The organism is Methylobacterium sp. UNC300MFChir4.1 (genome assembly GCF_900110155.1).
GTDB lineage: Bacteria > Pseudomonadota > Alphaproteobacteria > Rhizobiales > Beijerinckiaceae > Methylobacterium.
The window spans coordinates 149,021-369,862 of sequence record NZ_FOCS01000001.1; the positions used below are offsets into that span (position 1 = coordinate 149,021).

Below are 220,842 nucleotides of genomic sequence, written 5' to 3' on the forward strand. Positions count from 1 at the left end.
ACGCGAACGTCGCCGGCATCAACAACGGCACCTTCGTGCCGCGGACCACGACGGCGGACAGCGTGTCCACCTTCCGCTTCCGCGTCCAGCGCGACTTCTAAGCCACTCCACCGGCGCCGGGGCCTCGGCCTCCGCGCCGGTCCCCGTGCTTCAGGAACCTCAAGGCTCGGCTTCGGCCGGGCCTTTTTCGTTCTGCCGGGTCGCTCTGGATCCGTAGCGCCTCCGGCCGCCAGTGCGCGGTCGGCACGCGACCCGGTGCGTTCCGCGCCGCGATCCCGCCCGCTCCCGGCCGGTCCGTTGACCGACCCATGATAGGGTCCGGCGATGCGCCGCCCCGCGCGCAGGGCGCCGCCGATGCGCGCCATCGTTCGTTCGGACCCGCTTTCCGGGCGCGCGCCGCGTCCATCGAGCCGGGCAAACGCCGCCGCGCCGTGCGACACGTGCCATCCCGCAAATGAGCCGAGCCTCCGGCCGACGCGTCGGACGGGCAGGACCCGCGCGTCGAATCGCTCGCCGGCGACCGCGTGCCGTTCGCGGGGCACCCAGGCGGTTCTGACTGCATCCGCCACGCCTGTCCGGTCAGAGACGGCCCGCACGACAGCTCCGATTCGACTTCCGCGCCATTGCCTCTCGATTGGTGCTGGTCGTTCGAACGAGCCGGTTTTATCAATATTTCATCTGTGCAGCCAACCTGATAATATATAGATATACTGATTAATTATCTCCGATTTTGCATTATTGGATAACATTTTGTTGCGGACGCGCAACGTTCATCTGCAGGATTGAAGATAAATCCGAATCTTTGTTGCGCGCGGTGGGGCCGCTGCACATCGTCGCCGGGCAAATGGGCCTCAAAACCGCCGTGGCGAGCGAGAGCATGCCAACGATCTGCGAATAAATCGTGGATTATATTTGGTGTGTCCGGTCTTGCTCATCCGTTTGCGAGAATTGAGCTTTAAATTCCGGAGACATCGATGACATTACTGAGATTATCGCTGCTGGCGACTGCCGCCGCGTTCGCGACAATGGGCGCTGCGCACGCCGCCGACCTGCCGGTCAAGAAGGCTGTCCCGGTCGAGTACGTCCGCGTCTGCGGCGCGTACGGCGCCGGCTTCTTCTACATCCCCGGCACCGACACCTGCCTGCGCATCTCGGGCCGCGCCCGGTACGAGGGCGGGTACATGACGGCGTCGACGCGGCAGGCCGGCACCAACGCCGGCGACAGCGCGGGCTATCAGGCGCGTCTGCGCATCAACCTCGATGCCCGCACGCAGACCGCTTACGGCACCCTGCGCGCCTTCGTCCGCCTCGATGCGGGATCCCGCACCGGCTACGCGCGCTCGGGGACGCAGGCGCGCATCGGGCAGGCCTACGACGCCACCGGCGTCGACCAGGCCGGGCATGCGCAGCAGTTCATGAACGTCGACAAGGCGTTCATCCAGTTCGCCGGCCTGACCGCCGGTCGCGCCTCGTCGTTCTTCGACTTCTACGCCCACGACTTCGAGATCTACGGCGCGACCGCGGGCTCGGACGTCTCCTCCACCAACCTCCTCGCCTACACGGTGACGGCCGGCGCCGGGCTGTCGGCCACGCTGTCGGTCGAGGACCCGGTCTTCCGGCGCAGCCCGATCTACGCGCCGGCCGGCACCGCGTCGCCGGTCAGCCCGGTCTTCGTCGGCTACTTCAGAGGCGCACCGATCGGGGTCAGCGGCGTCGACAGCATCCAGCGCGAGCGGCTGCCCGATGTCGTCGGCGTCCTGCGCGTCGATCAGGGCTGGGGCTCGGCGCAGCTCTCCGCCGCGGTTCACGAGCTGAACGTCGGCAACATCGCGGCGACGCCCGCGGCGGGCGCCAATGTCAGCGTCGCGCACACCAGGAGCGTCGAGGGCTGGGCGGTGCAGGGCGGCCTGAAGATCAACGCCCCCTTCGTCGCGCCGGGGGACGCCCTCTATCTCCAGAGCGCCTACGCCGACGGCGCGCAGATGTATACGGGATACTGCGCCTTCACCGGCTGCTATACGCAGCTCAACAACGGCTTCCAGGGCCAGAAGATCTATCAGAGCTTCTCGGACGCGACGGTCAACCCCTTCACCGGCCAGTTGCAAACACCGCAATCCTTCTCGGCGGTCGCGTCGTTCCTGCATTACTGGACGCCGGAATGGCGCTCGGCGGTCTTCGGCGCCTACGGAGAGCAGGACTTCTCCCGCAACGCGCGCCTCGCACAGGGCGCGCTCTACAACGTCCTGAGCTTCAACGGCGCCGCCAATCTCGGCTCCAACGCGGTCGGCGCGCCCGGAACCCGCTTCTACCAGTTGAGCCAAGCGCTGCGCGACACCTATCAGTTCGTCGCGGGCGGCAGCATCATCTGGTCGCCCGTGCGCGACCTCGATATCGGCGTCGAGGCCTTCTACACCCAGATCGGCGTGAAGCACGGCCGCGCGATCGACTCCGACAAGAGTCCCACCGCCTACGCGAACGTCGCCGGCATCAACAGCGGCACGTTCGTCCCGCGCACCGTGACGCAGGACTCGGTCTCGCAGGTCCGCTTCCGCGTCCAGCGCGACTTCTGATCGACGATCCCGGCGGCGGGGCCTCGGTCCCGTCGCCTGTCCCCGTCCGATGCCGTCATGGCCCGGTCGGCCGCGTGGCCAATTCTCTGCGCTGTGATCACGACGGAGACGGGATCTTAATCCCGGCCGACGGGACAGGTCGCGTCCTTTGTTCCCTGGATCGCGTTGCCGCCCTTCATCCGCGCTGATACGCCGGATGTCACTTTATCGCCGCCGATCGTGCGCGACCCGATGGATCGCGGCCCGGCGCGCGGTCGCGAGGGCGCGGCGAAGCGGCCCGCGAGCGGTCAGAGATCCGGGGGGACGCCATGACCAGCACCGTTTCACCGATCCCGTCGCCGGCGGAGGGCCGGGCCGAGGACGGGCGCGCGGCCCGGTTCTGGCCGGACGTCTGGTGGCGGCTGATCGACTTCAAGATCGGCATCATACCGCTCCCGATCTTCGTCGTGCTGGCGATCCTCCTCACCGTCCTGGTCCAGGAGGGCGAGATCAAGCCCGACGGGCCGACCATGATCGCCGTGCTGGTGATGGGCGGCTTCACCTGCGCGGAGATCGGCAAGCGGATCCCGATCCTGAAGAACATCGGCGCCGGGGCGATCTTCGCGACCTTCATCCCCTCGGCGCTGGTCTACTACGCCCTGGTGCCGCCGCAGATGGTCAAGGCGATCACCGATTTCACCAAGTTCACCAACTTCCTCTACATCTACATCGCCACGATCATCGTCGGCTCCATCCTCGGGATGGACCGCGAAGTCCTGATCAAGGGCTTCCTCAAGATCTTCGCGCCGCTCGCCCTCGGCTCGGTGGCGGCGGCCCTGGTCGGGACGCTGGTCGGCACGCTCCTCGGCCTCGGCCCCTACAAGACCTTCTTCTTCATCGTCGTGCCGATCATGGCGGGCGGCGTCGGCGAGGGGGCGATCCCGCTCTCCATCGGCTACGCGGCGATCCTGGGGATGCAGCAGGGCGTGGTCTTCGCTCAGGTGCTGCCGCCGGTGATGCTGGGCTCCCTGACCGCGATCATCCTGTCGGGCACGCTCAACTCCGTCGGCAAGCGCTACCCGCACCTCACCGGCGAGGGCCGCCTCCAGCCCGATTCGGACGGCATCAAGTCGAGCGACGCCCAGGCCAAGGCCGAGGCGGCCAAGGGCCAGATCGATCCCGCCACGATCGGTGCGGCCGGGCTCACGGCGATCACCCTCTACCTGCTCGGCGTCATGGCCCACCACCTCGTCGGCCTGCCGGCGCCGGTGGCGATGCTGTTCCTCGCGGTCCTGGCGAAGCTCGCCAGCGCGGTGTCGCCCCATCTCCAGGCCGGCGGCTTCGTGGTCTACAAGTTCGTCCAGGTCTCGATGACCTACCCGCTGCTCTTCGCCATCGGCGTCGCGCTGACGCCCTGGCACGAGCTGATGGCGGCCTTCACTCTGGTGAACCTGATCACGATCGTGTCGACCGTCGTGACGCTCATGACGGTCGGCTTCTTCGTCGGCCGCTGGCTCGGCATGTATCCGATCGAGACCGCCATCGTGAACGCCTGCCACAGCGGCCAGGGCGGCACCGGCGACGTGGCGATCCTCACGGCGGCGAACCGCATGGCCCTGATGCCCTTCGCGCAGATCGCCACCCGCATCGGCGGCGCGCTGACGGTGACCGGCACGATCGTCGCCATGAAGTGGATCGGTGCCTGACGGGCACCCGGAAAGGACGTCGTCATGGCCGGTGATCCCGGGGCCGTCGGGGCCACGCTCAAGTCGCGGATCGGCGCGATCCTCCGCTCGACGAGCGGCAACTTCCTGGAGATGTTCGACTTCTTCCTGTTCGGGTTCTACGCCACCTACATCGCGCGGGCGTTCTTCCCCTCGGGCAACGAGACCACCGAGCTGCTCCTGACCTTCGGCACCTTCTGGCTCGGGGCGCTGATGCGGCCGCTCGGGGCGATCGTGCTCGGCGCCTATATCGACCGGATCGGCCGCCGGAAGGGCCTGATCATCACCCTCGCCATCATGGCGAGCGGCACGGTGCTCATCGCCTTCTGCCCGAGCTACGACACGATCGGGGTTGCGGCCCCGCTGATCGTGCTGGCCGGGCGCCTGCTGCAGGGCTTCTCGGCGGGCGTCGAGATCGGCGGCGTCTCGATCTACCTGTTCGAGATCGCCACGCCGGGCCGGCGCGGCTTCTACACGTCGTTCCAGTCGGCGAGTCAGCAGGTGGCGATCATGTTCGCCGCCCTGATCGGCTACGGGCTGAACGCGTTCCTGACCAAGCAGCAGCTCGGCGATTTCGGCTGGCGCATCCCGTTCTTCATCGGCTGCCTGATCGTGCCGTTCATCTTCTTCATCAGGCGGTCGCTCCAGGAGACGCAGGAATTCGCCAGGCGGACCCGCCACCCGACCACCCGCGAGATCCTGACCACGGTGGCCGCCAACTGGCGGATCGTGCTGCTCGGCATGATGCTGACCACGATGACGACGGTGACGTTCTACATGATCACCGTCTACACCCCGACTTTCGGCAAGAACGTCCTCAAGCTCACCGAGACCGACAGCCTGATCGTGACGCTGTTCGTGGCGATCACCAACTTCGTCTGGCTGCCCGTGGGCGGAGCCCTGTCGGACGCCATCGGCCGCAAGCCAGTGCTGCTGACGATCTCGACCCTGTCGCTGCTGACCACCTACCCGGCGCTGCACTGGCTCGTGGCCGACCCGACCTTCGGCAAGATGCTCGCCGTCGAGCTGTGGTTCTCGTTCTTCTTCGGAGTCTACAACGGCGCGATGGTGGTCTCGCTCTCGGAAGTCGTGCCGGCCCATGTCCGCGCCAGCGGCTTCTCGCTGGCCTACAGCCTCGCCACCGCGCTGTTCGGCACGGCGACGCCCATGGTCTCGACCTTCCTGATCGAGAAGACCGGCGACCGGGCGGCGCCGAGCTACTGGCTGATGGCGGCGGCCGCCTGCGGCATCGTCGCGACGCTCGCCCTGTTCCGCGGCCGGCCCGGTCTGGAGCGCGTGCCGGCCCACGCCTGAGGGCCGGGGTCGGTCAGCTCTCCTGCCAGATCCGGATCCGCGCCTTGAAGGCGGCGCGGATATGGGCCCGGGCCGCGGCCTCGGCGGCATCCCCGTCGTGGGCCCGGATCGCCGCCACGATCGCGGCGTGCTCGGCGAGCGATTCCGCGGCGCGGTCGGGCGCCGCCAGCGTGGTGGCGCCCGGGAGCAGCACCAGCGACAGGCGCATCGTCTCCAGCGTGCCCTGCAGGAAGCGGTTGCGCGCCGCCCCGTGGATCTGGCGGTGGAACAGCCGGTTGGTCCGTGCCAGCGCGGGCGCGTCGCCGAGCAGCGTCCGGTCCCGGGCGACCATCTCCTCCAGGATCTCGGTCTCGACCGTGCTGGCGTGGATCGCCGCGAGGCGCGCGGCCGTCCCCTCCAGCACCTCGCGCAGGTCGTAGAGCTCGCTCACCTGCCCGTAGTCGAGCTGCGCCACGCTGGCGCCCCGGTGCGGCTCGTGGGCGACGAGTCCCTGCGCCTCCAGCCGGCCGAGCGCCTCGCGGACCGGCGTGCGGCTGATCTGGAACCGCTCGGCGAGCTCCGCCTCGCGCAAACGGCTGCCGGGGGCGAGCTCGCCCTCCTCGATCGCCCGCAGCAGCCGCTCGTAGGCGCCGGCGCCGCTGGAGCGCTCCGCTTCGCTGGCCTTCATGTCCGGCTCTCCTCGGCTCGGCCATAGCGCGAAACCGTGACGCCTGAAACGCTTGCGAGAAATTGCATGCAGACGTATACAATGCGCTGAGATCAGCCACTGGAGAGGAGGCAGGCATGCAGCGTCCGGACGATGCGCCGTGGGATGTGGTGGTGGTCGGCTCGGGCAACGCCGCCATGAGCGCCGGTCTCGCCGCCCTGGAGCGCGGCGCCTCGGTGCTCATGATCGAGAAGGCCGAGCGGGACCTCGCCGGCGGCAACACCGCCTACACGGCCGGGGCCATGCGCTTCGTCTACGCGGGCAACGACGACCTGATCCCGCTGCTGGTCGATCCCGAGGACCCGCGCCTGCCGCGGACCGATTTCGGTGCCTACACGGCACAGAAATTCGAGGCGGACCTGCTCGGCTTCAACGATGGGCGGCCGCTCTCGCGCGAGCAGCGCATCCTGATCGACGAGAGCGGCGCGGCCCTGCGCTGGCTGGCGACGCAGGGGGTGAAGTTCGAGCCGATCTACTCCCGTCAGTCGTTCGAGAAGGACGGGCGCTTCGTGTTCTGGGGCGGCCTGACGCTCGCCACCCACGACGAGGGCTTCGGCCTCGCCCGGGCCGAGCTGGAGGCCTTCACCCGGGCCGGCGGCGAGATCCGCTACGGCTGCCCGGCCCGGGGCCTGATCGTGGAGGACGGGCGTGTCGTCGGCGTGGAGACGCCGCAGGGTCCGGTCCGGGCGACGTCCGTGGTGCTGGCCTGCGGCGGCTTCGAGTCGAACGCCGCCCTCCGGACACGCTTCATCGGCGAGGGCTGGGACAAGGCCCGGGTACGCGGCACGCCCCACAACCAGGGCGACGGGCTGCAGATGGCGCTCGACCTCGGCGCGAAGGCCCACGGCTTCTACGGTGGCTGCCACGCCACGCCGATGGACCTGCACACCCCCGATTACGGCAACCTCGAGCTGCCGCACGGCGAGCGCAAGCACTACCGGAAGATCTGCTACTTCCTGGGCCTCATGCTGAACGCGGACGGCGAGCGGTTCGTCGACGAGGGCAAGAATTTCCGCAACTACACCTACGCCCAGTTCGGCCGCTCGATCATGGAGCAGCCCGGGCACGTGGCGTGGCAGATCTTCGACGCCAAGGTCGATCACCTGCTCTACAGCGAGTACCGGTTCCACGACGCGCACTTCGTCGAGGCCGACACCTTGGACGGGCTCCTCGACAAGCTCGAGGGCATCGACCGCGCGGCGGCGCGGCGGACCATCGCGGCGTTCAACGCCGCCGTGGACGAGAGCGTGCCCTTCGACCCGACCGTGAAGGACGGGCGCGGCACGAAGGGGCTCGCCCTGCCGAAGTCGAACTGGGCGCAGAGGATCGAGACCGGGCCGTTCAAGGCCTACCCGGTCACGGGCGGCATCACCTTCACCTACGGCGGCGTCGAGGTCGGCGACGACGGCGGCGTGAAGCGCGCGGACGGCGGCGCGATTCCCGGCCTCTATGCCTGCGGCGAGATGGTCGGTGGCGTGTTCTTCAACGGCTATCCCGGCGGCTCGGGGCTGACCTCCGGCGTCGTGTTCGGCCGCCGCGCCGGCTACGGCGCCGCCGCGAGGGCGAAGGGCTGAGGTCAGCGGCGGAGCGCGACCGAACTCCTCCGATGCGGGAAGGGAAGCCGCGCGATCGTTCCCCAGCGGCCCATCGTCCCCTGTCCGCCGCCCCGGCGCGGGCGTAGAAGCCCAGCCATGCCCGCCCGACAGGCCGTTTTCACCATCTCCCGCGGCGTCCCGTTCCTGCCGACGCTCGCCGAGGCGCTGCTCTCCGGCCGCCTGGTCGGGCCGGTGGCGGACGATCCGCTGGCGCTCGCCTCCGTCACGATCTACCTGCCGACCCGCCGCGCGGCCCGGGCGCTCGGCGCGATCCTGGCCGAGAGGCTCGGCCGGGACGCGCCCGGCCAGGCGACGCTGCTGCCGCGAATGGTGCCGCTCGGCGAGGCCGACGAGGCCGAGCTCGACCTCGCCGCCGAGCCGCTGCTGGAGGAGAACGCCGACCCCCTGAGCATCCCGATGCCGCCGCTGGAGCGCCGGCTGATCCTGGCCCGCCTCGTCCAGGCCTGGGCCAGGACCGTCGACCGGACGCTGCTGCCGCTGGACGCCGAGGTGCCGTTCCTGGTGCCGTCCTCCCCCGCCGACGCGGTCGGGCTCGCCGGCGATCTCGAGCGCCTGATGGACGCGCTCACCGTCGAGGGCCTTCCCTGGTCGGAGATCGGCGCGGCCGTCGAGGCCGAGTATTCCCGCTACTTCGGCCTGACCCTCGACTTCGTGAAGATCGCCGCCGAGAACTGGCCGAAGCTCCTGGCCGAGCGGGGCCTCGCCGATCCGGTCGCCCGCGCCCGCGGGCTCGTGCTCGCCGAGGAGCGTCGCCTGTCGCGTGGCGCGACGCCGGACCCGGTGATCGTCGCCGGCTCGCTGGGCTCCGTCCCCGCCACGGCCCGGCTCATCGCCGCCGTGGCCAAGCTGCCCCACGGCGCCGTGGTCCTGCCCGGGCTCGATCTCGACCTCGACGCGGCCGGCTGGGACGGCATCGACACCGGCGAGGGTTTTTCCCGCGTGATCGCGCACGGCCATCCGCAGGCGGTGCTGCACCGGCTGCTCGGACCGGAGAACCTCAACCTCGACCGCGCCGAGGTCGTCGCCCTCGGCGAGCCCGACCCCGGCCAGGCGGCGCGAGCCGCACTCCTGTCGCAGGCCCTGCGGCCGGCCGATACCACCGACGCGTGGGCCGCCCTCGACCCGGCCGCGCGCGACGCCGTCGCCCGCCTCGGCCTCGAGGGGCTCGCGCTCGCCGAAGCGGCCGACGAGCGCGAGGAGGCGCTGGTCGCGGCGCTGGCGCTGCGCGAGACCCTGCAGACCCCCGGTGCGACTGCGGCGCTCATCACGCCCGACCGCGGGCTCGCCGGCCGGGTCGCCGTCGAGCTGCTGCGCTGGGGCATCGTGGCCGAGGATTCCGCCGGGCTGTCCCTGGCCGTGAGCCCGGCCGGGCGGCTCGCCCGGCTCGCGGCGGAACTCGCCGCCGACCTCGCCCGCGATCAGGCCGACGCGATCCCGGCCCGGCTGATCGCGCTGCTCTCCCATCCGATGGTCCATCTCGGCCTGCCGCGTCCCGACGTGGTCCGGGGCGCGGCCGCCCTGGAGATCGGATTGCTGCGCGGCCCCGTCCCGGCCCCGGGCTTCGACGGCCTGCGCAAGACCCTCGCCGCCGAGCGCGCCGGGCCGCCCGAGCACCGGCCCCGGGCCAAGCGCCGCCTGAAGGACGTCGACTGGGAGCTGGCCGCGAACCTGCTGGACCGGCTCGATCTGGTGTTCCGGGATTTCCCGGGACCGGACGGGGCGGGGGAATGCGACCTCGTCACCACCGCCGCGGGTCACCGTGAGGCGTGCGACCGGCTGATCGCCGGGCCGGAGGACGGTCCCCCGGTCGAGACGGACGGATCCCTGTCCTGCCTCGACGCCCTGTTCGACGACCTGGAGATGGCCGAGCCCGGCCTGATGCCGGGGCGGTTCGACGATTACGCCACTTTCTTCACGTCGCTCGCCCGGGAGCGCAAAGTCGCCTGCTCGGGCGAGGCGCCGCATCCGCGCCTGCGCATCCTCGGGCTGCTGGAGGCGCGCCTGCTCTCGGTGGACCGCGTGGTGCTCGGCGGGCTGGACGAGGGCGTCTGGCCGGTGCGCACGCTGACCGACTCGTTCCTCAACCGGCCGATGCGCGAGCGGGTCGGCCTCAACCCGCCCGAGCGGCGGATCGGGCAGATGGCCCACGACTTCGTGCAGGCGCTCGGCTGCCGCGACGCGGTGATCACCCGGGCGCTGAAGCGGGAGGGCGCCCCGACCGTGCCGTCGCGCCTGATCCAGCGCCTGCGCGCCCTCTCGGGCGACGCCCGCTGGGACGCCGTCCTGCACGCGGGTCGCCGGCTCACGGGCCTCGCCGCGCGGCTTGACACGGTGCCGCCGGAGCCGCGGCTGAAGCGCCCCGCACCGAAGCCGGACCCGGCCCTGTTCCCGCGCTCGCTCAGCGTCACCGAGATCGAGACGCTGGTGCGCGATCCCTACAGCATCTTCGCCCGCCACGTGCTCGGGCTCGACCCGCTCGATCCGCTGGCGGCGGCGCCGGGCGTCGCCACCCGCGGCTCCCTGGTGCACGACGTCTTCGCGGAATTCGCCAGTCGCCATCCCAAGGACCTGCCGCCGGACTCCGCGGAGCGGCTGCTGAACTTCGCGGTGAACGCCTTCGGCGACATCGAGGCGGAGTACCCCAACCTCTACGCCGAGTGGTGGCCGCGCTACGAGCGCATGGCCTCGGCCTATCTCGACTGGGAGGCGCGGCGGCGGCCCGGCCTGACCCGGGTCTACCCGGAGGTCTCCGGGCGCTGGGCGATCCCGATGGGGCGCGAGACCTTCACGCTGCGCGCCCGGGCCGACCGGATCGAGTTGCGGCCGGACGGCACCGCCTGCATCGTCGATTACAAGACCGGGACGCCGCCCTCGGGCAAGATGATCTTCTCCGGGTTCTCGCCGCAGCTCACCCTGGAGGCGGCGATGCTGATGCACGGCGCCTTCGCGGACCTGCCGGCCGTGAAGACGACGCCGGACCTGCTCTACGTCCACGCCTCGGGCGGCCGGAAGCCCTTCGTCCCGATCCCGGTGAAGCCGCCCCGGGGCGAGGAGCGCGGCGTGGAGGCGATCGTGGCCGAGCACGCCGCGCGGCTCCGGGGGCTGGTGGCCCGGTTCATGACCGGCGAGGCGGCCTACACGGCGCGGCCCTACCCGCAATATGCCAGCCGGTATGGCGCCTACGACCACCTCGCCCGGGTGCTCGAGTGGTCGCTCGCCGGGGACGAGGGCGGGGAGTGACCCCGCCCGCGCCCTCATCCTGAGGTGCCGAAGTGCAGCGGAGGTCTCGAGGAAGCCTCCCGATATCGCCGCGGTTCCGGGGGACTTCTTCGAGGCGGCTGCGCCGCACCTGAGGATGAGGTGACTTGGTGGGAGGCGCGTCCTCCGCGCCTCAGAAGAACGCCTGCAGCCCCGTCTGGGCCCGGCCGAGAATCAGGGCGTGGACGTCGTGGGTGCCCTCGTAGGTGTTCACCGTCTCGAGGTTCTGGGCGTGGCGCATCACGTGGTACTCGCCCATGATGCCGTTGCCGCCGTGCATGTCCCGGGCGGTGCGGGCGATGTCCAGCGCCTTGCCGCAATTGTTGCGCTTGACCAGCGAGATCATCTCGGGCGCCATCTTGCCCTCGTCCATCAGCCGCCCGACCCGGAGCGAGGCCTGGAGGCCCAGCGCGATCTCGGTCTGCATGTCGGCGAGCTTCTTCTGGACGAGCTGGGTCTGCGCCAGGGGCCGGCCGAACTGCTTGCGCTCCAGCGTGTAGGTGCGGGCGCGGTGCCAGCAATCCTCTGCGGCGCCCATCGCGCCCCACGAGATGCCGTAGCGCGCCCGGTTGAGGCAGCCGAACGGCCCCTTCAGGCCCGAGACGTTCGGCAGCAGCGCGTCCTCGCCGACCTCGACGCCCTCCATGACGATCTCGCCGGTGGTGGAGGCGCGCAGGGACAGCTTGCCCTTCAGCGTCGGGGCGGACAGGCCCTTCATGCCCTTCTCGAGGACGAAGCCGCGGATCGCGCCCTCGTGCGCGTCGGACTTCGCCCAGACCACGAACACGTCCGCGAAGGGCGCGTTCGAGATCCACATCTTGGCGCCGGAGATCCGGTAGCCGCCGTCGATCTTCTCGGCCTTTGTCTTCATGCCGGCCGGGTCCGAGCCGGCATCCGGCTCGGTGAGGCCGAAGCAGCCGATCCACTCGCCCGAGGCGAGCTTCGGCAGGAACTTCTCGCGCTGCTCCTCCGAGCCGTAGGCGTGGATCGGGTACATCACGAGGGAGGATTGCACGCTCATCATCGAGCGGTAGCCGGAATCCACCGCCTCGACGGCCCGCGCCACGAGCCCGTAGGCCACGTAGGAGGCGCCCGCGCAGCCGTACTCCTCGGGGAGGGTCACGCCGAGCAGGCCGAGCTCGCCCATCTTCCGGAACAGGCCGGGATCGGTCTTCTCGGAGGCGTAGGCCTCGACGATCCCGGGGAGAAGCTGCTCCTGCGCGAAGCTCTGGGCGACGTCGCGGATCGCCCGCTCGTCCTCGGTGAGCTGATCCTCCAGCAGGAAGGGATCGTCCCAGACGAAGCGGGCCGAGGCCGGGGCCGACGGGGAGGCGCTGCCCGGAGGGCGCATCGGAGCGTTCATCGAGATTCCTCGCCTGCAGGGTGGCGCGGGTCTTCGCGGCCCGCGCGCTTGACCCTACCCTAGACCCGCGCGCCGCCCGGTCCAACGCGCGCGGTGACGCCGGGGCGCCGCCGTCACGCCCGGCCGAGGAGCATGAGCCAGAGCAGCGTGGTGAGCGGCGCCAGCAGCGTCGAGACCAGGACCGAGGCCGCGACCATGCCGGTCTCGGTCCGGTAGCGCGCCGCCAGCAGGTAGGCGTTGATCCCCACCGGCATGGCGGCGAACAGGGTCGCGACGCCCGCGTAGGCGGCCGGCATCGCGAAGACGTGGAAGGCCAGGACCCAGACCGCCAGCGGGTGCAGGAGGTTCTTCAGGAGCGCGATCACGAGCGCGCCCTTGAGGTCGAACAGCACCCGGTAGCGCTTCAGGCCGGCGCCCAGCGCCACCAGGGCGCAGGTGGAGGCCGTGCCGGCGAAGGCGTCGATCAGCGACTGGGCGATGCCGACCGGCGCGAGGCCGAGGGCCTTCATGGCCATGCCGATCAGCAGCGCCACGAAGATCGGGTTGCGCAGCAGCACCAGGGCGAGCCCGCGGATCCGCGCCAGGACCGGCAGGCCGGAATCGGACTCGATCAGGAAAGTGGCGCTGCCCATCATCAGGGGCAGGTGGACGGCCAGCAGCATGAACAGCGGGAAGGCGCCCTCCTCGCCGTAGGCCTGGAGGATCATCGGGACGCCCACGAACACCGTGTTCGACTGGCTCGCCGCGAAGCCGTGGAGGATCGCACCCCGGCGCTCGATCCCGGCCCGCCGCCGGGCGATCAGCGTGCCGACGGACCACGAGATCGCCGCGCCGCCGAAATACGCGACCCAGTAGGACCACGCGATGGTCCCGCTCATCCCGGGCTTGGTCAGCGTGGCGATGATCAGCGCCGGGACGGCGACGGCGAAGACGTATTCCGACAGCCCGTCGCTGACCTTGTCGGAGAGGAGCCCCGCGAGGGCGGCGGCCCAGCCGATCAGGACGATCCCGAAGATCGGGGCGATGATGGCGAGGGCGTTCACGGGGCCGGCGGGAGCGGGGGCTGATGCGCGTGGGGAGGACTCGGCCCATAGCACGCCCGCGCGCCGCGTCGCGCCCCGTCGGAAGCTGTGCTGGCATGCCGGACGAGAGGAGGGAGAATCACCGCGCCGCCGAGCGCGCCCGGGTCGCCGCGGCGGTGCGGGCCCTCATGCCGACACCCGGCAACGCGCCGGCCGCGAGACCGTCGACGTTCCCTTCGTCACCACGGCCGACAGCGGCGCGTGACGGCGCCCGCGCCGCCTACTTGTTCTCCAGCACCTGGATCGGATCCGTGCGCTGGCTCGCGGGCGGTTCCTTGGTCAGGTTGGCGCCGCCCTCCCGCTGCACCTTGACGTCCTTCGGCGCACCCGGCCCGCCCACCGCGCGGCCGCCCTCGGCGCTCTGGGTCGGCACCGTGCCGGACGCCAGTTCCAGGCAGGTCACCATCTCGACGTAGGAGGGGAAGCCGCCCGCCTTGAACTGGTTCTGGCACTGGCTCTTCGCGGCGGGCGTGTAACTGCTCCAGTGGCGCTCGGCCTCCTTCTTGGCGTCGCGCTCGGAGCGAATGCAGCCGTCGTAATTCGCCTTGTCGCTGATGCTCGTGTTGGCGACCTGAGCCGACCGGCAGGTCCGCTCGACGTCGAGATCGGGCACGGCGTCGGCCCGGGCGGAGGCCGGCGCGAGCGCCAGCATGAGCAGCGCGAAGGTGCCGGGGACCATCGTGCGGGAACGGGTCGTCATGTCGTCAGACTCGCGATCTGTGGCGGTTCGCGCCGCCGGAACTGCCGGCACAACGCGCCAGGAGACGGTTCGGCACCAAGCGCCCGCGACGATCAGCCCGCGTGGGCGCCGCGCAGGGCCTGGTCGAGATCGCCGTACAGGTCGTCCGTGTCCTCGATGCCGGTGGACAGGCGCAGCAGGTCCGGCGGGCAGGGGCTGCCCGGCCCTTCCACCGAGGCGCGGTGCTCGATGAGGCTCTCGACGCCGCCGAGCGAGGTCGCCCGCTTCCAGAGCCGCACCCGCGCCGCCGTGGCGATGGCGCCGGCCTCGCCGCCGGCGACCCGGATCGACAGCATGAAGCCGAACCCGTCCCGCATCTGCCGGCGGGCGACCGCGTGGCCGGGATCGTCCGGAAGGCCCGGGTAGAGGACCCGGGTCACGTGCGGGTGCCCGCTCAGGCGCCCGGCGAGGCGCAGGGCGCCCGCCGCCTGCGCGGCCGCCCGCAGGTGCAGGGTCCGGAGCGAGCGCATCAGCAGGTAGGCCTCGAACGGCCCGAGGATGCCGCCGCTGCCGGCGCGGATCCCCCGGATCCGCTCCCAGAACGCGTCGGCCCGCGCCCCCGCCAGCACGCCCGCCACCACGTCGGAATGACCGTTCAGGATCTTGGTGGCCGAGTGCATCACGATGTCGGCGCCGAGTTCCAGAGGGCGCGTGTGCACCGGTGAGGCGGCCGTCGAATCGACGGCGAGCCGCGCCCCCGCCGCGTGGGCGATCTCGGCCGCCGCGGCGATGTCGGTGACGGTCCAGAGCGGGTTGCCGGGGGTCTCGATCCAGACGAGCTTGGTCCGGCCGGGCTCGATCGCGGCGCGCAGGGCACCTGCGTCGTCCGTGTCCACGAAACTCAGTGTGAGGCCGCGCCGGGGCGCCTCCTCGCGCAGCCAGCGCTTCAGCGCCCAGTACATGACCGTGCCGGCGACCACGTGGTCGCCGGGCTCCAGCGCGCCGAACACCGCGGTCGCCGCCGCCATCCCCGAGCCGAACAGCAGCGCGCCGGCGGCGGCGCCCTCCAGCATCGCCAGGACCGACTCCGCCTCGCGCACCGTGGCGTTGTCGGGCCGCGCGTAGCTGTAGCCGGAGCTGTAGCCGTTGTCGGGATCGCGGATGAAGGTGGTGGCGACGTGGAGCGGCATCACCACCGCCCGCGTCTCCGGCTCGATCCGCCCCATGGCCTGGGCGGCGAGGCTCCGGCGCGTGTATTCCGGCTCGGCGTCGCTCCGGGTATCCGACGGACCCCGCGGCGCGTAAGGCTGTGACATCTGGCGATTCTCGGCGGATGGAGACGGGCGCGTGCCACGGCGCGCGGGCCCCGGCAAGCCGCGCCACTAGCCGGGCCACATGCCGGGCCACATGCCGCGCCCCGTGGAGACAGACGATCATGACCGCCGCCACACAGGTCCCCGAGGGATCGCCCCTACCGCGCTGGCTGCGCCTCGCCGCGGCGATCCTGCCCGTCGCGGCCACCGCCGCCGTCGGCTCGGTGTCGACCCAGGCGGAGATCCCGGGCTGGTACGCGAGCCTGAACAAGCCGGCCTTCAACCCGCCGAACTGGGTGTTCCCGGTCGCCTGGACGATCCTCTACACGATGATCGCGGTCTCCCTCTGGCGGCTGCTCGGCGCGATGCCGCGCACGGGACCGAGCCGCCAGGGCTGGTGGCTCGCCCTCGCGGCATTCCTGGTGCAGATCGCCCTCAACGCCGCCTGGACGCCGGTCTTCTTCTCAGCCCACGCGATCGGCGCCGGCCTGATCGTCGTCGCGATGCTGCTGGTGATGGTGCTCTGGACGATCCGGCTGACCTGGCGGTTCGACCGGCTCGCGGCGTGGCTCCTCGTCCCCTACGCGGCCTGGGTCGCCTTCGCGACGCTCCTCAACGCCGCGATCCTGCGGATGAACTGATTTCCATTTCCGGTTCGGTTTCCTTCCGTCATCGCGAGCGAAGCGAAGCGACCCAGTGCAGCGTTACCTCGGCCGGCGTGGCGCAACCGGATTGCTTCGCTGCGCTCGCAAGGACGGTCAGGGCAATCCGGACGCCGTCAGGCGTACGGATCAGTGCAGGTCCTTCGTGAACGCCGCGAAGGCGCGCGGATCTCACGACACGTGCTCGGGCTTCTCCTCGCCGGCCGGCTTGCCGTCGTCGCGGGCGCGGTGCAGCAGGAAGATCGCGAACACCATCGTGAGGATCAGACCCGCCAGCACGCCGAGCTCGATCATCGAGGCCTGGAACAGCGCCTGCTTCTCCGGCGACCAGTCCTTGGCGTGCATGATCTCCGACGATTGCAGGGTGATCACCAGAACCCGCCGGATCGAGGCGATCAGCCCGACGATCAGGAACGGCTCGCAGGTCAGCGTCCCCGACCGCATCGAGACCCGGACCGTGTGCAGGATCTCGATCAGCATCAGCAGGAACAGCAGCCGGTCGATCACCTCGAGGATCTGCTGAGCGCCGCCGAGCGCCCGCATCGCCTCCCAGGTCATCCCGGCGGCCTCGATCAGCGCCACGAGGGCGGTGAGCGCCAGCAGGATGCCGAGCGCCGCGTAGATCGCGTGCTCGGTGTGCAGGAAGATCGCGCTGGCGACCTTCGTCAGGCGTCCCTGGTCTTCTGAGTGTTCCGACATCATTCCCCCCTGGAATGCGCCGAGACGATCAGCTTCCGGACCGCGCGTCCAGTGCGGCGACGCTTGTGCTCGATCGATCGGGATCCGGGGTGGCGTTACGTCGCTGCCGGCGGCCGGGGCCGCTCAGTGGAAGAACGGCAGGGCGTGCGGCGCGAGGTAGCCGAAGCCGAGCAGCGCCGCCCCGGCGAGGCCCAGGAAGCCGCCGGCGAAGACCAGCAGGCTGATCCCGGTGATGACCTCGGCCGAGGCCAGCACGATCCCGATCTGGAAGGCCGCCGAGGCCAGCTCGTAGTGGTGGTAGCGCAGCAGCGCGAGGTCGCGCCGGCCCTCCGAGGCGCGGGCCTTCTCGGACAGCTCCTTGCGGCCCTCGCCGGTCGACGGCTCCGAATCCCAGCGCGCCAGCGTCTTCGACCACTCGGCGCGCTTGGCGGCGATGGCCTCCTGGTTCGGCCCCGGGGGCACCAGCGCCAGGGCCTCGTCGGCGGTCTTGAGCACCGTCGCGCGGATCGTGCGGGCCTGGAAATAGGCCCACTGGTTCGCGGCCTCGACGTTGGCGCCGATCGAATCCGTCTGGGACGCTTTGCCCAGTGTCTCGCTGAACGCGAGAAACAGCGCCAGCACCGAGATCAGCAGCGCCACGCGCTTGTTCGACCCCTCGACCGCCCCGTGACCACCCGACATCGTCTCGCTCGTCTCCGTTGATTCGGCGGGGCCGAGTCACAGCCCATCGCGGCGCGCGACGCAATCCGCGACGCAATCCGCGACGCAATCCGCGCCGCCGATCCGGCACCCGCTCTCCGCGCCGACCCGCTCTACTCCGCGGCGATCCGCGGCGGCGGCGGGTGCCCGTCATTGGCCGGATGGGCCGGATCGAAGACGGGGGCATCCTCCGGATCGTCGCGCTCGCCGATGAAGCGGCCGAACAGCCGCGTCAGCAGGCGGGACAGGTCGTCCATCAGCACGAAGATCGCCGGCACGAAGACGAGCGACAGCACCGTCGAGACGATCAGGCCGCCGATCACCGCCACCGCCATGGGCGAGCGGAACTCGCCGCCGATCCCGTAGGCCATCGCGGAGGGGACCATGCCGGCCGCCATGGCGATGGTGGTCATCACGATCGGCCGGGCGCGCTTGCGGCCGGCATCGACGATCGCGACGTTCCGGTCGACGCCGGCGCGGATCTGCTCGACGGCGAAGTCCACCAGCATGATGGCGTTCTTGGTCACGACGCCCATCAGCATCAGGATGCCGATCACCACCGGCATCGAGATCGGCATGTGGCAGATCAGCAGCGCCAGGATCGCGCCGCCGATGGAGAGCGGCAGCGAGAACAGGATGGTCAGCGGCTGCAGGAAGTTGCCGAACAGCAGGATCAGCACGCCGAAGACCATCATCAGGCCGGCGCCCATGGCCAGCGCGAAGCCCTCGAAGACCTCGCCCATCACCTCGGCGTCGCCGGTCTGGCTGATCGTCACCCCGGGGGGCAGGTTCTTGGCGGTGGGCAGGTTCATGACCTGGCCGATCAGCGCGGCGAGCGCGTCGGTGCCCTGCATGTCGCCCTCGAGCGCGACGCGCACGGCGCGGTCGTAGCGGTCGATGCCGGTCGGGCCCTGGCCGAGGCTGATGTCGGCCACGGTCGCGAGCGGCACGGCCGTCCCGCCCTTCACCGGCACCTTCAGGGTCTCGAGGTCGGAGAGCCGGCCGCGCACGCTCTCGGGGAGCTGCACGCGGATCGAGATCTGGCGGTCGGTGGCGTTGAACTTGGCGAGGTTCATGCCGATGTCGCCGATCGTCCCGACGCGCACGGTCTCGGCGATGGTGTCGGTGCTGACGCCGAGATCGGCCGCCACGGCGGGCTTCGGCCGGATCCGGACCTCGGTCCGGTCGAGGGGCGCCGTCGACATGACGTTGACGAGGTGCGGGACCTGCTGGGCCTCGCGCTGGAGCTTGGCGGCGACCTCTGCCACCACGGCCTTGTCGGGGCCCGCGATGATCAGCGCGAGGTCGCGCTGGCCACCCTCGCGCAGGGCCCAGAAACGCAGGTCCGGCTCCTCCCGGAGGATCGCCGCGACCTCGGCGTCGATCTGCTTCTGCGTCTTGTCGCGGCTGTTCTTCGGCGTGAGGTTGATGGTGAGGCTCGCGAGGCGCACCTCCTTCTTGGCCGGCAGCTGGCGGCCGCCGTCCACGAACACGCTCTTCACCTCGGGCAGCGCGCGGATCTTCTCCTCGATGCGGTCGGTGACCCGGACCGTGTCCTGGAGCCGGGCGCCCGGCGGCAGCTCCACCACGAACAGGGTGCGGGCCTGGTCCTCCGCCGGCAGGAAGCCCGCGGGCAGCAGGCCCGTGGAGGCGATGGAGCCGGCGAAGCACGCGAGGCCGAGCACCAGCGTGATGAACTTGTGCCGGACCGACCACGCCACGAGGCGGGTGTAGCCGCGCATGACGACGCCGTCCCGCTCGTGGTCCGGCCCGTGGTCGCGCAGGAAGTAGGCGGCGAGCAGCGGCGTGATCAGGCGCGCCACGAGCAGCGACATGAACACCGCGGCCGCGATGGTCAGGCCGAACTGCTTGAAGTACTGGCCGGCGATGCCGCCCATGAACGACACCGGCGAGAAGATCGCGATGATCGTCGCCGTGATGGCGATGACCGCGAGGCCGATCTCGTCCGCGGCTTCGAGGGACGCGCGGTAGGGCGACTTCCCCATCCGCATGTGCCGGACGATGTTCTCGATCTCCACGATCGCGTCGTCCACCAGGATGCCGGTGACGAGCGTGATCGCCAGCAGGCTGACGGCGTTGAGCGAGAAGCCCAGGGCGCTCATCACCCAGAAGGTCGGCAGCACCGAGAGGGGCAGCGCCACCGCGGCGATCAGCGTCGCGCGCCAGTCGCGCAGGAACAGCAGGACCACCACGACGGCGAGGAGGGCCCCCTCGATCAGGCCCATCATGGCCGAGTGGTAGTTGCCGATCGTGTTGACGACGCTGGTGTCGATCAGGTCGAACCGCACGTTGGGATTGGCCGCGTGGAGCGCCGCGATCTTCTTGGCGACGCCCGCCGACACGTCGGCGTCGCTGGCGCCGCTGGCGCGGGAGATCGCGAAGGCGACCACCGGCTCGCCGTTGAAGCGCGCGAAGGTGCGGGGCTCCTCGGCGGTGTCCGACAGGGTCGCGAGCTCGTCGAGGCGGACCTTGCGGTTGCCCGGCACCACGATGGAGGTCTTGGCCAGCGTCTCGAGGCTCGCCGAGGCGGCCAGCGCCCGGATGGACTGCTCCTGGCCGCCGACCTCGGCCCGGCCGCCGGCCATGTCGGCCGAGGTCAGGCGCAGCTGCCGGTTCACGTCCGCGGCGGTGATGCCCAGCGCCAGCAGGCGGTCGGGCTTCAGGGTGACGCGGATCTCGCGGGCGACGCCGCCGAGGCGCTCGACGCCGCCGACGCCCTTCACGCTCTGCAAGCCCCGGGCGACGACGTCGTCCACGAACCACGACAGGTCCTCGGGCGTCATGGCGGGCGCGGAGGCGCCGTAGACCATGATCGGCAGGCCGGCGATCTCCACGCGCGAGACGATCGGCTCGTCGATCGTCCGCGGCAGGTTCTGGCGGATCTTGGCGATCGCGTCCTTGACGTCGTTGGTCGCCCGATCCTGGTTCACCTCCAGGCGGAACTCGATCGTGGTGGTGGAGGTGCCCTCCGTGATCGTCGAGAGGATGTGCTTGACGCCCTTCACGCCGGCGACCGAATCCTCGACCCACTTGGTGACCTGGGTCTGGAGTTCGGCGGGCGCGGCGCCCGACTGGGTGATCGTCACCGAGACGATCGGGATGTCGATGTTGGGGAACCGGGTGATCGGCAGCGCGCGGAAGCTCACGAGCCCGAGGATCATCAGGACCAGGAACAGGACCACCGAGGGCAGGGGCCTTCGGATCGCCCAGGCGGAGACGTTGAGGCGCATGGCCGGATCCTTCGTCTCGTCCTACCGCGGGGCCGCGTCGGCGATCGGCGTGCCGGTCGGAGCCGGCACGGCGCGCACCCGGTCGCCGTCGCGCAGGAAGCTTCCGGCGCGGGCCACGACGCTCTCGCCGGCCGCCACGCCGGAGCGGAGTTCCGTGAAGCCGTCGGCGGAGAGCCCCGCGGTCACGGGCCGCGCCTCGACGCGCCCGTCCTTCACCACGAGGACGCTGGCGCGGCCGTCGGCCGCGTAGAGCAGGCTGGAGACCGGCACGGCCACGCCGGTGCGGCGCGCGATCTCGACGTTGCCGCGCGCGAAGGCGCCGATGCGCAGGGCCGGATCGTCGCCGAGGCGGATGCGCACCTTGCCGAGCCGCGTCGCCCGGTCGACCTCCGGGTAGACCCGGCGCACCTTGCCGGCGAGGCGGCGGCCATCATCGAGGTCGAGGCTCGCCGGGTTGCCGACGTGGATGCGCGCCAGCGACGTCTCCGGCACCTCGCCTTCCAACTCGATCTCGCCCCGGGCGATCAGCCGGAACAGCGGCTCGCCCACCGCGGTGGCTGTGGCGCCGATCCGGGCGGTGCGGCGATTGACGATGCCGGCCTCCGGCGCCCGGATATCGGTGCGGGCACGCCGCAGGGCGATCTCGGCGCCGGCCGCCCGGGCGGTGGCGAGGTCGGCCTGCGCCGATTGCAGGCCGCCCCTGGCGGCGGCGAGGCGCCCTTCCGCCCCCTGCGCCGCCGAGACGCGCTGTTCCAGCACGGCCGCGGTTGCGTTCCCGGTCTTGGCGAGCGCCTGGGCCCGCTCGAGCGCCTGCTTGGCCTCCAGGTTGGCGGCCTCCGCCTGGACGATCTGGCTCTGGGCCTGGACGATCGCCGCCTCGGCCCGGGCGATCGCCGCGGCGTTCGAGGCCTCCTGGGTGACGATCATCTCCAGCGACAGCTTGGCGAGGACCTGCCCCTTGGTGACGCGGTCGCCCTCCTCGACGAGGAGATCGGTGATGCGCAGGCCCTCGACCTCCGGGGAGACGAGGATCTCGTCCCGTGGGACCAGCGTGCCGGTAACGACCGCCCGCTCGACGATCTCGCGGTTCTCGGCCGGGACCACGGTGACGGCGGGCGCGATGGCGGCCGCGTCGGGAACGGCGGCGGTCTCGACGGCCCGGGCCGGCGCCCCGGCGAGGATCGCGAGCCCGCACAGGAGAGTGAGGCGGGGCGCGCGCCAACGGACGGAGTTCACGACGGGGGCCTCGCAAGCGGCGCTGGACTGGTATTGCCTCTCCCTCGCTGGGCAGGTCGGCGTTTTCATGGCGAGCCACTCCACCGGAGGTCGAGCATAGCGCCATCCGGCGGGGCCGTCGCCGGGCCTCGCGCCGCAGGTGATCGGGGCGGCCGGAGCGCGGCCGTTCACGGCGCTCAACCTGCAACCAGCCACGAATAGCGACGTTAATAGGCCGATGGTCTTCTCGGGACCGGGGAGGGGTCGATGAGCATTTTCCAGATTAGGCAGAAGAAGAGCGGCGCGGTGCTCTGGACGGGGGCGGCCGACGACGAGCAGACGGCCCTCGACGCCATGGCGCGCGAGGCGGGCTATCGCGACTTCTCGTCCCTGCCGGACACGATCCGCGCCGACGGGATCGAGGCCGCGAAGCTCGACCTGATCTCCTGAGTCCGGACATGAGTGTGGACTGAGGCACCCGCGCCGGCGCGGCGACCGCCCGCTCCGTCGCGGCCCGGCCGTTCAGAGATCCGCGATCAGGGTCTGGATCGTCGCGGCGCAGGTCCGGACCGCGTCCGGGTCGTGCAGGCCGCCGATCACCGATGGGTCGATGGCGAGGGCCGCCGCGATGAGGCCAGGCCACGCCGCGGCCGAGGGCCAGCCGGGATGAACGATCGCGGCCCCGAGCCGGGCCAGAGCCTCGGCCTTCTCGGTCTGCTCCCCGTAGGCACGCTCCTCCGGGAGGCAGACGAAGCGCTTCCGCTGCGCGGCCGCCAGGGCGACCACGCCGTCGCCGCCGCCGCCCACCAGCAAAGCCGCCCGAGCGACCCGCGCCTCGACGTCCGGGACCCAGCCGTGCAGGTGCAGGTTGCCGGGGACGGCGCCCGAGCCTGAGACCGGCCCCAGGACGTGCCACGGCCGGTCCGGTACCGCCCGCGCGGCCGCGGCGAGATCCGCGAGGTCGCCCCCCGCGCCGCCGCGGCCGAACACGACCACGATCTCGCGTCCTGCCTCGATCGGGGCCTGCGCCGGCGCGCCCAGGAAGCCCGCGTACAGCGTCTTGGCCCGGACCCAGTCCGGCACCGCCGCGCCGTCGAGTGCCGCGGGGAAGGGGGCCAGCAGCCGCGTCGCGCCGCGGAAGGCCTCCAGATGCGGCCGGTCGGTCCGCGTCCCGGCGAGCCGCACCACCAGGGTCGGCACCGACAGGAGGCGCGCCAGGAGCGCCACCTCCACCGAGACGTCGACGATCAGGAGGGCCGGCTCGGCCCGCTCCGCCCAGGCGGCGATGCGCGCCATCCGCGTGCGGACCCCCGGATGGTTGAGCGGCGCGTAGTGCAGCGCCTCGGGCCGCTCGGTCGCGCCGTCCCGGCCGTCGAAGGCCGCGTCGTCGCGGGGGCGGTCGTCGGGCAGGTCGACGGTGTCGAGGCCGGCGGTGTCGAACCCGGCCAGCGTCCCGAGGATCGTGCAGGGCCGGTCCAGAGCACCGGCGACGGCCCGGGCCCGCTGGAGATGGCCGGCGCCCTGGTGATGGACGTACCAGCCGATGCCCCGGGTCACGCGGCGTCCCTCAGGGACGACGCGAGGGCGTCGAGATCGGCGACCGCTTGGTCGAGGGCGCAGTCCCGCGCCGGCGGGCTGCGCGACTCGAGGATCCGGTCGGCCCGCTCCACGAAGGCGATGTCGTTCGGGCAGGCCCCGACGGCGGCGAGGTCGTCGGCGTCGAGACCGAGCCGCGCGCAGGCTGTGGCGCGGGCCTGCGGGTCGAGGTGGAAGGCCCGGCGCAGGGCCGCGCGGCGCAGGATCAGCGCCTGCCAGTGCGCGGCCTCTGGCAGCAGGTAGGCCTCCCCGTCGAGGACGCGGGTCCGGCGCAGCATCTCGGTGGCCATGCCGCCCGAGACCCGCCCCTGGTGGCGGGACGAGACCAGCACCTGCACGTCCGGGCAGTGGCGCAGGCGCGCGCCGTTGGCGCGCAGCAGCCCGACGAGGGCGTTGTCCTCGCCGCAGGGCAGCGCCGGCAGCCCGCCGACCGCCCGGTACAGGATCGCGGGAACGGCGAGGCTCGCGCCGGTATGGTCGCCGTGACGGGGGGCGGGATCGTAGGGCGGCGGGTCGAGCAGATCCTCCAGGCGTCGGACGCCGGACCAGTAGCGCTCGATGCGCGCGTGCAGGTCCGTCAGGGCTGGGTCCGGCGTGCCGTCGTCGTCGATCACCAGCCGGCCACCGACGATGTCGGCGGCCTCCAGCGCGCGGAGGTTGGCCGCGACCCACTCGGCCGGCAGGCGGGCATCCGCGTCGGTGGTGAGGAGGATGCCGTCCGGCTCCCCGTCCGCCTCCAGCCACTCGGCCCCGGCATCGAGCGCCATGCGCCGCGCCGTGCCGACATGGGCGTCCGCGCCGCCGAGCTCGACCGCGATCAGCCGGAGGGTCAGGGTCGCGAGGATGCCCGAGGCCTCGACGTCGCGCACCGCCTGGACGGTCCCGTCCGTGCAGTTGTTGGCCAGCACCACGACGCGCAGGGGCGCCCGCGCCGAGACGCCGTTCTGCGCGGCCAGGGAGGCGAGCAGGCGCGGCAGGCGCTCGGCCTCGTTCCGGGCGGGAATGCAGACGACGCAGGGGGGCGGGGCCGGATGGTCGGCGTCGGTGGTCATGGCAGGTCTCCCGTGGCACCCTCGTGCGCCGCGGAGGTCGGGGGCGGCCCGTCATGCCGCCGGGCTCCGGGCTCGGGTGCGGATTGCGGCGCGCGGATCCGCGCCGTTCAGCCGCGTCCTCCGGCGACGCGCAGGGCCGGCCGCGCCCGCTCGGCGCAGCGCGCGATCACGGCGTCGTAGGCCTCCAGGTAGCGCCCTGTCATGGCGGCGGCGTCGTAGAGCGCCTCGGCGCGGTCGCGGCAGGCCCGGCGCGACAGGCCGGCGGCCTCCCGGATCGCCACCGAGAGATCCTGCGGGTCGTCCGGGCGGGCAAGGCGGCCGCAGGACGCGTCCAGGATGTCGGGCATGGCGCCGCGCCGGAAGGCGGCGACCGGCGTGCCGCAGGCCAGGGCCTCCGCCACGACGAGGCCGAAGGGCTCCTCCCAGCGGGGCGAGACGATCGCCACGCGGGCCCGGCCGAGATGATGGGCGAGGTCCCGGTGAGAGAGATGGCCGAGATGCGTCAGGTCCGGCCCGAGACGCGGGGCGATCTCGGCGGCCCAGTAGCCGGGATTGAGCTTGGGACCCGCGAAGGTCAGCGGCAGCCCGGCGGCGCGGGCGGCGTCGATCGCGAGGTGCAGCCCCTTCTCGGGCACGATCCGGCCCGACCAGAAGGCGAAGGGCGTATCGTCGGCAGCGTGTGAGAACGCGAAGGTCGAGAGGTCCACGCCGTTGTCGACCACCTGGGCGCCCGGCACGAGATGCGCCCATTCCTGCGCCAGCGACGGGGACACCGCCAGGAAGGCCATGTCGGGGTCGGCCTGGACGACGCCGCCGACCAGGGAGTCGAAGGGCGGCGTGTGCAGCACGGTGACCCAGGGCAGGCCGAGCCGGGCGCTCTCGCGCAGCGGCAGGGCGTGCAGCGCGTTGTTGTGGACGAGATCGAAGCCTCCGGCCGCGACCATCTCCATCATGCGCCGGTAGGCATCCTCCTCTTCCCGGTCGATCGCCTCCTCCCGCTCCGGGTCGAGGAGCGCGTCCCCGGTCGGATCGCAGAGCATGACCGGGTCGAGCGCCGGGTCGGACCCGCGGCTCGCGAACAGCGTGACGTCGTGCCCGTGCCGCTTCAGCGCGACGGTCAGGAGATGCGTGTGCATCTCCAGGCCGCCGGCGTAGGGCTGGCCGATCGGGTATTTCAGATGTGCGAGGACAGCGATCTTCACGCGCGCACCGAGTCCGGTTGGGTGGGGATTTCTGCCGCCCGCAGCGGCGCGAAAGGACTTCTTTCCGCAGCGAGGGTGGCGGGGATCATGCCGAATATTTCTTCAACAAGCGTTGCGTTGACGGGGTCCGAGCGACGACGAACGCGACGCTTGCCGGCTTCCTAAGCGCGGCGGCCTGAACCATTGATGATCGACATCCGCGGGTGACCGTTCACGCCGCGGCGCGGCACGCCTCCGGGCTGCCCCGCGGACACGCGGTCGCGGAGCCCCGATCGGCCTGTTAGGCTGCGCGGCCGCGCCGGCCGTGGCGCCGTCAGGGGAGGGGTGTCGATGGGGCTTCCGTTGGGGCTGAGCGTGTTCGCCGTGGGCTTGGCGGTGCTGGCGATCATCACCCTGGCCGCGGGCGTGAAGATCGTGCCCCAGGGCCACGTCTACACGGTGGAGCGCTTCGGCCGCTACGCCCGCAGCCTCGACGCCGGCCTGGGCCTGATCACGCCCTTCGTCGAGCGGATCGGCCGCAAGGTCAACGTGATGGAGCAGGTCATCGACGTGCCGAGCCAGCAGGCCTTCACCCGCGACAATGCCGGCGTCACCATCGACGCGGTGGTGTTCTACCAAGTGCTCGACGCGGCGCGCGCCTCCTACGAGGTCTCGAGCCTCGACCTCGCGGCCACGACCCTGACCATGACCAACATCCGCACCGTGGTCGGCTCGATGGATCTCGACCAGCTCCTCGCCCACCGCGACGAGATCAACGAGCGCCTGCTCCGGGTGATGGACGCGGCGGCCTCGCCCTGGGGCGTCAAGATCAACCGGATCGAGATCAAGGACATCGTGCTCCCGGCCGACCTCGCCGGGGCGATGGCCCGGCAGATGAAGGCCGAGCGCGAGAAGCGCGCCTCGATCCTGGAGGCGGAGGGGCAGCGCGCCGCCGAGATCCTGCGGGCCGAGGGGCGCAAGCAATCGGCGATCCTGGAGGCGGAGGGCCGGCGCGAGGCCGCGTTCCGCGACGCGGAGGCGCGGGAGCGCTCGGCCGAGGCCGAGGCGGCCGCGACCGGGATGGTCAGCCGGGCGATCGCCGAGGGCGACATCGCGGCGGCGAACTTCCTCGTGGCCGAGAAGTACGTCGACGCGGTGCGGGCGATCGCCACCGCGCCGAACCAGCGGGTCGTGGTGGTGCCGATCGAGGCGGCGGCCCTGGCCGGCACCCTCGGCGGCATCGGCGAGCTCACCCGCTCGGTCTTCGGCGACGGCGCCGCGGCGCCCCGGCGCGCGGGGAGCCCGCCGAACGTCGCGCCGCCGCGGGCCTGACGCCGGTGACGCTCGATTCCCTCGCCGGAACCCTCGGGGCCCTCGGGGCGGCCTGGAGCTGGGTCATCGCCGGCCTCGTGCTCGCCGGTGCCGAGATCCTGCTGCCCGGCGTGTTCCTGATCTGGCTCGGCCTCGCCGCCGTCGCGACCGGCCTCGCGGCCGCGGCGCTGCCCATGCCCTGGCAGGGCCAGACCCTGCTGTTCGCCGGTCTCGCCGTCGCCCTGGTGGCGCTCGCGGCGCGCCTCCAGCACCGCGGCAGGCGGGCCGGGCCGGACCTGAACCGCGCCGACCGCGGCCTGATCGGGCGCGAGGGCGTGCTCGACGAGCCGATCGTGCGGGGCGCGGGCCGGATCCGCTTCGACGACACGCTGTGGCGGGTCGAGGGGCCCGACCTGCCGGCGGGCCGCCGGGTGCGCGTCACCGGGATCGGCGGCACGGTCCTGCGGGTGGAGGCGGCCTGAGGGCCGCGCCTACCCGAACGCCCCGACCTCGTGCTGGATCATCCCCGAGATCTCCCGCACCTGATCGAACATCCGGCGGATCGGCTGGAACAGGTTGGCGTGCTCCGCCTCGTAGGTGCCGACGTCGCGCGGGCCGGCCGGCTCGCCGAAATTGAGGCCGAGCGTCGGGTCCGGCGTCACCGGGAAGATCGCGTCGAGGAGCTTCAGGCAGCCGTCGATGTCCAGCCGCAGGAAGCGCTCCAGCAGCTGCTCGCGGGAGATGCCCGCCTGCGGCCGGAAGCCCGGGATGTGCACCGCCAGGAACCAGATCCGATGGATCAGCGCGAGGCGCAGGGCGTGGAGCAGCGTCAGCCGGGCCGACATGGCGGGCAGGTCCGGGGCGGCAGCGCTCAGGGCGAGCCAGTCCCGGGTCAGGCGTCCGAACAGGTTCCGCAGCGCGGGGGCGAGGTCGAGGCGCTCCAGCGCCCCCGAGATCACCACCAGCTCGTCCCGGCGGAAATCCTTCTGGGTGCGCCGCGCCCGCTCCAGCCACACGGCCGGATCGAGAGTGTCGATGTAGGCCCGCAGCACGTCGAGGTCGCCGACTGAGGCGGCGTGCTGGACCAGCCGGAAGGCCCGGGAGAAGCGTACCGAATCGCGCCGCATGTCGCGGAACAGGTCGGGGCCGCGCTGGGCCGCCCGGCCGATCCCGTGGAGGGAGTTCGCCAGGAAGCCGAGCTGGTGCAGGATCGCGTTGTTGGGGATCGCCCGCATCTGGCGCGGATGGGTGATCCGCGCAGGGCCGCCATTGTCGGTCTGGCGCGCCACCGGGCGCGACCCGGTCCGGTCGATCAGGCTCGGGCCGAAGGTGCCGAGGAGCGCCGCGTAGCCCGGGTCGTCGACCAGCGACTCCATGTCCTGGCGGGCTGCGGTGAAGAATTCGAGGGCGAAATCCGGCTCGGCGTAGATCGGGTCGACCTTGCCGTCGGAGGCCTTCGGCCGGTCGTTCAGGGCGTAGTCCGAGAACGAGTCCTCCTCCGTCACGTCGAGCGCGTAGACGTGCTCGGCGATGCGGGCGACGCTGGCGCGCGCCAGCGCCTCGGTGCCGTACAGCAGGTAGCCGTCGGTGCCCTGGAAGCTCGATTCGAGCCGGACGCGGATGCCGGCCTTCCGCGCGCGGTCGCGCGCGTCCTCGGGGGCGAGGTAGGCGAGGCGGTCGCGCAGGGAGGTCGGATGCGCGCCGCGCCCGATCGACTCGCCGTGCGTGTCGAAGATCGCGAGCTCGACGTCGGACAGGCCGTTCTGGACCAGCATCTCGGTGATGCGCAGCCGCAGCCGCTCGATCCAGAAGGTCGCCGCGAGCTGGCCGACGTAGCGGCCCGAATCGGAGTAGCCGAACTGCACGGTGAGCCGGCCGATGCGCTTCAGGTACTGCCGCCAGTGCGGGTTGCGCAGGGCGTCGTCGAGCACCCGGATGCCCTGCTCCAGCGCGCTCGCCGTCTCGAACAGCGGCGTGATCTCGAGCTTGTCGGCGATGCCGTAGTGGCGCGCGAGCCAGAGGGCGGCGAGCAGGGTGTAGCCGGTCTCGGTCTCGGCGATGAGGAAGCGCACCGGATGGGTGCCGTCCACGTGCTTGAGGATCTGGGCGATCGTCATCATCAGCCGCGCGGCCGAGGCCCGCTCGGCCGCGAGCGCCCCGAAATCGACCGCCACCGGGCGGACGTCGTTCAGCAGCGTGTGGATCGTCGCGAGGTGCGAGCGGCGCCGGGCCGCGTCGGTGGGCTCGCCCTCCAGGTCGATCACCCGCCGCACCGCGTTGTGGATCTGGCTGGCGTTCAGCCGGAAATGCGGCAGGGCGTTCGACAGGCCGTGCGTCGCGACGCCCGCGCGCAGGACGGCGATCCGGCGCTGGTCGGCCGCGTCGTCGGCGGCCTCCAGGGCCTTGGTTAGTGCGGCGACGAGGGCGCCGGCATCGGTCTGGGCGCGCTCCCGCTCGATGATGAGCGCCAGGGCGAAGCGGTGCACCGCCTCGAGGGACGGCTGGTCGCCGAGGCGCGGCGCCACCGTGAGCTGGCGGTTCACCGCCGCCAGGGCGTTCTCGGCGAGCGCCCAGACCTCCCGGCAGGCCGGGATCTCGGGCAGGTCGCGCATTACCCGGTCGAACTGCATGCGCTTCGAGATCAGCCGGTAGCGCAGGGTGTCCCACCAGCCGATATCGGTCCGCCCGTCGGTGTCGCAGCCGACCCAGCTGGCGATGGCGAAGGGGCGGGGCGTCAGTTCGGTCCAGCGGTCGGGCCAGCGGGCGCGGGCGGCGTCGAGAAGGGCGCCGTTGAAGGCGTCGAGGGCGAGACGGCCGTTATTGGCCGCCGCGCAGGCCTGCTCGAACTCGACATCCAGGGTGATCGGCGCGTCCGGTCGGGTGGACAGGGCCGCCGCGCGCGCGACCAGCCCGGCGCGGTCCTTGGTGTCGGGCAGGCTCGCGGCCTCGGCGAGGAGGCCCGCGACGGCCCGCGGCATGCCGAAGGTGGGGTGGGCCGTGAACACCACCGCGAAGGCGGTGCGGTGGATCAGGGCCGCGAAGGCCTCGACGCCGTCCGGCCGGTCGGGTGCCGCCGCCACGAGCCGCGCGGGGATCGCCGCCTGCGGATCCTCCGGCCCGGCATCGAGCCCGACATAGGCCCGCAGCCGTTCCGCCCGCGCCGCCAGCGCTGCGGCACGCAGGCGCACGAACAGGCCGTCGAGGTCGCCCGTCGAGATCTCGTTCCGGTCGAAGCGCCGGGTGATCGCCAGGGTCACCGCCAGGACGGGGTTGCGGAACGGGTCCTCCCGGGCCTGATCCCGGGCGGCCTCGATCAGTCCGAGGAGGTGCGCCTCCAGTTCCTCGGGCTCGCGGCTCGGCTCGTGCTGCATCGGTCGGTCCCGGCTCCGGTCTGCCCGCATCTACCCGGTCCGCCGGCCCACGCAAGGAGCGTTCCGCACGTGACCCGGGACTGACCGGCTACTGACCGAGGACGTGACGTGGGACGTGACGTTGGACGTGAGGGGACACACAACCGCGACGCGGCGGGGCGATATCGACGATGGGATGGGGTGGCGGCGGCCTGAACCGCAGGCTAGAGCTGACCTCCTGATGGAGCGCCTGTTCATCATCCTGGCTATTCTGGTCTTCGCTGTCGCCATCGTCGCTGTGGCCGCGATGGCGGCGCGCGGCCGGCGCGAGCCCCTGCGCATGGGTTCCGAACTCGACATCGAGGACGAGGACCTCGTCATCGGCTCGGTCGGACCGCGCAAGAGCCCGATCGACCGCAGCGCCCAGGTGCTCGACCCGCGCGTGCTCGATCTGGACGCGATCGAACTGGAACCGATCCGCGCCCTCGACCGGACGCAGCGCGACGCGGCGCTCCGCGGAGATCCGCCGGGAGCCGGGCGATGAAGCGATGCGCGCGCGGGGTGGCCGGGCTGCTGCTCGCCGGTCCTCTCTGCCTGTCGACGATGCAGGCGACCGCCGCGCCTGCCGGCAAGCCGGCGCCGGCCGCGCCTCCCCAGGCTTCGCCCGCGCAAGTCGCGCCCGCACCGGCCGCGCCTGCGCCGGCCGCGCCCGCCGCGACGGCGCCGCCAGGTCAAGCCGCCCCTCAGGCGGCGAGCCCTACGCCCGCCGCCGGCCCGACCCTCGAGCAGCCCTGCGGGACGCAGGCGGCCCGCTTCGAGAGCGCCAAGGGGTTCAAGATGGTGATCACGCGGGCCGGGCAGGTCCGCACGACGAACCCGCTCAGGCCGCTCACGCCCGAGGTGAACGAGGTTCTCCAGGTGGTGATCGCCGGAAAGGTCGCCACGGCCTACGGCCCCGATTTCACGACGCTGCGGCGCGGCGGCGCCGCGTCGGGCATCGAGGCGATGCTGGGCGGTTCGATCCACTGGGAGCCGACGCTGCCGACCTTCCCCGATCCGATCGCGATCGTCAGCGAGGAGGGGACGCCCCTGGCGCAGCTGACCTTCCGCGCCTGCGAGGCGGCGCCCGCCGTCAAGGCGCCGAAGGTGCCGAAGGCCGAGGCCCGCAAGAAGGCGCCCCGCCAGGCGGCACCGAAGGCGGCGGCGGCCCCGAAGACGCCCCCCGGCTTCTCCATGCCTCAGGGGGCGATCGCCGAGTAGCGGCTACTTCTGCTTGGCGATGACCTTGTCCTTGATGCCGTCGTAGACGTTCTGCGGGATGATCTTCTCGGAGACGAGATCGTCCTTCCCGCGATACGGCCGTCCCTTGATGATCGCGGCCGCGCGCGCCGCGCCGATGCCGGGCAGCGCGTCGAGCTCCTCGGTGCTGGCGCTGTTGAGATCGATCAGCGCCCCCTTGGCGGCGTTCGGCGATCCGGCGACGGGCGCGCTCGGGGCCGCGGGCTTCGCGGGGGCCGTCGGTGCCGCGGTCGTCGGCGCCTGCGGCGCCTGCGCCAGGGCTGGGGCCGCGACGAGGCTCGACAGGAGGGCGAGGAGGGCGAGGGTTTTGGTGGAGGAAGCCATGGCGTTCTCCCGAGAGGCGCGGCCCACACCGCGGTGCCGTCCGGCCAGATCTGCGCCGCTCCGCTTGAACCCGCCCTTAACGGTTGTGGTCCGGCACCCCTAGTCACGGGCCGGCGCCGGAGCTATAAGCCCGGCCTCATCCGTATCCCGCGGTGTGCGTGGCGATCCTCGATCGAGGAGCCGCCCGCGCGCCGCTTTGTCCGCGGCGTCACGAAGGATCCTGCCATGGCCGTTCCGAAGCGAAAGACCTCCCCCTCCCGCCGCGGCATGCGCCGCTCGGCCGACGCCCTCAAGGCGCCGACCTACGTCGAGGACAAGGATTCCGGCGAGCTGCGCCGTCCGCACCACATCGACCTGAAGACCGGCATGTACCGCGGCCGTCAGGTCCTGAAGGTGAAGTCCGCCGAGGCTTGAGCCTCGCGAAGGCGGCGCCTCAGGCGAGGCGCCGCGCGGCCTCCGCGTAGCGCGCGGCGGCCATCCGGGTCCGTTCCAGGCGCGACGGCAGCAGCGTCGGATCGCCCGCCGTCAGCAATTGCGCGATGAAGCCGGCGCGGGGTCTCCCCGCGGCCGCGCGTTCCGCTGTCCGGGGGGCGGGCGGCTCATCGGACCGGCCGCCGTCGATCAGGGCGAGCGCCTGGACCTCCGTCCGCGCCGCCTCGGGGGAGGCGTCCGCGTCCGGGACCGGCGCGCGCCGGGTGGGGCGGACCTGTGTCGGGCCGAGACGGCTGACTGTTCCGATACGCACCATGCGCACATTCTCCGCACGTTTCCGTGCCCGTGTCGCAAAGGTGGGGCCGACGTTTACCGATCGTCAACCCTTCGTCCGATCGGTCCGGCCGAATTACTTTTTCGCGAGCGCCTCCAGGCGCTGCTGCATCTCCAGCATCTGGCGCTTGAGATCGTCCAGCTCGCCGCCCCCGTAGGTCGCGGGCTGAGTCGCGGCCGGCGCGGTCGGCTGGGCTCCCGGCGCGGGCGGGGCGAAGCCCGTGAACATCTTCATGGCATCGCCGAAGAAGTTCATGTTGGTGCGCACCTGCTGCTCGATGGCGTTCTGGAACGCCGCCGGGCCGAAGCTCTGGGCGAATTTCTCGCGCAGGCCGTCCTGGTCCTTGGCGAAGTTCGCCATCGAGAATTCGAGGAAGCTCGGCACCATCGTGCGCATGCTGTCGCCGTAGAAGCGGATCAGCTGGCGCAGGAACGCCACCGGGAGCAGGTTCTCGGCGCCGGCCTTGTTCTCCTGCTCGAAGATGATCTGCGTCAGGACCGAGCGGGTGATGTCGTCGCCCGTGCGCGCGTCGTAGACGACGAAATCCTCGCCGTTCTGCACCATCGTGGCGAGGTCCTCCAGCGTCACGTACGTCGAGGTGCCGGTGTGATAGAGGCGCCGGTTGGCGTACTTCTTGATGACGGTCTGGGTGGCCTTGACGGTATCCGCCATCGGGAACGGCCTTTCTGGACTCGGGACCGGGGGGCGTTGCAGACGCGCGGTGCTGTCTGACGGGGGCTGTCTTCGCGCCCGCAACACGATCCTTAAAGCCTTCCCCGGGCGCAGAAAACAGCAAACTGCAGCTGTTCAACGCAGAATAATGCAGAGTGGTCGGGGCGGTCGCGCCATTTCAGTCTCGCGGTCGCGTCATCGGCGCGTTTGGCGCGTTGATCCACAACCTTGACTTCGCCCACCTCAGGCCCTTCATCCCAGGGCCGGCACAGAGCGCGCCCCGGGACGTGGAAGGCGCGCCGGCTCGCGAGAGGAGAACGTTCACATGGCAGGCAGCGAAGAGATCGTCATCGTCGGGGCGGCGCGCACGCCGGTCGGCTCGTTCGGCGGCGCCTTCGGGGCGGTGCCGGCCCACGAGCTCGGCGCGACGGCGATCAAGGCCGCCCTGGAGCGCGCCAAGGTCTCGCCCGACGAGGTGGACGAGGTGATCTTCGGCCAGGTCCTCACCGCGGGCGCCGGCCAGAACCCCGCCCGGCAGGCGGCCATCAAGGCCGGCATCCCCGAGAAGGCCACCGCCTGGGGCCTCAACCAGGTCTGCGGCTCGGGCCTGCGCACGGTCGCGATCGGCATGCAGCAGATCGCCAACGGCGACGCCAAGGTCATCGTGGCCGGCGGCCAGGAATCGATGTCGCTGTCGCCCCACGCGCAGTACCTGCGCGGCGGCCAGAAGATGGGCGACGTGAAGCTCGTCGACACCATGATCAAGGACGGGCTCTGGGACGCCTTCAACGGTTACCACATGGGCCAGACCGCCGAGAACGTCGCCCAGGCCTTCCAGCTCACCCGCGAGCAGCAGGACCAGTTCGCGACCCGCTCGCAGAACAAGGCCGAGGCCGCCCGCAAGGAGGGCCGCTTCAAGGACGAGATCGTCCCCGTCACGGTGCCGGGGAAGAAGGGCGACACGGTCGTCGACACCGACGAGTACATCCGCGACGGCGCCACCCTGGAGGCGATGGGCAAGCTGAAGCCGGCCTTCACCAAGGACGGCACCGTCACGGCCGCCAACGCCTCGGGCCTCAACGACGGCGCCGCCGCGCTGGTGCTGATGTCGGCCTCGGAGGCCGAGCGCCGCGGCCTGACCCCGCTCGCCAAGATCAAGTCCTGGGCGACCGCGGGCGTCGACCCGAAGGTGATGGGCACCGGCCCGATCCCGGCCTCGCGCAAGGCCCTGGAGAAGGCCGGCTGGAAGCCGTCCGACCTCGACCTGATCGAGGCGAACGAGGCCTTCGCGGCCCAGGCGCTGGCCGTGAACAAGGACATGGGCTGGGACGACGCGAAGGTGAACGTCAACGGCGGCGCCATCGCCATCGGCCACCCGATCGGGGCCTCGGGCGCCCGCGTCCTCGTCACCCTGCTCCACGAGATGAAGCGCCGCGACGCCAAGAAGGGCCTCGCCACGCTCTGCATCGGCGGCGGCATGGGCGTGGCGATGTGCGTCGAGCGGACCTGATCGGTCTGTCACGACAGTATCGGCCCACAACATAGACTTAAGGCCGAAGTCAGAAAAAATCGCGTGCGGACGCCATCCGCACGCGGCATCAAGTGATGCGAACAGGAGGAAACAATGGCTCAAGGACGCGTCGCCCTCGTGACGGGCGGCACCCGCGGCATCGGCGCGGCGATCTCGAAGCGGCTCAAGGACAAGGGCTACAAGGTCGCCGCCAACTACGCCGGCAACGACGAGGCGGCCAACGCCTTCAAGGCCGAGACCGGCATCCCCGTCTTCAAGTTCGACGTGGGCGATCTCGCGAGCTGCGAGGCCGGCATCAAGGCGATCGAGTCCGAGCTCGGCCCGGTGGACATCCTGGTGAACAACGCCGGCATCACCCGGGACGGCGCCTTCCACAAGATGACGTTCGAGAAGTGGCAGGCGGTCATCAAGACCAACCTCGACTCGATGTTCACCTGCACCCGTCCGCTGATCGAGGGCATGCGCAGCCGCAACTTCGGCCGCATCATCATCATCTCGTCGATCAACGGCCAGAAGGGCCAGGCCGGGCAGACCAACTACTCGGCCGCCAAGGCCGGCGTGATCGGCTTCGCAAAGGCGCTCGCGCAGGAGAGCGCCTCGAAGGGCATCACGGTCAACGTGGTGGCGCCGGGCTACATCGCCACCGAGATGGTGATGGCGGTGTCGGAGGACATCCGCAACAAGATCATCTCCACGATCCCGACCGGCCGCCTCGGCGAGGCCGACGAGATCGCCCACGCGGTCGAGTATCTGGCGAGCGACGAGGCCGGCTTCGTGAACGGCTCGACGCTGACCATCAACGGCGGCCAGCACTTCGTCTGATCGCCGCGGGCGCGCCGGATCGACCCGGCGCGCCCGCCCTGTGGGCGAGCCGCCCCACCGCGCCGGACGCGCATCTCTCCGTCCGGTGAGCGTTCCTTCCGACACTCCGCGTGGCCGAGCCCGACGACGGCGCTCCTAGCGCCGGGCCCCGCCTGCCGGCGACCGTCCCGGGCCGCGCCGGTCCGGCCCACGAGCCGCGCGCGCCGCCGTCCGTGGTCGCGGGCCCGGACCGTCCGACCCATCAAGCGTGACGAAAGTCCTTCCCCGCGTGCGGAATCGCGCGTCGGGCGGGATAACGGGCATTGCGGGCAGCGATCGAGCCGCCGGCCCGCGTGTTCTGAGACACGAACAATTCGAACGGCCTCGTATAGACCTCCTTCCATCGGCTCACGGATGGTCCCGCCGATAGAAATCGAGGTCCCGAGGATCATGAACAACTGGTTTCACGGTAAATTCGGCGTTCAGTTTATCGGCGCGAGCCAGAATTGTTCTTCCCGCACGACCGCGATGCGTGACGACCGCTCCGCGGCCCGCCGCCCCGCGCTGCCCGCAATCGCGAAGCTCGGGCTCGCGGCGGCCTGTGCCCTGGGGCTGGCGGCCTGCGTCACCCCGCAGGAGCGCCACGCGCTGGATCAGAACCAGTGCTACGCCTTCGGCTTCGAGCCCGGCACCGACGGCTTCGCCGAGTGCATGATGGGGCTCCACCAGCAGCGCGCCGTCGCCCAGTCCAACAGCAACCTGTACTGGCAGGCGCAGCTCGCCGAGCAGAACCGCCGCCGCGAGGCGCAGCAGGACCTCTACAAGGTCATGAGCCTGCAGCGCACCGGCGACGCGCGGTTCCCCGTCTGCGGCGCCTCCTCGGACGGCGGCATGGATCGCCGGACCATGACTTGGTACGGCCCGAACTGCCGCGCCCGCTGATCCGGATCGAGGGAGGTCCCCATGTCCGACATGACGACGCGCGGCCCGCGCAACCCGAGCCGGATCATCTTCGTGACCGTGGCCCTGATCGGCATCGCCGTCGGGTTCGCGACCGCCAGCCTCGTGTGGTTCACGCTCGCGGTCCTCGGCTCCGCCGCGCTGACCTGCGCGGGCTACGGCCTGATCCGGCGGCGGCTCGGCTGGAAGCCGCTGAGCGGCGAGTACCTGTCCAACCTCCTCTACGTGCTGAGCCCGTACTAGGCGGACACCACGCACGCCCCCGCGGACGCGCCGCGGGGCTCATCGGCGGGCGGCGCAGGTCCACGAAGACCTGGCCGCGCCGCGCCCCCATCCCCCAGACCGCTCCGCCTCCGAGGCCCCATGACGCTCGCCCTCATCATCACCGGCTTCCTGATCGTGAACTTCGTGATGGCCGGCTTCTTCTCCCTCGTGGCCCTCTGGGCCGACTGAGCCGCGCCGCTACGGAGCGCCGACGCAGTTGGCGTAGAAGGTCGTGGTCGCGGGCCAGTCGGAGAAGACTCCCAGCACGCCGACCTGTCCGTGCAGGACGTCGAGCAGCCGCAGGATGTCGCCGTCGCCGGTGACCACCGGCTTGATCGACTGGTAATAGTACCCGCCGCCGCCCTTCAGGGGACCCGAGCGCTCCAGCGACCACGCGATCAGGCCCAGCCCGGCCGCCTTGGCGTCCCGGGCATAGGTCGAGGGCTCGATCGTCCCGTCCGGGCCGGGCCGGACCAGCATCCACAGCGGCGGCGCCAGGATCTTCACGCCCTTCCGGGCGAGCTCGGCCATGCCGGGCTGCCACGTGGCGGGCTTCTCCGGGTCGAAGCCCTTCGCGGTCTCGTCCCGGTCGTCGAGGAAGATCGCCTGGCGGCCGAATTCCGGATCCTTCTCCAACCAGTAGAGGATGTCGCGGAGCTGGAAGCTCTGCGGGTAGACGTCGGAGGCTGGGATCCCGGCCTCCCGGTACTCGTCGACCAGCTGCTGGGCATACATGTCCTGCGTGTAGGTGCCCTGGAACGGCATCGGGACCTGGGGCGCCTTCAGCTCGGGGGTGAATTTCCGCCCCATCCCCTTCACCAGGGCGATGTACTCCTTGTGCGACATCAGCGTGCCGGTGCCGGCGTAGAGGTCGGTGCGCCAGCGCGGCGTGGCGTTCATGTAGGCCGCCACCGTGGTGGCGTCCGGGTCGGACGCGTCCATCTTCCCGTTCAGCGACTTGAATTCGTCCAGCGTCAGGTCGCTGGTGCAGCACTTGGCCGAGGCCTTCCGCCCGTTGGCCGGGTCGGCCGGCGTGAAGCCCTGCGTGCACTTCGCCGCGAGCTCGGGCCGGGCGAGGATGTCGGTGGTCGTGTGCAGGTCGCACTGGCTGTGGCGGCAGACGAGCTGGCGGTCCTTGGTGAAGGCCACGTCGCACTCGATGATCCCGGCGCCCATCCGGTACGCGGCGAGCAGGCCCTCCCGGGTGTGTTCGGGAAACATCAGCGGCGCGCCGCGGTGCGAGATCGAGAAGGTCCGGGGCGTGTAGGTCCGGTCGACGCCGCAGGCGGCGAGCCTGTCCTTGAGCGGGCCGGGCTTCAGCTGGTCGACGAGATAGAAGGGTCGGGGGCCGAGCTGGGCGGCCTCGCCGGCGAGCGCGGGGCCCGCTCCCAGAAGCAGCCCCAGCCCCAACATGATCGCACGCATCGCGAACCTCCCGTTTCAGGCCGCCGGTAGAGGGGGACGGTGACAGGGGCGTGACCCCGCACGCCCCGGCGCGCCGCCGCCATGATAGCGGCGGATCATCCGCGCGGCGTCGGCCGCCAGTCGGGCGGCGCCATCTCGAAGCCGGCGAAGTCGAAGCCCGGCGAGACCGTGCAGCCGACGAGTGTCCAGGCGCCCAGGCTGGTGGCGGTCTGCCAGTGGCCGGCCGGCACGACGCATTGCGGGCGCTGCCCGGCGGCGAGGTCCGGCCCGAGATGCCGGGCCTCGGCGTCGTGCCCGTTGGGGCTCGTGGTGATCACCAGCGGCGCGCCGGCGTGCCAGTGCCAGATCTCGGTGGCGTCGACCCGGTGCCACGCCGAGACCTCGCCGAGATCGAGCAGGAAGTAGATCGCGGTGCCGACCGAACGGCCGTCGACGGTCCGTGGATCGCGGAGCGTCTCGCGGTAATGGCCGCCCTCGGGATGGGGCTTCAACCCCAGGGTCGCGATCACCTCGGCTGCCGTCATGTCCAGCTCCCTGTCGATCCCGGCCGCGCGGATCGTCCGCGGCTTGCCGGCACTTGGCACCGATGCTACCGGCCGAAAACCCGCAAGGTCCGAGAACGATGCCGAGCCCGACCGTACGTCTCCACCGCGGCGACCTGCCCGCCACCTACGACGCGGGGCGGGCGGTGGCCATCGACACCGAGACGCTCGGTCTCAACCCGTATCGGGACCGCCTCTGCGTGGTGCAGCTCTCCACCGGCGACGGCACGGCCGACGTGGTGCAGATCCCGCAGGACGGGCCGGAGCCGGTCGTGCTCAAGCGGGTCCTGGCCGATCCCGGCATCCTGAAGATCTTCCACTTCGCGCGGTTCGACGTGGCGGTCCTGTACAGGGCCCTCGGCGTGATGCCGAGCCCGGTCTACTGCACCAAGATCGCCTCGAAGCTGGCGCGCACCTACACGGATCGCCACGGGCTGAAGGACGTGGTCCGCGAGCTGGTCGGCGTCGACCTGTCGAAGCAGCAGCAATCTTCGGACTGGGGCGCCGAGACCCTGTCGCAGGCCCAGCTCGACTACGCGGCCTCGGACGTCCTCCATCTCCACGCGGCCCGGGAGCGGCTCGACGCGATGCTGGCCCGGGAGGGTCGCACCGACCTCGCGTCCGCCTGCTTCGGCTTCCTGCCGACGCGGGCGCGCCTCGACCTCGACGGCTGGCCCGAGACCGACATCTTCGCGCACACCTGATCGTCCGGCGGGGCCTGCACACTTCCTGTGCGGAGTGAGACTTTCCTGTCACCGCACCGCGATAAGTCGCTGGTAGGTTGTGGCTGCCTGGGCTTCCGAGTCCCGGCCAGGCCCTCCTCGCCGGTCGCCCACCCGATCAGGCCGGCGAGGAGGGTCCGTCGCCCTCAGGTCAGGGTCCGCGGGCCCGACGGCGTGCTGATCCGGGCGGTCCAGCGCGGGCCCCGGCCGGCCACAACCTGCGGTGGAGCGACGAGGCCCAGCGCCGCGTGAAGCCCCGCGACGGCGGCGGGATCCGGATCCGTCAGGACGAGCGCCTCCAGAGCGGCACCGAGATCCGGCATCGTCGCGGCGGGATTGCCGCGCGGTCCCCACGCCATCGCGCAGGGCGCGGCCCCGTCCGCCGGCCACGCCCCGCCCGGGGGCACCGCGAAGCGCCAGGACAGGTCGCCCCGGGTCATCGTCGCCGCCGCGCCGAGGAGCGCGCCGTGCGTGGCGAGGAGGCCGTCGAGATCGTCCGCGCGGGCGACGAAGCCGCGCAGCCGCCGGCCCGAATCCCAGTCGGCCCGCACCCGCGCCGCGTCGCCGAGGCCGAACCAGCGGGCGCCCGACGGCGGCGGCGCCTCCGGATCGACGGCGATCACCTCCAGGAACAGGGCGTCGCCGAGGCGCAGCAGGTGGTTGCGCGTGCCCATCTCGCGGTGGCGACCGCCCTCGGGCATGGCGAGGCCGAGGCAGTCTCGCACATGGGCCACGCCCTCCGCGAGGTCGGGCGCGACGACGACGAGGTGGTCGAGGGTGAGCATCGTTCGGGCTCCGTGCGCGCGGGCACCTATGCAGCCGGCCGCCGGGCATGCCCGGGACCGCACCGGTCCCGCCCCGGTCTCGGCGCTCACGGGCTGCCTCGGGTGAGGCGGCGAGGGGTAACGCCTGAGCGTCCCCAAGAAAAAGGCCGGGGCCCCGCGAGAGGCCCCGGCCCGGAAGTGCGTGCCGGGCCGGGCCTCGTGCCCGGCCGGCTCTCACATCACAGCGAGTAGTACTGCACGAACTCGATCGGGTGCGGCGTCATCTCGTAGCGCAGCACCTCGGTCATCTTCAGCTCGATGAACGAGTCGATCTGGTCGTCCGAGAACACGCCGCCCTCCTTGAGGAAGGCCCGGTCCTTGTCGAGGCTGTTCAGGGCCTCCCGGAGCGACCCGCACACGGTCGGGATCTTCTTCAGCTCCCGCGGCGGCAGCTCGTACAGGTCCTTGTCCATGGCCGGGCCCGGGTCGATCTTGTTGCGGATGCCGTCGAGGCCGGCCATCAGCAGCGCCGAGAAGGCGAGGTAGGGGTTCGCCATCGGGTCGGGGAAGCGGACCTCGACGCGCTTGGCCTTCGGGCTCTTGGTCCACGGGATGCGGCAGGAGGCCGAGCGGTTGCGCGCCGAGTAGGCGAGCAGCACCGGCGCCTCGTAGCCCGGCACCAGGCGCTTGTACGAGTTGGTCGACGGGTTGGTGAAGGCGTTCAGCGCCTTGGCGTGCTTGATGATGCCGCCGATGTACCAGAGGCACTCCTGGGACAGGCCGGCATACTTGTCGCCCGCGAAGACCGGCTTGCCGTCCTTCCAGATCGACTGATGGACGTGCATCCCTGAGCCGTTGTCGCCGTAGACGGGCTTGGGCATGAAGGTCGCGGACTTGCCGTAGCTCTGCGCGACGTTGTGGATGCAGTACTTGTAGATCTGCATGTGGTCGGCGAGCAGGGTCAGCGTGTCGAACTTCATGCCGAGCTCGTGCTGGGCCGAGGCCACCTCGTGGTGGTGCTTCTCGACCTTCACGCCCATGGACTGCATGGCCGCGAGCATCTCGCCGCGCATGTCCTGCGCCGAGTCCTGCGGCGGCACCGGGAAGTAGCCGCCCTTGGTCTGGACCCGGTGGCCGAGGTTGCCGCCCTCGTAATCGGTGAAGCCGTTGGTCGGCAATTCGGTGGAGTCGAGCTCGAAGCCCGTGCGGTACGGGTCGGCGCCGAACTTCACGTCGTCGAACACGAAGAACTCGGCCTCGGGGCCGACGTAGATCGTGTCGCCGATGCCGGTCTGCTGCAGGTAGGCCTCGGCGCGCTTGGCGGTGCCGCGCGGGTCACGGCCGTAGGGCTCGCCGGTGGCCGGCTCCAGCACGTCGCAGACGATCGACATGGTCGCGGCCGAGAAGAACGGGTCCAGCGTGGCGGTGACGGGATCCGGCATCAGCAGCATGTCGGACTCGTTGATCGCCTTCCAGCCGGCGATCGAGGAGCCGTCGAACATGGTGCCCTCGTCGAAGATCTCCTCGTCGATGAGCGACACGTCGAACGTGACGTGCTGCCACTTGCCGCGCGGGTCGGTGAACCGGAAGTCCACGTAACGCACGTCGTTGTCCCGGATCGTCTTCAGCACCTCGGCCGCAGTCGTCATCGTGGGCATCCTCCAGGGATCTCTGAATCGGCTCTCGTGGCGCACCCGCACGCGGTCGCGCGCACCGGCAAGCGGCGCTTGATATCCGGCGCGGGCGTACCTTGCCACCCGCCGGGCAGCGGAATCGGCCGACGGATGAAACGATCGGCCCATTCGCGCACCCGATCTCGTAACCGTGATCGGCAGCTCCGTTTCTAGGGCACCGTTGTTCTCCGGCAATGGCCTTCCTGGCACGATCCATGCAATTGCGGCCGCAGCCGTCGACGAGGCGGCAAGCCGTTCGCGTCTTCCCGGGTTGCCCAGGTCGCGCATCGATACGGACGAGAGAACCGGAATGACCAAATACAAGCTCGAGTACATATGGCTCGACGGGTACACGCCGACCCCGAACCTCCGCGGTAAGACGCAGATCAAGGAATTCGACAGCTTCCCGACCCTCGAGCAGCTCCCGATGTGGGGCTTCGACGGCTCGTCCACCAAGCAGGCCGAGGGCGGCAGCTCCGACTGCATGCTGAAGCCCGTGCGCCACTTCCCCGACCCGGCCCGCAAGAACGGCGTGCTGGTGATGTGCGAAGTGATGATGCCGGACGGCGTGACCCCGCACGAGTCCAACAAGCGCGCCACCATCTTGGACGATGCCGGCGCCTGGTTCGGCTTCGAGCAGGAGTACTTCCTGTACAAGGACGGCCGCCCGCTCGGCTTCCCGGCCTCCGGCTACCCGGCGCCGCAGGGCCCGTACTACACCGGCGTCGGCTATTCGAACGTCGGCGACGTCGCCCGCAAGATCGTCGAGGAGCACCTCGACCTCTGCCTCGACGCCGGCATCAACCACGAGGGCATCAACGCCGAGGTGGCCAAGGGCCAGTGGGAGTTCCAGATCTTCGGCAAGGGCTCCAAGAAGGCCGCCGACGAGATGTGGATGGCCCGCTACCTCCTGCAGCGCCTCTGCGAGAAGTACGGCATCGACGTCGAGTACCACTGCAAGCCGCTCGGCGACACCGACTGGAACGGGTCGGGCATGCACTGCAACTTCTCGACCGCGTTCATGCGCGAGCACGGCGGCAAGGCCTACTTCGAGAAGCTCATGGAGGCGTTCAAGAACGCCCGCGAGGAGCACATCGCCGTCTACGGTCCGGACAACCACATGCGCCTGACCGGCAAGCACGAGACCGCCTCGATCCACGAGTTCTCGTACGGCGTGGCCGACCGCGGCGCCTCGATCCGCGTGCCGCACTCCTTCGTGAACAACGGCTACAAGGGCTACCTGGAGGACCGCCGTCCGAACTCGCAGGGCGACCCCTACCAGATCGCCTCGCAGGTGCTGAAGACGATCGCTTCCGTGCCGACCGAGGCCGCTGCAGCCGCGTAAGACGCGGAGCTTCGACAGACGATGCGAAGCCGGGCCCTCGGGTCCGGCTTCGCCGTTTCCGGGGTAACGGGCTTCCGATCTACCCCGTCCTGGGGGTTGGAGCGCGGCGCAGGCCTCGACGGAGGCCTCCGGGGATCGCGCGGACCGCCGGGCGCCCTCTCGAGGCCCGCTGGCGCGGGCACGTCAGGATGAGTGGGTCGGGTGAGGGAGCCCGTCGGGCCCGCTCGACGGCCGCAGGGGCACCATCGCTCCCGAATTACATCCGCCTCAGGGCCGCCGCGGGCGCTCGTCCTCGCGGATGGCGGCCTCGTGGTACCACGCGCCCCCGCCGAAGCTCGGCACGGGCGCGGGCTTCGCCTCCGGAGCCGCCCGGGCGGTCTCGCGCGCGCGTCGGAACGCGGACAGATCGTAGATCTTGGCGGTCTCGCGCGGGTCCGTGGCGGCCATCGCACTTCCTCCTGCATCCGGTTCGAGCGGCCGATCGGGCCGGCCGTTCCCGATGATGTGGGGTGCGGGAAGCGGCGCTCCAGGGCCGCAGGCGCCGATGCCGGACATTCGCGCAGTGCGAAATCTTAGGCAGTGTCGCGCGGTGCGCGGCCGCCGGCGGTCCTGGACCGCGGGCGGGCTCGGGTCAGATCGCGTCCGTGCCGGTCTCGCCGGTGCGGATGCGGATCGCTTCCTCGATCGTCGAGACGAAGATCTTGCCGTCGCCGATGCGTCCGGTCTGCGCCGACTTGCGGATCGCCTCCACGGCGCCCTCGACCAGGGCGTCGGACAGCACGATCTCGAGCTTCACCTTGGGCAGGAAATCGACCACGTACTCGGCGCCCCGGTAGAGCTCCGTGTGGCCCTTCTGACGGCCGAAACCCTTCGCCTCGATGACGGTGATGCCCTGGAGGCCGACCTCCTGGAGCGCCTCCTTCACCTCGTCGAGCTTGAAAGGCTTGATGATCGCTTCGATCTTCTTCATGCCGCTCGGGCCTGCGCTGCGGTGCCTGGCATTTCTAACATCCTCGTGACGCCTTCGCCACGCCGTTTTCGCGGCGCGTCCGACCATAGTGCCTATTTGCTGTGCGATGCACGCACATCCTTAGAGCGCTTCACGGGAATCTGGCGCGATTTTAGTCAGGGCTGATCGGTGCACGGGCAGAGGCGGAGACGGATATGCGGTTGCTGACGGTCGCGGCAATGAGGCGGGTCGATGCCGCGGCAATCGAGGGCGGCGTGCCGGGCCTGACGCTGATGGAGGCGGCCGGGGCCGCCGTGGCCGGGCGCGCCCGGGCCCGGCTCCCGGCGGGTGGCCGCGTCGTCGTCCTGTGCGGGCCGGGCAACAACGGCGGCGACGGCTACGTGGCCGCGCGCCTGCTGGCCGAAGCCGGCTACGCGGTCGAGCTCCTCTGCCTCGGCGCGGTGTCGGCGCTGACGGGAGACGCCGCGCTCGCGGCCGCGGCCTGGACGGGGCCGGTGCGCCCGGCCGAGGGCGGCGCGCTGCCGTCCGGCGACCTCGTGATCGACGCCCTGTTCGGCGCCGGCCTGTCGCGCGACCTCGACGGCGCCGCCCGCGCGCTCGTCGAGGCGGTGAACGAGGCCGGGATGCCGGTGCTCGCCGTCGACGTGCCGAGCGGGGTCGACGGCGATACCGGCGCGGTGCGCGGCGCCGCCATCCGGGCAGTGGAGACCGTGACCTTCGTGACCTTCAAGCCCGGGCACCTGCTCCAGCCTGGGCGGGGCCTGTGCGGCCAGCTCAGCCTCGCCGATATCGGGACCGGCCCGGCGGCGCTGGAGGCGGGCCTGGCAGCCGGCGCGCCCCTCGACCGGAACGGGCCCGACCTGTGGGGCCGGGACGTCCCGCACCTCACCGGCGCGAGCCACAAGTACACCCGCGGCCACGCCCTGGTCCTGTCCGGGCCGGCCACCAAGACCGGCGCCGCCCGGCTCGCCGCCCGCGGCGCCCTGCGGGTCGGCGCCGGGCTCGTCACCGTCGCGTCCCCGACCGCCGCGCTGCCCGAGAACGCCGCCCACCTCACGGCGATCATGCTGCGGCCCTGCGAGAGCGCCGACGACCTCGACGACCTGCTCACCGACGAGCGGCTGAACGTGATCCTGGCCGGACCCGGGCTCGGCACCGGCGAGCCGACCCGGGAGCGCGTGGCCGTCGCGGCCGCGGCCGGGCGCGGCCTCGTCCTCGACGCCGACGCGCTGACGAGCTTCGCCGGCAAGGTGCCGCTGCTCGCCGCCCATCTCGCCGACGGGGACGCGCGGGCCGTGCTGACCCCGCATGCCGGCGAGTTCGCGCGGCTCTTCGACGGGACGGACGCGATGGCCGAGGGCGCCGACAAGGTCGCCCGGGCCCGCGCGGCGGCCGCGCTCACCGGCGCCGTGGTGGTCTTCAAGGGGGCCGACACGGTGATCGCGGCCCCCGACGGCCGTGCGGCCATCAACGACCACGGCAGCCCCTATCTCGGGACAGCCGGGTCCGGGGACGTGCTCGGCGGCCTGATCGCCGGCCTGCTCGCGCAGGGCATGGAGCCCTTCGCGGCCGCCGCGGCCGGCGTCTGGCTCCACGGCGATGCGGGCCTGCGCCACGGGCCGGGCCTGATCGCCGAGGACATCCCCGAGCTGATGCCGGCGGTCTTGCGCGACCTCGTCGCGTCGACCGGGGGCTGACCCGGCGGCTGACCGCTCAGGTGACCTCGAACATCGTCCAGAGGCCGGTGTCGAACCGTTCCAGCACCGTGGCGCTGATCAGCCAGCGCCCCGGATTGTCCGCCAGGAAGCCGATCCGGGCCGTCCGCCCCTCCAGGAGCTGGAACGTGTCGAGCCAGTAGGGCTCCCAGCCGTCGTCCAGGGGGTGGAGCAGGCGGAAGCAGTGGCCGTGCAGGTGCAGGGCCTGCGGGAAGGCGGTCTCGTTGCGCAGGGCCAGCACCACCACCTGCCCGCGCTTCACCGAGAAGATCGGCGCGAGGCCGGCGGTGCCGCTCGCGCCGTTCACCGACCAGATCTTCTGCGGGTCGCCCGTGTAGACCGGATCGGCCGCGGGGCCTTCCTTGGCGGCGTCCTTCACACCGTCCTTGCCCTTCGGCACGAAGGCGCCGCCGGTGATCACCACGTCACGGCGCAGGGCGTTCTGGAGCTTGATCTCGGCCGGCAGGCGCTTGTTCTCGCCGATCGGCCCGATCGGGGGCCGCTTCTCGGTGATCCGGGCACCCTTGGTGACGACGCTCGCCAGGACCAGGCCCTTGCCGATCAGCGCGTGAATCTCGCAGGTGGCGCCTTCCTCCTCCGGCAGGTCGACGAGCAGGTCGTAGCGGGTGCCGGGCGGGAAGGGCAGGGTCGCCCGCAGGGGCTCGAACGTGTCGGTGGGCTGGCCGTCGACCGCCGCCACGTAGACCTTCACGCCCTCGAACTTGATGCGCGTTGCCCGGGCGTTGCAGGCATTGCCGAGACGCAGGCGGATTCGGGAGCCGGGCCTCGCCTCGAAGGCGCCCGGCACCGGCTTGCCGTTGACGGTCACGAGGTTGCCGAGGCGCCCGTTCGCGGCCGCGAGCGCCGTCTGCCCGAACGGCATGAGGGTGCCGTCGTCCTGGAGCCGCCAGTCCTGCAGGACGACGCTGACGTCGGCGTCGACCGCGGGCGGGTTCGTCTCCTCGACGACCAGCATGCCCGCGAGGCCCCGGCCCGACGGCTCGCTCGCCCCGCCGACGACCAGGGGCCGGATGAGGTAGGAGCCGGCATCCGGCGGCGTGAAAGTGTACAGGAAGTCGCCGCCCGGCGGGATCGGCGCCTGGGTCACGCCGCCGACGCCATCCATGGCGTTGACGTTGCGCACCCCGTGCCAATGGAGCGACAGTGGCTTGTCGGTCCGGTTCTCGACCTTGAGGCGCAACGCCTGCCCGAGCTTCACCCGGACCACGGGCGGCAGGGCCTTGCCGTCGAAGCACCAGACCGGCGTCTCGGGCGCGGGGTCCGGCCTGAATCGCGCCTTGCCGGGCGCCGCCGGCAGGGCCGCCGGCGCGGCCGCGGGCTCCGGCTGGACGGGCGCGGATGTCCCCGGCGCGGCGGCCGGCGCCTGGGCCCGCGCGGCCTCCGGCGCGAGCCCGAAGGCCGCCGCGGCGGCGAGCAGGGTTCGTCGCGACGGCGTGCCGGCGCGCGAATCGGTCGGCGGCACGGTGCGGGATGGCGGCATGGGATCTCGGCTGCGGCTCGCGACGGACCCGCTCCTTAGCGGCGCGCGGGCTCCCGCGCCACAGGGGCAAGTTTTTTGCTGCGGGCCCGCCGGCCCATGCTATAGGGCGCGCTTCCGGCGGCCGGCGATGCGCCGGATGTCGGCGCGCGCGGGCGTGGCGGAACTGGTAGACGCGCTGGATTTAGGTTCCAGTGTCGCAAGACGTGGGGGTTCGAGCCCCTCCGCCCGCACCAGGACCTCTGCTGAGGTTGCGGTCCCCTCGGGACCCTCCGCCCCGTACCCGACATCTCGGCATCCCGGTCCGCGCGAGCACGACGCCGGCCCGGCCGGCGAACCCAGGTTTCTTTGAAGAGCGACGACGACGATGCAGGTGACCGAGATCAACGCCCAGGGGCTGAAGCGCGAGTTTCAGGTTCTGCTGGCCGCCCAGGAACTCGAGGAGCGCCTGACCAACGAGCTGTCCGGCATGAAGGACAAGGTGCAGCTCAAGGGCTTCCGTCCCGGCAAGGTGCCGGTCGCGCACCTGCGCAAGGTCTACGGCCGCTCCGTGATGGCCGAGGTGGTGCAGAACGCCGTCAACGAGGCGAACCGCCAGATCGTCACCGATAACGGCCTCAAGCTCGCCCTGGAGCCGCAGGTCGAGTTCCCGACCGACCAGGCCGAGGTCGAGAAGGCGCTCGACGCCAAGGGCGACCTCGCCTTCAAGGTCGCCCTCGAGGTGATGCCGAGCTTCGAGCTCGCCGACCTCTCCGACGTCAGCCTGACCAAGCTCGTGGCCAAGCCCGCCGACGCCGAGGTCGACGAGGCCCTGGAGCGCATGGCCGGCCAGAGCCGTCCGTTCACCGAGCGCGAGGAGGGCGCCGAGGCCCAGAGCGGCGACCGCGTCACCATCGACTTCGTCGGCCGCATCGAAGGCGAGGAGTTCCAGGGCGGCAAGGGCGAGGGCATCGACCTGGAGCTCGGCTCCGGCTCGTTCATCCCGGGCTTCGAGGAGCAGCTCGTCGGCGCCAAGGTCGGCGACAAGCGGCTCGTGAAGGTCACCTTCCCGGCCGAGTACGGGGCCGAGCACCTCGCCGGCAAGGACGCCGAGTTCGACGTGACCGTCACGAAGATCCAGGCGGCGGGCGAGGCCAAGATCGACGACGAGCTCGCCAAGTCCATGGGCATGGAGTCGCTGGAGAAGCTCCGCGAAGCCGTGTCCGAGGCGATCGGCCGGGATTTCGAGGCCGCCTCGCGCCGCCGGCTCAAGAAGGAGCTCCTCGACGCGCTGGACGGCAAGTACGCCTTCGAGCTGCCCCCGTCATTGGTCGCGCAGGAATTCGCCGCCGTGTGGGCCCAGGTCGAGCAGGACCTCAAGACCCGCGGCAAGACCTTCGAGGACGAGGACACCACCGAGGAGAAGGCCCAGGCCGAGTACCGGAAGATCGCGGAACGGCGCGTCCGTCTCGGTCTCGTGCTTGCGCAGGTCGGCGAGAGCGCCGATATCAAGGTCTCGGACGAGGAGGTGAACCAGGCCCTCATCGCCCGGGTCCGGCAGTTCCCGGGCCAGGAGCAGCAGGTCTGGGACTTCTACCGGAAGAATGCGCAGGCGCTCGCGGAACTCCGCGCGCCCCTGTTCGAGGAGAAGGTCGTCGACCACGTCCTCGGGCAGGTCAAGCTCGTCGAGGAGCCCGTCTCGAAAGAGGCGCTTTTCGCGGACGAAGATGACGACGACACGACCGGCGGCAAGCCGGCAGACAAGGCCGAGGCCAAGGGCGAGTCCAAGACCGACGCCAAGACCGAAGCCAAGGCCGACTGAGTCCCGCTCTGTCCCAGGACGGCGGGCAAGGGTTAGGCGATGGTTAAGCATCGCCGGTGTTCGCTGACATGCCCGGGGCTGCCCTGATTCGCGGCAGCCCCGGGCCTCACTCCGGGGCAGGATGAGATGAGAGATCCGATCGACGTCTACAACAACGCGCTCGTGCCGATGGTCGTCGAGCAGTCGAGCCGCGGCGAGCGCGCCTTCGACATCTACTCCCGCCTGCTCCGCGAGCGCATCATCTTCCTCACCGGCCCCGTGGAGGATTACGGCGCGTCGCTGATCGTGGCGCAGCTGCTCTTCCTCGAGGCGGAGAACCCGAAGAAGGAAATCTCCTTCTACATCAACTCCCCCGGCGGCGTGGTCACCTCGGGCCTGTCGATCTACGACACGATGCAGTTCATCCGCTGCCCGGTGACGACCCTCTGCGTCGGCCAGGCCGCCTCGATGGGCTCCCTGCTGCTCACCGCCGGCGAGCCGGGCCACCGCTTCGCCCTGCCGAACGCCCGGATCATGGTCCACCAGCCGTCCGGCGGCTTCCAGGGGCAGGCGACCGACATCCTGATCCACGCCCGCGAGATCGAGGCGCTGAAGCGGCGCCTGAACGAGATCTACGTGAAGCACACCGGCCGCGACTACGACACGATCCACACGGCGCTGGAGCGCGACAACTTCATGACCGCCGACGCGGCCAAGGAGTTCGGGCTCATCGACGAGGTGATCGAGAAGCGTCCCGAGCCGGCGGCCGCCTGACCGGCCCGCGTCGCCTGACCGCCGCGGCGCGGCCTTGATCCCGCCGCGGCAGCGTGTTTGCATCGAGGTTCGGGCCCTTCGGTCAAAGGCGCGCAGCACACTGTTTCTTTAAACGGGCCCCCTACATTCATGCGATGCGCGTCCGCCCCTTGCCGGCGGCGGACGCGAGGAATCGGAGACCGATATGAGCAAGACTGGCGGCAACGACTCGAAGAGCACGCTGTATTGCTCGTTCTGCGGCAAGAGCCAGCACGAGGTCCGCAAGCTGATCGCCGGCCCCACGGTGTTCATCTGCGACGAGTGCGTCGAGCTGTGCATGGACATCATCCGCGAGGAGTCGAAATCCTCGCTGGTGAAGAGCCGCGACGGCGTGCCGACGCCCAAGGAGATCCGCCGCGTCCTCGACGACTACGTCATCGGCCAGGACTTCGCCAAGAAGGTCCTCTCGGTCGCGGTGCACAACCACTACAAGCGGCTCGCCCACGCGACGAAGCACAACGACGTCGAACTGGCCAAGTCCAACATCATGCTGATCGGGCCGACCGGCTCGGGCAAGACCCTGCTCGCGCAGACGCTGGCCCGGATCCTCGACGTGCCGTTCACCATGGCGGACGCCACGACGCTGACTGAGGCCGGCTACGTCGGTGAGGACGTCGAGAACATCATCCTCAAGCTGCTCCAGGCCTCGGACTACAACGTCGAGCGGGCCCAGCGCGGCATCGTCTACATCGACGAGATCGACAAGATCTCCCGGAAGTCCGACAACCCGTCGATCACCCGCGACGTGTCGGGCGAGGGCGTGCAGCAGGCGCTCCTGAAGATCATGGAGGGCACGGTCGCCTCCGTCCCGCCCCAGGGCGGAAGGAAGCACCCGCAGCAGGAATTCCTGCAGGTCGACACCACCAACATCCTGTTCATCTGCGGCGGCGCCTTCGCGGGGCTGGAGCGGATCATCTCCCAGCGCGGCAAGGGCACCTCGATCGGCTTCGGCGCGACCGTGCAGGCCCCGGACGACCGCCGCACCGGCGAGATCTTCCGCTCGGTCGAGCCGGAGGACCTGCTGAAGTTCGGCCTCATCCCCGAGTTCGTCGGCCGTCTGCCGGTCCTGGCGACGCTGGAGGACCTCGACGAGGCCGCGCTGAAGAAGATCCTGCAGGAGCCGAAGAACGCCCTGGTCAAGCAGTACCAGCGGCTGTTCGAGATGGAGAACGTCGACCTGACGTTCCAGGACGAGGCGCTGTCGCTCGTCGCCCGCAAGGCGATCGAGCGCAAGACCGGCGCCCGCGGCCTGCGCTCCATCCTGGAGACGATCCTGCTCGACACGATGTACGACTTGCCGGGCCTCGAGTCCGTGGAGCAGGTGGTCATCGGTCCGGAGGTGGTGGAGGGCAAGTCGCGCCCCCTCTACATCCACGGCGACCGCAACAAGGACACGCCCGCGAGCGTCAGCGCGTAGGCACTCGGCAGGGTTGCATCAGGCGCCCGGCCCAGGCCGGGCGCGCTGCGGGGATCGCCTTGAAAACGCGCTTCCTCGCAGCCACCTCAGGCTCAGCGCGGTGGCCGCACGCTCCTTCGAGGTCCGGTCCGCGTCGCCAGCCGCAAAGTTAGCGAAATCCGACCCTCGCGGCCCGGTCGGCACCCGGCTGTAGGCGCGCTCCGTGCATGGGGGCGCCGAACCCGGGCGTCCCTGAGAGGAAGTCACATGTCACAGTCGAAATCGCGCCAGCCGGTGGTCCCGGGTTCGACGGGCACCTACGCCGTCCTCCCCCTGCGCGACATCGTCGTCTTCCCGCACATGATCGTGCCCCTGTTCGTGGGCCGCGAGAAGTCGATCCGCGCCCTCGAGGAGGCCGTCCGCACCGATCGCCACATCCTGCTCGCCACCCAGATCAACGCGGGCGACGACGATCCGGCGACCGACGCCATCTACAAGATCGGCACGCTCGCCTCGGTGTTGCAGCTGCTGAAGCTCCCCGACGGCACCGTGAAGGTGCTGGTCGAAGGCGTCGGCCGCGCCAAGGTCGTCGACTTCACCCGCTCGGACGAGTTCTACGAGGCGACCGCCGAGGCGCTCCACGACGAGCTCGGCGACCGCGTCGAGGCCGAGGCGCTCGCGCGCTCCGTGCTCTCGGAGTTCGAGAACTACGTCAAGCTGAACAAGAAGATCTCGCCCGAGGTCGTCTCCGCCGTGACCCAGATCGACGAGCCGTCCAAGCTCGCCGACACGATCGGCTCGCACCTGCTCGTCAAGATCTCCGACAAGCAGGGCATCCTGGAGACCCCCACGGTGGCGCAGCGCCTCGAGCGCGTGCTGTCGCTGATGGAGAGCGAGATCTCCGTGCTCCAGGTGGAGAAGCGCATCCGGACCCGCGTCAAGCGGCAGATGGAGAAGACCCAGCGCGAGTACTACCTGAACGAGCAGATGAAGGCGATCCAGAAGGAGCTGGGCGACTCCGAGGATGGCCGCGACGAGCTGGCCGAGCTGGAAGAGAAGATCGAGAAGACCAAGCTCTCCAAGGAGGCCCGCGACAAGGCCACCGCCGAGCTGAAGAAGCTGCGGCAGATGTCGCCGATGTCGGCCGAGGCGACCGTCGTGCGCAACTACCTCGACTGGATGCTCGGCATCCCGTGGGGCAAGCGCTCGAAGATCAAGAAGGACCTGCTCGGCGCCCAGGCGCTGCTCGACGAGGATCATTTCGGCCTCGACAAGGTCAAGGAGCGGATCGTCGAGTACCTCGCGGTGCAGCAGCGCGCGAACAAGCTCACCGGCCCGATCCTGTGCCTCGTCGGTCCCCCCGGCGTCGGCAAGACCTCGCTCGGCAAGTCCATCGCCAAGGCGACGGGTCGCGAGTTCGTCCGGATGTCGCTCGGCGGCGTGCGCGACGAGGCCGAGATCCGCGGTCACCGCCGGACCTATATCGGCTCGATGCCCGGCAAGATCGTGCAGTCGATGCGCAAGGCCAAGACCTCGAACCCGCTCATCCTGCTCGACGAGATCGACAAGATGGGCATGGACTTCCGCGGCGATCCGTCGGCGGCGCTCCTCGAGGTTCTCGACCCTGAGCAGAACAGCACCTTCAATGACCACTACCTGGAGGTGGATTACGACCTCTCGAACGTGATGTTCGTGACCACGGCCAACACTCTCAACATCCCGGGCCCGCTCATGGACCGGATGGAGGTGATCCGCATCGCCGGGTACACCGAGGAGGAGAAGGTCGAGATCGCGCGCAAGCACCTGATCCCGAACGCCCTGAAGAAGCACGGCCTCGGGACTCACGAGTGGTCGATCGACGACGATGGCTTGATGATGCTGGTCCGCCGCTACACGCGTGAGGCCGGCGTCCGCAACCTGGAGCGCGAGCTGTCCAACCTGATCCGCAAGGCGGTGAAGGAGATCCTGATCACCAAGACCAAGTCGGTCGCGGTGACCCCCGACACCCTTCCGGTCTTCCTCGGCCCGCCGAAGTTCCGCTACGGCGAGATCGACGCGGACGATCAGGTCGGCGTGGTGACGGGTCTGGCCTGGACCGAGGTCGGCGGCGAGTTGCTGACGATCGAGGGCGTCATGATGCCCGGCAAAGGCAAGATGACGGTCACCGGCAACCTGAAGGACGTGATGAAGGAGTCGATCTCGGCGGCGGCGAGCTACGTCCGCTCCCGGGCAATCGACTTCGGGATCGAGCCGCCGCTGTTCGACCGGCGCGACATCCACGTCCACGTTCCGGAAGGGGCGACCCCGAAGGACGGTCCGTCGGCCGGCATCGCCATGGCCACCGCAATCATCTCGACGCTGACCGGGATTCCGGTCCGCCGCGAGGTCGCGATGACTGGCGAGGTGACGCTCCGCGGCCGGGTCCTGCCGATCGGCGGCCTGAAGGAGAAACTGCTCGCCGCGCTGCGCGGCGGCATCAAGACGGTGCTGATCCCCGAGGAGAACGCCAAGGACATCGCCGAGGTGCCCGACAGCGTGAAGAACGGGCTGGAGATCGTGCCTGTGTCGCGGATGGATCAGGTGTTGGAGAAGGCGCTGGTCCGTCAGCCCGAGGCGATCGAGTGGGAGGAGCCGCTCCCGGTGGCCAAGCCCGCCCGGACCGAAGAGGACGGCGCCGCCTTCGTGGCGCACTGAGCCGCCCGATCGATTGAGACGAGCCCCCGGTGCCCCGAGCCCCGGGGGCTTTTTCATGCGCGGACGCGAGCGCGGAGGCCCGGATGCGCATCCTGCTGATCAACCCGAACACGAGTGCGCACGTCACCGATCTCGTCGCCGGCCATGTCCGCACTCAGCTCGGCGGCCGTGCGGAGCTGCGCGCCGTCACCGGCCGGTTCGGAGCCTGCTACATCGCGAGCCGGGCGGCGGCGGCGATCGCCGGCCACGCGGCCCTCGACGCTCTCGCGGAGCACGGCGCCGGCTGCGATGCGGTCTACCTGGCCTGCTTCGGTGATCCGGGCCTCCTCGCCCTGCGTGAGCTGTCGCGGGTACCGGTCATCGGCATGGCAGAGGCGGCCTGCCGCGAGGCCGCTGCCTCCGGTCGCTTCGGGATCGTCACCGGGGGCGCGGCCTGGGAGCCGATGCTGCGGGAGTTCGTGGCGGCGCTCGGCCTCGCCGATGCCCTCGCGGCCCTCCGCACGGTGGCTCCGAGCGGCGGCACCATCGCCCGTGACCCGAACGCGGCCCTGGAGATCCTCGCCCAAGCCTGCCGCGCCTGCGCGGGGGCCGGCGCCGAGTCGGTCATCCTGGGCGGTGCCGGTCTGGCCGGGCTCGCCGCGCGGATCGCTCCGCAGGTTCCCGTTCCGGTGATCTGCTCGGTCGAGGCGGGGACCCGCGCGGTTCTGGCCGCGGGCGCATTCGGGCAGGCCCCGTCGAGGCCCGACCCTGTCGAGAGCATCGGCCTGACACCCGCGCTGGCGACGCGGCTCATCGACCCCTGATGAGGATCCGGGGTGCGGACCCTTGCACCGGACCGGGACCATGCCGTAACGGTCGCCAGCCGGGCGGTTAGCTCAGTTGGTAGAGCGTCTCCTTTACACGGAGAGGGTCGGGGGTTCGAGTCCCTCACCGCCCACCAAGATTGTTTCTCGTTTTCCATTGTTTGCTGATGTGAGGCCGGCAAATTCCGGCCTCAACAACCGTTCTGACGGCGCCTTACGGCACCGTGTTCCGGCTAGGCCGCGGCCCACAGGAGAGGACTGGTGAAGCCGCGGTCGACGGCTCGAGCGCCTCGGTCAACTTCTGGCCGTCGCGCTTGTGCTGCTGCGCCTCCACGGTCCGGACCTAGGACACGCCGAGCCGAACCGAGCTGGTGCGCCTCAAGGGCGAGATGAAGGCGCTGGAAAAGGTCTCCGTCCAGAAGAACTGCGGGATCCAGTTCGAGCGGCAGGCTGCCCGCTGACCGGCTTGGCGGGGCGTGCTAACCTAAGCCGCATGCCCCGCTGGCTTCAATTCGCCCTCGGCCTCGTCACGCTGATCGCGCTCGCCGCGGGCATCGTGCGTACGCTCGTGCGTCACATGTCGGACGCGGTCGCATCGTGGCTCGGGCCGTGGGCTTACGAGGCGTTGATCCTGCTGCTGGCCGTGAGCTTCGTGGCGATCATCGTGCGGGCCGCCCAGGGCTATCGCTCTCCTCGATCTGATAAGGTGCGGTAATGCTCCGCCGGCTCGCGATCCTCCTCCCTTTGCTCGTCTCCACGGTCGCGCACGCTGCGGGCCCCGGAGCCAGGGCGGTGGGCACCTTCGAGCACCAGGAGGACGGCTACGAGCAGGGCGTCGAGGTGAAGGCCGCGGGCGCAGCCGGCTTCACGGCCCAGTTCTCAACGGGAACCAAGGGCTGCGGCGGTGAGGTGACGATGAAAGGGCGGCCGACCGGACCCGACACGATCGTCTTCCGCAAAACCGACGGTGGGCAAACCTGCCGGATCACCGCCCGCTACGCTTCGGATTTCCGGTCCGTCGTCCTGGAAGAACAGGGCTGCACGATGTGGCACGGCGCCTCGTGTGAGTTCCAAGGGACGTTGAAGCGAACGGGACGCTAGCTGCCCCGCCACGATGCGGCGCGCCTGTGGAGGCACCGATAAATCTGGCGAGGGCGAATATCAGTACTAGGACACAATTACAGAGTGGGCCTGTTGCAAAAGCAGGAGGATCTACGGATGCTTCGCCCTGATTCGAGGGCGGGCTCGCGTGTCGATGGCGTTCAATCAGATTTTATTTTCGATTTTTGTGTATCTAGGTGCCGCTATTTGCGGGGCAGTGGTGGGTGGAATACTGGGTTTTCTCGTCGGTGCTTGGTATGTTGACATCATGAAGGTAACTCAGCGCGAAGGCACGGCCGGCTATATGGTCGTTTTGCTTTTCACGCCAATCGGGGCGTCCTTGGGAGCCGTTGCTGCCCTCATCGCGCTGATCATTCGCCGTCACTATTATTGATGAGTTCAATCAGGCATTGTCGGGCGCCAACTCGACCTGGCTGAACTGCCGCGCGCACTGGGCCACACCTTCGCGACGGGGGGCATGAGGGCGGGCGTGCCGTTCGGCAAGGTTGCTCGAGCACTCGGCACCAACGAGCAGGTCGTGGAGCAGGTTTATGGCCACCACCTCCCGGAGCATCTGCGCGGCGTTGTGGAGACCGTGTCTCGGGGTGGTCGGGCGGGAGGCAGACAGGAACTCCATCGAAAAGCGACACAGGATCATGCACATAAGTGCAGAATAACAACCTTGATTACGTCTTAAATATTACTTTGGCCGAGCTTTTATCACATGTTGAACTGAAAAAAGGGCGGGCGCGATCCTGCAGAGCTGGCCGAGCACAAAACTCTTCTGATCTTGAGGGAGAAAGCGAAAGGGCGTGTAGCGGTATACGCCCATCCAGCCACCCGCGGCACCGCGAATATCTTCAACTTCATATCCCGCCGCCTCGAACAAACGACGTACACTCCTGCGCGTGAACCATCGGAGATGTGTGGCATCCATTATCCCGGTCGGCTTGTAGTTAAAATTTCCGAATAATAATTGCGCTCTTACGGTCCAATGCGCAACATTTGGAATAGAGGCCAGCACGCGACCATCTGGCGCCAGCGAATTTTTTACTTCTCTCAACATTTCTGCTGGGTCTACAAGATGCTCTAAAACGTCTGCAAATAAGATGTAGTCAAATTTTTCGTTTCTCTGTGCGAAAGTTCGATCATAAACACCAGTGATGACATTTAATCCTTCTGTGCGCGCTTGCTCGGCTCTCTCGGGATGAGGCTCAACGCCAACTACATCAAGAGAGAGCGCGTCTCTCAGTGTGGATGTGATCGTCCCTGTTCCACATCCAACATCTAATAGCTTTTTGTTTTTTTTCATAAACGAAATCAATAATCCCGTGCTTTCGTATCGATTATTGTTTCTGCTGTTATACCTCAGAGAAGAAACATTTTGTTTGCTGAGTCCGGCGACGGCCTCGCGAGTATGTGTCATGTTCGGAAACTCCATTCTGTCGCCTGCGTTGTTATAGGCATTTTCGGAATCGGCTTAGAGCCGATCCGTCAGCAGATTTTGATGCTCAAAAATATGAAAAAATCAGCATTCATGAGTGACAAATAAAAGAACAATAGTCAAGAAGTCAGAGGTCCGCCAATAGGGTTTTTCAATCGTCCATAGGTCTATGCGAGAGCTTGCCGACAAGCTGGCCGAGATCCGCGCCGGGGTCGCGCAGTTGGAACGGATTGCGGCGATCGCGACGTGCCGGGAGGTCGGGTGCGATATACGGCGCGCCGGCGGGCGCAATGTGGCCGGCGGCGTCAGGTGCTGTTCCGCGCTCGACAGCGTCTGTACCCGGTGCGGCGATAGAGACGATGGCGACAAGGCCGAAGCAGTCGAGCGACAAGCCGGGTGCGACGACCGCGTGACCCGTTACGGGCCGACATGGGTGCGCTGTAGAACACAGGGGGCATCCGACGAACCGGCCCGGAACAGGTCACCGGATATTTTCCGGAAACGAAGGCCCGACGGGGCTCCGGATGGCCCGCTACGTTTTTTTCCTGTGCCGTCGCTCTACGGTCTGGGAGCGCCAATCCTTCCACGGAGAGGGTCAGGAGTTCGAGTCCCTCACCGCCCGCCGGCGCTCCGGCGCCGGCCTCCGTCGACGGTGAGGGCGGGCGGCTACCGGTAGCCGCCGTTCGGCAGCCGTCCGTGATACGGCGTGTTGCGGCAATGGCCCCACGGTCCGCGCCAGTAGCCGGGCGGGCAGCCGTTCCCCGCTCGCACCTGATACCAGCCGCCGGGCAGCGGACCGACATAGGGCGTGCTGCGGCAGTGGCCCCAGGGGCCGCGCCAGGCGCCCGGCCCACATCCCCCCGCCACGAGCGTGATCGGCGCCGCGAGGCCCGGATCGGCCACGACCGGCATCGCCTGCGCGGCCGAGACCGGCATCGCCTGCGCGGCCGAGACCGGCAGCGCCGCCAGGGCTACGGCCGCGGCAGCTTTCGTTAAGATATTCATCATCACTCTCCGGGAAATCGGTCCGTATTGATCGCCCCGATCTTTCACAGAACTCATCAATACCTCCCGCAGATGCATTAAATATCGGCCATGAAACAAAATGGTTCCGGAAATGCGATCAATCCGATGCATTGGCGCGGCGCTTCCGCGCCGGCATCGCTCGTCAGCGGGAGCGCCGCTGGCGACCGGCAGCCGCGTCCGGCCCCGGAAAGAGCTGCAACCGGAAATCTCAACCGGAGGTGGTTCATGATGAAGCTGAAGGCAAATGCCTGAGGCCGTGACGCTCAGTCATACCTAAGAATCGGTACTGTAAGCCTCGGAATAGACGTGGGCATCTTCGCGGAATCACTTCGAAGCGGAGGGTGCGATGCCAGTCACGATTCCGGATCGCCTGGGGCTCGGCGTCGCCGATGCCGGGAACGGCCTCTCCGCCCGCGCGGCCGAGGCACGGTCGCGGCTCGTCCGCTGGATCGTGGGTAATCGCGCGGCGGCGCGCGTCCCGACGCGGATCCTGACCGACGACGAGATCGCCGCGTTCCGGCGCGACGGGTTCGTCACCGTCCCGGCGATCACCACCGCCGAGGAGCTCGACACCCTGCGCGGCGCCTATGACCGTCTGTTCGAGGAGGCGCGGGGCTGGAAGGACGGGAGCCTGTTCGACCTCGTCGACGTCGACCGCGGCGCCAACGAGGCGCGCTCGCCCCAGCTCCTCAACCCGTCCCGCTTCGAGCCGCTGCTCCGGGACATCCTGTTCCGGGCCAACGCCCTGGCCATGTCGCGCCAGCTCCTGGGGAACCGCGCGGCCCTCGTCTTCGAGCACGCGATCCGCAAGCCGCCGAAGATCGGCGCCGCCACCGCGTGGCACCAGGACGAGGCGTTCTACGCCGCCTACACGAATTACCGGGCGATCACGGTCTGGATGCCCCTGCAGGACGTCTCGCCGGAGAACGGCTGCATGCTCTACGTCCCGGGCAGCCACCGGGAGCCGCTCCTCCCCCATCGCAGCATCGGCGGCGACCCGCGGATCCACGGGCTCGAGGCCCTCGGCGTTCCGGTGGAGCGCGCGGTCCCGTGTCCGCTCCCGGCGGGCGGCGCCACCTTCCACGATTGCCGGACCCTGCACTGCGCCGGGCCGAATCTCAGCGCCGGACCGCGGCGCGCCTATGCCCTCGGCTTCGGGGTCCGCGCGCCGGAGCACACGCTCCGCCACGAGCATCCCTGGAACGCCGAGAAGCGCACGCTGCGGCAGGAGCGCGAGCGGCAGGCCCGCGGCGGGTTGGCCCGGTTGAAGGCGGGCGCCAAGCAGCAGATCAAGGCGCTCATCCGCTGAGGGAGGCCCCGCCCGCGGGGCTCGTGACCGGGTCCGTCAGGCCTCCGACCGCACCGCCAGGGCCGCGCGCACGACCGCGTCGGTCTGCAGGTGGTGCAGCATGTGGCCGGCCCCCGGAAGGGACTCGAACCGCGCCCCGGGGATCAGGCCGGCCGCGCGCCGGCCGTGCAACTCGGTGTTCACCACCAGGTCGGCGCTGCCGCCCAGGATACGGGTGGGCCGGCGCAGGGACGGGTAGCCGAGGACGCTGCGCGCGAGCCCCGGCCAGAGCCAGCCCGCATCCTCGCCCTCGGCGGTGATCTGCGCCGGGCGACCCGCGAGGGCGAAGGGGAAGTCCCGCGCGAAGCGCGCCGGCATCGCCTCGGGGAAGAACATCGCGTTCCACAGGAGCGGGAGCAGCGCCCGGTCGCTGCTGGCGCCCAGGAACGCCGACAGCGCGTCGCCGCCGAAGGGCAGCGCCCGCGGCCCGAACAGCACCTGCTCCAGCCGCGGCTCGGGGAAGCAGATCGGCGCCAGGGCGACGATGCCGGCCATCTCGTCCGGATGGAGCATGCCGTAGGCGAGGGCGACGGCGCCCCCGAACGAGTGGCCCAGGATGACCGGGCGCTCCAGGCCGAGGCGCCGCACCGCCTCCCGGATGGACGCCGCCTGGTCCCAGATGTCGGCGCCCCCGCCGCGCGGCCGGCGGCTGAAGCCGTGGCCCGGGCGGTCGACGGCGACCACGCGGAAATGCTCGGCCAGAGCCGGCACGGGCCCGAGCCAGACGTCCTCCAGGCACATCAGCGTGCCGTGGATCGCCACGAGGTCCGGCCCGGCGCCGGTCTCCGCGTAGGCGATCGTCCGGTCGTCGGCCAGGGACACGATCCGGCGCGGCACGATCCGGGGATCGGCTTCGGTGCCGGTCCCGGCCTCCCGCGTCGGTCGGGCGGGGCCGGGCAGGGTCTCCGTCGCGACAGCCATTTACAGGCGCCGCCGGCGCCCGGACGAGGTGCCGAGCACCGCGAAGGCCGTGGCCGCGCCGACGCCGAGGAGGCCGGCCGCCGCCGCGAGGGGGTGCAGGGTCGCGCGGGTATAGGCGCTGGTCCGCATGACCGGGACGGGCGGGTCGCCCCGCGTCTCGCCCGCCGGGACCGGCGCGTGCAGCGCGCCGTCCGGGTTGCGGGGCGCGCTCCGGCGCTTCTGGAGCGCGATGATGGCCGGGCCGAGATAGTCGTAGGCGCCGGGCGCGAATTCCTTGCCGGCCACGAAGGCCTTGCCGGCCCCGCCCACGAAGATGTCGCGCTGCGGGTGAACGGCCGCGTGCAGGATGGCGTTCGCCACCTCCTCCGGCGGGTAGATCGGCGGCGGCAGGCTCGGCTCGCGGTCCATGTAGTTGCGCGCCCGCTGGGGCAGGGGGGTGTCGATCGAGGCGGGCTTGATCAGCGTCACCGAGATCGGCGCGTTCTCGTCCATCAGCTCCATGCGCAGGGCGTCGGTGAAGCCCTTCACGGCGTGTTTCGAGGCCGCGTACATGCCCTGGAACGGGAAGGCGAGGTCGGAGGCGATGCTGCCGACGTTGATGAGGGCGCCGCCGTGCTGGCGCAGGTGCTCGGTCGCCACGAGGGAGCCGTAGACGGTTCCCCAGAAGTTCGTCTGGATCAGGCGCTCGTGGTCGGCATCGCTGATCTCGCGCAGCCGGCCGTAGATCGAGCCGCCGGCCACGTTCACCCAGGTGTCGAAGCCGCCGAAGGTCGCCTCGGCCCGGTCGGCGACCGCCTGCACGTCGGCCCGCCGGCCGACATCGGCGACGACGTCGATCGCCTTGCCGCCGACGCCCTCGATCTCGGCGCGGATGCGCGCCAGGGCGTCGCCGCTGCGCGCCGCCAGCACCACCCGGGCGCCGCGCTCGGCCGCCATCCGGGCCGTTGCGAGACCGATGCCCGACGAGGCGCCGGTGATCACGATGACCTGCTCGCGGAGCGGCTTGTGCTTCATGCGGTATCCCCGACGCTGCGGCGCGGCCGCACGGGAGCGGCCACACGCTAGGCTATCGATCGGGGTGGCCGCATGTTCCGGGCGCGCCTGCGGGTGATCGGGTCGCAGGCTGCCCGGCCGGGCGCTCAGCGGCCGTAGATGTCCTCGACGCGGATGATGTCGTCCTCGCCGGTGTAGGAGCCGACCTGGACCTCGATCAGCTCCAGCGGGATCTTGCCCGGGTTGGCCAGCCGGTGCATCGAGCCGATCGGCAGGTAGACCGCCTCGTTCTCGTGGACCAGCACCACCCGCTCGTCGATCGTGACCTCGGCGGTGCCGCGCACCACCACCCAGTGCTCCGCCCGGTGGTAGTGCTTCTGCAGGGACAGCCGCCCGCCCGGCACCACCTGGATCCGCTTCACCTGGAAGCGCTCGCCGAGGTCGATGCGCTGGTACCAGCCCCAGGGCCGATACATCCGCAGGTGCGCGTCCGCCTCCGGGGCGCCCTGCGCCCGCAGGGCGCCGACCAGCTCCTTCACCTTGCCCGAATGCGCCTTGGAGGCCACCAGCACCGCGTCGGGGGTCGAGACCACCACGACGTCCTCCAGGCCGACCACCGCCGTCAGGCCCTCGCCCTGGCTGTGCACGAGGCTGTTCTTGGTGCCGATCAGCGACACCCGGCCGCGCACGGCGTTGCCGGCCTCGTCGTGGTCCAGCACCTGCCAGACCGCGTCCCAGGTGCCGACATCCGACCACGCGAACGACACCGGCAGCACGCCGGCCCGGGCGGTCCTCTCCATCACCGCGTAGTCGATCGAGATCTTGGGCGCCTGGGCGAAGGCCGCCGCGTCGAGGCGCACGAAGTCGAGGTCGGTCACCGCCGCCTCCAGGGCCGCGCGCGCGGCCGCCAGCACCTCGGGGACGAACGCCTCCAGCTCGGCCAGCATCAGGTCGGCGCGGAACAGGAAGTAGCCCGAGTTCCACAGGGCGCCGTCGGTGATCAGCGCCTCGGCGCCGGCTTGGGTAGGCTTCTCGACGAAGCGGGCGACGCGGGCCGCGCCCGGGGCCTCGGCGATCGGCTCGCCGCGGCGGATGTAGCCGTAATCGGTGGCCGGCCGGTCGGGCTCGATGCCGAGCGTCATCGTGTAGCCGGCCTGGGCGCCGGCGGCCGCGCGCCGCACGGCGTCGACGAAGGCCGCCGTGTCGGGCACGACGTGGTCGGCGGCCATGATCAGCACCACGGCCTGCGGGTCGCTGGCGGCGGCGTGCAGCGCTGCGACCGCAACGGCGGCGGCGGAGTCGCGGCCCTGCGGCTCGAGCAGGATGTCGGCGGACAGGCCCAGCTGGTCGCGCTGCTCGGCGACGATGAAGCGGGCCTCGGCCGAGGCGATGACGGTGGGCGTGGCGAAGACGGTGGCGTCCGACACCCGCGCCAGCGTCGCCTGGAAGGTCGAGCGCTCGGCGTCGACCAGCCGGGCGAACTGCTTGGGCATGCTCTCCCGCGAGGCCGGCCACAGCCGCGTCCCCGTCCCCCCGCACAGGATCATCGGGTGGATCTGGATCGAAGGTCGGGACATGGTGACGTCTCCCGAGAGGGCTCGGCGGGGTCGGCGCGGCCGAGCCCGCCCCGCGCGGGTGCGATGGACTCTCGGGCGCCGATTTCAGGATCTGCCCTTACCGTCGGGCCGGGACCGGAACAACCTGCGCGCATCATCCGCGCGTCGACGGGCTGGCTCCGTGCACCGGGATGGTTATCTCTGGCCTGCCATGAACGCGCCCGTCCCCACCCCGCAGGCCGACGACCCGGCGCCGTCCCCGCGCCGGATTCCCGCGGTGGAGCGCCTCGTCGGCGGCGCGCCGCCGGCGGACCTCGACGCCTACGGGCGGACGGCCTTCACGGACGCGATCCGGGCGGTGCTGGCCGAGATCCGGGCCGGGGGCGGCCCCGTCCCGGACGCGGAGTCGATCCGGGCCGCGGCGTCGGCGCGGCTCGCTGCCGAGCGGCGCCCGTCGCTGCGGCCGGTCTTCAACCTGACCGGGACGGTGCTGCACACCAATCTCGGCCGCGCCCTGCTGCCCCGCTCGGCCGCGGAGGCGGTGGCCGCCGTGATGGTGCAGGCGAGCAACCTCGAGTTCGATCTCGAGACCGGCGCCCGCGGCGAGCGGGACGACCATGTCGAGGCCCTGATCTGCCGCCTGACCGGCGCCGAGGCCGCGGTCGTCGTCAACAACAACGCGGCCGCGGTGCTGCTGGTGCTGAACGCGCTCGCCATGCGCAAGGAGGTCGTGGTCTCCCGCGGCGAACTCGTGGAGATCGGCGGCTCGTTCCGGGTGCCCGACGTGATGGTGCGGGCCGGCTGCCGCCTGCGCGAGGTCGGCACCACCAACCGCACCCACCTGCGCGACTACGCGGAGGCCCTCGGACCCCGCACCGGCCTCGTGATGAAGGTGCATCCGAGCAACTACGCCATCGCGGGCTTCACCGCGGCGGCCGATCCCGTGGCCCTCCACGCCCTCTGCCGGGAGCGCGGCGTGCCGCTGGCGGACGATCTCGGCAGCGGCAGCCTCGTCGACCTCGCGGCCTACGGGCTGCCCCCCGAGCCCACCATCCGCGCGGCCCTGGAGCGGGCCGACGTCGTCACCTTCAGCGGCGACAAGCTGCTCGGCGCGGTCCAGTGCGGCATCGTGGCCGGCCGGAAGGACCTGATCGCCCGCGTGCGAAAGAATCCGCTGAAGCGGGCCCTGCGCGTCGACAAGATGACCTACGCGGCCCTCGAGGCCGTGCTGCGGCTCTACCTGCACCCGGAGCGGCTGCGCGCGGAGCTCCCGACCCTGCGGCTCCTCACCCGCGACCGCGACAGCATCGCCGCCCAGGCCGAGCGCCTCGCCCCCGCAGTGGCGGAGCGGCTCGCCGGCCGCGCCGCGGTCACGGTCGTCGAGTGCATCAGCCAGATCGGATCCGGCGCACTGCCGGTGGAGACTCTGCCCAGCGCCGCCCTGGTCCTGACGCCGGCCTCGGCGGGCAGCCGCGGCGCGGGCGGCCGGTGCCGGCGGCTCGCCGAGGAGTTGCGCCGGCTCCCCGTGCCGGTGATCGGCCGGATCAGCGACGAGGCCGTCCGCCTCGATCTCCGGACGCTCGAGGACGAGGCCGGCTTCCTCGACAGCCTGGCGGCGCTCCCGCCCGTCGCGGGCGGGGGACGAACACCGAGACGAACCCCATAGGGTTGTTAAGAGAACGGGCCGGACGACCGGAGCTTGCGCGCCGGTATCCCGTGTTATGGTATGGTGACGAACCCGCGGTCGCGGTCGAGAATGGCGGTGCGTGGACCGCGATGGGCAAACGATATGGCGTATATTGCCGATACGGCTGAGGCGCAGCCGGAGACGGATCCGCTGCTTCTCGATAATCAGCTCTGCTACGCGCTCTATGCTGCCGCGCATCGGATGACCAAGTCGTACCGGCCGCTGCTCGAGCGGCTCGGACTGACCTATCCGCAATATCTGGTCCTGCTGGTGCTCTGGGAACAGGACGGCGTCACGGTCTCGGAGATCGGCCGGCGCCTGCGCCTCGATTCCGGCACGCTGACACCGGTGCTCAAGCGCCTGGAGAGCGCGGGCTTCCTGCTCCGGACCCGGCGGCAGTCGGACGAGCGCGAGGTCGAGATCGCCCTGACGCCGGAGGGCGCCGCCCTGCGCGCCGACGCGGTCTCGGTCCGCGAGAGCGTGATGTGCCAGCTCGAACTCAGCGAGCCGGAGATCCGCGCCCTGCGCAAGGATCTGAGCCTCGTCATCGAGCGGCTCAGCGTGAACGACTGAGCGGCCCGGACGCGATCGGGGTCACCGCCGCAGGCGGTTGCCGAGGACGAAGCCGTACAGCCCCATCAGGATGATGCCGACGCCGCCCTCGATGCCGACCAGCAGGTTGGTGACGCGGCCGGTGGGCTTCAGGCCGATCTCGGGCGGGTTCGCGGTCATCATGTTGAGCGCGCTGTAGCTCAGGAGATCGAGGGGATTGTAGGTCGGCCCGGCCTCCGGTCCCTCCACGATGAACAGGCCGCCCGTCAGGCCGAAGAGCCCGCCGAACAGCACGATCAGCAGCGCGAAGGCGCGGGCGATGCGCGACAGGCTCTCGCCGTAATCGCACAGCCACTCGACGAAGCGGTCGGCAGTCCAGCGATAGCCGTGCCGCAGGAATCCGGACCAGTCCCGGTCGGACCAGGCGGCGCGGGCCTGCTGCCCGGCATGGAACCGGCCCATCCGGCGGCCGCGCTTGTAGGCCCAGCTCGCCGCGTCGTGGCTGCCGATGCTCTTCCAGTTCTGCTCCAGGGCGAGGTAGCTCGCCTGGGCGGCGTCGTAGGCGCCGGCCACCTCCTCGCCGACCGCGCCGCCGAGCTGCTCCACGCTCATCCGCGTGCCGTTCAGCCACGCACCGGCGAAGCGCGCGTGCCGCAGCCGGCAGGTCGCGAGGTTGAGCCGCACGAGGTCGGTGTCGGAGAGATCCGCCCCCGAGAGATCGGCGCCGTCGAGCTTCGCGCCGGTGAAGTGCGCGCCCCGCAGCCGCGAGCCGGCGAGACTCGCCTTGGTCAGGCTGGCCTCGGCGAAATCCGCGTGGGTCAGGTTGGCGTCGGCGAGTTTGGCCTCGTCGAGCCGCGCCCCGCGGAAGACCGTGTCGTCCGCGTCCGCCCCGGAGAAATCCGCGCCCCACAGATCGGCGCCGGCGAAGTCGGTCCCGTCGAGCAGGGCGCCGGACAGGTCGGCGAAGCGCATCGCGGCCTGGCCGAACCGGGCATCCTCCAGCATCGCCCCGACGAACTTCACCTGCCCGGCGATGATGCCGGTGAAGTCCGCCCCCGAGAGATCGGCCTCCGATAGGTCGGCCGCCTCCAGGATCGCCCCGGTGAAGCGGGTCGAGCGCCCGACCGCGCCGGACAGGCTCGCCCCGCGCAGGTTCGCGCCGGAGAGGTCGGCCTCCTCCATGCGGGCGCGGGACAGGTCCGCGCCGGCGAGCGCGAGGCCGCCGGATTCGGCGTCGGTGACGAGGCCGGCCTCCGGCACATCCGCGAGGGCGCCCGGCCCGGCGCGCAGCTGCGACAGGTCCGCGCCCGGCTCGCGCAGGGGCGCCCCGGCGGCGATCCGGCCGACGAGCGCGCGCAGCCGCGATTCCGCCGGAGCGTCCGGTCGCGCGTCGGGAGGAGTCGCCTGGTCCATGGTCGTTCCTTGCCGGAAGGCGCGACCGGACGCCAGACGCTCCGCTCAGGGTGCGGCGGTCGCGGCCGTCACCCGCACGGTGATCGCCTTGGCGGCGGGAGTCTTGGACTGCTCGTCGTAGTGCCAGAGCGGCAGCAGGACGTTCAACTCCGGGTAGTATCCGGCGCAGTTGCCCTCGGGGATGTCGTAGGCGATCACCCGCAGCCCGCCGACGCGCCGCGTCACCTGGTCGTCCGCCTCGGTCGCCACGTCGACGCTGATCCCGTCCCTCAACCCCAGCCGCGCGATGTCCCGGCGGTTCATGAACAACACGTCCCGGGTGCCCTTCACCCCGCGGAAGCGGTCGTCGTAGCCGTAGACCGTGGTGTTGAACTGGTCGTTCGACCGCAGCGTGATCAGGTCGAGCACCTCCGGCCCGCGGTCAGGAAGGTCTGGATCGGCCTCAAGGCCCTCGGGGACCGCGAAATTCGCTTTGCCAGTCTCGGTCTCCCACTTGCGGTCGCGGGCGCCCAGCGGCTTCAGCAGGCCGCCCGGGTGGAACATGCGGCCGTTCAGGTCGTGGAACACGCTCGGATAGGTCGCCTCGATCGCGTCGCGCACACGGGCGTAGTCGGCGACCCAGGCATCCCAGTTGATGCGGGGATTGGTCGGCAGGGTCGCCTTGGCGATCTCCGCCACGATCCAGGGCTCGGAGCGCAGGTGCGGTCCGACCGGGTCGGCCACGCCCCGCGAGCCGTGGAACTGCGCGGTGGAGCTCTCCATCGATACGGCCTGCGGGCCGCTCGCCTGCCGGTCGATCTCGATCCGGCCGAGGCAGGGCAGGATGTACGCGACGGCGCCGGTCACCAAGTGTGAGCGGTTGAGCTTGGTCGAGATCTGCACGGTGAGCCGCTGCCGCCGCCAGGCCGGTTCCATCCGGGCGGTGTCGGGCACGGCCCGCAGGAAGTTGCCGCCGAGCCCGATGAACGCCTTCACACGCCCGTCGAGGACGCCCTCGCAGGTCTCGACGGTGTTGAGGCCCTTCTCCCGCGGCGGCTCGAAGCCGTAGAGTTCCCGCAGCTTGTCCAGCGGCGCCAGCTCCGGCTTCTCGGTGATGCCGACGGTGCGCTGGCCCTGCACGTTCGAGTGGCCCCGCACCGGGCAGATCCCGGCGCCGGGCTTCCCGATATTGCCGCGCAGCAGCAGCAGGTTCACGAGCATCCGGACGGTCTCGGTGCCCTTGCGGTGCTGGGTCAGGCCCATCCCGTAGATGCCGATCACCGCCTTCGCGCGGGCGTAGACCCCGGCGGCGGCCTCCAGGGCGGTCCGGGTGAGGCCGGAGCGCCGCTTCAGCGCGGCCCAGTCCTGACCGTCACAGAAGGCGACGAAGGTCTCGAAGCCGTGGGTGTGCTCGGCGATGAAGGCGTGGTCGAGCACCCGCGGCCGGCCGGCAGCCTCCGCGGCCCGGTCGAGGGCGATCAGCGCCTTGCACAGCCCGGTGAGCGCCGCGAGGTCGCCGCCGGCCTTCACTTGATGGTACTGCGTCGAGATCTTCGTGGACGAGCGGGTGAGCATCTCGACCGGCGATTGCGGGTCGGTGAAGCGCTCCAGCCCGCGCTCGCGCAGCGGGTTGAAGGTGATGATCTGCGCACCCCGGCGCCGCGCCTCCTGGAGCGGGTGCAGCATCCGCGGCGAGTTCGACCCGACGTTCTGTCCGAAGAAGAAGATCAGGTCGGTGGTCTCGAAATCCTCCAGCAGCACCGTGCCGACCGGCGCACCGATCGACTGCGGCAGCGCCACCGAAGTCGGCTCGTGGCACATGTTGGAGGAGTCGGGCAGGTTGTTGTTGCCGTAGAGCCGCGCGAGCAGGGCCCACATGTAGCTCGTCTCCAGCGACGCCCGGCCGGAGGCGTAGAACACCACCGACCGCGGGTCCTGCGCGCGCAGCTCCTTCAGCTCCCGGCCGATCTCGGCCAGGGCCTCCGCCCAGGCGACGGGCCGGTAGCGGTCCGTCGCCGGGTCGTAGCGCATCGGGTGGGTCAGGCGGCCCTGCTCCTCCAGGGCGTAGTCGCTCCAGCCGAGGAGCTCCGTAACCGTGTGCTCGGCGAAGAAGTCCGGCGTCGCGCGACGGCGCGTCTGCTCCCAGGCCGTCGCCTTGGCGCCGTTCTCGCAATACTCGAACGCCAGCGGCTTGGCGGGCTTCGCCCAGGCGCAGGAGGTGCACATGTAGCCGTCCGGCTTGTTCTGCTTGAGCAGCATCGCCGACCCGGTGACCGGCACGCCCTCGCGGGTCAGGATCTCGACGAGGGAGCGGGCCGAGCCCCAGCCGCCCGCAGGCCCGTCATAGGGCTCGATCCGGACGTCGTCGGTGTTCTGATCGGCCATGGCGCCCTCCACCCGGCGCAACGAGCACCGGACCTGGGGAACGCGCGAGCGGGCGAATGGGATCACGGGCGCGTCACCGCGCCCGGAGAAGGGTTTCCTCGCCGCCGCAGCGGCTCTAACGTCGACATGCGGACTGTCCCGCCGGAGGAGGAAATCATGGCCAGCGTCGACGTCGAGATGGTGAAGTGCGCCTGCCAGGACTGCGTCTGCGTGATCCCGGTCGCCAAGGCCGTGTCGCGGGACGGCAAGGCCTATTGCTGCGACGACTGCGCGAACGGCCACAAGGATCACGCCGGCTGCGAGCACGCCGGCTGCGCCTGCCACGGCTAGGGCTTTTCTCGTTCGCGTCGCGACGGTCCGGAGGACGCGTCACCGGTCGAGCCAGCCGCGACGCGCCCCCTCTCCTGCACGAGCAGGGACCCGCACCTCATTCGGCGCGGGCCCGGAGAACGAGCCCGGGATGACGCGCCGCGGCGGTCGCGGTCAGGAGACCGCGGCGAGCTTGTCGGCCATCGACTGGTCCTTGTCGCGGCGCGTCGAGAAGATCAGCGTGAAGAAGGTCCGCTGGACGCCGAGCTCGACGAGCTTCGCCTCGCACCGCTCCGCCAGCGCGCAGATCTCCGACAGCTCGCCCTCGATGTTCGTGCCGTTGGGATGCATCGTGGCGGTGAGCCCGCTCGACTCGATGATCCCCTTGATCTCGCGGACGTAGGGCGAGACCGACGGGCCGACGCCCATCGGCACGATGCAGAGGTCGGCCGAAACTCTCATGGTGCCTGCCTGATCCGGGAGGGGCGGCCCCGGCCGGCAGCGCGACCGGAAGCGGGGCGAGCGCGCAGCCTATCGCCGGCCGCACCGACTTTCCAGGCCGGCGCCGGCGGTCACGCCTCGCCGGTCTCCAGCGCCGCCGCCCGCACCGAGGGCAGGCAGGGATTGGCGTTGTCGCTGCGCCACGCGAGCCACAGCTCCGGCCCGGTCGTGGCCGGCAGGGCGATCGGCCGGAGCCGGATGTCGGCCATGCTGTTGCCCCTGGCGCTGCCCGGAACCAGCGCGACGCCGATGCCGGCGCCGACGAGGGCCAGCATCGCGTGGACCTGGTTCACCCGCTGCACGATCCGCGGCTGCACGCCCCCGGCCTCGAACAGCCGGTCGAGCAGGTCGATGAAGTAGCGCCCGCCCCGGGGTGACCACGTCACGAAGGCCTCGCCGTCGAGGTCCCGCAGGGTCGGGGCGCGCGCCGCCGCGAGGCGGTGCCCGCGCGGGACCGCGAGCAGGAGCCGCTCGCGCGCCAGCGGCGCGGTGGCGATCGCGGATTTCGGATCCTGCAGGACCGGGGCCGGCCGCAGGATCGCGAGATCGGTGCGGTTCTCGCCCAACGCCAGGATCTGCTCGTCCGAGACCATCTCCTCCAGCACGAGATCGACCTCGGGCAGCGTCCGGCGGACATGGGCCACGACCTGCGGCAGCGTCCGGTAGGCCGAGGCGGCGGTGAAGCTGAGGCGCAGCACCCCGCTCTCGCCCAGGGCGGCGCGGCGCGTGATGCGCGCGGCGTTCTCGGCCGCCGCCAGCACCCGGTAGGCCTCGGCCAGGAAGGTGCGGCCCGCCGGGGTCAGGCGCACCGCCCGGGTGGTCCGCTCCAGCAGCGTCACGCCCAGCGTCTGCTCCAGCATCTGGATCTGCCGCGACAGGGGCGATTGGGTCAGGTGCAGCCGGGCCGCGGCCCGGCCGAAATGCATCTCCTCGGCGACGGCGACGAAGCTGCGGGCATGGCCGAGATCGAACATTGATGCAGGATCCGGGATAATCCAGCCAAAATCAACGTTGGACGCATTTAACGCCGGCGCCTAACCCCGGACGCGACACCGAACGGTGCGTTCCAGGGAGAGAATCGATGGCGAGCATGACCCCGGCCGAGATGGCGCGCGTGCTGGGCTCCGGCCTGCTGTCCTTCCCGGTCACGCATTTCCGCGACGATCTCAGCTTCGACGAGACCGCCTACCGGGACAATCTCGGGCGGCTGGCCGACTACAGGGTGTCGGGCCTGTTCGCCGCCGGCGGCACCGGCGAGTTCTTCTCGCTGACGCCCGTCGAGATCGACCGCGTCCTGCGCGCCGCCGTCGAGGAGACCCGCGGCCGGACCCCGGTCATCGCCCCCGCCGGCCAGGGTACCGCCCTGGCGGTCGAGATGGCCCGGGCCGCCGAGGCCGCCGGCGCGGACGGGATCCTGCTGCTGCCGCCCTACCTCGTCGGCTCCGAGCAGGCCGGTCTCGCCGCCCATATCGAGGCGGTCTGCCGCGCGACCTCGCTCGGCGTCATCGTCTACAACCGCGCCAACGCCCAGCTCAACGAGCAGACGCTCGCGGGCCTGTGCGAGCGCTGCCCGAACCTTGTCGGCTTCAAGGACGGCGTCGGCGACGTCGAGCTGATGACCCGGGTCTACGCCGCTCTGGGCGACCGCCTGACCTATGTGGGCGGCCTGCCGACCGCCGAGACCTTCGCGCTGCCGTACCTGGAGATGGGCGTCACCACCTACTCCTCGGCGATCTTCAACTTCCTGCCCGAATGGGCGCTGTCCTTCTACGACAGCGTCCGCCGCCGGGACCGCGACGCCGTCTACCGGGAGCTGCGCGACTTCGTCCTCCCCTACATCGCGATCCGCAACCGCAAGCGCGGCTACGCGGTCTCGATCGTCAAGGCGGGCATGAGCGCCGTCGGCCGCCACGCCGGCCCGGTCCGGCCGCCGCTGACCGAGCTCGACGTACCCGAGCGCGCCGAGCTGAGGGCCCTGATCGGCGACCGCCGCTGAGCCCCCGCCTCGACACCCAAGATAGACCCGCCGAGCCAACGGCGGCCACGACCCGCTTCCTGGATCAACCGGGCGGCAGAGAGCCAGGGAGAACGTCCATGAGTGCCAGTTCGACCGGCGCGCCGAGCACCCTGCTCGCCGCCGCCGACGCGGGTCGCCGCACCCGCGTCCGCCTGCTGATCGTCGCGATGCTGTTCGCCGCGACCACCATCAACTACGCCGACCGCGCGACCATCTCGATCGCCGGCCCCGACATGGCCAAGGAACTCGGCCTCTCGCCGGTCCAGATGGGCTACGTCTTCTCGGCCTTCGCGTGGTCCTACGTCCTCGCCCAGATCCCGGGCGGCTGGCTCCTCGACCGCTACAGCGTCAAGTGGGTCTACGCTGCCGCCGTCGCCCTCTGGTCGGCCTTCACGCTGGTCCAGGGCGCCGTCGGCTTCTTCACCGGCCTGACCGCCGTGGTGATGCTCTTCGCCCTGCGGCTCGCCGTCGGCCTCACCGAGGCGCCGGTCTTCCCCGCCAACGCCCGGATCGTCGCCGCGTGGTTCCCGACCCGCGAGCGCGGCATGGCCTCGGCGTTCTTCAACTCGGCGCAGTACTTCGCCACGGTGCTGTTCACGCCGCTGATGGCGTGGATCGTCCACAATTTCGGCTGGCACCACGTCTTCACCAGCATGGGCCTGCTCGGCATCGCCTTCGCGGTCCTCTGGCTGCGCGTGGTCGACAGCCCGAAGAACCACCCGTCGATGAACCAGGCGGAGCGGGACTACATCGAGGCCGGCGGCGCCCTGCTCGACATGGACGGCCAGAGCCGGACCCGGCAGGGCGATGCCGGCCGGACGCTGCGCCAGCTGCTCGCCAACCGGATGCTCCTTGGCATCTATATCGGCCAGTACTGCATCACCGTGCTGACCTACTTCTTCCTGACGTGGTTCCCGGTCTACCTCGTCAAGGAGCGCGGCCTGTCGATCCTGCAGGCCGGCTTCGCGGCGGTGCTGCCGGCGCTCTGCGGCTTCATCGGCGGCATCCTCGGGGGCGTGATCTCCGACCTGCTCCTGCGCCGCGGCTTCTCGCTGACGGCGGCCCGCAAGATCCCGATCGTCGGCGGCATGCTGCTGTCGATGAGCATCATCGGCTGCAACTACGTCCAGGCGGACGCCCTGGTGGTCGGCCTGATGGCGCTCGCCTTCTTCGGCAAGGGCATCGGCGCGCTCGGCTGGGCGGTCGTCGCCGACACCTCCCCGCGGGAGAGCGGCGGCCTGTCGGGCGGCCTGTTCAACACCTTCGGCAACACCGCCGGCATCACCACGCCGATCGCCATCGGCTACATCGTCCAGAGCACGGGCTCGTTCAACGGCGCCCTGGTCTTCGTCGGCCTGAACGCTCTCGTCGCCTGCTTCTGCTACCTCGTGGTGGTCGGCGAGATCCGCCGCGTCGAACTCAAGGCCCGCTGACCCGCACGCCGGACCGGCCCCGGCCGGTCCGGCCCCGCATCGATCCCGCCTCGCGCCCGGCGCAGACCGGCCGGGGGCCCCCGAGGAGGACGCCATGCTGAACGACAGTCGCCACGCCGCCCGCCACACGCCGACCGTGACCGCCATGACGGTGGTGCCGGTGGCCGGCCACGACAGCATGCTGCTCAACCTCTCGGGCGCGCACGGCCCGTACTTCACCCGCAACCTCGTGATCCTGACCGACTCCACCGGCGCCACCGGCCTCGGCGAGGTCCCCGGCGGCGAGGGCATCCGCAAGACCCTAGAGGATGCCCGGGACCTCGTCGTCGGGCAGCCGCTCGGCGCCTGGAACGCGGTGCTCAACGCCATGCGAACGCGCTTCGCCGACCGCGACGTCGGCGGACGCGGCCTGCAGACCTTCGACCTGCGCATCACCATCCACGCGGTCACGGCCGTCGAATCCGCCTTCCTCGACCTGCTCGGCCAGTACCTCGACGTGCCGGTGGCCGCCCTCCTGGGCGAGGGCCAGCAGCACGACGCCGTCGAGATGCTGGGCTACCTGTTCTACGTCGGCGACCGCACCCGCACGGATCTCGATTACCGTGCGCCGACCGCCCGCGACGGCTGGTTCCGCCTGCGCGACGAGGAGGCGCTGACCCCGGAGGCCGTCGCCCGGCTCGCCGAGGCCGCCTACGACCGGTACGGCTTCAACGACTTCAAGCTGAAGGGCGGCGTGCTGCGCGGCGAGGAGGAGATCGCCGCCGTCACCGCGATCCACGAGCGGTTCCCCAAGGCGCGGGTCACGCTCGACCCGAACGGCGCGTGGTCCCTCGCGGAGGCGATCCGCCTCTGCAAGGGCCAGGGCCACGTCCTGGCCTACGCGGAGGATCCCTGCGGCGCCGAGGGCGGGTTCTCGGGCCGCGAGATCATGGCGGAGTTCCGCCGCGCCACCGGCCTGCCCACCGCCACCAACATGATCGCCACCGACTGGCGCCAGATGAACCACGCGATCCAGCTCGGCGCCGTCGACATCCCGCTGGCCGACCCGCATTTCTGGACGCTCGCCGGCTCGGTCCGGGTGGCCCAGCTGTGCCGCGACCACGGCCTGACCTGGGGCTCGCACTCGAACAACCACTTCGACGTGTCGCTCGCCATGTTCACCCACGTGGCCGCGGCGGCGCCCGGTAACGTCACGGCGATCGACACGCACTGGATCTGGCAGGACGGCGAGCGCCTGACCAAGGAGCCGCTGGCGATCCGCGGCGGCCTCGTGCGGGTGCCGGAGCGGCCGGGCCTCGGCATCGAGCTCGACATGTCGGCGGTTGAGGAGGCCCACGCCCTCTACCGCGACCACGGCCTCGGCGCCCGCGACGACGCGGCCGCCATGCAGTTCCTGATCCCCGGTTGGACCTTCGACAACAAGAAGCCCTGCCTGGTCCGCTGAGGCCCGGCCCGGGCCCGCGCCGTCAGACGCGCGAGCTCGGGCGGTAGAACGGCTCGTGCCGCGACGGGTCGATGTAGTCGGCGTAGAAGCGCCGCGCGTGGGGGAGCAGCGCCTTCGACAGCTGGCGCCGCTCGACCTCGTCGTCCGAGAGCGCCCGCGACAGGTCGTCGTGGAGCGCCTTCAGGGCGGCGTCGCGGTCGACCCGGGTGAAGCGGCCGTCCGCGTAGAGCACCTCACCCTCGCACAGAACTGCGGTGACGCCGCCGGTCTTGGCTCGCTGGATCACCGCGTCGAGGAGCGGCGTCTCCGGGTCGAGATACGGGTAGGCGATCTGGTCCCAGTCGATCAGGACCATGTCGGCGCCCTTGCCGACCTCGATCGTGCCTAGGCTGTCGCCGTAGGGGGTGGTGCGGGCGCCGCCGACGGTCGCCATGCGCAGCACCTGGGCCATGCTCGGCACGTCGGCCTCGTCCATGCCGGGCACCCGGTGGGCGCGCAGCACGAGGCGCATCTCCTGCAGCATGTCGCGGTCGTCGTTGATGCCCGCCTCGTCGAGGCCGATCGCCGTGTTGATCCCCTTCGCCTCGAAGCGGTTGAGCGCCGCCACGCCGGAGCGCAGCCGGAAGTTCGAGGAACAGTTGTGGCAGATGCAGGTGCCGGTCGCCGCCACCCGGTCGATGTCGGACTCGTTGAGCCAGACCCCGTGGCCGAGCGTCAGGCGGGGCCCCAGCATGCCGAACCGGTCGAGGTACTCGACCGCGGTCCCGCCGCCGCGCTTCTCCGCGTAGGCCTTCTGGTAGGCGGTCTCGACGAGGTGCATGTGCATCGGCACGTCGTAGGATTCGGACAGGCCGGCCAGCCCCTCGAGGGCCGCGTCCGAGCACCAGTGCAAGTTGGCGGGCGCGAGCTGGATCTTGGCCCGCGCGGCTCCGGCCTGGCCGCTATGCAGGCTGCGGAACAGCGAAAAGTTGTCCTCCAGGGACATCTGGAAGCGCTCGAACCAGCGCTTCATCGGGTCCTGCAGCGGCGCCGGCAGGCTCGCCACGAAGTCCCTATCGGCCTGGTAGACGAGGCGGTTCTGGTCGCGGACCGCGAAGCAGTACGAGACCCGCATGCCGATGTCGCGATAGGCGCGCAGCACCTCGTTGGAGCGCGCCTCGACCTCCTCCAGGTTGCCGGGCATCCAGCCGTGGATGTGCTGGACCGTGGTGATCCCGGAGCCGACCATCTCGAAGGCCGAGTACAGGGTGTCGAGGTAGAGGTTCAGGTTGCGTGCCACCATGCGGGTGACGAACCACAGCTCCAGGGGCATGTCGGGGGAGCCGAGCTGCACCGGCGTCAGGCCGACATGGTGGTGGCCGTTGACGAAGCCCGGCAGCAGGATCTCGCGGCCGGACCCGATCACGGGTGCGTCGGGGTAGCGGGCGTGCAGGTCCGCGTAGGTGCCGACCGCGGCGATGACCCCGTCCTTCTGAAGGACCGCGCCGTCGGCGATCTCCTCCCAGCGATCGTGGTCGAGGGTACGGGTGATCATCCGCCGGCTGCGGATCAGCGATGTGGCCATGGTCGTGTCCGTGTTGGGGGAAGGGGTCAGACGAGCGCTTCCTGCTCGGCGAAGGCCCGGTCGACCTCGTCGCGCAGGAGCTCGGTGAGGTGCCGCCGCAAGGCCTCCGCCTCGGGCGAGAACGGGTCGCGCGGGCGGGCGAGGTCGTTGCGGACGATCGTCTTGATCCGCCCGGGGCGGGCGGTGAACACCACCACCCGGTCGGCGAGCGCCACTGCCTCGTCGATGTGGTGGGTCACGAACAGCACCGAGGCGCCGCTGTCGCGCCAGACGTCGAGCAGGAAGTCCTGCATCTTCTGGCGGGTCTGGACGTCGAGCGCCGCGAAGGGCTCGTCCATCAGCAGTACCTTCGGGCGCATGGCCAGCGCCCGCGCCACCGCCACGCGCTGGCGCATGCCGCCGGACAGCTCGTCCGGCCGCTTGTCGAAGGCCTCGGCGAGACCGACGCGCTGGAGCGCGGCCCGGGCGACGCTCCGGCGCTCGGCCTCCGGCACGCCCTTCAGCGACAGGCCGAAGCTGACGTTCTGCCAGACGCTGAGCCAGGGCAGCAGCGAGGTCTCCTGGAAGATCAGGCTCCGCTCCGGCGACGGGCCGGTGACGGCCTCGCCAAAGGCCAGGAGCTCGCCCCCGGAGGCGGGTTCGAGCCCGGCGATCAGGTAGAGCAGCGTGCTCTTCCCGCAGCCCGAGGGGCCGAGGAACACCACGAACTCGCCGGGCCGCACGGTGAGGTCGATGTCGCGCAGCGCCTCGTGGGCGCGGGCGGTGCCGGCCGCCCAGACCTTGGCGACGCCGCGGCACGAGACGGCGTCATGGGATGCGGGATCAGAGACCAAGGGAGGCCCCCGCGTCGCGCGGCAGCCAGTACAGCAGCCGCCGCTGGACCAGCCGGAACAGCAGGTCGAAGGCGAAGCCGAGCAGGCCGATCAGCGTGATGGTGAAGAAAACGAGCGACGGGTTGAAGGTGTTGCGCGCCAGCATGATCACCTGGCCGAGCCCGTAGCCCACGCCGGTCGCCTCGGCGACGAGCACCACCATCCAGGCGCCGAACAGGTTGAGGCGCAGCACCGCGAGCAGCCCCGGCAGGATCGCCGGGACGATCACCCGCGCGTAGATTTGGCGCTTCGACGCCCCCATGGTCCGGGCGACGTTGATGAAGTTGCGGTTGACTCCGTCGATCTGCTGGATGGTCGAGAGCACCATCGTGAAGAACAGGGCGATGAACACCATGAAGATCGCCGGGGCGTTGCCGATCCCGAACATGAAGATCGCCACCGGCAGCCACGCGATCGGCGAGACCGGCGCCAGGAGCGTGATGGTCGGCAGGGTCAGCCGCTCGAACAGCTTGAAGTAGCGGATCGCCACCCCGACCAGGATCGACAGGGAGGCGGCCAGGGCGAGGCCCGCCAGCACCCGGCCGGTCGAGGCGAGCACGGTGATCAGCACCGCCATGGCGGGGCTGGGGCCGGTATTCATCCCGGTGCCGATCTGCCAGCGTTGCGCGGTGTTGAAGAAGCGCGCCTGCTCGGCGAGGTTGCCGAGGAAGATGTGCGGCGGCGGGAGGAGCTTGGCGTCGGCGATGCCGAGCGCCCAGAGCAGCTCCCAGAGGCCGGCGAAGCAGCCGACCGAGACCAGCATCCAGCCGATCCGGCGGAGCAGGGGGACGAGCCCTTCGGGCAGCGCGAGGCGCTGACCGAGCGGGAGGCGCGGCCGGTCCTGCGGGACGGCGGCGGCGCGGGCGAGGAAGGTGGCCATCCGCTCAGGCCGACTTCAGCTTGAGCTTGCCGTAGAGGTCCGGGTTCTCGGCGATGACCTGTTCCAGCAGGGTCCAGTCGATCGCGTCGCGGCCGGGCTTCTTCTTGATGTAGCCCATCTCGGCGACGGAATCGGTCCGGTCGAGGATGAACTGCGTCTGGTTGCGGGCGTCCACCACCGAGGGCTGCCGGCCCATGGCGAGCTGGGCGTTGCTCATCGAGGTCTTGTAGTAGGAGCCGACGAGCTTGTTCAGGGCGACCTGGGGGTCGCCCTCCGCCAGTGCCTGGGCCTTCATCATGCCCTTGATCAGGGCCTTCACGGCGGCCGGGTTCTTGGCGATCAGCTCGTTGCGGACCGCCAGCACGCAGTCGGTGTAGCCCTTGCCGTAGATGTCGGTCCCGTCGGAGAGCTTCACCGCGCCCTTCACGTCGGTGAGCAGCGCCGTGCCGTAGGGCTCGATGGTCGAGATGATGTCCAGCGCCCCGGCGCGAAACGCCTCCACGGCCTCCGGGGTCGAGCCCATGTAGCGGACGGTGATGTCCTTGAAGGCGACGCCGTTCTTCTTCAGCCAGTCGTAGGGCAGCACCTCCAGCGTATCGAGCTGGAAGGTCCCGAGCGTCTTGCCCTTGAGCTTCTCCGGGCTGTCGAGGCCGGGCTGGGCCACGAGCACGCAGCCCTCGATGCCGCCGCCGGCCACGATCTTCACGGGAGCACCCGCGTCGTAGAGGGCCATGAAGCTCGTGTAGGGCATCACGCCGGCATCGACCTGGCCCATGCCGAGGAAGGTGACCTGATCCGAGAAGGTCGGCGTGTTGACGAAGTCGATCGTCAGCCCGTCATCCTTGGCGAGCTGCATCGCCTCGGCCAGGAAGAAGTTGAGGTTGCAGAAGCCGGTGCCGTGGGTCGCGCGGATGCCGGTGGCCGCCGCGGCCGGGCCGGTCAGGCCCGGGCCCACCGCCAGGGTCAGCGCGGCGGCGGTCCCGCCGAGGAAGCGCCTGCGACTGGGCTTGAACCGCGTGAGATCCGGGACGCGATAATCGCCGTGACGGTCGCACATATCGACTCTCCTCAGAGGGCGGATCGCGCGATCCGCCGGACGGCGCGTGCCGGTGCTGAAACGGAGGGATCGGAGCTCGGGACAGGCTCAAGGCAGTCGCGGAGATCCGGTCGCCCGGCACCTCACCACATCGACGGCACGCCAACCTCTAGCCGCCGCCGGGGCGACGCTGCGCTGGTGAATACGAACCAAGAAGCGTGCCAGACGCGGGAATCTGCGGTGTTGGCGGCGCACCTCGCCCGTCGGCGCTGTCGAGGAACGGCACCGCCGTCATTGCGAGCGGAGCGAAGCAATGCAGCCGCGCCAGGCCTCCGGACGTCGCGCTGCCCTGGGTCACTTCGCTGCGCTCGTGATGACGAAGGTGTCGCATCGACCGGTCCGACGCCCGCGAAAGCAGCGGAATGCCGCCGGCGTATTCAGCCGGGCTCTTCGGACAATGCCGATCGCGCGCGGGCGAAGAACGCGCGGAGCGGGCCCTGGGGCAGCATCCCGAGCCTCCCGCAAAGGCGGTCGTCGGGCGCCCGGTCGGCGCCGCGCTACGCGGCCACGAGGTTGAAGGTGCGGTCGGCCGGGGCGAGGCTCACCCGCCGCCCCCAGTCGAAGGCGACGAAATCCTGCTCGATCCCGTCCGAGAACACCACGCCGCCCTCGTTCATCCGCGACACCACGGTGAGGGGCGATCCGGCGAATTTGCCGCCGCGGAGGTCGGTGCCGGTGGCGACGCTCGGGAACGGCTCGCGCACCCAGTAGCCGAAGGCCGCCTCCTCGATGCCAACCTCCACGGTGAGGTGCGTCGCCTCGCTGATCGAGCGCGCCCAGCCGGTCAGGCCGGTGCCCGAGGCCACGATCAGCCCGCTCGACGAGTGGTCCTCCGCCCGCGCCCCGTCGTCGATGCGGTAGCGCGCCGATTGGTGGCTGCGATGGCCGACGAAGATCTCGTTCAGGGCGAGCAGCCGCTCGCCGCCGTCGAAGGTCGCCTGCACCATGGTGCGCCGCTGGAGGGGGGCGGCGCCGGCCGCGCTGGCGGGCAGGAGTGCGCGCAGGGCCTCGACCCGCGCCCGGGCCAGCACGCCGTCGTAGAGGTCGGGCGCCGGGTTGACGCCGACCACCGGCTGCCCGTCGAGGTACTTGGCGACGTTGGCCACGAGCCCGTCCTGCCCCACGGCCACGACGACGTCCTCGGGGGCGAACAGGAAGCGGTCGAGGTCGGGGCGCCGCACCAGGGCCTGCCGCCAGTCCAGCGGCACGGCGGACCGGGCCTCGGCGAGCACGGCCTGGAACTGCGCGTGGCGCGCCTCGACCTCGGCGAGCGTCTGGCCCCTGCTCTCCAGGAAGAACCGGACCTGGCCGCGGGTCGCGTGCCGGGCGATGAGCAACTCGTAGTCCGTGTCGCGGATCACGAAGACCACGCGGGGTGTGATGGCCGGCACGGCGGACCTCCTCAGCGCGGCGCGAGCCGCGGGGACAGCGCGCCCCGGAACTCGCCGAGGACGGCCGCCAGCAGATCCGGCGTGACGTTGACGTGCTCGATCGTCTCCAGCTTGCCGGCGAGTTCCCGGGCCGCCAGCCCGAGCAGGACGGCGGGCGGCATGTCCCGGTAGACGGCGGCGCGGCGCTGCTCCGCGTCGGCCCGGGCTCCCTCGACGAGGCGGATCCGCTCGGCCTCCGCGGCCGCCTCCAGGCCCCGCGCCTCCGCGACGCCGGCGGCGCGGTCGCGGGCGTTCTCGGCCTCCTGGGCGATCAGCACGGTCTCGCGCCGGGCCAGCTCGGCCTTCGTGGCGAGCTCGTTCTCCGCGATGGCGCGCTCCTTCTCGACCGCCAGGGCGCGCCGCGCGAAGGTCGCCTCGTCGGCCTTCTGCTGCAGGGCCTCGAAGGTCGGGGTCTGCAGGGCGCGCTCCAGCTCGCTCGTCGGCGCGAGGTTGGTGAGCCGCACCGACACCGTCGCCACGCCGATCTCGGCCAGCGCCGGGGCGTCGGACAGCACCCGTTCCAGCACGGCGCGCAGCGGCTCCGGCCCGGCGTCGAGGAGGGCGCCGATCGGGCTCGCCCCGAGATACTGGAGCGCCGCTTGGCTGGCGATGCCGCCGAGGCGCGCCTCGATCCGCTCGATCGGCTCACCCTGCAGGCGCCCGGTTCGGAGGTCGATCGAGAAGTCGACGCGGCTCGCCAGCAGCTCCGGATCGACGACGTGCCAGCCGATCGTCCCCTGGACCACGACGGTCTGGAAGTCCCGACTGCGGCCGCGGACGAAGAGCGTCATCTCGCGGTCGTCCACCGGCACCTCGCTGATGCTGGCGGTCTCGGGCCGGAACCAGAAGACCAGACCCCGCCCGCTCTGCCGGACACGGCCGTTGCGGAAGCGGATGATGTGGCTGCTCGCCTCGCTCCGAAGCTGGGCGATGACACCGATGTTGCGGACCGTGGCCATGATGGGCTCCTCGAAGCGCTCTCCGCCGAAGTGGATACCGGTTCGGCTCAAGAGAGCGCGTTGAAACAAAGGCTTAGAACTGGCCTGACCTGTCGAAGCGGAAGAGTTCAGCGGGGCGGAACGCCGTCCCGGCCTCGCGGGCGCCCGTCGGCGCGATCCAGCCGCGGTCGCGCATGCGGCGCCGGAAGGCGGATTTGTTGAGGGGCGCGCCGCGGATCGCCGCGTGCACGTCCTGAAGCTGCCGGAGGGTGAAGTGCTCCGGGAGCAGCGCGAAGCCGACATCCGTGTAGTCGAGCTTGCCGCGCAGCCGCTTCACGGCGAGCGCGAGGATGTCGGCGTGGTCGAACGCGAGGGCGAGGGGTGCGCCGTCCTCCGCCTCGGCCGAGACCGGGCCGCCGGACTCGCCCGCCCAGGGCACGACCAGCGCCGCCGCCGCGAGCCCGGCACCGCCCGCCAGGGCCTCGGCGAAGGCCGCCTCCGGCAGCAGCGCGAGGTAGGCCACCGAGACGATCCGCATCCGCGGATCCCGATCAACGACGCCGAAGGTGTAGAGCTGCTCGAGCCGCGCCCGCCCGATCCCGGCCTTGTCGCGCAGGACGCGCTCCGCGGCGGCGTCGAGGGTCTCGGCGATGCCCACGAACCCGCCCGGCAGGGCCCAGAGGCCCGCCTGCGGCTGCTGGCCCCGCCGCAGCAGGAGGGCGGCGAGCCGGCCCGCCCGGATCCCCAGCAGGACGAGATCGACCGCCAGGGCGGGCCGCTCGTAGGCCTCAGGATCATAGCCTGCCAGGAACTCGGACTCGGTCATCGATCTTTCTACTCAAGTTGAGCATAACTAAGACGCAGATTGCGCATATGTCAAGCCGAGAGCGGATTCGCCGGGAAGCGCCGCGGAACGCACAGCTCCGCACCGGCTCCGCACAGATCCGCCCGGGCACGGCCGGCCGGTGCGGTCCGAGCCTAGAAAAGGGCGAAGCTTCTCGTGGCGACGGAGGGGCTGGCGCGGGAGCTTCAGCGGCGAGCCGGCATCGATCCGCCGGCGCAGGAGGTTTCCCCGATGCCGTTCTTCGCTCCACGATCCGCGGTCGAGCCCCCCCGCAACGCCGCGCTGTCACCGCTCTTCCTCGCGCTGCTGGCGCTGCTCATCATGCTGGCCTCGGCCCACGCGGCGCCGGGCCGAGACCGGGGTGGCCTCACCCTGCGCGGGCCGGCCGGCACCGCGCCGGTCGAGGCCGTCCAGTTGGCGACCGACATCAGCGTCGACGTCAGCGGCCCGACCGCCCGGGCCACCGTCACCCAGGCCTTCCGCAACGTCACGGCGGACTGGGTCGAGGGCACCTACCTGTACCCCCTGCCGGAGGACGCGGCCGTCGACGGGATGAAGCTCGTCGTCGGCTCCCGCGTGATCGTCGCCGACATCCGCGAGCGGGCGGCGGCCAAGCGCGCCTACGAGGCCGCGAAGGCGGCCGGGCAGTCGGCGGCGCTGACCGCGCAGGAGCGGCCCAACGTCTTCACCAACGCGGTCGCCAATATCGGCCCCGGCGAGACGGTGGTGGTCCAGATCACCTATCAGCAGACGATCCCCGTCTCGGGCGAGACGCGGACGCTGCGCCTGCCCCTGGTGGTCGCGCCCCGCTACATGCCCGCCCCCGCCCCGGTGGACGCGGTCTCCCTCGACGGCGTGGCCGGAGAGGCGCGCGACCCGGTTCCGGATCGCGCCAGGATCAGCCCGCCGGTGCTCGACCCGGCCCTGTCGTCGCCGACCAACCCGGTCGCCGTTACCGTGCGGCTGCAGGCGGGCTTCCCCGTCGGTGACGTCCGCAGCGCGACCCACGCGATCCGCGTGACCGAGACCGGCCCGGAGGCGCGGACCGTCACGCTCGCCGACGGCGTCGTCCCGGCCGACCGCGACCTCGAGCTGACCTGGGCGCCGGTCCCGAGCCGGGTGCCCGGCCTCGGCCTGTTCCGCGAGACCGTGGCGGGCCGGACCTACCTGCTGGCCGCCGTGAGCCCGCCGGCGATCGAGGCCGACACGGCCGCCCGGCCGGCGCGCGACGTCACCTTCGTCATCGACAATTCCGGCTCGATGTCGGGCGCCTCGATGCGGCAGGCCAAGGCCGGGCTTCTCGCCGGTCTCGCCCGCCTGACCCCGTCGGACCGCTTCAACGTCATCCGCTTCGACGACACCTGGGACGCGCTTCATCCCGCGCCCGTCCCGGCGACGCCGGAGGCCCTGGCGCAGGCCCAGGCCTTCGTCGCCGCTCTGGAAGCCCGCGGCGGCACCGAGATGCTGGCGCCGCTCAAGGCGGCCCTCGCCGACCCGCACCCCGAGGACGGGCGCGTCCGGCAGGTCGTGTTCCTCACCGACGGCGCCGTCGGCGACGAGGAGCGGATCTTCGCGGCGATCCACGCCAATCTCGGGCGCACGCGCCTGTTCATGGTCGGGATCGGCTCGGCGCCCAACGGCCATCTGATGCGCCACGCCGCCGAGATCGGCCGCGGCAGCTTCACCGAGATCCGCGACCTCGCGCAGGTCGGCGAGCGGACCCGTGCGCTCTACGAGAAGCTGGAATCCCCCGCCGTCACCGACCTCACCGCGACCTTCTCGGTCCCGGGCGTCGAGGTCACGCCGGGCGCGCTGCCCGACCTGTATCGCGGCGAGCCGCTGGTCTTCGCCGCGCGGCTGCCGGGGGCGGCCGAGGAAGCGGCCCGCGGGACCGTGACCGTCTCGGGCCGGGTGGGCGGCCGGACCTGGACCCGGACGCTCCCCCTCGCCGAGGCGGGTGCGGGCGCCGGCATCTCCAAGGTCTGGGCGCGGTCTCGGATCGGCGAGACCGAGACTGCGCGCATCACGGGGCGCATCGGTGCGGACGCGGCCGACGCCGCCATCCTGGCGCTGGCCCTGGAGCACGGCCTGACGACGCGGCTGACCAGCCTCGTGGCCGTCGACGCCACGCCGCGCCGCGCGCCCGGCACGCCCCTCGTCGCCGCCGACCTGCCGCTGAACCTGCCGGCGGGCTGGGACTTCGCCAAGGTGTTCGGCACGGACCGGCCGGGCGCCACGCCCGCCGACGACGGGGCAGCGCGGATCGTGCCGATCCGGGCCGAAGGCGCGGCGGTCGACCTGCCGCGGACCGGGGCCGGCATCGTGGCGCAACTCGGCCTGGGCCTGCTCCTCGCCCTGCTGGGTCTCCTGCTCGGCACCGGCCTGACGATCGGCGGCCGGCGGACCGGGGACGCGCGATGAGCCGGCGCACGGTGACCGGACTGGGGAGGGCCCTCACGGCCCTCCTCACCCTCGCGGGGCTCGGGCTCGCGGCGCAGGCCGCCTGGATCCCCGCCAAGGCCGCCCTGGCCCAGCTGCTGCTGGAGCGCGCCTTCGCCCGCACCCTGGCCGAGGGTCGGCCCGCCCGGCCCTGGCCCTGGGCCGACACCGAGCCGGTCGCTCGGCTCACCGTCGCGGGCCGCAGCTTCGTGGTGCTGCGGGGCGGGAGCGGCCAGGCCCTGGCCTTCGGCCCCGGCCACCTGGACGGCACCCCGCAGGCCGGCGCGCCCGGCACCGCGGTCATCGCCGCCCACCGCGACACGCAGTTCGCGGTGCTGGGACAGCTCGGGCCCGGCGATCCCGTCACGGTGACCGGCCGCGACGGCCGGACCCTGCGCTTCCGCGTCACCGGCACGCGGGTGGCCCGCTGGGACGCCTCGGGCATCGACCCGCAGGCCCCGGGGCGGCATCTCGACCTCGTCACCTGCTGGCCCCTGGAGGCGCTGCAGGCCGGTCCGCTCAGGCTTATCGTCGAGACCGAGCTGGCCCCGGAGCCGGAGCGTTCCTGACGGCTCGGCGTGGACGGTCAGCTTGGCCGCGCTTGCGCGAATGTGCGGTTTCGTGCGGATCTGTGCGGGTCAAGCCCGTGCGAGCCGTGCCTGTGAGCGAGATCGAACTGTCCGAGGCGCAGAGCCGCGCCATTGCCCAGACCGTGCGCGAGGCGCTGGCCCGCCGGCGCATCTCCCGGCAGACGCTGGCCGAGGAGGCCCGGATCAGCATCTCGACCCTGGAGAAGGCGCTCGCCGGCCGCAGGCCCTTCACCCTGGCGACGACGATCCGCCTGGAGGAAGCCCTGGGCCAGTCCCTGCGCCAGGAGACGGGGCGACCGGCCCCGGAGGCGGCCCGTCACGCGCCCGACGAGCTCGGCTCCTACTCGCGGGAGAGCGTCGCCTGGATCGAGGGGCGCTACCTCACCCTGCGTCCGTCGTTCGGGTCGGCGGGCGCGATCTTCGCCTACCGCACCGAGATCGCCTGGGATGCGGACGCGGCCCGCCTCGTCTTCCGCGAGGCCGAGCGGCTCGACGCCCCCTTCGCGCAGTCCGGCAGCGTCGCCGTGCCGAGCCAGTCGGGCATGATCTACCTCGTGACCAACTGGCACGGGCAGCACCGCCTCGCGGTGCTGTGCCGCCCCAACATCCAGGGCGAGATGTACGGGGTCCTGACGACGCTCCACGCCGGGCGCGGCACGCAGCTGACCCCGGCTGCGGCGCCCCTGGCACTGCTGCCCGAGCAGGCTGGCGCGCACGGGTACGGGCGGATCGGGCCGGAGGCGCCGGGCTACGCGCCGTACCGGGCCTATCTCGCCCGGGTGCACGACGACGGCTACGCCACCTTCTTCACGGGCGTCGCTTGACGGGGTCTGACGGGTGAGCCCGAAGGCGCGCAGCGCGGCGGGCTTGGAGCGGGTACCGGGAATCGAACCCGGGTATTCAGCTTGGAAGGCTGCTGCTCTACCATTGAGCTACACCCGCGCGGGCGGATCGTTAGCACGCCGGGTCGGCCGTGAGAAGGTGGGTCGGGATCGCCGTCGCGCGGGCGACGTCCCGAAACTGCGACGTCGCCGGCCGGCTCACAGGCACGGATTCATGACCGGCTCGCGCGGGATCGAGAGCAGGTCGTCGACCTGGGCGCGCAGGCCCGCGGCGCCGCCGGTCCGCAGGGCCTCGTACATGGCCTCCGCGTCGCGGCCGCAGACCGCGCCGGGCCGCTGCTCCGGTTCCGTCGTCCCGTCGCGCGGCGGGCCGGCCCCGTCCGGGGCGTTGTCGGCGATGAAGCGATCGATGCGCGCGAGCGCGGCGCGCAATTCCTGCTGGAAGTCCGGGTCGGCGCCGGCGTGGCACGCCTGTCCGACGGCGCGCATCGCCTGCAGGATGCCGCGCATGCACAGCACCGCACCCTTGCCGGTCCGGTCGACCTTCGTGACGGTGTCGCCGCGCCGAATGGTCTGGATCCCGTTCACGAGCGCCTCCGCCGATCCCGGTCCTGCCTGACCGGGAGCCTCCGAGGACACGGCCAGGAACGCGCAGGCCGCGGCGGCGCAGCCGACGATCAGGGATCGCGGTCGGGACGGCGTGCGTGTCGTGAGGCGCATGGATCCGGCGCCGTCTCCACCGCGCGACCGCGGCAACATCCGTGCCCGCTCAACCCAGGCCCAGGGCGGCGCGGGCCTCCGCGGGCGTGGCGACGCGGCGGCCGTGGCGCGCCACAGCCTCGGCGGCGAGGCCGACGAGCTCGGCGTTGCTGGCCGCCAAGCGGTCCTTCGTCACCCGGATGTTGTCCTCCAGGCCGGTGCGGACCGCGTCCGCCCCGCGGGCGAGCGCCCAGTCCATCACGATCGCTTGGTTGCGGCCGATCCCGGCCGCCGTCCAGGTCGCCCCCGGCAGGATCCGCCGTGTCTCGGCGAGCAGGATATCGAGGAGGTGCTCCTCGGCCGGCATCGCGTTCTGGACGCCCATGACGAACTGCACGTGCGGGCGCGCGTCGATCAGGCCCGCCTCCACCAGCCGCTTGGCGCCGTGCAGGTGCGAGAGGTCGAAGATCTCGATCTCGGGACGGACGCCGTACTGCTTCATCTGGCCGGCGAGGTCGGTCACGAGGCTCGCGGAATTCTCGTAGACGATCGTCGGGAAGTTCACCGAGCCGGTGGACAGGGAGGCCATGTCGGGCCGGTGCTTGAGCGAGAGGCCGCGGGCGGCCGGGTCGCGCCCGCGCCCGCCCGTCGAGAACTGCACGATCATCCCCGGGCAGTGCCGGCGCAGCCCCTCCTGCACGGCGGCGAACCTGTCCGGATCGGAGGAGGGCGACTCGTCGTCGTTGCGCACGTGGATGTGGCAGAGCGTGGCGCCGGCCTCGAAGGCCTGCTGCGTCGACTCGACCTGCTCGGACACGGTGACCGGAACGGCCGGGTTGTCGGTCTTGCGCGGCACCGAGCCGGTGATCGCCACCGCGATCACCACGGGCGCGTCGCTCCGGGATCCTGCCATTCGCCTGTCCTCCCTGCCGCATCGGGCTTCCGCGACCGGGATAGCGCCGCGGGATCCGGATCTGAACCGCCCGGCGCGGGCGGCAGCTCCGTGTGCGGGACATCTCCGGCCGGATGACAGCCCGGACTTGAGTCTTGCGGGCGCTTGCCGCACCTCTCGACCCGCGAGGCACACGATGAACGACACCGTCCTGGTCCTGAACGGGCCGAACCTGAACCTGCTCGGCAAGCGCCAGCCGGAGATCTACGGCCGCGAGACGCTGGCCGACGTCGAGGCCCTGTGCCGCGAGACGGCCGCCGGCCTCGGCCTCGCGGTCGATTTCCGCCAGAGCAACGCCGAGCACGTGCTGATCGACGCGATCCACGAGTACCGCGTCGGCTCGGCCGGCATCGTCATCAACGCGGGCGCCTACACCCACACCTCGGTCGCCATCCTCGACGCGCTGAACACCTGCGAGGTGCCGGTGATCGAGTGCCACATCTCGAACGTCCACCGCCGCGAGGCCTTCCGCCACCATTCCTACATCTCGCTCGCGGCCACGGCCGTGCTGGCGGGATTCGGCACGCATGGCTACGCGCTGGCGATCCGGCACCTCGCGCATCTGCGGGCCGGCAGACCTGCGTGAGGCGCGGATAGCGCCGCGATCAGGGTTGACGCTGGCGGAGACAGGGCGGAGGAGGGCGGTCAGGCCCTATTCCCACGCGATCTCTCTGGCCGGACCGGTTCTCAAGGCCCCGGAGAGCGCCCCAAGCGGAGCGCGCACGCCGCATGACCAGCCCCTTCCTGCCCCTCGACCGGAAAGTGATCGCCCGCGAGGCGGCCAAGATGTTCCTCGAGATCGAGGCGGTGCTCTTCTACAAGGACGAGCCGTTCAAGTTCACCTCGGGTTGGGCGAGCCCGGTCTACACCGACAGCCGGAAGATCATCTCGTTCCCGCGCCTGCGCTCGACGCTGATGGATTTCGCCACCGCCACCATCGTGCGCGAGATCGGTTACGAGAAGCTGACCCACATCGCCGGCGGCGAGACCGCCGGCATCCCCTTCGCGGCCTGGATCGCCGACCGGATGATGCTGCCGATGCAGTACATCCGGAAGAAGCCCAAGGGGTTCGGCCGCAACGCCCAGATCGAGGGCGAGATCGTCGAGGGCGCCCGGACGCTGCTCGTCGAGGACCTCGCCACCGACGGGCGCAGCAAGGTCAATTTCTGCAAGGCCCTCCGCGATTCGGGCGCCCAGGTCGATCACTGCTTCGTGCTGTTCTACTACGACATCTTCCCCGACAGCGCCGCGCTGATGGAGGAGATCGGTATCAAGCTCCACTACCTCACCACGTGGTGGGACGTGCTGGCGGTGGCCAAGGAGATGGGCACCTTCGACCCGAAGACGCTGGCCGAGGTCGAGCGCTTCCTCAACGCGCCGGCGGAATGGTCGGCGGCCCACGGCGGCATCTCCGCCTTCGGCCAGGCCTGAGGGGCATCCCGCGATGAGCGTCGCCGACCTGTTCCCCGCCGAGCGCCAGGCCGCGAAGTCCGTCGACCGGATCACGATCCGGCGGCCGGACGACTGGCACATCCACCTGCGCGACGGCGCGATGCTGAAGGCGGTGCTGCCCTACACGGCGGCGCAGTTCGCCCGCGGCATCATCATGCCGAACCTCGTGCCGCCGGTGACAACGGTCGCCGCGGCGCAGGCCTACCGGGAGCGCATCCTGGCGGCCCTGCCCGCCGGCATGGACTTCACCCCGCTGATGACCTGCTACCTGCGGGACGACACCGACCCGGACGAGATCGAGCGGGGCTTCGCCGAGAAGGTCTGGGTCGCCGCCAAGCTCTACCCGGCCGGCGCGACCACGAACTCGCACGCGGGCGTCACGGACCTCGTCGGCATTACCCCCGTCCTGGAGCGCATGGAGCGGATCGGCATGCCGCTCCTGATCCACGGCGAGGCGACCGACCCGGAGATCGACATCTTCGACCGCGAGGCCGCCTTCATGGAGGGCAGCCTGATCCCGCTGCTCGGCCGCCATCAGGGGCTGAAGGTCACCGTGGAGCACGCCACCACGGCGGAGATCCTCGACGTGGTCCGCGAGCACCGGAGCCGGTGCGCGGCGACGATCACGCCGCACCACCTCGTGATCAACCGGACCCACATCTTCCAGGGCGGGCTGCGCCCGCACCTCTACTGCCTGCCGGTGGCCAAGCGCGAGCGGCACCGGCTGGCCCTCCGCAAGGCCGCGACCTCGGGCGAGGCCTGCTTCTATCTCGGCACCGACACGGCTCCGCATGTCCGCGGCGCCAAGGAGGCGTCCTGCGGCTGTGCCGGTGTGTTCTGCGGCCCAAGCGCGCTCCAGACCTACGTGCAGGTCTTCGACGAAGATGGAGCGCTGGACAAGTTCGAGGCCTTCGCGTCGCTCAACGGCGCCCGCTTCCACGGCCTGGAGCCGAATCCCGGGACCGTGACCCTGGAGCGGCGGCCGGGCCGGATCGCCGAGGCGGTCGCGGTCGACGACACCGCGGTGGTGGTGTTCCGGGGCGAGGAGACGCTGCCCTGGTCGGTGGCGTGACGGCCTCCGTGGCTGCAAGCCGTCATCGCGAGCGCAGCGAAGCGACCCAGGGCAGCGCGACATCGGTGATCGTCGGGCGACACTGGATTGCTTCGCTGCGCTCGCAAAGACGGACCTCGGCAACCCATCCTTTCCGCTGAAGCCATCTTTGCCTGGATCCAACCTCCGGTTACCGATCTTCCGTCGATCCGGAGGAGGGCAAGATGCAGGACGCGCGACAGGATGGCATCACGGCGCTCGGCGCCGTGGACCTCGCCGCCGCCATCCATGGCCGCGTGATCTCCTGCGCCGAGGTGATGCGCGCCTATCTGGAGCGGATCCATCGGATCAACCCGCAGGTGAACGCCCTCGTGGGCCTCGCCGACGATGCCGCGCTCCTGCGGGAGGCCGAGGCCGCCGACGCCGCGCTGGCGCGGGGGGACGCCGTCGGGCCGCTGCACGGCTTCCCGCTGGCCGTGAAGGATCTCGACCCGGTCCGCGGCCTGCGCTTCACGCAAGGGTCGCCGATCTTCGCCGACCGGGTCGCCGACACCGACTCGATCATGGCGACGCGCCTGCGCGCCGCCGGGGCGATCTTCATCGGCAAGACCAACATCCCCGAGTTCGGCCTCGGCTCGCACAGCTTCAACCCGGTCTACGGCGCCACCGGCAACGCCTACGATCCGGCCAAGACCGGGGGCGGCTCGAGCGGCGGCGCCGCGGTCGCAGTCGCCTTGCGGATGCAGCCGGTCGCCGACGGCAGCGACCATGCCGGCTCCCTGCGCAACCCGCCGGCCTTCAACAACTGCTACGGCCTGCGCCCGAGCTGGGGCCGGATCCCCGCCGAGGCCAAGGACGTGTTCAGCCCGAACCTCGGCGTGCTCGGGGCGATCGGGCGCACGCCCGGCGATATCGGCCTGATGCTCTCGGTGCTGGCGGGCTACGACCCGCGCTGCCCGAACGCCATTCGGCAGGACCCGTCCGCCTTCGCGAGCCCGCTCGCCCGCGACTTCCGCGGGACTCGGATCGCGTGGCTCGGGGATTGCGGCGGCCAGATCCCGTTCGATCCCGGCGTGCTCGACGTCGGGCGTTCGGCGCTCGCCACCTTCGCGGAGATCGGCTGCACCGTCGAGGAGGCGATGCCGCGCTACGACATGGAGACCCTCTGGCAGGACTGGCTGGTGCTGCGGGCCTTCACCGTCGCGGCGAACCTCCGCCCGTTCTACGACGAGCCCCGCCACCGGGCCCTGCTGAAGCCGGAGGCGGCCTGGGAGGTCGAGCGGGGGCTGGCGCTCGGCGCCGACCGGATCATCGCGGCGCTGGAGGGGCGCACCCGCTGGTACGAGACCCTGCGCCGCTTCATGGAGACCTACGACTACGTGGTCATGCCCAGCGCCCAGGTCTTCCCGTTCGACAAGGGCCTGCGCTGGCCCGAGACGGTGGGCGGACGGACGATGGACACCTACCACCGCTGGATGCAGATCACGATCCCCGCGACGATGTCGGGCCTCCCGTCGCTCGCCGTGCCGGCGGGCTTCGGCGAGGCCGGTCTGCCCACTGGCATCCAGATCGTCGGTCCGAACCACGGCGAGCTCGCCTGCCTGCAGCTCGGCGCCGCCTACGACGCGGCGAGCGGCTGGGTGCGCCGCTACCCGCCGCCGCTGCAGTGAGCCGCGGCTCCGGCACTCAACCGGCGCGGAACCAGCGCGATTGCACGCACGGACGCGTTGACCGGCTCCGCGCTCTCCGCTAAGAGGCCCGACACTTCGCGCGCCGACTATGAGCCAGTTCCGGATCATGGGGCCGCCGCGGGGCAGTTTCGGGTTTCCGATGACGACGGTCCTTATTGTAGCGGTAGCGTCACCGACGGGGCGGCCCTGAACGAGGGTCGCGATCCGAGCGGTGGCGCATGCAGGGTCCCTCGGGGCCCTTTTTTGTTGCCCGCTCCAGGGCGGCAAGGGATCGGCGCAGACGGGTGACCGAGGCGAGAGGCACTTTCGGGCGAGGCGGAGACCGCCCCGCGTGACGGGGGTGCCGGGAGAGAGGACGGGGCAGGGCGGCGATCACGGGATCGCGGTGGCCTCGGAGAGCGCGAGGAGACGAGCATGGGCGGCGAGGTCATGACCGGGGCCGAGATGGTCATCCGGGCCTTCCAGGATCAGGGTGTCGACACGCTGTTCGGGTACCCGGGCGGCGCCGTACTTCCGATCTACGACGCGCTCTTCCACCAGAACGCCGTCAAGCACATCCTCGTCCGCCACGAGCAGGGCGCCGTCCACGCCGCGGAGGGCTACGCCCGCTCGTCCGGCAAGGTCGGCTGCGTCCTCGTCACCTCGGGCCCCGGCGCGACCAACATCGTCACCGGGCTCACCGACGCGATGCTGGATTCGATCCCGCTGGTCTGCATCACCGGCCAGGTTCCGACGCACCTGATCGGCACCGACGCGTTCCAGGAATGCGACACGGTCGGCATCACGCGCCACTGCACGAAGCACAATTACCTGGTCAAATCGATCGACGACCTGCCGCGCATCCTGCACGAGGCGTTCTACGTCGCGGCGAACGGCCGGCCGGGCCCGGTCGTCGTCGATCTGCCCAAGGACATCCAGTTTGCCTCCGGCCTCTACGAGCGTCCGGAGATCGCGAGCCACAAGACGTACCGCCCGGCCGTGAAGGGCGACGCCGACCGGATCCGCGCGGCCGTCGAGCTGATGGCGACCGCACGGCGGCCGGTCTTCTACACCGGCGGCGGCGTGATCAACTCGGGCCCGGAGGCCTCGCGGCTGCTGCGCGAGCTCGTCCGCGAGACCGGCTTCCCGATCACCTCGACCCTGATGGGGCTCGGCGCCTATCCGGGCACGGACGAGAAGTTCCTGGGCATGCTCGGCATGCACGGGACCTACGAGGCCAATCTCGCGATGCACGAGTGCGACGTGATGATCTGCGTCGGCGCGCGGTTCGACGACCGGATCACCGGCCGGCTCGACGCGTTCTCGCCCTTCTCCAAGAAGATCCACATCGACGTCGACGCCTCCTCGATCAACAAGGTCGTGAAGGTCGATGTCGGGATCGTCGGCGACTGCGCCTCGGTGCTCGGCGACATGCTGGAGGCGTGGCGCGCCCTGCCGTCGCGGCCCGACAAGTCGAACCTCGATCCGTGGTTCCAGAAGATCAGCGCCTGGAAGGCGCGGGACTGCCTCGCCTACTGGCCGTCGGGCACGATCATCAAGCCGCAATACGCCGTGCAGCGCCTCTACGAGGCCTGCAAGGACCGCGAGACCTACATCACCACCGAGGTCGGTCAGCACCAGATGTGGGCCGCCCAGTACTTCAAGTACGACGAGCCGAACCGCTGGATGACGTCGGGCGGCCTCGGCACGATGGGCTACGGCCTGCCGGCGGCGATCGGCACCCAGCTCGCGCACCCGAACGGGCTCGTGATCGACATCGCGGGCGAGGCCTCGATCCTGATGAACATGCAGGAGATGTCGACGGCGGTGCAGTACCGCCTGCCGATCAAGGTGTTCATCCTGAACAACGAGTACATGGGCATGGTCCGGCAGTGGCAGGAGCTGCTGCACGGCTCGCGCTACTCGCAGAGCTACTCGGAGAGCCTGCCGGACTTCGTGAAGCTCGCGGAGGCCTACGGCGCCAAGGGTATGCGCTGCGAGAAGCCGGGCGACCTCGACGGCGCCATCGCGGAGATGCTCGCCCATGACGGCCCGGTGATCTTCGACTGCATCGTCGACAAGACCGAGAACTGCTTCCCGATGATCCCGTCGGGCAAGGCGCACAACGAGATGCTCCTGTCCGATTACCTCGGTGAGACCGGCGTCGAGCTCGGCGACGTGATCTCCGAGGAAGGCAAGATGCTGGTGTGAGGGAGGGCGGCCCGGCTCGAAGCCGGGCCGCGATCCGCCGCTGCGGCGGCGATGGGTCGAACGACGAGGACGAGGCCGGCGATGAACGCGATGAACACCCACTACCCCGATGCCGTCCGCGTCGAGCCGGTGAACCGGCACACGCTCGCGGTGATCGTCGACAACGAGCCCGGCGTGCTCGCCCGCATCTCGGGTCTGTTCTCCGGCCGCGGCTACAACATCGAGAGCCTGACCGTCTCCGAGACCGAGGAGGCGCGCCACATCTCGCGCATCACCATCGTGACCACCGGAACGAACGCCGTGATCGAGCAGATCAAGGCGCAACTCGACCGCCTCGTGCCGGTACACCGGGTCGTGGACCTCACGCTCCAGGGCAACGCCATCGAGCGCGAGATCTGCCTCGTGAAGGTGAAGGGCGAGGGCGAGCACCGCAGCGAGGCCCTGCGACTGGCCGCCGCCTTCGGCGCCAAGACGCTGGACGCCACGCTCAACTCCTTCGTGTTCGAGCTGACCGGCGCTACTGAGGATGTCGACCGGTTCGTGCGCCTGATGAGCGTGATCGGGCTGGTGGAGATCTGCCGGACGGGCATCTCCGCCATGGGGCGCGGGGCGGAGCCGCTCTGAGCTTCTGGCGCGCGGCCAGTCGGTGCTCGGGGAGCCGGAAGACGTTACCGGCTCTGAAGGCGACAGCCGGCTGGCCGTTGTCGCTGAAAACGCCGCGCCCGTGTTCGTCGATCAAGGACCCCCCATGACCGCCCGCACCCTCTACTACGCCCCCGGCGCCTGCTCGCTCGCCGCCCACATCATCCTGGAGGAATCCGGGCTGCCCTACGAGGGCCTCAAGCTCGATCTCGCCGCGGGCGACCAGCGCCGGCCGGAATACCTCGCGATCAACGATCGCGGCCGTGTCCCGGCACTGACCGAGGACGGCTGGGTGCTCACCGAGTGCGCGGCCATCATGCGCCACGTCGCCCGTCAGGTGCCGGAGAAGGGGCTCTGGCCCACGGATCTCCGCGAGCAGGCCGCCGCCGACGAGTGGCTCGGCTGGCTCGCCTGCAACCACCACGTGACCTACGCCCATGTCCGCCGGCCCGAGCGCTACACCGAGGACGAGAGCGCGTTCGAGGGCATCAAGGCGAAGGCGGCCAACACCTACGCGGACCTCGCCACCATGACCGAGGTGCGCCTGTCGCACGGCGGCTGGGCGGTGGGCGACCGGTTCAGCGTCGTCGACGCCTACCTGACGGTCTTCTGGTTCTGGGCCAACGGCCCGGTGCTCCGGTTCGACATGGCCGGGCGCTTCCCGGCCTGGACCGCCCATGCGCGCCGGGTCGCCGAGCGCCCGGCTGTCCAGGCCGTCTTCGCCCGCGAAGGACTGCCGCTCCCCCGCTAGCGAGGTGCGGGCACGGCACCCCCTTGCCGCACCCTACGAATCGGCCTAAAGCGCGTACCGTACGGTACGGTACGCCATTCGAGATGATGCAGGTCAGCGCGACAGCAGAGCGGGAAGAGCTGTCGGCACGCCAGCAGGCAGTGCTGGACGCCGTGCTCGGCCTCATGGTCGAGGACGGCGAGCAGCTCACCATGGACGCGGTCGCGCGCCGGGCGAGCTGCTCGAAGGAGACGCTCTACAAGTGGTTCGGCGACCGGGACGGGTTGCTGACCGCGACGGTGCGCTGGCAGGCCTCCCGGGTCCATGCCGGGAACGACAGCGCTCAGGTGCTCGACGGCGCGACCCTGCGGGAGCGCCTGCAGGACTTCGCCGTGACGTGGCTGGAGGTCATCACCGGCCCGACCTCGGTGGCGCTGAACCGCATCGCCATCGCGCATGCGGGCTCGCGCAAGAGCAATCTCGGCGGCATCGTCCTGGCGAACGGGCGCTTCGCCATCGGCGAGCGGGTTAAGCCCGTGCTGGAGGCCGGCCGCGCCGCCGGCCTGCTGAGCTTCGCCGACAGCGAGGCCGCCTTCCGCACCTTCTTCGGCCTCGTCGGCCGGGATATCCAGATCCGCCTTCTGCTCGGCGAGACCCTCGACCTCGACGGGGCCGAGATCCGGCGCGAGGCGGGCCGCGCCGTCGAGCAGTTCCTGGCCCTCTACGGCCGGGCCAAACCCGACCCGAAACACCAAGTCTAAGAGGAGACAGACATGCGGGTGTATTACGATCGCGACGCCGACCTGAACCTGATCAAGGGCAAGAAGGTCGCCATCGTCGGCTACGGCAGCCAGGGCCACGCCCACGCGCTCAACCTGCGCGATTCCGGCGTGAAGGACATCGTCATCGCGCTCCGCGAGGGCTCCGCCACCGCCAAGAAGGCCGAGCACGAGGGCTTCAAGGTCCTGTCGGTCGCCGAGGCCGCCAAGTGGGCCGACGTGGTGATGATGCTGACCCCCGACGAGCTGCAGGGCGACATCTACCGCGAGTCCCTCGAGGGCAACATGAAGCAGGGCGCCGCGCTCCTGTTCGCCCACGGCCTCAACGTCCACTTCAACCTGATCGAGCCGCGCAAGGACCTCGACGTCCTGATGGTCGCCCCGAAGGGCCCGGGCCATACCGTGCGCTCCGAGTACCTCCGCGGCGGCGGCGTGCCGACCCTGATCGCCATCGCGCAGGACGCCTCCGGCAACGCCCACGACCTCGGCCTGTCGTACGCCTCGGCCAATGGCGGCGGCCGCGCCGGCATCATCGAGACGACCTTCAAGGAGGAGTGCGAGACTGACCTGTTCGGCGAGCAGGCCGTGCTCTGCGGCGGCCTCGTCGAGCTGATCAAGGCCGGCTTCGAGACCCTGGTCGAGGCGGGCTACGCCCCCGAGATGGCCTATTTCGAGTGCCTCCACGAGGTGAAGCTGATCGTCGACCTCATCTACGAGGGCGGCATCGCCAACATGAACTACTCGATCTCCAACACGGCCGAGTACGGCGAGTACGTCACCGGCCCGCGCATCGTGACGCCCGAGACCAAGGCCGAGATGAAGCGCGTGCTCAACGACATCCAGTCGGGCACCTTCACCCGCAACTGGATGCTGGAGAACAAGGTCAACCAGACCTCGTTCAAGGCGACCCGCGCCAAGCTCGCCGCCCACCCGATCGAGGAGGTCGGCGCCAAGCTCCGCGGCATGATGCCGTGGATCTCCGAGAAGGCGCTGGTCGACAAGACCCGCAACTGATCCGCATCCGCGCGGTCGGGCCCGGCCCGGCCGCGCACGCGCGGGGCCGGTCACGCGGAAGCGTGGCCGGCCCTTGGCGTTCCGGGTTGCCCGACACGGGGTGTCCCGGCCATAAGCCCGCCAGCGGTCCCGCGCGTACGAGGACCGGCAAGCGGAGAGGACACGCATGGCATCGCTCTATTCCGACGCGCACCGGGCGCTGCAGGAGGAGTTCGGCACCACCAAGCTCGCCGTGCGTCTCGACGAGGACTGGGTCCACGAGACCGTCCAGCCGGACGAGGCCGCCTTCATCGGCTCCCGCGACATGTTCTTCCTCTCGACCGTCGACCCGGACGGGATGCCGACGGTCTCCTACAAGGGCGGTCCCACGGGCTTCGTGAAGGTGATCGACGACAAGACGCTCGTCTTCCCGGGCTTCGACGGCAACGGCATGTTCTACTCGATGGGCAACATCGAGGGGCAGGCCAAGGTCGGCCTGCTGTTCATCGACTTCGAGACGCCCCACCGGATCCGCGTCCAGGGCCACGCGACGCTGCTGCGCGACGACGCCCTCTTGGCCGCGTACACCGAGGCCAAGTACTTGGTGAAGGTCGCGGTGACGAAGATCTGGATCAACTGCCCGCGCTACATCCACAAGTATCAGAAGCTCGAGCAGAACAAGTACGTGCCGCGTTCCGGCCGCGAGACCCCGCTCGCCGCCTGGAAGCGCCTCGACCTCGCGGGCGACGTGATCAGCGATGCCGACAAGGCCCGCGTCGCCCAGGAGGGCCGGCTGGAAGTCGCGGAGTACGAGGCGCTGATGGCCCGCGGCGAGGCCTGATCGTCCATTCCGGCCGCCCCGCAGTCCCGGGCGGCCGGTGCGGAACTCAATTTTCGTCAAATTAGATTTTGCCGAGTATAAATCTGCCGTACCAAATATTAATAAAGCAAAACTTCGGTGATCTATAGTTTAATGGTCTAAAAAATTCTTGACGATGTGAGCGCCGAGCCATAAATTTCGTGCAAATTTGCCGATCGCATCTTTGCTCGGACCGTTAAGACCATGGTTTCGCTCCCGCTGCGCGTCGCATTGATCTGCAGCATCCTGATCGCTGCGGTGTTCGCGGGTGGGACGACTTTTCTCGCCCGCCGAATCGACGCGTCCTTCGATGAGCAGGCCGCAGAGATACAGTCGGAGACGCTGTCGAACGAGGCGTGCGAGGTCCGCTTCCGCCTCGCGGTAGCGGCCAAGACTGCCGAGAGCATCGCGGCCTCCGCGTCGGCCCTGCGCGCCGGCCGCATCCAGGACCGGGACATCTACGACGCGCTGCTGCGCGAGCTTCTGCGCGCCAACCCCGAGCTGATCGCGACCTGGACGGGCTGGGAGCCGGACGCCCTGGACGGGCGCGACCGCGCGTTCGCCGGCACGGCCTCCTCGGACGCGAGCGGCCGCTTCATGCCGTACTGGAACCGCGGGAGCGGCACGATCAAGCGCGAGGTCCTCACGGGCTACGAGGCCGAGCCGGACGGCGCCTATTACCTCCTGCCGAAGCGGCTGAACCGCTTGGTCGCCATCGAACCCTACATCTACCCGGTGGCCGGGAAGGACGTCGTCATGATGTCGTTCGGCGCACCGATCACCGTGGACGGCACGTATCGCGGCACCGCCGGCGTCGACATCGATCTCGGGTCCCTGAACGCCGCCCTCGGGGCGGTAAGGCCGTTCGGGACCGGCTACCTCGCCGTGGTCTCGGCGAACGGAACGACCGTCGCGCATCCGACCGGCGCGGCGGCCGGGAAGCCGATGCACGGCTTCGACGCGTCGGCGGCCGACGCGGCCCGGCAGGCGATCGCGGCGGGAGCCGTGGTGGTGACCGACGCGCCGGGCCCGGACGGGGCGCCGTGGCGCTACATGGCGCAGCATATCCAGGCGGGCGAGACGCCCGACCGCTGGGCGATCGTCGTCGCGGTGCCGGTGGCGACGCTCACGGCCGCCGCCGATCGGGCGCGCGCGACGCTGATCGGCATCTCGGTCCTCTGCGTGCTGATCGGGTGCGCGGCCGTCTTCGGCGCGCTGCACCGTCTCGTCGGGGCGCCGATCCGCGGCCTCGGCCGGACCATCGGCGACATGGCCGCGGGCGATTACGGGGCGGATGTGCGCGAGGCGCGGCGGCGCGACGAGGTCGGACTGGTCGGGCGTGCCGTGCTGAAGCTGCGCGACGGCCTGCGGGCGCAGGCGGAGGCCGACGCGCGGACGCGGGCGGAGGCTCAGGCGGCGGCCGACCGGGACCGCAAGCGGGTGACCGCGGACCTGGCGAACAGCTTCGAGCAGGCCATCGGCGGCATCGTCGCGATGGTCACGGACGCGGCCACCGCGCTGCAGGCCACGGCCGGGGCGCTGGCCGCCACGGCGTCGGAGACCGCCGGCCAGTCGACCACCGTCGCGGCCGGGGCCGAGGAGGCCGCCGCCAACGTCCGGGCCGCGGCCTCGGCGGCCGAGGAGCTCGGCAGCTCGGTGCAGGAGATCGGGCGTCAGGTCCAGGGATCCGCGCAACTCGCGCGGGCCGCGGCCGACGAGGCCGGGCGCACGGTGCGGCTGGTGGAGGATCTGAGCGCAGCGGTGATGAAGATCGGTGATGTTGTGGCGCTGATCAGCGGCATCGCCGGCCAGACCAACCTGCTGGCTCTGAACGCCACCATCGAGGCGGCCCGCGCCGGCGAGGCCGGCCGGGGCTTCGCGGTCGTGGCCGCCGAGGTGAAGGCGCTGGCCGAGCAGACCGCACGGGCCACCGAGGAGATCGCGGGCCAGATCGCCCGCGTCCAGGCCTCGACCGAGCAGGCGGCCTCGGCGATCGGCAGCATCACGACGCGCGTCGACGAGATCAGCGGGGCGGCCACGACGATCGCGGCCGCGGTCGAGCAGCAGGGCACGGCAACCCAGGAAATCGTCCGCAACGTGACCCAGGCCGCCGCCGGCACGGGCGAGGTGACGACGAACATCGCCCGCGTGGCCGAAGCCGCCGACATGACCGGCTCTGCCGCCGGTCAGGTGCTGGAATCGTCCGCGGACCTGTCGCGGCAATCCGCGCATCTCCGGGCGGAGGTCGGCCGCTTCCTCGGAACGGTGCGCGCGGCCTGATGGTCGCCGTGCCGGCCCGCGCTACCGCGCCTTGCGGGCGACGATGAACACGCGCGGGAAGGCGAGCAGGCGCCGCCCGTCGCTGCGCGGCGGGTAGGCGGCGTCGATCGCGCGGGTGTAGGCCGCCAGGAAACCGGCCCGCTCCTCCGGATCCAGCGGGTCGAGGAACGGTCGGAGCCCGGTCGCGCTGACCCAGTCCACGATGGCGGCCGCGTCCGCCATGCGGTGGTGGTAGGCGGTGCGCCAGACATCGACGTCGGCGGCGCGCGGCGCCAGCAGGTCGTAGTAGGCGGCGGGTTCCAGCATCCGCCCGAGGCGGCCGGCCACGGCGGGATCGCCGATCGCGGCCGCCCAGGGGCCGTCCGCCGCGACCGCGCGCATCAGGCGATGGGTGTGCTCCGCGAGGTTGTCGGGCATCTGCACGGCGAGCACGCCGCCCGGGGCGAGGAGACCGAACAGCCGCGGCAGCAGGGTCGCGTGGTCCGGCAGCCATTGCAGGACGGCGTTGGTGTAGATCAGGTCCGGCGCCCGGTCCGGTATCCAGGTCGCGGCGTCGGCCAGCGCGAAGGCGAGGTCCGGGAGCCGGGCGCGGGCGCTCTCCAGCATGGCCGGCGAGGTGTCGAGGCCGATCACCTCCGCGTCGGGGAAGCGCGCCGCGATCAGCGCGGTCGAGTTGCCGGGCCCGCAGCCGAGATCGACGGCGAGCCGCGGTGCGTCGAGGGGCACGCAGGCGAGGAGTTCGGCGGCGGGGCGGGTCCGCTCGTCCTCGAAGCGGGTGTAGAGGGCGGGGTTCCAGTCGGCCATCACACCCTCCCGTATCGATCCGTCAGCAGCCGAGCCGGTCGGCGAGATCCGCGAGATCCCGCGCCGCGTGGGTGACCGGCACCGTCGGCGCGGTCTCGCCGCCGGCCGGGCCGTGCTCGTGCGGGCGGGCGATGTGGGCGGTGGCGAGCCCGTGGCTGGCGGCCGCCGCGAGATCGTTCGAGTGGGCTGCGACCATCATGGTCTCGCCGGCCGCGAAGCCGAAGGCCGCGACCGCGTCGCGGTAGAGCGCCGGCTTCGGCTTGTAGTCGCGGGAATAGCCGGCGCCGAGCACCGCGTCGAAGATCAGGCCGTTGCGGCGGGCGAGGTCGGCCATCAGCCGGACATGCCCGTTGGAGTTCGGTGCCAGGAGGTGCTTCTCGCGCAGGCGTTGCAGCGCGTCCGGCACTTCGGGCCACGCGTCGAGCCGGTGCCACGCCTGGACAAGCTCGCCCCGCACGGCCTCGGAGACGCCCGCGATGCCGAACTGCGCCAGCACGCCGGGCAGCGACTCGGCCTGGAGCGTGTCGAGGTCGACGTAGGGTCGGGCGCCGGAGCGCACCGTCTCCATCGATGGGTTGTAGCGGGCCCGCCACGCGTCCGCGAAGGCGCCGGCATCGAGGTCCGGCGCGACGGGCGCGAGCAGCCGCGCCGCCTCGCGGGCGACGCCGGAGCGCCAGTCGACCAGCGTCCCGAAGACGTCGAAGACCAGCGCCCGGACGGTCACCGCACCGCCTGCAGGCTGGGACCGCGCCGGACGAAGCCGACGATGTCCTTGACCGCGTCGAGGGTCTGCGCCGCGATGGTCTCGGCCCGGGCGCCACCGTCGGCCAGCACGGCGTCGATATGGCCCGGATCGGCGGTGAGGCGGCGCATCTCCTCGGCGATCGGCGCGAGGCTCGTCACCGCGAGGTCGGCCAGAGCCGGCTTGAAGGTCGAGAACTGCGCCCCGCCGAAATCGCTCAGAACGTCCTCGCGGGTGATCCCGGCGAGCGCCGCGTAGATCCCCACGAGGTTGTCGGCCTCGGGCCGCTCCTTCAGGCCCGCCACCTCGGAGGGTAGGGGCTCGGGGTCGGTCTTCGCTCTCCGGATCTTCTGCGCGATGGCGTCCGCGTCGTCCGTGAGGTTGATGCGGGCGTTGTCCGACGGATCCGACTTCGACATCTTCTTGGTGCCGTCGCGCAGCGACATGACCCGGGCGGCCGGCCCGCCGATCAGCGGCTCCGTGATCGGGAAGAACGCGTCGCCGTGGCCGTGCGCCGTGATCGACCCCGAGAAATCGGTGTTGAACTTCTGTGCGATGTCCCGAGTCAGCTCCAGGTGCTGCTTCTGGTCCTCGCCGACCGGCACATGGGTCGCCCGGTAGGCCAGGATGTCGGCCGCCATCAGCACCGGGTAGTCGTAGAGGCCGATCGAGGCGTTCTCCCGGTCCTTGCCGGCCTTCTCCTTGAACTGGGTCATGCGGTTCAGCCAGCCGAGACGGGCGACGCAGTTGAACACCCAGGCGAGCTCGGCGTGCTGGGGCACCTGGCTCTGGTTGAACACGATCGAGCGCTTCGGATCGATGCCGGCGGCGAGGAAGGCGGCGGTGACCTCGCGGATCTGGCCGCGCAGGGCCTCGGGATCCTGCCAGACGGTGATCGCGTGCAGGTCGACGACGCAGTACAGGCACTGCGCGTCGCGTTCCTGCATCTCCACGAAGCGCTTCACCGCCCCGAGATAGTTGCCGAGGTGCAGATTGCCGGTGGGCTGGACGCCCGAGAAGACCAATTCGGTGAACGCGGCCATCGGCGCCGATCCTGAGCGAGGGAAGACCGGGGCTCCGCGCCGTCCGGGCGCGCGGTTACTCGCACCCGTAGGCCGGAATGGTCAAGGACGCGCTCACGGCTCCCGCGTGGGCAGCTTCGCGCTGGGGCAGAGGTCGACCAGGACGCAGCGCCCGCAGGCCGGGCGATGATGATGGCAGACCTTCTGCCCGTGCAGCATCAGGATCTCGTGATTGTCGTAGAGGTCCTGCGCGCTCCAGTCCGCGGGGAGCTGCGCCCGCAGGATCGGGTGCGACGGGCCGACATCGACCCGCCTGCCGATCAGCCCGAGGCGCTGGGCGACCCGATGATGGTGGCTGTCGACCGGCAGCGCCGGCATCCGCAGAATGGAGAAGGACAGGACCGCCGCGCTGGTCTTCGGCCCGACGCCCGGGATCGCCTGCAGCCATTCCCGCGCCGCCTCGACCTCCATGTCGGCCAGGAAGGCGAGGTCGAGGCTGCCGTGCCGGTCGCGCAGGGCGCGGAGCACGTCGCGGATACGCGGCGCCTTCAGCTCCGGCCAAGTCACGCCCGCGATGGCGGCCTCGATCTCCGGCACGTCCGCGTCGAGGACCGCGTCCCAGTCGGGGAAGCGCGCCCGCAGCGCCTTGAAGGCCCGGCCGGATTCGGCATTGCGGGTCCGGTGCGACAGGAGCGACGAGACGAGCTCGCTGACCGGATCGAGGCTGTGGAAGTACGGGATCGGGCAGCCGTAGACCGGGCAGAGCCGCGCGTGGACGGCGAGCGCCTTCTCGGCCAGAGCCGGATCCGCGACGGCGGGGACCGCCTTGCGGCGTGAACGCGGGACGGTCGCGGATCTGAGGTCGGCGGCGGGCATGTCGGGCGAATCCGCCAGCCGCCGCCCCTGTTCCTGCCGGTACGGGGCAGCGGCGATCTGTCCGCATCGTCGGGTCCGCGCGCTTCCAGCGCAGAGCAGGGCGCGCTCGATTCCGAGGCGGTCGTCGCGACCGAAGGGCGCCGCCGCCGGCCTGCGCTCGCCTACTTCACCAGCGCGTAGATGTTCACGTCGAGGCTGTCGTCGGTGCTGTCCTTGAGGTCGGTGGCGTACTCCTCCACGAACCGGTCCTGCACGACGATGTCCTTGGCATCGAGGTAGGCGGTCAGCGTCTCGTAGGTGCTGTCGATCGACTCGTAGGAGCCCTTGTGGGCGAAGCGCAGCGCCTTGCCGGAGGGCGTCGTGCCGAAGCGCAGGCCGTCGGTCTCGGCCGGTGACGGGCTCGGCGCGGCCGCCACCGGGACCATCGCCTCGAACTCGAAGCCGTCGTCGTCCGTGCGGGTGAAGACCGCGAGCGGCCGGCCGGCCGGCGCGACGCCGAGCTTGGCGAGGTCGGCCTCGATCCGCGCGAAGGCCTGCTTCAGGTTCGGCACGGCCTCCTCCCACTTGGTCTTGCCGGACAGGATCGCGGCGGGCTTGGCCGGGAGGGTGACCTCGTCGACGTCGCCGGGCTCGCCGGCCTTCTCGATGAGCGTGGGCCGGCCGGGTGTCCCCGTGCTCGTGGCCGGGGGCGTTCCCGCCGCAGACTGGCCTGCGGGCGGGGGCGCCACCGATTGCTGCGGGGCCGGGGCCGCGCTCTTGTCCGGGTCGGCGACCGGGTTCGGCGCGGTCGTGGTCGGCAGCGGGTTCGTCTGGGCCGGCGCGGGCGCCGTGGAGGGCGGCGGCGCGGGCTGCTGCTGGGCGGCGATCGGGCCGGCCGACGCGAGCACGAGGGCGGCCGAGAGGGCGACGAGCGGACGAAGGCGGATCACGTAGGGCGCTCCGGTCGAGGCCCACGGATGATCGCGCGGGCTCCCGCGGCGTAACCTAGTGGCGAACGAGACGGCCCGCGAGGGCGCCGCGGACGAGAGCCGCGGGTGCGGCGCATCTGCCACGCCGTGGCACCCCTCGCGCCGGGCAACGGCTTTTGCGATATAGCCCGCGCCTTCCTCCAACCGCGGGACCGCATGAGCGCACTCGCCCACAGACGCTTCCTGAAGATGCACGGCGCCGGCAACGCGATCGTGGTGCTGGACCTGCGCGGCTCCGCGGCGAAAGTCCGGCCCGAGGAGGCGCGGGCGATCGCCCAGGATCCCGGCTCGACCTTCGATCAGCTGATGGTCCTGCACGATCCCGTGAGCCCGGGCACCGACGCGTTCATGCGCATCTACAACACCGACGGTTCGGAATCGGGCGCCTGCGGCAACGGCACGCGCTGCGTCGCCTACGCGATGCTCGACGACCCGGCCATGGCGCGGCCGGCCGAGGGCGGCCGGCTCACCCTGGAGACCAAGGCCGGCCTGCTCGGAGTGCGCCGCGTCTCGGAGCGCGCCTTCACGGTCGATATGGGCCGGCCGCGGCTCGCCTGGGACGAGATCCCCCTGTCCGAGCCGTTCCCCGACACCCGGCGGATCGAGCTGCAGATCGGCCCGATCGACGACCCGATCCTGCACTCGCCGGGCGCCGTGAACATGGGCAACCCGCACGCGGTGTTCTTCGTGGAGCAGGATCCGGACAGCTTCGACCTCGCCCGGATCGGCCCGATGCTGGAGAACCACCCACTGTTCCCGGAGCGCGCCAACATCTCGGTGGCGCAGGTGACGGGCCGCGAGACGATCAAGCTCCGCGTCTGGGAGCGGGGGGCCGGGCTGACGCTCGCCTGCGGCACCGCCGCCTGCGCCACCGTGGTGGCCGCCTCGCGCCTGCGGATGATCGGCCGGCAGGCCAGCGTCGCGCTGCCGGGCGGCGAGCTGTTCGTCGAGTGGCGCGCCGACGACCACGTCCTGATGACCGGTCCGGTCGCGCTCGTCGCCGAGGGGACCCTGGCGCCGGAGCTGTTCGACAGCGCGGCCTGATGGCGGTCGAGACCCTCACCTTCGGCTGCCGCCTCAACACCGTCGAGTCCGAGGCCCTGCGGGCCCACGCGGCTGCGGACGGGCGCGACCGGGTGGTGGTGAACACCTGCGCGGTGACCGCCGAGGCCGGGCGGCAGGCCCGCAAGGCGATCCGGCGCATCGCCCGGGAGCGGCCCGGCGCCGAGATCGTCGTCACCGGCTGCGGCGCCGAGGTCGAGACGGAGGCCTACGCGGCCATGCCGGAGGTCGCGCGCCTCGTCGGCAACGCCGAGAAGCTGCGGCCGGAGGGCTGGTCTGCGGCCGCGACCGGCCCGGGCGCCGTCATGGCGGCGCGAACGGCCGAGCCGACGCGGGTCGAGGCGGTCGCCGGGCACACCCGTGCCTTCGTGCCCGTGCAGAACGGCTGCGACCACCGCTGCACCTTCTGCGTGATCCCGTTCGGGCGGGGCGTCTCCCGCTCGGTGCCGGAGGCGGACGTGATCGCGCAGGTCGAGACCCTCGTGGCCCGGGGCGGGCGCGAGGTGGTGCTGACCGGCGTCGACCTCACCGCCTACGGCCGCGACCTCCCCGGCCCGGCCCCGTCCCTCGGCGGCCTCGTGCGGGCGATCCTCCGGGCGGTGCCCGACCTCGCGCGCCTGCGCCTGTCCTCGATCGATTCCGTCGAGGCCGACGACGCCCTGCTGGCGGCGATCGCCGAGGAGGAGCGGCTCATGCCGCACCTCCACCTGTCGCTGCAGGCCGGCGACGACCTGATCCTCAAGCGCATGAAGCGCCGGCACCTGCGCGCCGACGCGATCCGATTCTGCGAGACCGTGCGGCGGCTGCGGCCCGACATCGTACTCGGCGCCGACCTGATCGCGGGCTTCCCGACCGAGACGGAGGCGCAGTTCGCCCGCTCCCTCGACCTCGTGGCGGAATGCGGCCTGACGCACCTGCACGTCTTCCCCTATTCCCCGCGCCCCGGGACGCCGGCCGCGCGCATGCCGCCGGTTGCGCCGAACGTGATCCGTGCGCGGGCGACGCGGCTGCGCGAGGCGGGTGCGGGTGCCCTGCGGCGGCACCTCGACGCGCAGGTCGGGCGCCGCCTGACGGTCCTGGCCGAGCGAGGCGGCGTCGGGCGGAGTGTGGATTTCACGGCCGTGCGGCTGGCGGCCGATGAGGCGCCCGGGACGTTCCACAGCATCGCCATCGCCGGGCACGACGGGGCGCGGCTGATCGGCGCCTAGCGCCCGGTCTTTCTGGCCTGTCACGCTCCGTGCCGGCCCCGAAAGGACGGATGCGGTCCAGGCGCATGTTCAATCGTGCCCGCCGCCGTCTTTGCGAGCGGAGCGAAGCAATCCAGCGGCGCCAGGTCTCCCGATGTCGCGCTGCCCTGGGTCGCTTCGCTGCGCTCGCGATGATGCGAGGCTCACGCGCCCATCGTCGCCACGGCTTCGGCGATGTGCGGTGGGGGCGGCGCCGTCACCGTGATGGCCTCCCGTTTAGGATAAAGCGGGATCGACAGCGCCCGCGCGTGGAGGTGCAGCGTGCTCCCGCGGGGGGCGCCGCCGTAGACCGCGTCGCCCAGGATCGGCCAGCCGGAGGCGGCGCAGTGGACCCGGAGCTGGTGGGTTCGGCCGGTGACCGGCTTCAGCTCCAGCCAGGTCCGCCCGCCGGCGCGGCCGAGCACCCGCCAGTGCGTCAGCGACGGGTCCCCCGCGGGGTCGGCCTTCATCCACCACGAGCGCGGATCGTCCGAGCGGCGGGCCAGCGCCAGGTCGATGCTGCCTTCCTCCTCGGCGGGACCGCCGGCCACGATCGCCCAGTAGGTCTTGTCGACGGCGCTGCCGGAGAAGAGCTTTCCGAGCCGCGCCAGAGCCTTGGCGTGGCGGCCCAGCGCGAGGCAGCCGGAGGTGTCGCGGTCGAGCCGGTGCGCGGCCTCCGGCCGGCGGGGCAGGCCGAACCGGAGCGCGTCGAGGTGGTCGGTGAGCGTCTCGCCGCCGCGGGGGCCCGGATGGACCGGCAAACCCGCCGGCTTGTCGATGACGAGCAGCAGGGCATCGCGGTAGAGGAGGCGCGCGCCTATGTCGAAGGCGTTGGGCATCCGGATCGGCTAGAGGGTCGGTGTCGGCGGGGCAAGGTGGGGCGAGGACGCGATTTCATGGCGAGCGAGGAGAAGCCCGGCTGGTTCGGACGCCTGTTCGGGCGCAAAGGCCAGCCCGCGCCCGAGGACAGAGCCGAGGATCAGGCCGAGGACAAGCCCGAGGCCGAGCTTCCGGCCGGGGCGGCCTCGCCCTCCGAGGGGAAGCCGGACTTCGCCACCGCCGCGGAAGATGTCACGCACGTCCCGCTGCCGCCCGAGGAGACCGGGGAGCCGGTCCCGGACGCGGTCGAGGGCGCGGACCTGCTGCCCGTGGAGGGCGAGCCGGAGCGTCCGCCGGCCGGCACCGCCGGTGACGATCCCGCGCACGGCGCCGACCCGGTCGATACGGGTGATATGAACCGCGAGCCGGTGGTGGAGCCGGCTGCCGAAATGCAGCCCGAGATTCAACCCGATTCCCAGCCCGACATCCAGCCGGTCGACAGCGCCGCGGCCCTCGCGTACGACGCAGGCGCCGGGCCGGACCGCGAGCCGGAGGCCAAGGGCTGGTGGAGCCGCCTCACCTCCGGGATGAAGCGGACCTCGTCGGCGCTATCCGACCGGGTCACGGGCCTGTTCACCAAGCGCAAGCTCGACGCCACGACCCTTGAGGATCTGGAGGACGCCCTGATTCAGGCCGATTTCGGCCTGGAGACCGCGATGCGGGTCTCGGAGGCTGTCGGCAAGGGCCGCTACGAGAAGGGCATCTCGCCCGACGAGGTCCGGGCGATCCTGGCCGCGGAGGTGGAGCGGGCGCTGGAGCCCGTGGCGGTGCCGCTGACGATCGACGCCGCCCGGAAGCCCTTCGTGATCCTGACGGTCGGCGTGAACGGCGCCGGCAAGACCACGACGCTCGGCAAGCTCGCCTCGAAGCTCCGGGCGGAGGGGCGCACCGTGATGCTCGCGGCCGGCGACACCTTCCGCGCGGCGGCGATCGACCAGCTCAAGGTCTGGGGTGCGCGCACCGGCACGCCGGTGGTGAGCGGCGCGCAGGGGGCGGACGCGGCGGGCCTCGCCTTCGACGCCCTGAAGCAGGCGGGCGCCGCCGGCACCGACGTGCTGCTGATCGACACCGCCGGCCGGCTCCAGAACAAGGCCGGCCTGATGGCCGAGCTGGAGAAGATCGTCCGCGTGCTGCGCAAGCAGGACCCGGAGGCGCCGCACGCCACGCTCCTCGTCCTCGACGCCACGGTCGGCCAGAACGCGCTCAGCCAAGTGGAGCTGTTCTCGCAGGCCGCGCCGGTCTCGGGCCTGGTGATGACCAAGCTCGACGGCACCGCCCGGGGCGGCATCCTGGTGGCACTGGCGGCGAAGTTCGGCCTGCCGGTGCACTTCATCGGCGTCGGCGAGGGCGTGGAGGATCTGGAGCCCTTCGCGGCCCGCGACTTCGCCCGGGCGATCGCCGGGCTGGAGAAGGATTAGGCGGCGGCCGCCCGCCGATCTTCGGTGCGCGATGTCATGGACATCGCCCGCTCCGCGTTACACACACCCTGGCGAATCCCGTCCGACGCTCTCAGCCTACCGTGAGCGCCGCAGCCGAGCCAACCGAGCGTATGCAGATCGAATCCGTCCCCCCGCACCGCCACCTGCCGCCGCTCGTGAAGCTGGCGCTGGAACTCGGGCCGCTGGTGCTGTTCTTCCTCGGCAACGCCTATTCCGAGAAGTTCGGCGTCGCCCCGGACCAGAAGCTGTTCGTGGCCACGGGCGTTTTCATCGCGGCGACCGTGGTGGCTCTGGTGATTCACTACGTGATGGTGCGCCGCCTGCCGATCATGCCGCTCGTGTCCGGCGTGGTGGTGGTGGTGTTCGGCGGCCTGACCCTGGCGCTGCAGGACAAGACCTTCATCATGGTCAAGCCGACCATCGTGAACGCCCTGTTCGGCACCGTGCTGCTCGGCGGCCTCGTGTTCGGGCGCTCGCTGCTGTCGGTGGTGCTCGACTCGATGTTCAGCCTGACCGACGAGGGCTGGCGGAAGCTCACCTTCCGCTGGGGCGTGTTCTTCTTCGTGCTGGCGGCGCTCAACGAGCTGGTCTGGCGGACCCAGACGGAGGATTTCTGGGTCAACTTCAAGGTGTTCGGCATCATGCCGATCACCGTGCTGTTCGCCCTCGCGCAGACGCCGCTGCTCACCCGCTACGAGCGCAAGAAGGCGCAGCCGGAGGCGTGACGCCTACTCCGCCGCCGCGACCTTGCCGGCCGCGCGGATGCGGGCGAGCACGCTGGAAAAATTCTCCGGCGTGAGGATGCCGACCAGCTTGTCGCGGATCACGCCGTCGGGCCCGATGATGAAGGTCTCGGGCACGCCGTAGACGCCGAAATCGATCGCCGCGCGGCCGCCGGCATCGGCTCCCACCGCGCTGAACGGGACGCCATGCCGGGTCAGGAAGCGCTGGCCGGCCTCGGGGTTCGGCTCCTTGTAGTCGATCCCCACGAGCCGGATGCCGGGCTCCTTCGCCAGCCGCATCAGCATCGGGTGCTCCACCTGGCAGGGCGCGCACCACGAGGCGAAGACGTTGAGCACCGTGATCTGGCCCTTGAGGTCCGCGCTCGACAGGCCGGGCACGGGTGCGCCGTTGGCGATCAGCCCCGGCACGGCGGGCAGGTCGAAGCGCGGGACCGGCTTGCCGATCATCGCGGAGGGGAGGGCGGCCGGGTCGGCGCCGGAGCGCAGGCGCAGGAACAGCACGGCGGCGAGCGCCGCGAAGACGAGCGCCGGCAGGATCAGCAGCAGCGAGCGGCGGACCGGCGGTGTCCGGCCGGCGGTGTCGTCGAGGGGCGCGCTCATCGCCGGTCCTCGCCGAAGCCCCTGAGGGCGCGCCGCTGCGCCCGGCGGTCGCGCAGGGCGTTGCCCACGAGGGCGACCATCACCAAAGCCGTGAACGCGTAGGCGGCCAGGATGAAGCCGCCGTGAGACCCGAGATCCATCGCGGTCCTCCTAGACCGGCTGCCCGACCGGCATCGCGGCCGGTGTCGGGGTGAGGCGCGGCTGGGCGCGGTCGAGGCGCTCGGCCTCGCGGATCGTCAGCGTCCGCACCCGGCGGCGCATGATCTCGGTGCGCATCGCGTAGAGGTGCAGGGTCATCCCGCCGAGGGTCGCGGCGGCGATCATGACCAGCAGCGGGTGGAGCATCGAGGGATCGATGGTGGAGCCGCCCATGCGCAGGATCGAGGCCGGCTGGTGAAGGGTCGACCACCAGTTCACCGAGAACTTGATGATCGGCAGGTTTACGGCACCGACCAGCGTCAGGATCGCGACCGCGCGGGCGGCGCGGTTCGGATCCTCCAGGGTCCGCCACAGGGCGATGATGCCGCAGTAGATCAGCAGCAGGATCAGCATGGAGGTCAGGCGCGCGTCCCAGACCCAGTAGGTGCCCCACATGGGCTTGCCCCACAGCGAGCCGGTCACGAGGCAGATCAGCGTGAATGCGGCCCCAATCGGCGCGGCCGCCCGCTGGGCGACGTCGGCCAGCGGGTGGCGCCAGACCAGGGTTCCGATCGCCGACACGCTCATCGCGCCGTAGAAGAACACGCCGAGCCACGCCGCCGGGACGTGGATGTACATGATCCGCACCGTCTCGCCCTGCTGGTAGTCGGGCGGCACCACGAAGAAGGTCTGGTACAGGCCCAGGGCCAGCACGCCGAGGGACAGGGCCGTCAACCACGGCACGAGCGCCCCCGACCACCGCATGAAGTGGCTGGGGTTCGACAGGCGGGTCCAGAGGGAAGGCGTCATCGCGGCAGCTGTCTCGGACATCGTGGAAGCGGTCTAGCCTAGGGTGCGGTGCAGCAACAATGCGGGTCGGCGGCGCAGGCGGCGGGGGTGCCGCAATGGCATCGTGCGCCGGGCCGGACCCCGTCGGGCCTTCGGATCCGAAAAGCTGCTGTACGACTGCGCCAACGACGAGCCGTCTTCCTGAGACGTCCGCGACGCACGCGCTCTTCCGCACGGGAGCGGGGACCCGCGCCACGCCCGCACGTGTTCGACGATGACGCACGTCCGCGGCCGCGGCTTTTCGCGTCCGAGCCTTGCGCATCGCGGGCGGATTGCGCATATAGATGTGAACAAAAAGAGAACGAAAGAGCGTCCCCGATAAAAGCTGTGGACGACGCGACCTCACCCTGACGGACCGAGCGCCCCATGCGAACCGCCGACAAGCAGATCGCCGACATCCTCGTCCGCTACGGCGAGCCCTTCGGGGGCAACGTCTGGCGCGTCCAGGGGACCGCCGTCATCTACCACAAGACCCTGGAGCGCATCGCCGCGCAGGCCGGCATCGTCTTCGAGCCGCCGACCGTCATCCGGGCCGAGCGCGACGAGGCCGTGATTCTGGTGACCGGCCGGCTGCCCGGCGCGAAGCCCGGGACCGAGCGGGTCGAGTGGTCCATGGGCGAGGCGCTGGTCAACGTGAACTACCGCGTCTCGGGCAAGCAGGCGGCCTACGTCTACGCCATGGCCGAGAAGCGCGGGAAGGACCGCGTCATCCTCAAGCTCATCGAGCTGCACGGCCTCGTCTACTCCGAGGAGGAGGCCGACGAGTTCCGGGCACACCAAGTCCCGGTCCGGGCCGTCGACGAGGATTTCGAGGAAGCCCCCGCCTTCGACGAGGTCACCGAGGCCGAGGGCGACCTCAAGCGCCGCATCGACGAGGCCGAGACCATCAACGCGGTCACCGACCTGATGCTGGACGGCGCCACCCAGGCCGTCCTGGCGACGATGCCGCCCGGCACCCGCGACGAGGTGCGCGACTACGCCAAGGCCCGCCTCGTGGCGCTGGGCTGGCCGAAGCGCGCCGGACGCCGCAGCGCCGCCTGATCCCGCTTCCCACCCCCACCGAAGGAGACCGCCATGCATCGCGCGACGAGCCGCCGCACCATGAAGGCCCGCCGGGATTACCACCGCGGCTGGAGCATCGAGACCCTGTCGTACAGCCCGACGCGGATCGTCCGCCTCGGCGCCGAGAAGGTCGCGATCCTGTTCCCCCCGGTCGAGCCCGGCGCGGCTTGGCAGCTCTACCCGCATCCCGACACGTTCCCGGGGCTCAACTTCGAGGGGCTGCCCGAGCCGCTGCGCCCAGAATTCCTCGCCTTCCCGGACCTTCCGGAGGTCGAGCGGTTCCTCGGCATCCGCGACGCCGAGCCCGCCGCCCTCGCGGCGTGACGCGGGCGCTCAGGGGGCCGGCCACGGCGCGCCGCGATGGAGCGCCTCGGCCTCGTCGGTGAAGGTGCCGTCGGGGCTGTGCAGGACGAGGGGCGGCAGCAGGCTCGGCAAGGCGCGGCTGCCGCGGGTCGCCGCGATCAGCACGCGGATCGCGGGCGCGTCGCCGCGGGGATGGACCGGGCGGATCGCCAGCCCGCCGTAGCGGCCCCGCAGGGCGTCGAGGCAGGCCGGGAGGGCGTCCGCCCGGTGGATGAGGCCGAGGCGCCCGCCGGGCCGCAGGATCGCCGTGCAGGCGCGGATCCAGGCGTCGAGATCGCCGCCTGCGAAGGTGTGGGCGGCGGCGCGGCCCGGATGCGGCGAGGCGCGGTGATCGCCGGCCGCGAAGAACGGCGGGTTGGTGAGCACGACGTCGAAACTGTCCGGCAGCAGACCGGCGGCGCGGCGTTCCGCCGCGGGGGCCAGCACGTCGGCGACCACGATCCGCGCGTCGATGCCGTTGAGGGCCGCGTTGGCGCGGGCCAGATCGGCAAGCGCCGGGTCGCGCTCGACCAGGGTCGGCCGGAGCCCCGGCGCCAGGGCCGCGCAGGCGAGGCCGACGGCGCCGGTCCCGGCGCCGACGTCGCAGAGCCGGTCCACGGCCCGCGGCGCGAGCAGCCGGGCGAGCAGCACCGCGTCGGTCCCGGCGCGGTGCGCGCCCCGCGGCGGCTGGTGCAGGCGCAGGCGGCCGCCGAGGAAGGGATCGGCGCCGCTGTCGGCCTCGGCGGTCACGGCTGGCGCAGCTCGTGGGCGATGCCGGCATCGGTCAGCAGGCGGCGGGCCTGGGCCTCGTGGTCGCGCGGCACGAGGAGGCGCTGACCGAAGACGCCGATCGACCCCTCCATCAGGCTCATGTGACTGTCGGCCACGAGGACCGGGATCTCGGCCGCCTCGAGGACCGAGCGGGCGAACCCGATCAGCACGACGTCGTTGGCCCGGATCAGCTCGATCATCGCGGCGCGGCTCCGGAACAGGCGGGGATCGGCGGTTTCGTCGCGTGAGATCCGCGCTGGCGACACCCCATATCCGGTCGGCGACGATGTTGCGGCGCCGCGGGGCGCGTGCGAAGGGATCGCCCGCCCCCTACGGGGCGACCGGTCTGGAGGTCACGGATCTTGGGTATGGCCCTCTCCATCGAGAATCCGAAGCCCGAGGCGGAGGCGGGGCTCAACGACCTCGTCGCGCTGGTGGCCGACGGCATGGCGCGGGTCAACACCACGATCCTGTCGCGGACGGGATCGGACGTGGCGATGATCCCCGAGGTCGCCAACCACCTGATCGCCTCCGGCGGCAAGCGCCTGCGCCCGATCCTGACTCTGGCTTGCGCCCGGCTCTGCGGCTACGCCGGTGCCACCGACGGCGACGTGAAGCTCGCCGCCAGCGTCGAGTTCATGCACACCGCCACGCTCCTCCACGACGACGTGGTCGACGAGAGCGACATGCGGCGCGGCCGCGTCGCCGCCCGGATCAAGTGGGGCAACGAGGCCTCCGTGCTGGTCGGCGACTTCCTGCTCGGCCAGGCCTTCCGGATGATGGTCGAGGTCGGCTCGCTCAAGGCGCTCGACATCCTCTCGGCCGCCGCCACGGTGATCGCCGAGGGCGAGGTGATGCAGCTCACCAACGCCAAGAACCTGGAGACCGACGAGGCCGCCTACCTCGCGGTGATCCGCGGCAAGACCGCCGAGCTGTTCGCCGCCGCCTGCGAGGTCGGGCCGGTGCTCGCCGGCCGGCCCGAGGCCGAGCAGGCGGCCGCCCGGTCCTACGGAATGAATCTCGGCATCGCCTTCCAGCTGATCGACGACGTGCTCGACTACGGCGGCACCTCCGCGGAGCTCGGCAAGAACGTCGGCGACGATTTCCGCGAGGGCAAGATCACCCTGCCGATCGTGCTGGCCTATCGCCGGGCCAGCGAGGGCGAGCGCGGCTTCTGGCGGCGCACCCTGCAGCAGGGCGAGATCGGCGAGACCGACCTGGAGACCGCCCTCGACCTCCTGCAGCGCCACGGCGCCCTGGAGGAGACCGTGGCCCGCGCCCACCATTACGGCGCCGAGGCCCGGGCCGCCCTCGACATCTTCCCGGACGGGCCCGTCAAGGCGGCGCTCCTCGGGGCCGTCGAGTTCTGCGTGGCGCGGGCGCGCTGAGGGCGGGCGCCCTCGGCTCCCGCGTCGACGGCCACCGACCTCCGCCAGCTTGACGGCGCGCGTCGGCCTCACCGCGTCACGGGCCCGAGGGCCTCGGTGAGGGCGGGGGCGAGGTCCCGCAGCTCCGCGAGATGCGCGTCCGTGAGGGTCCGCAGCAGGGCCTCGGCGCGCGGCGTCAGCGACAGCTCGCTCCGCCGCCTGTCCTCGACGGCGCGGGTCTTGGTCAGCAGGCCGGCCTCCACCATGCGGGACACCAGCTCGGCCGCGCTGTGGGGGGCGATGAGCAGCTGCTCGGCCAGCAGGCCGACCGTGGCGGGCGCGCGCCCGACGTAGCCCGCGAGCGTCAGCAGCGCCTGATGCTGCTGCGGCGGCAGCCCCTCCCGGGCCGCCGCGGCCTCGCTGAACGCCAGGAAGCGGCGGAGACGGAATCGGAAATCCGCCAGCGCCGCGTACTGCTCCCGCGACAGTGCCGCCGTTCCGGGGGCATCGGCCTCCATGATCGCCTCCGTGGTGAATCTTCCGAGCCGCCGATGCTGCGTCGTATCGGCAGTCCTGTCCCGGCTGCAACGGTCGAGCCATTGTCGAATATATCGGATCACGACATAAGTGCCGCCGCGAGGAAAGGAGGCCCTGATGATCGGCGGGACTGGGAGCGGAAGCGCGGACGGCAGGCCGTTGCGCCGGGCGCTGGGAGATTTCAGCGCGGACCGGCGGGTCCTGACGCTGGCCGGCATGGCGGTCGTCACCGGGACCGCCGCCAGCGGCACAGCCTGGATCCTGCTCACGCTGATCGGCCTCGTGACCAACCTCGCGTGGTACGGCCGGCTCGACACCGACCTGACCTCCCTGGCCGGCGCGGCGCCGGGGCCCTGGATGGTGGCGATCCCGGTGATCGGGGCGCTGATCGTCGGCGCCATGGCGCGCTACGGCTCGGAGAAGATCCGCGGCCACGGGATCCCGGAGGCGATGGAGGCGATCCTGATCGGCGGCAGCCGGATGTCGCCCAAGGTCGCCGTGCTCAAGCCGCTCTCCTCGGCGGTGGCGATCGGCACCGGCGGCCCGTTCGGCGCCGAGGGGCCGATCATCGTGACGGGCGGCGCGGTCGGCTCGCTCTTCGCCCAGTTCTTCCATCTCAGCGCCGCCGAGCGGAAGACGCTGCTGGTGGCGGGCGCGGCGGCCGGCATGACCGCCATCTTCGGGACGCCCGTGGCGGCCGTGCTGCTCGCCGTGGAGGTTCTGCTGTTCGAGTGGCGGCCGCGCAGCCTCGTCCCGGTGACCGTCGGGGCGGTCACCGCGGCCTGCTGGCGGCCGGCTCTGTTCGGCGCCGGCCCGCTCTTCCCCTTCGCCGACAATCCGGCCCTGCCCTGGTGGGGGCTGCCCGCCTGCGCGCTGCTCGGGGTCACCTGCGGCCTGATCTCGGGGGCGCTGACCCGGGCGCTCTACGCGCTGGAGGACGGTTTCGGGCGGCTTCCCCTCCACTGGATGTGGTGGCCCGCCCTCGGCGCCGTCGTGGTCGGGCTGGGCGGCCTCGTGGAGCCCCGGGCGCTCGGCGTCGGCTACGACGTCATCCACGACCTGCTCTCCGGCCACATGCTGGCGAGCGCTGTCGTGCTGATCCTCGTGGTGAAGGCGGTGATCTGGCTCGCCGCCCTGTCGTCGGGCACGTCCGGAGGCGTGCTCGCGCCGCTGCTGATCCTCGGCGGCGCCGTCGGCTGGCTGATCGGCCTCCTCTTGCCGGGCGCCCACGGCTTCTGGGCGCTCATCGGCATGGCGGCGATGCTCGGCGGCACCCTGCCGGCGCCGCTGACCGGCGTCGTCTTCGCCGTCGAGGTGACCGGCGACGTCGCCGCCCTGGCGCCGCTGCTCGCCGCCACCATGGCGGCCTACGCGGTGACCGTGCTCCTCCTCAAGCGCTCGATCCTGACCGAGAAGATTGCCCGGCGCGGGCAGCACGTGACCCGGGAATACGGGATCGATCCCTACGAACTCGCCCAGGTCGAGGCGGTGATGACCCGCACGGTCGAGACCCTCGACGCGGACCTGCCCCTGGCCGACGCCCTCGCGGCGATCGAGATCGGTGCCCACCACGCCTATCCGGTGGTCGACGGCGCGGGCCGGCCCGTGGGCCTCGTCTCGCGCAGCGACGCCCTGCGCTGGACCCTGGAGGAGCGCGACGGCGAGGCCGAGGTGGGCACCCTCGGCGAGCGCGTCTCGGACGCCGATCTCGCCGTCGTCCATCCGGGCGACGTGGTCTCGCACGCCCTCGACGTGATGCTGTCGGCCGGGCAGGGGCGCCTGCCGGTCACCGATCCGCGCACCGGCGGCCTCGTCGGGCTTCTGACCCGAAAGGACCTGCTCCAGGTGCGCGCCACCGTAGTTCGGGCCGAAGCCGAGCGTCGCGCGTTCTACCGGAAGGGGCGGGGTGAGCGGCGCGCGCGGATAGAAGCATGACCCTGGACCTGCACCGTCCCGGCCGGACCACCCGCCTCGATCGGCTCGCGCCGGGCAGCGTCTACCTGATCGCCGGCCGGGACGGCCCGGATCTCGCCCTCGTCGTGCAGCGTGAGGGACGTCGGGAGGCCCTGCTACTGAACCGCCGTCACGCGGTCGATGGCCACCTGCGGGTCGCGTCCGAGATCGCTCCCGAGGCCGACGTGCTGGCGCTGCCGGGGGCCGTCCTGGCGCCGAGCGGCGCCCTCGCGGACGTCGCCCTCGGCGTCACCGCCGCTCCGGCCGCGCTCCACATCGGCGAAGGCCGGGCGTATCTGCGCGGACGCATCTCGGACGGCCGACTCGCGACCTTCGATGTCGGGACCGGTCGGGCCAGCGCGATCGATCCCGGCGACCTGCCGCGGGCGGGCGGCTGGCGCGTGATGGTGCCCGAGGGCCGCGGCGTCGTGACGGTGTACGAGGCGGAGTCCGGCTGAACGCCGCCCGCGGGCCGGGTCAGCGCAGGAAGGTCGGCGCCACCCACCATCCCGGATGGGCGGCGCGCAGGGCGGCGGCGGCCCGGACGGCCGCGCGCCGGTCGGCGAACAGCGCGAAAACGGTCGCGCCGGAGCCCGACATCCGCGCGAGGCGGCAGCCCTGGGCGCGGAGGGCCGCCAGCGCGTCGCCGATCACCGGCGCCACGGACAGGGCCGGCGCCTCCAGATCGTTGCGGGCCCCGGCCAGGGCCCGGAGCAGCGGGTCGCTCGCCATGGCCCGCGGGATCGTCGGGTGCGGCGCGCCCGCGAGATCCTGGCCGACGCTCAGGCCCAGCGCCTTGAAGACCGGGGCGGTGGGCACCGGAACGCCGGGATTGATCAGCACCGCGGGCAGCGGTGCGAGGCCGAGGGCCGGCCCGATCGCCTCGCCCGCGCCGCGCATCATCCGGGCCCGCGGGTCGAGGCAGACCGGCACGTCGGCGCCGGTCTCCCGCGCCACCGCGCCGACGGCCTCGTGGTCGAGGGGCAGCCCGTTGAGGCGCGCCAGCAGGCGCAGGGCCGCGGCAGCGTCGGAGGAGCCGCCGCCGATCCCCGCCGCGACCGGCAGGCGTTTCACCAAGTGGAAGGCGCCCAGGCGCAGGCTCGGCACCCGGGCGGCGAGCCCCCGGGCGGCCCGCAGGACGAGGTTGTCGTCCGTCGGGCCGGCGGGGCCGGCGGTGGGGCCGCTGACGGTCAGGCTGAGCGGTGCCGCGGGATCCAGCGTCAGGCGGTCGGCCGTGCCCGCGAAGGCGACGAGGCTCTCGAGCACGTGGTAGCCGTCACCGGCGCGGCGGCCGAGGACGTGGAGCGTCAGGTTGACCTTGGCGGGGGCGCGATCGGCGAGCAGGGTCACAGGGTCTCGGTCGGGTCGTGGCGATGTGTCCCGAGGCTCTACAGGCTCGCGGCCCGGAACAACAGCTCAGCTGCCGCCCCCGCCGAACACCCGGCGCGGCCGGTCGGGCCGGGCGTCGTTCGGGCGGATCACGGTCAGATCCTCGGCGAGGTCGACCAGCCCGTCGCGTCCCGCGAGGCTCGACAGGGCGCCGGAGCGTCGGAGCCTCAGGATGCGATGGTCCGCCAGGGGGCACGCCGCCGCCGATCCGCGCGGACCGGGACGCGCCGGCCTGCGGCTTGGGCGCCGCGCGATGGAGTCCGGGCCGTAGTGCCGGCGGATCCGATCCTCTAGGCTGTCGCGCATCATGGCGTTCACCGAATCCGTCGCCGCGGCGCTCCCGTGCCAGCGCCATCTCTTCGAGATGCCCGCCGACGTCAGCTACCTCGACGCCGCCGCCTGGTCGCCGCTGCCGCGGGCCGTGCGCGCGGCGGGCGAGGCGGGGATCCTGGTCAAGAGCCGTCCCTGGGACCATCCCCGCACGGCGGTCCCGCCCTGGGCCGAGCGGGCGCGCGCTGCGGCCGCCCGGCTGATCGGCGCCGGCGCGGACGAGATCGCGATCGTCGGCGCGGTCAGCCACGCCATGGCGGTGGCCGCCCGCAACCTGACCCTGAGGCCGGGCGGGCGCCTGCTCCGCGTAGCCGACGAGTTCCCGTCCCTGTGCTTCGCCTTCGATCGGCTGGCCGACCGGCAGGGTCTGGTGGTGGAGGAGGTGCCGCGCCCCCCGGACGGCGACTGGACCGCGGCGGTCGCGGCCGCGATCGACCGGCCGGGCGCCCCGCCGCTCGCCCTCGCCACCCTGACCCCGCTGCACTGGACCGACGGCAGCCTGATCGACCTCGACCGGCTCGCTCCCTCGGTCCACGCCGCCGGCGCGGCCCTGGTGATCGACGCCACGCAGGCCGTGGGCGCCGTGCCGGTCGACGTCGCCCGGTGGCGCCCGGACTTCCTGGCCTTCCCGACCTACAAGTGGGCTCTCGGACCGTACGGTCTCGCCTTCCTGTACGCAGCGCCGCACCGGCAGGACGGGGCGGCCATCGAGGAGAATATCGGGAACCGCCCCCCGGCCGCCGGTGCCCGCCGCTACGACCGGGGCGAGCTCAACGATCCGGTCGTGCTGTTCATGGCCGTGACCGGGCTGGAGCAGATCGCCCAATGGGGCGTGCCGGCCGTCGCCGCCCGGCTGCGCGGGCTGACGGACCGCTTGGCGGACGGGGCCGCCGGCCTCGGCCTGGCGCCGTTGCCGGCTGCCCTGCGGGCGCCGCACATCCTCGGTCTGCGGCCGCCCGCGGGTCTGCCGACGGGCCTCGTCGATCGCCTGCAGCGGGACCGGGTCTACGTGAGCGAGCGCTCCGGCGCGCTGCGCATCAGCCCGCACGTCTGGGCGGACGAGGACGACCTCGCGCGCTGCCTTGCCGCACTGTCCGGGGCCTTCCGGGGGATCACCTGAGACGGTCCGGAAACGGACGCTCCGGCATGAGCGCCGGGCCGGGAGCGAGTCGCGAGACGATTGCGCGCCGCCGACCGCTTCCCGGCGCCGGCGCCCGGCCCGCGCGCCCACACGGAGACCGTCCACCCCCACATGACCGATTCGATGCCGCGTCCCGGTGATCGGCTCCGGCTCCCGGGCGCCGGCCGCCTCCGCCTGCCCGGACCGATGCGTGCCGTCCTGTCGGGGCGGTTCGCCGTGATCCTGTCGGGCGAGCTGACCCAGAGCCTGTTTCACTTCCTCCTCAACATCCTGCTGGTGCGCGCGCTCGGCGCGCACGATTACGGCCTGTTCGCCATCGTCTTCGCGGTCGGGGCGGTCGGCATCACCTACATCCGGGCCCTGGTGGCGGTCCCGGCGACGATCCACGTCGCCCGGAGCCTGGGGCGTCCGGCGGCGCTCGGCTACGACGTGATGTTCGGCTCGGGCGCGGTGCTGGTCTCCGGCCTCATGGCGGTCGCCGTCGGCCTTCTGCTGATCCCGGTGATCGGCCTCGGCGCCCTCGCGGCCGGGGCCTTTGTGGGCCTCTACGCCTTCCGCAGCTACCTGCGGATCGTGCTCCTCGCCCGCGGCCGGCCCCGGATCGCCGGCCTGAGCGACCTGGTCTACGCGGTCTGCGGCGGTCTCCTCGTCGCGCGCTGGCTGAACGGGGAGGGCACGGCCCTTCTCGATCGGGCCTTCACGGCGATCGCGCTCGCGCACGCGGTCGCGATCGCGGTGGCCTACGCGGCGCTGCGCGAGCGGATCCGCTTCTCGCTGCACGCGCGGGCGCGCGCCCGCTACCGGGCCATCTGGCGGACCCTCGCGTGGTCGCTCGCCGGCGTCACCAGCCTGACGGTCCAGGGTCAGGGGCTGACCCTGCTGCTGGCGCTCCTGGCCGGGCCCGCTGCCTACGCGCCGATCGCCGCCACGATCGTGCTCTACGCGCCGCTGCGCATCCCCGCGAGCGCGCTGCTGAACATGATCCTGCCCGAGATCAGCCGGTTGCTCGCGGCCGGGCAGGTCGACGCCGCCCGCCGGCTCGTCGTCCGCAACGGAATCCTGCTCGGCAGCGCCTGTCTCGCCTACGGGGCGGTGATGGCGGCCGCCCTGCCGCTGATCGAGGACATCCTGTTCAAGGGTCGGTTCGCCGCGCAGCCGATGGGCTGGATCGGGCTCGGTGTCTGGGCGGTGGTGACCGTGTCGCTGCTCTACGCGATCCCGCGGGCCTATCTCGAGGCCTCGGCGGCGTTCCGGACCATCACGGCGGGCGCGGTGGCGAGCGCCGCCCTCGGGATGGCCGTGATGGTGCCGGCGCTGCTGCTGCTGCCGCCCGCCACCGCGCTCGCCGGCCTGCTGGCCTCCGAGGTTGCGACGCTGGTCTGGTCGGTCTCGGCCTTCCGGACCCTGGCGCGGCGCCCGGGACCGGCGCGACCCCTCGGCGCCGCGTGACCGGCCCGCCGCTCAGCGCAGCGCGAGCAGGGCCGGCGCCAGTCTCCGCAGCGCCGGCGTCCGGCTGTAGACCCAGAGCGGATTGTGCTGGACCACGTCGGTGCACAGGCCGCGCTTGAACTCGAAGACGGGCCGGTTCGCCGCCGGATCGATGCCGCCGAAATCGAAGACCCGGCAGCCCTCCGCCTTCGCCCGCTCCACGAAGCGCCAGACCGCGAGGGTCGCGGCGCCTGTCGCGCGGGCCCGCTCGTTCGAGGCCGTGTAGAAATCCGTGCAGCGGCTGTCCGACAGGTGCGCGATTCGCACGAGGACGCGCCGTCCGTTCTCGCGGACGTCGAGGAACAGCAGGTGCGCGTCCTCGGCCGCGATGTCGCGGTAGGCCTGCGGCTGCAGCGTCGTGGCGAAGCCCTTGCGCTCGCGCAGGGCCGCGAACATCGCGGTGAAGTCGTCGAAGGCTTCGAGGCGCTCGGCCCTGTCCTCGAGGAAATGCGTCGTCACCTCGGGGTTGCGCTCGGCCTTGCGCAGGGCCTTGCGCCAGCGCGGCTCCATGCCGGCCTGGATGGCGTCGAGATCCTGGGTCAGGTCGAGTTCGAGGGTGTGGTCGGGCGCGCCGATCACCGGGGCGAAGCCGTGCATCAGCAGCGCCAGCGTCGCGTCGCGGGTCTCGAACTGCTCGTAGTCGACGGCGAGGACGTCGAGCCGGCCGAGCGCGAGGTGGTCGATGAACGCGGCGAACACCGCCTCCGCGCGGTGCGCGCCCGCGGCGGTCAGCAGCGGGCCGCCCTGGACGTGGATGAACCGCGCCGGCCCCTTCCGGCGCGTCTGCCACTGGACGAAGGCGAGGTCCGCGCCGTCGCCGGACACGACCGCCCGCCGCACCTCCAGGCCGCGCCGCGCCTTGTAGGTGCCCCAGGGGCTGCCGCAATAGATGTTGGCGCCCGGGCAGGCCCAGACCCGCCGGTCCCAGTCCAGGGCATCCGCGGTCTCCTGAACCGCGAGCTTGGCCGCCATGTCGCTCCTCGTCCTCGCGCCCCGTCCCGGCCGGGCAGGGGTTCCCGCGCCGCACGCCTCATCGGCCAGGCGCCACCGCATTGCATCCTCGCGCGGCCGATCGTCCACAGGGTGACGGTGGCCGCGCGGATCGGTTTCCGCTGCGTCGCGAGCGGGGCTCCGGTGCCCGGGCGGCCGGGGCCGGTGAGGGGACGCGCCCGGGCCGGTCGTTGCGCGGCGCCGGCAGCAGGCCCGGCCGCGGCGCTTGGCCACGGACCGCGGGCGAGCAGGAGGTCGTCCCGGTCACGCCGAGGGCGCCCGCGCTCAGGGCGGACGCCCGTTCCGACCGACGCCGGTCCCACGGGGACGCGCGGGGATCCTAGGCGGCCGGTCGCGCCGGCGCGTCCGCGGCGCGGGACGGATCCGTCGCCGTCGGGCGGCGCAGCGTCGTCCGGACCATGGCCTCGATGCCCTCCGCCGCCGAGGCCTCGGAGAACAGGCTCAGGTAGCGCGCCCGGGCCGCCCGGCCGAAGTCGCGCCAGCGCGCCGGGTCGGCGACCAGATCCGCCAGCACGGCGGCGATCGGCTCCGGGCCGCCCGGCGGGACGATCCAGCCGGTCTTCCCGTCCTCCACCACCTCGGGCAGGCCGCCGATCGCCGTGACGAGCGGCGGCACGCCGTAGGACATCGCCTCGATCGCCACGCGGCCGAGGGATTCGGGCCGCTGCGACGGCATCGTGACCACGTCGGCCCAGCGGTAGAGGGCGGCGGGATCGGCCACGAACGGCTCGAGCGTGACCTGCGCGGCGAGCCCCGCCTCGGCGATCCGCCCGACCAGGGCCCGCTCGCGGGCCTCGTCCTCGAAGGCGCTGCCGACGATGCGCAGCGCGATCCGCCGACGCACGGGCTCCGGCAGGGAGGCCAGCGCCTCCACGAGGACGTCCTGGCCCTTGATCCGGCTGATCCGGCCGAGCATCAGCACGCGGAGCGGGCGGGAGCCGTCGTAGGTGCTCCGATTCGGCTCGGCGGGACCCGCGATCCCGTTGTAGACGACCCGGGCGGTCGCCCCGCGGGGCAGGGCGTAGGCCCGCTCGGTGGCGCGCGAGTTGAACACCACGTTGGCGCCGCTCCAGCGGATCAGCCCGCGCAGGACCTTCAGCACGGCGCCTTCGGGGATCTCGTGGACGTGGACGATGCTCCGGCCGGGGACCAGCCGGGCGGCCAGCAGGTAGTCGGCCACCACGGTGGTGTTGATGTAGACGAGGTCGCTCGCGCGGATGCGGCGCCACGCACGGATCATCGCGATGGGCAGAGCCATCAGACCCAGGGTTACGAGGCGCGCCAGGTTCTTGCGCCGCAGGATCCAGAGCGGGGCGATCACGATCTCGCTGGCGAAGGGCTCCAGCGCGGCCACGATCGGCCCGCGTCGCGGCAGCACCACGTCGATCCGCGCACCCGGATGGGCGGCCCGGATCGTGCGGACGGTCTCGATGAAGCAGCGATCCGAGCCGTACAGCTCGAATCCCTGGTGGACGCATGTGATCCGAAGCTCCGCCGCGGCGTTGGCGACGGCCCGCAGCGCGGGGGCGGCAGCACGATCGCTGTCGCGCGCCGCTCTCAGTCCGAAGTTATCTACCATAAGATGATTTCTGTATTGAATAAACAACTAGCAGTTGTAGAAGCCGGTCGTCGGGATTGTATCCTTCGGATCTACAATAGGGCCGACACATTGGAAAGGAAGTTTCATGCCTGACCGCGCACCGAAACTACTTATTCTCGGCACGCGCGGTATCCCGGCCGCCCACGGTGGTTTCGAGACTTTCGCGGAACGTCTCGCGCTCTACTTGGTCGAACGCGGCTGGCAGGTCGGCGTGTACTGCCAGAGGGATGTCGAGACGGTGCGGGAGCGCATCGCGTGCAGCACCTGGAACGGTGTCGAGCTGATCACCGTGGAGATCGGCCTGCGCGGCCCCGCGGCGACACTCGCCTTCGACGCGATCTGCGCCCACGATGCCGCGACCCGCGGGGGCGTCTGCCTCGTGCTCGGCTACAACGGCGCCGCGTTCCTGCCCTACCTGCGGGCGCGGGGCGGGCGTATCCTGACCAACATGGACGGGATCGAGTGGCGCCGTCCGAAATGGTCGCTGCCCGTGCGCGCCTTCTTCTACGTCAGCGAGTGGATCGCCGCGTGGTCCTCGCAGCGGCTGGTGGCCGACCATCCCATCATCGCCGACCACCTCGCCCGTCGCAGGCCGCGCGGCGCCATCGCGACCATCCTGTACGGCGGCGATCCCCCGGCGGCCGATGTCGGGCCGCCGCCCCTCGGCCTCGCGCCGGACCGCTACCTCGTCTCGATCGCCCGCATCGAGCCGGACAACAACATCCTGACGCTCGTCGAGGCCTTCTCGCGCCGTGCCCGCGGCGTGCGGCTGGTGGTGCTCGGCTCGCTGCGGGTCGGCAACCCGTACCATCGCGCCGTGGAGGCAGCCGCCTCGCCGGAGGTGCTGTTTCCCGGGGCCATCTACGAGCCCGAGCAGGTCCAGGCCCTGCGGGTCCACGCGCGGGCCTACCTCCACGGCCACACCGTCGGCGGCACCAACCCGTCGCTGGTCGAGGCGCTCTGGGCGGGCAATGCCGTGGTCGCCCACGACAATCCGTTCAACCGGGGCACGGCTGGCGACGGTCAGTTCTACTTCTCGGATCCGGACAGCTGTGCCGCGGCGATCGAGCGTGTGCTCTCCGACGGGGCCGCGGTCGCGGCGGCCCGCGCGGCGGCGCGGGCGCGCGCCGAGCAGTTCCGCTGGGATGCCGTGCTGGCCTCGTACGAAGATGCGCTGCGCCGTGTCGGCGGCTACCCGCCGGCCCCGGACAATGCGGCGCGCGCCGCCGCGGCAGCGCCCGTCAGCGCCACGGCCGGTCCGGGATGGTAGGCCCCAGCCGCCGGTCGGTGCTGGCCGGCGTCCTCGCGGCGGGTGCGGGTGTCCGACCCGTCCAGGGCAGTCCCGCGCCGGTCGCCCTGCGCCGGGGCATCGCCCTCTGGCCCTGGTTCTCGCTGACCACCGAGTACCCGCCCCCGCGGACCGACTACGCGTGGCCGCCCTTCCAGGCCGGACGGCCGGTGCCGACCCGCGACGACCTCGCCCGGATCGCCGGGTTCGGCTTCGACTTCGTGCGCCTGCCCCTCGATCCCGGGCCGTTCGTGGCCTTCACGGGGCCGCGGCGCGCCGAACTCCTCGGCACCTTGTCGGAGGCCGTCGACGCGGCGCTGGCGGCCGGGCTGCGCGTCCTGGTCAATGTCCAGGCGAACGCCGCGACCCACCACTACACGCCCGACGCGTTCTACGGCTCGGACCAGGCGCCGCTCTTCGCGGCCTATCGCGACCTCGTCGGAGACCTCGCGCGCCTGTGCGCGCGGAAGGGCACGGACCGCGTGGTCCTGGAGCCGGTGAACGAGCCGCCGCAGGCCTGCGGCGGCGGCGCCTGGAACCGGGTGCAGGACGGGCTCCTGGCCGCGGCCCGCGCGGCCGCGCCGGCGCTCACCCTGGTGGCGACCGGCTCCTGCGGCAGCCTCGTCGCCGGCCTGACGGCTCTGGATCCGGCCGCGCTCGCGCGGTTCGCGCCGCTCCTCTACACCTTCCACTTCTACGAGCCGTACCTGTTCTCCCACCAGGGGGCGACCTGGCTCACCGAGGAGCCGTTCTACCGCTGGCTCACCGCCGTGCCCTGGCCCGGGAGCCGCGGCACGCTGCGCGAGACCCTCGAGGCGGTGCGGGCGCGCATGGAGACGGACCGCACGGTGCCGCAGGCCGAGAAGGCGCGCGACCGCGCGGTGATCGAGGCGAAACTGCACGCGTATTTCGAGGCCGCGCCCGGCCCGGCCTACATCGCCGACGCGATGGCGCCGGTCGCGACCTGGGCGGACCTCTACGGGATCCCGCGCGGGCAGGTGCTGATGGGCGAGTTCGGCGCCCTGCGCACCGACGCCCGTTTCACGGCGTCCCGGGCGCCGGACCGGGCCGCCTACATCCGGGACGTGCGGCTGGCGGCGGAGGCGAACGGGTTCGCGTGGTCGTTCTGGAACCTGTTCGACGGCCTCGGCCTCATGGACGACGCGCACGTCGCAGATCCCGCCCTGATCGCGGCGCTCGGGCTGCGGGCCCGGCCCTGAGGCGGTCCCCGACCGATCCGCGGCTCGGGCCCTCTCAGCCGCGGCGCGGAAGGGGCGGGAACAGGACAATGAGCATCAGGGCGAACTTGGCGAGCAGGGTCGTCTTGCCGGCCAGGCCTTCGAACGTGTTCACGAGGATCACGAAGGTCAGGATCGGGAGCCAGACGCCGCGCCGACAATCCCGCGCGATCTCGGCGAGGTAGAGCCCCACCGCGATCACCAGCACCCCCGTGACCAGGATGCCGTGGTAGAGCACGGCCGAGATGATCGAGTTCTCGATGCCCCATTCCAGGCCGTAGATCCGGCGCAGCGTGTTCACCTGCAGGAAGTCGGGGGCGAGCAGGAGCTGCCGGAACGGGATCGCGTCGAACACCGTGAGCATGTCGACCCGGGCCTGCGCGCTGCCGCCGTCCGAGACGAACCGGTCCAGCAGGGTGTCGAAGAACCCGGCCGAGGCGAGGACCGCGACCAGCACGGGCAGCAGGGTCAGGGCGAAGCACGCGCAGGCCGCCGCCGCCAGCGGGACGCGGCCGGTGCGCAGGGTGCGGTTCAGGGACACGAGCCCGACAGCGCCGCCGAGGATCAGCGTCGTGACGGTGGCCGAGCGGCCCCCGAACGTGACCAGGGCGACGAGCTGGAGGACGATCATGGCGGCGCGCGGCATCGGCGCCAGGCGGCCGCCGCCCTTGGCCAGCGCCAGGATGTAGCACGCCGTCATGGTCGCGTTGGCCAGCGGGTGGCCCTGGAGGGCCGCCGAGCGGGTGTCGGACTCGAACGCCACCCCGTCGAACCGGTAGGGGAAGAAGCGCTGGCCGCTCGCGAGCTCGAACAGGCCGAGCAGGGCGTTGGCGAGCATCACAAGGTGGAAGATCGTCTCCAGCCGCCCGAGCGTTTCGGCGTCCCTGTCCATCAGGAGGATCGGGACGAGGCCGGCGAGCACGAAGGTGTCGATGGAGCCGGCGAGGCCCGCACCGCCCCGGGCCGCGATCAGCGCGAGGAGCAGCACGCCGCAGGCGGCCAGGAGCACGCTGGCCGGTCGCCGGTTCAGAGCCCCGGCCACCGGGATCACCGGATTGCCCGCGCGCATCAGGGTCCAGCCGATCAGGACGACCGCCAGGTAGGTGGCGGGGTGGATCTTCGAGGCGGCCGAGCCGGTGATCCCCTCGTAATTGAGGCCGAGCACCCACAGGAGGCCGCCCGAGACCCCGACGAGGAGCAGGGCCCAGACCGACAGGGCCACCGATTCCGCCCGCAGGAGAGCGCGCAAAACCGGGCCCGTGCGCGCCGCCGGATCGTGGCGGCGCGCGAAGCCGGTCTGCCGGAGGGTCCTCACGCCTTGCGCCGGGTCAGGAGCAGGGAGCCGGAGATCGGCCGGCCCAGCGCCTCCGACGTGTCGACGAGGTCGATCAGGTCGCGCTGGCGCGTCGCGCCGTTGCAGGCGACGAGGAGCAGCCGGTCGGCGGCGGCCGCCAGGGGACCGAGCCGCAGGTTCTCGGTCAGCACGCCGCCGTCGACGAGCACGAGGTCGAAGCGTCCCTTCACGCCCGCGATGAAGCGCTCGACATTGGCTGGGGTCAGGGCGTCGCGCAGGGGCTTCTCGGTGTCGCCGAGCCCGACCCGGCGGGCGCCGGAGGCCGGGTCCGTCTGGGTCACGGCGTTGAGGCTCTGCTCGCCGCGGAGCACGTCGAGGAGGCCTCCGGTGCCGGAGCCGTCCGCCCGCAGGTCGGCGTCGACGCGCAGGACGCGGTCGCCGCGCGCGACGGCGACCGCGGCGAGCAGCCCGATCACCGCCTGGCGCTCGGCCTCGTCGGATTCACCCGAGGTGACGAGCAGCGCCAGCGCGTGGCCGCTCTCGCCTGAGGTCGCGGCCAAGTGGTCGAGGGTGAGGCTCGCGGCGCTCGCGCTCGCGCCCCGCGGCCGCAGGCCGGGCAGCACGGCCACCACCGGGGCGTTCGACAGCCGCTCCAGCTGCCGCGGTGAGAGCACGGTCGGCGCCAGATATTCCCGCGTCAGCGCGAGGCCGGCGCCGAGGCCGAGGCCGCCCGCGAGGGCGGCGGCGACCAGGATCAGCCGCGGCGGCCAGCTCGGATCCTGCGGCGGCCGCGCCGCGGTGATGATCCGGGCGTTCGAGCTGTCGATGCTGGTCTGCTCCTTGATCTCCCGGGCGCGCACCAGGAAGGCGTTGTAGACCGAGCGCGCCGCGTCGACCTCGCGCTCCAGTTCGCGCTGCTGCACCGACGACTGGGCGTTCACCGCCGACTGCCGCTGCAGGCGCTCCAGCTCCACCGCGAGGGTCCGCTCGTTGGCCTGGGCGCGCTGGGCCTCGGTCTCCGCGGCGCCCGCGATGCGGTTCAGCTCGGCGTCGATCAGCCGGCGGACGTCCTGCATCTGGGCGCGCACCGCGGCGATGAACGGGTGGCGCTCGCCGAGATTGGTGCGCAGGTCCGCCTCCTTGGCGGCGAGCTCCGCGTACTGCCCGCGCAGGCGCTCGATCACCGAGGACTGGACCGCCTCCGGCATCGCCCCGGACCCGATCGCCTGCCCGCGCGCCTCCCGGATCCCCTGGAGCCGCGCCTTGGCGTCGGCGGTCCGCGCCCGCGCGGCGACCAGCCGCGCGTTCAGGTCGGTGAGCTGCTGCTCGTTCACGAGCCGGCCGCTCGACGCGATCAGGCCGTTGCGCGCCTTGTAATCCTCGAGCTTCTTGTCGGCGGCGTTGACCGCGTTGCGCAACTCGTCGAGGCGGCCGCGCAGCTCGCCCGCGGCGCGCTTGGCGGCGTCCGAGCGGGCGTCGGTGTGGTCCGTCAGGTAGGCGCTCGCGATGGCGTTGACGATCCGCGCCGAGAGATCGGGGTCCGTCGTGGTGACCACGAGATCGATGACGAAGACCTTGTCGGCGCGCTTGACCGCGAGCCGCCGCCGCAGCTGGTCCAGCGCCCGGCCGCGGGCGTCGACGGGCCGCTCCGCCCTCGGCCCGGCCACCAGCGCGCGGAGTTCGCCGAGGACCCGCGTGACGACGCCGTCCTGCGGCGCGCCGAAGCCCGGCGCGGTCGCGAGCCCGACCTGATCGACCGCCCGGCCCAGCACGGCATCCGACTCGATCACCTTCACCTGGCTCTCGACCTGCGCGATGCCCCCGTCCGGCGACAGGCCGGCGGGGTTGACGTCGTTCGAGACGACCTGCCGGTCGCGGGGATCGATCAGGATCTGCGCCGTGGCGGTGTAGAGAGAGGGCGTGATCAGCGCGTAGGCGAGGGCGAGCAGGCCGAGCAGCAGCGCCGTCCCGAGGACCAGCCGCTTGCGCCGCCACAGGATTCGCCACAGGTCGCCCAGCTCGGCGGTGGTGTCGGGGCGGTTCGGGCCCGGACGCTCGGGATGGGCCGGCTGCACGGGGGTGAGCCACGTCGCGACAGCGATGTTATGGTCGATCTGTGCCACGATCGGTCACCGTCGTCTCAAACCTGGTCGGTCCCTCGCGGGTGCCTTCCCCACTGCAAGAGTCGCGCAGCCTCCTGACAATGGATCGGGACCGCGATCCGCGCCGGAGCGGCCCGGATGACTGGGAGCGTGGTAAATCAAATCCGCGCGGCGCGCTCCCGCGCACGCCTCGTTCATCGCGGTCCCGGTGTTGCTGCAGCGTGTCGGCGGCGCGGACGCGGCGTCGCATCGCGGCGGGCCGCCGAGGGACCGTCCGGATGTCCCGCACGCCGCGGTGCCGCAGCGCCCGCCGACCCAGACCCATGCGTTCAGACATCGGCGTGGATAACGCCTTCGGGCTGCTCTATTCCCCGATCGGATAAATTGTATTGGCTCTTCCGAGACGCAACAATCGCTTCAAGCTGCGATCTGTACTCTAACTCAGGTGCTCTGCCATGGAAGCGATCGGCGTCGAGGACCGGGGCGGCGGCCGGCGCGACGCCAGCGCCCGCCTGCGTCGGATCGCGGCCGCCACCGGCGTCCCGATCGCCGCCTTCTTCGGGGCGCCGGCGCCGCGCCCGCTGGCGGAGCTCAGCGAGCTGATTGGCCTGTGGCAGTCGATCGCCGACCAGGAGGGCCGCAACGCGATCCTGGCGGTGGCCCGGGCGCGGGCCGCCGGGACGAAGGACGGGCCGGGCGGGCCGGCCTGACGGACCGGCCCGCGGATTTTGCGGTGCCCGGCCCTGGCGGGAACGCGCCGGGACCGCTACATGATGGGAGCGGGGCTGCAGAGTTCGTCAGGAGCACTATCCCCGGGGCCTTATCGACTCCCTCGGGAGCTGTCCCTGGCCTCGTCCCTGGACTTGGCCAACACGGCGCCCACCTACGCTGTAGGTTTCCCGGGATCGATCCTCCAACGGCTCACGTGGCTCCGCACCCGACCTCTCCCAGAACCGGCACCGAGGCTCCGGACGCCGCCCGCAAGGCGGAACTGCGCGCCGCGGCCCTCGCCGCCCGCGACGCCCTCGATCCCGCGACCCGGCAGGCGGCCTCGGCGGCGATCGGGAACGCGCTCCTCGCGCTGCCCGAGCTCGCCCAGGCCCGTCTCGTGGGCGCCTTCTGGCCGATCCGCAGCGAGGTCGATCCCCGGCCCGCCGCCGAGGGCCTGCGCGCCCGCGGGCAGGCCGTGGCCCTGCCGCACGTCACGCCGGACGGCCTGGTGTTCCGGGAATGGCGCGCCGGCGACGCCCTCGTCGCCGGCCGGTTCGGCCTCAGCGAGCCCGACCCGTCGCTGCCGCCGGTGGAGCCCGACGCGCTGATCGTGCCGCTCGCGGCCTTCGACCGGACCGGGCAGCGCATCGGGTACGGCCGCGGCTACTACGACGGCGCGATCGCGCGCCTGTCCCGGACGAACCCCGTCCTGACCGTCGGCATCGGCTTCGCTGCCCAGCAGGTGGCGCGGGTGCCGGCCGAGCCGCACGACCGCCCCCTCCAGTTCGTGATCACCGAAGACGGCGTGATCCGCTGCGACAGGACCGCCTGACCCATGCGCCTGCTCTTCCTCGGCGACGTCGTCGGGCGTTCGGGCCGCACCGTGGTGTGCGAGCAGCTGCCACGGCTCCGGGAGCGCTGGCGCCTCGACTGCGTGGTGGTCAACGGCGAGAACGCGGCCGGCGGCTTCGGCATCTCCGAGACGATCTGCGACGAGCTGATCCAGGCGGGCGCCGACGCGGTCACCCTCGGCAACCACAGTTTCGACCAGCGCGAGGCGATGGTGTTCATCGCCCGCCAGCCGCGCCTGGTGCGGCCGGCGAACTATCCGCCCGGCACGCCGGGCCGCGGCGCCACGGTCGTGGAGACCCAGGGCGGCGCCCGCGTCCTCGTGGTCAACGTGATGGGCCGGGTCTTCCTCGACGCGATGGACGATCCCTTCGCGGCGGTGGAGCGCGAGCTCACCGCCTGCCCCCTCGGCGCGGCGGCGGACGCGGTGATCGTCGACGTCCACGCCGAGGCGACGAGCGAGAAGCAGGCCTTCGGCCACTACCTCGACGGCCGGGCGAGCCTCGTGGTCGGGACGCACACGCACACGCCCACGGCGGATCACCGGATCCTGCCCGGCGGCACGGCCTACATGTCGGATGCGGGCATGTGCGGCGATTACGATTCGGTGATCGGCATGCAGAAGGACGAGCCGATCCGCCGCATGATCCAGAAGACGCCCGGCTCCCGCTGGGAGGTCGCCGTCGGCGAGGGCACCCTGTGCGGCATCGCGGTGGAGACGGACGCGCGCGGCCTCGCCACGCGGGTCGCGGCCCTCCGCCTTGGGCCGAATCTCGAGGAGACCGCGCCGCATTTCTGGGATTAGCGCCCTGTCCGGCCCGGTGGATGCCGGTTTGGCGTAAGGCGGTCGCGGGCCGCTAAGCCTTTTGTGCGGGACTGGTCTCGATCGGCCTGGGCATAGCTCCGCGATGACCTTCCCGAGACTTGATCGCGTGCGGGCCTACCCCCACAGTGCCCCCCGAGGGGCGCCGATGGCCGGCTGCCGCGTGGTGAGATCAGGCTAGAACGATCGATGGCCGCCCGAGAAACCGGCGACGACAAGAATGGGCCGCTGGCACAGCCCGGGATCTATCTCGGGCGGATGGTCATCTTCCTGATCCTTGTAGGCTTCCTGGCCTTCATTCTGTTCCGGCAGATCACACCGGCCTTCCTGGCCAATCCCGGGCTCAACGGGCTCATCCTCGGTGTGCTGCTGATCGCCGTCCTGATCGCCTTCGGGCAGGTCGTTCGGCTGTTCCGCGAGACCACCTACGTCAACGCCGTCGCGGGCGGCGCGCAGGTGAAGAAGCCGCCCGCCCTGCTGGCGCCGATGGCGCCGATGATCGCCGCGCGGGCCGGCGGAGCCACCCTGCCGGGGACGACCGGCTACCTCGACACGATCGCGGTGCGCCTCGACGAGGGCCGCGAGATCCTGCGCTACATCTCCGGCATCCTGATCCTGCTCGGCCTGCTCGGCACCTTCTGGGGCCTCATCGACACGCTGTCGGCGGTCGGCGGCGTCATCAAGGGCATGCGCGGCGGCGGCGATGCCGGCGTGATGTTCGACGAGCTGAAATCGGGCCTCGCGGTCCCGCTCTCCGGCATCGGTCTGGCCTTCTCGGCCTCGCTGTTCGGCCTCGCCTCGTCGCTGATCACCGGCTTCCTGGAACTGCAGGCGGGCCAGGCCCATGCCCGGTTCCACAACGAGCTGCAGGACTGGCTGATGTCCGGCGCGGCAGCTCCGGAGGCGGCGCCGGTCGCGGCGGCGGCGACCGCGGCGCGGCCGGCCGCCGGCACGCAGGAGCTGAAGGAGGCGGTCGACCGCCTGAGCGCCCTGGTGGCCGAGGGCGGCGGCAGCCGCGCGGCGACCCAGGCGATGACCAACCTCGCCGAGGGCATCCAGGGCCTCGTCCAGCACATGCGCGCGGAGCAGCAGATGATCCGCGACTGGGTCGAGGCGCAGGCGAGCCGCGAGCGCGAGCTGAAGCAGGTGCTGGACCGGCTGGGCCGGGAGCGCGTCTAGTGGCCTCCACGGCGACCCGGACCCGGCGGACGCTCAACGTCTGGCCCGGCTACGTCGACGCGCTGGCCACGCTGCTGCTGTCGGTGGTCTTCCTGCTCACGGTCTTCGTGGTCGGGCAGTTCTTCCTGTCGCAGGAGCTGACCGGACGGGACGAGACCCTGGCCAGGCTCAACCGCCAGATCGCCGACCTCACCGACCTCCTCGCCCTGGAGCGGACGAACCGCCGCAACCAGGAGGAGGAGGCCCGCAATCTCCGCACGACGCTCGCCGGCGTCGAGGCCGAGCGCGACCGGGCCAAGGTGCAGGCCGAGGCCGCGACGGTCAGCCAGGGCGCGGCGGGCAGCCTCGACAAGCAGCTGGAGACCGAGCGCGGCGCGACCCGGCGGGCGCAGTCCCAGATCGACCTGCTCAACGAGCAGATCAGCGCCATGCGCCGCCAGCTCGCCGCCCTGGAGGACGCCCTCGCGGCCTCCGAGAGCCGCGACAAGGAATCCCAGGCCCGGATCGCCGAGCTGGGCAGCCGGCTGAACGTCGCCCTCGCGCAGAAGGTCCAGGAGCTGGCCCGCTACCGGTCCGACTTCTTCGGCCGCCTGCGGCAGATCCTCGGCAACCGGCCCGACATCCGCGTGGTCGGCGACCGCTTCGTGCTGCAATCCGAGGTGCTGTTCCCGGCCGGCTCCGCGACCCTCAAGCCCGAGGCCGGGCCGGAGCTCGACCGCATCGCCGGCGCGGTCTCGGAACTCGCCAAGCAGATCCCGGCGGATCTGCCCTGGGTGCTGCGAGTCGACGGACACACCGACGCGCGCCCGATCAGCACGTCGCAGTTCCCGTCGAACTGGTCGCTCTCGGCGGCGCGCGCCATCGCGGTGGTGCAGTTCCTCGCCGGCAAGGGGATCCCGCCGCAGCACCTCTTGGCGGGCGCCTTCGGCGAGTTCCAGCCCCTCGAAGCCGGGGCGACCGAGGAAGCCTACGCCCGCAACCGCCGGATCGAGATGAAGCTCACCGAGCGCTAGCGCTGTCGGACCGCCGCGGCGCCGCAGGGGGTGTCGGCGCGCGGCCCGCGTCCGGTGACCAGTCTCGCGGCGATCTCGCTCCGCGTTCCCAGGTGCATGTGCCGATCAAGCCAGCATCCGATCGTCTTACGAGAGCTTCGAACACCAGAAGCCGGAAGAGATAGGCGGTAATTGTTCCGGCGGGCGCCGATTTTTCCGGTGCGCGCCGCAGCTCTGCTGGATTAACGCATCGTTATCCTTGACGTCCCATGGTGCGGCCGATCCAGGGAGACCGTATCGATGTCGAAGCTCAGCCTGTCCCTGAACGCGGTTCGGCCCGGAACCGACGATCACCCCCGGCCGCACGTCGCCCTGCGGGACGAGGCCAGCGCGATCGCCGCGGCCGTGCGGGTCTTCGAGGACGGGCTGACGGACCTGCGCGCGGGCGTGCGGGCCGCGGACGACGCCGCGTCCGCCGCGGCGGCGGCCGACGCGGCGACCGGCCTCCTGGCCGGCATCGCCGGTCAGACCAGCCTGATGGCGCTTCGGGCCGCGATCGAGGCGGCCCGCGACGGCGGAGAGGGCCGGGGATTCGCGGCCGCGGCCGCGGAGGTCAGGGACCTGGCCGGGCAGATGGCGCGGGCGACCGACACGATCGTGGCCCAGGTCGGCCAGATCCAGGCCGCGGCGGAGCGGGCGCAGGATACCGCGACCCGCGGGCAGCGCCAGGCCGCGTCCGCGCACTGAGGCCGCGCATCCCGCACCGGTGATCCGTCGCGCGGACGGGCGCCGGCCCGGGCGGCTCCGGGCGCGGCCCGGCTACTCGGCGACCGGCAGGCGCTCGCCCCGGCTGCGGGGCTCCTTGCCCCGCGCCGTCTCGTCCAGCGCGTCGGTGAACTGCAGGTTCGCGAGCTGGGCGTAGAGCGCGCCCTGAGCCAGCAGGCTCTCGTGGGTTCCGGTCTCGACGATGCGGCCGTCGTCGAGGACCAGGATGCGGTCCGCGGCGCGGATCGTGGCGAGCCGGTGGGCGATCACCAGCGTGGTCCGGCCCTGCATCAACGTGGCGAGGGCGGCCTGGACGGCGCGCTCAGACTCGGCGTCCAGGGCCGAGGTGGCCTCGTCGAGGAGCAGGATCGGCGCGTCCTTGAGGATCGCCCGGGCGATGGCGATGCGCTGCCGCTGGCCGCCCGAGAGGGTCACGCCGCGCTCGCCCACCTGGGTCGCGTAGCCCTGCGGCAGGGCCGAGACGAAGCCGTGCGCGTTGGCGAGTTCGGCCGCGCGCCGGACCTCCGCCTCGCCGGCCTCCGGGCGGCCGTAGCGGATGTTCTCGGTGACGGTGCCGGAGAACACGACGGGGTCCTGGGGCACCAGGGCGATGCGGGCGCGCAGGCGCTCGGGATCGACCTGGGCGATGTCGGCGCCGTCGACCAGGATCCGGCCGCCCTGCGGGTCGTAGAAGCGCAGCAGCAGCTGGAACACCGTCGACTTCCCAGCCCCGGAGGGCCCCACGATGGCGATGCGCTCGCCGGGCGCGGCCGCGAAGCTGAGGCCGCCGAGGGCGGCGTGTTCCGGGCGGGTGGGGTAGGCGAAGCGCACGTCCTCGAAGGCCACCGCGCCCCGCGCCGGCTCGGGCAGCGGGAGGGCCGGGGACGGCGCGCGGATCGCCGGCTCCGCGGCGAGGATCTCGGTGAGCCGCTCGGCCGCGCCGGCCGACATGGCGAGGTCGCCGTAGACCTCGGAGAGCTGCCCGAGGGCGCCGGCGCCGAACACGGCGTAGAGCACGAACTGCGAGAGCTCGCCGCCCGTCATCGTGTGGTTCAGGACGCCCTGGGCGCCGTACCACATCACCCCGACCACCGAGGCCGAGATCAGGAAGATCGCGACGCCGGTGAGCAGCGCGCGGGCCCGGATCGAGGCCTGGGCGGCGCCGTAGGCCTCCTCGGAGGCCGCCGCGAACCGGGCCGCCGTCGAGTCGGAGCGGCCGAAGGCCTGCATCGTCCGCACCGCCCCGACCGCCTCGGCGGCGTAGGCCGAGGCCTCGGCGAGCCGGTCCTGGGCCGCCCGGGAGCGCCGGCGCACGCCGCGGCCCGACACGATCAGCGGGAAGACGATGATCGGGATCGCGGCCAGCACCATCACCGACAGGCGCGGGCTCGTCACCACCATCATGGCGGTGGCGCCCACGAACAGGAACAGGTTGCGCAGCAGGATCGAAACCGAGACGCCGAAGGCCGACTTGATCTGCGTCGCGTCCGCGGTGAGCCGCGAGACGATCTCGCCGGACTGCGCCCGGTCGAAGAACGCCGGATCGAGCTGGGTCAGCCGCGCGAAGACGGCGCTGCGGAGGTCGGCGACGACCCGCTCGCCCAGCGTCACCACCGTGTAGACGCGGGCCGCGCTCGACAGCGCGAAGGCCGCGACGACGCCGAGCAAGGCGAGGAAATAGGCGTCGATCACGTTCGAGCCGTCGGCGGTGAAGCCGTGGTCGATGACCCGGCGCATGGCGATCGGGACGACCAGCGTCGAGGCCGACGCGCAGATGAGGGCGACGAGCCCCGCGGCGATCCGTGCGCGGTAGCGCAGCGCGAAGGGGAGGAGCGGCCGGAGGGCGCTCAGCGGGGCTCTGGGTCGGCCGGCCGCGGCCGCCTTGGTCTTACGGGCCATCACGCCTCACGTGTTGTCGTTCTCCCGGTCCGCGGCGCTTGTGACCGGGGAGCGGCTGCGGTATAGGCCGCCGCTCATCCGATTGCGTGTGTTCAATGGCCGCGGGCCGCCACCACGGTCGGCTTGGACGTGCCGTTGCCACGAACCCATGGTTCGGTGCAACCGGTGACATCTTCCGCATTCCGGGCCGGGCGGCGCCTCCTGCGCTTCCCGCCGGCGTGCCAGACAGGGACCAAGGTCATGGCGAAGGACGCGGCCGCGAAGGCCAAGGGGACCGAGCACCCCGATTACCACTTCATCAAGGTCGTGATGACGGACGGTACCGAGTACCAGACCCGTTCGACCTACGGGAAGGAGGGCGACACCCTCAATCTCGACATCGATCCGCTGACCCATCCGGCCTGGACCGGCGGTGAGCAGAAGATGCTCGACCGCGGCGGCCGCGTGTCGCGCTTCAACTCGCGGTTCGGCAACCTCGGCAAGCGCTGAGCGCCGCAGCCGTCACGGCGACGCTGTACGAGACGGGCGGTCCCTGGCGGGGCCGCCCGTTTTCGTGCGCGGCGTCGCGCGGTCGCGGCCGCGCGCGTTGTCCACAGGACGGGTTTGCGAAGATCGGCGGGACCGCGACGCGAACCGCGCGTCCGGATGCGGGGACGGAAACGCTTCTTCTCGGACGGGCCGTGCCCGCGGCCTCCGCGGCCGGGTCCGGCCGCCGCCGGCGCATTCAAAGCGCGGCCGGGCCGTCGTATCCTTCCCCGGTCACCCGCGGTTCGCCGGAACGCCGCCGCGCGGGCGGCCCGCCTGTCCGGGGGCCGAGGCTCTCCGGACGCACTGCTAGGATCGAGATCCGATGAGACGTCTTCTGCTGCTGTTCCTCGCCCTGGTCGGTCTGGCCGTCGCGCCGGCCATGGCCGCGGACAAGATCAAGGTCGGCATCATGGGCGGGGATGCCGAAGTCCTCTGGGCGAAGGCCAAGGAGATCGCGGCCCGCGACGGGCTCGACATCAACCTGGTGGTGTTCTCCGACTACCTGCTGCCGAACGAGGCGCTCCAGTCCGGCGACCTCGACGCCAACGCCTTCCAGCACAAGCCGTTTCTCGCCAACCAAGTCAAGGCGCGGGGCTACAAGATCGTCCCCGTCGGCGAGACGATCGTGACGCCGATCGGCCTGTACTCCAAGCGGGTCAAGGCCGTCGGGGATCTGAAGGACGGCGCGCAGATCGGCATCCCGAACGACCCGTCGAACGGCGGTCGGGCGCTCCTGCTGCTGCAGGCCGAGAAGCTGATCCGCCTGAAGGACGGGGTCGGCCTGCTGCCGACGGTCTTCGACGTCGTCGACAATCCCAAGCGCCTGAAGTTCCAGGAGGTCGACGCCGCGCAGCTGCCCCGCAGCCTCGAGGATCTCGACGCCGCGGTGATCAACACGAACTACGCCGTCGATGCCGGCCTGATCCCCGGCAAGGACTCCATCGCGATCGAGTCCAAGGTCGACAACCCCTACAACAACGTCATCGTGGTCCGCGAGGCGGACACGGGCAAGCCCTGGGTGCCGAAGCTGGTCCACGCGTTCCAGAACGACGCGATCCGGCAGATCCTGAAGGAGCAGTTCCCGGGCCAGTTCCCGGCGTTCTGAGCGTCGGGGCCGGGACGCCGGCCTCGCGCGGCGGCGCTCTCCGGAGCGTCGCCCGGCCCCCGCTCAGCCCTCGCTCATGCGGAAGGCCATCCGCAGCAGGCCCTGCTGCGCGGCGACGGGGCTCTCCACCGGCTGCGGCGTCGGCCGGTCCTCGGCGATCAGCGCGTCGAGGTGCAGGATGCGGCTGTGCAGGCGCCGGGCCCGGAGGATCAGCTGCTGCAGGCGCATCGGCAGCAGGTTGAAATCCTGCTGCTTCGGCGGCTCGGCCGTACCGAGCTTGACCCGGTGCTTCTCCAGGAGGGCCTCGGCCGGGGTCATCTCGCCCTCGGCGACGGCGCGCTGCACCAGGAGCCACGAGGCGATCTGCATCAGCAGCGTGGTCAGGCGCATGCTCTCGGCCGCGTAGCTGAGCGTCGCGTCCCGGGACACGAGGCGCGACTCGTCGCGGCCCTCGCCGTCGAGATAGGCGGCCGTCTCCTCGACCAGGGTCATCCCGTCGCGGAACAGCGCCTTGAAGGCTTCCGAGTTGACGTAGGACCTGCCGAAATCGACCCAGTCCTGATCGTCCCGGAACGTGACATCGAAGCCGTTCATCTGCCTCTCCTGTGCCGTCCGACGGCCCGGCTCGTTCCGATCCGGGACGCTCCGTCCGTGGCTTTCGGACGACGCCGCAATCCTAGCGCCGATTGGCCCGGACAGCAGGGTTCATGTTTTTTTAACCTTAACCCGCCGCCCGGGATCTGGAGAAGTGCCGCGGATGGCGGCACCCGCGCTCAGAACGAGGCGCGGATACCGCCGAAGAGGCTGCGGCCGCTCCCGGGATAGAAGGCGGCCAGCGTGGCCGGGCCGCCCGCCGTCGCGGCGGCGTTCGCCACCACGGCGATGTCCGAGACGTAGCGGGCGTTCGTGAGGTTGCGGGCATCCACGAACAGGGCGACGCCGTCGGCGAGATCGAGGCCGGCCTCGACGCCGAGCAGGGTGTAGCCGGGCACCCGCAGGGTGTTGGCGTGATCGGCGAAGGCGCCCTGCGGCACCCAGTCGAGCGACGGCGCGACGTGGAAGCCGCGCGGGTGCCGGTAGCTCAGGACGGTGCGCAGCACGTCGGCCGGGATCCCGGCGATGCGGTTGTTGCCGAAGACCGGGTCGCCGACGAACCGGAAGTCGTTGTGGGTCCAGATCTGGGTCACGCTGAGCCCGTCGCCCGCCGCCGCGAGGTCGCGGACGAGGTCCAGGGTGAGCGCCGCCTCGACGCCCTGGTGGACGGAGCGGGGGGTGTTGAAGGTGGCGGCCGGGATGTTGAGGCCGGGATTGGTCGCGAAGTTGATCAGCTCGTCGCGCAGGTCCGAGCGGTAGAGCGTCACGTCGAAGGCGAGGCGGTCGACGCGGCCGCGGGCGCCGGCCTCGTAGGTCCAGGCGCGCTGCGCCCGCAGGGGCACGAAGGTTGTGCTCAGCAGGTTCTGCTGCACGAGGTCGGAGAAATCCGGCACGTCCCGGGACCGGACGACGTCGCCGAAGATCTGGATGTCGGGCCGCGGCTGCCACAGCAGGCCGACCTTCGGGTTGACGCCCGCGTAGGTCACGTCGGCGAAGCGCGGGTTCGGGTTGCCCGGCAGCCCGCCCTTGTCGCTGAAGGTCCGGTTCGACGAGAACGCCTTCGCGCCGGTCATCAGCGCCACGTCCGGCAGGAACCAGAAGCGGTTCTCGCCGTAGGCCTCGACGCTCGAGGCGCTCTGCAGGGCGTTGAGCGTCTGCGCCCCCCGCTGACCGCGGACGTTGACGAATTGCAGCGCGGAGTTCTGGCCCGCGAAGGCGCGCAGGCCCAGCACCACGTCATCGCGGAAGCCGCCGAGATCGAAGGTCCCGGCCCAGTGCGGGCTGATCCCGTAGGTCCAGCCGTCCTGGTCGATCGCCTGGAAGATCGGGTGGTACAGGCTCTTGTGGATCGCCCAGGTGTCGACGTCGAGCTTGCCCACGTCGAGCAGGAACGAGGTGCGGTTCGCGATCCGCTCCGTCTCGACCTTGCGGGACTGGTTGCCGGTGATCGCCGTCGGGTTGGCCAGTGTCGGCGTCGAGAGGCTCTGGCCGAGGGTCAGGGTGCCCGGCAGCTTCTGATCGGTGAGGTAGGTGCCGAGATAGAAGCGGGTCTCGATGTCGGGCGCGATCCGGTAGCCGATATTGGCGTTGAAGTTCTTCGTGGCCTGGGCCTCGTGGGCGCGGAACCCGTCGGAATTGGTCAGCGTCGCGTTGACCAGCCCGTCGAGCGGCCCGTCGATGCGGGACATCTGCGCCTGCTCGCGGATCGTGCCGAAGCTGCCGCCGTCGACCCGCAGAATGTTGGGCGCCAGCGCGGTGTAGGCCGTGGGCGTGACGGCGTTGACCGCGCCGCCGAGCGTCGTGGCCCCGAAGGTGAGGGCGTTGCCGCCCTTGTAGACCTCCACCGAGCGCAGGGCGAGCGGGTCCACCTGATAGAAGTCGCCGCTCCCGTCCGCGAGGTTGAGCGGGATCCCGTCCTGCAGCAGCTCCAGCCCGCGCAGGTGGAAGGCGCGGGCGATGCCCGAGCCGCGGACCGACAGGCGCAGCTCCTGCCCGTAGCGCTCCTGCACGTAGACGCCGGGCACGTCCTTGAGCACGTCGCGGAGCGTGTTGGTGTAGCGGTCCTGGAGCGCCGCGGCGTCGACGAAGGCCACGGAGCCGACGGTCCCCGCGAGGGCGGCCCTCTGGCGGTCGACGCTCGGCACCGAGAGCGAGCCGCGGGTCTCGTCCGACGGCGCGTCCGTCGCGGCGGCGCCGACGACGCTGAGTTCGGACAGGGTGACCGAGGCGGCGGACGGTGCCTGGGCCGCGGCCGGCGTCGCGCAGGTGAACAGCAGGAGCGCGGCGCGTCGGCCGGCCCGGAACTGGCGGGGCATGGTGTGGGATCCGTGTCTGGCGATCGGGAGGAGGCGGCGATCGGTCAGACGACGGGCGGGGCGCGGGCTCCGAGGCCGGGACGCGGGGGCGCCCGCGGGAGGGCGACGCGCCGCGGCCGGGCGGCGGCGGCCGCGACGGGTCGGGCGACCGGGACGGCGGCGACGGTCGACGGCGCGGGCAGGGTGGCGGGCCCGGCCGCGTGGCAGGCGACGCAGCAATCCCCGCGATGAGGGGCCGGCAGCTGTTTGCCGGCCGGTGCCGGATCGATCGGGTCGCCGTCGGCGAGGCAGAGGACGTGGTCCGGCCCCGCGGCGGCGGAGGCCAGGCCGCCGAGGACGCCCTGCAGCGCCAGGGCGTAGAGGGCGAGGAGCGCCACGATCCGGGCGAGCGCGCGCGCCGGCCGCGCGGGGGCGACCCGAAGGTCCGCGCGGCCGCGACGGCCGGGCGCCGCGGCGGCCCGGCCTCGTGGATCTGCTCGCGTCACGGCTGTCGCCCGGCGGCCGAAGCTCGGTCCCGGGCGGCTAGTGCTGGTGCTGGTGCTGGCCGCCCGGTGCGCCCGCGCCGATCGGCGCCACCGTGAAGATCACCGGCACGGCGCCGGCGCGCTGGAAGGTGAGCGTCCCCGCGACGGTCTCGCCCGCCTTCGGCGCGCCGGTCAGGTCCTCGAACATGAGGTGATAGCCGCCGGGCTTCAGCTCCACGGTCTCGCCGGGCTTGATGGTCAGGCCGTTCGTGACCGGCGCCATCTTCATGACGCCGCCCTCCATCGACATGGAGTGGATGTCGCTGCTCTTGGCGAACGGCACCGTGGCGCCCGTGAGCGTGTCCGGCGCACTCCCCGTGTTGGTGATGCGCACGTACCCGCCGGCGACCTTGGCGCCGTTCGGCGTGGCGCGCAGCCACGGCGTCTCGATCGTCAGGTCACCGGCCTTCACGGTCGCCGCGGCCGCGGCCGTCCCCGCGGCCGGCGCGCCGCCCGCCTGGGCGACCTGGACGATCCGGAAGGACGGCGCGGCCGTCTTCAGGTCGTGGGCGTCCTGACCGGCCTTGGGGATCTCCGACCAGGAATAGCTGCCCTCCGCGCAATCCTGCTGGACCGGGACGTAGACGGTCGCTCCGGGCTCGAACGTGCCGGCGACCTGCGCCAGGAAGGTGAACTCGTCGACCTGATCGTCCGGAAGGGAGCCGCCGCTCCACGTGATCGACGTCACGCCCTCCGCGGCCGTGCCGTGATGGGTCGCGTAGGTCTTGGCGTAGGGTCCGCGCGTCGTCGCGAGGGTCCAGCCGGGTTTCGGCATCGGCTTGGCGCCGATCAGGCCCTCCGGGATGGTGACGCTCACGCGCGTCGTCGGCTTGCCGTTGCAGCCGTGCATGATCTGGACGACGCCGCGATACGAGGCGCCGGGGGCTGCCTGCTTGCGTTCCAGCACCGCGTGGGCCTGCGCCGCGGAGGCGAGCAGCCCGAGGCCGAGGGCGGCCGAGACAAGGGTCTTCATGGGAATACATCCGTCCTGAGGGATCCGAGAGGTGGTGATCGCTCAGGCGGTCGGCGGCCCCCTCGGGGACGCGATGGTGCCGGGCGGCGCGCGGGCGCCGACGCTCCGGTTGAGGGGCCAGGCCGGCCGCAGGTCCGCGGTCGCGACCCATCGGAAGCCGACGGACGGGGGGCGCGGCCGGAGCGCCGGGCCGGTGGCCTGGGCCGCCGTGCAGCAATCGCCGTGGTCGTGGGGGACGGGCGCGCCCGATGGAGCGGACGCGTCGGCATGCTGCGCGCAGAGGCCGTCGGTCGCCGCCGGCATCGGCATCAGGCCGCCGAGAAAGGCCTGGAGCAGCAGGGCGTAGAGCGCCAGCAGGGCGACGACGGCCCGGAGGGCCGGCCCGACACGTCGATCCGAAAGGGCCTCGCCCGAATCCATGCTGCTCCTGCGCGCCGTCCGAACCGGACCGCTATGGCATCCCTGCCACACCGGCGCGACGATGGCTGTTGCCAGGGTGCCGCAGACGGACGCCGCGTGCGCTGGCGCACGGCGATGCCACATTCCGGCCCCTTCGATAGGGAGTCTTAACGCCATCCCGACACCGTGGCGCCCGAGACAATCCGCTCCCGTCACGACCTGACGAACCCCGGACCAGAGCCAGCGACCGATGCGCAAGAAGGCACAAAACCGGTTCCCCGCGATCCTCGGCGTCGCCGCCCTCGGCGCGCTCGGCATCGGCGGCGCCCAAGCCCGCGATCAGGGCAACTATGCCCAGGCCGAGTGGGCGCAGGACTACGCCTCACCCGCCGGCATGCAGGTGCAGCGCGAGACGGTGCCGATCCTCTCGCCTCAGACCGTGACGTCCACCGAGCAGATGGTGGAGCGCTACAAGGACATCGTCGCCCGCGGTGGTTGGCGGCAGGTTTCCGGCGCCGACCACCTGCGGATCGGCTCGCGCGGCCCGGCCGTGGCGGCCATCCGCCAGCGCCTGATCGTCACCGGCGACCTCGATCCGGCCGCGGGCGGCTCGGGCGTGTACGATTCGTACGTCGCCGCGGGCGTGAAGCGGTTCCAGGCCCGGCACGGCCTCAGCCAGACCGGCGCGATGACGATGGCCACCCAGCAGGCCATGAACGTGCCCGCCGACGTGCGCCTGCGCCAGCTCGAGATCAACGTCGTGCGCCTGCGCTCCTACTCGGGCGATCTCGGCCGGCGCTTCGTGATCACCAACATCCCGGCCGCGCTCGTCGAGACGGTCGAGAACGGTCAGGTCGTCACGCTCCACGCCGCCGGCGTGGGCAAGATCGACCGCCAGTCGCCGATCATGAACACCAAGGCGACGCAGATCAATTTCAACCCGACCTGGACGGTCCCGGCTTCCATCGTGAAGAAGGACCTGATCCCGAAGATGCAGAAGGATCCGAACTACCTCACGGACAACAAGATCCGGATCCTGTCGAACGGCTCCGAGGTCTCGCCGAAGTCGGTGAACTGGTTCTCGGACGAGGGCACCCGCTACACCTACCGGCAGGATTCGGGCGCCGACTTCAACTCGATGGGCATCGTCCGCATCAACATCCCGAATCCCTACGGCGTGTTCATGCACGACACGAACACCAAGGGCGTGTTCGGCGACGATTTCCGCTTCATCTCCTCGGGCTGCGTGCGCGTGCAGAACGTGCGCGAGTACATCACGTGGCTGCTGAAGGACACGCCCGGCTGGGACCGACAGAAGGTCGAGGAGGCGATCGAGAGCGGCAAGCGCATCGACGCCAACATCTCCCAGCCGGTGCCGGTCTACTGGACCTACATCACCGCCTGGTCGACCCCGGACGGTATCGTCCAGTTCCGCGACGACATCTACAAGCGTGACGGCGTGAACGTGCCCTCGACCATCGGCGCGCCGACCCCGGTCGCCAGCGCCGAGCCGATGCCGCAGACCTTCGAGCCCGGCGACGAGGAGTAGTCGGACCCGCGGGCGCCGGCCGCTCCCGGCGACGCCCGCCCGTCGAACCCGATCCGAGGCCCGCACCTCTGCCGAGGCGCGGGCCTCGCGCGTTCGGGGCCGCGCCTGTCATCCGGAGGTCAAACGCGTCTGGTTGGCCGCGGAGGCAGCGTCCCGGATGCCGGTTGCCGGCCTCCCGCGGGACGCCGCGCCGCGAAGCCGTGCAGGAGCCATCGATGTCGCGCGACACCCAGCCCGGAGGCCTGACCCGCCGGAGCACCATGGCGGGCGCCGCCGCCCTCGGCCTCGTCGCGGGCCGGGCCGGCGCGCAGGAAGCCGCCGAGGCCACCGAGGCCGCCGAGGCCACCGGGATCGTCTCCGCGCGCGACGCGGCCGGCGGGGAGCCGGTCCCGCTGCCGGGCGTGCTGGTGTCCAACGGTCGCGAGATCGCGCGGACCGACGAGCGGGGCCGATACCGCCTGCCGATGCCGGGCGACGGCGCGGTCTTCGTCATCAAGCCGCCGGGCTACGCCCTGCCGCGCGACGCCGACAACGTACCGCGCCACTCCTACATCCACCAGCCCGGGGGCACGCCCGCCGAGCTGGGCCTGCGCTATCGCGGCCTCGCGCCCACCGGGCCGCTCCCGGCCTCGATCGACTTCACCCTGACCCGCGCGGACGAGCCGGACGACTTCGACGTCGTGCTGTTCACAGATCCCCAGCCCGAGAGCCGGTTCGAACTCGACCACGTGCGCGACACCGCGGTCGCCCGCGCCATGGCGATCCCGGCCGCCTTCGGCCTGACCACAGGCGACGTGCTGTTCGACGATCTCTCGCTCTACGGCCGGTCCAACCGGATCGTCGGGCGGATCGGCCTGCCCTGGTACAGCCTGCCGGGCAACCACGACCTCAACATGCAGGCGCCGGACGCGCGCTACAGCCGCGAGACCTGGAAGCGGGTGTTCGGCGCGCCGACCTACGCGTTCCGGCACGGCCGGGCGTGGTTCGTGATGCTCGACAACGTCGAGTGGCTCGGGCCGCCGGTGCCGGTGGGCGCCAACACCTACCGGGGCCGGATCGGCGACCGCGGCCTGGCCTTCCTGCGCAACCTCCTGGCCGAGATCCCGCGGGACGACCTGATCGTGCTGGCCATGCACATCCCCCTGCACACCGAGACCGGCCCCGAAGAGCCCCGCACCCACACCACGGACCGCGCCGCGCTCCTCGACCTGCTCGTCGGCCGCAAGGTGCTGAGCCTCGCCGGCCACACCCACACGACCGAGCACCACTACCTCGCCGACGGGCACCACCATCACGTGCTCACCGCCGTCTCGGGCTCGTGGTGGAGCGGTCCCGACACCCGCACGGGCATCCCCTCGGCCGACAGCCGCGACGGCACGCCGAACGGGTTCCACGTCCTGTCGATCCGCGGCACCGACTACACGACGCGCTACGTCGCCGCGCAGGGGCAGCCGGACGAGACCATGCGGATCCTGTTCGAGAGCGAGCTGCGGGCCGGCGCGCCCGAGGTGGTGCGCTTGACCCGGCCGGTGCAGGGGCTGCGGCCGCCGGTGCCGCAGGACGCGCTCGCCGACACGACCCTGGTGGTGAACGTGTTCGACGGCGGCCCGCGCACGCGCCTCGTGTTCCGGGTCGGCGACGCGCCGCCCCGCCCGATGGCGCGCACCCGCCGCCCCGACCCGTTCGTCACCGAGCTCTACGAGCGCTACCCGGAGACGAAGAAGAGCTGGGTGAAGGCGGTGCCCTCGACCCATATCTGGACGGCGCGGCTCCCGGACGACCTCGCGCCGGGCGCCCACCGGGTCACCGTGGAGGGCGCGGACGAGTACGGCCGCCCGATCCGCGGCTGCACGGTGCTGGAAGTCACCGGCGAGCGCGGCCGCGGCTGAGCACGGGCGCCAGTCGTCCGGCGCCCGCGCGGGTCACGCCGCCAGCTGGCGGGCGCCGTGGCCGCCCTCTTGGATCTCCTCGACGATCTTCGCGCAGAACGCGTCGAGGTCGCCCGGATTGCGGCTCGTGACGATGCCGTGATCGGTCACGACGTCCTTGTCGTGCCAGCGGCCGCCGGCATTGATCACGTCGGTCCGGATCGAGCTGAACGAGGTCAGGTCGCGGCCCTTGGCCGCGCCGGTCTCGATCAGCAGCCACGGGGCGTGGCAGATCGCGGCCACGACCTTGCCGGAGGTCAGGAAGCTCCTGATCAGGGCGAGGGCCTGCGGCTCGAGCCGGAGCTTGTCCGGGTTGATCTGGCCGCCCGGGAGGACGAGGGCGTCGTAGGATGCCGGGTCGACCTGCTCCAGGTCGGCGTCGACCGCGACTTCCCGGCCCCAGTCGGTCTTGTCCCAGCCGCGGATCGTGCCCTTGCTCTGGCGCGATTGCGGGGCGGCGACGGTCACCGCGGCGCCGGCCTCGGCCAGCTTGGCCTGCGGGACGGTCAACTCGCTCTCCTCGAAACCGTCGGTGGCGAGGATCAGGATCTTGGCGTGGCGGATGTCGGGCATGGCGGGTCTCCGGTTCGGGGATCTGCCCGGCTAACGGAGGCTCGTGCCGCCCGTTCCCGCGGCCCTCCGCCGCCCGGCCGCGTCCGGGAGCGGACCCCGGACCGGTGATCGGAACCCCCGGGGAAGGCGGCCCGTTGGTCCCCATCCCAACCATCAGGAGTCGCGTCATGGCCAATCCCGGCCTTCCCGAGCCCACGCCCGGCGACCTGCCGCCGCCCCCGCCGACGCCCGAAGAGGAGCCCGATATCGGCCCGACCGGCCCGCGCACGCCCTATCCGGTGAACGATCCGGGGATCGGCGAACCGGGCGGTCCGGGCTCCGAGCCGGACATCTTCCCCGGCACGCCGACGGATCCCGGGACGCGCATGTGACGGCGCCCGCGACGGCGGTGCGCCCGGCCGTCAGTGACCGCCGTGCGAGGTCCGCACGTCGCGCGGGGCATTGAGGATCTCGGAGAGGCTCGTCACGACGTGGCGGGCCTCTTCGTCCGTCAGGCGGAGCTGGAACGGCGGCAGGGCGCCGGCCTGCAGGGCGACCACCGCCTGGCCCTCGTCGTCGGTACCGACCTCGATGGCCGACGACGTCACGTCGAGCATGGCGACCTCCTCGTCGCCCATCTCGTCGGCCATGTCGGGCTCGTCCGTATCGTCGATCGCCGTGAGGAGTTGCCCGACGGCGCGCACCAGCGCCCGGGCGGCGCGGGCATCCATCACCACCGCCGTCGCCTGATCGTCCTTCTGGAAGGAGAGCTGGATGTTCGCACCGTCCAGCGAGACCGAGATGCCTGCCATGTATCGTCCAGAGCCACGCGCCTTAACTGCTTGAGCGCATTCCGTATATGCATCGTGAATGCCCGGAATCACAGGGGGCGGTGCCGCTCGGCCCCCTCCCGATCCCGGCCTGCGACGCAGATGATACGCCGCCCATGCCTTGTTGCGGCCGCAGCCTGCGCCTAAATACGTCCTCGGGGGGCTTATCCACCGAGGCTGACGCTGTTCAAGGTTCAGCGACTCGCGCCCCGCCGCACTGGCCAAATCCAGAAAGACCGTGGTGCATCACGCGGCCCTCGTGCCGCGCGGATGGCCTATGGACGAACGAGGTACACTACGTGAATACCGGCACTGTGAAGTGGTTCAATGAGACCAAGGGCTACGGTTTCATCCAGCCCGACGATGGCGGCAAGGACGTGTTCGTCCACATCTCGGCCGTCGAGCGCGCCGGGATGCGCAACCTGATCGAAGGCCAGCGGATCGCTTACGAGATCCTGACGGACAAGCGTAGCGGCAAGGACGCCGCCGGCAACCTGCAGGCGGCCTGACCGTCGCGGGTTCCGAGGCGCCTCCCGCGCCCTCAGTGCGCCGAAGTGTGCAACTGAGGATTGCGGGTGGCGCATGAAGCGGCCGCCAGACGCGGTTCCCCCTTCCGACGCTGCCTGCCCGGGCGAGACTGCCCGGGTTCCGGTCGCGTCGGAGGCAATATCCCAGAAACGACGCCGGGCGCAGCCAACGTCCGGTCCAGAAAAGAAAAGACAGTGATGTTATTCGAGTACACACGGCGCCGCGGCGTCCGTTCCCCCGTCACCGATGCCCCGACCTTCCGGGTCGGCAAGCTGGCGCGGGCCAAGACCGCGGACCAGACCGGGGCCGATCTCAGCGACCTGATCGACCGGTCCTACAACTACCACTCCCCGCGTGAACTGCACTGGCATCTCGCCGAGCGTCTCGGGCTCGCGCCCGCCGCGGTGAAGATCCGCGAGACCGCGACGGCCTGAGGTCGCTCGCCGCGGACACGCGGGGCCTCGGCCTCAGCGGTCCCAGGCGGCGAGCACCGGGTCGCGCAGGCCCAACGGCGCGGCGAGCAACTCGCCGTGCACCGGGTCAGCGCGATTGTACGGCGTCGCAGCCCCGGAGAAATCGCAGACCACGCCGCCCGCCTCGCGCAGAACGAGGTCGGCGGCGGCCAAGTCCCAGTCGCGGGCATTCCCGGAAATCATCCCGATATCGACCGTCCCGTCCGCCACGCGGGCGAGCCTCAGGGCGAGGGACGGGATCCGCGCGATCACCGCGAAATCCGGGTCCGCTCCGGCGCCCCGGGCCAGGCGGTCGAGCATCGGCTTCGGGCCGGTGACACGGGCGCCGGGCAGGCTCTGCTTGGTATCGACGCGGATCGGTTCGCCGTTCCGCGTCGCGCCGCGCCCGCGCACGGCCTCGTAATCCGCGTCGCCCACCGGCGCGTGGACGAAGCCGATCAGCGGCTCGCCGCTCGACAGGAGCGCCACCGCGATCGACCAGTCCGGATGGCCCGACAGGAACGCCCGCGTCCCGTCGATCGGATCGACGATCCACACGAGGTCGTGGCCGAGGCGCGCCGGGTCGTCGGCGGTCTCCTCCGACAGCCACGCCGCCCGCGGCACGAGGGCGCTCAGACGCACCTTCAGGAAGGCATCGACCGCGACGTCCGCCTCGGTCACAGGCGAGCCGCCGGCCTTCGACCAGATGCGGGCCGAAGTCTGCCCGCCGAGCCTGAAGAACGGCCGCGCGATGTCGGCGGCCTCGCGCATCACGGCGCGCAACTCCGGCATCAGGGCAGATACGGCATCGTCGGTGAGAGGCTCTGGCATCGCGCTCCGCGTGGAATCCGTGCGGCCCGCGAGGGCCCCGCCGGCCCGCCCGTCCGACGGGCGGACGTCCGGGCCCGCTTGGGCTCACCCGGTCGGGCTGAGAAGACCCGGCGCGGAGGATCGCGCGCCCGGTCGCCCCGTTGTACGGCGGCGCCCGCAGCGCCACAAGGATGCTGGTTGATCGATCGATAACGACCGATCTGCGCAAGGAAACGTTGAGCATTCAAGGAAGCATTGAGCATTCCGCAAATGACAGCGCTGTCCAGATTCGCTTAACGACGGCTCTTAAGCGGTGCGGAGGAGTTCGGGTGCGATTTTGCTTGGCATAACGGACGGCCCGACAGGGGTCGCCACTTGCTCCAGGGACTCGGACCGATGAACACTTCCCCGGCCACGGACAAAAGCCACGCAGGACACCCGATGCACGGTGCCGACACCGCGCCCCGCTTCGTCGCTTCGCCGCTGCCGGTGATCGGCCGCGCCCCCGGCGCGCGCCGGGCCGTCGGGATCGCGCTCGCCTACGCCACCGAGGACGCGGAGATCGTGGGCGCCGACCGGTTCAGCCTGATCCTCGTCGACGCCGAAGGCGACGTGCTGCAGCGCCTCGGCAGCTTCGAGGAGGACGACGTGGTCGCGTTGTGGCGCGACATCGCGGCGCGGGCGGGCCTCGTGCGGATGATCGTCCGGGAGGACGGCCTCCTCGTCCCGGTCTCCCAGCAGATCGGCCGGCTGATTCTCGGTCAGGTCCGCATCCGTCGCCGCCACGCCGGTCTCGGCCGCCGTCGCCCGCGCTTCCTGGCCCGCCGCAAGACCGGCCGGCTCCCCGCGCGCCCGCAGATCTTCCGCGGCGAGAACGAGATCATCGCCCGCACCTGAGGGTGCCGACGGCACCTAGAACAGGTTGCGCAGCAGCGCGTCGGCGGTGAGGCCGACGAACAGGATCAGGCCCGCATCCCGGTTCGACCGGAACAGCGTCAGAGCCCCGCGCCCGTCGCGCTCGCGCAGCGACAGGACCTGCCAGGCGAGGTGCCCGGCGAATGCGGCGACCCCCAGATACCCGACGAGCCCCGCTCCGGCCCCGCGTGCGGCCAGCACCACGAACAGGGCGGCCAGCGCGTAGCAGAGCCCGACGGCGAGCCGCACGTGCCGGCCGAACAGACGGGCCGAGGAGCGGATCCCCGCGATCTCGTCGTCCTCGATATCCTGCACCGCGTAGATCGTGTCGTAGCCGATCACCCAGCACAGGGCGCCCGCGTAGAGCAGGAGCGCCGGCGGATCGAGGCGGGCGAACACCGCGGCCCAGCCCATCAGAGCCCCCCAGGCGAAGGCCAGTCCCAGGATCGCCTGCGGCAGCGGCATGACCCGTTTCATGAACGGGTAGATCGCCACCGGCAGCAGCGAGCAGAGACCGATGATCACCGCCTCCGCGTTGAACTGCAGCAGGACGGCCAGCCCGATCAGGGCCTGAATCACCAGGAACAGGGCGGCGTGGCGCGGCCGCACCTGGCCCGAGGGCAGGGGGCGCAGGCGCGTGCGCTCGACCTGCGCGTCGAGGTCGCGGTCGGCGATGTCGTTGTAGGTCGAGCCCGCCCCGCGCATCGCCACGGCGCCGATCAGGAAGAGCAGGCAGTGCCAGGGATCGGGAAAGGCCTGGTCCGCGGCGATCGCCGCCAGGGCGGCCGACCACCAGCAGGGCAGGAGGAGGAGCCACCAGCCGATCGGCCGGTCGATCCGGGCCAGGCGCAGGTACGGGCGCCAGGGCCGGGGCGCCCGCCGGTCGACCCAGTGCCCGGAGACCGCGTCGGCCGGTCGCCCGTCGTCAAACACCGTGCCGTTCATCGGTCGGATCTCCGGTCGTCCCGCACGTGAGTCCCCCGCCGCTGCCGAGGGGGGACCCGCGCCGGATCCGCGATCCTCTCAGACGATCTCAGAGAGCGCCCTGCGGCAGCTTGAAGCTTCCGGTCAAGCCCGGGCCGCCGAGCAGCCCGCCGCCGCCGCCACCCGCCTGGGCCTGCGCCTGGGCGCGGGCCTGCGCCTCCATCTTGGTCGCCTGGGCGGCGACGCTGCAGATCTTGGTGCGGATGCCGCTGACCTTCACGTGGTCGGCCTTGAAGCCCTCGGCGAAGGAATCGGGGATCGAGCACCATTCCTTGTTGGCGGCGATCCACTTGATGCCCTCCGCGCCGTTGGACTGGAGCTTCCCGAACAGGGCGCAGGCCTCCTGCGGGGTCATCTTCTTCTTGGACTGCGACGCCGCATTGGCGCGGCCGACCAGAGCCTTGCGCTCGGCCAGGGTCTTCTGGATGGCACCGCATTCCGGTGCCGCGCTCTGCGCGAACGCCGCCGTGCCGAACAGGACGGTGCCGACCAGCACCGCCGCCCCCAGCTTCAGACTCCCCTTCGCCATTCCGCGACTCCCTCGACGCCCCTGCCGAATCCGCGAGCGGCCGGCTCTCTTCCGTTCCGTTGGGTTCGCCATAGGATTGTGGCGTCATTCGAGCGGCAAACCGGCTGCGCCATGCACCGGTGGACTGGCTGCCGAAAACCGGGGCTCGTAACCATTCGGCAACACTTTCGGGCGCGGTCCCCGCGTTGACAGGCCCGCCGGCCCGCGCGACCACGCCGCCATGCCGGCCTATGACTTCACCGCTCCGCGCCTCCACGTCGCGGCCGATCTCGCGGCGGGGGTGATTCTGCCCCTCGACCGGGCTCAGGCGAACTACCTGCTCAACGTGCTGCGCCGGGGGTCGGACGATCCGGTCCTGGTCTTCAACGGCCGCCACGGCGAGTGGCGCGCCCATCTGGTCCAGACCGGGCGCAAGGGCGCCGACCTGCACGTCGCCGCGCAGACGCGTCCGCAGCCCGCGGGCGCCGACCTTCACTACCTGTTCGCCCCGCTGAAGAGCGCGCGCCTCGACTATCTCGCGCAGAAGGCGGTGGAGATGGGGGCCGGGACGATCCGACCGGTCATCACCCGGTTCACGCAGGGCGATCGCGTGAACATGGACCGGCTGCGGGCCAACGCGGTCGAGGCCGCCGAGCAGTGCGGGATCCTGGCGATTCCCGATTGTCCGGAGCCCGAGCGCCTGCCGGCCGCTCTCGCGGGCCTCGCGCCCGGGCGGCTCCTCGTGTTCTGCGACGAGGACGCGCCCGTGCGCGACCCGGTGGCGGCCCTGCGGGCGGCCGGCGACCCGCTGGCGCCCCCTCCGCTCGCCGTGCTGGTCGGTCCCGAAGGCGGCTTCTCCGAGGAGGAGCGGGCGCTGATCCGGGCGCGGCCGAACACCGTGGCGCTCTCCCTGGGGCCGCGCATCCTGCGGGCCGACACCGCCGCCGTCGCCGTGCTGACGCTGGTGCAGGCGGTGCTCGGCGACGCGCGCTGACGCGCGCTGCCCCGATTCATGTGTGCCCGCGCACATGGAAGGACCGCGCCGGTCGATTGTTTCCCCGGATCAGACGTGAAGCGGCGCGCCGGTCGAGACCGCCGCGTTGTGGGTTCACGGCGGCTCGATTATGTCCCGGATCGGACGCCGCCTGCGCCGCGTGCTCATCGGGGTCGGGGGCGGGTGTCCGCCCGGATCCCGCTCGCGAGAGCGGGTTTGTACCGGGTGGATCCGCCGGAGCAGTCCGGCGCGCCCGTTCCCAGGCACACGTCAGACGCACGGGCAGGCAGCGCATGGCGCGCGACAGCAACGACACCACGCCGCTCACCACGCGCGCCGAACTGATCGAATGGTTCGCGGCGGGCGAGAAGCCGCGCGCGCGCTTCGCGATCGGCACCGAGCACGAGAAGATCCCGTTCTATCGGGAGACCCGGGCGCCGGTCCCCTACGAGGGGGACCGCGGCATCCGGGCGCTCCTGGAGGGACTCGCCCGTGAGACCGGCTGGGAGCCGATCCTCGATCTCGGCAACATCATCGGCCTGTCGGCGGAGGCGGGCGGCGCGATCTCGATCGAGCCCGGCGGCCAGTTCGAGCTGTCGGGCGCGGCGCTCCCCGACGTGCACGCCACGGCGGCGGAACTCGCCACGCACCTCGCCGCGGCGAAGCGGGTGGCCGATCCCCTGGGCATCGGCTTCCTGACGCTGGGCATGAGCCCGAAATGGCGCCGGGACGAGACCCCGGTCATGCCCAAGAGCCGCTACCGGATCATGGCCGGCTACATGCCGAAGGTCGGGTCCCTCGGTCTCGACATGATGCTGCGCACCGCCACCGTGCAGGTGAATCTCGACTTCGCCTCCGAGGCCGACATGGTGCGCAAGATGCGCGCGTCCCTGGCGCTGCAGCCGGTCGCGACCGCGCTCTTCGCCAACTCGCCCTTCACCGACGGCCGGCCGAACGGCTTCCTGTCGCGCCGGTCCGAGATCTGGCGCGACACGGACGCCCACCGGACCGGGATGCTGCCCTTCGCCTTCGACGCGGGGTTCGGCTACGAGGCCTACGTCGACTGGCTGCTCGACATGCCGATGTACTTCGTCAAGCGAGGCGACACCTACCACGACGTGTCGGGCGCCTCGTTCCGCGACCTGATGGCCGGCAAGCTCCCGCAGCTGCCGGGCGAGTTCGCCACGGTCTCGGACTGGGCCAACCACGCCTCGACGGCCTTCCCCGAGGTGCGGCTCAAGCGCTTCCTGGAGATGCGCGGCGCCGATGTCGGCGGCCCCGGCATGATCGCCGCCCAGGCCGCCTTCTGGACCGGTCTCCTCTACGACGACTTGGCCCTCGACGCGGCCCTCGACCTCGTGAAGGGGTGGAGCCTCGCCAACCGCGAGGCCGCGCGCGCCACGGCGCCGCGCCTGGGGCTCGCGACGCCGGTGGCCAATACCACGCTCGGGGCCGTCGCCGCCGAGGCCCTGGCGATCGCCCGCGCGGGCCTCCGGGCGCGGGGCCGCCGCGACGCCGAGGGCCGGGACGAGGTGATCTACCTGCAGCCGCTCGAGGCCGTCGTCGCGGCCGGGCGGACGCGGGCCGAGGATCTCCTCGCCGACTACGAGGGTCGCTGGGGCGCCTGCGTGCGTCCGGCCTTCACGGAATGCGTCTTCTAAGACCCTCCTGAGCGGCTCTCGCAGCCCGAGCGAATCGCCGTTGGAACGTGCTAATAGAACGTTCCGACAGGGCGCCACGCTCGGGGAGATGCCGAATCATGACCCGCATCATTGCCGTCATCCTCGCCGGGATGACTTCCATGCCGGCGGCCGTGAGCACGGCGCGGGCGGCCGACCTGGCGCGGTTCGAGGGCGCTGGGCCGGCCCCGGGGCGCTGGCATTACGGGGCCGGCGGCCGGATCGCCGGCACCGTGGCCGCGCGGGGGCGGCCGCAGTACAGCTATTACGGCGAGTACGGCTATCTCGCGCCGTTCGGCTACGGTTACGCCTACGCGCCGGTCCCGAGCCGCGGCTTCGAGTACGGCTACAACGGTCCCCGCTATGTCTGGACCGCGCCGGACAGCTATTCCGGACCCGCCTTCGGCTATCACGTGTGGTGAGGACGCCGCTGGCGCCGGGCCGCCGCGGTGCCTAAGACCGCCGGGCCGGCATCCGCGCCGGTTCGGGAGCTTCCGGCGTGCGGGACGAGGATCCGGACTGCGTCGACCTCGACCTGAGCGGCCTGAAATGTCCGCTCCCGGTCCTGCGCACCCGCAAGGCGCTGCGCGGCCTCGCCGCCGGCCGGACGCTGGTGGTGACCTGCACCGACCCCCTGGCCGCCCTCGACATCCCGAACCTCGTGCGCGAGGAGGGCGCCCGCGTCGACGCCGCCGAGCGCCTGGAGGGGCCGCCCGCGGGGCGTTTGCGCTTCCGCATCACCGTGTCCGCAAGGCCGCCGCATTCCTGAACGATCCGTCGGGCTCCAGGAGCAGGGCGAGATCGGAATGGCACCACGGATCGGGGGCGTGCGCCTCGTACATGACGGCTGGGCGCGCTACCTCGTCGCCGAGGTGATGCAGGAGGACGGGAGCCGCATCACCCGGGAGATGGAGGATCACGGCCGGGCGGTCGCGGTGCTCCCCTACGATCCGGAGCGGCGGGTCGCCACGCTCGTCTCGCAGTTCCGGGCGCCGGTCCTCTACTCGGGCGGGCCGCCGAGCCACATCGAGGTGCCGGCCGGGCTCCTCGACGAGGGCGCCTCCGAGGACGAGGCGCGGCGCGAGGCGTTGGAGGAGACGGGCCTGCGCCTCAGCGCCCTCGACTTCGTCGCCAGCGCCTGGTCGATGCCGGGGATCTCCACGGAGCGGATGGACCTGTTCCTCGCCGCCTACGGCGAGGCCGACCGGACCGGCACCGGCGGCGGTCTCGCCGCCGAGGGCGAGGCCGTGGCGGTCCACGAGATCCCGCTGCCGGAGCTGGCCGCCATGGGCCGCCGCGGCGCGATCACCGACATGAAGTCGCTGACGCTGCTCTTCGCGCTCCAATTGCGGCGGCCGGACCTGTTCGCGGAGCGGCGCTGAGGTCAGCCGGGGCGCCGCCGGAACTGGTCGCGCGCGGCGAGGCCGATGAAGCGCCACGACTTGATGAAGTAGCGCCGGAACAGCCGGCGCGGCGCCTGCAGGAACCGGTAGATCCACTCGAGGCCGAGGCGCTGCATCAGCCGCGGCGCGCGCGGCAGGAACCCGGCGGCGACGTTGAGGGCGTCGCCGACGCAGAAGACCACCGGCTCGCCGAGCGTCTGCCCATGGCGATCCACCCAGATCTCGGATTTGGGCGCGCCGACGCCCATCACCAGCAGCGTCGTCCCGTGAGCGCGGATCCGCTCCGCCAGGGCGCGGCTGTAGGCCGCGTCGTGCTCGAAGCCGAAGGGCGGCACGGCGCTCGCCACGGCGCCGGGCGGAAGGCCCGCCGCCTGCAGCCGGGTCGCCAGCGCGTCCGCCGCGTCCTGTCGGGCGGAGACGAAGAAGACCCGCCGCGCGAAGGCCGGCGGGTCGGCCAGGACGCAGCCCAGGAGATCGTGGCCGGTGATCCGGTGAACGGGCTGGGCGCACGCCTTCCGGGCCAGCCAGACCAGCGGCATCCCGTCGAGGGTCCGGGCCGCGGCGCGCGCGTAGGCCTCGCGGAACGGCGCGTTCTCGCTGAGCTGGACGATGTGATCGACGTTCGCCGTCACGATCATGCGCGGGCGGCCGTCACGCCGGGCCGCGACGTCGGCCACGAGGGTCGCGGCGGGACCGGTGTGAAACCGGTAGCCGAAGAGTTCGACGGTCGCGCCCGTCTGCGGCGATCCGGACGCCGCGGGGGCCGGGGCGCTCACCGTGTGTGCCTCCCCGAGGACCGGATCCATAGCGCCCAGGTAGAGGCTGATCTCGCCGATGTCACGCATCGGCGGCCCGGAAGCTCGCGGCCGGCCGGGTGGCGGCGCGCAGGCTGCGGCGACGGTCGCTGTCGGCGCCGAGCAGCAGGGCGATGCCGCCGCCGAGCAGCAGGCCGAGGACGAGCGCCACCGGCAGGACGATCTTGGGGGAGGGCGGGAAGGTCCGCTGGCGCGCCGGGACCGCGGCCGAGATGATCCGGACGTTGGTGGTGTTGAGCCGCTCCTGCTCGCTCGCCTCGCGGGCGCGCTTCAGATAGGCCTCGTAGATGCCGCGGCGGGCGTCGAGGGTCCGCTCCAGCTCGCGCAGGCCGACATAGGCCCGGTCGCTGGACGCGGTCTCGTTCTTTACCCGGTCGAGATTGGCCCGGATCGCGGCCTCGCTCGCGGCGGCGCGGTCGTAATCCTTCTGGGTCGTCTCGATGATCCGCTCCTTCTCGCGCTGGATCAGGCGCTGCAGGTCGCGCTGCTGGGCGTACTGCTCGGCCATGGCCGGGTGGCGCTCGCCGAGGCGCGTGGCGAGCTCCGCGGTGTTGCGGGACAGCGTGGCGTATTGCTGCCGCAGGGCCTGCATCTCCAGGCTCTGCAGCATCTCCGGCAGGGCGGTGCTGGGATCCGACGAGCGCATCCGGCGCGCCTGATCGAGGCGCGACTTGGCCTCCGCGGTCTTGATGGAGGCGGTGACGAGCTGCTGGTTCAGGTCGCCGAGCTGCTGGTCGGTGAGCAGGCGGCCGCTGGCGGCCACGAGCTTGTGATCCTCGCGGTAGCGCACCACGGCGCTCTCGGCCTGCTCGACGTCGCGCTTGAGGCTGTTGAGCCGCCCCGCCAGGGCGTCGGAGGCGCGCCGCGCGGTCTCGGTCCGGGCCGCGGCCTCCTCGGCGAAGTAGGCGTCGCCGACGGCGTTGGCGATGCGGGCGGCCTTCTCGGGATCGCGCGACTGAACGGAGACGTCGATCACGAAGGTCCGCTCGGCCCGCCGGACAGTGAGCCGGTTCTGCAGCGTGTCGAGGGCCGTGAAGACCGGGTCGCGGCTCGCCGGCGGGGGCAGCATGCCCAGCGCGCCCTTGATCCAGGTGAGGGTCGGGTTGTTGCCGTCCGGCAGCACGAACTCGTCGTCCTGGTCGAGGTGGAGCTTGGCGATCACCCGGCGCAGGACGCTGTCGGACTGGATCACCCGCACCTGGCTCTCGGCGATCGACACGCCGCTGTCGGCCTGGGGCTGGCGCGCGTTCACGTCGTTCTCGACGACGCGCAGGTCGCTCGGATCCACCAGGATCTGGATGCTCGACGTGTAGCGGGGCGGGATCAGGCCGAGGAGCGCCACCGCGACGGCGACCATGAACAGGCCGCCCAGCACGATGAAGCCGCTGCCGCGCCACAGCCGCCGCAGGATCACGCGGCCGTCCGTCGGCGGTGCGACCTGCGGCAGCACCATCCGCACGGGCCGTTCGCCGCTCATCCGCGTCGAGAAGTCGAACATACGCCTCGCTCCCTGACCTGCCTCGGCGGAGACCGCCGCCCGTCACCCGCCCCGTCGCCCGTTCCCTTTGTGACCAGCTCCGTGCCGATCTGGAACAGGTGCCCGCCCGAGGCGCTGCCTTCTTCGGGAGCCCAGCAATCAACATACCGGACCAGTAGTGTCGCCCCGATGCGGCACTTGCTTCAGGAAGCTGGCAGATATCGCTTACAGATGCAGTCCTGACTGTCACGACAATCGAGCATGAAAAGTTCCCGATTTGTTGGGGACTACGCAGGCCGCCTCAGGCGGTGCCCGCGTGTGCGACAATTGACTCCAGCGCATCGTAAGCCGCGGGATCGCCGGCCAGGAAGCGCTGGAAGCGCGCGCCGTCCTCGGCCGCGATCGCGTTCCAGCGCGCGACGTTGGCCCGACTCATTCCGGCGGCGCGGGGCAGGGCGCCGTCGCGGATCCAGCTGGCGAGGGCGCCCGCGGCCGCGTCGGGCTCCTCCGGCCGGATCAGCAGGGCCGACGCCCCCAGGACCTCCCGGAACACCGGGTCGTCCGGCGCCACCACCGGAAGGCCGCCGTGCTGGACCTCCAGCAGCGGCAGGCCGAGGCCCTCCGCCTTGGAGGTGGAGACCAGCAGGTGGCACGACCCCGCGAGGGCGCGCAGCTCGGCGTCGGCGAGGTACCCGTGGCGGTGCAGGAACGGCGGCGGTGCGTCCAGGAAGGCGTGCTGTCCCCAGCCGACCCGGCCGACGAGGTGGAGCTCCGCCGGGATACCGGCACGGATGAGCGCCGCCGTCAGCGCGAGGGTCGCCGGATAGTTCTTGCGCGGCTCGATGGTGCCGATGGCGAGGATGCGCAGCGGCCGGCCCGGCGCGTAGGCAGCCGGTCCCGGCAGGTGCGCGAGCCCGAAGGCGTCGCGGACGGGGGGGCGCAGCAGGGCGACGCGGGCGCGTCGGGCGCAGAGCGCGCGCACGTCCGCCCCGGTGGTGCGGCTGTTAACGAACAGGTTCGGGCACCAGCGCAGGGCCAGGGCGAAGCTGGGGCTCATGTAGAGCCGGCTGCGCAGGCTCAGATCCTCCGTCCGCGTGAGCAGGAAGGTGTCGTGGACGTAGAGCAGGCAGCGCGACGCCGCGACGGCGCAGAGCGGCCCGGGCGGGAAGCCCGGGAACAGGAACAGGGCGTCCCGATCCATCAGCGCCCGCGCCGGCAGGCCGAGCTGCTGCGCGGCGACCATGCCGGGCAGGGAGCCCGCGGTCACCGGCCGCACCGCGTGCGGGGCGAGCCGGTCCGGGGCGAACAGGTCGAGGGTGACTCGCTCGATCCCCGTCACGTGGGCGCGCAGATGGGTCTGATCGAGGTAGATCCGTCGCCGAGTCGGCGCCGCCCGCGCGCCGCCCGCATTGTCGCCGGCCCTGTCGCCGCGGGCCGTCACGTCTGGCTCCGGCGCAGCGCGCCGGCGAGGTAGAGGCACCGGCGCACGAGGAGCGGCATCCGACGCCCGAAGACCATCTGCTTGGCCCGCCGCAGCCGGCGCACGAGCGGGCGCGAGATCGCCGGGACGGTGCCGGCCGCGCCCGCCCGCAGGTCCGCCGCGAAGGGGAAGTGCCCGAGCATCCCGGGGGCGAAGCGCGGGCCCGTCGGGGCGCTCGGCAGACCGTGACGCCGGAAGACCGCGTCCAGCGACAGCGCGGAGGCGGCCGGGCTGTAGCGGCTCTCCAGGGCGATGCGCGCGAAGGCGCCGAGCCGCGCGCGCGCCTCGCTGTCGCCGACCAGCGCCGCCAGCGCCTCGGCGAGGGCGCCCGGCCGCACCGGTACGAGGCGGCCCGACACGCCGTCGATCACGGCCGAGGTCAGGCCGGAGGTGCGGTAGGCGAGCGTCGGCACCCCGCACAGGCCGGCCTCGATCGGCGTCTGCCCGAGGGTCTCGTGACGGCTGGCGGTGACGTGGAGGTCGCAGGCCCCGTACCACGCGGCCAGGAGCGCCTCGTCGGCGATGAGGCCGGGCGCGTACAGGTTCGCGACGCCGAGCCGGGCCGGGTCGTCGAGCCGGCCGACCGCCACCACGCCGACGCCCGGGCCCGCCACGGCCTGGAGCGCGGCCCGGAGATCGGCGAAGCCCTTGTCGGGCCCGTCGACGATGACCGAGGAGACGAGGATCAGGACGTCGTCGGCCGGCAGGCCGAGCGTGCCGCGCAGCGCCGCGCGATCGCCGGGCCGGAACACGGCGGTCGGGAAGGCCAGCCGCACGGGCTCGATCACGCTGCCGGGCGGGGCGAGTTCGCGCGCCCGCGCCAGCGTCCAGTCGGAATTGGCCAGCAGCCAGGGCGCGGAGGGTCGCGTCGGGGATCCGGGCGCGGCGCCGGCGAGCACCGCGCGCTTGCGCTCGTGCATCCCGGCGATCCGGCCGGGCGCCAGCTCCGGGTACTCGTCCGGGCCGGGGCAGGCGGCGTCGCAGCCGGAGGCGGCGCGCCCGCAGTCGCGGGGGTGGGCGCACCGGCCCGTCAGGGGGAAGAGGTCGTGCAGCACGAGGCCGACCGGACCGCGCCGCGCCAGGCGGCCGACGACGTCGAGGCTGCGGGTGGCGCCGTGCAGGTTGCCGGCGAGGACGAGATCGGGGGCGGCCGCCGCGACCGCGGCCTCCGCCTGCGGGAAGTCGTCGCGCCACTCGGCGGCCTCCGGGCGTCCGCTCAGCGTCACCTCCGCGACCCGGTGGCCCGCGAGCGTCAGCGCCTCGGCGAGGCGGCGCTGGGCCACGCCCGCGCCCCCTCGGGTTCCGGTCCCGGTCAGCGACACGATCGACAGGCCGGCGGCGGGCGGGGGCGGCGGCGCGTCGAGCCTGTGGAGCAGGATCGGGCGGCCGATCAGGCTCCGCCGATCGGCGGGGATCGCCGACCAGGCGGAGGCGGCGTCGAGCGTCCCGTCGGCGTCGATGATCGCGTGCGCGAGGGCGTCCCGCCGCCAGAGGATCCCGCCGTCCGCGGCCCCGGGGCCGTCGAGGCCGCGGACGATGTCGTCGAACAGGACGCGCAGCCCCGCCACCGCGTCGGCGCCGGTGAGCGCGGCCTCCAGCGCCAGGGCGGTCAGCGCACCGGGCGCGAGCAGGTCGCCGGCGCGGAGCCAGAACAGGTGCTCCGGATCGGGAACCGACAGGATGCGCGCCGCCGCGGCGCGGCCGGCCGCCGGGTCGAGCAGGTCGTGCCGCAGTTCCGGGTAGCCCTGGCGCAGGACCGACGCGACGGTCTCGGTGAGCGCGGCACCCGCGCCGGCCACCGTGACGACGCGGATCCGCGGCCACGGACGCCCGTCGGGGAGCGACGCGGGACGGGCCGGCGCGCCGGCGCTGCGCCCGAACGGCCAGCCGGCGACGCCGTGGGCGGGCGGTGACATGTCTGCGGCGTCGGTCACGGCGGCTCTGGCGGCGGCTCGGGTCTCGTGCGGGGCGGCAGAGTGGACGGGAAGGTTGAAGATTGCCTCTCGGGGCGGGCGGCCCGTCAGGCCGGCACGCGGATCCGCGCCGGGCCGGCCTCGATCCGGCCGATCCGGGCCGTCGCCGGGTAGCCGGCCGCCCGGATGCGCGCCAGGATCGCGTCGGCCCGGTCGGCCGAGCAGGTCACCAGCAGCCCGCCCGAGGTCTGCGGATCGGTCAGGAGGTGGCGGCGCCACTCGGGGAAGTCGGCCGGCAGGTCAACCGCCTCGCCGAATGCCGCCCAGTTGCGGTGCGAGGCGCCGGTGACCGCGCCCGCGCGCGCCAGCGCCTCCGCCTGCGGCAGCAGGGGAAGGGCGTCGGCCTCGAGGGTGAGCGTGAGGCCGGCGCCGCGGGCGATCTCCAGGCCGTGCCCCAGGATGCCGAATCCGGTCACGTCGGTCAGGGCGTGCACGGCGGGCTCGGCGGCGAGATCGGTCCCGATCCGGTTGAGCAGCGTCGTGGTCGCGATGAAGTCGCGGTAGCCCGCCTCGTCGAGGGTCGCCCGCTTGATCGCCGCCGAGTAGACCCCGACCCCGAGGGCCTTGGTGAGCAGGACGGCGTCCCCGGCCATCGCGTCGGCGTTGCGCCGCACGGCCTCGCGGCGGCAGGTCCCGATCACCGCCAGACCGTAGATCGGCTCCGGCACGTCGATCGAGTGGCCGCCCGCCACCGGGATGCCGGCCGCGGCGCATTGCTCAGCGCCGCCGCGCAGGATCCGCGCGACCACCTCGGGGTCGATCTTGCCGAGCGGCATCCCGAGGATCGCCAGCGCGAACAGCGGCCGGCCGCCCATGGCGTAGACGTCCGAGATGGCGTTCGTCGCGGCGATCCGACCGAAATCGACGGGGTCGTCCACCATCGGGGTAAAGAAGTCCGTGGTGGCGATGAGGCAGGTGCCGTCCTCCAGCTCCCACACCGCCGCGTCGTCCGCGGTCTCGTTGCCGACGAGGAGCCGCTCGAACGGGCCCGCCGCCGGCTGCTGGGCGAGGAGCTGGCGCAGGGTGGCCGGGTCGAGCTTGCAGCCGCAGCCGCCGCCGTGGGCGAGACTGGTCAGGCGGGGGGCATCGCTCATGGCCGAACTCCGTTCCGGATAACCTGGGGTCTTCGCGGGGTCTTCGCCGGGTCTTCGCGGAGTCAGTAGCGCGTCGTCACTGCGTTGAGCCAGTCCGGCGAGGCCGCGACGGCCGCGGCCTCGACCCGCTTGTCGAGGCCCGTCAGCACCAGCAGGCCGAGCACGACCATCACGGCGCCGAGCGCGGCCTTCGCGGCCCGGCCGGCCGCGGCGAGGCCGCCGCGCCAGCGCAGCAGCGCCTCGCGGGAGACGAGGCCCAGGAGCATCAGCGGGGCCGCGGCGCCGATCCCGAAGGCCAGCATGGTCAAGGCGACGCCCCCGAGATGCTCGCCCCGCGCCGCCATGAGCGAGGCCGCCCCCAGGGTCGGTCCCACGCAGGGGCTCCAGGCCGCGCCGAGCAGCAGGCCCACGGCGAACTGGCCGGGCAATCCCCCGGAGCCGACGCCGCCGAAACGGTCCTCCGCCCAGGCGCCAACCGGGCCGGCCGCCGTCGCGACCCGGGCCTGGAGCCGCGGCAGCATCAGCACGACGCCCAGGAGCACCAGGAGCACCGCGCCGGCGCGCCGGAACACGTCGCCGTCGAGCCCGACGGTGAAGCCGATCGTCGCGACGAACAGCCCGATGGCCGTGAAGGCGATGGCGAGGCCGGCCGCCAGAGCCGCCGGACCCAGGCGATGCTCGGCCGCCGCCGTGCCGAGCACGATGGGGATCAGTGGCAGCACGCAGGGCGAGAGCACCGAGAGCAGGCCGGCCAGGAACGCGAACCCCACCGTTCCCAGCATGCCCCGTGCCCTCCCGCTGGCGCCTCGCCCGACGAGGCTTCGACCCTGGCGCGCGGGCCGTCAACGCGCCAGGCGGACGCGGGCCGGCGGGAACAACGCGGCCGCGCGCCGCTTTCGGCGGCAGTCCGGCTGCACGGCCGGGCGGGGTACAGAGGCGAGGCGAAGCGGACCGGTGACCATCTTCTTCACGGGCGACACGCATTTCGGCGATCCGCGGGCGCTGCGCTTCGACCACCGGCCCTATCCGGATCTCGAGGCCCACGATGCCGGCCTGATCGCGGCCTGGAACACGACGGTCGCACCCGGCGACACGGTCTGGCACCTCGGCGATTTCGCCCTCGGCCCGAGCGGTGACCGGATCCGCGCGATCCTCGCCGGACTGAACGGCGAGAAGCACCTGATCGCCGGCAACAACGACGGGCCGGACACGCTCACGGCGCCCGGCTGGGCGTCGGTCCGGCACTACGCGGAACTCGCCGTCGAGGGGCGGATGGTGGTGCTCTGCCACTACGCGTTCCGTACCTGGAACGGCATGAGCCGGGGCGCGCTGAACCTCCACGGCCACAGCCACGGCAAGCTCAAGCCGATGCCGAAGCAGTACGATGTCGGCGTCGATCCGATGGGTGCGGCCCCCGTGCCACTCTCCGCAATCCTGACCTCCCGACTGCGCCGGAAGCGGTGATTCGGGGCGGAACTTTCACCTCAGCTTCACTGTTTCAGCGGACAGAGAAGGAGTGGACCTGAGCCGCTCCGAGAAGCCCGGCAGGACCGCCCGCGGATCTGCCATCACAAACCGTGTGTGAGTGTTCCCGTGAGTGCCAAGTCGGTCACTCTGACCCGCTGCCTCGCCAGCCTCCTGGCAGGCCTCGCCCTGACTTCCGCCGCGTCGGCCCTGCCGTCCTGCATCGAAGCCCAGCGCAAGGTCGACGAGGCGAACGCCCTGCGCTTCCAGGCGCGTCAGGAAGCCCGCCTGGGCAACCATGACCGCGTCTGCGACACGCTCGACGAGGTGGGCGACCGCTACGACGATGCCCGCGACGCGTTCGAGCGATGCGGAGAGGGCGTCGTGGCCATCGATCTCCGCAGCGAGCTGCGGGGTCTGCGGATCGCCAAGAAAATCAACCGCTGCGACTGACCGGGTGCGCGATCGCACCTCGGCCGTCCCGTTCCTGAAGCATCACCCCGATACGCGCGACGCTGGTCGCCGAGAAGGTTCTGCGCCGATGACCCCCGCCACGCTCTCGAACGACATCGAGCCCACCGTCACCCGCACCGGTCCGTCCTTCGCGGCCGCCCTGTGCGGTTTCGTCAGCACCACCGTCGCCACGACGATGCTGCTCATGCTGATCGGCACGTTCTGATTAGGGTGCGACCGACCAGAATCTCTGGCGGTTGAACAGCATCTCCTGGGAGCCGATCTTCGGGGTCGGCTCCGTCCTCCGGCCGCAATCGGGTTCGGCCGGTTTCGTGACCGCCGCCAGGGTCGCCGGCGCCGCCGGCACGAGGCCCAGTCGGGACTGCACTTCGGGTTGCCGTGCTGCCGCGATGGTCAGCACGCAGGCGATCAGGCCGCCGGCAACAGTTCCGAGAACGAAATTCAACATCGGGGTTGGGGTCCGGGGGCCGGTTCCTTTCGGCCGCACAGCGTCGTCGATAACCAACCCGGCGGCATCATGGCGGATGCGGCGCTCACGCGCTTTTAACTCCTGATCTGCGACAGCTACGCGCTAGCTTGCCTCAGTGGCAGGCCCGACGACGGGGCTGGACCGCCGATGAACTACGCCGCCAACGCCTACGCCAAGACCTCCCACAGCGCGCTGTCGCCCCGCGAAGCCGAATCCGCCGTGCTGCTCAAGGCGGCGCAGAAGCTGATCGGCGCCAGCCAGGGGCTCGCCAGCGGCGACGCCGGGCGCATCAACGAGGCCCTGTCGTTCAACCAGCGGGTCTGGACGCTGCTGACCTCCGAGGCGACGTCCGCGGAGAACCCGCTCCCCGCCGACGTGAAGCAGGGCGTCGGACGCCTGGGCGTGTTCGTGCTCCAGAGCTGCATCGACACGATGATCGCTCCCACGCCGGAGAAGATCGCCACGCTGGTGTCGATCAACAATCACATCGCCGCCGGCCTGCAGGGCAATCCCGGCTGAGGCCGCGTACCGGTCAGCGAGCCGCCGCGGCGTCCGGCACCTCGGCCGGCGATTCGGCGCCGGCCGCCTCCCACTCGACGAGCTTGCGGCTCAGCTTGAGCGACCGGTAATACTCGCCGGCCTCCACCGCCTGGGCGATCGCGGCGATCTGCCCGGCAGCGGCCGGCGCGAGTCCCAGCAAGTCCGTGGCCTGCCGGAAGAACAGGTCGATGCCCTGCGTCGGGTCGTCGGCGAGGTAGATGACCGTCAGGGTCAGGTGGAGACGCTTGCAGGCCGTGTCGGCCTCGCTCTCCGTAATGATCTCGCTCTCGCGCAGGAACTTGCACTGCGTCTCGATCAGGAAGGTCGAGCGACGGTCGCCGTTGCGGAGCAGCGCGCCATTGATGATCAGCCGCTCGAACGGCTTGAGTTCCAGGCGCAGGGGCATCGGGTGTTCCTTTCTAGAAGACCCGGCGATCTCATTCGCGAACCGTTAACGTTTCGCGAATGTCGGACGTCCGCGCCGCCGTTGCCGCGCGCGGCCACGGTGATAAACTCGGACAAATTCCGGCCGGGCGAGCCACGTCGAGGAGGGTCGATGACGGCGAAGAGCGATCGGCGCGCGCGGTATCCCAGCCTCGCCGGCAAGCGCGTCCTCGTGACCGGCGGTGCCTCGGGCATCGGCGAGGGGCTGGTGGAGGCCTTCGTCGGGCAGGGCGCCCGCGTCCTGTTCTGCGATATCGCGGACGACGCGGCCCGCGCCGTGGTGGCGCGCCTCGCGCCCGGCGCCGCGCACGCCCCGCTCTACCGGCGCTGCGACCTGACCGATATCGAGGCGGTCCGCGCGCTGGTGGCCGAGGCCGACACGGCCCTCGGCGGGCTCGACGTCCTGATCAACAATGCCGGCAACGACGACCGCCACGCTCTCGCGGACGTGACGCCCGCCTACTGGGACGACCGGATGGCGGTGAACCTGCGCCACCTGTTCTTCGCGGCCCAGGCGGCGGTCCCACCCATGCGACGCGCCGGCGGTGGCGTGATCCTCAATTTCGGATCGATCAGCTGGCATCTCGGGCTGAAGGAGATGCCGCTCTACCAGACCGCCAAGGCGGCGATCGAGGGCATGACCCGGGCGCTCGCCCGCGACCTCGGCCGCGACAACATTCGGGTGGCGGCGATCGTGCCGGGCAACGTTCAGACGCCCCGCCAGGAGCGATGGTACTCGCCGGAGGGCGAGGCGGAGATCGTCGCCGCGCAGTGCCTGGACGGTCGGATCCAGCCGGCCGACGTCGCCGCGCTGGCCCTGTTCCTGGCCTCGGACGATGCCCGGATGTGTACGGCCCACGCGTACTTCATCGACGCGGGCTGGCGGTAGGACCGGCGCCGGGCAAAGGATCGGCCGGGCGGAGGCGTCGACGGCGCTCCGGCCCGGCCCGCTTCCCTGCCTCAGTCGCAGGTCTCCTTCTTGACGGTCTTCGAGTCGCCCATGTCGTTCTCCTTGCGCACCGTCTTGGTGACGCAGCCATCGCCGTGGTCGTGGACGGTCACGGACTTCGACTCGGAGGCCGGGCGGTCGACGACGACGGCCGGGCGGTCGCGCTCGATCACCGTGGTCTGGGCCTGCGCGGCGGCGCCGAGGCTCAACAGGGCGGCGGTCGCGAGCAAGGTCATGCGCATGCTGAAACTCCAATACCGATTTCGGTAGCGGATAACGGCAATGCCAGCTTGGGCGTTCCGCGGCGTGTCGCGTCCTGAGGCGGGCCGAACCCGTAGAGAACTTGGCTCGGCCCGCGCGCCGTTCGGCATGAGGTGCAGCCGGAGCGACGGCGCCAATGACCGCGGAAGCCGACCCGAAGCAACCCCGGCGAACTACGTGCGCGGCGCGGCCGGGTCTCAGCCGCCGGTCATCGGCGGGAAGAAGGCGATCTCGCGGGCTCCCGCGATCGGCGCGTCCGGCTTGGCGTGGGCCCGGTCGATCGCGGCGCGGACGACGCCGGGATCCTCGAAGGCGTAGGCGTATTCCTCGCCCCGGCCCCGGAGCCAACCGACGAGATCGGCGACGGTGGCGACCTCCGGCGGCGGCGCCAGCTCCTCCTCGGAGCGGCCGATCCGCTCGCGGACCCAGGCGAAATAGACGAGCTTCATCGCATCACCGTACCGGAGACAGGGCAGGGACCGCGCGTCCCGGAGACGGATCCCTCAGCGCGGATCGTCGATGACGTGCTTGATCCCGGCCCGCATGTAGTCCCACCCGGTCCAGAGCGTGAGCGCGGCGGCGAGCCACAGGAGCGTCAGGCCGATCGGCTCGGTTCCCGGGAGCACCGTCTCGCCCGCCGGACCGGCCACCAGGAAGCCGAGGGCCAGGAGCTGCACGGTGGTCTTCCACTTCGCGATCCGGCTGACCGGCACGCCGACCTTCAGCTCCGCCAGATACTCGCGCAGGCCGGAGACCAGCACCTCGCGGCACAGGATCACGATGGCCGCCCAGATGTTCGAGCCGACGATAGTGTGGTCCGCCGCCAGCATCAGCAGGCAGGCCGAGACCAGCAGCTTGTCGGCGATCGGATCGAGCATCCGGCCGAGCGCCGAGCTCTGGTGGTAGGTGCGGGCGACGTACCCGTCGAGGTAGTCGGTGATCGCGGCCGCGACGAACACCCCCAGCGCCGTCCACCGCGCCGTGTGGGATTCGGGCCAGAACAGCAGCGCGACCATCACCGGCACGGCAACGAGGCGCCCGTAGGTCAGGCAATTCGCGAGCGTCCAGGCCGGCGACCGTCGTCGGGGAAGGACGGCGTTCATCGGAGGGGTGAAATCAGAGCGGGGCCCGGGCGTCAACGCCCCAGACTCCGCCTCGGCCATCGCGGCCGGGTTCTCAGGCGCCGGCATGAAAGAAGTCGTACACCGCCCGCGCGGTAGCGGCGTTCACGCCCGGGGTCTTGGCCAGATCCTCGAAGGCGGCGCGCTCGATCGCCTTCACGGTCCCGAAGTGGTGCAGCAGCGCGCGCTTGCGGCTCGGACCGATGCCGGCGATCTCGTCCAACGGATTCTTCACCATCTCACGCTTCCGCTTGGCCCGATGGCTGCCGATGGCGAAGCGGTGCGCCTCGTCGCGGAGCCGCTGCACGAAGTAGAGCGTCGGGTCGCGCGGCGGAAGCTTGAAGGGTGGCCGGCCGGGCACGAAAAACGTCTCCCGGCCCGCATCCCGGTCGCGGCCCTTGGCGACGCCGACGAGCGGCACGCCCGCCACGCCGACCTCCTCCAGCGCCGCCCGCGCGGCGTCGAGCTGGCCCTTGCCGCCGTCGATCAGCACGAGGTCCGGCCAGGCCGGGAACGCCTCGCTCTCCTCCGCCGGGGCCGGCACCGGCTCCGGCACGCCGCCCTCGGCGGCGGCCACGGCCGCCTCGCGCTCCGTGCGCGGCGCCTCCTTCACGAGCCGCTTGAAGCGCCGCTGCAGCACCTCGCGCATCATGCCGTAATCGTCCCCGGGGGTCAGGTCCTCGGACTTGATGTTGAACGTGCGGTAATGCGCCTTCATGAAGCCCGTCGGGCCGGCGACGATCATGCCGCCGACCGCGTTCGTGCCCATGATGTGCGAGTTGTCGTACACCTCGATCCGGCGGGGCGCCCCGTCGAGCCCGAAGGCCTGGCCGAGGGCGGCGAGGAGCTTGCCCTGCGAGGCCGTGTCGGCGAGGCGCCGCGCCAGCGCCTCCTTGGCGTTGCGCTGGGCGTAGTCGACGAGGTTCTTCCGCTCGCCGCGGCTCGGCCTGTGAATCTCGACGCGGTACTCCACCCGGCTCGACAGGGCCGCCGCGACCAGCTCCGCGTCCTCGATCGCGTGGCTCGTCAGCACCGTCCGGGGCGCGGGCTTGTCGTCGTAGAACTGGCCGATGAACGAGCCCAGCACCTCGTCGGGCGTCATCGTCCGGTCGGCCTTCGGGAAATAGGCGCGGTTGCCCCAGTTCTGGAAGTTCCGGAAGAAGAACACCTCGATGCAGAACTGGCCGGCCTGCTCGTCCAGCGCGAACACGTCCGCCTCCTCGACGCCCTGGGTGTTGACCCCCTGCACGCCCTGGATCGCCGACAGGGCGGCGATACGGTCGCGAAACCGGGCGGCGCGCTCGAACTCCATCGCCTCGGACGCCTCCTGCATCTCGGCGCGCATCCGGTCCTTCACGGCGTTCGACTTGCCGGCGAGGAACGCCCGGGCGGAATCCGCCATGGCCGCGTAGTCGTCCGCGGCGATCTCACCCGTGCAGGGGCCGGAGCAGCGCTTGATCTGGTAGAGCAGGCAGGGCCGGGTGCGGTTCTCGTAGTAGCTGTCTGTGCAGGTGCGCAGCAGGAAGGCGCGCTGCAGGGCGTTCACCGTCCGGTTCACCGCCCACACGCTGGCGAACGGGCCGTAATAATTGCCCTTCCGGCGCCGGGCGCCCCGGTGCTTGACGATCTGCGGGGCGGGGCCGTCGTCGGTGACCAGGATGTAGGGGAACGACTTGTCGTCCCGCATCAGCACGTTGAAGCGCGGCTTCAGCTGTTTGATCAGGTTGGCCTCGAGGAGGAGCGCCTCGGTCTCGGTCGCCGTGGTGACGAACTCCATCGCCGCCGTCTGCGAGATCATCCGGGCGATGCGGTTCGAGTGCGCCTGGCCCCGCGCGTAGGAGCCGACCCGCGCCTTCAGGTTCTTGGCCTTGCCGACGTAGAGGACATCGCCGCGATGGTCGAACATCCGGTAGACGCCGGGCGAGGACGGCAGTGTCGACCAGAACCGGCGGATCACCTCGGTTCCGGCCTGGACGGCGCCCGGCTCGAAGTCGAAATCGATCTCCGGCGCCTCCGTGTCGGGGAGGCCGGCTTCCGGCTCGTCGGCGGCCTCGTCCCGCTCGGCGTCGCGGCCGTCGTCGAAGGTGTCGGGGGGCAGGTCTGAGAGGGCTCTGCGGCTCATACCGCAGATCTAAGCGTTCCGGACCGCCAGGGGGACCGGGGCGGCGACAAAAATCGCGCGCCCGGTCGGCTCGATCAGTCGAACAGCGAGTCGATGTCGCTCTGGTCGACGTGGCCGATGTCGTGGTCGAGCTTGGGCCCGTTGAGCAGCGAGCTCTCGTCGTCCAGGGACGTCGGCACCGGCATGACGGTGATGAGCTCCTTGAAGCTGTCGAGTTCCGACCACGTGGCGATGAGCCGGTCGAGATGCTCCTCGATGAACTTCATCACGCTGACGATTTTGGTGATCCGCTGGCCGGTCAGGTCCTGGAAGTTGCAGGCCTCGTAGGCGGTGATCACGCGCTCGAGGATCACGTCGACGTGCTGCTTCGTGCCGGGCGGCAGCGTCGCCGCGTTGAGCATGCCGGCGTGGCTCTCGATCTCCTCGATCGCGCCGAGGAGCTGCGTGGTGGCGCGCTCCGTCGAGTCGACCACCGCGTCGAGCTCGTCGGCCGCCCGGCGCATGCCCTTGCCGGTGTTCTCGGTCCGGTGCAGCGTCGCCAGCTCCGACTTGGTGCGGGTGATCGCCTCCTTCATCACGTCGAGCTCGGTGCGCATCGCCAGCGCCTCGTGCAGCTCGCGGCGGCACGACTCGATGGTCTCGCTCGCGCTCATCTGCGTGACGCGGCGCAAGTCCTGGATGGCGTTGAAGATCTCCTCCAGGCGCTCGCTCGAGGCGGACGCCCCGGGTCCGGGAGGGGGAGCCGCGGGAAGCCCGAGACTGTCTTCGATGCGATAGCGCTTCTGGGTCATCGTCCGGGCGTGAGCGTTCGGGTTCCGTCGCCGCGACTGTCTACCATAACGGTTAGCGGACTGTGACTGCCGAGCTTCTTACCGCCGGCTCCCTGCGCCCGGGGACCCAGGGCCTCGTCGGGGCTTAACCGCCGATTCACGCTGGTCGCGACGGGCCGGGGACGGGCCGGGCCGCCCCGGCGATTCACCACGTTCGTTCACCGGATTCGGTAAAATTCGACGGGATCGTTCGCGGGCCGGGAGCACGGGCACCGGCTCGGGAGCATGCGACGATGCGGCGTTCAGTCCGTCTGGGAATGGGTGTGGCCGCGGCCGCGTTCGTGCTGTGCGGCCCCGCCCGGGCGCAGCAGGCGCGCTACGCCGAGGGCGGCTACGGCGGCGGGCTGATCGAGTATCTCGTCACCGGCAGCGCCGGCGGCGCGCCTGGGCGCGGCTGGCCGCAGCGCGCGGCGCCGCAGCAGCGCGTCGCGGCCTATTCCGGCGACCTGGTGCCGGTCGAGCCGGAGCCGGCGCAAGGTTACGGGCAGGCGTACGGGCAGGCTTACGGCCAGCCCTATGGCCAGGCCTCCGGCGCCCCTCAGCCCTACGGTGCGCCGCCCGCGGCCCCCTACGGTGCGCCCCAGGGAGATCCGGGCCGGATCGGCCGCGCGGTCTCGCCGGAGTACCAGCGCCAGGAAGTGGCCTTCACGGGGCGGCAGAAGCCCGGAACGATCGTGATCGACACCGCCGGAAAGCATCTCTACCTGGTGCAGGGCGGGCAGCGCGCCCTGCGCTACGGGATCGGCGTCGGCCGCCCCGGTTTCGCCTGGAGCGGGCTGAAGACGGTCAGCCGTAAGGCGGAGTGGCCGGACTGGACGCCGCCGGCCGAGATGCTGGCCCGCCGTCCCGACCTGCCGCGCCACATGGCCGGCGGCCCGGAGAACCCGCTGGGCGCCCGCGCCCTCTACCTGGGTTCGTCGCTCTACCGGATCCACGGGACGAACGAGCCCAACACGATCGGGCAGTCGGTCTCGTCGGGGTGCATCCGCATGATGAACGACGACGTCATCGATCTCTACGAGCGCGTGCCGGTGGGGACGCGGGTCGAGGTCCTCTGAGCGGCCGACGCGGCCCCGGTCGCGGATCGGACCTTCCGGATACGAGAATGGCCCGGCCGCGCCTGACGCGACCGGGCCTTCCGCTGCGTCACAGGGACGATCAGGTCCAGTCGCTGTCGTCGCCGCCGCCGAGGTCGCCGCCGAAATCACCGCCCGGATCGCTGTAGCCGGCGTCCTGGAAGCTGCCCATGTCGCCGCCGCTGTTGTCGAGGGCCGAGCCGAGATCCTGGTTGCCGCCGCCGTCGCCGTAGTAGTTGTTGACGACGGTCTCGCCCCCGCCGCCGAGACCGGCGGCCGCGGCACTGCCGAGGCTCGAATGGCCGCCCGCGAAGGCGTTCGACAGGGCGCTGCCGAGGAGCATGCCGCCCGCCGCGCCGGCCGCCATGGGCAGGGCCGTCGCCATGAAGCCGCCGCCGCGCGCCGGCGCCTGGGGCTGGCCGCCCCACGGGCCGCCCTGCTGCTGCGGGTAGCCGCCCTGCTGCGGGTAGCCCTGCTGCGGGTAACCCTGCGGCGGGCCGCCCTGGTTGCCCCAGGGCTGGCCGCCGGGACGCGGCTGGCCGTAGCCCGGCTGGGGCTCCTGGCGCTGCTGGCTGCCGCCGCCGAAGATGCTCGACAGGAAGCCGCCGCCCCCGGAGGACTGGGCCGGGGCCGCCTGGCTGCGGGCCTGCTCCAGCTGCTGGTTCAGGCTCTTGATCGCCTCTTCCTGCACGTAGATCAGCTGCGCCATCGCGTAGGGCGCGTAGGGCTGCGCGCGGAGCTTGTCGGCGATGAAGCGCTCCGCCTCCGCGTCGCGGGGCTGGGTCTGCGCCTGCTCCAGCCGCTGGAAGATTCCCGAAATAACGTCGCGTTCTTCGCTGTTCATGGAGTCGTCCTCCTCGAATCTCACCCGCGGGCCCGAACGCGCCGCATGGCAGCTAGGACATGGGTGCGCGGCGACGCTTTGTCAGGGGGATTGCGAAAACTTCATCCGCCTATCCCGAAACGCGAGAAGCCCGACCTGCCGGCCGGGCTTCCTGCATGCCGAGTGGGGGGCGCGGCCGCGGCCGCGCCGACGCGATCCTAGAAGGTGCCGAACTTGTAGTTCAGGCCGGCGCGGACGACGGCGAACTGGTCGTCGCGGCGGCCGACGCCGCTGTAGACGACCGGGAAGTTGTTGGCGGCGTTGATGACGAACGCGCCCTGGTTGCGGGTGCCGCGGTCGAGGTTGACGTACAGGCCTTCGACCTTGAGCGTCACGGCCGAGGAGCGGAAGAAGTTCAGGAACGAGTCGGTGGGCAGGGCGTACTCGATGCCGCCGCCGACGGCCCAGCCGGTGCGGAAACTGTCGTTGCCGGCGAAGCCACCGAAGGAGCGGTCGGCGCTGCCCGAGCCGTAGGCGAAGCCGCCGGTGCCGTACACGAGGGTGCGGTCGAAGGCGTAGCCGAGGCGGCCGCGGACGGTGCCGAAGAAGTCGAGGCTGGAGAGGCCGCGCGGGTCGGTGACGTAGTAGCCGGGGGCCAGCGCGCCGGAGACGAAGGCGTTGTTCCGGCTACGGCCGAAGTCGAGGTACTGGGCGTCGGCCTCGAAGCCGATCACGACACCGGAGCCCGGGGTAAACTGGTAGTTGTAGCCGATCTGACCACCGCCGGAGAAGCCGTCCTGGCTGCGGTTGCGGAAGGAGGCGACGGTGCCGGGGGCGGCGTAGGGGAAGGGGACGGCGAAGGTGTTGCCGGTGTTGCGGTCGCTGGCGTCGAAGGCGTAGCCGGCGTTGATACCGAAGTAGGCGCCGGTCCAGGTGAAGACCGGGACGGGGGTGAACACCGGCGGCGGGGCGGCGCGGCGCGGCAGGTCGGCGGCGAAGGCCGAACCCGCGAAGGCGACGCCCGCGAGGGCCGTGGTCACACGGAGCATGGATTTCATGATCTGGTCCTCACTGGTGGTCCGCGCCGTCCCACGGGCGGACGGTTGCGGAACCGGATCTGGCTGCGTTCCAGCGGTTCCAGGGTTGCTTTGCGCTCCGCGGTGTCGCCGACCGCTCTCGCGGCCCCTTGTGGCAACCCGCCGTTTTCCCCGGCACCTTGACCCCTAAACGCGGTCGAATGGCCAAGGTTCATTTACGGCTACGCTTTTTTTCGGGCCGAGGATCGACAAAGTGTCGCAGCCCCTTTCCGAGGTCGCACTGGCTCGTCAGGGCACCAGCGTGATCGCGGAGATCAGGCGGCCGTAATCCGCCTCGCCGCGATGCGTGGTCCGCCGGTAGCTGTAGAACCGCTCCGGATCGGCGTAGGTGCAGAGATTGAGTGCGGTGGCCTCGCCGATCTCGGCCTCGCCGAGCCGGGCCAGGATGAAGCCCGGAAGATCGAACTGGGCGTGCCCCGGCCGCGTGCCGGGGCCGAGGAAGCGCTCCATGCCGGGGGCATCGCTCCCGAAGCGCGCGACGAAGTCCGGACCGACCTCGTAGGAGGCCTGACCGATCGTCGGTCCCAGGACGGCGACGATGCGGCTGCGCCGCGCCCCGAGCGCCTCCATCGCCGACACGGTCGCGCCGATCACGCCGGTGAGCGCACCCTTCCAGCCGGCATGGGCGGCGCCGACGACGCCGTTCTCGGGATCCGCGAACAGGATCGGCCCGCAATCCGCGGTGGCGATGCCGAGCGCCAGGCCCGGAACCCGCGTCACCATGGCGTCGGCCTTCGGCCGCTCCGCCGCGAAGGGGGCCTCGACCGTGACCACGTCGGCCGAGTGGACCTGATACAGGCTCACGAGCCGGTCCCGCGGCAGGCCGAGCTGCGCGCACATCCGCGCCCGGTTCTCGGCGACGCGCTCCGGCGCGTCCTGGGAGCCAAGGCCGCCGTTGAGCGACGCGTACAGGCCCTCGGAGACCCCGCCGACGCGGGTGAAGAAGGCGTGGCGGACGCCCGCATGGGCGGAGAGTTCCGGCGCCTCGATGAACATGCCTGCGGTCACGGTCGGCCTCGCGCTTGCCCCTGTCGCGCCCCGATAGCGCAAGGGCGGACCCTTGACGATGTCGTTCAACCGTCAGATTCTTGCTGCATTGCAGTACGGAGCCGATCCGGCCCCGCCTTGAGAAGGATCGCGATGTCACGAGGGATCGAGACCGACGCCCTGCCCGAGACGCCCGAGGCCGAAGAGCCCCGGATTCCGAGCGCGCCTGCCCACCCCGTCACGGGAGAGCCCGCCGCTTTCGACCCGACCGACCTCAACCCGCCCGCGCCGCCGACTCCGCGGCCCGCCAGCCAGACCGATTCCGGCTTCGGCTCCTTCGGCTGAGAGTAGCCGGCCCGTACGGGGCCGCGCATCGTCCCGGCGGCTCAGAGCCCCGGAAATCCCGGGAGCGGCCCGACGGACGGGCCGCTCACCGCCAGCACCTTGAACAGGCTTCCCATCCCGCCCCGGGCCGGATCGGTCAGGCGCGCGGTCGCAGCGTCGATCGCGGCGGCCTGCGCGGGGCTCGCCCGTGCCTTCAGACGCTCGGCACGGGCCCCGAGTCCGAGGGCGGCCAGGAAGTCGCCCTGATCGACGGGGCCGTGGATCGCGGCGCCCTCGGCCCGCGCCGCCTGGGCGAGGGCGGCGAAATCGACATGATGCGTCAGGTCCGCCTCGCCGGGCTCCGCCAGCGGGTCGGCGAAGCGATGTCCCGCCAGCGCCTGGAGGGTGTCGCCGAAGCCCTGGCGGACATGGCCGTAATCGATGGCCAGCAGGGCGCCGCCTTCGGAACACAGCCGCCGCGCCAGCGCGCGGATCAGCGCGAGGCCGGCCGCCGGCACGCTCATCAGCGCGCCGTCCGGGCCGTCCGCCGCGAGGCCCGGGACCGGCTCCGGCGACAGGCCGAAAGCGAGGCCGCCCGCCGGATCGAGACCGATCTGCCGCTCGTGCCAGCCCGACGGCCGGCGCTCGAACTGGCGCACCGGCAGGCAGTCGAAGAACTCGTTGGCCAGGATGATCGCCGGCCCCTCGGGCAGCGTGTCGACGCTGTCGTGCCACGCGGCACCGGTCCCGGCGAGGGCGCGCGCCTGCGCGGCCCGCAGCACCGGGCTCGTCTCGACGAGGTGCGGTGCCACGCGCACGCCCGGGAGCGCTGCCCGCAACGCGCGCAGCGCGTCCGCCATCAGCGTGCCGCGGCCGGGCCCCAGCTCCACCAGGAGGAGCGGATCCGGCGACCCGATCGGGCCGCGGACGTAGGCTGTCCAGGCACCGAGCAGTTCGCCGAACATCTGGCTGATCTCGGGCGCGGTGGTGAAGTCGCCCTGAGCGCCCAGGGGATCGCGGGTGCGGTAGTAGCCGTGGACCGGGTGGCCGAGGCAGAGGGCCATGTAGCGGTCGACGCCGATCGGCCCGTTCTGCCGGATCAGCGCCGCGATCTCGGTTCCGAGGGGGGTCACGCCTCGACGGCCGCCTTGCGGGCGGCCTCGGCGGCCGGCGCTTCCACCGGATGGCGGGGCCGTGTCCGGCCGGTCGCGGCCAGCACGATGTAGGTCAGGCCGACGATCATCATCGGCACGCACAGCAGCATGCCCATGGTCACGCCGCCGCCCATCGGACCGAGATGGTCGCCGAACAGGAAGCCGAGCTGGCGATCCGGCTCGCGGAAGAACTCGCAGACGGTCCGGGCCAGCGCGTAGCCGAGGACGAATATGCCGCCGAGGAGCCCGGGCTTGCGGAAGCCGAACCGGCGGACGCTGACCGCCATCACGATGAACAGCAGCAGGCCCTCGGTGGCGGCCTCGTAGAGCTGGCTCGGGTGGCGCGGCAGCGGGCCGCCGCTCGGGAACACGATCGCGTAAGGGAAGTCCGGCGCCACGCGGCCCCAGAGCTCGCCGTTCACGAAATTGGCGATCCGGCCGAAGAACAGGCCGATCGGCACCACCACGGCGCCGATATCGAGGAGCGTGTAGGCGTTGAGACCTTTCCCGCGGGCGAACAGCACGAAGGCCAGGATGGCCCCGATGAAACCGCCGTGGAACGACATGCCGCCGTTGCGGATCGCCAGGATCTCCCACGGATCGGCGATGTACATCGGCAGATTGTAGAACAACACGTAGCCGATCCGCCCGCCGAGCACGACGCCGAGCGCCACCCAGACGACGAGGTCGTCGATGTCGACGACCTGCGGGCGCTTCACCACGCCCCAGAGGCTGTCGGCCATGACGAGGCGGCGCGCGTAGTACCAGCCGCCGATCAGGCCGGCGATGTAGGCGAGCGCGTACCATTTGATCGTGATCGGCCCGATCGCGATCGCCACCGGATCGATGGCCGGAAAGGGCAGGGCGAGGAGCGGCATCTAACTCACCTCCGGGGCGGCCGGATTGGACGCCGGAGGGGCGACGCGTCAAGCCCGGGCGCACGCTCCCGGAACGGAGGCCTCAGCCGCGCACGAACAAGAAGCCGTGTCCGTCCGGGCCGGCGCAGTAGGCCGCCGCGCCGTCGGCGGAGGTCCGCGGCGTTCGCCCGCTCTCGCGCAGGCGCCGCGACAGGGCCCGCGGATCCGCTGCGGTGAACAGGTAGCGGGTGGCGGCCCGGTCGGCGGGCTCGACGACGAGCCGCCGCTCTGTCGCGGGCGTGCGGTAATGCAGGAGCTCCACGTGCGGCAAGGGGTCCGGCGGCGCCAGGGCGATCACGTCGACCTGCGGATCGTCGACGCCGTCGAGGCGCGCCTGCTCCGGCCCGCGGTTCAGGCCGCGCTCCGCCACCGCCAGCCCGAGGGGGCCGGTCAGGAAGGCCAGGGTGGCGTCGAGGTCGGTGACGGTGATCGCCGAGTGATCGATCCCCAGGAACAGGCCCGGCGCGTCGCGCCAGCGGGCGGCCGCGGGACCGTCGGGGAAGAAGATCAGCTCCAGGGGATGCCCGTCGGGGTCGCGGAACTTGTAGGCGGTCACCCCCCCCGTGGAGGCCGGCAGGCGCTGCGGCCCGCCGCGGCTGATCGGCGTCGGGGCGAGCCGTGCCAGTCGCGCGGCCGCGGCTTCCATGTCGCGGACCGGGATCGCGAGGTGCTGGAAGAACGGGTCGGTCGCCGCGGGATCGGTTGGGTAGGGCGCGCCGGGCGGATCGACCGCCAGGAAGGTCACGGTCTGCCCGCCGAGGCGCATGCGCAGCTGGGTGGCGCGCCGGTCCGCGAGCCCCATCACCTCCGCCTGCGCGGCGGGAACCGGCTCCGGCGGGGCGGCCCGCGCGAAGCCGAGCCCGTCTTGGTAGAAGGCCTCCGTGACGGCGAGGTCCGCGACCGTGCGGCCGAACCCCGCGAGGGCCCGCACGCCGCCCTCGGGAGCGGTGCCGCTCACAGGAGCGGCGCTCCCCGCACGTTCACGTAGATCGCGTAGAGCGCCTGCGAGGCGCACAGGAACAGGCGGCTGTCGTTGCGTCCGCCGAAGGTGAGGTTGGCGACCGTCGCGGGCACGAAAATCTTGCCGACCAGCTCGCCGCCGGGGTCGATGCAGTGGACCCCGTCCCCGGCGCTCGACCAGACATTGCCGTGCTCGTCGCACCGGATGCCGTCGGCGTTACCGGGCGCGATCCGGCAGAACACGTCGCCGCCCGACAGGCTTCCGTCCTCGGCCACGTCGAAGACGCGCACGTGCTGGAGCGGATCGGTGTCGAACTGCAGCCCGGTCTCGACGATGTAGAGCCTGCGCTCGTCGGGCGAGAAGCAGAGCCCGTTCGGCCCCTGGAAGTCGTCGGCCACCACCCGCAGCGAGCCGTCGCGCGGATCGAAGCGGTAGACGGCGGCGGGCAGCTCGGATTCCTGCTTGCCGCCCTCGTAGTCGGTCTGGATGCCGTAGGGCGGGTCCGAGAACCAGATCGTCCCGTCCGACTTGCAGACGATGTCGTTGGGCGAGTTCAGGCGTCGCCCCCGGTAATGCTCGACCAGGCCGGTGACCCGCCCGTCGAGCTCGGTCCGATTGATGCGCCGGCCGCGGTGCGAGCAGGACAGCATCCGCCCCTGGCGGTCGCGGGCGTGACCGTTCTCGAAGTCGCTCGCCTCGCGGTAGACGCTCAGGCCGGCGGATTCCGACCAGCGCATCACCCGGTTGTTGGGGAGATCCGAGAACAGGAGCTCGTCGCGGTCGCCGAACCAGACCGGGCCCTCGGTCCAGCGGAACCCGTCCGCGAGCTTCTGCAGCGGCGCGTTCGGCAGGATGTAGGCCTTGAAGCGCGGCTGCGTGAGTTCGAAGTCGTCCATGGAACCGCCCCTACTTGAAGCGGCCGGGCTGATTGACGGTCGGCTCGACCTGGAGCCCGGTCACGATCATCGTGCAGGGCTCGTCGCCCACCGTGCCGGACAGGTGGCCCTTCCGGCCGTCGCGCGCCTTCGTGTTCTGGTCCTCGCCCATCATCAGCTCGCCCGGGCCCATCTCGACCCGGTGGCCGTCCATCGTCTCGACGAACCAGCGGCCCGACAGGACGGCGATCCATTGCGGCCGCGGATTCTCGTGCCACTCACCGACCCAGCCGACCGGCAGGACCGTGAAGGTCACGACCGACGACGCCGGGTCCATCTTGTCGTTCCACTGCGGCGCGGTCTCGGGGTTGATCCCCTCGAACTTGAACCGCTCGAGGTGGAACAGCTCCTGGCGGCTCACACCCTCCGCATCGGTGTAGACGTGCCAGTACGGCATCTTCGGAGGGGTCGGCTCGCTCATCGTCGCTCCTGCCGCGGCGGGACACACCCTCCCACAACGGCCGGGCTTGGCGATGGTTCGCGGCTCCCGACGAAGGCCAGAACGACCGGGACATCGCTCCGAGTCCCGGTCAGCAAAGCTCCTCACCGTCCTTGCGAGCGCAGCGAAGCAATCCAGCCGGCGCCACACTCGGCGATCGCGCGCCGGCCCGGCTCGCCTCGCCGCGCTCGCGATGACGGCGCGACGCTCACATCTGCTCGGGGATCCGGTCCGTCTGCGCGAGGTTCGAGAACCGGGTGATGTTCGCGTCGAACTGCAGCTCCACGGTGCCGGTGGGGCCGTGACGCTGCTTGCCGAGGATCACCTCGGCCTTGCCGTGGACGCGCTGCATCTCGGCTTCCCAGGCGAAGAACTCCTCGGTCCCTTCGCGGGGCTTCTTGTTCCCGACGTAGTACTCCTCGCGGAACACGAACATGACGACGTCGGCGTCCTGCTCGATCGAGCCCGATTCGCGCAGGTCGGCGAGCTGCGGGCGCTTGTCGTCGCGGTTCTCCACCTGACGGGAGAGCTGGGACAGGCCGATGATCGGCACCGCCAGCTCCTTGGCGAGCGCCTTCATGCCCGTGGTGATCTCGGTCATCTCCTGCACGCGGTTGTCGCTGCGCTTGCCGGAGCCCGACAGCAGCTGGAGGTAATCGACAATCAGCAGGTCGAGCCCCTTCTGGCGCTTCAGGCGCCGGGCCCGGGCGGCGAGCTGGGCGATCGAGATGCCGCCGCTCTGGTCGATGTAGAACGGGATCGTCTGCATGTCCCGGGCGGCGTCGGTGATCTTGTAGAAATCTTCCGGACGGATGTCGCCGCGGCGGATTTTGTAGGAGGGCACGCCCGACTGCTCGGCGATGATGCGGGTGGCGAGCTGCTCGGCCGACATTTCCAGCGAGAAGAAGCCCACGATGCCGCCGTTCACGGTCCGGGTCGTGCCGTCCGGCTGCTTCTCGCCGCGATAGGCCTTGGCGATGTTGAAGGCGATGTTGGTCACCAGCGAGGTCTTGCCCATGGCCGGGCGGCCCGCGAGGATGATCAGATCGGAGGGCTGCAGGCCGCCCATCTTGGCGTCGAGGTCGGACAGACCCGTGGCGATGCCCGAGAGCTTGCCGTCGCGCTGGTAGGCCTTGGCGGCCATGTCGACCGCGGCGGTCAGCGCGTCCGAGAATTTCTGGAAGCCGCCGTCGTAGCGTCCGGCCTCAGCCAGCTCGTAGAGCCGGCGCTCGGTCTCCTCGATCTGGTCCCTGGGCGCTTGCTCCACCGGCGCCTCGTAGGCGCCGTTCACCAGATCCTCGCCGATGGTGATCAGCCGGCGACGGATGGCGAGGTCGTAGATCGTGCGGCCGTACTCGCCGGCGTTGATCACCGTCGTCGCGTCGGCGGCGAGGCGCGCGAGGTACTGCATCACCGTCTGGCCGCCGAAATCGGCGTCGCCCAGATAGGTCTTCATGGTGATGGGCGTGGCGAGCTTGCCGGCCTTGATCAGGGAGGCCGCCACCGTGAAGATCTGCTGGTGGGCATCCTCCATGAAGTGCTCGGCCAGCAGGAAGTCTGACACCCGGTAATAGGCGTCGTTGTTCACCAGAATCGCGCCCAGCAGCGCCTGCTCCGCGTCGATGTTGTGCGGGGCGACGCGGTACTCGGCCTGGACCGCTTCGAGCTTGGCCGTGAGCGCATTGGGCAAGGCCATCGGCGGACGACTCCGTATCAGGCGCCGCGGCGGGCGCGCCAGGATCACACCGCACGACCTTGGCGCCGGTATGGTTACCGAAGCCTAGCCGACGGCCGGTTCTCCCGGGCCGGGGCGCGGAAAAGCGGACGCCCGCCGACTCTCGCGAGGGGCGGGCGTCCATGCTGGAACAAAACTGGAACGTGTCAAGTCTCGGGGACCATCATCCCCAGTGTTCACCGGTATACACGGCGGGGTCGGCCTCGCTGCCCGGCCACGCCGCCGCAGGCTTGACCGGCCGGTTGGCCGGCCGGTCAAGCCTGAAAACGGGGATCAGCCGCGGTCGTCGGCGCCCTCGCCGGCATCGGCCAGCGCCTGACCGACCTCGAGGCCGAGGTCGTCGAGGTTGAACGCCTCGCGCTCGGTCACCGACTCGCCGCGGGCCTGACGCTCGGCCTCCTCGGGGCTGCGGGCGACGTTGACGGTGATCTCCACCTCGACCTCGGGGTGCAGCACCACCGGGACCGTGTGAAGGCCCAGGGTCTTGATCGGCTGGTTCAGGGTGAACTGACCGCGATCGACCGTGAAGCCCTCCTTCGCGACGACCTCGGCGAGGTCGCGGGTCGAGACCGAGCCGTACAGCACGCCGGTCTCGCCGGACTGACGGATGAGGACGAAGCTCTGGCCGTTCAGCTTCTCGGCGACGACCTCGGCGTCCTTCTTGCGGTCGAGGTTGCGAGCCTCGAGCTGGGCGCGCTGGGCCTCGAAGTGCTTCTTGTTGGCTTCCGTCGCGCGCAGGGCCTTGCCGCGGGCGAGCAGGAAGTTGCGGGCGAAGCCCGGACGGACATTCACGGTCTCGCCCATCTGGCCCAGCTTGGCCACGCGCTCGAGCAGGATCACTTCCATGGTCTTTCTCCTTCAGGTGTTCGGCCACGCGGGCCGGGGTCTCACGGCGCCGGATCGCCCTTGGGGCGTCGGCGGTCGAGGGCTGTGTCGGCGAGGCCGAACAGGGTCAGGGCGACCAGGGCGATGCCCTGGGTCACGAACAGGATCAGGTACATGCCGAACAGCATGAGCCCGCGCCCCGGCCGGCCGCGGGAGCGGTCGTGGAAGGCGGCGAGCCCCTGGAGGGCGAAGGCGGCGCTGAACGCGCCGAGCAGCGCGACCCCGAACACGCCGACATAGCCGGGCGCGAAGCACATCCCGACGGCCGCCGCGACCGCCACGAGCGTGCTGCGCGGCATGGCGGTGGAGGGGATGTCGGGCCAGGGCCGCGGCAGGCGGCCGGAGATCTTCACGATCCGGGCCGACGCCCAGAGGTAGAAGGCCAGCAGCAGGGCGAGGCCGTTCGCCGCGAAGGCGGGCACGACGCGGGCGAGGGCGTCCGCCACCTCGGCCCGCGTCACGTCCGCCGGGTCGGCGTCGGCCTGCGGGGCCGGACCGGGCGTCGCCGCCCCGTCCTTGCCGCCCGCCTCGCCGCCGGTCGAGGGCGCGTCGGCGCGCGGGGCATCTGCGCGCGGGGTCTCGGGGGACGGGCGGGCGGAGGGCAGCCGCGTCTGGACCAGGGTCTGGGCGAGCCCGCGCAGCTGCGCGTCGAAGGCGGCGTGGTTCGGCGACGACAGGACCGCGATGGCGATGAAGGCGAGGGCGGCCGTAGCGGCGATCCAGCCGAGCAGGCGGCCGGTCGGGTACCATTCGAGGCCGGCGGGCGTCTCGCGCCCGAGGAGCGCGAGGTAGGCGAGCCACCAGGCGGGCAGGGCGATGTAGGCCGCGAAGGCCAGTCCCAGGAAGGGCGCGATCACCAGGACCAGCGCGAGGCTGCCGGCGGCGGCCGCGGCGAGCGCGGCCTTGTGGCTCCAGCCCAGGCCGACGATCAGGATCGGCAGCGGCGCCACGAGGTAGAGCAGGATCGCGAGCGGCGTCGCCTTCAGCAGCACCCCGAACAGGAGTGCGGAGACGAGGCCCGCGCCGATACCGATGCCGATGTGCTGTGCCATGAATTCCGCTGTCCCGCTGCCGGTACGGCAGGGTTAGAGGCGGCTACGCGCCCCAACGATCGGGCGGCGCGAGCCGCCCTCTGGGAGGGCCGGCCCGGGCAGATGCCGGGCCGGCGGGTTCTGATGGCCTACTTGATCACGTAGGGCAGCAGGCCGAGGAAGCGGGCGCGCTTGATCGCCTGGGCGAGCTCGCGCTGCTTCTTGGCCGAGACCGCGGTGATCCGCGACGGCACGATCTTGCCGCGCTCGGACACGTAGCGGGACAGGAGCTTGACGTCCTTGTAGTCGATCTTCGGCGCGTTCGCGCCGGAGAACGGGCAGGTCTTGCGACGACGGAAGAAGGGACGGCGTCCGCCGCCCGCACCAGCACCGAATGCCATGGGTTAGCCCTCCCCGCCGAAGCTGCGCTCGCCGCGGTCACCGCGATCGCCGCGGTCACCACGGTCGCCGCCGAAGCCGCCACCGCCGAAGCCCTCGTCATCGCGACGACGGCCGCGCTCGCGATCCTTGCGGTCGTCGCGGTCGCGCTTCTGCATCATGGCGGACGGCTCGGAATCGAGCTCCTCGACCCGGATGGTCATGAAGCGCAGCACGTCCTCGGAGATCTGCATCTGGCGCTCCATCTCGGCGATGGCGGCCGGCGGGGCGTCGATGTTGAGGAGGGCGAAGTGCGCCTTGCGGTTCTTCTTGATCCGGTAGGCGAGGGACTTCACGCCCCACATCTCGATCTTCTCGAGACGGCCACCGTTCTGCTCGATCACACCCTTGTAGGTGTCGATCATCGTCTCGACCTGCTGGGACGTCACGTCCTGGCGGGCCAAGAGCACATGCTCGTAGAGAGGCATTGTCGGGCCTTTCATCGTCAAAAGGAGCCCGGCCGCCGGAAGGCGGCTGATTCGGGCCGGTTCATCTCGCGCTACGCTCGGCGCCAAGCCCTTCGAGCCGATTTTCAGGCCCGAGCGGTTGATCGAAGGCGGAGACACCGGACGACGGGATCTGGGAGAGCCCTGTGCCGCGAGCGGCACCGTCCGTTCAGCCCCCGGCCGGAGCGAACGCGAGGGGCGGCGCATAGTCGGTTTTTCGCGACCTGGCAAGGTCGTGGCAAGGTCGCGTCGTGGGTCGCGGCTTGGGTGGCGGGCCCGAACTCCCCGCGGCCGCGGGGATCGGGCCGCGCGTCCCGTGCCGGGCCCTGCCGGGACGGCCCCGCCTGTTGTGCGGAACACGCCCACGGGCGCGTGCCGCGCCGCGGCGCGACCCTGTCCGGCACCGCTCAAGCTTGCCGCTCGGGCGGTTCGATGACACAAGCGCGGCGCGGCTGGGGATCCCCGGCCGCACTGGTTTTCGGTAATCCTCCAGATCCGCGATGGCAGAGGCCCCAGCTTCCGGCCCGTCCGAGGTCGGTCCCGTGCTGATCACCGGCGCGAGCGGCTTCCTCGGCTCAGCCCTGGTCGACGTGTTCCGCCGGGCCGGCTTCCCGGTGCGCATCCTCGTGCGCGCGTCGAGCCCCCGCCGCAACCTCACCTGGACCGACGTCGAGATCGCCGAGGGCGACATGCGCGATCCGGCCGCCGTGGCGGCGGCGATGCGCGGCCAGCGCTACCTGATCCACGCCGCAGCCGATTACCGGCTCTGGGCGCCGGACATGGAGGAGATCGTCCGCACCAACCGCGACGGCACGCGCCTGATGATGCGCGCGGCGCTCGAGGCCGGCGTGGAGCGTGTCGTCTACACGTCGAGCGTCGCGACGATCAAACCGCCGGCCGACGGCGTCACGCCCTCCGACGAGACCATGCCGCTGACGCCCGAGACCGCGATCGGCGCCTACAAGCGCAGCAAGGTCGTGGCCGAGCGGGTGGTCGAGGAGATGGTCGCCCGGGACGGCCTGCGGGCGGTGATCGTCAACCCGTCGACGCCGATCGGCCCCCGCGACGTCAAGCCGACGCCGACCGGCCGGATCATCCAGGAGGCGGCGCTCGGCAAGATGCCGGCCTTCGTCGATACCGGGCTCAACCTCGCCCACGTGGACGACGTGGCCCAGGGGCACCTCCTGGCGCTGCGCAAGGGCCGCATCGGCGAGCGCTACATCCTCGGCGGCGAGGACGTGTTCCTCTCGCAGATGCTCGCCGACATCGCCGGCATGGTCGGGCGCAAGCCGCCGACCGTGAATCTGCCCCGGGCCGCCGTCTACCCGGTGGCGTTCTTCGCGCAGCTCGCCGCGCGGGTCACCGGCAGGCAGCCCTTCGCGACGATCGACGGGATCCGCATGTCGCGCTACCGGATGTTCTTCTCGGACAGGAAGGCGCGCGCCGAACTCGGCTACACGGCCCGGCCGTACCGCGAGGGCCTGTCGGACGCGATCACGTGGTTCCGGGAGGCGGGCTACCTCGCATGAGCACCCTCGATTCCGCCACCGCGACGCGCTCCGGCAAGGGGCACCGCGACGAGAACTTCCCCGTCGCCTCGCACCTGATCCATCCCCGCCACCGGGGCGCGATCCTGGCGTTCTACAACTTCGTCCGCGCCGGCGACGACGTGGCCGATCACGCCGCCCTGTCGCCCGAGCGCAAGATCGAGCTGCTCGATCGCCTCGCCGACGCGCTCACCGGCGCCGGGCCGTCCGATCCCGAGGCCGAGCCGCTGAAGCGCGAGCTCGCGGCCCGCGGCCTGCCGCCCCGGCACGCCCTGGAACTCCTCGACGCGTTCCGCATGGACGCCCGCAAGAACCGCTACGCGGACTGGGACGAGCTGATCCACTACTGCCGCTACTCGGCGATGCCGGTGGGCCGCTACGTCCTCGACGTGCACGGCGAAGACCCGGCCCGGGTCTACAGGGCGTCCGACGCCATCTGCGCGGCGCTCCAGGTGATCAACCACCTCCAGGATTGCGGCAAGGACTTCGCGGCGCTCGACCGGGTCTACCTCCCGCAGGATTGCCTCGACCGTCACGGCGCCAAAGTGGCGATGCTCGGCGAGGCCGAGGCGCCGCCGCAGCTCCGGGCCGCGATCCGCGAGCTGGCGCAGCGCTGCCTCGACCTCCTCGACGAGGGCGCGGTCCTGCCGGACCTGATCGACGACCTGCGCCTGTCTCTGGAGATCGCCGCCATCCACCGGCTCGCCGTCGTGCTGAGCCGGGGCCTGCTGGAGCGCGACCCGCTCTCGGAGAAAGTCCATCACGGCAAGGCCGCCTTCGCGCTGACGGCGCTGGGCGGCGTCGCCGCCACCCTGGCGCGCCGGCCCTTCCGCGGCCGGACCGTCCGGGCCGCGGCTCAGGGGATCCGCTCGTGACCGCCACCGCCACGCCCGCCCAGGACCACGCGAGCGCCGCCCCGGCGCTGCCCGCCGCCGGCTCCTCCTTCTACACGGCGATGCGCCTGCTGCCGAAGGAGCGGCGGGAGGCGATGTACGCCGTCTACGCCTTCTGCCGCGCCGTCGACGACGTCGCCGACGACGGCGGCACCCGAGCCGTCCGGCAGGTCGAGCTCGACCGCTGGCGGGCCGATATCGACGCGCTCTACGCCGGCCGCCCGGCCCCGCGGGTGCGCGACCTCGTGGAGCCCGTGCGCCGATTCGGCCTGAAGCGCGAGGATTTCCAGGCGGTCATCGACGGCATGGCGATGGACGCCGTCGAGGACATCGTCGCCCCCGACGCCGAGACCCTCGACCTCTACTGCGACCGGGTCGCCAGCGCGGTCGGCCGGCTGTCGGTGCGGATCTTCGGCATGCCGGAGGCGGACGGCATCCGGCTGGCGTGGCACCAGGGCCGCGCGCTCCAGCTCACCAACATCCTGCGCGACATCGACGAGGATGCCGAGCGCGGCCGCCTCTACCTGCCGCGCGAGAAGCTCCGGGCGATCGGCCTCACCGACCCGACGCCGGCCGAGGCGATCGGCCACCCCCGCATCGGCGAGGTCTGCATCTCCCTCGCCCGCGAGGCCGAGGACCATTACCAGGCGACCTGGGAGATCATCCGGCGCAGCCCCCGCAAGGCGACCAAGGCCGCCCGGCTGATGGCCGCCGCCTATCACCTCTACCTCAAGGCGGTGCTCGCGCGCGGCTGGGCGATGCCCCGCGCCCGGGTGAAGCCCGGCAAGCTCGCGCTGCTGGGCGTCGTCGTCCGGCACGGCCTGATCTGATGGGCACCGTCCACGTCGTCGGCGCCGGCCTCGCCGGCCTCGCCGCTTCCGTCGCGCTCGCCGAATCCGGCGCCCGGGTGGTCCTGCACGAGGCCGCCAAGCAGGCCGGCGGCCGCTGCCGCTCGTACTACGACCCGGCCCTCGGCCTGACCATCGACAACGGCAACCACCTGCTCCTGTCCGGCAACGCCGATTCCCTCGGGTTCCTCCGGACGATCGGCGCGCCGGCCGACGCCCTGGTGGGGCCGGACGTGGCGGAGTTCGACTTCGCCGACCTGAAGACCGGCGAGCGCTGGCGGCTGCGGCCCAACGCCGGGCGGCTGCCCTGGTGGGTCATGAGCCCGGCCCGCCGCGTCCCCGGCACCCGGGCGCGGGACTACCTCGCGCCCCTCGGGATCCTGCGCGCGGCCTCCGGCAAGGCGGAGGGCGCGGGCGGCACGATCGGCGCCCACATGGCCTGCGAGGGCACGCTCTACCGGCGCCTCTGGCACCCGGTGCTGCTCGCGGCCCTCAACACCGAGCCCCGCGACAGCGACGTCGGGCTGGCGGCGCGGATCCTGCGCGAGACCCTGGGGGCGGGCGGCAAGGCCTGCCGCCCCCTCGTGGCCGTCGAAGGGCTGTCCTACGCCTTCGTGGATCCGGCGATCCGCTACCTCACGAGCCGCGGCTGCGAGATCCGCCTCGGCCGGCGCCTGCGCGGCCTCGACCTCGCGGACGGCCGCGTCGGGCAGCTCGTGTTCTCGGACGGTGCAGAGACCCTCGGTCCGGAGGACGGCGTCGTGCTGGCGCTGCCGCCGTGGGTCGCCCGGGAGGTGTTGCCCGGTCTCCTCGCACCGGTGGAATTCCGCTCTATCGTGAACGCGCATTTCGCGCTGGTGCCGAAGCCCGGCAGCCCGCTCGTCCTCGGCGTGGTCAACAGCCTCACGGAGTGGCTTTTCGCCTATCCCGACCGGTATTCGGTCACGATCAGCGGTGCCGACCGGCTCCTCGACGTGCCCCGCGAAGACCTCGCGCGGCAGATCTGGGCCGAGATCGCACAGTTGTGCAACCTTGCACCCGACCTGCCCAGCTGGCAGATCGTAAAGGAGAAGCGTGCGACCTTTGCGGCGACGCCGGCGGAAGCCGCGCGGCGCCCGAAGGCCGAAACCGCCTACGACAATCTCGTCCTGGCAGGCGATTGGACAGCCACCGGCCTGCCGTCGACGATCGAGGGAGCGATCCGCTCTGGCCAGACGGCCGCACGTTCCTTGCGTGCGGGATCTGCCGCGCGTGCTGGAACCCAGGTGCGCGGCGCAGCTTGAGGCATGGCGTCCGCCGCGAGGCGGTCGTTCGAGGCGAGGACTATGAGAGAGGCCGTTAGCAAAGTCGAGGCGCTGCAGCGCTCGAAGACTCAGGGGATCTCGCTCGAGGACGTCGAGCGCGGCGTGGCGCAGGCGACGCGCGCGCTGACCGCCCTGGCGCACGACGACGGGCACATCTGCTTCGAGCTCGAGGCGGATGCCACGATCCCGTCCGAGTACATCCTGTTCCACCATTTCCGCGGCACGCGGGTCCCCGGCGACCTCGAGGCCAAGATCGGCAGCTACCTCCGCCGCACCCAGGGGCGGCACGGCGGATGGGCCCTCGTCCACGAGGGGCCGTTCGACATGAGCTGCACGGTCAAGGCGTATTTCGCCCTCAAGATGATCGGCGACGACATCGAGGCGCCGCACATGCGCCGGGCGCGCGAGGGCATCCTGTCCCGCGGCGGCGCGGCCAACGCCAACGTGTTCACCCGCTTCATGCTGGCCCTCTACGGCGAGGTGCCGTGGCGCGCCGTGCCGGTGATGCCCGTCGAGGTGATGTTCCTGCCGAAGTGGTTCCCGTTCCACCTCGACAAGATCAGCTACTGGGCCCGGACCACCGTGGTGCCGCTGTTCGTGCTCCAGGCGACCAAGCCCCGGGCGCGCAATCCCCGCGGCATCAGCGTGCAGGAGCTGTTCGTCACCCCGCCGGAGAGCGTCCGCTCCTGGCCGGGCTCGCCCCACGCCACGTGGCCCTGGACGCCGATCTTCGGCTTCATCGACCGGGTGCTGCAGCGGGTCGAGAACCACCTGCCGCGCAAGAGCCGGCAGCGCGCCATGGAGATGGCGCGCGCCTGGGTGAGCGAGCGCCTCAACGGCGAGGACGGCCTGGGCGCCATCTTCCCCGCCATGGTCAACTCGGTGCTGATGTACGAGGTGATGGGCTACCGGCCCGATCACCCGCAGGTCCGCGTCGCCTGCGACGCCATCGAGAAGCTCGTCGTCGAGAAGGCCGACGAGGCCTACGTCCAGCCCTGCGTCTCGCCGGTCTGGGACACGGCGCTCGCGAGCCACGCGCTGCTCGAGGCCGGCGGCCCCGAGGCCGAGGCCCAGGCCCGCGCCGGTCTGGACTGGCTGAAGCCTCGGCAGGTGCTCGACATCGTCGGCGACTGGGCGGCGCGCAAGCCGAAGGTCCGGCCGGGCGGCTGGGCGTTCCAGTACGCCAACGCGCACTATCCCGACCTCGACGACACCGCCGTGGTGGTGATGGCGATGGACCGGGCCATGCACCAGCACGGCCTCGTCGCCGGCATGCCGGACTACAAGGCCTCGATCGCCCGCGCCCGGGAATGGGTCGAGGGCCTGCAATCCGAGGACGGTGGCTGGGCGGCGTTCGACGCCGACAACAACCACATGTACCTCAACCACATCCCGTTCTCGGATCACGGCGCGCTGCTCGACCCGCCGACCGCGGACGTGACCGCGCGCGTGGTCGGGATGCTGTCCCAGCTCGGCGAGACCCGGGAGACCTCCCGCGCCCTCGATCGCGGCGTGAACTACCTCCTGAATGATCAGGAGGAGGACGGCTCGTGGTACGGCCGCTGGGGCATGAACTTCATCTACGGCACGTGGTCGGTGCTCTGCGCCCTCAACGCCGCCGGGGTCGACTCCGCCGATCCGCGCATCCAGAAGGCCGTGTCCTGGCTGATCCGGATCCAGAACCCGGATGGCGGCTGGGGCGAGGACGCCTCCTCGTACAAGATCGACCCGGCCTTCGAGCCCGGCTCGTCCACCGCCTCGCAGACCGCCTGGGCGCTCCTCGCCCTGATGGCGGCCGGCGCGGTCGACGACCCGGCCGTGACCCGGGGCATCAACTTCCTGACCCGCACGCAGGGCGCGGACGGGTTCTGGAAGGAGGAGCGCTACACCGCCACGGGCTTCCCGCGGGTCTTCTACCTGCGGTACCATGGTTACCCGAAGTTCTTCCCGCTCTGGGCGATGGCGCGCTTCCGCAACCTCAAGCGTGGCAACAGCCGGCGCGTCCAGTTCGGCATGTGACGTCCGCTGACGTCCTGGAGCCGGCCCGACGGGCCGGCTCCGCTCCGCCGGATCGCGGCGCGCTCGACCGTCCCGACAGCCGATCCGCGAGCCCCGGTACGAGACACGTGGCCTCCTCAGACAGCGATCGCGCGGGACCGGACGAGCCGCCCCCCGCGCCGGATCCGGCCCGGACCCCGCCCCGGCGCTCGCGCCTGCTTGCGGACCTCGCCGGACTCGTCCACGAGCGCGCCATGATCGATCCCGCCGCACCCGTCCTGGCCGTCACCGGCCTCGCCCGCGAGCGCCGCATGGCGGTGGGGGAGGGGGTCGAGGCCGTGGGGGCCGGCGGCAATCCCCACCGTCTCCGCCAACTCCTGGAGGCCCGCGGCCAGCCCGGCTGCCGCGCTGTGATCAGCTTCGGCATCGCGGGCGGCCTCGATCCCTCGCTCCGGCCCGGCGACGTCGTGGTGGGCACCGGCGTGGTGAGCGAGGAGGGGCGGCGCGCCGCCGATCTCGACCTGTCGGCCACGCTGCTCAACCTCCTGTCCGGCGTCGGGCCGCGGGTGATCCCGGCGGATCTGGCGGGCGTCGACACCGCGGTTCTCGCGGTCGACGGCAAGACGGACCTGCGGACCACCACCGGCGCCGCGGCCGTCGACATGGAATCGCACGTGGCCGCGTCCTTCGCGGGCCGGCACGGCCTGCCCTTCGCGGCCGTGCGGGTGATCTGCGATCCGGCCGACCAGGCCCTCCCGGCTTTCGCGGCCTCGGCCCTCACGCCGGACGGCGAGCCCGACATCGCCGCGGTGTTCTTCGCCTTCGCGCGCGGCCGGGCACGCCTGGGAGACCTCATGCGCCTCGCCCGGGACTCGAACGCCGCCTTCGCGGCACTCGGACGGTGCCGGACGCGGCTCGGGCCGGGACTGGGCATACCGGTCCCGGGGCGCTGAGACGCCCAGACGCTCAGTCGCGGAAAGGGGGACACGAAAAAGCGCCGGCCTGTTCGGCCAGCGCGAGTCGGAGGTCACCACGAGACGGCGCGGGGCGGACCCCGCGCCGGGAGAAACCGGCCTCAGCCGGCCTTCTTGTTGAGCGAGACCGCCACGAACCGGGTCTGGCCCTTGCCGCTCTTCACCCGCATCAGCACGGCCTTGCGCCCGCTCGACTCGGCCGCCCGGATCTGCGTCGCCACGTCCGACGGACGGGCCACGCTCTGGCCGCCGACGTCGAGGATCACGTCGCCCGCCTCGATACCCTTGGCGGCCGCCGGGCCGTCGGGATCGACCTGGACCACCGCGACGCCCTGATCCGACAGGCCGACATCGCCGGCCGGGGCGAGCTGCAGGCCGAGCCGCGGCTGGCCGTTGCCCGAGTCGTCGTCGCGGCTCGCCATCTTGGTGCCGTCGGTCGGCATCGTGCCCAGCGTCACCGTGGCGGTGTCGGTCTTGCCGCCGCGCAGGTAGCTCAGCTCGACCTTGGCGCCCGGCTTCAGGCCGGCGATCTTGCGCGACAGCTCGCGGGCGCTGTCCACCGTGTCGCCGTTGACCTTCTCGATCACGTCGCCCGCCTTCAGGCCGGCCTTGGCCGCCGGGGTGCCGTTCTCGGCGTGGTCGACCAGGGCGCCCTTGGCCTTGTCGAGGCCCAGGCCCTCGGCGATGTCCTGCGTCACGGGCTGGATCTGGACGCCCAGGTAGCCGCGGGCGACCTTGCCGTCGGTCCGGAGCTGGTCGACCACCGCCTGAACGGTCTCGGCGGGGATCGCGAAGGCGAGGCCGACGCTGCCGCCTGACGGGGACGCGATGGCGGTGTTCATGCCGACCACCTCGCCGTTGACGTTGAAGGTCGGGCCGCCCGAATTGCCCTTGTTGATGGGCGCGTCGATCTGCAGGAAGTCGTCGTAGGGACCGGCGCCGATGTCGCGGCCGCGGGCCGAGACGATGCCGGCGGTCACGGTTCCGCCGAGGCCGAACGGGTTACCGATCGCCACCACCCAGTCGCCGACCTGCGGCGCGGCCTTGCCGAACTGGACGTACGGGAAGTTCGAGCCCTCGGTGATCTTCAGCAGGGCGACGTCCGTCTTGGAATCCTTGCCGATGACCTTGGCGTCGAGAGTGCGCCCGTCGTCCAGCGTCACCTGCACGGTCTTGGCATGGTCGACCACGTGGTTGTTGGTGACCACGTAGCCGTCGGCCGAGATGATGAAGCCGGATCCCACCGCGCCGCGCGGGCTCTGATGCTGGGGCTGCATGCCGCCGGGACCGTTCTGGCCGAATCGCTTGAAGAACTCGCGCAGCTGCGGCGGCACGTTCTGGAGGTTGCGCCCCTGGCTCGGTCCGTCGTCGTCGTCGCTGCTCGCCGAGTCGTCGAGCTTCACCTTCACCGAGACCACGCCCGGCTTCACCTTGTTGACGATGCCGGCGAACGAGCCCGGCGGGTGCTCGGGCGCCTCGATCGGCGACTTGGGCAGAGCCTGCGCGTAGGCCGGGGTCGCGGCCGGCAGATAGCCGCTGCCGATGGCACCGCCGGCGATCAGCGCTGCGGCCGCCACGGAGGCGAGGGCGCGGCGCGAGGTGCGGCCAGTGGGACGGGTCTCGGTCATGGGGGGTCTCAACCTCTCGGGACTGATCGGGACGACGCCGGCGGTCGCGGCCGTCGATGGGATCTGTCTAAGGGGCGGCGCCTGACCCGGGCGTGGCGATCAAATTACCGTTTGGACAGGTGGGCGAGCGGTCGCGGAGCCCCAGCGCGATCGCGGCGAGCGACTGAGATCGGAGGTCCGACGCTCCGGCGCGGGTTGGGCCGGATCCAGGCTCGTGCTGTCCGGCACCGCAGTTTCCGGGAGTCGATCTTAAATACCGCTCAGTTCGTCGGGCCGGCGCAATCTCGGTGCCGCCAGATTTGAGTGTGTAGGCAGAGGAATCGACAATGAAGGTGCTGTTGGCGGCCGCCATGGTCTTCGGGTCGACTGTCGGCGCGCTGGCGGTCGAGTCGTACGCGGATTACCGTGATTACTTCGACGCGAAGCCCGTCGTCGCAAGTCGCGCGCCGCGCAGCGTTTCCGAGAGAACGTACAGCGTCGATACGCGTCGCCCCGGAGATGAGCGCGTTGCGAAATCGGCGGCCAACTTCCGGCCCGGCTACTGGAACCAGTCGGGCGGCTACGTTCCACCGGACTATTCCCTGCATCCGCAAGGCGCGTCGCAGGACGGCTTCTGGACCCCGAACGACGCGTCCGCCGCCAGTTGGGGCGGGCCGCGGGCGTTCACCGGAACCCTCGGCACCCGACGCTGACGGGCGAGCCTCCGGGGCCGGGTCACCCCCGGGGCGGGCCTGACACGTCGGAGCGCTCCCGGACGGGCGCTCAGTCCCCGCTGAGCCGGACCAGAGCTTCCTCGATCTTCGCCAGCCGCGCCGCCTCGCTCTCGCGGCGCTCCCGGTTCTCCTCGATGATCTCCTCGGGCGCCCGGGCCACGAAGTCGGCGTTGCCGAGCTTGGCGTCGATCTTCTTGATCTCGCCCTGCGCCTTGCCCTGCTCCTTCTTCAGGCGTGCGACCTCGGCCGCGAGGTCGACCACGCCTTCCAGCGGCAGCGCGGCGACGCTGCCGCGCACCAGGAGCTGCACCGAGTTCTTCGGCGGCGTCTCGGAGAAGGTGATCTCCGACAGCCGGGCGAGGCGCAGGAGCGTGTCGCGCCAAGCCTCAACCCGCGCTCTCACCTCCGGGGCGGCGCCGACCATCACCAGCGGGATCTGCGCGCCGGCCGGGACATTGGTCTCGGACCGCGCCGAGCGGATCTGGCTGACGAGATCGACCACGAACCCGACCTCGGCCTCCGCGGCCGCGTCGGCGAGGCCGCCGAGGTCCGGCCAGGCGGCCAGGGTCAACAGGCCGCGCTCCGGCAGGTCGGCGCCCTTGATCGCCCACAGCTCCTCCGTGAGGAACGGCATGAACGGGTGCAGCAGCTTGGCGACCTGATCGATCAGGAACGCCACGCTCGCCTGCGTCTCGGTCCGGATCGCCGGATCGACGCCCTCGCCCTGGAGCACCGGCTTGGCGAGCTCGAGATACCAGTCGCAGAAGATGTTCCAGACGAAGCGGTAGGCCACCGCCGCCGCGTCGTTGAAGCGGAAGGCCTCGAGGGCGCCCGCGACCTCGTCGACCGCGCGGGCCGCCTCGGTGAGCGCCCAGCGGTTGATCGCGCCGGTGGCGGAGCGCGGGTCGAAGGCCGGGTCCAGGCGGCAGCCGTTCAGCTCCGCGAAGCGGGCGGCGTTCCAGAGCTTGGTCGCGAAGTTGCGGTAGCTCTGGACCCGGTCGGTGGACAGCTTGATGTCGCGGCCCTGGACGGCCAGGGCGCAGAGGGTGAAGCGCAGCACGTCGGCGCCGACCTGATCGATCAGTTCCAGGGGATCGACGACGTTCCCCTTCGACTTCGACATCTTCGCGCCCGACGCGTCCCGCACCAGCGTGTGCAGGTAGACCGTGTCGAAGGGCGCCCGGTCGGTGAGGTGCAGGCCCATCATCATCATCCGGGCGACCCAGAAGAACAGGATGTCCTTGCCGGTCACCAGGGTGTTGGTCGGGTAGAAGCGCGCGAGTTCCGGCGTCGTGTCCGGCCAGCCCAGCGTCGAGAACGGCCAGAGCGCCGAGGAGAACCACGTGTCGAGGACGTCCGCGTCGCGGGTGAGCGCGACCGGCCGACCGTGCTGCGCCTCGGCCGCCGCCTGCGCCTCGGCCTCGCTCTCGGCGACGAAGATGCCGCCGGCGTCGTCGTACCAGACCGGGATCTGGTGGCCCCACCAGAGCTGGCGCGAGATGCACCACGGCTCGATGTTGGTGAGCCACTGGAAGAAGATCTTCTCGTAGTTCTCGGGCACGAACTTGGTCTGACCGTCGCGCACCGCCTGGAGGGCGCGCTCCGCGAGCGGCTTGACGTTCACGTACCACTGGTCGGTCAGGTAGGGCTCGATGACCACGCCTGAGCGGTCGCCGTGCGGGACCGCGTGGGTGTTCGGCTCGATCGCGCGCAGCCGACCGCGCGCCTCCATCAGCGCCACCACCTCCTTGCGGGCCTGCGCCCGGTCGAGGCCGTGGAGCGCCAGGGCTTCCGGCTCGGGCGCGACGCCGTCGAGGAACTCGGCGTTGCCGTCGAGCAGCATCCGGCCCTCGGGATCGAGGACGTTGATCAGGCCGAGTCCGTGGCGGCGGCCGACGTCGAAGTCGTTGAAATCGTGGGCGGGCGTGATCTTGACCGCGCCCGTGCCCTTCTCGGGATCCGAGTAGGTGTCGGCCACGATCGGGATCAGCCGCCCGACCAGCGGCAGGCGCACGCGCTGGCCGACGAGCGCGGTGTAGCGCGCGTCCTCGGGATGGACCGCGATGCCGGTGTCGCCCAGCATCGTCTCGGGGCGGGTGGTGGCCACCGTGATGACGGCGCCGGTCTCGGCGCCGGCCTCGTCCACCACCGGGTAGTCGAAGTGCCAGAGATGGCCCCTGGTCTCGACCTGCTGGACCTCCAGGTCCGAGATCGCGGTCTGGAACTTCGGGTCCCAGTTCACCAGCCGCTTGTCGCGATAGATCAGGCCCTGCCGGTGCAGATCGACGAAGGTCTTGAGCACGGCCCGGCTCAGCCCCTCGTCCATGGTGAAACGCTCGCGGGACCAGTCGCAGGAGGCGCCGAGCCGCTTCAGCTGGTTGACGATCGCGCCGCCGGATTCCGCCTTCCAGGCCCAGACCTTCTCGACGAAGGCCGCGCGGCCGATCTCGCGGCGGCCGGGCTCCTGACGCTCCATCATCCGCCGCTCGACCACCATCTGGGTGGCGATGCCGGCATGGTCCGTCCCCGGCTGCCAGAGCACGTCCTTGCCGCGCATGCGCTCGAAGCGGCAGAGGATGTCCTGCAGCGTGTTGTTGAGGGCGTGGCCCATGTGCAGGGAGCCCGTCACGTTCGGCGGCGGGATCACGATGCAGTACGGCGGGGCCCCGGCGCGCTCGGGCCGGCCGGCACGGAAGGCGTCCGCCTCGGCCCAGGCGGCGGAGATCCGCGCCTCGACGGAGGTGGGCTCGAAGGTCTTGTCCATCATCGCGGGTACGGGCCGGCGCTTGTCCAAACGGGGGTGGCCCCGCTTTCGACCGTCACGCCGCTCCCGTCAACACGCGGACGGCGGCCCGCGGCCGCCGTACCCAGGCCGCCGGCTCAGCGGCCGCGCGACACCCGCTCAATCTCGGCGCGCACGAGGCGCTCGACCACGGCCGGGAGGTTGTCGTCGAGCCAGGATTTCAGCATCGGCCGGAGCATCTCCTTGACGAGATCCTCCAGGGTCCGGGCGTTCTGCGTCAGCACGGTGTGGGCCAGCAGGTTGAACGCGCCGCTGACGCTGGCATCCGTGGCCGGAGAGACCAGGGCCTCGGGCTCCGGCTCGGGCGCGCGGGCGGCCTGGAGCACGGGCTGCGGGGGCGGAGGCGGTGGGGGCGGCGGCTCCGGGGCCGGCTCGGGCTCGGGCTCGGGCTCGGGCTCCGGCTCGGGCGCGGCGGTCACCGGGTCCTCGAAGTCGATCGCGTCGAAGTCGAGCAGGTCCGGGGCCGGCTCGGGTTCCGGCTCCGGCTCGACGACGCGCGGGCGCATCACCGGCTCGGCGACCTCCGCGAGGTCGAGCACGTCGTCGGGCTCCGGAGCGGGCGCCGCGACCTCGGCCGGCTTGGCGGCCTGATCGTCGGCGATGATCCTCCGGATCGACGCGAGGATCTCTTCCATCGAAGGCTCGTGCGCCTTATCGGCAGCCTTGTCCTGGAATTTCGAGTCCGGGATCTTGGGGCTTGCTGCACTCATCGGCAGGCGCACTCGGGCGAGGGAGACTGGAAAGCGACCCGAATGGATCGATGTTCAATCAGTATTCCATGCCGTTTCATGACGGCAAGCGCGCCCACAACACACTCCCCGTGGAAAAGCCGTCAGCGACCGTCCGGGGTGCGCAGGCCGAACCAGAGATCCTTGACCTGATCGTAGTGAACCTTGGCGCTGTAGTATTCGACCGGGAGCGCCGTGAAGCGCGCGGTCAACTGTCCGATCGCCTGGACCACCCCGTAGGAGAAGATGACCCGGTCACGCTGGGCGACGATGAGGTTCACCCGGGAATTCAGCAGTTCCTGCTGCGCGTTGAGCACGTCGAGGGTCGTGCGCTGGCCGACGCGCGCTTCCTCGCGCACGCCGTTCAGCGCCACCTCGTTGGCCTGGACCTGGGCCTGGGCGGCGATGACCTGCGCCTTGGCGGCCTCGAGCCGGCCCCAGAAATCGACGATCTGAGCGCGGACCTGATCGCGGATCTGGTCGACCTGGATGCGGGCCTGGCCGACCGACTCCTTGGCCTGCCGGATCTGCGCGTAGGTCTGGCCGCCCTCGTAGATCGGGATCGAGAGCCGTCCGCCGACGAAGCCGACGAAGAAGCTCTGGTTCGGTCCGTTCTGGTCGTAGAGCTGGCTGAGCGAGCCCTGCAGGCTGAGCTGCGGGGCGAGCTGGCCTTCCAGGACTTTCACCTGGGCCTCGCTCGCGTCGACGTTGTGGATGGCCGAGACGACCTGCGGGTGCTCGCGCAGGCCGACGGCGATCGCCTGATCGAGGCTGCGCGGCACGAACCGGTCCAGCGGCCGACCCGGCGCGAGCTGGCGCGGCTCGACGCCGATGTTCTGCCGGTAGACGCCGATGCTCGTGCGGAGGGTCGATTCGGCCTGGGCGACCTGCGATCGCGCGCCGGCCAGTCGGGCCTCGGCCTGCGCGACGTCAGTCCGGGTCACCTCGCCGACGTTGAAGCGGTCCCGGGTCTGGCGGAGCTGCTCTTCCAGAACCTCGACGTTGTTCCGGTTCAGCTCCAGCGTCGCCGTGTTGCTGAGCACGTTCATGTACGCCTGGACGGCGCTGTACAGAACCGACAGCTCGGTGAAGCGCAGGCTCTCGCGCTGGCTGTAGACCTGCGACTCCGCGCGCCGGACCGTGTTGTCGGTCTGGAAACCGTTGAAGATCGTCTGCGTGACGTTGAGGCTGGCGGAGCTCGGCAGGTAGGTGGTGCGCGTCGTCCGCCGGGAGGTGATGACCTGGCTCGCGATGTCGGAGGTCGCGCCGCCGGACAGGCCCTCGCCGCCGGTCGCGGATCCCGCCGCCCCGGCACCTGAGGTTCCGATGCCGGTGGTGCCGCCCGCGGTCCCGATCCCCGTGGACCCGATCCCCGTGGTCGTTCCGGTCCCGGTCGTCCCGGCGCCCGCCGTTCCGCCCAGGCCGCCGCCCGTCGTCCCGAGGGCCGATCCGGCGGTGGTCGCGGCCGTGCCGCCGGTGGCCGCCGTCGCGACCGTGCTGGACGAGCGCGTCTGAAGGTACTGGACGCCGATCGCGGCGTTGACGTTGACGGTCGGCCGGTAGCCCGACTGCGCGATCGCCACGTTCTCGTCGATAGCGCGCACGCCCGCACGGCTGGCGTTCAGGCTCGGATTGCCCTGATAGGCCTTCGCGAGAGCGCTCTCCAGAGTCTCGGCCGATGCCGGCATGGCAGCCAGCATCGCGAGTCCGGACACCATCCCGGCCAGGCGGAACGTCGGGCAACTCGCTGGTGGACGTCGTGTCACGATGAACAAGCCCTTGCGGTCTCTTTCGGTCCGGAAGTCCGAGACGAAAACGGCCAAGGTACGGCGTTTCGCTCGTCTCCGATCAAGCCCGCCCCACCGTCACGCTTAGCGCAAACCGGGCGCTTTGGCTCGCCTCGGTGCGGGTCTGGCGGCGGAATGTGCGGCGTTGGGGCATTAAGGTGACACACCCGGCGCGGACAGCGCGGCACGCGAGCGAATTGAGTTGTTAAGTCGCATAAATACGCTCTTCCAAAGACTATTGCCGGCGTGCAGCCACGCGAGACTTGGGAGCCGACGCGTCGCCCCCGGCCGGGCAGGGTGGCCCGTTCCGCGGCTGGCCCTGCGGTCGACACCGGTCCGCGCCTAGTAGCGGTCCATCCCGCCGCCGCCGGCGTCGGGCTCCAGATCCAGCGGTCCCTCGGGCGCGGATTCCGGCTCGGGTGCGCGGCGCGCCCGCGCTGGCGGCCGCGGCTTCGGCGCCGGCCCTGCCAGCGCGGCCGACGGGTTCGGTTTCGGCGCGGCGCTCGGGGAAGCCGGCTGCCCGCGGGTGCCGCCGGGCGGCCCGGGCGGGCCGGGCGGGCCCATGGCACCCATCAGCCCCGGTGCGCCGGCCATGCCGATGGGGCCGCGCTCGCCCGGCGGGCCCGGCGGTCCGGCGACGCCCTCCGCGCCGGCTGGCCCCTGGGGTCCGGGCGGCCCGGGCGGTCCCATCGCGCCCCGCTCGCCGGGAGGCCCGGCCTCGCCCCGCGGACCCGTCTCGCCGCGCGGGCCGGCCGGGCCGGCGAGCCCGGGCGCCTGCGGCCCCTGCTGGCCGCACTCGCCGACCACGATGCTGCGGGTCTGTTTCGGCGTCCGCAGCGTCGCGATGCAGGTGGCCGGATGATAGACGACGCGAAACTCGAAATAGCCGCGGCTGTCGGTCCGGTGGGGGAACTGGCCGTCGAGCGTGATCTCCACCCCCGGATCGTCGGCGTAACCGATGATCCAGAGATCACCGCCGGTGATCTTGGCGGCCTCGATGCGCATGTCCGCCGCCCGCGCCGGCAGCCCGCAGGCGGCCGACAGGGCCAGCATCGAACACAGCGCCCAGCGCTCGCGCCACAGGCGTTTGGCAGATCTCATGGCAGGTCACGCAGTCTTTTAGACGGTCAGAATGCCATAGCCCGCAAACTAAGCAATAAATTGCGGAGAAAGTTGGATGTGGAAAAGCGCGGCCGGTCGAAGGCCGTAGTCCGAAATGGGTATTCGAAGGGCGCGCGGCGGGGCCTGTAGCGTGACCGCGCTGGACCCGGTCAGGCGTGTGCGGACCGGGCCGGCAGAGGAGTGACGCGGACCGATTCACCGGTCACCGCCGCGCGAGCGCCGCGGGCCGCATTCGGACCCGCGGTGGAGGGTTCTGCCGTGGACAACGACGATCCGCCCTGGGACACGGACCCGCTCTGGTACGACCGGACCGAGTCCGGAACGCCGCCGGGACCCTTCCTCGAGGCGCTGGCCTGGCTGTTCCTGCTGGCGATCGCCGGGTGCGCGGCGCTCGTGTTGCTCTACGGGATGCCGGACCGCCTGTGGCGCGCGGCGGCGCGCCGGCTGATGCGCCGCGATCCGGCGGATGCCGGGCGGTTCTGAGCCGCGCGCGCCGGCACCGGCTCAGGCCGCGGCGATGCGCGTGCTGAGCAGGGTGGCTTCCAGATCTTCCACCGGCATCGGGCGGCCGAGATGGTAGCCCTGCAGGAACGGGCAGCCCATCGCCTGCAGGATGTTCAGGTCCTCGGCCGACTCGACGCCTTCCGCCACCACGTCGAGCCCGAGCAGCCGGCCGAGGCCGAGGACGGCGAGGACGAGCCCGCGCTTGTCGTCGCTCGCCCCGAGGCCGGTCACGAAGCTCCGGTCGATCTTGATCCGGTCCGCCTTGAGCTGGCGCAGCGAGGAGAGCGACGAGTAGCCGATGCCGAAATCGTCCAGGGCAACCCGGATGCCGGCGCGGGACAGCGCCTGCAGCTTGCCCTGCACCGCGCCGATGTCGAGGGCCGTCTCCTCGGTGATCTCGATCTCCAGCATGGTGGGCGGCAGGCCGAGGAGGTTCAGGCGCCCGATGACGATCTCGTCCACGGGGACCTGCGCCATCTCCCGGGGTGAGACGTTCATCGCCACGCGCACGCCGCTCAGGCCGCGGCGATGCAGGATCTCCAGCATCGCGCAGACCTGCTCGAGGATGTAGCGGAGCAGCGATTCGGTCAGGCCGGCCATCGCGGCGGCGGCGATCAGGTCCGGGGGCGCGATCCAGCCGAGCCGCGGATGCTCCCAGCGGATCAGGGCTTCCAGCCCGACCAGGGTCCGGCCATCGGCCGCGTAGATCGGCTGGAACCAGACCTTCGGGGCGTTCTCGACCAGGGCCTGCGACAGGTCGCGCTCCAGGTCCCGCCGCATCTGCAGCCCCTCGCGCAGGCCCGAATCGAACACCCGGTAGCGGTTCCGCCCGGCGGCCTTCGCGGCGTAGAGCGCCTCGTCGGCGCAGCTCAGCATCTCGGTGAAGCTCGGCTCCGCGCTCGCGTGGACGCCGATGCTGACCCCGAGGCGGCCCGCGTCGAAGCCGTCGAACGGCTGGGACACCGCGGCGATGAGGTTCGCCGCCATGACGTCGTCGGGCACGCCCGACGTCACGGGATCGTACAGCACCGCGAACTCGTCGCCGCCCAGCCGGGCCGCGAGACCGTTCTCCGGCAGCGCGTCCTTCAGCCGGCGCGCCACCTCGACGAGCACCCGATCGCCCGCCTTGTGGCCGTAGACGTCGTTGACGAACTTGAACCCGTCGAGGTCGAGCATCAGCAGGCTGAGGGTCCCGGTGCGGAGCCGGTTCTCCGTCGCCTGGAGGAAGCCCGCGCGGTTCAGCAGGCCGGTGAGATCGTCGTGCGTGGCGCGCCACCGCATCTCGTCCACGAGGGCGCTGGCGCTGGCATGGGCCTCGGCGCGGGACCGGGCGAGGGCGTGGGCCTCGTTCTTGAGCCGGCTCGCCTCACGAAACACGGACTCGCTGCGGAACGCCGTGTGCGTCAGGGCGAGGAAGTAGAGCAGCACGCAGGCCGCGAGGCAGTTCCGGTCGAAGTCGCCGGCATAGGCGAGGCAGGCCACGACGGACAGCAGCGGCAGGGCGATGAAGGCGAGGGGGATGCGCGCGTACGCGATCCCGTGCGTCACCGCCCCCGCGGTCACGCCGCAGGTGATGGTCAGGTAGAACAGGGTCTCGGCGGTCGTGTAGCCGTCGCACAGGAGCGGCTGGCAGGCCCAGACCAGTCCGGAGAGGAACGCCGCGACCGTGAAGACGCGCAGGTGCCGGTCGACGGAGCGCGCGGCGGCCGCGGCGAGGCTCGGCGTCATGTCGGCGGTCAGCGCCAGGCCGAGGCAGGGGATCCGGCAGAGGGCGATTCGCAGGAGGTTGACGCTGGTCGACGCCGCGAACCAGATGGCCCCCACGGTGCCGTGCCCGCTCCTGTAGGCGACGAGCATGCTCGCCACGCCGAGCAGCATGTTGACCGGGATGGCCGCCAGCACGCTCCCGCGCATGGCCTCCAGCTGATCCCGCCGGATCAGCGCGCCCCACCTCGGATCTGCAGGGTCGAGAGATTCACCGGAGCCGGGTAAGCCCGGCTCGGATCTCTCCTGGTCCCGAACGATCATCGCACGTCCACTCGAAGATGAGGGACTCATGGCACCGAATCGTAAGATATCGTTGAACGATCAACGCGCGCCGCGCCCGATCCCGAGCTTTTCGCGCGCCGCGCGAAGAGAGACTCCGGGTCGCAAGGCATTCCGGCCGCGTCGCCGCGCACCATATCGGGTCCCGGGCCGCTCCCGGGCCCCGGATCGTCCATGGCCCTGACCCGCGACCTGCTCGATATCCGGACGATCTATCACGAGCCCACCGTCGGCGACTTCCCGCTGGGCCGGGACATCCTGGCGCGCTTTCCCGACGCCGCGCGCATCGTCGTGCCGTCGCACTGGAACATCCCGGAACTCCACGGCAACGCCGGCTCGGTGGAGGATTGGGTGCGGATCAAGCGCTCTACGCTGGTCCTCGGCGTGAAGAAGGGCCTCGCCATGCGCCCCAACGGCCGCAGCGCCCACTTCATCGCGCCCTCGACCTCCAACGGCTGCGCCATGGCCTGCGCCTATTGCTACGTGCCGCGCCGCAAGGGCTTCTCCAACCCCATCTCGCTGTTCGTGAACCTCGAGCAGGCCTGCGCGGCGATCGCCCGCCACGCCGGCCGCCAGGGGCGCCTGCCGGAGCCGGACCCGATCGATCCGGAGCACTGGGTCTACGATATCGGCGAGAACGGCGACCTCTCGGTCGACGCGGCGGTCAGCGACGGCGTGCGCGCCCTGGTCGCGCTGTTCCGCACCCTGCCCAACGCCAAGGCCTCCTTCGCCACCAAGGCCGTCAACCGCGACCTCCTCGCCTACGATCCGCAGGGCAAGACGCGCGTCCGCTTCTCGCTCATGCCGGCGCGGATCGCCCGGATCGTGGACGTGCGCACCGCCCCGATCGCCGAGCGGATCGCCGCCATCGACGAGTTCGTGGCCGCCGGCTACGAGGTCCACGCCAACTTCTCGCCCGTGATCCTCTACGAGGGCTGGGAGGCCGACTGGCGGGCGCTGTTCGCCGAGATCGACGCGACGCTGTCCGACGCCGCCAAGGCGCAGCTCAAGTGCGAGATCATCATGCTGACCCACAACGCGGATCTGCACGCGGTCAATCTCGGCTGGCACCCGAAGGCCGAGGACCTGCTCTGGCGGCCGGACATCCAGGAGGCGAAGGTCTCGGAGGGCGGGGGCACCAACCTGCGCTACCGGGCCGGCTGGAAGGGCCGCTGGCTCACCCGCTTCAAGGCCCTGCTCGCCGAGACGATGCCCTACTGCACGGTGCGCTACGCGTTCTGAGCGCGGAGCGCTGAACTTCCGGCCGCGCGCGGCGTTGGCGCGCCAGCGGAGGAAAGCTCAGCCATGTCGAGCCCGTCCATGTCGAGCCCATCCATGTCGACGCACGAGGACCATATCGGCGAGGCGGTGGCCCTCGCCGCCGCCAATGTCGAGGCGGGCGGTGCGCCCTACGGCGCGGTCATCGTGCGGGAGGGGACCGTGCTGGTCCGCGCGGCCAACACCGTGCACGCGACCAACGACCCCAGCGCCCATGCCGAGATGGTGGCGCTGCGCGAGGCCAGCCGCCTCCTCGGCCGCCGCGACCTCGGCGACTGCGTGATGTACGCGAGCGGCCGACCGTGCCCGATGTGCCACGCCGCGATGCGCCTGGCCGGCTTCAAGGAGGGCTACTTCGCCTTCTCGGCCGAGGAGGCCGAGACCTACGGCGCCGGCAGCGCGTCGATCTACGCCGAGCTCTGCCAGCCCCTCGATGCGCAGCCGATGCGCGTCACGCAGCTGCGTCCGCCGGGCGATTCGCCCTACCCGGCGTGGAAGGCGCGCCGCGAGGCCTGACGCGGCGGCGACGGCCTCAATGGGTCCAGGGCGCCGTGCGGTTGAACTTGAAATTGTCCGAGTAGGACAGGCCCTTGCGCTGGACGGGCTTGGCCGGCTGCTCGACGCGGTAGGCGATCCCCTCGCGCTTCGCGTAGGCCACGGCCTCCTCCTCGGTGTCGAATTCCAGGCGCACTTGCTGGAGCATGTCCGAGGACCCGTTCCACCCCATCAGCGGATCGATCTCGCGCGGGCTGGTCCGGTCGAACTCCAGGATCCACTGCTTGGTCCGGGCGAGGCCCGACTGCGTGGCGTCCCGAGACGGACGGAAGATGCGGGCGCTCGGCATCTGACTCGACAAGCTCCTGATCGAATGGTCGGGGCGATAGGATTCGAACCTACGACCCCCTGGTCCCAAACCAGGTGCGCTACCAGACTGCGCCACACCCCGACTGCCACACGGCCTCAATGCCGTAGCGGTTCCGCCGTTCCCCCGCAAGGCGCGGCGCGGTGCGCGCCGACGCTTCCGGGATCGGCCCTTCGCGGCGGCCTGGCCGTCGCGTACCACTTGTCAGACAAATCAGGGCGCGGTAGCGTTCGGGCTGGGACGAGGACCGGGCCGCCCCGCTGTCGAACCGGCGCCTGCCATCACTGGGGGGTGGAGGATGGTGCGCCCGGATCGACGTGCCGGGCGGTTCCGGCCCTCGTCGCCGCAGCGTCGCCGCGGTGCTGCGCCTGCGTCCGCGCGGCGGGCCTTGCCGGCCCGCGCCGGAACGGTGACGATCGCCGCGAGTGACAGGGACCTGCCCGTGTGGACACCGAGCCCGCGCTACCCGGACCCGGCGGTCGAGATTCTCGACGCCGCCTTCGCCCGCTACCGGGTGTTCAACGCGGCGGTCGAGCGCCTCGCGACCGGCTTCCGCTGGTGCGAGGGGCCGGTCTGGTTCGGCGACGGACGCTACCTGCTCTGGAGCGACATCCCCAACGACCGCATCCTGCGCTGGGACGAGGAGAGCGGGGCGGTCGGCCTCTACCGGCGGCCGTCGGGCTTCGCCAACGGCAACACCCGCGACCGGCAGGGGCGGCTCGTCACCTGCGAGCACGGCGGCCGTCGGGTCACCCGGACCGAGCATGACGGCGCGATCACCGTCCTGGCGGACGCGTTCGAGGGCCGCCGGCTCAACTCGCCCAACGACGTGGTGACCGCGGCCGACGGCGCGGTCTGGTTCACCGACCCACCCTTCGGGATCGGCGGGTTCTACGAAGGCGTGCGCGCCGAGCCCGAACTGCCGCAGAACGTCTACCGGCTCGACCCGGTCACCGGTGCGCTGGAGGCCGTGGCCACCGACCTCGCCGGCCCCAACGGCCTGTGCTTCTCCCCCGACGGCCGCGTGCTCTACCTCGTGGAATCGCGCGGGCAGCCGACCCGGCGGATCGTCGCCTACGACGTGGTCGCCGGCCGCACGCTCCGCGACCGGCGGGTCCTGATCGATGCCGGGCCGGGCACGCCGGACGGGCTGCGCTGCGACGTCGACGGCAATCTCTGGTGCGGGTGGGGCATGGGCGACGACGCCCTGGACGGCGTCATGGTGTTCAACCCCGACGGCCGGCCGATCGGCCGCATCCGGCTGCCGGAGCGCTGCGCCAATCTCTGCTTCGGCGGCCGGCACCGCAACCGCCTGTTCATGGCGGCGAGCCAGTCGCTCTACGCCGTCCACGTCGACGTCCAGGGCTGCGCCGGCGGGTGAGGCCCGGATGCCCAGCCCTGCATGCGCCGCCGGCGTCGTCGCCGGCACCATGCTTGACCGGAGCGGCGCGCCGACCCACTTCCCGTCCGCCGGGGGCATAGCGGGACACCAGCCGATGATCGAACTCCATTACTGGCCGACGCCGAACGGCCATAAGATCACGATGTTTCTCGAAGAAGCGGGCGTTCCTTACCGCATTCATCCCGTCAATATTGGCAAGGGTGAGCAGTTCAACCCGGATTTCCTCAAGATCGCGCCCAACAACCGGATGCCGGCGATCGTCGACGACGAGCCGGCGGGCGGCGGCGCGCCGGTCACGCTGTTCGAGTCGGGGGCGATCCTGCTCTACCTCGCCGAGAAGACCGGGCGCTTCATCCCGGGTGACCCGCGGGGCCGGGCCGAGGTGCTGCAATGGCTGTTCTGGCAGATGGGCGGCCTCGGCCCGATGCTCGGCCAGAACCACCACTTCTCGCAGTACGCGCCCGAGAAGATCGACTACGCGATCAAGCGCTACGTCAACGAGACCAACCGGCTCTACGGCGTCCTCGACCGGCGACTGGCCGACCGCGCCTTCGTCGCCGGGCCGGACTACTCCATCGCCGACATGGCCTGCTATCCCTGGATCGTGCCGTGGGAGAAGCAGGGGCAGAACCTCGACCAGCACCCGAACCTCAAGCGCTGGTTCACGGCGATCGCCGAGCGGCCCGCCACCAAGGCGGCCTATGCCCGCGCCCCGGAGGTCAATCCCGATTTCGGCAAGACCATGAGCGAGGATGCCAAGAAGGTGATGTTCGGCCAGACCGCCGCCAGCACCAAGCGCTGACCGGATCATGGTCGAGATCCCGCCCGCCCTGCCGCTGCAGGTGATCCACCGCGGCTGGAACACCTTCGGCATCGCCACGCTGACGCTGCAGGACGGCAGCACCGTGCGGCGGGCGCTGGAGGACCACGGGCAGGCGGCCTGCGTGCTGCCCTACGATCCCGAGCGGCGCGTGGCGCTGCTCGTCCGTCAGGCGCGGGTCGGGCCCGCCTTCTGGGGTGAGTCGGCCGAGTTCGACGAAGCCCCGGCGGGCGGCCTCGACGGGGGCGCCCCCGAGGCGACGGCGATCCGGGAGGCGATGGAGGAGGCGGGCGTCCGGCTGACCCGGCTGGAGCCGGTCGCCCACGCCTACAGCATGCCGAGCGTGTCCTCGGAGCGCCTCTGGCTCTACCTGGCACCCTACGCCGCGGCCGACCGGGTCGGCCCCGGCGGGGGCCTGCACGCGGAGGGCGAGCAGGTGGTGGTCGTGGAGATGCCGCTGGCCGCGCTGGCGGAACAGGCCCGGGCCGGCCGCCTGCCCGATCTCAAGACCCTGGTTCTCGTCCAGGCCCTGATGCTCCGAAGCCCCGAACTGTTCGCCGCATGACCCTCTCGCCCACCGCACCCGCGCCGGATGTCCTCGCGGCGATGCTCGCCTTCGCCGAGGAGGCGGCCCCGCTGGCCCTCGCCATGCGGGCGGGAGGCCTCGCGATGAGCAACAAGGGTCCGGATCTCGGCCAGGCGCTGACCGAGGCCGACCTCGCCGTCAGTCGGTTGATGCACGCGCGGTTCGGCCCCGACCTGATCGAGGAGGAGACCGCCGAGGATCTCGGACAGGCGGCGGCCCGGGCGCTGCTCGCCCGCGACGCCTGGACCTTCGTGGGCGACCCGATCGACGGGACCCGGCCCTTCGCGGGCGGCCTGTCGGGCTGGGGCGTGATGGTGGCGGCCTGCCGCGGTGGCTGGCCCCGGGCCTGCGTCATGAGCCTGCCGGCCTGGAACGAGGACCGCTCCGCACCGGCCGGGGGCGTATCGGCGGAAGCCACGGAGGGTCTCCTGCTGGCGGCGAGCGAGGGCCGCGCCTACTGGGCCCCGACCCGCGGCGGCCGCACGACGACGGCGCTGCGCCCGCTCGAGCGCCCGGAGCGCCGGACCGGCCATGTCGGCTGGCTGTCGGTCACGGCGCAGCGCTACACCCTGGATTACGGCCGCGGCTGGTTCCCCTGGAGCGAGGGCGGGGCGATCTCGGACGCCGCGCTCCTGGCCACCGGGCGCCTCGACGCGACCCTGAGCAACAACCGATTGTGGGACCTGGGCCCGATCCTCCCGCTGTTCGAGGCGCTGGGCTTCCGCCTGTTCCACTGGCCCGATCTCGGGGATCCGCCGGCGGACTTCGTGGACCTGTTCGACGCCGAGCTGTCGGCCCACGACGACCTCTGGCTGGTGTGCCGGGATCGCGCGCAGGCCGCCGATCTGGCGACGGCCATCCGCCCCGCCTAGGACAGGGCCCTGCCGGGCCGCGTCCGGGACGCGTCCGGGCCGGGATGGCCGTCGATCGGGCGGTCCCGGATCGCGCGGGGATCCGGGACCGCTCTCAGAGCGCCGCGATCAGCGACCGGATCCGCGCCTGCGACGCCCTGAGCCCGTCCTCGGCCTGGGTCCGGGCGGCATCGAGCTTCGCCAGCTCGTCCTCCTGGGCACCCATGCGGCTGAGATAGCGGCGCGCCAGCTCGCTGTCCTTCGGAACGGCGCCGAGATTGCTGCGGATGCGCTCCTGCTCCGCCTGCACCTTCGCCGCGCGCTCGCCGATCTCCTCGACGGTCCGGGTCGCCGCGGCGACCTCGGCGCGGGCCTGGGAGAGGGTCTTGAGCTTGCCGCCCAGCTCCGGGTCGGTCGCCAGGGAGGCCCACCGGACGAGCAGCGCCTCGTCGGCGTCGACGAGGTCGTAGGCGTCGATCCGGACGCGCTCGAGCACGGCCCGGGTCTCGGCCGTCCCGCCGGCGGGAACCGCGACCTTGAGGCGATAGGCCGTGGGGGTCTCGCCGTCGCGAGCGGACGCGGTGAGGGTCCAGCCATCCCGTCGGGGATGCTCGATGATCACGGAGCGGGCGGCGTCCGGCGCACCCTTGATCGTGTAGGTCGTGACCTCCCGGGCGATCACCGTCGCGCGCGCCACGCCGTCGACCACGGTGATCTTGGTCAGGGCGTCGCTCGGCGCGGTCTCCGCCTGGACGGCGACCTTGCGGTCGAGGGCGAAGCTGGCGAGCCGCTGCTCGCCGACGGGCGTCGCGGGCAGGCGGGCGTCCCCCAGGTAGCCGGCCTTGCGGTCGTAGAGGGTGATGAGGCCCGCCGGCAGGGTCGCGCCGGCGCTGTTGCGGATCCGGAGGGCCGCGATCGGGTGAACCCCCTGGCCTGGCTTCCAGAGGGCGACCCGCTCGGCCTCGATCTCGGTATCGAGGAACGGCACCGACAGCGTGCCGCCGGCGCGCAGATCGACCGGATGCGGCAGCGTGAAGTTCGCCGCGACATCCCCCTCGCTGGCGGCGGCGCCCGCGGTGGCGGCCGCGGCGTCGTAGCTCGGTTCCGCGGCCTCCATGCGGCTGTCGCGGGTGTCCATCCGCGCCATCGGGGCCGGAAGAGGCGCGGCGGCGGGGGCCGGGGCGCGCAGGCGCGCGACCGACTTCGACGCGACCGTGCCCGGGTCGAGGTCCGGCATGCCGACATCCTCGACCATCACCGGCGCCTCCGGTCTCTTGCGCCAGTAGCGCTTGTGCAGGCGCTGGAGGAGCGCCACCGGCGACCCGGACGAGAGGGTGACGTCGACGCCCGTCCAGTCGGCGCCGAGGGCGTTCTCGATGATGGCCCAGGCCTGCAGGTTCGCGCGCCCGCCGCCGCCATCGACGATGCGGTAGCTCGTCTTCCAGACGGGCGCGGCGACGACGTAGGTCAACCGGACCTCGCGCTGGCCCTGCCCGGAGACGGCGATCTCGACCCGGTGGGCGTCGCCGACCTTGGTCTTCCCGGCCGCCGCGATAGCCTCAGCGATCTTGGCCGCCATGGCCGGGTCGAGGATCGTCACGGAGGCGCCGTCCTCGATCGGCACGGATTCGAGCGTGCCGGTCGCGGTCAGGACGGTCAGGATCGAGACGTCGCCGGTCTCAGTCCCGGCATTCCGCTCGAAGACGCCGAGCACCCGCCCTTCGAGCGTGCGCCCGCCGCTCTGGACCCGGATCGGGACGCCCTGCAGCTTGCCCACGAGGCGGGTCGGCGCGGACAGGTCGTCCGCGGTGAACGGCATCGTCCGCAGGGTCTCGTCGGCCTGATCCACCCCGTCCAGGCGCAGGGCGCCGACGGTTCCGACGGGATCGCGCACGACGAGGCTCTTGAGGATGTCGTCGATCTGCTCGGGCCGGACGCTGAGCCCGATCGTCCCGTCGCCGTCGACGGCATGGACCAGGGTCACTTCGGCCAGGCCGCCGCTCGACAAGGTCACCGCGCGGATGCCGTCGGGCGCTGCCATCAGGGGCGGTGCGGCTGCAATCATGGACACGAGGACTCCGGCTAAGGTCAGATGCGATCGGATCAATTCGTCTGGCTCCAGTCAGGGCGCGCCCGCCGCACGCGGTCCCACCCTGGCCGACCGCGCGCAGTCCGGCAAAGGCTTCGTGACGCGCGCGGGCGTGAACCGATCGCCGGGGGCCCCTCCCGTGCTGTCCGCGCCGGGGCGCGGCGCCGATGCGGCGGGATGGGAACGGCGGCGCGATGGGGGAAGGCTGCGGTCCGCGGATGCACCCTACCGTGTCCGGCCGAATGTCCTGCCGTTCCAGACGGCGATCGCGCCGCACGGATCCTGCCCGGATCGTCCGCACGTCGCCCCGGTCATATCGACGATGACCGCCGGGCGGCCTCCCACCGTGCGGAATCGGAGGTCGTGGGCGACGGCGTCGAAGGCGTCCACGAACCCGTCCGTCGTCGAGGCGAAGACCTGCATCTCGCAGCCCGCGGTGCCGCACGCGGCGGACTCGTCATCGCCGCATTGGACGGCCGCGAAATCCAGGATGAAGTCCGGTACAGTGTCGCCGTTCACGTCCTGGCGGGTGATGAAGCCCGGCTTGAGCGTGGTCGGCTCGGACCCGCAGGACGCCTCGGCCCGCGCGGCCGCCGCCGCGACCGGCTGCGGGAGATCGTCCGCCGCGGCGGTGAGCGGGACGGCGAGCGGGAGGGCGAGAGCCAGGGCGGCGAGGGCGCGACGCATGCGGCCAGGATCCTCAGGCCCGTCCGCCCTGTCCAGCGCACTAGCTCATCGCGGCCCCGATGGAGGCTACGCCCCGGGCCTTCCTCCGACCCAGGCGCGCAGCGCGTTCGCGCCGTCCGGACGGATGGTGACCGCGACGCTGTGGGCACGGTCGACAGCGGGAATGAGGGCGCCGCTCGACAGGGCGACGTCACCGGCGAGGGCGCCGAAGCCGTATCGGACATCCGCGCATCCAGCGAGGATGGGCGACCGGTCCTGTGCTCTCCCGGCGCCTCCCGGAGCGTCGACCCGGGGAGCGACCACCTGCCTGCGGCGCCGGAGAGCCAGACAACCTCTACTCGGCGCAGGCGAAGCGCGTCCCGTCCCACAGGAAGGTCGTACGGCCCGGCCCCCTCCGGACCGAGCCGCAATTCCATCCCTCGTCGTTCGCCGAAGCCGCCGGCCGGCCATTCAGCGCGCGAAACCGGAGGTCGTGCGCGTAGATGTCCAGCACCAGGACGAACCCGTTCTTCGAGGATGCGAGGACGATCTTCGGGCATCCCATGAGGCCGCACTGGGAGACTTCTTCGTCGCCGCATCGGAGGCCGCCGACGTTGAGGATGAAGTCCGGCACCCCGTCACCGTTCACGTCCTGCCGGTCGATGACGAACGGATCGATCCTCGCCGGCGCGGATCCGCAGGCGGCCTCGACCTCGGCGATGGCCGCGGCCACCGGCGGCGGGAGATCGTCCGCCGCTGCGGCGAGCGGCACGGCGACGAGAAGGGCGGCGACGGCAGGGCGCATGGCGCCAGGATTCGGGCACCCGTCCGCCCTGTCCAGCGCACTAGCTCATCGCGGCATCGACGGTCGATGCCGCGCGCCCGTCCTCCCGCGGGGGCCGCCTCGTGAGGGCCCGTGTCCGAGAGGCGCGACGGACCGGGCGGCGCACCTGAGTACCGGTGCGCCGCCCCTCGACCGTCCGGCCGATCAGTTCAGCGTCGCGTTGACCGGGCGGCGCTCGGCCCCGACCGTCACGTCGCCGATCATCAGGCCCATCGGCCCGAGGCGGACCGGCACCGTCTCGCCGTCGTGGACCTTGCCGGAGAGCACCAGCTCGGCCAGCGGATCCTGGACGTTCTTCTGGATCACCCGCTTCAGCGGCCGCGCCCCGTAGGCCGGGTCGTACCCCTTGTCGGCGAGCCAGTTCTTGGCCTCCTCGTCGACCTCCAGGGTGATCTTGCGATCGTCCAAGAGCTTCTGCAGGCGCCCGAGCTGGATCTCGACGATCGCACCCATCTCCGACCGCGCGAGGCGGTGGAACAGGATGATCTCGTCGACCCGGTTCAGGAATTCCGGCCGGAAGTGCCCCCGCACCACGCCCATCACCTCCTCGCGGACCGCGTCGGTATCCTGGCCCGCGGGCTGGTTCACCAGATACTCGGCCCCGAGATTCGAGGTCATGATCAGCAGCGTGTTGCGGAAGTCGACCGTCCGCCCCTGGCCGTCGGTGAGCCGCCCGTCGTCGAGAACCTGCAGCAGGACGTTGAACACGTCCGGGTGCGCCTTCTCGACCTCGTCGAACAGCACGACCTGGTAAGGCCGGCGCCGCACGGCCTCGGTGAGGGCGCCGCCCTCCTCATAGCCGACGTAGCCCGGAGGCGCGCCGATCAGCCGGGCGACCGCGTGCTTCTCCATGTACTCGGACATGTCGATGCGCACGAGCGCCGTGTCGTCGTCGAACAGGAAGCCGGCCAGAGCCTTGGTCAGCTCGGTCTTGCCGACGCCCGTCGGGCCCAGGAACATGAACGAGCCGATCGGCCGGTTCGGATCCTGAAGCCCGGCGCGGGCGCGCCGGACCGCGGTCGAGACCGCCTCCACCGCCTCGCGCTGGCCGACGACGCGCTTGGACAGCGCCTCTTCCATGGCCAGCAGCTTCTCGCGCTCGCCCTCCAGCATCTTGTCGACCGGCACGCCGGTCCAGCGGGAGACGACCCCGGCGACGTGGGCGGGCGTGACCGCCTCCTCCATCATCGCGTCGCGGCCGTTCTCCGCCTTCGCCTCGATCTCGGCGAGCTGCTTCTCCAGGCCCGGGATGACCCCGTAGGCGAGCTCACCCGCGCGCTGGTACTGGCCCTGGCGCTGCGCCGCGGCGAGGTCGTTGCGGGCCTCGTCGAGCTTCTTCTTGAGGCCGGCCGCCGTCCCGAGCTTGTCCTTCTCGGCCTTCCACCGGGCGGTGATCGCCGCTGAGCGCTCCTCCAGGTCGCCGAGTTCCTTCTCCAGCCGAACCAGCCGGTCGCGGGAGGCGGAATCGGTCTCCTTCTTGAGCGCCTCGCCCTCGATCTTCAGCCGGACGATCTCGCGGTCGATGTTGTCGAGCTCCTCGGGCTTCGAATCGACCTGCATGCGCAGGCGCGAGCCGGCCTCGTCCACGAGGTCGATCGCCTTGTCGGGCAGGAACCGGTCGGTGATGTAGCGGTTCGACAGCGTCGCGGCCGCGACCAGGGCCGAATCCTGGATGCGCACGCCGTGGTGCTGCTCGTACTTCTCCTTCAAGCCGCGCAGGATCGAGACCGTGTCCTCCACGGTCGGCTCCGACACGAAGACCGGCTGAAAGCGACGGGCGAGCGCCGCGTCCTTCTCGACGTGCTTGCGGTACTCGTCGAGCGTGGTCGCGCCGACGCAGTGCAACTCGCCGCGGGCGAGCGCGGGCTTCAGGAGATTCGAGGCGTCCATGGCGCCGTCCGCCTTCCCGGCGCCGACCAGCGTGTGCATCTCATCGATGAACAGGATGATGCCGCCCTCGGCCGCCGTGACCTCGGAGAGCACGCCCTTCAGCCGCTCCTCGAACTCGCCGCGATACTTCGCGCCGGCGATCAGCGCACCCATGTCGAGGGCGAGGAGGCTCTTGTCCCGCAGGGATTCGGGCACGTCGCCGTTGACGATGCGCAGGGCCAGACCCTCGACGATCGCGGTCTTGCCGACGCCGGGCTCGCCGATGAGGACCGGGTTGTTCTTGGTCCGCCGGGACAGGACCTGGATGGTCCGCCGGATCTCCTCGTCGCGGCCGATGACCGGGTCGAGCTTGCCCTCTCGGGCGGCCTCGGTGAGGTCGCGGGCATACTTCTTCAGCGCGTCATAGGCGTTCTCGGCCGAGGCATTGTCGGCGGTGCGGCCCTTGCGCAGGGCGTTGATCGCGGCGTTGAGCGAAGCCGGGGTGACGCCTGCCGCCTGGAGCGCGCGGCCGGCCTCGGAATCCTTCTCCACCGCCAGGGCAAGGAGCAGCCGCTCCACCGTCACGTAGGAATCGCCCGCCTTCTCGGCGGCCTTCTCGGCGGTGTCGAACAGGCGCATCAGCTCGCGTGTCGCCTGCGGGGCGGACGCGTTGCCGGAGACCTTCGGCTGCTTGGCGAGCCACTGCTCGGTCTGAGCCAGCGCGACGCGCGACTGGCCGCCCGCGCGGTCGATCAGGCCGGCGCAGAGGCCCTCCGGATCGTCGAGCAGCACCTTGAGCAGGTGGCCCGGCTGAAGCTGGGGATGTCCCTCGCGCATCGCGAGGTTCTGAGCCGCCTGCACGAAGCCGCGGGCGCGCTCGGTGTACTTCTCGAAGTTCATGCACAACCCTCCCGTACCGGCATCCGCCGCCCGATGAGAGGCGCGGCGCCACCGAAACGTCGCCCTCCGGCTATCCGCCGCGCGAGGGCCCCGGCGCCGTGGTGGCCGCCGGTAGACCCGATGTGGTGTTGCAATTGAGCACCACAAGGGGCCGCGAAGCTCTTGCGCGCCGGATCATTTCAGGGCCACGCTCCGCGCATGACCGCATTGATTCATGTCAGCGCCCTGTATCGCTACCCGGTGAAGGGCCTGAGCCCCGAACCCGTCGAGCGGGCGGAGCTCGAGACCAGCGGCCACTTCCCGGGCGACCGGCTCTACGCCATCGAGAACGGTCCGTCGGGCTTCAACGCGGTTGCGCCCCGCCACCAGCCCAAGACCAAGTACCTGATGCTCATGCGCGACGAGGCGCTCGCCCGCCTGCGCACCCGCTACGACGATGCCACGGCGACGCTGACCGTGGAGGGGTACGGCGACCCGCAGGCCTTCCGGCTCGACACCGAGGCGGGTCGCGAGGGCCTCGCGGAGCTGATGCGGCGCTACGTCCCCGAGAGCCTCCGGGGCGAGCCGAAGGTCCTCGCCGCGCCGCCGCAGTACCGGTTCACCGACTCCCCGACCGGCTACGTGTCGCTCATCAACCGAGCGAGCGTGGCCGCGGTGGAGGACTACCTCGGCGCGCCCGTGGACCCGCTGCGCTTCCGCGGCAACCTGCTGGTCGAGGGGCTCGAACCCTTCGCCGAGCTCGAGATGGTTGGGCAGGTGGTCGAGGCGCCGAGCGGGTTGCGGCTCAAGATCACCAAGCGGACCGTGCGCTGCGCCGCCACCAACGTCGACCCGGTCAGTGGCATGCGCGACTGCGACATCCCCTGGACCCTCGACGCGCGCCTCGGGCACCGCGACCTCGGCGTCTACGCGGAGGTGATCGCCGGCGGGCCGCTGGCGCGGGGCGACGCGCTGCGCGTGGTGGGGTGACGCGCGACGGGTGATCCCAGCGCTGCCGTTGTTGCGAGTGCAGCGAAGCGAGCCAGGCAGCGCCACGCTGACAAGTCGCGCGCCGCCCTGGGCACTTCGCTGCGCTCGCGATCACGGGTGAGCGCGGCCAGAGAGACGTCGTGTCAGAGCCGCGACACGTAGGCCGCGAGATCCTTGATATCCGCCTCGCTCAGGCCCTGCGCGACTTCGTTCATGGCGGGATCGTAGCCGGGCCGGGCGTTCGACTTGTAGCCGGCGAGCGCCTTGGCGAGATACTCCTCCCGCTGCGCCCGGATCCGCGGGATCGCGTCCCGGCCCGCGAGATCCGGCCCGTGGCAGGAATTGCACTGGTGCTTCGCCACTAGCGCCTGCGCGCGCGCCGCCAGGGCCGCGTCGGCCGGCGTCCCGGACCAGGCGGGCGGCGGCAGCGTCGCCACCGCGTCGGCGTAGGCGCGCAGGTCGTCGTCGGAGAATCCGGCAGCGACCTCGTTCATCGGCGGCGCCTCCCGCTGCTTCTCCCGGAACTGGAAGAGCTGCGTGACCACGTAGTCCGGGAGCTGCCCGCCGAGCGAGGGCACACCCTCCGTCGCCGACGTGCCGGCCCCGTGGCAGCCGATGCAGGGGGCGAGGCGCTCCTGCATCGCCGCGTCCGGGGCGGCGAGCGCCGCGCCCGCCAGCAGCAGCCCGCCGAGGGCGGGGACCAGCCCGCCGGCTGCCCGGGTGGGGCGGCGCATCACCGGCCGTAGCTGACGCGGTAGATCGCGCCGTTGTAATCGTCGGAGACGAGCAGCGATCCGTCCTTGGCGACCAGCACGTCGACGGGCCGGCCGACATACTTGTTGTCCTGGAGGAAGCCGGTCAGGAACGGCTCAACCGCGGCGGTCTTGCCGTCCGGTCCGGGCTTAGCCACGACCACGTCGCCGCCGAGCTTGGTCGTGCGGTTCCACGAGCCGTGCCGGGCGACGAACATCGCGTCGCGGTAAGCCTCCGGGAACTGCGTGCCGGTGTAGAACCGCAGGCCGAGGGAGGCCGTGTGCGGGCCGAGGAGCGCCGCCGGCGCGGTGAATTCCGAGCAGGCATGGCCCCAGCCGTATTCCGGATCCGTGAACGTGCCCTGGTGGCAGTACGGATAGCCGAAATGCTGCTTGCCCGGCTCCGTGAGCACGTTCAGCTCGTCGTTCGGGATGTCCTCGGAGACCCAGTCGCGGCCGTTATCGGTGAACCAGAGCTGCTTGGTCTTCGGGTTCCAGTCGAACCCGACGGTGTTGCGCACGCCGCGGGCGACCACTTCGGCATTCTTCCCGTCGAGGTCCATGCGCCGGATCTGCGCGTGCGTGTCCGGCGGCATCACGATGTTGCCCGGCGCGCCGACCGGGACGTAGAGCTTGTTGTCCGGGCCGATGGCGATGAACTTCCAGCCGTGGGCCTCGTCCTTCGGCAGGTCGTCGTAGACCAGGGTCGGCTTCGCCGCACCGTCGAGGTGGTTGGCGATGTCATCGTAGCGCCAGATCTTCGAGAGTTCGGCCACATAGAGGGCACCGTCGTGGTACGCGACGCCGTTCGGCCGGTGCAGGCCCGTCGCGATGGTCTTCACCGCGCGCTTCCCGTCACCGTCCGGGTTCGGCAGCACCGCGTAGACCTTCCCCACCGTCCGGGTGCCCACGTACAGCGTGCCGTCCGGCGCCTGGGTCATCTCGCGGGC

212 protein-coding genes, 4 tRNA genes and 1 other RNA gene (1 of these 217 running past the window's edge) are annotated in these 220,842 nt (G+C 71.7%); 105 read left to right on the forward strand and 112 right to left on the reverse strand.

Annotation, left to right across the window (positions count from 1 at the left end):
- Positions 1–974: 974 nt before the first annotated feature.
- The 3 genes from BMY19_RS00745 (at position 975) to BMY19_RS00755 (ending at position 5,587) form a co-directional block, all read left to right on the forward strand.
- The gene (locus BMY19_RS00745) at positions 975–2,570 is read left to right on the forward strand and encodes a porin (RefSeq protein ID WP_100250573.1); all 1,596 of its coding nucleotides are present in this window, start codon (positions 975–977) and stop codon (positions 2,568–2,570) included.
- Positions 2,571–2,878: 308 nt separating this feature from the next.
- On the forward strand, positions 2,879–4,255 hold the full coding sequence (locus BMY19_RS00750; protein ID WP_020090802.1) for a 2-hydroxycarboxylate transporter family protein: 1,377 nt from the start codon (positions 2,879–2,881) through the stop codon (positions 4,253–4,255).
- Between the two features lie 24 nt (positions 4,256–4,279).
- Entirely contained in the window at positions 4,280–5,587 is a 1,308-nt protein-coding gene (locus tag BMY19_RS00755; RefSeq protein WP_100250574.1) for an MFS transporter, read from the forward strand.
- A gap of 13 nt (positions 5,588–5,600) precedes the next feature.
- On the opposite strand, the gene BMY19_RS00760 is transcribed toward BMY19_RS00755, so the two are convergent.
- On the reverse strand, positions 5,601–6,254 hold the full coding sequence (locus BMY19_RS00760) for a GntR family transcriptional regulator (protein WP_056531487.1): 654 nt from the start codon (positions 6,252–6,254) through the stop codon (positions 5,601–5,603).
- Between the two features lie 116 nt (positions 6,255–6,370).
- Between BMY19_RS00760 and tcuA the strand changes: the two genes are divergently transcribed.
- Positions 6,371–7,867: an FAD-dependent tricarballylate dehydrogenase TcuA gene (gene tcuA, locus BMY19_RS00765; RefSeq protein WP_091676348.1), complete on the forward strand. Its 1,497-nt coding sequence runs from the start codon at positions 6,371–6,373 to the stop codon at positions 7,865–7,867.
- Between the two features lie 117 nt (positions 7,868–7,984).
- Complete coding sequence (addB, locus tag BMY19_RS00770) at positions 7,985–11,149, forward strand: double-strand break repair protein AddB (protein WP_100250575.1); 3,165 nt, start codon at positions 7,985–7,987, stop codon at positions 11,147–11,149.
- A 151-nt stretch (positions 11,150–11,300) separates the two neighbouring features.
- Here addB and BMY19_RS00775 read toward each other — a convergent pair whose 3' ends face one another.
- The 4 genes from BMY19_RS00775 to BMY19_RS00790 all read right to left on the reverse strand — a co-directional run bounded on the left by BMY19_RS00775 (position 11,301) and on the right by BMY19_RS00790 (position 15,607).
- Positions 11,301–12,530: an acyl-CoA dehydrogenase gene (locus BMY19_RS00775; protein WP_100250576.1), complete on the reverse strand. Its 1,230-nt coding sequence runs from the start codon at positions 12,528–12,530 to the stop codon at positions 11,301–11,303.
- Positions 12,531–12,643: 113 nt separating this feature from the next.
- Positions 12,644–13,573: an AEC family transporter gene (locus BMY19_RS00780; RefSeq protein WP_020090796.1), complete on the reverse strand. Its 930-nt coding sequence runs from the start codon at positions 13,571–13,573 to the stop codon at positions 12,644–12,646.
- Positions 13,574–13,832: 259 nt separating this feature from the next.
- Positions 13,833–14,312 carry a hypothetical protein gene (locus BMY19_RS00785; protein WP_100250577.1) on the reverse strand — a complete coding sequence of 160 codons (480 nt, stop codon included), beginning with the start codon at positions 14,310–14,312 and terminating at the stop codon, positions 13,833–13,835.
- Positions 14,313–14,404: 92 nt separating this feature from the next.
- On the reverse strand, positions 14,405–15,607 hold the full coding sequence (locus BMY19_RS00790; RefSeq protein WP_100250578.1) for a trans-sulfuration enzyme family protein: 1,203 nt from the start codon (positions 15,605–15,607) through the stop codon (positions 14,405–14,407).
- A gap of 119 nt (positions 15,608–15,726) precedes the next feature.
- On the opposite strand from BMY19_RS00790, the gene BMY19_RS00795 reads away from it, so the two are divergent.
- On the forward strand, positions 15,727–16,245 hold the full coding sequence (locus BMY19_RS00795; protein ID WP_100250579.1) for a TspO/MBR family protein: 519 nt from the start codon (positions 15,727–15,729) through the stop codon (positions 16,243–16,245).
- Between the two features lie 192 nt (positions 16,246–16,437).
- Here the strand turns inward: BMY19_RS00795 and BMY19_RS00800 are convergent, their stop codons facing one another.
- The 4 genes from BMY19_RS00800 to BMY19_RS00815 all read right to left on the reverse strand — a co-directional run bounded on the left by BMY19_RS00800 (position 16,438) and on the right by BMY19_RS00815 (position 22,220).
- Positions 16,438–16,965, reverse strand: a complete 528-nt coding sequence (locus BMY19_RS00800) for a phosphate-starvation-inducible PsiE family protein (RefSeq protein WP_043712027.1) — start codon at positions 16,963–16,965, stop codon at positions 16,438–16,440.
- Between the two features lie 123 nt (positions 16,966–17,088).
- Entirely contained in the window at positions 17,089–17,646 is a 558-nt protein-coding gene (locus tag BMY19_RS00805; RefSeq protein ID WP_020090790.1) for a DUF4337 domain-containing protein, read from the reverse strand.
- A gap of 131 nt (positions 17,647–17,777) precedes the next feature.
- Positions 17,778–20,915: an efflux RND transporter permease subunit gene (locus BMY19_RS00810; protein ID WP_100250580.1), complete on the reverse strand. Its 3,138-nt coding sequence runs from the start codon at positions 20,913–20,915 to the stop codon at positions 17,778–17,780.
- A 21-nt stretch (positions 20,916–20,936) separates the two neighbouring features.
- A complete protein-coding gene (locus BMY19_RS00815) occupies positions 20,937–22,220 on the reverse strand; it encodes an efflux RND transporter periplasmic adaptor subunit (protein ID WP_100250839.1) in 1,284 nt (427 codons plus the stop codon).
- A gap of 177 nt (positions 22,221–22,397) precedes the next feature.
- Between BMY19_RS00815 and BMY19_RS00820 the strand changes: the two genes are divergently transcribed.
- Positions 22,398–22,580, forward strand: coding sequence for a hypothetical protein (locus BMY19_RS00820; RefSeq protein WP_091676367.1), 183 nt, complete (start codon positions 22,398–22,400; stop codon positions 22,578–22,580).
- A gap of 72 nt (positions 22,581–22,652) precedes the next feature.
- Here the strand turns inward: BMY19_RS00820 and BMY19_RS00825 are convergent, their stop codons facing one another.
- The 3 genes from BMY19_RS00825 to BMY19_RS00835 all read right to left on the reverse strand — a co-directional run bounded on the left by BMY19_RS00825 (position 22,653) and on the right by BMY19_RS00835 (position 25,980).
- The gene (locus BMY19_RS00825; protein WP_091676369.1) at positions 22,653–23,687 is read right to left on the reverse strand and encodes a glycosyltransferase; all 1,035 of its coding nucleotides are present in this window, start codon (positions 23,685–23,687) and stop codon (positions 22,653–22,655) included.
- Positions 23,684–24,778 (reverse strand): glycosyltransferase family 2 protein, encoded by a 1,095-nt coding sequence (locus BMY19_RS00830; RefSeq protein ID WP_091676371.1) that lies wholly within the window; start codon positions 24,776–24,778, stop codon positions 23,684–23,686. Before BMY19_RS00830 ends, BMY19_RS00825 begins: the two co-directional genes overlap by 4 nt.
- Before the next feature lie 107 nt (positions 24,779–24,885).
- Positions 24,886–25,980, reverse strand: a complete 1,095-nt coding sequence (locus BMY19_RS00835; protein ID WP_020090784.1) for a glycosyltransferase family 4 protein — start codon at positions 25,978–25,980, stop codon at positions 24,886–24,888.
- 330 nt (positions 25,981–26,310) lie between these two features.
- Between BMY19_RS00835 and BMY19_RS00840 the strand changes: the two genes are divergently transcribed.
- On the forward strand, positions 26,311–27,291 hold the full coding sequence (locus BMY19_RS00840; protein ID WP_091926529.1) for an SPFH domain-containing protein: 981 nt from the start codon (positions 26,311–26,313) through the stop codon (positions 27,289–27,291).
- Between the two features lie 5 nt (positions 27,292–27,296).
- Positions 27,297–27,752, forward strand: coding sequence for an NfeD family protein (locus tag BMY19_RS00845; protein WP_056531510.1), 456 nt, complete (start codon positions 27,297–27,299; stop codon positions 27,750–27,752).
- A gap of 9 nt (positions 27,753–27,761) precedes the next feature.
- Here the strand turns inward: BMY19_RS00845 and BMY19_RS00850 are convergent, their stop codons facing one another.
- Complete coding sequence (locus BMY19_RS00850) at positions 27,762–30,641, reverse strand: phosphoenolpyruvate carboxylase (RefSeq protein ID WP_100250581.1); 2,880 nt, start codon at positions 30,639–30,641, stop codon at positions 27,762–27,764.
- A 103-nt stretch (positions 30,642–30,744) separates the two neighbouring features.
- Here BMY19_RS00850 and BMY19_RS00855 point away from each other — a divergent pair, with 103 nt between their 5' ends.
- Both BMY19_RS00855 and BMY19_RS00860 read left to right on the forward strand, forming a co-directional pair.
- Complete coding sequence (locus BMY19_RS00855; protein ID WP_244534799.1) at positions 30,745–31,164, forward strand: hypothetical protein; 420 nt, start codon at positions 30,745–30,747, stop codon at positions 31,162–31,164.
- Complete coding sequence (locus BMY19_RS00860; protein ID WP_100250582.1) at positions 31,161–31,880, forward strand: hypothetical protein; 720 nt, start codon at positions 31,161–31,163, stop codon at positions 31,878–31,880. The genes BMY19_RS00855 and BMY19_RS00860 overlap by 4 nt, the downstream gene beginning before the upstream one ends.
- Positions 31,881–31,883: 3 nt before the next feature.
- Here the strand turns inward: BMY19_RS00860 and BMY19_RS00865 are convergent, their stop codons facing one another.
- A complete protein-coding gene (locus tag BMY19_RS00865; RefSeq protein ID WP_100250583.1) occupies positions 31,884–32,243 on the reverse strand; it encodes a helix-hairpin-helix domain-containing protein in 360 nt (119 codons plus the stop codon).
- 225 nt (positions 32,244–32,468) lie between these two features.
- Between BMY19_RS00865 and rpmF the strand changes: the two genes are divergently transcribed.
- Complete coding sequence (rpmF, locus tag BMY19_RS00870; RefSeq protein WP_003601373.1) at positions 32,469–32,657, forward strand: 50S ribosomal protein L32; 189 nt, start codon at positions 32,469–32,471, stop codon at positions 32,655–32,657.
- Positions 32,658–32,676: 19 nt separating this feature from the next.
- Here the strand turns inward: rpmF and BMY19_RS00875 are convergent, their stop codons facing one another.
- Together BMY19_RS00875 and phaR are read right to left on the reverse strand one after the other, a co-directional pair.
- The gene (locus BMY19_RS00875; RefSeq protein ID WP_100250584.1) at positions 32,677–32,991 is read right to left on the reverse strand and encodes a hypothetical protein; all 315 of its coding nucleotides are present in this window, start codon (positions 32,989–32,991) and stop codon (positions 32,677–32,679) included.
- 93 nt (positions 32,992–33,084) lie between these two features.
- On the reverse strand, positions 33,085–33,681 hold the full coding sequence (gene phaR, locus BMY19_RS00880; RefSeq protein ID WP_056531522.1) for a polyhydroxyalkanoate synthesis repressor PhaR: 597 nt from the start codon (positions 33,679–33,681) through the stop codon (positions 33,085–33,087).
- Positions 33,682–34,006: 325 nt separating this feature from the next.
- On the opposite strand from phaR, the gene BMY19_RS00885 reads away from it, so the two are divergent.
- From BMY19_RS00885 to BMY19_RS00900, 4 genes are all read left to right on the forward strand, one after another.
- Positions 34,007–35,191: an acetyl-CoA C-acetyltransferase gene (locus BMY19_RS00885; protein WP_100250585.1), complete on the forward strand. Its 1,185-nt coding sequence runs from the start codon at positions 34,007–34,009 to the stop codon at positions 35,189–35,191.
- Positions 35,192–35,305: 114 nt separating this feature from the next.
- Positions 35,306–36,034, forward strand: a complete 729-nt coding sequence (gene phbB, locus BMY19_RS00890; RefSeq protein ID WP_100250586.1) for an acetoacetyl-CoA reductase — start codon at positions 35,306–35,308, stop codon at positions 36,032–36,034.
- A 507-nt stretch (positions 36,035–36,541) separates the two neighbouring features.
- A complete protein-coding gene (locus BMY19_RS00895) occupies positions 36,542–36,955 on the forward strand; it encodes a hypothetical protein (protein ID WP_100250587.1) in 414 nt (137 codons plus the stop codon).
- A gap of 21 nt (positions 36,956–36,976) precedes the next feature.
- Entirely contained in the window at positions 36,977–37,216 is a 240-nt protein-coding gene (locus tag BMY19_RS00900; protein WP_100250588.1) for a hypothetical protein, read from the forward strand.
- Positions 37,217–37,435: 219 nt separating this feature from the next.
- On the opposite strand, the gene BMY19_RS00905 is transcribed toward BMY19_RS00900, so the two are convergent.
- Both BMY19_RS00905 and BMY19_RS00910 read right to left on the reverse strand, forming a co-directional pair.
- On the reverse strand, positions 37,436–38,662 hold the full coding sequence (locus BMY19_RS00905) for a glycerophosphodiester phosphodiesterase family protein (protein WP_100250589.1): 1,227 nt from the start codon (positions 38,660–38,662) through the stop codon (positions 37,436–37,438).
- A 95-nt stretch (positions 38,663–38,757) separates the two neighbouring features.
- Positions 38,758–39,186 carry a cupin domain-containing protein gene (locus BMY19_RS00910; protein WP_100250590.1) on the reverse strand — a complete coding sequence of 143 codons (429 nt, stop codon included), beginning with the start codon at positions 39,184–39,186 and terminating at the stop codon, positions 38,758–38,760.
- A 98-nt stretch (positions 39,187–39,284) separates the two neighbouring features.
- Here BMY19_RS00910 and BMY19_RS00915 point away from each other — a divergent pair, with 98 nt between their 5' ends.
- A complete protein-coding gene (locus BMY19_RS00915; RefSeq protein ID WP_100250591.1) occupies positions 39,285–39,908 on the forward strand; it encodes a ribonuclease D in 624 nt (207 codons plus the stop codon).
- Between the two features lie 164 nt (positions 39,909–40,072).
- Here BMY19_RS00915 and BMY19_RS00920 read toward each other — a convergent pair whose 3' ends face one another.
- Both BMY19_RS00920 and glnA read right to left on the reverse strand, forming a co-directional pair.
- Positions 40,073–40,711 (reverse strand): VOC family protein, encoded by a 639-nt coding sequence (locus BMY19_RS00920; RefSeq protein WP_100250592.1) that lies wholly within the window; start codon positions 40,709–40,711, stop codon positions 40,073–40,075.
- A 218-nt stretch (positions 40,712–40,929) separates the two neighbouring features.
- Complete coding sequence (gene glnA, locus BMY19_RS00925) at positions 40,930–42,339, reverse strand: type I glutamate--ammonia ligase (protein WP_012322030.1); 1,410 nt, start codon at positions 42,337–42,339, stop codon at positions 40,930–40,932.
- Between the two features lie 334 nt (positions 42,340–42,673).
- Between glnA and BMY19_RS00930 the strand changes: the two genes are divergently transcribed.
- On the forward strand, positions 42,674–43,708 hold the full coding sequence (locus BMY19_RS00930; RefSeq protein WP_012322031.1) for a glutamine synthetase beta-grasp domain-containing protein: 1,035 nt from the start codon (positions 42,674–42,676) through the stop codon (positions 43,706–43,708).
- 267 nt (positions 43,709–43,975) lie between these two features.
- Here the strand turns inward: BMY19_RS00930 and BMY19_RS00935 are convergent, their stop codons facing one another.
- Both BMY19_RS00935 and BMY19_RS00940 read right to left on the reverse strand, forming a co-directional pair.
- Positions 43,976–44,155 (reverse strand): DUF2735 domain-containing protein, encoded by a 180-nt coding sequence (locus BMY19_RS00935; protein ID WP_091979382.1) that lies wholly within the window; start codon positions 44,153–44,155, stop codon positions 43,976–43,978.
- A 184-nt stretch (positions 44,156–44,339) separates the two neighbouring features.
- The gene (locus tag BMY19_RS00940) at positions 44,340–44,678 is read right to left on the reverse strand and encodes a P-II family nitrogen regulator (RefSeq protein WP_003600526.1); all 339 of its coding nucleotides are present in this window, start codon (positions 44,676–44,678) and stop codon (positions 44,340–44,342) included.
- Positions 44,679–44,872: 194 nt separating this feature from the next.
- Between BMY19_RS00940 and BMY19_RS00945 the strand changes: the two genes are divergently transcribed.
- Positions 44,873–46,375 (forward strand): NAD(P)H-hydrate dehydratase, encoded by a 1,503-nt coding sequence (locus BMY19_RS00945; protein ID WP_100250593.1) that lies wholly within the window; start codon positions 44,873–44,875, stop codon positions 46,373–46,375.
- A 16-nt stretch (positions 46,376–46,391) separates the two neighbouring features.
- Here the strand turns inward: BMY19_RS00945 and BMY19_RS00950 are convergent, their stop codons facing one another.
- Entirely contained in the window at positions 46,392–47,894 is a 1,503-nt protein-coding gene (locus BMY19_RS00950) for a multicopper oxidase family protein (RefSeq protein WP_100250594.1), read from the reverse strand.
- Positions 47,895–48,042: 148 nt separating this feature from the next.
- Between BMY19_RS00950 and BMY19_RS00955 the strand changes: the two genes are divergently transcribed.
- The 10 genes from BMY19_RS00955 (at position 48,043) to BMY19_RS30415 (ending at position 56,872) form a co-directional block, all read left to right on the forward strand.
- A tRNA-Leu gene (locus BMY19_RS00955) sits at positions 48,043–48,127 on the forward strand.
- Between the two features lie 131 nt (positions 48,128–48,258).
- A complete protein-coding gene (gene tig / locus BMY19_RS00960; protein ID WP_100250595.1) occupies positions 48,259–49,692 on the forward strand; it encodes a trigger factor in 1,434 nt (477 codons plus the stop codon).
- 126 nt (positions 49,693–49,818) lie between these two features.
- Positions 49,819–50,445, forward strand: coding sequence for an ATP-dependent Clp protease proteolytic subunit (locus tag BMY19_RS00965; RefSeq protein WP_012322036.1), 627 nt, complete (start codon positions 49,819–49,821; stop codon positions 50,443–50,445).
- 184 nt (positions 50,446–50,629) lie between these two features.
- Positions 50,630–51,901 carry an ATP-dependent Clp protease ATP-binding subunit ClpX gene (gene clpX, locus BMY19_RS00970; protein ID WP_020090762.1) on the forward strand — a complete coding sequence of 424 codons (1,272 nt, stop codon included), beginning with the start codon at positions 50,630–50,632 and terminating at the stop codon, positions 51,899–51,901.
- A gap of 246 nt (positions 51,902–52,147) precedes the next feature.
- Positions 52,148–54,574 carry an endopeptidase La gene (gene lon, locus BMY19_RS00975; protein ID WP_100250596.1) on the forward strand — a complete coding sequence of 809 codons (2,427 nt, stop codon included), beginning with the start codon at positions 52,148–52,150 and terminating at the stop codon, positions 54,572–54,574.
- 83 nt (positions 54,575–54,657) lie between these two features.
- A complete protein-coding gene (locus tag BMY19_RS00980) occupies positions 54,658–55,377 on the forward strand; it encodes an aspartate/glutamate racemase family protein (protein ID WP_100250597.1) in 720 nt (239 codons plus the stop codon).
- 61 nt (positions 55,378–55,438) lie between these two features.
- Positions 55,439–55,514, forward strand: a tRNA-Val gene (locus tag BMY19_RS00985).
- A 356-nt stretch (positions 55,515–55,870) separates the two neighbouring features.
- Positions 55,871–56,092: a hypothetical protein gene (locus BMY19_RS00990; protein WP_100250598.1), complete on the forward strand. Its 222-nt coding sequence runs from the start codon at positions 55,871–55,873 to the stop codon at positions 56,090–56,092.
- A 77-nt stretch (positions 56,093–56,169) separates the two neighbouring features.
- Positions 56,170–56,478 carry a hypothetical protein gene (locus BMY19_RS00995; RefSeq protein ID WP_139215615.1) on the forward strand — a complete coding sequence of 103 codons (309 nt, stop codon included), beginning with the start codon at positions 56,170–56,172 and terminating at the stop codon, positions 56,476–56,478.
- Positions 56,479–56,626: 148 nt separating this feature from the next.
- Positions 56,627–56,872 carry a hypothetical protein gene (locus BMY19_RS30415; RefSeq protein WP_128083348.1) on the forward strand — a complete coding sequence of 82 codons (246 nt, stop codon included), beginning with the start codon at positions 56,627–56,629 and terminating at the stop codon, positions 56,870–56,872.
- 306 nt (positions 56,873–57,178) lie between these two features.
- Here the strand turns inward: BMY19_RS30415 and BMY19_RS01005 are convergent, their stop codons facing one another.
- From BMY19_RS01005 to BMY19_RS01010, 3 genes are all read right to left on the reverse strand, one after another.
- Entirely contained in the window at positions 57,179–57,919 is a 741-nt protein-coding gene (locus tag BMY19_RS01005; RefSeq protein WP_100250600.1) for a class I SAM-dependent methyltransferase, read from the reverse strand.
- Positions 57,920–58,073: 154 nt separating this feature from the next.
- Positions 58,074–58,313, reverse strand: a complete 240-nt coding sequence (locus tag BMY19_RS30420) for a hypothetical protein (protein WP_139215616.1) — start codon at positions 58,311–58,313, stop codon at positions 58,074–58,076.
- 275 nt (positions 58,314–58,588) lie between these two features.
- Positions 58,589–58,930 (reverse strand): GCG_CRPN prefix-to-repeats domain-containing protein, encoded by a 342-nt coding sequence (locus BMY19_RS01010; RefSeq protein WP_244534800.1) that lies wholly within the window; start codon positions 58,928–58,930, stop codon positions 58,589–58,591.
- Between the two features lie 364 nt (positions 58,931–59,294).
- On the opposite strand from BMY19_RS01010, the gene BMY19_RS01015 reads away from it, so the two are divergent.
- On the forward strand, positions 59,295–60,257 hold the full coding sequence (locus BMY19_RS01015) for a phytanoyl-CoA dioxygenase family protein (protein WP_100250601.1): 963 nt from the start codon (positions 59,295–59,297) through the stop codon (positions 60,255–60,257).
- Between the two features lie 36 nt (positions 60,258–60,293).
- Here the strand turns inward: BMY19_RS01015 and BMY19_RS01020 are convergent, their stop codons facing one another.
- The 3 genes from BMY19_RS01020 to BMY19_RS01030 all read right to left on the reverse strand — a co-directional run bounded on the left by BMY19_RS01020 (position 60,294) and on the right by BMY19_RS01030 (position 63,787).
- Positions 60,294–61,217 (reverse strand): alpha/beta fold hydrolase, encoded by a 924-nt coding sequence (locus BMY19_RS01020; RefSeq protein WP_100250602.1) that lies wholly within the window; start codon positions 61,215–61,217, stop codon positions 60,294–60,296.
- A complete protein-coding gene (locus BMY19_RS01025) occupies positions 61,218–62,231 on the reverse strand; it encodes an SDR family oxidoreductase (RefSeq protein WP_091979396.1) in 1,014 nt (337 codons plus the stop codon).
- Between the two features lie 125 nt (positions 62,232–62,356).
- The gene (locus BMY19_RS01030; RefSeq protein WP_100250603.1) at positions 62,357–63,787 is read right to left on the reverse strand and encodes a mannose-1-phosphate guanylyltransferase/mannose-6-phosphate isomerase; all 1,431 of its coding nucleotides are present in this window, start codon (positions 63,785–63,787) and stop codon (positions 62,357–62,359) included.
- A 190-nt stretch (positions 63,788–63,977) separates the two neighbouring features.
- Between BMY19_RS01030 and selA the strand changes: the two genes are divergently transcribed.
- Complete coding sequence (selA, locus tag BMY19_RS01035; RefSeq protein WP_100250604.1) at positions 63,978–65,432, forward strand: L-seryl-tRNA(Sec) selenium transferase; 1,455 nt, start codon at positions 63,978–63,980, stop codon at positions 65,430–65,432.
- Between the two features lie 123 nt (positions 65,433–65,555).
- Complete coding sequence (locus BMY19_RS01040) at positions 65,556–66,026, forward strand: MarR family winged helix-turn-helix transcriptional regulator (RefSeq protein ID WP_020090750.1); 471 nt, start codon at positions 65,556–65,558, stop codon at positions 66,024–66,026.
- A gap of 21 nt (positions 66,027–66,047) precedes the next feature.
- Here the strand turns inward: BMY19_RS01040 and BMY19_RS01045 are convergent, their stop codons facing one another.
- Both BMY19_RS01045 and BMY19_RS01050 read right to left on the reverse strand, forming a co-directional pair.
- Complete coding sequence (locus BMY19_RS01045; protein ID WP_100250605.1) at positions 66,048–67,418, reverse strand: pentapeptide repeat-containing protein; 1,371 nt, start codon at positions 67,416–67,418, stop codon at positions 66,048–66,050.
- A 45-nt stretch (positions 67,419–67,463) separates the two neighbouring features.
- On the reverse strand, positions 67,464–69,782 hold the full coding sequence (locus BMY19_RS01050; RefSeq protein ID WP_100250606.1) for an FdhF/YdeP family oxidoreductase: 2,319 nt from the start codon (positions 69,780–69,782) through the stop codon (positions 67,464–67,466).
- 156 nt (positions 69,783–69,938) lie between these two features.
- Here BMY19_RS01050 and BMY19_RS01055 point away from each other — a divergent pair, with 156 nt between their 5' ends.
- Positions 69,939–70,112: a metallothionein gene (locus BMY19_RS01055; RefSeq protein WP_020090747.1), complete on the forward strand. Its 174-nt coding sequence runs from the start codon at positions 69,939–69,941 to the stop codon at positions 70,110–70,112.
- Positions 70,113–70,265: 153 nt separating this feature from the next.
- Here BMY19_RS01055 and BMY19_RS01060 read toward each other — a convergent pair whose 3' ends face one another.
- Both BMY19_RS01060 and BMY19_RS01065 read right to left on the reverse strand, forming a co-directional pair.
- Positions 70,266–70,553: an MTH1187 family thiamine-binding protein gene (locus tag BMY19_RS01060; protein ID WP_100250607.1), complete on the reverse strand. Its 288-nt coding sequence runs from the start codon at positions 70,551–70,553 to the stop codon at positions 70,266–70,268.
- Between the two features lie 110 nt (positions 70,554–70,663).
- Entirely contained in the window at positions 70,664–71,566 is a 903-nt protein-coding gene (locus tag BMY19_RS01065; RefSeq protein ID WP_100250608.1) for a LysR family transcriptional regulator, read from the reverse strand.
- Between the two features lie 107 nt (positions 71,567–71,673).
- Here BMY19_RS01065 and kdgD point away from each other — a divergent pair, with 107 nt between their 5' ends.
- The 3 genes from kdgD to gudD all read left to right on the forward strand — a co-directional run bounded on the left by kdgD (position 71,674) and on the right by gudD (position 75,486).
- Positions 71,674–72,588, forward strand: coding sequence for a 5-dehydro-4-deoxyglucarate dehydratase (gene kdgD, locus BMY19_RS01070; RefSeq protein WP_100250609.1), 915 nt, complete (start codon positions 71,674–71,676; stop codon positions 72,586–72,588).
- A gap of 98 nt (positions 72,589–72,686) precedes the next feature.
- Positions 72,687–74,042: an MFS transporter gene (locus BMY19_RS01075; RefSeq protein ID WP_100250610.1), complete on the forward strand. Its 1,356-nt coding sequence runs from the start codon at positions 72,687–72,689 to the stop codon at positions 74,040–74,042.
- A 94-nt stretch (positions 74,043–74,136) separates the two neighbouring features.
- Positions 74,137–75,486 carry a glucarate dehydratase gene (gudD, locus tag BMY19_RS01080; protein ID WP_100250611.1) on the forward strand — a complete coding sequence of 450 codons (1,350 nt, stop codon included), beginning with the start codon at positions 74,137–74,139 and terminating at the stop codon, positions 75,484–75,486.
- A gap of 22 nt (positions 75,487–75,508) precedes the next feature.
- Here gudD and BMY19_RS01085 read toward each other — a convergent pair whose 3' ends face one another.
- From BMY19_RS01085 to BMY19_RS01115, 7 genes are all read right to left on the reverse strand, one after another.
- Positions 75,509–77,050, reverse strand: coding sequence for an amidohydrolase family protein (locus BMY19_RS01085; RefSeq protein WP_100250612.1), 1,542 nt, complete (start codon positions 77,048–77,050; stop codon positions 75,509–75,511).
- Positions 77,051–77,076: 26 nt separating this feature from the next.
- Entirely contained in the window at positions 77,077–77,883 is an 807-nt protein-coding gene (locus tag BMY19_RS01090) for an ABC transporter ATP-binding protein (protein ID WP_100250613.1), read from the reverse strand.
- A complete protein-coding gene (locus BMY19_RS01095; protein WP_100250614.1) occupies positions 77,873–78,802 on the reverse strand; it encodes an ABC transporter permease in 930 nt (309 codons plus the stop codon). The genes BMY19_RS01090 and BMY19_RS01095 overlap by 11 nt, the downstream gene beginning before the upstream one ends.
- 4 nt (positions 78,803–78,806) lie before the next feature.
- Positions 78,807–79,859 carry an ABC transporter substrate-binding protein gene (locus BMY19_RS01100; protein WP_020090738.1) on the reverse strand — a complete coding sequence of 351 codons (1,053 nt, stop codon included), beginning with the start codon at positions 79,857–79,859 and terminating at the stop codon, positions 78,807–78,809.
- 536 nt (positions 79,860–80,395) lie between these two features.
- Positions 80,396–81,289 carry an NAD(+)/NADH kinase gene (locus BMY19_RS01105; protein ID WP_043386741.1) on the reverse strand — a complete coding sequence of 298 codons (894 nt, stop codon included), beginning with the start codon at positions 81,287–81,289 and terminating at the stop codon, positions 80,396–80,398.
- Between the two features lie 11 nt (positions 81,290–81,300).
- Complete coding sequence (locus BMY19_RS01110; protein ID WP_100250615.1) at positions 81,301–82,287, reverse strand: SPFH domain-containing protein; 987 nt, start codon at positions 82,285–82,287, stop codon at positions 81,301–81,303.
- Between the two features lie 73 nt (positions 82,288–82,360).
- On the reverse strand, positions 82,361–83,092 hold the full coding sequence (locus BMY19_RS01115) for an NUDIX hydrolase (RefSeq protein WP_100250616.1): 732 nt from the start codon (positions 83,090–83,092) through the stop codon (positions 82,361–82,363).
- Between the two features lie 249 nt (positions 83,093–83,341).
- On the opposite strand from BMY19_RS01115, the gene BMY19_RS01120 reads away from it, so the two are divergent.
- The 3 genes from BMY19_RS01120 (at position 83,342) to BMY19_RS01130 (ending at position 86,963) form a co-directional block, all read left to right on the forward strand.
- Positions 83,342–85,531 carry a marine proteobacterial sortase target protein gene (locus BMY19_RS01120; protein ID WP_100250840.1) on the forward strand — a complete coding sequence of 730 codons (2,190 nt, stop codon included), beginning with the start codon at positions 83,342–83,344 and terminating at the stop codon, positions 85,529–85,531.
- Positions 85,528–86,118 (forward strand): class GN sortase, encoded by a 591-nt coding sequence (locus BMY19_RS01125; protein ID WP_100250617.1) that lies wholly within the window; start codon positions 85,528–85,530, stop codon positions 86,116–86,118. Before BMY19_RS01120 ends, BMY19_RS01125 begins: the two co-directional genes overlap by 4 nt.
- Positions 86,119–86,210: 92 nt before the next feature.
- Positions 86,211–86,963: a helix-turn-helix domain-containing protein gene (locus tag BMY19_RS01130; protein ID WP_100250618.1), complete on the forward strand. Its 753-nt coding sequence runs from the start codon at positions 86,211–86,213 to the stop codon at positions 86,961–86,963.
- 44 nt (positions 86,964–87,007) lie between these two features.
- On the opposite strand, the gene BMY19_RS01135 is transcribed toward BMY19_RS01130, so the two are convergent.
- The 3 genes from BMY19_RS01135 to BMY19_RS01145 form a co-directional block, all read right to left on the reverse strand.
- Positions 87,008–87,081: transfer RNA gene (locus BMY19_RS01135), tRNA-Gly, on the reverse strand.
- A 98-nt stretch (positions 87,082–87,179) separates the two neighbouring features.
- Positions 87,180–87,701: a hypothetical protein gene (locus BMY19_RS01140; protein WP_100250619.1), complete on the reverse strand. Its 522-nt coding sequence runs from the start codon at positions 87,699–87,701 to the stop codon at positions 87,180–87,182.
- Positions 87,702–87,750: 49 nt separating this feature from the next.
- A complete protein-coding gene (locus tag BMY19_RS01145; protein WP_100250620.1) occupies positions 87,751–88,593 on the reverse strand; it encodes a 3-oxoadipate:acetyl-CoA acetyltransferase in 843 nt (280 codons plus the stop codon).
- Between the two features lie 175 nt (positions 88,594–88,768).
- Here BMY19_RS01145 and aroQ point away from each other — a divergent pair, with 175 nt between their 5' ends.
- From aroQ to BMY19_RS01200, 11 genes are all read left to right on the forward strand, one after another.
- Positions 88,769–89,218, forward strand: coding sequence for a type II 3-dehydroquinate dehydratase (gene aroQ / locus BMY19_RS01150; RefSeq protein ID WP_091977797.1), 450 nt, complete (start codon positions 88,769–88,771; stop codon positions 89,216–89,218).
- Between the two features lie 143 nt (positions 89,219–89,361).
- Positions 89,362–90,063 (forward strand): orotate phosphoribosyltransferase, encoded by a 702-nt coding sequence (locus BMY19_RS01155; protein ID WP_056531596.1) that lies wholly within the window; start codon positions 89,362–89,364, stop codon positions 90,061–90,063.
- Between the two features lie 13 nt (positions 90,064–90,076).
- Entirely contained in the window at positions 90,077–91,156 is a 1,080-nt protein-coding gene (gene pyrC / locus BMY19_RS01160) for a dihydroorotase (RefSeq protein WP_100250621.1), read from the forward strand.
- 203 nt (positions 91,157–91,359) lie between these two features.
- The gene (locus BMY19_RS01165; RefSeq protein ID WP_100250622.1) at positions 91,360–92,805 is read left to right on the forward strand and encodes an amidase; all 1,446 of its coding nucleotides are present in this window, start codon (positions 91,360–91,362) and stop codon (positions 92,803–92,805) included.
- 435 nt (positions 92,806–93,240) lie between these two features.
- Positions 93,241–95,016, forward strand: a complete 1,776-nt coding sequence (locus BMY19_RS01170) for an acetolactate synthase 3 large subunit (protein ID WP_100250623.1) — start codon at positions 93,241–93,243, stop codon at positions 95,014–95,016.
- Positions 95,017–95,097: 81 nt separating this feature from the next.
- The gene (gene ilvN / locus BMY19_RS01175) at positions 95,098–95,640 is read left to right on the forward strand and encodes an acetolactate synthase small subunit (RefSeq protein WP_020090724.1); all 543 of its coding nucleotides are present in this window, start codon (positions 95,098–95,100) and stop codon (positions 95,638–95,640) included.
- Positions 95,641–95,764: 124 nt separating this feature from the next.
- Positions 95,765–96,409 carry a glutathione S-transferase family protein gene (locus BMY19_RS01180; protein ID WP_091977792.1) on the forward strand — a complete coding sequence of 215 codons (645 nt, stop codon included), beginning with the start codon at positions 95,765–95,767 and terminating at the stop codon, positions 96,407–96,409.
- A gap of 83 nt (positions 96,410–96,492) precedes the next feature.
- Positions 96,493–97,149 carry a TetR/AcrR family transcriptional regulator C-terminal domain-containing protein gene (locus BMY19_RS01185; protein ID WP_100250624.1) on the forward strand — a complete coding sequence of 219 codons (657 nt, stop codon included), beginning with the start codon at positions 96,493–96,495 and terminating at the stop codon, positions 97,147–97,149.
- A gap of 12 nt (positions 97,150–97,161) precedes the next feature.
- Positions 97,162–98,181 carry a ketol-acid reductoisomerase gene (ilvC, locus tag BMY19_RS01190; protein WP_012322218.1) on the forward strand — a complete coding sequence of 340 codons (1,020 nt, stop codon included), beginning with the start codon at positions 97,162–97,164 and terminating at the stop codon, positions 98,179–98,181.
- Positions 98,182–98,347: 166 nt separating this feature from the next.
- Positions 98,348–99,001: a pyridoxamine 5'-phosphate oxidase family protein gene (locus BMY19_RS01195; RefSeq protein ID WP_100250625.1), complete on the forward strand. Its 654-nt coding sequence runs from the start codon at positions 98,348–98,350 to the stop codon at positions 98,999–99,001.
- 222 nt (positions 99,002–99,223) lie between these two features.
- On the forward strand, positions 99,224–101,299 hold the full coding sequence (locus BMY19_RS01200) for a methyl-accepting chemotaxis protein (RefSeq protein ID WP_100250626.1): 2,076 nt from the start codon (positions 99,224–99,226) through the stop codon (positions 101,297–101,299).
- Between the two features lie 21 nt (positions 101,300–101,320).
- On the opposite strand, the gene tam is transcribed toward BMY19_RS01200, so the two are convergent.
- The 5 genes from tam to BMY19_RS01225 form a co-directional block, all read right to left on the reverse strand.
- Positions 101,321–102,103: a trans-aconitate 2-methyltransferase gene (tam, locus tag BMY19_RS01205; protein ID WP_100250627.1), complete on the reverse strand. Its 783-nt coding sequence runs from the start codon at positions 102,101–102,103 to the stop codon at positions 101,321–101,323.
- 22 nt (positions 102,104–102,125) lie between these two features.
- Positions 102,126–102,827, reverse strand: coding sequence for a haloacid dehalogenase type II (locus BMY19_RS01210; protein ID WP_100250628.1), 702 nt, complete (start codon positions 102,825–102,827; stop codon positions 102,126–102,128).
- A complete protein-coding gene (gene trpS, locus BMY19_RS01215; protein WP_100250629.1) occupies positions 102,824–103,888 on the reverse strand; it encodes a tryptophan--tRNA ligase in 1,065 nt (354 codons plus the stop codon). Before trpS ends, BMY19_RS01210 begins: the two co-directional genes overlap by 4 nt.
- Positions 103,889–103,981: 93 nt before the next feature.
- A complete protein-coding gene (locus tag BMY19_RS01220; RefSeq protein ID WP_100250630.1) occupies positions 103,982–104,743 on the reverse strand; it encodes an endonuclease III domain-containing protein in 762 nt (253 codons plus the stop codon).
- Between the two features lie 161 nt (positions 104,744–104,904).
- Positions 104,905–105,672, reverse strand: a complete 768-nt coding sequence (locus tag BMY19_RS01225) for a GyrI-like domain-containing protein (RefSeq protein ID WP_100250631.1) — start codon at positions 105,670–105,672, stop codon at positions 104,905–104,907.
- 195 nt (positions 105,673–105,867) lie between these two features.
- On the opposite strand from BMY19_RS01225, the gene dapF reads away from it, so the two are divergent.
- Complete coding sequence (dapF, locus tag BMY19_RS01230) at positions 105,868–106,755, forward strand: diaminopimelate epimerase (protein ID WP_091679253.1); 888 nt, start codon at positions 105,868–105,870, stop codon at positions 106,753–106,755.
- A complete protein-coding gene (gene mtaB, locus BMY19_RS01235) occupies positions 106,755–107,981 on the forward strand; it encodes a tRNA (N(6)-L-threonylcarbamoyladenosine(37)-C(2))-methylthiotransferase MtaB (protein ID WP_100250632.1) in 1,227 nt (408 codons plus the stop codon). The genes dapF and mtaB overlap by 1 nt, the downstream gene beginning before the upstream one ends.
- Positions 107,982–108,163: 182 nt before the next feature.
- Here mtaB and BMY19_RS01240 read toward each other — a convergent pair whose 3' ends face one another.
- Positions 108,164–108,838, reverse strand: a complete 675-nt coding sequence (locus tag BMY19_RS01240; protein WP_100250633.1) for an RluA family pseudouridine synthase — start codon at positions 108,836–108,838, stop codon at positions 108,164–108,166.
- Positions 108,839–108,895: 57 nt separating this feature from the next.
- Between BMY19_RS01240 and ftsY the strand changes: the two genes are divergently transcribed.
- Entirely contained in the window at positions 108,896–110,296 is a 1,401-nt protein-coding gene (gene ftsY / locus BMY19_RS01245; RefSeq protein WP_100250634.1) for a signal recognition particle-docking protein FtsY, read from the forward strand.
- A gap of 131 nt (positions 110,297–110,427) precedes the next feature.
- A complete protein-coding gene (locus tag BMY19_RS01250; protein WP_100250635.1) occupies positions 110,428–111,042 on the forward strand; it encodes a septation protein A in 615 nt (204 codons plus the stop codon).
- A gap of 3 nt (positions 111,043–111,045) precedes the next feature.
- On the opposite strand, the gene BMY19_RS01255 is transcribed toward BMY19_RS01250, so the two are convergent.
- From BMY19_RS01255 to BMY19_RS01265, 3 genes are read right to left on the reverse strand one after another with little or no spacing between them, the layout of a single operon-like run.
- Positions 111,046–111,660, reverse strand: coding sequence for a DsbE family thiol:disulfide interchange protein (locus tag BMY19_RS01255; protein ID WP_100250636.1), 615 nt, complete (start codon positions 111,658–111,660; stop codon positions 111,046–111,048).
- Positions 111,657–111,800, reverse strand: coding sequence for a heme exporter protein CcmD (gene ccmD / locus BMY19_RS01260; RefSeq protein ID WP_100250637.1), 144 nt, complete (start codon positions 111,798–111,800; stop codon positions 111,657–111,659). The genes BMY19_RS01255 and ccmD overlap by 4 nt, the downstream gene beginning before the upstream one ends.
- Before the next feature lie 10 nt (positions 111,801–111,810).
- Positions 111,811–112,608, reverse strand: a complete 798-nt coding sequence (locus tag BMY19_RS01265) for a heme ABC transporter permease (RefSeq protein ID WP_100250638.1) — start codon at positions 112,606–112,608, stop codon at positions 111,811–111,813.
- Positions 112,609–113,013: 405 nt separating this feature from the next.
- Between BMY19_RS01265 and BMY19_RS01270 the strand changes: the two genes are divergently transcribed.
- Together BMY19_RS01270 and BMY19_RS01275 are read left to right on the forward strand one after the other, a co-directional pair.
- Entirely contained in the window at positions 113,014–113,688 is a 675-nt protein-coding gene (locus BMY19_RS01270; protein ID WP_056531636.1) for a hypothetical protein, read from the forward strand.
- A 33-nt stretch (positions 113,689–113,721) separates the two neighbouring features.
- On the forward strand, positions 113,722–114,033 hold the full coding sequence (locus tag BMY19_RS01275) for a hypothetical protein (protein ID WP_100250639.1): 312 nt from the start codon (positions 113,722–113,724) through the stop codon (positions 114,031–114,033).
- A 9-nt stretch (positions 114,034–114,042) separates the two neighbouring features.
- On the opposite strand, the gene BMY19_RS01280 is transcribed toward BMY19_RS01275, so the two are convergent.
- Both BMY19_RS01280 and BMY19_RS01285 read right to left on the reverse strand, forming a co-directional pair.
- Positions 114,043–114,801 (reverse strand): tRNA1(Val) (adenine(37)-N6)-methyltransferase, encoded by a 759-nt coding sequence (locus tag BMY19_RS01280; protein WP_100250640.1) that lies wholly within the window; start codon positions 114,799–114,801, stop codon positions 114,043–114,045.
- Complete coding sequence (locus BMY19_RS01285; RefSeq protein WP_026604550.1) at positions 114,798–115,022, reverse strand: putative signal transducing protein; 225 nt, start codon at positions 115,020–115,022, stop codon at positions 114,798–114,800. The genes BMY19_RS01280 and BMY19_RS01285 overlap by 4 nt, the downstream gene beginning before the upstream one ends.
- A gap of 168 nt (positions 115,023–115,190) precedes the next feature.
- Here BMY19_RS01285 and BMY19_RS01290 point away from each other — a divergent pair, with 168 nt between their 5' ends.
- The gene (locus BMY19_RS01290; protein WP_100250641.1) at positions 115,191–116,210 is read left to right on the forward strand and encodes a polyprenyl synthetase family protein; all 1,020 of its coding nucleotides are present in this window, start codon (positions 115,191–115,193) and stop codon (positions 116,208–116,210) included.
- Positions 116,211–116,278: 68 nt separating this feature from the next.
- On the opposite strand, the gene BMY19_RS01295 is transcribed toward BMY19_RS01290, so the two are convergent.
- Positions 116,279–116,707 (reverse strand): MarR family winged helix-turn-helix transcriptional regulator, encoded by a 429-nt coding sequence (locus tag BMY19_RS01295; RefSeq protein WP_100250642.1) that lies wholly within the window; start codon positions 116,705–116,707, stop codon positions 116,279–116,281.
- Between the two features lie 136 nt (positions 116,708–116,843).
- Between BMY19_RS01295 and BMY19_RS01300 the strand changes: the two genes are divergently transcribed.
- The gene (locus tag BMY19_RS01300; RefSeq protein ID WP_100250643.1) at positions 116,844–118,661 is read left to right on the forward strand and encodes a chloride channel protein; all 1,818 of its coding nucleotides are present in this window, start codon (positions 116,844–116,846) and stop codon (positions 118,659–118,661) included.
- A complete protein-coding gene (locus BMY19_RS01305) occupies positions 118,658–119,137 on the forward strand; it encodes a hypothetical protein (RefSeq protein ID WP_100250644.1) in 480 nt (159 codons plus the stop codon). The genes BMY19_RS01300 and BMY19_RS01305 overlap by 4 nt, the downstream gene beginning before the upstream one ends.
- 19 nt (positions 119,138–119,156) lie before the next feature.
- Here BMY19_RS01305 and BMY19_RS01310 read toward each other — a convergent pair whose 3' ends face one another.
- Both BMY19_RS01310 and BMY19_RS01315 read right to left on the reverse strand, forming a co-directional pair.
- Positions 119,157–120,029, reverse strand: a complete 873-nt coding sequence (locus tag BMY19_RS01310) for a 4-(cytidine 5'-diphospho)-2-C-methyl-D-erythritol kinase (RefSeq protein WP_100250645.1) — start codon at positions 120,027–120,029, stop codon at positions 119,157–119,159.
- A 66-nt stretch (positions 120,030–120,095) separates the two neighbouring features.
- Positions 120,096–120,377, reverse strand: coding sequence for a hypothetical protein (locus BMY19_RS01315; protein ID WP_100250646.1), 282 nt, complete (start codon positions 120,375–120,377; stop codon positions 120,096–120,098).
- On the opposite strand from BMY19_RS01315, the gene BMY19_RS01320 reads away from it, so the two are divergent.
- Complete coding sequence (locus BMY19_RS01320; RefSeq protein WP_100250647.1) at positions 120,376–121,518, forward strand: aminotransferase class V-fold PLP-dependent enzyme; 1,143 nt, start codon at positions 120,376–120,378, stop codon at positions 121,516–121,518. The genes BMY19_RS01315 and BMY19_RS01320 overlap by 2 nt on opposite strands.
- Before the next feature lie 132 nt (positions 121,519–121,650).
- Complete coding sequence (locus tag BMY19_RS01325) at positions 121,651–122,988, forward strand: MATE family efflux transporter (protein WP_244534801.1); 1,338 nt, start codon at positions 121,651–121,653, stop codon at positions 122,986–122,988.
- 12 nt (positions 122,989–123,000) lie between these two features.
- Here BMY19_RS01325 and BMY19_RS01330 read toward each other — a convergent pair whose 3' ends face one another.
- Both BMY19_RS01330 and BMY19_RS01335 read right to left on the reverse strand, forming a co-directional pair.
- Entirely contained in the window at positions 123,001–123,999 is a 999-nt protein-coding gene (locus BMY19_RS01330) for a lipid II:glycine glycyltransferase FemX (RefSeq protein WP_100250648.1), read from the reverse strand.
- Positions 124,000–124,357: 358 nt separating this feature from the next.
- The gene (locus tag BMY19_RS01335; protein WP_100250649.1) at positions 124,358–125,617 is read right to left on the reverse strand and encodes a glycosyltransferase family 4 protein; all 1,260 of its coding nucleotides are present in this window, start codon (positions 125,615–125,617) and stop codon (positions 124,358–124,360) included.
- Positions 125,618–125,723: 106 nt separating this feature from the next.
- Between BMY19_RS01335 and BMY19_RS01340 the strand changes: the two genes are divergently transcribed.
- A complete protein-coding gene (locus BMY19_RS01340) occupies positions 125,724–126,908 on the forward strand; it encodes a DUF1972 domain-containing protein (protein ID WP_100250650.1) in 1,185 nt (394 codons plus the stop codon).
- Positions 126,902–128,146 (forward strand): glycoside hydrolase family 5 protein, encoded by a 1,245-nt coding sequence (locus BMY19_RS01345; protein WP_100250651.1) that lies wholly within the window; start codon positions 126,902–126,904, stop codon positions 128,144–128,146. Before BMY19_RS01340 ends, BMY19_RS01345 begins: the two co-directional genes overlap by 7 nt.
- A gap of 34 nt (positions 128,147–128,180) precedes the next feature.
- Here BMY19_RS01345 and BMY19_RS01350 read toward each other — a convergent pair whose 3' ends face one another.
- Complete coding sequence (locus BMY19_RS01350; RefSeq protein WP_100250652.1) at positions 128,181–129,479, reverse strand: VpsF family polysaccharide biosynthesis protein; 1,299 nt, start codon at positions 129,477–129,479, stop codon at positions 128,181–128,183.
- Positions 129,476–131,581 (reverse strand): GumC family protein, encoded by a 2,106-nt coding sequence (locus BMY19_RS01355; protein ID WP_100250653.1) that lies wholly within the window; start codon positions 131,579–131,581, stop codon positions 129,476–129,478. The genes BMY19_RS01350 and BMY19_RS01355 overlap by 4 nt, the downstream gene beginning before the upstream one ends.
- A 434-nt stretch (positions 131,582–132,015) precedes the next feature.
- On the opposite strand from BMY19_RS01355, the gene BMY19_RS01360 reads away from it, so the two are divergent.
- The 7 genes from BMY19_RS01360 (at position 132,016) to BMY19_RS31565 (ending at position 136,861) form a co-directional block, all read left to right on the forward strand.
- A complete protein-coding gene (locus tag BMY19_RS01360) occupies positions 132,016–132,270 on the forward strand; it encodes a hypothetical protein (RefSeq protein WP_091679202.1) in 255 nt (84 codons plus the stop codon).
- A 69-nt stretch (positions 132,271–132,339) separates the two neighbouring features.
- A non-coding RNA gene (gene ssrS / locus BMY19_RS01365) (6S RNA) lies at positions 132,340–132,496 on the forward strand.
- A complete protein-coding gene (locus tag BMY19_RS01370; protein ID WP_100250654.1) occupies positions 132,486–133,103 on the forward strand; it encodes a 5-formyltetrahydrofolate cyclo-ligase in 618 nt (205 codons plus the stop codon). Before ssrS ends, BMY19_RS01370 begins: the two co-directional genes overlap by 11 nt.
- A 3-nt stretch (positions 133,104–133,106) precedes the next feature.
- Positions 133,107–133,925 carry a TIGR00282 family metallophosphoesterase gene (locus tag BMY19_RS01375; RefSeq protein ID WP_091925469.1) on the forward strand — a complete coding sequence of 273 codons (819 nt, stop codon included), beginning with the start codon at positions 133,107–133,109 and terminating at the stop codon, positions 133,923–133,925.
- Positions 133,926–134,132: 207 nt separating this feature from the next.
- On the forward strand, positions 134,133–135,122 hold the full coding sequence (locus BMY19_RS01380; RefSeq protein WP_100250655.1) for a MotA/TolQ/ExbB proton channel family protein: 990 nt from the start codon (positions 134,133–134,135) through the stop codon (positions 135,120–135,122).
- The gene (locus BMY19_RS01385) at positions 135,122–136,135 is read left to right on the forward strand and encodes a peptidoglycan -binding protein (protein WP_100250656.1); all 1,014 of its coding nucleotides are present in this window, start codon (positions 135,122–135,124) and stop codon (positions 136,133–136,135) included. Before BMY19_RS01380 ends, BMY19_RS01385 begins: the two co-directional genes overlap by 1 nt.
- A gap of 279 nt (positions 136,136–136,414) precedes the next feature.
- Positions 136,415–136,861 (forward strand): methyl-accepting chemotaxis protein, encoded by a 447-nt coding sequence (locus BMY19_RS31565; RefSeq protein WP_100250657.1) that lies wholly within the window; start codon positions 136,415–136,417, stop codon positions 136,859–136,861.
- Between the two features lie 72 nt (positions 136,862–136,933).
- Here BMY19_RS31565 and BMY19_RS01395 read toward each other — a convergent pair whose 3' ends face one another.
- On the reverse strand, positions 136,934–138,778 hold the full coding sequence (locus BMY19_RS01395) for an ABC transporter transmembrane domain-containing protein (protein WP_020090684.1): 1,845 nt from the start codon (positions 138,776–138,778) through the stop codon (positions 136,934–136,936).
- Between the two features lie 240 nt (positions 138,779–139,018).
- Here BMY19_RS01395 and rpmE point away from each other — a divergent pair, with 240 nt between their 5' ends.
- Both rpmE and BMY19_RS01405 read left to right on the forward strand, forming a co-directional pair.
- Complete coding sequence (gene rpmE / locus BMY19_RS01400) at positions 139,019–139,267, forward strand: 50S ribosomal protein L31 (RefSeq protein ID WP_012322259.1); 249 nt, start codon at positions 139,019–139,021, stop codon at positions 139,265–139,267.
- 361 nt (positions 139,268–139,628) lie between these two features.
- Positions 139,629–140,411 (forward strand): MetQ/NlpA family ABC transporter substrate-binding protein, encoded by a 783-nt coding sequence (locus BMY19_RS01405; protein ID WP_100250658.1) that lies wholly within the window; start codon positions 139,629–139,631, stop codon positions 140,409–140,411.
- A gap of 63 nt (positions 140,412–140,474) precedes the next feature.
- Here BMY19_RS01405 and BMY19_RS01410 read toward each other — a convergent pair whose 3' ends face one another.
- From BMY19_RS01410 to BMY19_RS01430, 5 genes are all read right to left on the reverse strand, one after another.
- Complete coding sequence (locus tag BMY19_RS01410; RefSeq protein ID WP_020090682.1) at positions 140,475–141,005, reverse strand: protease adaptor protein RcdA; 531 nt, start codon at positions 141,003–141,005, stop codon at positions 140,475–140,477.
- 179 nt (positions 141,006–141,184) lie between these two features.
- Positions 141,185–143,320 carry a TonB-dependent receptor family protein gene (locus BMY19_RS01415; protein ID WP_100250659.1) on the reverse strand — a complete coding sequence of 712 codons (2,136 nt, stop codon included), beginning with the start codon at positions 143,318–143,320 and terminating at the stop codon, positions 141,185–141,187.
- Positions 143,321–143,364: 44 nt separating this feature from the next.
- Complete coding sequence (locus BMY19_RS01420) at positions 143,365–143,805, reverse strand: hypothetical protein (protein ID WP_244534802.1); 441 nt, start codon at positions 143,803–143,805, stop codon at positions 143,365–143,367.
- Positions 143,806–143,842: 37 nt separating this feature from the next.
- Positions 143,843–144,817: a copper chaperone PCu(A)C domain-containing protein gene (locus tag BMY19_RS01425; protein ID WP_100250660.1), complete on the reverse strand. Its 975-nt coding sequence runs from the start codon at positions 144,815–144,817 to the stop codon at positions 143,843–143,845.
- Positions 144,818–144,859: 42 nt separating this feature from the next.
- Complete coding sequence (locus tag BMY19_RS01430) at positions 144,860–145,237, reverse strand: hypothetical protein (RefSeq protein ID WP_100250661.1); 378 nt, start codon at positions 145,235–145,237, stop codon at positions 144,860–144,862.
- Positions 145,238–145,466: 229 nt separating this feature from the next.
- Here BMY19_RS01430 and BMY19_RS01435 point away from each other — a divergent pair, with 229 nt between their 5' ends.
- Positions 145,467–146,765 carry a L,D-transpeptidase family protein gene (locus tag BMY19_RS01435; RefSeq protein ID WP_020090677.1) on the forward strand — a complete coding sequence of 433 codons (1,299 nt, stop codon included), beginning with the start codon at positions 145,467–145,469 and terminating at the stop codon, positions 146,763–146,765.
- Positions 146,766–146,980: 215 nt separating this feature from the next.
- Positions 146,981–148,654 carry a calcineurin-like phosphoesterase C-terminal domain-containing protein gene (locus tag BMY19_RS01440; RefSeq protein ID WP_100250662.1) on the forward strand — a complete coding sequence of 558 codons (1,674 nt, stop codon included), beginning with the start codon at positions 146,981–146,983 and terminating at the stop codon, positions 148,652–148,654.
- A 33-nt stretch (positions 148,655–148,687) separates the two neighbouring features.
- Here BMY19_RS01440 and BMY19_RS01445 read toward each other — a convergent pair whose 3' ends face one another.
- Complete coding sequence (locus tag BMY19_RS01445; RefSeq protein WP_100250663.1) at positions 148,688–149,266, reverse strand: type 1 glutamine amidotransferase domain-containing protein; 579 nt, start codon at positions 149,264–149,266, stop codon at positions 148,688–148,690.
- A gap of 167 nt (positions 149,267–149,433) precedes the next feature.
- Between BMY19_RS01445 and BMY19_RS01450 the strand changes: the two genes are divergently transcribed.
- On the forward strand, positions 149,434–149,637 hold the full coding sequence (locus BMY19_RS01450; protein ID WP_012322267.1) for a hypothetical protein: 204 nt from the start codon (positions 149,434–149,436) through the stop codon (positions 149,635–149,637).
- A gap of 30 nt (positions 149,638–149,667) precedes the next feature.
- On the opposite strand, the gene BMY19_RS01455 is transcribed toward BMY19_RS01450, so the two are convergent.
- Positions 149,668–150,057, reverse strand: coding sequence for a hypothetical protein (locus BMY19_RS01455; protein ID WP_020090673.1), 390 nt, complete (start codon positions 150,055–150,057; stop codon positions 149,668–149,670).
- Positions 150,058–150,374: 317 nt separating this feature from the next.
- On the opposite strand from BMY19_RS01455, the gene BMY19_RS01460 reads away from it, so the two are divergent.
- Positions 150,375–150,584: a cold-shock protein gene (locus BMY19_RS01460; protein WP_012322269.1), complete on the forward strand. Its 210-nt coding sequence runs from the start codon at positions 150,375–150,377 to the stop codon at positions 150,582–150,584.
- 216 nt (positions 150,585–150,800) lie between these two features.
- Complete coding sequence (locus BMY19_RS01465; protein WP_091679178.1) at positions 150,801–151,037, forward strand: AsnC family transcriptional regulator; 237 nt, start codon at positions 150,801–150,803, stop codon at positions 151,035–151,037.
- 33 nt (positions 151,038–151,070) lie between these two features.
- On the opposite strand, the gene BMY19_RS01470 is transcribed toward BMY19_RS01465, so the two are convergent.
- Entirely contained in the window at positions 151,071–151,886 is an 816-nt protein-coding gene (locus BMY19_RS01470) for an inositol monophosphatase family protein (RefSeq protein ID WP_100250664.1), read from the reverse strand.
- A gap of 420 nt (positions 151,887–152,306) precedes the next feature.
- On the opposite strand from BMY19_RS01470, the gene BMY19_RS01475 reads away from it, so the two are divergent.
- The gene (locus BMY19_RS01475; protein ID WP_056531694.1) at positions 152,307–152,762 is read left to right on the forward strand and encodes a DUF6101 family protein; all 456 of its coding nucleotides are present in this window, start codon (positions 152,307–152,309) and stop codon (positions 152,760–152,762) included.
- Positions 152,763–152,777: 15 nt separating this feature from the next.
- On the opposite strand, the gene ubiA is transcribed toward BMY19_RS01475, so the two are convergent.
- On the reverse strand, positions 152,778–153,725 hold the full coding sequence (ubiA, locus tag BMY19_RS01480) for a 4-hydroxybenzoate octaprenyltransferase (protein ID WP_020090669.1): 948 nt from the start codon (positions 153,723–153,725) through the stop codon (positions 152,778–152,780).
- An 88-nt stretch (positions 153,726–153,813) separates the two neighbouring features.
- Complete coding sequence (locus BMY19_RS01485; RefSeq protein WP_020090668.1) at positions 153,814–154,293, reverse strand: hypothetical protein; 480 nt, start codon at positions 154,291–154,293, stop codon at positions 153,814–153,816.
- A 220-nt stretch (positions 154,294–154,513) separates the two neighbouring features.
- On the opposite strand from BMY19_RS01485, the gene BMY19_RS01490 reads away from it, so the two are divergent.
- The 5 genes from BMY19_RS01490 (at position 154,514) to BMY19_RS01510 (ending at position 158,327) form a co-directional block, all read left to right on the forward strand.
- A complete protein-coding gene (locus BMY19_RS01490) occupies positions 154,514–155,266 on the forward strand; it encodes a 16S rRNA (uracil(1498)-N(3))-methyltransferase (protein ID WP_100250665.1) in 753 nt (250 codons plus the stop codon).
- Between the two features lie 293 nt (positions 155,267–155,559).
- Entirely contained in the window at positions 155,560–156,927 is a 1,368-nt protein-coding gene (locus BMY19_RS01495; protein ID WP_100250666.1) for a glutamate--cysteine ligase, read from the forward strand.
- Positions 156,928–157,025: 98 nt separating this feature from the next.
- Positions 157,026–157,367, forward strand: a complete 342-nt coding sequence (locus BMY19_RS01500; RefSeq protein WP_100250667.1) for a hypothetical protein — start codon at positions 157,026–157,028, stop codon at positions 157,365–157,367.
- Between the two features lie 77 nt (positions 157,368–157,444).
- Positions 157,445–157,714, forward strand: a complete 270-nt coding sequence (locus BMY19_RS01505; protein WP_100250668.1) for a sulfurtransferase TusA family protein — start codon at positions 157,445–157,447, stop codon at positions 157,712–157,714.
- A 37-nt stretch (positions 157,715–157,751) separates the two neighbouring features.
- Positions 157,752–158,327, forward strand: a complete 576-nt coding sequence (locus BMY19_RS01510; RefSeq protein WP_100250669.1) for an NUDIX domain-containing protein — start codon at positions 157,752–157,754, stop codon at positions 158,325–158,327.
- A 2-nt stretch (positions 158,328–158,329) separates the two neighbouring features.
- Here the strand turns inward: BMY19_RS01510 and BMY19_RS01515 are convergent, their stop codons facing one another.
- From BMY19_RS01515 to BMY19_RS01540, 6 genes are all read right to left on the reverse strand, one after another.
- On the reverse strand, positions 158,330–159,193 hold the full coding sequence (locus BMY19_RS01515; protein WP_020090662.1) for a WecB/TagA/CpsF family glycosyltransferase: 864 nt from the start codon (positions 159,191–159,193) through the stop codon (positions 158,330–158,332).
- Complete coding sequence (locus tag BMY19_RS01520; protein WP_020090661.1) at positions 159,186–160,661, reverse strand: GumC family protein; 1,476 nt, start codon at positions 160,659–160,661, stop codon at positions 159,186–159,188. Before BMY19_RS01520 ends, BMY19_RS01515 begins: the two co-directional genes overlap by 8 nt.
- 280 nt (positions 160,662–160,941) lie before the next feature.
- The gene (locus BMY19_RS01525; RefSeq protein WP_020090660.1) at positions 160,942–162,081 is read right to left on the reverse strand and encodes a glycosyltransferase; all 1,140 of its coding nucleotides are present in this window, start codon (positions 162,079–162,081) and stop codon (positions 160,942–160,944) included.
- Positions 162,078–164,054 carry a glycosyltransferase gene (locus BMY19_RS01530; RefSeq protein ID WP_244534803.1) on the reverse strand — a complete coding sequence of 659 codons (1,977 nt, stop codon included), beginning with the start codon at positions 164,052–164,054 and terminating at the stop codon, positions 162,078–162,080. Before BMY19_RS01530 ends, BMY19_RS01525 begins: the two co-directional genes overlap by 4 nt.
- 86 nt (positions 164,055–164,140) lie before the next feature.
- Entirely contained in the window at positions 164,141–165,187 is a 1,047-nt protein-coding gene (gene selD / locus BMY19_RS01535; RefSeq protein ID WP_100250670.1) for a selenide, water dikinase SelD, read from the reverse strand.
- Positions 165,188–165,249: 62 nt separating this feature from the next.
- On the reverse strand, positions 165,250–165,969 hold the full coding sequence (locus tag BMY19_RS01540; protein ID WP_100250671.1) for a cytochrome c biogenesis CcdA family protein: 720 nt from the start codon (positions 165,967–165,969) through the stop codon (positions 165,250–165,252).
- A 172-nt stretch (positions 165,970–166,141) separates the two neighbouring features.
- Between BMY19_RS01540 and BMY19_RS01545 the strand changes: the two genes are divergently transcribed.
- The 3 genes from BMY19_RS01545 (at position 166,142) to BMY19_RS30755 (ending at position 167,330) form a co-directional block, all read left to right on the forward strand.
- Complete coding sequence (locus BMY19_RS01545) at positions 166,142–166,651, forward strand: metallophosphoesterase (RefSeq protein ID WP_091679162.1); 510 nt, start codon at positions 166,142–166,144, stop codon at positions 166,649–166,651.
- 129 nt (positions 166,652–166,780) lie between these two features.
- A complete protein-coding gene (locus tag BMY19_RS01550; RefSeq protein ID WP_012322287.1) occupies positions 166,781–167,104 on the forward strand; it encodes a hypothetical protein in 324 nt (107 codons plus the stop codon).
- Between the two features lie 88 nt (positions 167,105–167,192).
- Positions 167,193–167,330 (forward strand): hypothetical protein, encoded by a 138-nt coding sequence (locus BMY19_RS30755; RefSeq protein WP_020090654.1) that lies wholly within the window; start codon positions 167,193–167,195, stop codon positions 167,328–167,330.
- Here BMY19_RS30755 and BMY19_RS01555 read toward each other — a convergent pair whose 3' ends face one another.
- On the reverse strand, positions 167,331–167,573 hold the full coding sequence (locus tag BMY19_RS01555; RefSeq protein WP_056531713.1) for a hypothetical protein: 243 nt from the start codon (positions 167,571–167,573) through the stop codon (positions 167,331–167,333).
- A gap of 168 nt (positions 167,574–167,741) precedes the next feature.
- On the opposite strand from BMY19_RS01555, the gene flaF reads away from it, so the two are divergent.
- The gene (flaF, locus tag BMY19_RS01560; protein WP_020090652.1) at positions 167,742–168,113 is read left to right on the forward strand and encodes a flagellar biosynthesis regulator FlaF; all 372 of its coding nucleotides are present in this window, start codon (positions 167,742–167,744) and stop codon (positions 168,111–168,113) included.
- Between the two features lie 13 nt (positions 168,114–168,126).
- Here flaF and BMY19_RS01565 read toward each other — a convergent pair whose 3' ends face one another.
- Positions 168,127–168,540 carry a flagellar biosynthesis repressor FlbT gene (locus BMY19_RS01565; protein ID WP_056531717.1) on the reverse strand — a complete coding sequence of 138 codons (414 nt, stop codon included), beginning with the start codon at positions 168,538–168,540 and terminating at the stop codon, positions 168,127–168,129.
- Positions 168,541–168,690: 150 nt separating this feature from the next.
- Here BMY19_RS01565 and BMY19_RS01570 point away from each other — a divergent pair, with 150 nt between their 5' ends.
- Positions 168,691–169,467, forward strand: coding sequence for a D-xylose 1-dehydrogenase (locus tag BMY19_RS01570; RefSeq protein ID WP_100250672.1), 777 nt, complete (start codon positions 168,691–168,693; stop codon positions 169,465–169,467).
- 71 nt (positions 169,468–169,538) lie between these two features.
- On the opposite strand, the gene BMY19_RS01575 is transcribed toward BMY19_RS01570, so the two are convergent.
- The 5 genes from BMY19_RS01575 to BMY19_RS01595 all read right to left on the reverse strand — a co-directional run bounded on the left by BMY19_RS01575 (position 169,539) and on the right by BMY19_RS01595 (position 173,822).
- Positions 169,539–169,769 (reverse strand): hypothetical protein, encoded by a 231-nt coding sequence (locus BMY19_RS01575; RefSeq protein WP_020090649.1) that lies wholly within the window; start codon positions 169,767–169,769, stop codon positions 169,539–169,541.
- A 216-nt stretch (positions 169,770–169,985) separates the two neighbouring features.
- A complete protein-coding gene (gene moaD, locus BMY19_RS01580; protein WP_029357972.1) occupies positions 169,986–170,237 on the reverse strand; it encodes a molybdopterin converting factor subunit 1 in 252 nt (83 codons plus the stop codon).
- Between the two features lie 54 nt (positions 170,238–170,291).
- Positions 170,292–170,891 (reverse strand): CDP-diacylglycerol--glycerol-3-phosphate 3-phosphatidyltransferase, encoded by a 600-nt coding sequence (pgsA, locus tag BMY19_RS01585; RefSeq protein ID WP_020090647.1) that lies wholly within the window; start codon positions 170,889–170,891, stop codon positions 170,292–170,294.
- 73 nt (positions 170,892–170,964) lie between these two features.
- Entirely contained in the window at positions 170,965–173,031 is a 2,067-nt protein-coding gene (gene uvrC / locus BMY19_RS01590) for an excinuclease ABC subunit UvrC (RefSeq protein WP_100250674.1), read from the reverse strand.
- A gap of 74 nt (positions 173,032–173,105) precedes the next feature.
- Positions 173,106–173,822 (reverse strand): protein phosphatase CheZ, encoded by a 717-nt coding sequence (locus BMY19_RS01595; RefSeq protein ID WP_020090645.1) that lies wholly within the window; start codon positions 173,820–173,822, stop codon positions 173,106–173,108.
- 272 nt (positions 173,823–174,094) lie between these two features.
- On the opposite strand from BMY19_RS01595, the gene BMY19_RS01600 reads away from it, so the two are divergent.
- A complete protein-coding gene (locus BMY19_RS01600) occupies positions 174,095–174,919 on the forward strand; it encodes a L,D-transpeptidase (RefSeq protein ID WP_100250675.1) in 825 nt (274 codons plus the stop codon).
- 100 nt (positions 174,920–175,019) lie between these two features.
- On the opposite strand, the gene BMY19_RS01605 is transcribed toward BMY19_RS01600, so the two are convergent.
- The 3 genes from BMY19_RS01605 to pgeF all read right to left on the reverse strand — a co-directional run bounded on the left by BMY19_RS01605 (position 175,020) and on the right by pgeF (position 177,853).
- Complete coding sequence (locus tag BMY19_RS01605; protein ID WP_091679149.1) at positions 175,020–175,781, reverse strand: DUF2076 domain-containing protein; 762 nt, start codon at positions 175,779–175,781, stop codon at positions 175,020–175,022.
- 197 nt (positions 175,782–175,978) lie between these two features.
- On the reverse strand, positions 175,979–176,818 hold the full coding sequence (locus BMY19_RS01610) for an outer membrane protein (RefSeq protein WP_100250676.1): 840 nt from the start codon (positions 176,816–176,818) through the stop codon (positions 175,979–175,981).
- A 267-nt stretch (positions 176,819–177,085) separates the two neighbouring features.
- Positions 177,086–177,853 (reverse strand): peptidoglycan editing factor PgeF, encoded by a 768-nt coding sequence (gene pgeF, locus BMY19_RS01615; protein ID WP_056531731.1) that lies wholly within the window; start codon positions 177,851–177,853, stop codon positions 177,086–177,088.
- 144 nt (positions 177,854–177,997) lie between these two features.
- On the opposite strand from pgeF, the gene BMY19_RS01620 reads away from it, so the two are divergent.
- Positions 177,998–178,189, forward strand: a complete 192-nt coding sequence (locus tag BMY19_RS01620) for a hypothetical protein (protein WP_012322302.1) — start codon at positions 177,998–178,000, stop codon at positions 178,187–178,189.
- Positions 178,190–178,230: 41 nt separating this feature from the next.
- Here the strand turns inward: BMY19_RS01620 and BMY19_RS01625 are convergent, their stop codons facing one another.
- From BMY19_RS01625 to rpsF, 10 genes are all read right to left on the reverse strand, one after another.
- Positions 178,231–179,301 carry a class I SAM-dependent methyltransferase gene (locus BMY19_RS01625; RefSeq protein ID WP_100250677.1) on the reverse strand — a complete coding sequence of 357 codons (1,071 nt, stop codon included), beginning with the start codon at positions 179,299–179,301 and terminating at the stop codon, positions 178,231–178,233.
- The gene (gene lgt, locus BMY19_RS01630) at positions 179,298–180,200 is read right to left on the reverse strand and encodes a prolipoprotein diacylglyceryl transferase (protein WP_056531735.1); all 903 of its coding nucleotides are present in this window, start codon (positions 180,198–180,200) and stop codon (positions 179,298–179,300) included. Before lgt ends, BMY19_RS01625 begins: the two co-directional genes overlap by 4 nt.
- 82 nt (positions 180,201–180,282) lie before the next feature.
- The gene (locus tag BMY19_RS01635) at positions 180,283–181,197 is read right to left on the reverse strand and encodes a VOC family protein (RefSeq protein WP_100250678.1); all 915 of its coding nucleotides are present in this window, start codon (positions 181,195–181,197) and stop codon (positions 180,283–180,285) included.
- Positions 181,194–182,096, reverse strand: a complete 903-nt coding sequence (locus tag BMY19_RS01640; protein WP_091679136.1) for an SMP-30/gluconolactonase/LRE family protein — start codon at positions 182,094–182,096, stop codon at positions 181,194–181,196. Before BMY19_RS01640 ends, BMY19_RS01635 begins: the two co-directional genes overlap by 4 nt.
- A 10-nt stretch (positions 182,097–182,106) precedes the next feature.
- Positions 182,107–182,556, reverse strand: coding sequence for a cupin domain-containing protein (locus BMY19_RS01645; protein WP_100250679.1), 450 nt, complete (start codon positions 182,554–182,556; stop codon positions 182,107–182,109).
- Positions 182,557–182,782: 226 nt separating this feature from the next.
- On the reverse strand, positions 182,783–184,270 hold the full coding sequence (locus tag BMY19_RS01650; protein ID WP_020090635.1) for a replicative DNA helicase: 1,488 nt from the start codon (positions 184,268–184,270) through the stop codon (positions 182,783–182,785).
- Positions 184,271–184,582: 312 nt separating this feature from the next.
- Positions 184,583–185,155: a 50S ribosomal protein L9 gene (rplI, locus tag BMY19_RS01655; RefSeq protein WP_020090634.1), complete on the reverse strand. Its 573-nt coding sequence runs from the start codon at positions 185,153–185,155 to the stop codon at positions 184,583–184,585.
- Positions 185,156–185,196: 41 nt separating this feature from the next.
- The gene (locus BMY19_RS01660) at positions 185,197–186,246 is read right to left on the reverse strand and encodes a DUF2232 domain-containing protein (protein WP_020090633.1); all 1,050 of its coding nucleotides are present in this window, start codon (positions 186,244–186,246) and stop codon (positions 185,197–185,199) included.
- A 128-nt stretch (positions 186,247–186,374) separates the two neighbouring features.
- Positions 186,375–186,626 carry a 30S ribosomal protein S18 gene (gene rpsR, locus BMY19_RS01665; protein ID WP_007561044.1) on the reverse strand — a complete coding sequence of 84 codons (252 nt, stop codon included), beginning with the start codon at positions 186,624–186,626 and terminating at the stop codon, positions 186,375–186,377.
- Positions 186,627–186,629: 3 nt separating this feature from the next.
- On the reverse strand, positions 186,630–187,091 hold the full coding sequence (gene rpsF, locus BMY19_RS01670) for a 30S ribosomal protein S6 (RefSeq protein ID WP_020090632.1): 462 nt from the start codon (positions 187,089–187,091) through the stop codon (positions 186,630–186,632).
- A gap of 518 nt (positions 187,092–187,609) precedes the next feature.
- Between rpsF and hpnA the strand changes: the two genes are divergently transcribed.
- From hpnA to BMY19_RS01700, 6 genes are all read left to right on the forward strand, one after another.
- Positions 187,610–188,638 carry a hopanoid-associated sugar epimerase gene (hpnA, locus tag BMY19_RS01675; protein ID WP_026604540.1) on the forward strand — a complete coding sequence of 343 codons (1,029 nt, stop codon included), beginning with the start codon at positions 187,610–187,612 and terminating at the stop codon, positions 188,636–188,638.
- Positions 188,635–189,531: a squalene synthase HpnC gene (gene hpnC, locus BMY19_RS01680; RefSeq protein ID WP_100250680.1), complete on the forward strand. Its 897-nt coding sequence runs from the start codon at positions 188,635–188,637 to the stop codon at positions 189,529–189,531. Before hpnA ends, hpnC begins: the two co-directional genes overlap by 4 nt.
- Positions 189,528–190,379 (forward strand): presqualene diphosphate synthase HpnD, encoded by an 852-nt coding sequence (gene hpnD / locus BMY19_RS01685; RefSeq protein WP_020090629.1) that lies wholly within the window; start codon positions 189,528–189,530, stop codon positions 190,377–190,379. Before hpnC ends, hpnD begins: the two co-directional genes overlap by 4 nt.
- Positions 190,379–191,680 carry a hydroxysqualene dehydroxylase HpnE gene (gene hpnE / locus BMY19_RS01690; protein WP_091679133.1) on the forward strand — a complete coding sequence of 434 codons (1,302 nt, stop codon included), beginning with the start codon at positions 190,379–190,381 and terminating at the stop codon, positions 191,678–191,680. Before hpnD ends, hpnE begins: the two co-directional genes overlap by 1 nt.
- A 42-nt stretch (positions 191,681–191,722) precedes the next feature.
- Positions 191,723–193,720, forward strand: coding sequence for a squalene--hopene cyclase (gene shc, locus BMY19_RS01695; RefSeq protein ID WP_056531748.1), 1,998 nt, complete (start codon positions 191,723–191,725; stop codon positions 193,718–193,720).
- Positions 193,721–193,953: 233 nt separating this feature from the next.
- The gene (locus tag BMY19_RS01700) at positions 193,954–194,652 is read left to right on the forward strand and encodes a phosphorylase (protein WP_100250844.1); all 699 of its coding nucleotides are present in this window, start codon (positions 193,954–193,956) and stop codon (positions 194,650–194,652) included.
- Positions 194,653–194,774: 122 nt separating this feature from the next.
- Here the strand turns inward: BMY19_RS01700 and BMY19_RS01705 are convergent, their stop codons facing one another.
- Positions 194,775–196,301 carry a Do family serine endopeptidase gene (locus BMY19_RS01705; protein WP_100250681.1) on the reverse strand — a complete coding sequence of 509 codons (1,527 nt, stop codon included), beginning with the start codon at positions 196,299–196,301 and terminating at the stop codon, positions 194,775–194,777.
- A gap of 326 nt (positions 196,302–196,627) precedes the next feature.
- On the opposite strand from BMY19_RS01705, the gene BMY19_RS01710 reads away from it, so the two are divergent.
- On the forward strand, positions 196,628–196,993 hold the full coding sequence (locus BMY19_RS01710) for a hypothetical protein (protein ID WP_100250682.1): 366 nt from the start codon (positions 196,628–196,630) through the stop codon (positions 196,991–196,993).
- A gap of 70 nt (positions 196,994–197,063) precedes the next feature.
- On the opposite strand, the gene BMY19_RS01715 is transcribed toward BMY19_RS01710, so the two are convergent.
- The 4 genes from BMY19_RS01715 to BMY19_RS01730 all read right to left on the reverse strand — a co-directional run bounded on the left by BMY19_RS01715 (position 197,064) and on the right by BMY19_RS01730 (position 203,433).
- Positions 197,064–199,781 carry a valine--tRNA ligase gene (locus BMY19_RS01715; protein ID WP_100250683.1) on the reverse strand — a complete coding sequence of 906 codons (2,718 nt, stop codon included), beginning with the start codon at positions 199,779–199,781 and terminating at the stop codon, positions 197,064–197,066.
- A 113-nt stretch (positions 199,782–199,894) separates the two neighbouring features.
- Positions 199,895–200,452: a PopZ family protein gene (locus BMY19_RS01720; protein ID WP_091977735.1), complete on the reverse strand. Its 558-nt coding sequence runs from the start codon at positions 200,450–200,452 to the stop codon at positions 199,895–199,897.
- A 197-nt stretch (positions 200,453–200,649) separates the two neighbouring features.
- Positions 200,650–202,263 (reverse strand): TolC family outer membrane protein, encoded by a 1,614-nt coding sequence (locus BMY19_RS01725; RefSeq protein ID WP_056531760.1) that lies wholly within the window; start codon positions 202,261–202,263, stop codon positions 200,650–200,652.
- 411 nt (positions 202,264–202,674) lie between these two features.
- Positions 202,675–203,433: a collagen-like domain-containing protein gene (locus BMY19_RS01730; protein WP_244534804.1), complete on the reverse strand. Its 759-nt coding sequence runs from the start codon at positions 203,431–203,433 to the stop codon at positions 202,675–202,677.
- Between the two features lie 279 nt (positions 203,434–203,712).
- On the opposite strand from BMY19_RS01730, the gene BMY19_RS01735 reads away from it, so the two are divergent.
- Positions 203,713–203,937 carry a hypothetical protein gene (locus BMY19_RS01735; RefSeq protein ID WP_100250684.1) on the forward strand — a complete coding sequence of 75 codons (225 nt, stop codon included), beginning with the start codon at positions 203,713–203,715 and terminating at the stop codon, positions 203,935–203,937.
- A gap of 21 nt (positions 203,938–203,958) precedes the next feature.
- Here BMY19_RS01735 and BMY19_RS01740 read toward each other — a convergent pair whose 3' ends face one another.
- Positions 203,959–205,872 (reverse strand): putative bifunctional diguanylate cyclase/phosphodiesterase, encoded by a 1,914-nt coding sequence (locus tag BMY19_RS01740; protein WP_175556273.1) that lies wholly within the window; start codon positions 205,870–205,872, stop codon positions 203,959–203,961.
- A 306-nt stretch (positions 205,873–206,178) separates the two neighbouring features.
- Here BMY19_RS01740 and BMY19_RS01745 point away from each other — a divergent pair, with 306 nt between their 5' ends.
- Together BMY19_RS01745 and BMY19_RS01750 are read left to right on the forward strand one after the other, a co-directional pair.
- A complete protein-coding gene (locus BMY19_RS01745; RefSeq protein WP_020090617.1) occupies positions 206,179–207,246 on the forward strand; it encodes a spore photoproduct lyase family protein in 1,068 nt (355 codons plus the stop codon).
- Positions 207,247–207,339: 93 nt separating this feature from the next.
- Positions 207,340–207,798 (forward strand): nucleoside deaminase, encoded by a 459-nt coding sequence (locus BMY19_RS01750; RefSeq protein ID WP_091925371.1) that lies wholly within the window; start codon positions 207,340–207,342, stop codon positions 207,796–207,798.
- A gap of 16 nt (positions 207,799–207,814) precedes the next feature.
- Here BMY19_RS01750 and BMY19_RS01755 read toward each other — a convergent pair whose 3' ends face one another.
- A complete protein-coding gene (locus tag BMY19_RS01755; RefSeq protein ID WP_020090615.1) occupies positions 207,815–208,126 on the reverse strand; it encodes an ETC complex I subunit in 312 nt (103 codons plus the stop codon).
- Between the two features lie 25 nt (positions 208,127–208,151).
- Positions 208,152–208,228, reverse strand: a tRNA-Pro gene (locus tag BMY19_RS01760).
- Between the two features lie 358 nt (positions 208,229–208,586).
- On the opposite strand from BMY19_RS01760, the gene BMY19_RS01765 reads away from it, so the two are divergent.
- From BMY19_RS01765 to BMY19_RS01780, 4 genes are all read left to right on the forward strand, one after another.
- Positions 208,587–209,525, forward strand: a complete 939-nt coding sequence (locus BMY19_RS01765; RefSeq protein ID WP_056531771.1) for an SMP-30/gluconolactonase/LRE family protein — start codon at positions 208,587–208,589, stop codon at positions 209,523–209,525.
- A gap of 115 nt (positions 209,526–209,640) precedes the next feature.
- Positions 209,641–210,348 (forward strand): glutathione S-transferase N-terminal domain-containing protein, encoded by a 708-nt coding sequence (locus BMY19_RS01770; protein WP_100250685.1) that lies wholly within the window; start codon positions 209,641–209,643, stop codon positions 210,346–210,348.
- A gap of 7 nt (positions 210,349–210,355) precedes the next feature.
- Entirely contained in the window at positions 210,356–210,931 is a 576-nt protein-coding gene (locus BMY19_RS01775; RefSeq protein ID WP_100250686.1) for an NUDIX domain-containing protein, read from the forward strand.
- On the forward strand, positions 210,928–211,824 hold the full coding sequence (locus BMY19_RS01780) for an inositol monophosphatase family protein (RefSeq protein ID WP_100250687.1): 897 nt from the start codon (positions 210,928–210,930) through the stop codon (positions 211,822–211,824). The genes BMY19_RS01775 and BMY19_RS01780 overlap by 4 nt, the downstream gene beginning before the upstream one ends.
- A 94-nt stretch (positions 211,825–211,918) precedes the next feature.
- Here the strand turns inward: BMY19_RS01780 and BMY19_RS01785 are convergent, their stop codons facing one another.
- The 4 genes from BMY19_RS01785 to clpB form a co-directional block, all read right to left on the reverse strand.
- Positions 211,919–213,868: a DUF4139 domain-containing protein gene (locus BMY19_RS01785; RefSeq protein WP_244534805.1), complete on the reverse strand. Its 1,950-nt coding sequence runs from the start codon at positions 213,866–213,868 to the stop codon at positions 211,919–211,921.
- A gap of 249 nt (positions 213,869–214,117) precedes the next feature.
- Complete coding sequence (locus tag BMY19_RS01790) at positions 214,118–214,579, reverse strand: hypothetical protein (RefSeq protein ID WP_100250689.1); 462 nt, start codon at positions 214,577–214,579, stop codon at positions 214,118–214,120.
- Positions 214,580–214,913: 334 nt separating this feature from the next.
- The gene (locus BMY19_RS01795; RefSeq protein ID WP_020090609.1) at positions 214,914–215,363 is read right to left on the reverse strand and encodes a hypothetical protein; all 450 of its coding nucleotides are present in this window, start codon (positions 215,361–215,363) and stop codon (positions 214,914–214,916) included.
- Between the two features lie 183 nt (positions 215,364–215,546).
- Positions 215,547–218,171, reverse strand: coding sequence for an ATP-dependent chaperone ClpB (clpB, locus tag BMY19_RS01800; protein ID WP_091925350.1), 2,625 nt, complete (start codon positions 218,169–218,171; stop codon positions 215,547–215,549).
- A gap of 198 nt (positions 218,172–218,369) precedes the next feature.
- Here clpB and BMY19_RS01805 point away from each other — a divergent pair, with 198 nt between their 5' ends.
- Positions 218,370–219,140: an MOSC domain-containing protein gene (locus tag BMY19_RS01805; RefSeq protein WP_091925347.1), complete on the forward strand. Its 771-nt coding sequence runs from the start codon at positions 218,370–218,372 to the stop codon at positions 219,138–219,140.
- 143 nt (positions 219,141–219,283) lie between these two features.
- On the opposite strand, the gene BMY19_RS01810 is transcribed toward BMY19_RS01805, so the two are convergent.
- Together BMY19_RS01810 and BMY19_RS01815 are read right to left on the reverse strand one after the other, a co-directional pair.
- Positions 219,284–219,874: a c-type cytochrome gene (locus BMY19_RS01810; RefSeq protein ID WP_100250690.1), complete on the reverse strand. Its 591-nt coding sequence runs from the start codon at positions 219,872–219,874 to the stop codon at positions 219,284–219,286.
- On the reverse strand, positions 219,874–220,842 hold the 3' portion of the coding sequence (locus tag BMY19_RS01815; protein ID WP_170862890.1) for a PQQ-dependent sugar dehydrogenase. The gene runs 306 nt beyond the window's last position; 969 of the gene's 1,275 nt are visible here — the last part of the coding sequence; its start codon lies beyond the right edge, outside the window — the gene reads right to left on this strand; the stop codon is at positions 219,874–219,876. Before BMY19_RS01815 ends, BMY19_RS01810 begins: the two co-directional genes overlap by 1 nt.

Bases quoted from the DNA above. Each gene is read 5' to 3' on its own strand.
- BMY19_RS00745 (WP_100250573.1), top strand. From the start codon at position 975: ATGACATTACTGAGATTATCGCTGCTGGCGACTGCCGCCGCGTTCGCG.
- BMY19_RS00750 (WP_020090802.1), top strand. From the start codon at position 2,879: ATGACCAGCACCGTTTCACCGATCCCGTCGCCGGCGGAGGGCCGGGCC.
- BMY19_RS00755 (WP_100250574.1), top strand. From the start codon at position 4,280: ATGGCCGGTGATCCCGGGGCCGTCGGGGCCACGCTCAAGTCGCGGATC.
- BMY19_RS00760 (WP_056531487.1), bottom strand. From the start codon at position 6,254: ATGAAGGCCAGCGAAGCGGAGCGCTCCAGCGGCGCCGGCGCCTACGAG.
- tcuA (WP_091676348.1), top strand. From the start codon at position 6,371: ATGCAGCGTCCGGACGATGCGCCGTGGGATGTGGTGGTGGTCGGCTCG.
- addB (WP_100250575.1), top strand. From the start codon at position 7,985: ATGCCCGCCCGACAGGCCGTTTTCACCATCTCCCGCGGCGTCCCGTTC.
- BMY19_RS00775 (WP_100250576.1), bottom strand. From the start codon at position 12,530: ATGAACGCTCCGATGCGCCCTCCGGGCAGCGCCTCCCCGTCGGCCCCG.
- BMY19_RS00785 (WP_100250577.1), bottom strand. From the start codon at position 14,312: ATGACGACCCGTTCCCGCACGATGGTCCCCGGCACCTTCGCGCTGCTC.
- BMY19_RS00790 (WP_100250578.1), bottom strand. From the start codon at position 15,607: ATGTCACAGCCTTACGCGCCGCGGGGTCCGTCGGATACCCGGAGCGAC.
- BMY19_RS00795 (WP_100250579.1), top strand. From the start codon at position 15,727: ATGACCGCCGCCACACAGGTCCCCGAGGGATCGCCCCTACCGCGCTGG.
- BMY19_RS00800 (WP_043712027.1), bottom strand. From the start codon at position 16,965: ATGTCGGAACACTCAGAAGACCAGGGACGCCTGACGAAGGTCGCCAGC.
- BMY19_RS00805 (WP_020090790.1), bottom strand. From the start codon at position 17,646: ATGTCGGGTGGTCACGGGGCGGTCGAGGGGTCGAACAAGCGCGTGGCG.
- BMY19_RS00810 (WP_100250580.1), bottom strand. From the start codon at position 20,915: ATGCGCCTCAACGTCTCCGCCTGGGCGATCCGAAGGCCCCTGCCCTCG.
- BMY19_RS00815 (WP_100250839.1), bottom strand. From the start codon at position 22,220: ATGAAAACGCCGACCTGCCCAGCGAGGGAGAGGCAATACCAGTCCAGC.
- BMY19_RS00820 (WP_091676367.1), top strand. From the start codon at position 22,398: ATGAGCATTTTCCAGATTAGGCAGAAGAAGAGCGGCGCGGTGCTCTGG.
- BMY19_RS00830 (WP_091676371.1), bottom strand. From the start codon at position 24,778: ATGACCACCGACGCCGACCATCCGGCCCCGCCCCCCTGCGTCGTCTGC.
- BMY19_RS00840 (WP_091926529.1), top strand. From the start codon at position 26,311: ATGGGGCTTCCGTTGGGGCTGAGCGTGTTCGCCGTGGGCTTGGCGGTG.
- BMY19_RS00850 (WP_100250581.1), bottom strand. From the start codon at position 30,641: ATGCAGCACGAGCCGAGCCGCGAGCCCGAGGAACTGGAGGCGCACCTC.
- BMY19_RS00860 (WP_100250582.1), top strand. From the start codon at position 31,161: ATGAAGCGATGCGCGCGCGGGGTGGCCGGGCTGCTGCTCGCCGGTCCT.
- BMY19_RS00865 (WP_100250583.1), bottom strand. From the start codon at position 32,243: ATGGCTTCCTCCACCAAAACCCTCGCCCTCCTCGCCCTCCTGTCGAGC.
- rpmF (WP_003601373.1), top strand. From the start codon at position 32,469: ATGGCCGTTCCGAAGCGAAAGACCTCCCCCTCCCGCCGCGGCATGCGC.
- BMY19_RS00875 (WP_100250584.1), bottom strand. From the start codon at position 32,991: ATGGTGCGTATCGGAACAGTCAGCCGTCTCGGCCCGACACAGGTCCGC.
- phaR (WP_056531522.1), bottom strand. From the start codon at position 33,681: ATGGCGGATACCGTCAAGGCCACCCAGACCGTCATCAAGAAGTACGCC.
- BMY19_RS00885 (WP_100250585.1), top strand. From the start codon at position 34,007: ATGGCAGGCAGCGAAGAGATCGTCATCGTCGGGGCGGCGCGCACGCCG.
- phbB (WP_100250586.1), top strand. From the start codon at position 35,306: ATGGCTCAAGGACGCGTCGCCCTCGTGACGGGCGGCACCCGCGGCATC.
- BMY19_RS00895 (WP_100250587.1), top strand. From the start codon at position 36,542: ATGCGTGACGACCGCTCCGCGGCCCGCCGCCCCGCGCTGCCCGCAATC.
- BMY19_RS00900 (WP_100250588.1), top strand. From the start codon at position 36,977: ATGTCCGACATGACGACGCGCGGCCCGCGCAACCCGAGCCGGATCATC.
- BMY19_RS00905 (WP_100250589.1), bottom strand. From the start codon at position 38,662: ATGCGTGCGATCATGTTGGGGCTGGGGCTGCTTCTGGGAGCGGGCCCC.
- BMY19_RS00910 (WP_100250590.1), bottom strand. From the start codon at position 39,186: ATGACGGCAGCCGAGGTGATCGCGACCCTGGGGTTGAAGCCCCATCCC.
- BMY19_RS00915 (WP_100250591.1), top strand. From the start codon at position 39,285: ATGCCGAGCCCGACCGTACGTCTCCACCGCGGCGACCTGCCCGCCACC.
- BMY19_RS00920 (WP_100250592.1), bottom strand. From the start codon at position 40,711: ATGCTCACCCTCGACCACCTCGTCGTCGTCGCGCCCGACCTCGCGGAG.
- glnA (WP_012322030.1), bottom strand. From the start codon at position 42,339: ATGACGACTGCGGCCGAGGTGCTGAAGACGATCCGGGACAACGACGTG.
- BMY19_RS00930 (WP_012322031.1), top strand. From the start codon at position 42,674: ATGACCAAATACAAGCTCGAGTACATATGGCTCGACGGGTACACGCCG.
- BMY19_RS00935 (WP_091979382.1), bottom strand. From the start codon at position 44,155: ATGGCCGCCACGGACCCGCGCGAGACCGCCAAGATCTACGATCTGTCC.
- BMY19_RS00940 (WP_003600526.1), bottom strand. From the start codon at position 44,678: ATGAAGAAGATCGAAGCGATCATCAAGCCTTTCAAGCTCGACGAGGTG.
- BMY19_RS00945 (WP_100250593.1), top strand. From the start codon at position 44,873: ATGCGGTTGCTGACGGTCGCGGCAATGAGGCGGGTCGATGCCGCGGCA.
- BMY19_RS00950 (WP_100250594.1), bottom strand. From the start codon at position 47,894: ATGCCGCCATCCCGCACCGTGCCGCCGACCGATTCGCGCGCCGGCACG.
- tig (WP_100250595.1), top strand. From the start codon at position 48,259: ATGCAGGTGACCGAGATCAACGCCCAGGGGCTGAAGCGCGAGTTTCAG.
- BMY19_RS00965 (WP_012322036.1), top strand. From the start codon at position 49,819: ATGAGAGATCCGATCGACGTCTACAACAACGCGCTCGTGCCGATGGTC.
- clpX (WP_020090762.1), top strand. From the start codon at position 50,630: ATGAGCAAGACTGGCGGCAACGACTCGAAGAGCACGCTGTATTGCTCG.
- lon (WP_100250596.1), top strand. From the start codon at position 52,148: ATGTCACAGTCGAAATCGCGCCAGCCGGTGGTCCCGGGTTCGACGGGC.
- BMY19_RS00980 (WP_100250597.1), top strand. From the start codon at position 54,658: ATGCGCATCCTGCTGATCAACCCGAACACGAGTGCGCACGTCACCGAT.
- BMY19_RS00990 (WP_100250598.1), top strand. From the start codon at position 55,871: ATGCCCCGCTGGCTTCAATTCGCCCTCGGCCTCGTCACGCTGATCGCG.
- BMY19_RS01005 (WP_100250600.1), bottom strand. From the start codon at position 57,919: ATGGAGTTTCCGAACATGACACATACTCGCGAGGCCGTCGCCGGACTC.
- BMY19_RS01010 (WP_244534800.1), bottom strand. From the start codon at position 58,930: ATGATGAATATCTTAACGAAAGCTGCCGCGGCCGTAGCCCTGGCGGCG.
- BMY19_RS01015 (WP_100250601.1), top strand. From the start codon at position 59,295: ATGCCAGTCACGATTCCGGATCGCCTGGGGCTCGGCGTCGCCGATGCC.
- BMY19_RS01020 (WP_100250602.1), bottom strand. From the start codon at position 61,217: ATGGCTGTCGCGACGGAGACCCTGCCCGGCCCCGCCCGACCGACGCGG.
- BMY19_RS01025 (WP_091979396.1), bottom strand. From the start codon at position 62,231: ATGAAGCACAAGCCGCTCCGCGAGCAGGTCATCGTGATCACCGGCGCC.
- BMY19_RS01030 (WP_100250603.1), bottom strand. From the start codon at position 63,787: ATGTCCCGACCTTCGATCCAGATCCACCCGATGATCCTGTGCGGGGGG.
- selA (WP_100250604.1), top strand. From the start codon at position 63,978: ATGAACGCGCCCGTCCCCACCCCGCAGGCCGACGACCCGGCGCCGTCC.
- BMY19_RS01040 (WP_020090750.1), top strand. From the start codon at position 65,556: ATGGCGTATATTGCCGATACGGCTGAGGCGCAGCCGGAGACGGATCCG.
- BMY19_RS01045 (WP_100250605.1), bottom strand. From the start codon at position 67,418: ATGGACCAGGCGACTCCTCCCGACGCGCGACCGGACGCTCCGGCGGAA.
- BMY19_RS01050 (WP_100250606.1), bottom strand. From the start codon at position 69,782: ATGGCCGATCAGAACACCGACGACGTCCGGATCGAGCCCTATGACGGG.
- BMY19_RS01055 (WP_020090747.1), top strand. From the start codon at position 69,939: ATGGCCAGCGTCGACGTCGAGATGGTGAAGTGCGCCTGCCAGGACTGC.
- BMY19_RS01060 (WP_100250607.1), bottom strand. From the start codon at position 70,553: ATGAGAGTTTCGGCCGACCTCTGCATCGTGCCGATGGGCGTCGGCCCG.
- BMY19_RS01065 (WP_100250608.1), bottom strand. From the start codon at position 71,566: ATGTTCGATCTCGGCCATGCCCGCAGCTTCGTCGCCGTCGCCGAGGAG.
- kdgD (WP_100250609.1), top strand. From the start codon at position 71,674: ATGGCGAGCATGACCCCGGCCGAGATGGCGCGCGTGCTGGGCTCCGGC.
- BMY19_RS01075 (WP_100250610.1), top strand. From the start codon at position 72,687: ATGAGTGCCAGTTCGACCGGCGCGCCGAGCACCCTGCTCGCCGCCGCC.
- gudD (WP_100250611.1), top strand. From the start codon at position 74,137: ATGCTGAACGACAGTCGCCACGCCGCCCGCCACACGCCGACCGTGACC.
- BMY19_RS01085 (WP_100250612.1), bottom strand. From the start codon at position 77,050: ATGGCCACATCGCTGATCCGCAGCCGGCGGATGATCACCCGTACCCTC.
- BMY19_RS01095 (WP_100250614.1), bottom strand. From the start codon at position 78,802: ATGGCCACCTTCCTCGCCCGCGCCGCCGCCGTCCCGCAGGACCGGCCG.
- BMY19_RS01100 (WP_020090738.1), bottom strand. From the start codon at position 79,859: ATGTGCGACCGTCACGGCGATTATCGCGTCCCGGATCTCACGCGGTTC.
- BMY19_RS01110 (WP_100250615.1), bottom strand. From the start codon at position 82,287: ATGGCCACGGTCCGCAACATCGGTGTCATCGCCCAGCTTCGGAGCGAG.
- BMY19_RS01115 (WP_100250616.1), bottom strand. From the start codon at position 83,092: ATGACCGAGTCCGAGTTCCTGGCAGGCTATGATCCTGAGGCCTACGAG.
- BMY19_RS01120 (WP_100250840.1), top strand. From the start codon at position 83,342: ATGCCGTTCTTCGCTCCACGATCCGCGGTCGAGCCCCCCCGCAACGCC.
- BMY19_RS01125 (WP_100250617.1), top strand. From the start codon at position 85,528: ATGAGCCGGCGCACGGTGACCGGACTGGGGAGGGCCCTCACGGCCCTC.
- BMY19_RS01140 (WP_100250619.1), bottom strand. From the start codon at position 87,701: ATGCGCCTCACGACACGCACGCCGTCCCGACCGCGATCCCTGATCGTC.
- BMY19_RS01145 (WP_100250620.1), bottom strand. From the start codon at position 88,593: ATGGCAGGATCCCGGAGCGACGCGCCCGTGGTGATCGCGGTGGCGATC.
- aroQ (WP_091977797.1), top strand. From the start codon at position 88,769: ATGAACGACACCGTCCTGGTCCTGAACGGGCCGAACCTGAACCTGCTC.
- BMY19_RS01155 (WP_056531596.1), top strand. From the start codon at position 89,362: ATGACCAGCCCCTTCCTGCCCCTCGACCGGAAAGTGATCGCCCGCGAG.
- pyrC (WP_100250621.1), top strand. From the start codon at position 90,077: ATGAGCGTCGCCGACCTGTTCCCCGCCGAGCGCCAGGCCGCGAAGTCC.
- BMY19_RS01165 (WP_100250622.1), top strand. From the start codon at position 91,360: ATGCAGGACGCGCGACAGGATGGCATCACGGCGCTCGGCGCCGTGGAC.
- BMY19_RS01170 (WP_100250623.1), top strand. From the start codon at position 93,241: ATGGGCGGCGAGGTCATGACCGGGGCCGAGATGGTCATCCGGGCCTTC.
- ilvN (WP_020090724.1), top strand. From the start codon at position 95,098: ATGAACGCGATGAACACCCACTACCCCGATGCCGTCCGCGTCGAGCCG.
- BMY19_RS01180 (WP_091977792.1), top strand. From the start codon at position 95,765: ATGACCGCCCGCACCCTCTACTACGCCCCCGGCGCCTGCTCGCTCGCC.
- BMY19_RS01185 (WP_100250624.1), top strand. From the start codon at position 96,493: ATGATGCAGGTCAGCGCGACAGCAGAGCGGGAAGAGCTGTCGGCACGC.
- ilvC (WP_012322218.1), top strand. From the start codon at position 97,162: ATGCGGGTGTATTACGATCGCGACGCCGACCTGAACCTGATCAAGGGC.
- BMY19_RS01195 (WP_100250625.1), top strand. From the start codon at position 98,348: ATGGCATCGCTCTATTCCGACGCGCACCGGGCGCTGCAGGAGGAGTTC.
- BMY19_RS01200 (WP_100250626.1), top strand. From the start codon at position 99,224: ATGGTTTCGCTCCCGCTGCGCGTCGCATTGATCTGCAGCATCCTGATC.
- tam (WP_100250627.1), bottom strand. From the start codon at position 102,103: ATGGCCGACTGGAACCCCGCCCTCTACACCCGCTTCGAGGACGAGCGG.
- trpS (WP_100250629.1), bottom strand. From the start codon at position 103,888: ATGGCCGCGTTCACCGAATTGGTCTTCTCGGGCGTCCAGCCCACCGGC.
- BMY19_RS01220 (WP_100250630.1), bottom strand. From the start codon at position 104,743: ATGCCCGCCGCCGACCTCAGATCCGCGACCGTCCCGCGTTCACGCCGC.
- dapF (WP_091679253.1), top strand. From the start codon at position 105,868: ATGAGCGCACTCGCCCACAGACGCTTCCTGAAGATGCACGGCGCCGGC.
- mtaB (WP_100250632.1), top strand. From the start codon at position 106,755: ATGGCGGTCGAGACCCTCACCTTCGGCTGCCGCCTCAACACCGTCGAG.
- BMY19_RS01240 (WP_100250633.1), bottom strand. From the start codon at position 108,838: ATGCCCAACGCCTTCGACATAGGCGCGCGCCTCCTCTACCGCGATGCC.
- ftsY (WP_100250634.1), top strand. From the start codon at position 108,896: ATGGCGAGCGAGGAGAAGCCCGGCTGGTTCGGACGCCTGTTCGGGCGC.
- BMY19_RS01250 (WP_100250635.1), top strand. From the start codon at position 110,428: ATGCAGATCGAATCCGTCCCCCCGCACCGCCACCTGCCGCCGCTCGTG.
- BMY19_RS01255 (WP_100250636.1), bottom strand. From the start codon at position 111,660: ATGAGCGCGCCCCTCGACGACACCGCCGGCCGGACACCGCCGGTCCGC.
- ccmD (WP_100250637.1), bottom strand. From the start codon at position 111,800: ATGGATCTCGGGTCTCACGGCGGCTTCATCCTGGCCGCCTACGCGTTC.
- BMY19_RS01265 (WP_100250638.1), bottom strand. From the start codon at position 112,608: ATGACGCCTTCCCTCTGGACCCGCCTGTCGAACCCCAGCCACTTCATG.
- BMY19_RS01270 (WP_056531636.1), top strand. From the start codon at position 113,014: ATGCGAACCGCCGACAAGCAGATCGCCGACATCCTCGTCCGCTACGGC.
- BMY19_RS01275 (WP_100250639.1), top strand. From the start codon at position 113,722: ATGCATCGCGCGACGAGCCGCCGCACCATGAAGGCCCGCCGGGATTAC.
- BMY19_RS01285 (WP_026604550.1), bottom strand. From the start codon at position 115,022: ATGATCGAGCTGATCCGGGCCAACGACGTCGTGCTGATCGGGTTCGCC.
- BMY19_RS01290 (WP_100250641.1), top strand. From the start codon at position 115,191: ATGGCCCTCTCCATCGAGAATCCGAAGCCCGAGGCGGAGGCGGGGCTC.
- BMY19_RS01295 (WP_100250642.1), bottom strand. From the start codon at position 116,707: ATGGAGGCCGATGCCCCCGGAACGGCGGCACTGTCGCGGGAGCAGTAC.
- BMY19_RS01300 (WP_100250643.1), top strand. From the start codon at position 116,844: ATGATCGGCGGGACTGGGAGCGGAAGCGCGGACGGCAGGCCGTTGCGC.
- BMY19_RS01305 (WP_100250644.1), top strand. From the start codon at position 118,658: ATGACCCTGGACCTGCACCGTCCCGGCCGGACCACCCGCCTCGATCGG.
- BMY19_RS01320 (WP_100250647.1), top strand. From the start codon at position 120,376: ATGGCGTTCACCGAATCCGTCGCCGCGGCGCTCCCGTGCCAGCGCCAT.
- BMY19_RS01315 (WP_100250646.1), bottom strand. From the start codon at position 120,377: ATGATGCGCGACAGCCTAGAGGATCGGATCCGCCGGCACTACGGCCCG.
- BMY19_RS01325 (WP_244534801.1), top strand. From the start codon at position 121,651: ATGACCGATTCGATGCCGCGTCCCGGTGATCGGCTCCGGCTCCCGGGC.
- BMY19_RS01330 (WP_100250648.1), bottom strand. From the start codon at position 123,999: ATGGCGGCCAAGCTCGCGGTTCAGGAGACCGCGGATGCCCTGGACTGG.
- BMY19_RS01335 (WP_100250649.1), bottom strand. From the start codon at position 125,617: ATGGTAGATAACTTCGGACTGAGAGCGGCGCGCGACAGCGATCGTGCT.
- BMY19_RS01340 (WP_100250650.1), top strand. From the start codon at position 125,724: ATGCCTGACCGCGCACCGAAACTACTTATTCTCGGCACGCGCGGTATC.
- BMY19_RS01345 (WP_100250651.1), top strand. From the start codon at position 126,902: ATGGTAGGCCCCAGCCGCCGGTCGGTGCTGGCCGGCGTCCTCGCGGCG.
- BMY19_RS01360 (WP_091679202.1), top strand. From the start codon at position 132,016: ATGGAAGCGATCGGCGTCGAGGACCGGGGCGGCGGCCGGCGCGACGCC.
- BMY19_RS01375 (WP_091925469.1), top strand. From the start codon at position 133,107: ATGCGCCTGCTCTTCCTCGGCGACGTCGTCGGGCGTTCGGGCCGCACC.
- BMY19_RS01380 (WP_100250655.1), top strand. From the start codon at position 134,133: ATGGCCGCCCGAGAAACCGGCGACGACAAGAATGGGCCGCTGGCACAG.
- BMY19_RS31565 (WP_100250657.1), top strand. From the start codon at position 136,415: ATGTCGAAGCTCAGCCTGTCCCTGAACGCGGTTCGGCCCGGAACCGAC.
- BMY19_RS01395 (WP_020090684.1), bottom strand. From the start codon at position 138,778: ATGGCCCGTAAGACCAAGGCGGCCGCGGCCGGCCGACCCAGAGCCCCG.
- rpmE (WP_012322259.1), top strand. From the start codon at position 139,019: ATGGCGAAGGACGCGGCCGCGAAGGCCAAGGGGACCGAGCACCCCGAT.
- BMY19_RS01405 (WP_100250658.1), top strand. From the start codon at position 139,629: ATGAGACGTCTTCTGCTGCTGTTCCTCGCCCTGGTCGGTCTGGCCGTC.
- BMY19_RS01410 (WP_020090682.1), bottom strand. From the start codon at position 141,005: ATGAACGGCTTCGATGTCACGTTCCGGGACGATCAGGACTGGGTCGAT.
- BMY19_RS01415 (WP_100250659.1), bottom strand. From the start codon at position 143,320: ATGCCCCGCCAGTTCCGGGCCGGCCGACGCGCCGCGCTCCTGCTGTTC.
- BMY19_RS01425 (WP_100250660.1), bottom strand. From the start codon at position 144,817: ATGAAGACCCTTGTCTCGGCCGCCCTCGGCCTCGGGCTGCTCGCCTCC.
- BMY19_RS01430 (WP_100250661.1), bottom strand. From the start codon at position 145,237: ATGGATTCGGGCGAGGCCCTTTCGGATCGACGTGTCGGGCCGGCCCTC.
- BMY19_RS01435 (WP_020090677.1), top strand. From the start codon at position 145,467: ATGCGCAAGAAGGCACAAAACCGGTTCCCCGCGATCCTCGGCGTCGCC.
- BMY19_RS01440 (WP_100250662.1), top strand. From the start codon at position 146,981: ATGTCGCGCGACACCCAGCCCGGAGGCCTGACCCGCCGGAGCACCATG.
- BMY19_RS01445 (WP_100250663.1), bottom strand. From the start codon at position 149,266: ATGCCCGACATCCGCCACGCCAAGATCCTGATCCTCGCCACCGACGGT.
- BMY19_RS01450 (WP_012322267.1), top strand. From the start codon at position 149,434: ATGGCCAATCCCGGCCTTCCCGAGCCCACGCCCGGCGACCTGCCGCCG.
- BMY19_RS01455 (WP_020090673.1), bottom strand. From the start codon at position 150,057: ATGGCAGGCATCTCGGTCTCGCTGGACGGTGCGAACATCCAGCTCTCC.
- BMY19_RS01465 (WP_091679178.1), top strand. From the start codon at position 150,801: ATGTTATTCGAGTACACACGGCGCCGCGGCGTCCGTTCCCCCGTCACC.
- BMY19_RS01470 (WP_100250664.1), bottom strand. From the start codon at position 151,886: ATGCCAGAGCCTCTCACCGACGATGCCGTATCTGCCCTGATGCCGGAG.
- BMY19_RS01475 (WP_056531694.1), top strand. From the start codon at position 152,307: ATGCACGGTGCCGACACCGCGCCCCGCTTCGTCGCTTCGCCGCTGCCG.
- ubiA (WP_020090669.1), bottom strand. From the start codon at position 153,725: ATGAACGGCACGGTGTTTGACGACGGGCGACCGGCCGACGCGGTCTCC.
- BMY19_RS01485 (WP_020090668.1), bottom strand. From the start codon at position 154,293: ATGGCGAAGGGGAGTCTGAAGCTGGGGGCGGCGGTGCTGGTCGGCACC.
- BMY19_RS01490 (WP_100250665.1), top strand. From the start codon at position 154,514: ATGCCGGCCTATGACTTCACCGCTCCGCGCCTCCACGTCGCGGCCGAT.
- BMY19_RS01495 (WP_100250666.1), top strand. From the start codon at position 155,560: ATGGCGCGCGACAGCAACGACACCACGCCGCTCACCACGCGCGCCGAA.
- BMY19_RS01500 (WP_100250667.1), top strand. From the start codon at position 157,026: ATGACCCGCATCATTGCCGTCATCCTCGCCGGGATGACTTCCATGCCG.
- BMY19_RS01510 (WP_100250669.1), top strand. From the start codon at position 157,752: ATGGCACCACGGATCGGGGGCGTGCGCCTCGTACATGACGGCTGGGCG.
- BMY19_RS01515 (WP_020090662.1), bottom strand. From the start codon at position 159,193: ATGCGTGACATCGGCGAGATCAGCCTCTACCTGGGCGCTATGGATCCG.
- BMY19_RS01520 (WP_020090661.1), bottom strand. From the start codon at position 160,661: ATGTTCGACTTCTCGACGCGGATGAGCGGCGAACGGCCCGTGCGGATG.
- selD (WP_100250670.1), bottom strand. From the start codon at position 165,187: ATGAGCGATGCCCCCCGCCTGACCAGTCTCGCCCACGGCGGCGGCTGC.
- BMY19_RS01540 (WP_100250671.1), bottom strand. From the start codon at position 165,969: ATGCTGGGAACGGTGGGGTTCGCGTTCCTGGCCGGCCTGCTCTCGGTG.
- BMY19_RS30755 (WP_020090654.1), top strand. From the start codon at position 167,193: ATGACCCCCGCCACGCTCTCGAACGACATCGAGCCCACCGTCACCCGC.
- BMY19_RS01555 (WP_056531713.1), bottom strand. From the start codon at position 167,573: ATGTTGAATTTCGTTCTCGGAACTGTTGCCGGCGGCCTGATCGCCTGC.
- flaF (WP_020090652.1), top strand. From the start codon at position 167,742: ATGAACTACGCCGCCAACGCCTACGCCAAGACCTCCCACAGCGCGCTG.
- BMY19_RS01565 (WP_056531717.1), bottom strand. From the start codon at position 168,540: ATGCCCCTGCGCCTGGAACTCAAGCCGTTCGAGCGGCTGATCATCAAT.
- BMY19_RS01570 (WP_100250672.1), top strand. From the start codon at position 168,691: ATGACGGCGAAGAGCGATCGGCGCGCGCGGTATCCCAGCCTCGCCGGC.
- BMY19_RS01575 (WP_020090649.1), bottom strand. From the start codon at position 169,769: ATGCGCATGACCTTGCTCGCGACCGCCGCCCTGTTGAGCCTCGGCGCC.
- moaD (WP_029357972.1), bottom strand. From the start codon at position 170,237: ATGAAGCTCGTCTATTTCGCCTGGGTCCGCGAGCGGATCGGCCGCTCC.
- pgsA (WP_020090647.1), bottom strand. From the start codon at position 170,891: ATGAACGCCGTCCTTCCCCGACGACGGTCGCCGGCCTGGACGCTCGCG.
- uvrC (WP_100250674.1), bottom strand. From the start codon at position 173,031: ATGAGCCGCAGAGCCCTCTCAGACCTGCCCCCCGACACCTTCGACGAC.
- BMY19_RS01595 (WP_020090645.1), bottom strand. From the start codon at position 173,822: ATGACCCAGAAGCGCTATCGCATCGAAGACAGTCTCGGGCTTCCCGCG.
- BMY19_RS01600 (WP_100250675.1), top strand. From the start codon at position 174,095: ATGCGGCGTTCAGTCCGTCTGGGAATGGGTGTGGCCGCGGCCGCGTTC.
- BMY19_RS01605 (WP_091679149.1), bottom strand. From the start codon at position 175,781: ATGAACAGCGAAGAACGCGACGTTATTTCGGGAATCTTCCAGCGGCTG.
- BMY19_RS01610 (WP_100250676.1), bottom strand. From the start codon at position 176,818: ATGAAATCCATGCTCCGTGTGACCACGGCCCTCGCGGGCGTCGCCTTC.
- pgeF (WP_056531731.1), bottom strand. From the start codon at position 177,853: ATGTTCATCGAGGCGCCGGAACTCTCCGCCCATGCGGGCGTCCGCCAC.
- BMY19_RS01620 (WP_012322302.1), top strand. From the start codon at position 177,998: ATGTCACGAGGGATCGAGACCGACGCCCTGCCCGAGACGCCCGAGGCC.
- lgt (WP_056531735.1), bottom strand. From the start codon at position 180,200: ATGCCGCTCCTCGCCCTGCCCTTTCCGGCCATCGATCCGGTGGCGATC.
- BMY19_RS01640 (WP_091679136.1), bottom strand. From the start codon at position 182,096: ATGGACGACTTCGAACTCACGCAGCCGCGCTTCAAGGCCTACATCCTG.
- BMY19_RS01645 (WP_100250679.1), bottom strand. From the start codon at position 182,556: ATGAGCGAGCCGACCCCTCCGAAGATGCCGTACTGGCACGTCTACACC.
- BMY19_RS01650 (WP_020090635.1), bottom strand. From the start codon at position 184,270: ATGGCCTTGCCCAATGCGCTCACGGCCAAGCTCGAAGCGGTCCAGGCC.
- rplI (WP_020090634.1), bottom strand. From the start codon at position 185,155: ATGGAAGTGATCCTGCTCGAGCGCGTGGCCAAGCTGGGCCAGATGGGC.
- BMY19_RS01660 (WP_020090633.1), bottom strand. From the start codon at position 186,246: ATGGCACAGCACATCGGCATCGGTATCGGCGCGGGCCTCGTCTCCGCA.
- rpsR (WP_007561044.1), bottom strand. From the start codon at position 186,626: ATGGCATTCGGTGCTGGTGCGGGCGGCGGACGCCGTCCCTTCTTCCGT.
- rpsF (WP_020090632.1), bottom strand. From the start codon at position 187,091: ATGCCTCTCTACGAGCATGTGCTCTTGGCCCGCCAGGACGTGACGTCC.
- hpnA (WP_026604540.1), top strand. From the start codon at position 187,610: ATGGCAGAGGCCCCAGCTTCCGGCCCGTCCGAGGTCGGTCCCGTGCTG.
- hpnC (WP_100250680.1), top strand. From the start codon at position 188,635: ATGAGCACCCTCGATTCCGCCACCGCGACGCGCTCCGGCAAGGGGCAC.
- hpnE (WP_091679133.1), top strand. From the start codon at position 190,379: ATGGGCACCGTCCACGTCGTCGGCGCCGGCCTCGCCGGCCTCGCCGCT.
- shc (WP_056531748.1), top strand. From the start codon at position 191,723: ATGAGAGAGGCCGTTAGCAAAGTCGAGGCGCTGCAGCGCTCGAAGACT.
- BMY19_RS01700 (WP_100250844.1), top strand. From the start codon at position 193,954: ATGATCGATCCCGCCGCACCCGTCCTGGCCGTCACCGGCCTCGCCCGC.
- BMY19_RS01705 (WP_100250681.1), bottom strand. From the start codon at position 196,301: ATGACCGAGACCCGTCCCACTGGCCGCACCTCGCGCCGCGCCCTCGCC.
- BMY19_RS01710 (WP_100250682.1), top strand. From the start codon at position 196,628: ATGAAGGTGCTGTTGGCGGCCGCCATGGTCTTCGGGTCGACTGTCGGC.
- BMY19_RS01715 (WP_100250683.1), bottom strand. From the start codon at position 199,781: ATGATGGACAAGACCTTCGAGCCCACCTCCGTCGAGGCGCGGATCTCC.
- BMY19_RS01720 (WP_091977735.1), bottom strand. From the start codon at position 200,452: ATGGAAGAGATCCTCGCGTCGATCCGGAGGATCATCGCCGACGATCAG.
- BMY19_RS01725 (WP_056531760.1), bottom strand. From the start codon at position 202,263: ATGGTGTCCGGACTCGCGATGCTGGCTGCCATGCCGGCATCGGCCGAG.
- BMY19_RS01730 (WP_244534804.1), bottom strand. From the start codon at position 203,433: ATGAGATCTGCCAAACGCCTGTGGCGCGAGCGCTGGGCGCTGTGTTCG.
- BMY19_RS01740 (WP_175556273.1), bottom strand. From the start codon at position 205,872: ATGCGCGGGAGCGTGCTGGCGGCCATCCCGGTCAACATGCTGCTCGGC.
- BMY19_RS01745 (WP_020090617.1), top strand. From the start codon at position 206,179: ATGGCCCTGACCCGCGACCTGCTCGATATCCGGACGATCTATCACGAG.
- BMY19_RS01750 (WP_091925371.1), top strand. From the start codon at position 207,340: ATGTCGACGCACGAGGACCATATCGGCGAGGCGGTGGCCCTCGCCGCC.
- BMY19_RS01755 (WP_020090615.1), bottom strand. From the start codon at position 208,126: ATGCCGAGCGCCCGCATCTTCCGTCCGTCTCGGGACGCCACGCAGTCG.
- BMY19_RS01770 (WP_100250685.1), top strand. From the start codon at position 209,641: ATGATCGAACTCCATTACTGGCCGACGCCGAACGGCCATAAGATCACG.
- BMY19_RS01775 (WP_100250686.1), top strand. From the start codon at position 210,356: ATGGTCGAGATCCCGCCCGCCCTGCCGCTGCAGGTGATCCACCGCGGC.
- BMY19_RS01780 (WP_100250687.1), top strand. From the start codon at position 210,928: ATGACCCTCTCGCCCACCGCACCCGCGCCGGATGTCCTCGCGGCGATG.
- BMY19_RS01785 (WP_244534805.1), bottom strand. From the start codon at position 213,868: ATGATTGCAGCCGCACCGCCCCTGATGGCAGCGCCCGACGGCATCCGC.
- BMY19_RS01790 (WP_100250689.1), bottom strand. From the start codon at position 214,579: ATGCGTCGCGCCCTCGCCGCCCTGGCTCTCGCCCTCCCGCTCGCCGTC.
- BMY19_RS01795 (WP_020090609.1), bottom strand. From the start codon at position 215,363: ATGCGCCCTGCCGTCGCCGCCCTTCTCGTCGCCGTGCCGCTCGCCGCA.
- clpB (WP_091925350.1), bottom strand. From the start codon at position 218,171: ATGAACTTCGAGAAGTACACCGAGCGCGCCCGCGGCTTCGTGCAGGCG.
- BMY19_RS01805 (WP_091925347.1), top strand. From the start codon at position 218,370: ATGACCGCATTGATTCATGTCAGCGCCCTGTATCGCTACCCGGTGAAG.
- BMY19_RS01810 (WP_100250690.1), bottom strand. From the start codon at position 219,874: ATGCGCCGCCCCACCCGGGCAGCCGGCGGGCTGGTCCCCGCCCTCGGC.